The organism is Aquisalinus luteolus, from assembly GCF_009712425.2.
Classification (GTDB): Bacteria; Pseudomonadota; Alphaproteobacteria; order Caulobacterales; family Parvularculaceae; genus Aquisalinus; species Aquisalinus luteolus.
Genome location: NZ_VCJR02000002.1, coordinates 449,214 through 676,028, shown reverse-complemented (window position 1 = coordinate 676,028; position 226,815 = coordinate 449,214). Strand labels below are relative to the sequence as shown.

General features: G+C 61.0%; 228 protein-coding genes and 1 tRNA gene (1 of these 229 cut by a window edge). 98 read left to right on the top strand and 131 right to left on the bottom strand.

The features are described from left to right. Positions 1-138: 138 nt before the first annotated feature. The 3 genes from FF098_RS11800 to FF098_RS11790 form a co-directional block, all read right to left on the bottom strand. Positions 139-579 (bottom strand): DUF1810 domain-containing protein, encoded by a 441-nt coding sequence (locus FF098_RS11800; RefSeq protein WP_155140721.1) that lies wholly within the window; start codon positions 577-579, stop codon positions 139-141. Beyond that, a complete protein-coding gene (gene phbB, locus FF098_RS11795) occupies positions 579-1,304 on the bottom strand; it encodes an acetoacetyl-CoA reductase (RefSeq protein WP_155140719.1) in 726 nt (241 codons plus the stop codon). Before phbB ends, FF098_RS11800 begins: the two co-directional genes overlap by 1 nt. 93 nt (positions 1,305-1,397) lie before the next feature. Then, positions 1,398-2,573, bottom strand: coding sequence for an acetyl-CoA C-acetyltransferase (locus FF098_RS11790; RefSeq protein WP_155140717.1), 1,176 nt, complete (start codon positions 2,571-2,573; stop codon positions 1,398-1,400). Positions 2,574-2,835: 262 nt separating this feature from the next. Here FF098_RS11790 and phaR point away from each other — a divergent pair, with 262 nt between their 5' ends. Further along, entirely contained in the window at positions 2,836-3,471 is a 636-nt protein-coding gene (gene phaR, locus FF098_RS11785) for a polyhydroxyalkanoate synthesis repressor PhaR (RefSeq protein ID WP_155140715.1), read from the top strand. 15 nt (positions 3,472-3,486) lie between these two features. Here the strand turns inward: phaR and FF098_RS11780 are convergent, their stop codons facing one another. The 3 genes from FF098_RS11780 to FF098_RS11770 all read right to left on the bottom strand — a co-directional run bounded on the left by FF098_RS11780 (position 3,487) and on the right by FF098_RS11770 (position 6,665). After that, positions 3,487-5,202 (bottom strand): GGDEF domain-containing phosphodiesterase, encoded by a 1,716-nt coding sequence (locus FF098_RS11780; protein WP_155140713.1) that lies wholly within the window; start codon positions 5,200-5,202, stop codon positions 3,487-3,489. Positions 5,203-5,400: 198 nt separating this feature from the next. Beyond that, on the bottom strand, positions 5,401-5,808 hold the full coding sequence (locus tag FF098_RS11775) for a hypothetical protein (RefSeq protein WP_155140712.1): 408 nt from the start codon (positions 5,806-5,808) through the stop codon (positions 5,401-5,403). A 74-nt stretch (positions 5,809-5,882) separates the two neighbouring features. Further along, the gene (locus FF098_RS11770) at positions 5,883-6,665 is read right to left on the bottom strand and encodes a glycosyltransferase family 2 protein (RefSeq protein ID WP_155140710.1); all 783 of its coding nucleotides are present in this window, start codon (positions 6,663-6,665) and stop codon (positions 5,883-5,885) included. 210 nt (positions 6,666-6,875) lie between these two features. Between FF098_RS11770 and FF098_RS11765 the strand changes: the two genes are divergently transcribed. Together FF098_RS11765 and FF098_RS11760 are read left to right on the top strand one after the other, a co-directional pair. Beyond that, positions 6,876-8,576, top strand: a complete 1,701-nt coding sequence (locus FF098_RS11765) for an ArnT family glycosyltransferase (RefSeq protein WP_205967482.1) — start codon at positions 6,876-6,878, stop codon at positions 8,574-8,576. 7 nt (positions 8,577-8,583) lie between these two features. Next, positions 8,584-10,125 (top strand): ArnT family glycosyltransferase, encoded by a 1,542-nt coding sequence (locus FF098_RS11760; protein WP_155140706.1) that lies wholly within the window; start codon positions 8,584-8,586, stop codon positions 10,123-10,125. A gap of 34 nt (positions 10,126-10,159) precedes the next feature. On the opposite strand, the gene FF098_RS11755 is transcribed toward FF098_RS11760, so the two are convergent. From FF098_RS11755 to FF098_RS11740, 4 genes are all read right to left on the bottom strand, one after another. Continuing rightward, a complete protein-coding gene (locus FF098_RS11755; RefSeq protein ID WP_155140704.1) occupies positions 10,160-11,161 on the bottom strand; it encodes a glycosyltransferase family 2 protein in 1,002 nt (333 codons plus the stop codon). A 94-nt stretch (positions 11,162-11,255) separates the two neighbouring features. After that, on the bottom strand, positions 11,256-12,581 hold the full coding sequence (locus FF098_RS11750) for an O-antigen ligase family protein (protein ID WP_155140702.1): 1,326 nt from the start codon (positions 12,579-12,581) through the stop codon (positions 11,256-11,258). Between the two features lie 4 nt (positions 12,582-12,585). Next, positions 12,586-14,547 carry a threonine--tRNA ligase gene (thrS, locus tag FF098_RS11745; RefSeq protein ID WP_155140700.1) on the bottom strand — a complete coding sequence of 654 codons (1,962 nt, stop codon included), beginning with the start codon at positions 14,545-14,547 and terminating at the stop codon, positions 12,586-12,588. A gap of 107 nt (positions 14,548-14,654) precedes the next feature. After that, positions 14,655-15,479, bottom strand: a complete 825-nt coding sequence (locus FF098_RS11740; RefSeq protein ID WP_166426502.1) for a polysaccharide deacetylase family protein — start codon at positions 15,477-15,479, stop codon at positions 14,655-14,657. 171 nt (positions 15,480-15,650) lie between these two features. Between FF098_RS11740 and FF098_RS11735 the strand changes: the two genes are divergently transcribed. Then, on the top strand, positions 15,651-16,247 hold the full coding sequence (locus FF098_RS11735; RefSeq protein ID WP_155140696.1) for a hypothetical protein: 597 nt from the start codon (positions 15,651-15,653) through the stop codon (positions 16,245-16,247). A 4-nt stretch (positions 16,248-16,251) separates the two neighbouring features. Then, complete coding sequence (locus FF098_RS11730) at positions 16,252-17,010, top strand: TMEM175 family protein (RefSeq protein ID WP_166426501.1); 759 nt, start codon at positions 16,252-16,254, stop codon at positions 17,008-17,010. A gap of 26 nt (positions 17,011-17,036) precedes the next feature. On the opposite strand, the gene FF098_RS11725 is transcribed toward FF098_RS11730, so the two are convergent. Together FF098_RS11725 and yidD are read right to left on the bottom strand one after the other, a co-directional pair. After that, positions 17,037-17,864, bottom strand: a complete 828-nt coding sequence (locus tag FF098_RS11725; RefSeq protein WP_155140692.1) for a type III secretion system chaperone family protein — start codon at positions 17,862-17,864, stop codon at positions 17,037-17,039. A gap of 88 nt (positions 17,865-17,952) precedes the next feature. Next, entirely contained in the window at positions 17,953-18,330 is a 378-nt protein-coding gene (gene yidD, locus FF098_RS11720) for a membrane protein insertion efficiency factor YidD (RefSeq protein WP_155140690.1), read from the bottom strand. 93 nt (positions 18,331-18,423) lie between these two features. Between yidD and FF098_RS11715 the strand changes: the two genes are divergently transcribed. Beyond that, positions 18,424-19,092, top strand: coding sequence for an SEL1-like repeat protein (locus FF098_RS11715; protein ID WP_155140688.1), 669 nt, complete (start codon positions 18,424-18,426; stop codon positions 19,090-19,092). Position 19,093: 1 nt separating this feature from the next. Here FF098_RS11715 and FF098_RS11710 read toward each other — a convergent pair whose 3' ends face one another. The 3 genes from FF098_RS11710 to cysS form a co-directional block, all read right to left on the bottom strand. Further along, positions 19,094-19,531, bottom strand: coding sequence for an iron-sulfur cluster assembly scaffold protein (locus tag FF098_RS11710; RefSeq protein WP_155140686.1), 438 nt, complete (start codon positions 19,529-19,531; stop codon positions 19,094-19,096). A gap of 48 nt (positions 19,532-19,579) precedes the next feature. After that, the gene (locus FF098_RS11705) at positions 19,580-20,086 is read right to left on the bottom strand and encodes a DUF1993 domain-containing protein (RefSeq protein WP_155140685.1); all 507 of its coding nucleotides are present in this window, start codon (positions 20,084-20,086) and stop codon (positions 19,580-19,582) included. A gap of 366 nt (positions 20,087-20,452) precedes the next feature. Continuing rightward, entirely contained in the window at positions 20,453-21,889 is a 1,437-nt protein-coding gene (cysS, locus tag FF098_RS11700; protein WP_155140683.1) for a cysteine--tRNA ligase, read from the bottom strand. A 249-nt stretch (positions 21,890-22,138) separates the two neighbouring features. Between cysS and folE the strand changes: the two genes are divergently transcribed. After that, the gene (gene folE, locus FF098_RS11695; RefSeq protein WP_155140681.1) at positions 22,139-22,768 is read left to right on the top strand and encodes a GTP cyclohydrolase I FolE; all 630 of its coding nucleotides are present in this window, start codon (positions 22,139-22,141) and stop codon (positions 22,766-22,768) included. 17 nt (positions 22,769-22,785) lie between these two features. On the opposite strand, the gene FF098_RS11690 is transcribed toward folE, so the two are convergent. Next, on the bottom strand, positions 22,786-23,361 hold the full coding sequence (locus FF098_RS11690) for a hypothetical protein (protein WP_166426500.1): 576 nt from the start codon (positions 23,359-23,361) through the stop codon (positions 22,786-22,788). Between the two features lie 201 nt (positions 23,362-23,562). Here FF098_RS11690 and bla point away from each other — a divergent pair, with 201 nt between their 5' ends. The 3 genes from bla (at position 23,563) to FF098_RS11675 (ending at position 26,484) form a co-directional block, all read left to right on the top strand. Beyond that, a complete protein-coding gene (gene bla, locus FF098_RS11685) occupies positions 23,563-24,477 on the top strand; it encodes a class A beta-lactamase (RefSeq protein ID WP_166426499.1) in 915 nt (304 codons plus the stop codon). A gap of 226 nt (positions 24,478-24,703) precedes the next feature. Next, a complete protein-coding gene (gene hisI / locus FF098_RS11680; RefSeq protein ID WP_155140675.1) occupies positions 24,704-25,090 on the top strand; it encodes a phosphoribosyl-AMP cyclohydrolase in 387 nt (128 codons plus the stop codon). Between the two features lie 32 nt (positions 25,091-25,122). Further along, the gene (locus tag FF098_RS11675; RefSeq protein WP_155140673.1) at positions 25,123-26,484 is read left to right on the top strand and encodes an MATE family efflux transporter; all 1,362 of its coding nucleotides are present in this window, start codon (positions 25,123-25,125) and stop codon (positions 26,482-26,484) included. Here the strand turns inward: FF098_RS11675 and FF098_RS11670 are convergent. The 4 genes from FF098_RS11670 to FF098_RS11655 are packed head-to-tail and all read right to left on the bottom strand — an operon-like array spanning position 26,481 to position 28,699. Then, a complete protein-coding gene (locus FF098_RS11670) occupies positions 26,481-26,828 on the bottom strand; it encodes a hypothetical protein (RefSeq protein WP_155140671.1) in 348 nt (115 codons plus the stop codon). The two genes, FF098_RS11675 and FF098_RS11670, sit on opposite strands and share 4 nt — an antisense overlap. Positions 26,829-26,831: 3 nt before the next feature. After that, positions 26,832-27,884 (bottom strand): quinone-dependent dihydroorotate dehydrogenase, encoded by a 1,053-nt coding sequence (locus tag FF098_RS11665; protein WP_155140668.1) that lies wholly within the window; start codon positions 27,882-27,884, stop codon positions 26,832-26,834. Continuing rightward, the gene (locus FF098_RS11660) at positions 27,881-28,240 is read right to left on the bottom strand and encodes a DUF952 domain-containing protein (RefSeq protein ID WP_155140666.1); all 360 of its coding nucleotides are present in this window, start codon (positions 28,238-28,240) and stop codon (positions 27,881-27,883) included. Before FF098_RS11660 ends, FF098_RS11665 begins: the two co-directional genes overlap by 4 nt. 18 nt (positions 28,241-28,258) lie before the next feature. Further along, positions 28,259-28,699, bottom strand: coding sequence for a tellurite resistance TerB family protein (locus tag FF098_RS11655; RefSeq protein WP_155140664.1), 441 nt, complete (start codon positions 28,697-28,699; stop codon positions 28,259-28,261). A 173-nt stretch (positions 28,700-28,872) separates the two neighbouring features. Here FF098_RS11655 and FF098_RS11650 point away from each other — a divergent pair, with 173 nt between their 5' ends. Genes FF098_RS11650 through FF098_RS11630 form a run of 5 tightly spaced genes read left to right on the top strand, consistent with a single transcriptional unit; the run spans position 28,873 to position 33,743 of the window. Then, positions 28,873-30,450, top strand: a complete 1,578-nt coding sequence (locus FF098_RS11650; protein ID WP_155140662.1) for a lysine--tRNA ligase — start codon at positions 28,873-28,875, stop codon at positions 30,448-30,450. A 17-nt stretch (positions 30,451-30,467) separates the two neighbouring features. After that, positions 30,468-31,109 carry a histidine phosphatase family protein gene (locus FF098_RS11645; protein ID WP_155140661.1) on the top strand — a complete coding sequence of 214 codons (642 nt, stop codon included), beginning with the start codon at positions 30,468-30,470 and terminating at the stop codon, positions 31,107-31,109. Positions 31,110-31,163: 54 nt separating this feature from the next. Further along, positions 31,164-31,307 carry a hypothetical protein gene (locus tag FF098_RS11640; protein WP_155140659.1) on the top strand — a complete coding sequence of 48 codons (144 nt, stop codon included), beginning with the start codon at positions 31,164-31,166 and terminating at the stop codon, positions 31,305-31,307. 47 nt (positions 31,308-31,354) lie between these two features. Continuing rightward, on the top strand, positions 31,355-32,779 hold the full coding sequence (locus FF098_RS11635) for a mechanosensitive ion channel family protein (RefSeq protein ID WP_155140657.1): 1,425 nt from the start codon (positions 31,355-31,357) through the stop codon (positions 32,777-32,779). Between the two features lie 40 nt (positions 32,780-32,819). After that, positions 32,820-33,743: a DMT family transporter gene (locus FF098_RS11630; RefSeq protein ID WP_155140655.1), complete on the top strand. Its 924-nt coding sequence runs from the start codon at positions 32,820-32,822 to the stop codon at positions 33,741-33,743. A gap of 50 nt (positions 33,744-33,793) precedes the next feature. Here the strand turns inward: FF098_RS11630 and FF098_RS11625 are convergent, their stop codons facing one another. After that, the gene (locus FF098_RS11625; RefSeq protein ID WP_155140653.1) at positions 33,794-34,435 is read right to left on the bottom strand and encodes a peroxiredoxin; all 642 of its coding nucleotides are present in this window, start codon (positions 34,433-34,435) and stop codon (positions 33,794-33,796) included. A gap of 587 nt (positions 34,436-35,022) precedes the next feature. Here FF098_RS11625 and FF098_RS11620 point away from each other — a divergent pair. The 4 genes from FF098_RS11620 (at position 35,023) to FF098_RS11605 (ending at position 40,742) form a co-directional block, all read left to right on the top strand. Continuing rightward, complete coding sequence (locus FF098_RS11620) at positions 35,023-36,972, top strand: PrkA family serine protein kinase (protein WP_155140651.1); 1,950 nt, start codon at positions 35,023-35,025, stop codon at positions 36,970-36,972. 2 nt (positions 36,973-36,974) lie between these two features. Further along, positions 36,975-37,574 carry a DUF5076 domain-containing protein gene (locus FF098_RS11615; RefSeq protein WP_166426498.1) on the top strand — a complete coding sequence of 200 codons (600 nt, stop codon included), beginning with the start codon at positions 36,975-36,977 and terminating at the stop codon, positions 37,572-37,574. A gap of 14 nt (positions 37,575-37,588) precedes the next feature. Beyond that, positions 37,589-38,899 (top strand): YeaH/YhbH family protein, encoded by a 1,311-nt coding sequence (locus FF098_RS11610; RefSeq protein ID WP_155140647.1) that lies wholly within the window; start codon positions 37,589-37,591, stop codon positions 38,897-38,899. 343 nt (positions 38,900-39,242) lie between these two features. Beyond that, complete coding sequence (locus tag FF098_RS11605; protein WP_155140645.1) at positions 39,243-40,742, top strand: SpoVR family protein; 1,500 nt, start codon at positions 39,243-39,245, stop codon at positions 40,740-40,742. Between the two features lie 13 nt (positions 40,743-40,755). Here the strand turns inward: FF098_RS11605 and FF098_RS11600 are convergent, their stop codons facing one another. Beyond that, the gene (locus FF098_RS11600; protein ID WP_155140644.1) at positions 40,756-41,556 is read right to left on the bottom strand and encodes a polysaccharide lyase; all 801 of its coding nucleotides are present in this window, start codon (positions 41,554-41,556) and stop codon (positions 40,756-40,758) included. A gap of 85 nt (positions 41,557-41,641) precedes the next feature. Between FF098_RS11600 and FF098_RS11595 the strand changes: the two genes are divergently transcribed. Then, complete coding sequence (locus FF098_RS11595) at positions 41,642-42,163, top strand: hypothetical protein (protein WP_205967481.1); 522 nt, start codon at positions 41,642-41,644, stop codon at positions 42,161-42,163. A gap of 148 nt (positions 42,164-42,311) precedes the next feature. Here the strand turns inward: FF098_RS11595 and FF098_RS11590 are convergent. Then, a tRNA-Gly gene (locus FF098_RS11590) sits at positions 42,312-42,385 on the bottom strand. A gap of 149 nt (positions 42,386-42,534) precedes the next feature. On the opposite strand from FF098_RS11590, the gene FF098_RS11585 reads away from it, so the two are divergent. From FF098_RS11585 to FF098_RS11575, 3 genes are read left to right on the top strand one after another with little or no spacing between them, the layout of a single operon-like run. Next, positions 42,535-43,470 (top strand): radical SAM protein, encoded by a 936-nt coding sequence (locus FF098_RS11585; protein ID WP_155140641.1) that lies wholly within the window; start codon positions 42,535-42,537, stop codon positions 43,468-43,470. Between the two features lie 2 nt (positions 43,471-43,472). Further along, positions 43,473-44,147 carry a DUF938 domain-containing protein gene (locus FF098_RS11580; protein ID WP_155140638.1) on the top strand — a complete coding sequence of 225 codons (675 nt, stop codon included), beginning with the start codon at positions 43,473-43,475 and terminating at the stop codon, positions 44,145-44,147. A 57-nt stretch (positions 44,148-44,204) separates the two neighbouring features. Continuing rightward, complete coding sequence (locus tag FF098_RS11575; protein WP_155140636.1) at positions 44,205-44,654, top strand: DUF4174 domain-containing protein; 450 nt, start codon at positions 44,205-44,207, stop codon at positions 44,652-44,654. 202 nt (positions 44,655-44,856) lie between these two features. On the opposite strand, the gene infC is transcribed toward FF098_RS11575, so the two are convergent. The 3 genes from infC to FF098_RS11560 form a co-directional block, all read right to left on the bottom strand. Next, the gene (gene infC, locus FF098_RS11570; protein ID WP_155140634.1) at positions 44,857-45,381 is read right to left on the bottom strand and encodes a translation initiation factor IF-3; all 525 of its coding nucleotides are present in this window, start codon (positions 45,379-45,381) and stop codon (positions 44,857-44,859) included. A 216-nt stretch (positions 45,382-45,597) separates the two neighbouring features. Then, complete coding sequence (locus FF098_RS11565; RefSeq protein WP_155140632.1) at positions 45,598-46,617, bottom strand: glycosyltransferase family 9 protein; 1,020 nt, start codon at positions 46,615-46,617, stop codon at positions 45,598-45,600. Positions 46,618-46,638: 21 nt separating this feature from the next. Next, positions 46,639-47,838, bottom strand: coding sequence for a glycosyltransferase family 4 protein (locus FF098_RS11560; protein ID WP_205967480.1), 1,200 nt, complete (start codon positions 47,836-47,838; stop codon positions 46,639-46,641). A gap of 128 nt (positions 47,839-47,966) precedes the next feature. Here FF098_RS11560 and FF098_RS11555 point away from each other — a divergent pair, with 128 nt between their 5' ends. Then, a complete protein-coding gene (locus tag FF098_RS11555; RefSeq protein WP_155140631.1) occupies positions 47,967-48,710 on the top strand; it encodes an alpha/beta hydrolase in 744 nt (247 codons plus the stop codon). Here the strand turns inward: FF098_RS11555 and FF098_RS11550 are convergent, their stop codons facing one another. From FF098_RS11550 to FF098_RS11520, 7 genes are all read right to left on the bottom strand, one after another. Continuing rightward, complete coding sequence (locus tag FF098_RS11550; RefSeq protein WP_155140629.1) at positions 48,711-49,283, bottom strand: cytochrome b; 573 nt, start codon at positions 49,281-49,283, stop codon at positions 48,711-48,713. It lies immediately after the preceding gene. Between the two features lie 104 nt (positions 49,284-49,387). After that, complete coding sequence (locus FF098_RS11545) at positions 49,388-51,601, bottom strand: TonB-dependent receptor (RefSeq protein ID WP_155140627.1); 2,214 nt, start codon at positions 51,599-51,601, stop codon at positions 49,388-49,390. 136 nt (positions 51,602-51,737) lie between these two features. After that, complete coding sequence (locus FF098_RS11540) at positions 51,738-52,034, bottom strand: HPr family phosphocarrier protein (protein WP_155140625.1); 297 nt, start codon at positions 52,032-52,034, stop codon at positions 51,738-51,740. A 37-nt stretch (positions 52,035-52,071) separates the two neighbouring features. After that, entirely contained in the window at positions 52,072-52,488 is a 417-nt protein-coding gene (locus FF098_RS11535) for a PTS sugar transporter subunit IIA (RefSeq protein ID WP_155140623.1), read from the bottom strand. 34 nt (positions 52,489-52,522) lie between these two features. Beyond that, positions 52,523-53,041, bottom strand: coding sequence for an HPr kinase/phosphorylase (locus tag FF098_RS11530; protein ID WP_155140621.1), 519 nt, complete (start codon positions 53,039-53,041; stop codon positions 52,523-52,525). Next, positions 53,042-54,802 (bottom strand): sensor histidine kinase, encoded by a 1,761-nt coding sequence (locus tag FF098_RS11525; protein ID WP_155140619.1) that lies wholly within the window; start codon positions 54,800-54,802, stop codon positions 53,042-53,044. It abuts the gene before it with no gap. A gap of 54 nt (positions 54,803-54,856) precedes the next feature. Continuing rightward, positions 54,857-55,552 carry a response regulator transcription factor gene (locus FF098_RS11520; protein ID WP_155140618.1) on the bottom strand — a complete coding sequence of 232 codons (696 nt, stop codon included), beginning with the start codon at positions 55,550-55,552 and terminating at the stop codon, positions 54,857-54,859. A 228-nt stretch (positions 55,553-55,780) separates the two neighbouring features. Between FF098_RS11520 and FF098_RS11515 the strand changes: the two genes are divergently transcribed. After that, complete coding sequence (locus tag FF098_RS11515; protein WP_155140616.1) at positions 55,781-56,941, top strand: hypothetical protein; 1,161 nt, start codon at positions 55,781-55,783, stop codon at positions 56,939-56,941. A gap of 2 nt (positions 56,942-56,943) precedes the next feature. Here FF098_RS11515 and FF098_RS11510 read toward each other — a convergent pair whose 3' ends face one another. Further along, positions 56,944-58,599, bottom strand: a complete 1,656-nt coding sequence (locus FF098_RS11510; RefSeq protein WP_155140614.1) for an ATP-binding protein — start codon at positions 58,597-58,599, stop codon at positions 56,944-56,946. A gap of 137 nt (positions 58,600-58,736) precedes the next feature. Next, on the bottom strand, positions 58,737-59,201 hold the full coding sequence (locus FF098_RS11505; RefSeq protein WP_155140612.1) for a MarR family winged helix-turn-helix transcriptional regulator: 465 nt from the start codon (positions 59,199-59,201) through the stop codon (positions 58,737-58,739). A gap of 273 nt (positions 59,202-59,474) precedes the next feature. Here FF098_RS11505 and FF098_RS11500 point away from each other — a divergent pair, with 273 nt between their 5' ends. Then, on the top strand, positions 59,475-60,305 hold the full coding sequence (locus FF098_RS11500; RefSeq protein ID WP_155141371.1) for an alpha/beta fold hydrolase: 831 nt from the start codon (positions 59,475-59,477) through the stop codon (positions 60,303-60,305). Between the two features lie 62 nt (positions 60,306-60,367). Here FF098_RS11500 and FF098_RS11495 read toward each other — a convergent pair whose 3' ends face one another. The 3 genes from FF098_RS11495 to FF098_RS11485 are packed head-to-tail and all read right to left on the bottom strand — an operon-like array spanning position 60,368 to position 61,664. Beyond that, a complete protein-coding gene (locus FF098_RS11495; protein WP_155140610.1) occupies positions 60,368-60,682 on the bottom strand; it encodes a 4a-hydroxytetrahydrobiopterin dehydratase in 315 nt (104 codons plus the stop codon). Positions 60,683-60,710: 28 nt separating this feature from the next. Next, positions 60,711-60,941: a hypothetical protein gene (locus tag FF098_RS11490; protein WP_155140608.1), complete on the bottom strand. Its 231-nt coding sequence runs from the start codon at positions 60,939-60,941 to the stop codon at positions 60,711-60,713. Next, positions 60,942-61,664: an NAD-dependent deacylase gene (locus tag FF098_RS11485; protein WP_155140606.1), complete on the bottom strand. Its 723-nt coding sequence runs from the start codon at positions 61,662-61,664 to the stop codon at positions 60,942-60,944. Between the two features lie 54 nt (positions 61,665-61,718). Between FF098_RS11485 and FF098_RS11480 the strand changes: the two genes are divergently transcribed. The 4 genes from FF098_RS11480 (at position 61,719) to FF098_RS11465 (ending at position 65,781) form a co-directional block, all read left to right on the top strand. Further along, complete coding sequence (locus tag FF098_RS11480) at positions 61,719-62,183, top strand: low molecular weight protein-tyrosine-phosphatase (protein WP_155140604.1); 465 nt, start codon at positions 61,719-61,721, stop codon at positions 62,181-62,183. A gap of 28 nt (positions 62,184-62,211) precedes the next feature. Beyond that, positions 62,212-63,150: an SDR family oxidoreductase gene (locus FF098_RS11475; protein ID WP_155140602.1), complete on the top strand. Its 939-nt coding sequence runs from the start codon at positions 62,212-62,214 to the stop codon at positions 63,148-63,150. 125 nt (positions 63,151-63,275) lie between these two features. Next, on the top strand, positions 63,276-64,670 hold the full coding sequence (gene ahcY / locus FF098_RS11470; protein ID WP_155140600.1) for an adenosylhomocysteinase: 1,395 nt from the start codon (positions 63,276-63,278) through the stop codon (positions 64,668-64,670). 196 nt (positions 64,671-64,866) lie between these two features. Further along, positions 64,867-65,781, top strand: a complete 915-nt coding sequence (locus FF098_RS11465; protein WP_155140598.1) for a toll/interleukin-1 receptor domain-containing protein — start codon at positions 64,867-64,869, stop codon at positions 65,779-65,781. Between the two features lie 128 nt (positions 65,782-65,909). Here FF098_RS11465 and FF098_RS11460 read toward each other — a convergent pair whose 3' ends face one another. Next, on the bottom strand, positions 65,910-67,280 hold the full coding sequence (locus tag FF098_RS11460; protein ID WP_155140596.1) for a hypothetical protein: 1,371 nt from the start codon (positions 67,278-67,280) through the stop codon (positions 65,910-65,912). 1,133 nt (positions 67,281-68,413) lie between these two features. Between FF098_RS11460 and FF098_RS11455 the strand changes: the two genes are divergently transcribed. Together FF098_RS11455 and FF098_RS11450 are read left to right on the top strand one after the other, a co-directional pair. Next, entirely contained in the window at positions 68,414-69,157 is a 744-nt protein-coding gene (locus tag FF098_RS11455) for a tetratricopeptide repeat protein (protein ID WP_155140594.1), read from the top strand. A 69-nt stretch (positions 69,158-69,226) separates the two neighbouring features. Beyond that, the gene (locus FF098_RS11450) at positions 69,227-69,640 is read left to right on the top strand and encodes a methylglyoxal synthase (protein WP_155140593.1); all 414 of its coding nucleotides are present in this window, start codon (positions 69,227-69,229) and stop codon (positions 69,638-69,640) included. A 17-nt stretch (positions 69,641-69,657) separates the two neighbouring features. On the opposite strand, the gene FF098_RS11445 is transcribed toward FF098_RS11450, so the two are convergent. From FF098_RS11445 to FF098_RS11415, 7 genes are all read right to left on the bottom strand, one after another. Further along, positions 69,658-69,945 (bottom strand): hypothetical protein, encoded by a 288-nt coding sequence (locus FF098_RS11445; RefSeq protein WP_155140591.1) that lies wholly within the window; start codon positions 69,943-69,945, stop codon positions 69,658-69,660. Positions 69,946-69,980: 35 nt separating this feature from the next. Continuing rightward, a complete protein-coding gene (mmsB, locus tag FF098_RS11440; RefSeq protein ID WP_155140589.1) occupies positions 69,981-70,874 on the bottom strand; it encodes a 3-hydroxyisobutyrate dehydrogenase in 894 nt (297 codons plus the stop codon). Positions 70,875-70,925: 51 nt separating this feature from the next. Then, positions 70,926-71,606, bottom strand: coding sequence for an SDR family oxidoreductase (locus FF098_RS11435; RefSeq protein WP_155140587.1), 681 nt, complete (start codon positions 71,604-71,606; stop codon positions 70,926-70,928). A 62-nt stretch (positions 71,607-71,668) separates the two neighbouring features. After that, a complete protein-coding gene (locus FF098_RS11430; protein WP_155140585.1) occupies positions 71,669-72,988 on the bottom strand; it encodes a S41 family peptidase in 1,320 nt (439 codons plus the stop codon). A gap of 28 nt (positions 72,989-73,016) precedes the next feature. Next, positions 73,017-74,510 (bottom strand): CoA-acylating methylmalonate-semialdehyde dehydrogenase, encoded by a 1,494-nt coding sequence (locus FF098_RS11425; RefSeq protein WP_155140583.1) that lies wholly within the window; start codon positions 74,508-74,510, stop codon positions 73,017-73,019. A gap of 60 nt (positions 74,511-74,570) precedes the next feature. Next, positions 74,571-75,764, bottom strand: a complete 1,194-nt coding sequence (locus FF098_RS11420) for an acetyl-CoA C-acyltransferase (RefSeq protein ID WP_155140581.1) — start codon at positions 75,762-75,764, stop codon at positions 74,571-74,573. A gap of 11 nt (positions 75,765-75,775) precedes the next feature. Next, the gene (locus FF098_RS11415; protein ID WP_155140579.1) at positions 75,776-76,927 is read right to left on the bottom strand and encodes an isobutyryl-CoA dehydrogenase; all 1,152 of its coding nucleotides are present in this window, start codon (positions 76,925-76,927) and stop codon (positions 75,776-75,778) included. 274 nt (positions 76,928-77,201) lie between these two features. Here FF098_RS11415 and FF098_RS11410 point away from each other — a divergent pair, with 274 nt between their 5' ends. From FF098_RS11410 to lpdA, 5 genes are read left to right on the top strand one after another with little or no spacing between them, the layout of a single operon-like run. After that, positions 77,202-78,446, top strand: a complete 1,245-nt coding sequence (locus FF098_RS11410; protein ID WP_155140577.1) for a 3-methyl-2-oxobutanoate dehydrogenase (2-methylpropanoyl-transferring) subunit alpha — start codon at positions 77,202-77,204, stop codon at positions 78,444-78,446. 3 nt (positions 78,447-78,449) lie between these two features. Beyond that, a complete protein-coding gene (locus tag FF098_RS11405) occupies positions 78,450-79,487 on the top strand; it encodes an alpha-ketoacid dehydrogenase subunit beta (RefSeq protein WP_155140575.1) in 1,038 nt (345 codons plus the stop codon). Continuing rightward, positions 79,487-80,809, top strand: coding sequence for a dihydrolipoamide acetyltransferase family protein (locus FF098_RS11400; RefSeq protein ID WP_155140574.1), 1,323 nt, complete (start codon positions 79,487-79,489; stop codon positions 80,807-80,809). The genes FF098_RS11405 and FF098_RS11400 overlap by 1 nt, the downstream gene beginning before the upstream one ends. Positions 80,810-80,815: 6 nt before the next feature. Continuing rightward, a complete protein-coding gene (locus FF098_RS11395) occupies positions 80,816-81,103 on the top strand; it encodes a hypothetical protein (protein ID WP_155140572.1) in 288 nt (95 codons plus the stop codon). Beyond that, a complete protein-coding gene (gene lpdA, locus FF098_RS11390) occupies positions 81,100-82,491 on the top strand; it encodes a dihydrolipoyl dehydrogenase (protein ID WP_166426497.1) in 1,392 nt (463 codons plus the stop codon). Before FF098_RS11395 ends, lpdA begins: the two co-directional genes overlap by 4 nt. Before the next feature lie 142 nt (positions 82,492-82,633). On the opposite strand, the gene FF098_RS11385 is transcribed toward lpdA, so the two are convergent. Next, the gene (locus FF098_RS11385; RefSeq protein WP_155140570.1) at positions 82,634-83,254 is read right to left on the bottom strand and encodes a glutathione S-transferase family protein; all 621 of its coding nucleotides are present in this window, start codon (positions 83,252-83,254) and stop codon (positions 82,634-82,636) included. A 272-nt stretch (positions 83,255-83,526) separates the two neighbouring features. On the opposite strand from FF098_RS11385, the gene FF098_RS11380 reads away from it, so the two are divergent. The 4 genes from FF098_RS11380 (at position 83,527) to FF098_RS11365 (ending at position 88,805) form a co-directional block, all read left to right on the top strand. Then, positions 83,527-84,138: an energy transducer TonB gene (locus FF098_RS11380; RefSeq protein WP_155140568.1), complete on the top strand. Its 612-nt coding sequence runs from the start codon at positions 83,527-83,529 to the stop codon at positions 84,136-84,138. Between the two features lie 275 nt (positions 84,139-84,413). Next, the gene (locus FF098_RS11375; protein WP_166426496.1) at positions 84,414-87,089 is read left to right on the top strand and encodes a sensor histidine kinase; all 2,676 of its coding nucleotides are present in this window, start codon (positions 84,414-84,416) and stop codon (positions 87,087-87,089) included. Positions 87,090-87,159: 70 nt separating this feature from the next. Beyond that, complete coding sequence (locus tag FF098_RS11370) at positions 87,160-87,873, top strand: tetratricopeptide repeat protein (RefSeq protein WP_155140564.1); 714 nt, start codon at positions 87,160-87,162, stop codon at positions 87,871-87,873. A gap of 98 nt (positions 87,874-87,971) precedes the next feature. Further along, positions 87,972-88,805, top strand: a complete 834-nt coding sequence (locus FF098_RS11365; RefSeq protein ID WP_155140562.1) for a hypothetical protein — start codon at positions 87,972-87,974, stop codon at positions 88,803-88,805. Here the strand turns inward: FF098_RS11365 and FF098_RS11360 are convergent, their stop codons facing one another. From FF098_RS11360 to FF098_RS11325, 8 genes are all read right to left on the bottom strand, one after another. Next, positions 88,806-90,227, bottom strand: coding sequence for a Glu/Leu/Phe/Val family dehydrogenase (locus FF098_RS11360; RefSeq protein ID WP_155140560.1), 1,422 nt, complete (start codon positions 90,225-90,227; stop codon positions 88,806-88,808). It abuts the gene before it with no gap. 30 nt (positions 90,228-90,257) lie between these two features. Further along, positions 90,258-91,844: a bifunctional phosphoribosylaminoimidazolecarboxamide formyltransferase/IMP cyclohydrolase gene (gene purH, locus FF098_RS11355; RefSeq protein ID WP_155140558.1), complete on the bottom strand. Its 1,587-nt coding sequence runs from the start codon at positions 91,842-91,844 to the stop codon at positions 90,258-90,260. 91 nt (positions 91,845-91,935) lie between these two features. After that, entirely contained in the window at positions 91,936-93,162 is a 1,227-nt protein-coding gene (locus FF098_RS11350; protein ID WP_155140556.1) for a UDP-N-acetylglucosamine 4,6-dehydratase family protein, read from the bottom strand. Positions 93,163-93,283: 121 nt separating this feature from the next. Beyond that, positions 93,284-94,972 (bottom strand): heparinase II/III family protein, encoded by a 1,689-nt coding sequence (locus FF098_RS11345; RefSeq protein WP_155140554.1) that lies wholly within the window; start codon positions 94,970-94,972, stop codon positions 93,284-93,286. A gap of 9 nt (positions 94,973-94,981) precedes the next feature. After that, a complete protein-coding gene (gene rpe, locus FF098_RS11340) occupies positions 94,982-95,641 on the bottom strand; it encodes a ribulose-phosphate 3-epimerase (protein ID WP_155140552.1) in 660 nt (219 codons plus the stop codon). 330 nt (positions 95,642-95,971) lie between these two features. After that, positions 95,972-96,640, bottom strand: a complete 669-nt coding sequence (locus FF098_RS11335) for a hypothetical protein (protein ID WP_155140550.1) — start codon at positions 96,638-96,640, stop codon at positions 95,972-95,974. 95 nt (positions 96,641-96,735) lie between these two features. Next, on the bottom strand, positions 96,736-97,614 hold the full coding sequence (gene folD, locus FF098_RS11330; RefSeq protein ID WP_155140548.1) for a bifunctional methylenetetrahydrofolate dehydrogenase/methenyltetrahydrofolate cyclohydrolase FolD: 879 nt from the start codon (positions 97,612-97,614) through the stop codon (positions 96,736-96,738). A gap of 6 nt (positions 97,615-97,620) precedes the next feature. After that, positions 97,621-97,932 (bottom strand): DUF167 family protein, encoded by a 312-nt coding sequence (locus FF098_RS11325; protein ID WP_155140546.1) that lies wholly within the window; start codon positions 97,930-97,932, stop codon positions 97,621-97,623. Positions 97,933-97,973: 41 nt separating this feature from the next. On the opposite strand from FF098_RS11325, the gene FF098_RS11320 reads away from it, so the two are divergent. Continuing rightward, positions 97,974-98,753 carry a glycine-rich domain-containing protein gene (locus FF098_RS11320; RefSeq protein WP_155140544.1) on the top strand — a complete coding sequence of 260 codons (780 nt, stop codon included), beginning with the start codon at positions 97,974-97,976 and terminating at the stop codon, positions 98,751-98,753. Here FF098_RS11320 and FF098_RS11315 read toward each other — a convergent pair. The 6 genes from FF098_RS11315 to FF098_RS11290 all read right to left on the bottom strand — a co-directional run bounded on the left by FF098_RS11315 (position 98,750) and on the right by FF098_RS11290 (position 107,528). Beyond that, positions 98,750-99,058, bottom strand: a complete 309-nt coding sequence (locus tag FF098_RS11315) for a YggT family protein (RefSeq protein ID WP_166426495.1) — start codon at positions 99,056-99,058, stop codon at positions 98,750-98,752. The two genes, FF098_RS11320 and FF098_RS11315, sit on opposite strands and share 4 nt — an antisense overlap. 194 nt (positions 99,059-99,252) lie before the next feature. Continuing rightward, positions 99,253-101,847: a TonB-dependent receptor gene (locus FF098_RS11310; RefSeq protein ID WP_166426494.1), complete on the bottom strand. Its 2,595-nt coding sequence runs from the start codon at positions 101,845-101,847 to the stop codon at positions 99,253-99,255. 181 nt (positions 101,848-102,028) lie between these two features. Beyond that, on the bottom strand, positions 102,029-103,039 hold the full coding sequence (locus FF098_RS11305; protein WP_373291493.1) for a sterol desaturase family protein: 1,011 nt from the start codon (positions 103,037-103,039) through the stop codon (positions 102,029-102,031). An 11-nt stretch (positions 103,040-103,050) separates the two neighbouring features. Continuing rightward, the gene (locus tag FF098_RS11300; protein WP_155140538.1) at positions 103,051-103,479 is read right to left on the bottom strand and encodes a hypothetical protein; all 429 of its coding nucleotides are present in this window, start codon (positions 103,477-103,479) and stop codon (positions 103,051-103,053) included. Positions 103,480-103,539: 60 nt separating this feature from the next. Then, on the bottom strand, positions 103,540-105,675 hold the full coding sequence (gene mdoH / locus FF098_RS11295; RefSeq protein ID WP_155140536.1) for a glucans biosynthesis glucosyltransferase MdoH: 2,136 nt from the start codon (positions 105,673-105,675) through the stop codon (positions 103,540-103,542). Beyond that, entirely contained in the window at positions 105,675-107,528 is a 1,854-nt protein-coding gene (locus FF098_RS11290) for an OpgD/OpgG family glucan biosynthesis protein (protein ID WP_155140534.1), read from the bottom strand. Before FF098_RS11290 ends, mdoH begins: the two co-directional genes overlap by 1 nt. A gap of 338 nt (positions 107,529-107,866) precedes the next feature. Here FF098_RS11290 and FF098_RS11285 point away from each other — a divergent pair, with 338 nt between their 5' ends. Continuing rightward, the gene (locus FF098_RS11285) at positions 107,867-108,997 is read left to right on the top strand and encodes an alcohol dehydrogenase catalytic domain-containing protein (protein WP_155140532.1); all 1,131 of its coding nucleotides are present in this window, start codon (positions 107,867-107,869) and stop codon (positions 108,995-108,997) included. On the opposite strand, the gene FF098_RS11280 is transcribed toward FF098_RS11285, so the two are convergent. The 5 genes from FF098_RS11280 to FF098_RS11260 all read right to left on the bottom strand — a co-directional run bounded on the left by FF098_RS11280 (position 108,983) and on the right by FF098_RS11260 (position 116,178). Further along, entirely contained in the window at positions 108,983-110,353 is a 1,371-nt protein-coding gene (locus FF098_RS11280; RefSeq protein WP_155140530.1) for a GntT/GntP/DsdX family permease, read from the bottom strand. The two genes, FF098_RS11285 and FF098_RS11280, sit on opposite strands and share 15 nt — an antisense overlap. Further along, positions 110,353-111,501, bottom strand: coding sequence for an SMP-30/gluconolactonase/LRE family protein (locus tag FF098_RS11275; protein ID WP_155140528.1), 1,149 nt, complete (start codon positions 111,499-111,501; stop codon positions 110,353-110,355). The genes FF098_RS11280 and FF098_RS11275 overlap by 1 nt, the downstream gene beginning before the upstream one ends. 23 nt (positions 111,502-111,524) lie before the next feature. Next, positions 111,525-113,972 carry a beta-glucosidase BglX gene (gene bglX, locus FF098_RS11270; protein ID WP_155140526.1) on the bottom strand — a complete coding sequence of 816 codons (2,448 nt, stop codon included), beginning with the start codon at positions 113,970-113,972 and terminating at the stop codon, positions 111,525-111,527. A gap of 105 nt (positions 113,973-114,077) precedes the next feature. Continuing rightward, positions 114,078-115,229 (bottom strand): pyridoxal phosphate-dependent aminotransferase, encoded by a 1,152-nt coding sequence (locus FF098_RS11265; RefSeq protein WP_155140524.1) that lies wholly within the window; start codon positions 115,227-115,229, stop codon positions 114,078-114,080. A 4-nt stretch (positions 115,230-115,233) separates the two neighbouring features. After that, positions 115,234-116,178 (bottom strand): sulfite exporter TauE/SafE family protein, encoded by a 945-nt coding sequence (locus FF098_RS11260; RefSeq protein ID WP_373291486.1) that lies wholly within the window; start codon positions 116,176-116,178, stop codon positions 115,234-115,236. Between the two features lie 295 nt (positions 116,179-116,473). On the opposite strand from FF098_RS11260, the gene FF098_RS11255 reads away from it, so the two are divergent. Continuing rightward, a complete protein-coding gene (locus tag FF098_RS11255) occupies positions 116,474-117,355 on the top strand; it encodes a TolB-like translocation protein (protein WP_155140522.1) in 882 nt (293 codons plus the stop codon). 18 nt (positions 117,356-117,373) lie between these two features. On the opposite strand, the gene FF098_RS11250 is transcribed toward FF098_RS11255, so the two are convergent. Genes FF098_RS11250 through fliF form a run of 5 tightly spaced genes read right to left on the bottom strand, consistent with a single transcriptional unit; the run spans position 117,374 to position 121,801 of the window. Continuing rightward, positions 117,374-118,540 (bottom strand): FliG C-terminal domain-containing protein, encoded by a 1,167-nt coding sequence (locus FF098_RS11250; protein ID WP_155140521.1) that lies wholly within the window; start codon positions 118,538-118,540, stop codon positions 117,374-117,376. Then, positions 118,537-119,319 (bottom strand): flagellar type III secretion system pore protein FliP, encoded by a 783-nt coding sequence (fliP, locus tag FF098_RS11245; protein WP_229714578.1) that lies wholly within the window; start codon positions 119,317-119,319, stop codon positions 118,537-118,539. Before fliP ends, FF098_RS11250 begins: the two co-directional genes overlap by 4 nt. A 1-nt stretch (position 119,320) precedes the next feature. Then, on the bottom strand, positions 119,321-119,668 hold the full coding sequence (locus tag FF098_RS11240; RefSeq protein ID WP_155140519.1) for a FliM/FliN family flagellar motor switch protein: 348 nt from the start codon (positions 119,666-119,668) through the stop codon (positions 119,321-119,323). Between the two features lie 9 nt (positions 119,669-119,677). Next, the gene (locus tag FF098_RS11235) at positions 119,678-120,259 is read right to left on the bottom strand and encodes a FliH/SctL family protein (protein WP_155140517.1); all 582 of its coding nucleotides are present in this window, start codon (positions 120,257-120,259) and stop codon (positions 119,678-119,680) included. Next, entirely contained in the window at positions 120,260-121,801 is a 1,542-nt protein-coding gene (gene fliF, locus FF098_RS11230) for a flagellar basal-body MS-ring/collar protein FliF (RefSeq protein WP_155140515.1), read from the bottom strand. Between the two features lie 165 nt (positions 121,802-121,966). On the opposite strand from fliF, the gene FF098_RS11225 reads away from it, so the two are divergent. Genes FF098_RS11225 through FF098_RS11215 form a run of 3 tightly spaced genes read left to right on the top strand, consistent with a single transcriptional unit; the run spans position 121,967 to position 123,944 of the window. Next, positions 121,967-122,485, top strand: coding sequence for a flagellar basal body-associated FliL family protein (locus tag FF098_RS11225; protein WP_155140513.1), 519 nt, complete (start codon positions 121,967-121,969; stop codon positions 122,483-122,485). Positions 122,486-122,496: 11 nt separating this feature from the next. After that, positions 122,497-123,321, top strand: coding sequence for a hypothetical protein (locus FF098_RS11220; protein WP_155140511.1), 825 nt, complete (start codon positions 122,497-122,499; stop codon positions 123,319-123,321). Further along, positions 123,321-123,944, top strand: coding sequence for a MotE family protein (locus tag FF098_RS11215; RefSeq protein ID WP_155140509.1), 624 nt, complete (start codon positions 123,321-123,323; stop codon positions 123,942-123,944). Before FF098_RS11220 ends, FF098_RS11215 begins: the two co-directional genes overlap by 1 nt. Positions 123,945-123,952: 8 nt before the next feature. Here FF098_RS11215 and FF098_RS11210 read toward each other — a convergent pair whose 3' ends face one another. Then, a complete protein-coding gene (locus FF098_RS11210) occupies positions 123,953-124,447 on the bottom strand; it encodes a gluconokinase (protein ID WP_155140507.1) in 495 nt (164 codons plus the stop codon). A 72-nt stretch (positions 124,448-124,519) separates the two neighbouring features. Here FF098_RS11210 and FF098_RS11205 point away from each other — a divergent pair, with 72 nt between their 5' ends. The 6 genes from FF098_RS11205 (at position 124,520) to FF098_RS11180 (ending at position 129,489) form a co-directional block, all read left to right on the top strand. After that, the gene (locus tag FF098_RS11205; protein ID WP_155140505.1) at positions 124,520-124,993 is read left to right on the top strand and encodes a CC0125/CC1285 family lipoprotein; all 474 of its coding nucleotides are present in this window, start codon (positions 124,520-124,522) and stop codon (positions 124,991-124,993) included. Positions 124,994-125,144: 151 nt separating this feature from the next. Next, positions 125,145-126,536: a circularly permuted type 2 ATP-grasp protein gene (locus FF098_RS11200; RefSeq protein ID WP_155140503.1), complete on the top strand. Its 1,392-nt coding sequence runs from the start codon at positions 125,145-125,147 to the stop codon at positions 126,534-126,536. 2 nt (positions 126,537-126,538) lie between these two features. After that, on the top strand, positions 126,539-127,471 hold the full coding sequence (locus tag FF098_RS11195) for an alpha-E domain-containing protein (protein ID WP_205967477.1): 933 nt from the start codon (positions 126,539-126,541) through the stop codon (positions 127,469-127,471). A 14-nt stretch (positions 127,472-127,485) separates the two neighbouring features. Next, entirely contained in the window at positions 127,486-128,292 is an 807-nt protein-coding gene (locus FF098_RS11190) for a transglutaminase family protein (protein WP_155140501.1), read from the top strand. A gap of 89 nt (positions 128,293-128,381) precedes the next feature. After that, positions 128,382-129,122, top strand: coding sequence for a peptidase (locus FF098_RS11185; RefSeq protein ID WP_166426492.1), 741 nt, complete (start codon positions 128,382-128,384; stop codon positions 129,120-129,122). Between the two features lie 79 nt (positions 129,123-129,201). Further along, on the top strand, positions 129,202-129,489 hold the full coding sequence (locus FF098_RS11180; protein WP_155140499.1) for a hypothetical protein: 288 nt from the start codon (positions 129,202-129,204) through the stop codon (positions 129,487-129,489). Here FF098_RS11180 and FF098_RS11175 read toward each other — a convergent pair. Both FF098_RS11175 and FF098_RS11170 read right to left on the bottom strand, forming a co-directional pair. After that, positions 129,484-130,323 carry a hypothetical protein gene (locus FF098_RS11175; RefSeq protein WP_155140497.1) on the bottom strand — a complete coding sequence of 280 codons (840 nt, stop codon included), beginning with the start codon at positions 130,321-130,323 and terminating at the stop codon, positions 129,484-129,486. The genes FF098_RS11180 and FF098_RS11175 overlap by 6 nt on opposite strands. Before the next feature lie 141 nt (positions 130,324-130,464). Next, positions 130,465-132,972 carry a valine--tRNA ligase gene (locus FF098_RS11170; protein ID WP_155140495.1) on the bottom strand — a complete coding sequence of 836 codons (2,508 nt, stop codon included), beginning with the start codon at positions 132,970-132,972 and terminating at the stop codon, positions 130,465-130,467. 208 nt (positions 132,973-133,180) lie between these two features. Here FF098_RS11170 and FF098_RS11165 point away from each other — a divergent pair, with 208 nt between their 5' ends. The 3 genes from FF098_RS11165 to FF098_RS11155 all read left to right on the top strand — a co-directional run bounded on the left by FF098_RS11165 (position 133,181) and on the right by FF098_RS11155 (position 136,911). Further along, a complete protein-coding gene (locus FF098_RS11165; RefSeq protein WP_205967476.1) occupies positions 133,181-134,308 on the top strand; it encodes a Glu/Leu/Phe/Val family dehydrogenase in 1,128 nt (375 codons plus the stop codon). A 91-nt stretch (positions 134,309-134,399) separates the two neighbouring features. Beyond that, positions 134,400-135,158 carry a hypothetical protein gene (locus tag FF098_RS11160; protein ID WP_155140494.1) on the top strand — a complete coding sequence of 253 codons (759 nt, stop codon included), beginning with the start codon at positions 134,400-134,402 and terminating at the stop codon, positions 135,156-135,158. Between the two features lie 259 nt (positions 135,159-135,417). Continuing rightward, complete coding sequence (locus FF098_RS11155) at positions 135,418-136,911, top strand: SLC13 family permease (RefSeq protein ID WP_155140492.1); 1,494 nt, start codon at positions 135,418-135,420, stop codon at positions 136,909-136,911. On the opposite strand, the gene FF098_RS11150 is transcribed toward FF098_RS11155, so the two are convergent. From FF098_RS11150 to FF098_RS11115, 8 genes are all read right to left on the bottom strand, one after another. Next, positions 136,908-137,846 carry a 5-oxoprolinase subunit C family protein gene (locus tag FF098_RS11150; protein WP_155140490.1) on the bottom strand — a complete coding sequence of 313 codons (939 nt, stop codon included), beginning with the start codon at positions 137,844-137,846 and terminating at the stop codon, positions 136,908-136,910. The two genes, FF098_RS11155 and FF098_RS11150, sit on opposite strands and share 4 nt — an antisense overlap. After that, on the bottom strand, positions 137,846-138,535 hold the full coding sequence (gene pxpB / locus FF098_RS11145; RefSeq protein WP_166426491.1) for a 5-oxoprolinase subunit PxpB: 690 nt from the start codon (positions 138,533-138,535) through the stop codon (positions 137,846-137,848). Before pxpB ends, FF098_RS11150 begins: the two co-directional genes overlap by 1 nt. After that, a complete protein-coding gene (gene pxpA / locus FF098_RS11140) occupies positions 138,532-139,326 on the bottom strand; it encodes a 5-oxoprolinase subunit PxpA (RefSeq protein WP_155140486.1) in 795 nt (264 codons plus the stop codon). The genes pxpB and pxpA overlap by 4 nt, the downstream gene beginning before the upstream one ends. 1 nt (position 139,327) lies before the next feature. Continuing rightward, positions 139,328-140,581 (bottom strand): Nramp family divalent metal transporter, encoded by a 1,254-nt coding sequence (locus FF098_RS11135; RefSeq protein ID WP_155140484.1) that lies wholly within the window; start codon positions 140,579-140,581, stop codon positions 139,328-139,330. A gap of 2 nt (positions 140,582-140,583) precedes the next feature. Further along, positions 140,584-141,633: a DUF2891 domain-containing protein gene (locus FF098_RS11130; protein WP_373291492.1), complete on the bottom strand. Its 1,050-nt coding sequence runs from the start codon at positions 141,631-141,633 to the stop codon at positions 140,584-140,586. A 161-nt stretch (positions 141,634-141,794) separates the two neighbouring features. Continuing rightward, a complete protein-coding gene (gene egtD / locus FF098_RS11125; RefSeq protein ID WP_155140482.1) occupies positions 141,795-142,742 on the bottom strand; it encodes an L-histidine N(alpha)-methyltransferase in 948 nt (315 codons plus the stop codon). A gap of 23 nt (positions 142,743-142,765) precedes the next feature. Beyond that, positions 142,766-144,043: an ergothioneine biosynthesis protein EgtB gene (gene egtB / locus FF098_RS11120; protein ID WP_229714577.1), complete on the bottom strand. Its 1,278-nt coding sequence runs from the start codon at positions 144,041-144,043 to the stop codon at positions 142,766-142,768. 51 nt (positions 144,044-144,094) lie between these two features. Then, positions 144,095-145,093, bottom strand: coding sequence for a GDP-mannose 4,6-dehydratase (locus FF098_RS11115; protein ID WP_155140480.1), 999 nt, complete (start codon positions 145,091-145,093; stop codon positions 144,095-144,097). A 146-nt stretch (positions 145,094-145,239) separates the two neighbouring features. Between FF098_RS11115 and FF098_RS11110 the strand changes: the two genes are divergently transcribed. The 5 genes from FF098_RS11110 to FF098_RS11090 all read left to right on the top strand — a co-directional run bounded on the left by FF098_RS11110 (position 145,240) and on the right by FF098_RS11090 (position 149,827). Then, the gene (locus FF098_RS11110) at positions 145,240-145,839 is read left to right on the top strand and encodes a nicotinate-nucleotide adenylyltransferase (RefSeq protein WP_205967474.1); all 600 of its coding nucleotides are present in this window, start codon (positions 145,240-145,242) and stop codon (positions 145,837-145,839) included. 216 nt (positions 145,840-146,055) lie between these two features. Next, entirely contained in the window at positions 146,056-146,454 is a 399-nt protein-coding gene (rsfS, locus tag FF098_RS11105; RefSeq protein ID WP_155140477.1) for a ribosome silencing factor, read from the top strand. A gap of 31 nt (positions 146,455-146,485) precedes the next feature. After that, a complete protein-coding gene (gene rlmH, locus FF098_RS11100; RefSeq protein WP_155140475.1) occupies positions 146,486-146,980 on the top strand; it encodes a 23S rRNA (pseudouridine(1915)-N(3))-methyltransferase RlmH in 495 nt (164 codons plus the stop codon). A gap of 64 nt (positions 146,981-147,044) precedes the next feature. Then, on the top strand, positions 147,045-148,283 hold the full coding sequence (locus tag FF098_RS11095) for a murein hydrolase activator EnvC family protein (RefSeq protein ID WP_188544103.1): 1,239 nt from the start codon (positions 147,045-147,047) through the stop codon (positions 148,281-148,283). Positions 148,284-148,417: 134 nt separating this feature from the next. Beyond that, positions 148,418-149,827, top strand: coding sequence for a S41 family peptidase (locus FF098_RS11090; protein ID WP_155140471.1), 1,410 nt, complete (start codon positions 148,418-148,420; stop codon positions 149,825-149,827). Between the two features lie 72 nt (positions 149,828-149,899). Here FF098_RS11090 and FF098_RS11085 read toward each other — a convergent pair whose 3' ends face one another. Continuing rightward, on the bottom strand, positions 149,900-151,615 hold the full coding sequence (locus FF098_RS11085; protein ID WP_155140469.1) for an AMP-binding protein: 1,716 nt from the start codon (positions 151,613-151,615) through the stop codon (positions 149,900-149,902). 202 nt (positions 151,616-151,817) lie between these two features. Here FF098_RS11085 and FF098_RS11080 point away from each other — a divergent pair, with 202 nt between their 5' ends. Beyond that, a complete protein-coding gene (locus FF098_RS11080; protein ID WP_155140468.1) occupies positions 151,818-153,071 on the top strand; it encodes a divergent polysaccharide deacetylase family protein in 1,254 nt (417 codons plus the stop codon). 63 nt (positions 153,072-153,134) lie between these two features. Next, positions 153,135-153,659 carry an RNA pyrophosphohydrolase gene (locus tag FF098_RS11075; RefSeq protein ID WP_155140466.1) on the top strand — a complete coding sequence of 175 codons (525 nt, stop codon included), beginning with the start codon at positions 153,135-153,137 and terminating at the stop codon, positions 153,657-153,659. Between the two features lie 9 nt (positions 153,660-153,668). On the opposite strand, the gene FF098_RS11070 is transcribed toward FF098_RS11075, so the two are convergent. The 10 genes from FF098_RS11070 to FF098_RS11025 form a co-directional block, all read right to left on the bottom strand. Then, positions 153,669-154,196: a hypothetical protein gene (locus FF098_RS11070; protein WP_155140464.1), complete on the bottom strand. Its 528-nt coding sequence runs from the start codon at positions 154,194-154,196 to the stop codon at positions 153,669-153,671. Positions 154,197-154,240: 44 nt separating this feature from the next. Next, positions 154,241-154,639, bottom strand: coding sequence for a GFA family protein (locus FF098_RS11065; RefSeq protein WP_444541746.1), 399 nt, complete (start codon positions 154,637-154,639; stop codon positions 154,241-154,243). Positions 154,640-154,647: 8 nt separating this feature from the next. Then, a complete protein-coding gene (locus FF098_RS11060; protein ID WP_155140460.1) occupies positions 154,648-155,244 on the bottom strand; it encodes a hypothetical protein in 597 nt (198 codons plus the stop codon). A 92-nt stretch (positions 155,245-155,336) separates the two neighbouring features. Continuing rightward, positions 155,337-155,720 (bottom strand): F0F1 ATP synthase subunit epsilon, encoded by a 384-nt coding sequence (locus FF098_RS11055; protein WP_155140458.1) that lies wholly within the window; start codon positions 155,718-155,720, stop codon positions 155,337-155,339. Between the two features lie 5 nt (positions 155,721-155,725). Further along, positions 155,726-155,917 (bottom strand): glutathione S-transferase, encoded by a 192-nt coding sequence (locus tag FF098_RS11050; protein WP_155140456.1) that lies wholly within the window; start codon positions 155,915-155,917, stop codon positions 155,726-155,728. Between the two features lie 15 nt (positions 155,918-155,932). Beyond that, positions 155,933-157,369, bottom strand: coding sequence for a F0F1 ATP synthase subunit beta (gene atpD, locus FF098_RS11045; RefSeq protein ID WP_166426489.1), 1,437 nt, complete (start codon positions 157,367-157,369; stop codon positions 155,933-155,935). A gap of 112 nt (positions 157,370-157,481) precedes the next feature. After that, complete coding sequence (locus FF098_RS11040; protein WP_155140452.1) at positions 157,482-158,363, bottom strand: F0F1 ATP synthase subunit gamma; 882 nt, start codon at positions 158,361-158,363, stop codon at positions 157,482-157,484. 10 nt (positions 158,364-158,373) lie between these two features. After that, positions 158,374-159,906: a F0F1 ATP synthase subunit alpha gene (gene atpA / locus FF098_RS11035; protein ID WP_155140450.1), complete on the bottom strand. Its 1,533-nt coding sequence runs from the start codon at positions 159,904-159,906 to the stop codon at positions 158,374-158,376. Positions 159,907-159,912: 6 nt separating this feature from the next. Next, positions 159,913-160,467, bottom strand: a complete 555-nt coding sequence (locus tag FF098_RS11030; RefSeq protein ID WP_155140449.1) for a F0F1 ATP synthase subunit delta — start codon at positions 160,465-160,467, stop codon at positions 159,913-159,915. 290 nt (positions 160,468-160,757) lie between these two features. Then, positions 160,758-161,546, bottom strand: coding sequence for a class I SAM-dependent methyltransferase (locus FF098_RS11025; protein WP_155140447.1), 789 nt, complete (start codon positions 161,544-161,546; stop codon positions 160,758-160,760). A gap of 60 nt (positions 161,547-161,606) precedes the next feature. On the opposite strand from FF098_RS11025, the gene FF098_RS11020 reads away from it, so the two are divergent. The 4 genes from FF098_RS11020 to FF098_RS11005 all read left to right on the top strand — a co-directional run bounded on the left by FF098_RS11020 (position 161,607) and on the right by FF098_RS11005 (position 164,309). Continuing rightward, positions 161,607-161,957 carry a hypothetical protein gene (locus FF098_RS11020; protein ID WP_155140445.1) on the top strand — a complete coding sequence of 117 codons (351 nt, stop codon included), beginning with the start codon at positions 161,607-161,609 and terminating at the stop codon, positions 161,955-161,957. 12 nt (positions 161,958-161,969) lie between these two features. After that, a complete protein-coding gene (locus FF098_RS11015; protein ID WP_229714587.1) occupies positions 161,970-162,284 on the top strand; it encodes a LuxR C-terminal-related transcriptional regulator in 315 nt (104 codons plus the stop codon). 16 nt (positions 162,285-162,300) lie between these two features. Further along, positions 162,301-162,636: a DUF4199 domain-containing protein gene (locus tag FF098_RS11010; RefSeq protein WP_166426488.1), complete on the top strand. Its 336-nt coding sequence runs from the start codon at positions 162,301-162,303 to the stop codon at positions 162,634-162,636. Between the two features lie 926 nt (positions 162,637-163,562). Continuing rightward, entirely contained in the window at positions 163,563-164,309 is a 747-nt protein-coding gene (locus FF098_RS11005) for a phytanoyl-CoA dioxygenase family protein (protein WP_205967473.1), read from the top strand. 36 nt (positions 164,310-164,345) lie between these two features. Here the strand turns inward: FF098_RS11005 and FF098_RS11000 are convergent, their stop codons facing one another. From FF098_RS11000 to FF098_RS10985, 4 genes are read right to left on the bottom strand one after another with little or no spacing between them, the layout of a single operon-like run. After that, positions 164,346-165,299, bottom strand: coding sequence for an NAD-dependent epimerase/dehydratase family protein (locus FF098_RS11000; protein WP_155140440.1), 954 nt, complete (start codon positions 165,297-165,299; stop codon positions 164,346-164,348). A gap of 25 nt (positions 165,300-165,324) precedes the next feature. Continuing rightward, positions 165,325-166,173 (bottom strand): 2,3,4,5-tetrahydropyridine-2,6-dicarboxylate N-succinyltransferase, encoded by an 849-nt coding sequence (gene dapD, locus FF098_RS10995; protein ID WP_155140438.1) that lies wholly within the window; start codon positions 166,171-166,173, stop codon positions 165,325-165,327. 31 nt (positions 166,174-166,204) lie between these two features. Further along, positions 166,205-166,900: a pyrimidine 5'-nucleotidase gene (locus FF098_RS10990; protein WP_155140437.1), complete on the bottom strand. Its 696-nt coding sequence runs from the start codon at positions 166,898-166,900 to the stop codon at positions 166,205-166,207. Then, on the bottom strand, positions 166,901-167,956 hold the full coding sequence (locus FF098_RS10985; protein WP_166426487.1) for a DUF1036 domain-containing protein: 1,056 nt from the start codon (positions 167,954-167,956) through the stop codon (positions 166,901-166,903). Positions 167,957-168,180: 224 nt separating this feature from the next. Between FF098_RS10985 and FF098_RS10980 the strand changes: the two genes are divergently transcribed. The 8 genes from FF098_RS10980 (at position 168,181) to FF098_RS10945 (ending at position 175,047) form a co-directional block, all read left to right on the top strand. Beyond that, the gene (locus tag FF098_RS10980; protein WP_229714576.1) at positions 168,181-170,415 is read left to right on the top strand and encodes a primosomal protein N'; all 2,235 of its coding nucleotides are present in this window, start codon (positions 168,181-168,183) and stop codon (positions 170,413-170,415) included. Between the two features lie 108 nt (positions 170,416-170,523). Further along, the gene (locus FF098_RS10975; protein ID WP_155140432.1) at positions 170,524-170,694 is read left to right on the top strand and encodes a DUF1328 domain-containing protein; all 171 of its coding nucleotides are present in this window, start codon (positions 170,524-170,526) and stop codon (positions 170,692-170,694) included. 251 nt (positions 170,695-170,945) lie between these two features. Continuing rightward, entirely contained in the window at positions 170,946-171,704 is a 759-nt protein-coding gene (locus tag FF098_RS10970) for a class I SAM-dependent DNA methyltransferase (protein ID WP_155140430.1), read from the top strand. 119 nt (positions 171,705-171,823) lie between these two features. Next, a complete protein-coding gene (locus tag FF098_RS10965; RefSeq protein ID WP_155140428.1) occupies positions 171,824-171,988 on the top strand; it encodes a YqaE/Pmp3 family membrane protein in 165 nt (54 codons plus the stop codon). Further along, the gene (locus FF098_RS10960) at positions 171,981-172,376 is read left to right on the top strand and encodes a DUF4112 domain-containing protein (protein WP_155140426.1); all 396 of its coding nucleotides are present in this window, start codon (positions 171,981-171,983) and stop codon (positions 172,374-172,376) included. Before FF098_RS10965 ends, FF098_RS10960 begins: the two co-directional genes overlap by 8 nt. Before the next feature lie 99 nt (positions 172,377-172,475). After that, positions 172,476-173,669 carry a succinyl-diaminopimelate desuccinylase gene (gene dapE / locus FF098_RS10955; RefSeq protein ID WP_155140424.1) on the top strand — a complete coding sequence of 398 codons (1,194 nt, stop codon included), beginning with the start codon at positions 172,476-172,478 and terminating at the stop codon, positions 173,667-173,669. Further along, positions 173,666-174,325, top strand: a complete 660-nt coding sequence (locus FF098_RS10950; RefSeq protein ID WP_155140422.1) for a hypothetical protein — start codon at positions 173,666-173,668, stop codon at positions 174,323-174,325. Before dapE ends, FF098_RS10950 begins: the two co-directional genes overlap by 4 nt. A gap of 200 nt (positions 174,326-174,525) precedes the next feature. Next, the gene (locus FF098_RS10945) at positions 174,526-175,047 is read left to right on the top strand and encodes a hypothetical protein (RefSeq protein ID WP_155140420.1); all 522 of its coding nucleotides are present in this window, start codon (positions 174,526-174,528) and stop codon (positions 175,045-175,047) included. Between the two features lie 78 nt (positions 175,048-175,125). Here FF098_RS10945 and truA read toward each other — a convergent pair whose 3' ends face one another. The 3 genes from truA to def all read right to left on the bottom strand — a co-directional run bounded on the left by truA (position 175,126) and on the right by def (position 177,413). Next, positions 175,126-175,863, bottom strand: coding sequence for a tRNA pseudouridine(38-40) synthase TruA (truA, locus tag FF098_RS10940; protein ID WP_155140418.1), 738 nt, complete (start codon positions 175,861-175,863; stop codon positions 175,126-175,128). Positions 175,864-175,866: 3 nt separating this feature from the next. Beyond that, positions 175,867-176,814: a methionyl-tRNA formyltransferase gene (gene fmt, locus FF098_RS10935; protein ID WP_155140416.1), complete on the bottom strand. Its 948-nt coding sequence runs from the start codon at positions 176,812-176,814 to the stop codon at positions 175,867-175,869. 80 nt (positions 176,815-176,894) lie between these two features. After that, on the bottom strand, positions 176,895-177,413 hold the full coding sequence (gene def / locus FF098_RS10930) for a peptide deformylase (protein WP_155140415.1): 519 nt from the start codon (positions 177,411-177,413) through the stop codon (positions 176,895-176,897). A 182-nt stretch (positions 177,414-177,595) separates the two neighbouring features. Here def and rmuC point away from each other — a divergent pair, with 182 nt between their 5' ends. Beyond that, positions 177,596-179,821, top strand: coding sequence for a DNA recombination protein RmuC (rmuC, locus tag FF098_RS10925; protein ID WP_166426486.1), 2,226 nt, complete (start codon positions 177,596-177,598; stop codon positions 179,819-179,821). 43 nt (positions 179,822-179,864) lie between these two features. On the opposite strand, the gene FF098_RS10920 is transcribed toward rmuC, so the two are convergent. Both FF098_RS10920 and FF098_RS10915 read right to left on the bottom strand, forming a co-directional pair. After that, positions 179,865-181,337 carry a DNA recombination protein RmuC gene (locus FF098_RS10920; RefSeq protein ID WP_155140410.1) on the bottom strand — a complete coding sequence of 491 codons (1,473 nt, stop codon included), beginning with the start codon at positions 181,335-181,337 and terminating at the stop codon, positions 179,865-179,867. Positions 181,338-181,399: 62 nt separating this feature from the next. Next, on the bottom strand, positions 181,400-182,476 hold the full coding sequence (locus FF098_RS10915; protein WP_155140408.1) for a glycosyltransferase family 2 protein: 1,077 nt from the start codon (positions 182,474-182,476) through the stop codon (positions 181,400-181,402). An 89-nt stretch (positions 182,477-182,565) separates the two neighbouring features. Between FF098_RS10915 and FF098_RS10910 the strand changes: the two genes are divergently transcribed. Beyond that, positions 182,566-183,801, top strand: coding sequence for a glycosyltransferase family 87 protein (locus FF098_RS10910; RefSeq protein ID WP_155140406.1), 1,236 nt, complete (start codon positions 182,566-182,568; stop codon positions 183,799-183,801). Further along, positions 183,788-185,026 carry a glycosyltransferase family 87 protein gene (locus tag FF098_RS10905; RefSeq protein WP_155140404.1) on the top strand — a complete coding sequence of 413 codons (1,239 nt, stop codon included), beginning with the start codon at positions 183,788-183,790 and terminating at the stop codon, positions 185,024-185,026. Before FF098_RS10910 ends, FF098_RS10905 begins: the two co-directional genes overlap by 14 nt. Here FF098_RS10905 and FF098_RS10900 read toward each other — a convergent pair. The 4 genes from FF098_RS10900 to FF098_RS10885 form a co-directional block, all read right to left on the bottom strand. Then, a complete protein-coding gene (locus FF098_RS10900) occupies positions 184,986-186,044 on the bottom strand; it encodes an aromatic ring-hydroxylating oxygenase subunit alpha (protein WP_155140402.1) in 1,059 nt (352 codons plus the stop codon). The genes FF098_RS10905 and FF098_RS10900 overlap by 41 nt on opposite strands. Positions 186,045-186,051: 7 nt before the next feature. Continuing rightward, positions 186,052-186,537: a hypothetical protein gene (locus FF098_RS10895; protein WP_155140400.1), complete on the bottom strand. Its 486-nt coding sequence runs from the start codon at positions 186,535-186,537 to the stop codon at positions 186,052-186,054. Positions 186,538-186,540: 3 nt separating this feature from the next. Continuing rightward, entirely contained in the window at positions 186,541-188,346 is a 1,806-nt protein-coding gene (lepA, locus tag FF098_RS10890; protein ID WP_155140398.1) for a translation elongation factor 4, read from the bottom strand. Positions 188,347-188,427: 81 nt separating this feature from the next. Beyond that, positions 188,428-188,928 (bottom strand): hypothetical protein, encoded by a 501-nt coding sequence (locus tag FF098_RS10885; protein WP_155140396.1) that lies wholly within the window; start codon positions 188,926-188,928, stop codon positions 188,428-188,430. Positions 188,929-189,087: 159 nt separating this feature from the next. On the opposite strand from FF098_RS10885, the gene FF098_RS10880 reads away from it, so the two are divergent. Further along, the gene (locus tag FF098_RS10880; protein WP_155140394.1) at positions 189,088-189,690 is read left to right on the top strand and encodes a hypothetical protein; all 603 of its coding nucleotides are present in this window, start codon (positions 189,088-189,090) and stop codon (positions 189,688-189,690) included. Between the two features lie 66 nt (positions 189,691-189,756). On the opposite strand, the gene mscL is transcribed toward FF098_RS10880, so the two are convergent. The 3 genes from mscL to acnA form a co-directional block, all read right to left on the bottom strand. Continuing rightward, a complete protein-coding gene (mscL, locus tag FF098_RS10875) occupies positions 189,757-190,188 on the bottom strand; it encodes a large conductance mechanosensitive channel protein MscL (RefSeq protein WP_155140392.1) in 432 nt (143 codons plus the stop codon). Positions 190,189-190,309: 121 nt separating this feature from the next. Beyond that, positions 190,310-191,050: a DUF1223 domain-containing protein gene (locus FF098_RS10870; RefSeq protein WP_155140390.1), complete on the bottom strand. Its 741-nt coding sequence runs from the start codon at positions 191,048-191,050 to the stop codon at positions 190,310-190,312. 134 nt (positions 191,051-191,184) lie between these two features. Further along, positions 191,185-193,863 (bottom strand): aconitate hydratase AcnA, encoded by a 2,679-nt coding sequence (gene acnA, locus FF098_RS10865; protein WP_155140388.1) that lies wholly within the window; start codon positions 193,861-193,863, stop codon positions 191,185-191,187. 160 nt (positions 193,864-194,023) lie between these two features. On the opposite strand from acnA, the gene FF098_RS10860 reads away from it, so the two are divergent. Beyond that, on the top strand, positions 194,024-194,215 hold the full coding sequence (locus FF098_RS10860; RefSeq protein WP_155140386.1) for a ribbon-helix-helix domain-containing protein: 192 nt from the start codon (positions 194,024-194,026) through the stop codon (positions 194,213-194,215). Here FF098_RS10860 and FF098_RS10855 read toward each other — a convergent pair. The 11 genes from FF098_RS10855 to FF098_RS10805 all read right to left on the bottom strand — a co-directional run bounded on the left by FF098_RS10855 (position 194,212) and on the right by FF098_RS10805 (position 199,944). Continuing rightward, complete coding sequence (locus FF098_RS10855; protein WP_155140385.1) at positions 194,212-195,003, bottom strand: hypothetical protein; 792 nt, start codon at positions 195,001-195,003, stop codon at positions 194,212-194,214. The two genes, FF098_RS10860 and FF098_RS10855, sit on opposite strands and share 4 nt — an antisense overlap. A gap of 61 nt (positions 195,004-195,064) precedes the next feature. Continuing rightward, complete coding sequence (locus FF098_RS10850; protein ID WP_155140382.1) at positions 195,065-195,640, bottom strand: DUF2141 domain-containing protein; 576 nt, start codon at positions 195,638-195,640, stop codon at positions 195,065-195,067. Positions 195,641-195,673: 33 nt separating this feature from the next. Continuing rightward, positions 195,674-196,234, bottom strand: coding sequence for a DUF4287 domain-containing protein (locus tag FF098_RS10845; RefSeq protein WP_155140380.1), 561 nt, complete (start codon positions 196,232-196,234; stop codon positions 195,674-195,676). A gap of 6 nt (positions 196,235-196,240) precedes the next feature. Beyond that, a complete protein-coding gene (locus tag FF098_RS10840) occupies positions 196,241-196,801 on the bottom strand; it encodes an SRPBCC domain-containing protein (RefSeq protein ID WP_155140378.1) in 561 nt (186 codons plus the stop codon). After that, positions 196,798-197,148 (bottom strand): ArsR/SmtB family transcription factor, encoded by a 351-nt coding sequence (locus FF098_RS10835; RefSeq protein ID WP_155140376.1) that lies wholly within the window; start codon positions 197,146-197,148, stop codon positions 196,798-196,800. The genes FF098_RS10840 and FF098_RS10835 overlap by 4 nt, the downstream gene beginning before the upstream one ends. Before the next feature lie 94 nt (positions 197,149-197,242). After that, a complete protein-coding gene (locus tag FF098_RS10830; RefSeq protein WP_155140374.1) occupies positions 197,243-197,593 on the bottom strand; it encodes a DUF1428 domain-containing protein in 351 nt (116 codons plus the stop codon). A gap of 43 nt (positions 197,594-197,636) precedes the next feature. After that, positions 197,637-198,113 (bottom strand): VOC family protein, encoded by a 477-nt coding sequence (locus FF098_RS10825; RefSeq protein ID WP_155140372.1) that lies wholly within the window; start codon positions 198,111-198,113, stop codon positions 197,637-197,639. Between the two features lies 1 nt (position 198,114). Beyond that, positions 198,115-198,600, bottom strand: a complete 486-nt coding sequence (locus FF098_RS10820) for a VOC family protein (protein ID WP_155140370.1) — start codon at positions 198,598-198,600, stop codon at positions 198,115-198,117. Continuing rightward, a complete protein-coding gene (locus tag FF098_RS10815) occupies positions 198,597-198,815 on the bottom strand; it encodes a DUF4287 domain-containing protein (RefSeq protein WP_155140368.1) in 219 nt (72 codons plus the stop codon). Before FF098_RS10815 ends, FF098_RS10820 begins: the two co-directional genes overlap by 4 nt. 27 nt (positions 198,816-198,842) lie before the next feature. Further along, positions 198,843-199,301, bottom strand: a complete 459-nt coding sequence (locus FF098_RS10810) for an SRPBCC family protein (RefSeq protein WP_155140366.1) — start codon at positions 199,299-199,301, stop codon at positions 198,843-198,845. Further along, on the bottom strand, positions 199,291-199,944 hold the full coding sequence (locus tag FF098_RS10805) for a TetR/AcrR family transcriptional regulator (RefSeq protein WP_155140364.1): 654 nt from the start codon (positions 199,942-199,944) through the stop codon (positions 199,291-199,293). Before FF098_RS10805 ends, FF098_RS10810 begins: the two co-directional genes overlap by 11 nt. Before the next feature lie 116 nt (positions 199,945-200,060). On the opposite strand from FF098_RS10805, the gene FF098_RS17945 reads away from it, so the two are divergent. Next, positions 200,061-201,302 carry a TonB family protein gene (locus FF098_RS17945; RefSeq protein WP_155140362.1) on the top strand — a complete coding sequence of 414 codons (1,242 nt, stop codon included), beginning with the start codon at positions 200,061-200,063 and terminating at the stop codon, positions 201,300-201,302. A 13-nt stretch (positions 201,303-201,315) separates the two neighbouring features. Here the strand turns inward: FF098_RS17945 and FF098_RS10795 are convergent, their stop codons facing one another. Beyond that, complete coding sequence (locus tag FF098_RS10795) at positions 201,316-201,999, bottom strand: DUF2306 domain-containing protein (RefSeq protein WP_155140360.1); 684 nt, start codon at positions 201,997-201,999, stop codon at positions 201,316-201,318. Between the two features lie 53 nt (positions 202,000-202,052). On the opposite strand from FF098_RS10795, the gene FF098_RS10790 reads away from it, so the two are divergent. Next, positions 202,053-202,868 carry a LytTR family DNA-binding domain-containing protein gene (locus FF098_RS10790; protein WP_166426484.1) on the top strand — a complete coding sequence of 272 codons (816 nt, stop codon included), beginning with the start codon at positions 202,053-202,055 and terminating at the stop codon, positions 202,866-202,868. A gap of 92 nt (positions 202,869-202,960) precedes the next feature. Here FF098_RS10790 and FF098_RS10785 read toward each other — a convergent pair whose 3' ends face one another. The 4 genes from FF098_RS10785 to FF098_RS10770 form a co-directional block, all read right to left on the bottom strand. Further along, positions 202,961-204,619 (bottom strand): peptide ABC transporter substrate-binding protein, encoded by a 1,659-nt coding sequence (locus FF098_RS10785; RefSeq protein WP_155140355.1) that lies wholly within the window; start codon positions 204,617-204,619, stop codon positions 202,961-202,963. A gap of 116 nt (positions 204,620-204,735) precedes the next feature. Then, the gene (locus FF098_RS10780; RefSeq protein WP_155140353.1) at positions 204,736-205,122 is read right to left on the bottom strand and encodes a hypothetical protein; all 387 of its coding nucleotides are present in this window, start codon (positions 205,120-205,122) and stop codon (positions 204,736-204,738) included. Then, positions 205,119-205,436 carry an autorepressor SdpR family transcription factor gene (locus FF098_RS10775; RefSeq protein ID WP_155140351.1) on the bottom strand — a complete coding sequence of 106 codons (318 nt, stop codon included), beginning with the start codon at positions 205,434-205,436 and terminating at the stop codon, positions 205,119-205,121. The genes FF098_RS10780 and FF098_RS10775 overlap by 4 nt, the downstream gene beginning before the upstream one ends. 77 nt (positions 205,437-205,513) lie before the next feature. Further along, the gene (locus FF098_RS10770; RefSeq protein ID WP_155140349.1) at positions 205,514-206,917 is read right to left on the bottom strand and encodes a cytochrome P450; all 1,404 of its coding nucleotides are present in this window, start codon (positions 206,915-206,917) and stop codon (positions 205,514-205,516) included. Between the two features lie 141 nt (positions 206,918-207,058). Between FF098_RS10770 and FF098_RS10765 the strand changes: the two genes are divergently transcribed. Next, positions 207,059-207,658, top strand: a complete 600-nt coding sequence (locus tag FF098_RS10765) for a hypothetical protein (protein WP_155140347.1) — start codon at positions 207,059-207,061, stop codon at positions 207,656-207,658. Positions 207,659-207,930: 272 nt separating this feature from the next. Here FF098_RS10765 and FF098_RS10760 read toward each other — a convergent pair whose 3' ends face one another. Together FF098_RS10760 and oppB are read right to left on the bottom strand one after the other, a co-directional pair. Beyond that, positions 207,931-208,824, bottom strand: coding sequence for an ABC transporter permease (locus FF098_RS10760; protein WP_155141352.1), 894 nt, complete (start codon positions 208,822-208,824; stop codon positions 207,931-207,933). A gap of 38 nt (positions 208,825-208,862) precedes the next feature. Further along, positions 208,863-209,816, bottom strand: a complete 954-nt coding sequence (gene oppB, locus FF098_RS10755; RefSeq protein WP_155140345.1) for an oligopeptide ABC transporter permease OppB — start codon at positions 209,814-209,816, stop codon at positions 208,863-208,865. Positions 209,817-210,050: 234 nt separating this feature from the next. Here oppB and FF098_RS10750 point away from each other — a divergent pair, with 234 nt between their 5' ends. From FF098_RS10750 to FF098_RS10740, 3 genes are all read left to right on the top strand, one after another. Next, positions 210,051-210,917, top strand: a complete 867-nt coding sequence (locus tag FF098_RS10750; protein ID WP_155140343.1) for an alpha/beta fold hydrolase — start codon at positions 210,051-210,053, stop codon at positions 210,915-210,917. Positions 210,918-210,997: 80 nt separating this feature from the next. Beyond that, on the top strand, positions 210,998-212,416 hold the full coding sequence (locus FF098_RS10745) for a hypothetical protein (protein WP_155140341.1): 1,419 nt from the start codon (positions 210,998-211,000) through the stop codon (positions 212,414-212,416). Positions 212,417-212,487: 71 nt separating this feature from the next. Next, a complete protein-coding gene (locus tag FF098_RS10740) occupies positions 212,488-214,023 on the top strand; it encodes a tryptophan halogenase family protein (RefSeq protein WP_155140339.1) in 1,536 nt (511 codons plus the stop codon). 6 nt (positions 214,024-214,029) lie between these two features. On the opposite strand, the gene coaBC is transcribed toward FF098_RS10740, so the two are convergent. The 3 genes from coaBC to FF098_RS10725 are packed head-to-tail and all read right to left on the bottom strand — an operon-like array spanning position 214,030 to position 217,762. Further along, on the bottom strand, positions 214,030-215,235 hold the full coding sequence (coaBC, locus tag FF098_RS10735; protein ID WP_155140337.1) for a bifunctional phosphopantothenoylcysteine decarboxylase/phosphopantothenate--cysteine ligase CoaBC: 1,206 nt from the start codon (positions 215,233-215,235) through the stop codon (positions 214,030-214,032). Between the two features lie 15 nt (positions 215,236-215,250). After that, entirely contained in the window at positions 215,251-216,966 is a 1,716-nt protein-coding gene (ubiB, locus tag FF098_RS10730; protein WP_155140335.1) for a 2-polyprenylphenol 6-hydroxylase, read from the bottom strand. A 13-nt stretch (positions 216,967-216,979) separates the two neighbouring features. Next, positions 216,980-217,762 carry a class I SAM-dependent methyltransferase gene (locus FF098_RS10725; protein ID WP_155140333.1) on the bottom strand — a complete coding sequence of 261 codons (783 nt, stop codon included), beginning with the start codon at positions 217,760-217,762 and terminating at the stop codon, positions 216,980-216,982. Between the two features lie 197 nt (positions 217,763-217,959). On the opposite strand from FF098_RS10725, the gene FF098_RS10720 reads away from it, so the two are divergent. From FF098_RS10720 to FF098_RS10695, 6 genes are all read left to right on the top strand, one after another. Continuing rightward, positions 217,960-218,277, top strand: coding sequence for an integration host factor subunit beta (locus FF098_RS10720; protein ID WP_155140331.1), 318 nt, complete (start codon positions 217,960-217,962; stop codon positions 218,275-218,277). An 86-nt stretch (positions 218,278-218,363) separates the two neighbouring features. Continuing rightward, positions 218,364-218,759, top strand: a complete 396-nt coding sequence (locus tag FF098_RS10715) for a LapA family protein (protein ID WP_155140329.1) — start codon at positions 218,364-218,366, stop codon at positions 218,757-218,759. A gap of 11 nt (positions 218,760-218,770) precedes the next feature. After that, the gene (locus tag FF098_RS10710; protein ID WP_155140327.1) at positions 218,771-219,454 is read left to right on the top strand and encodes a phosphoribosylanthranilate isomerase; all 684 of its coding nucleotides are present in this window, start codon (positions 218,771-218,773) and stop codon (positions 219,452-219,454) included. A 95-nt stretch (positions 219,455-219,549) separates the two neighbouring features. Next, positions 219,550-220,812, top strand: a complete 1,263-nt coding sequence (gene trpB, locus FF098_RS10705) for a tryptophan synthase subunit beta (RefSeq protein ID WP_155140325.1) — start codon at positions 219,550-219,552, stop codon at positions 220,810-220,812. A gap of 80 nt (positions 220,813-220,892) precedes the next feature. Beyond that, on the top strand, positions 220,893-221,330 hold the full coding sequence (locus FF098_RS10700) for a BLUF domain-containing protein (protein WP_155140323.1): 438 nt from the start codon (positions 220,893-220,895) through the stop codon (positions 221,328-221,330). A gap of 129 nt (positions 221,331-221,459) precedes the next feature. Next, positions 221,460-221,768 carry a hypothetical protein gene (locus FF098_RS10695; protein WP_155140321.1) on the top strand — a complete coding sequence of 103 codons (309 nt, stop codon included), beginning with the start codon at positions 221,460-221,462 and terminating at the stop codon, positions 221,766-221,768. Positions 221,769-221,809: 41 nt separating this feature from the next. On the opposite strand, the gene FF098_RS10690 is transcribed toward FF098_RS10695, so the two are convergent. Then, the gene (locus FF098_RS10690) at positions 221,810-222,700 is read right to left on the bottom strand and encodes an MBL fold metallo-hydrolase (RefSeq protein WP_155140319.1); all 891 of its coding nucleotides are present in this window, start codon (positions 222,698-222,700) and stop codon (positions 221,810-221,812) included. A gap of 88 nt (positions 222,701-222,788) precedes the next feature. Between FF098_RS10690 and FF098_RS10685 the strand changes: the two genes are divergently transcribed. From FF098_RS10685 to FF098_RS10660, 6 genes are all read left to right on the top strand, one after another. Further along, the gene (locus FF098_RS10685; RefSeq protein ID WP_155140317.1) at positions 222,789-223,112 is read left to right on the top strand and encodes an ArsR/SmtB family transcription factor; all 324 of its coding nucleotides are present in this window, start codon (positions 222,789-222,791) and stop codon (positions 223,110-223,112) included. 21 nt (positions 223,113-223,133) lie between these two features. Further along, entirely contained in the window at positions 223,134-223,673 is a 540-nt protein-coding gene (locus FF098_RS10680; RefSeq protein ID WP_155140314.1) for a rhodanese family protein, read from the top strand. 33 nt (positions 223,674-223,706) lie between these two features. Beyond that, positions 223,707-224,492 carry a sulfite exporter TauE/SafE family protein gene (locus tag FF098_RS10675; RefSeq protein ID WP_155140312.1) on the top strand — a complete coding sequence of 262 codons (786 nt, stop codon included), beginning with the start codon at positions 223,707-223,709 and terminating at the stop codon, positions 224,490-224,492. 82 nt (positions 224,493-224,574) lie between these two features. Next, complete coding sequence (gene trpA / locus FF098_RS10670) at positions 224,575-225,408, top strand: tryptophan synthase subunit alpha (protein WP_155140310.1); 834 nt, start codon at positions 224,575-224,577, stop codon at positions 225,406-225,408. 28 nt (positions 225,409-225,436) lie between these two features. After that, complete coding sequence (accD, locus tag FF098_RS10665) at positions 225,437-226,438, top strand: acetyl-CoA carboxylase, carboxyltransferase subunit beta (protein ID WP_155140307.1); 1,002 nt, start codon at positions 225,437-225,439, stop codon at positions 226,436-226,438. Between the two features lie 26 nt (positions 226,439-226,464). Then, on the top strand, positions 226,465-226,815 hold the 5' portion of the coding sequence (locus FF098_RS10660) for a bifunctional folylpolyglutamate synthase/dihydrofolate synthase (protein ID WP_188544099.1). Its footprint extends 972 nt past the window's final position; the window shows 351 of its 1,323 coding nt (coding positions 1-351); its start codon is at positions 226,465-226,467; its stop codon lies off the right edge, out of view.

Genomic DNA, 226,815 nt, shown 5'->3' with positions numbered 1-226,815 from the left:
AAAGCCTGTAAGAAGGATAAAGCAAGCAAGGATGCAAGATCTGTAAGAGGTCATGGCAGGCAACTCTCGCGACGGCTATTCATTCTCACAGCCTAACCTGCTCGCCTTCCAAGTCCACAGCATGGATCAAGAGAAGGGTCAAAGCCTCTCCAGCGTATGGCCATCACGCTCGCCGTCGTAAAATTTCTCCAGCGCCTTGCTGAACAGAGGGCCGAACAGATCATTGCCTGTTGCAGCTTCGAACAGCGTCATGGAGGAACGAAATTTGAGATTGTCCGGATGACCGAATACGGCAGTCGCATCGCTACTATCTATCGCCAGGACTGCCTCTGTGCATTCGATCAGGCGTGGCCCCAGCACCGGATGATCCGCATAGGCCGCCGCCTCATCCTTGCCGCTGATCGAATAGTGAATGGCGGTCGGACTGTGCCCCAGCCCCTCGATCTGCGGAAAGATGAACCAGATCCAGTGGGTGCGCTTGCACCCGGCACGCAGTTCGTCGAGCGCCTTGTCATAAAAGCCTTTCTGGGCCTCGACAAAGCGCTCGAGATCGAATGGGTCAGTGGCCTCGCCAGCCATCAGGCCGCGATATACTGGCCGCCATTGATGGTCAGCACTGCGCCGGTCATGAAGCCAGCCTTGTCGTCTGCCAGATAGAGAACGGCATTGGCGATCTCTTCCGGCGTGCCGAGACGGCCGACCGGAATCTGGCCGACGATGGAATCGAGCACCTTCTCGTCCATGGCGGCGACCATGTCGGTACCGATATAGCCAGGCGCGATCGCGTTGACGGTGATGCCCTTGCGCGCCGTCTCATGCGCCAGCGCGCGGGTGAAGCCGATCAGGCCGGCCTTGGCGGCGGAATAGTTCGCCTGTCCGAACTGGCCCTTCTGGCCGTTGATCGAGGAGATGTTGATGATCCTACCATAGCCGCGCTCGCGCATGCCGTTGATCACGGGCCGGGTCATGTAGAAGGCACTGTCAAGATTGGTACTCATCACGGCGCGCCACTGCTCGGCGGTCATCTTGTGGAAGGCGCCATCGCGGGTGATGCCGGCATTGTTGACCAGCACATCGGTCGGGCCCTGGTCGGCCTCGATCTTCGCGATGCCTTCCTCGCAGGCGGCTGCGTCGCTGACATCCCATTTGTATACGCCGATGCCGGTCTCTTCCTTGAACTGGGCGGCGGCCTCGTCATTGCCGCCATAGGTAGCGGCGACATTGAAGCCCGCCTCTTTCAGGCCGATGGCAATGGCCTTGCCGATGCCGCGTGTGCCGCCGGTAACGATAGCTTGCTTGCTCATGGGGTTTCTCCCTTCCCTTATTGGCCGGGGTCTGGCGTACCACCCCGGCCTGTCTGATAAGTGCCTGTTGATAGGCGTCTTCTGAAGTCTGGTTTACGGGCGCTCGACGCACAGGGCGATGCCCATGCCGCCACCGATGCACAGCGTGGCGAGGCCTTTCTTCACGTCGCGGCGCTGCATCTCGTACAGCAGCGTCGTCAGGATACGGGCGCCGGACGCGCCGATCGGGTGACCGAGCGCGATCGCGCCGCCATTGACGTTGACTTTTTCAGGGTCCCAACCGAGTTCCTTGCCGACCGACAGCGCCTGCGCGGCGAAGGCCTCGTTCGCCTCGATCAGGTCGACATCGTCAAGCGACCAGCCGGCTTTCTCCAGCGCCTTGCGCGAGGCCGGGGCCGGGCCGATGCCCATGATCGACGGATCGACACCGCAGGTTGCCCAACCGGCAATGCGGGCAAGCGGGGTAATGCCGCGCTTCTCGGCCTCGGAGGCAGACATGACCACTGTCGCCGCCGCACCGTCATTGAGGCCGGAGGCGTTTGCTGCCGTGACAGAGCCTTCCTTGGTAAAGGCCGGGCGCAGGCCGGAAACGCCTTCGATGGTCGCGCCCTCGCGAATGAACTCGTCAGTGTCGAAAACGGTCTCGCCCTTGCGGTGCTTGATCGTCACCGGCACGATCTCGTCCTTGAACTTGCCGTCCTTGCGGGCGGCCTCTGCCTTGTTCTGGCTGGCGACAGCAAAGGCATCCTGCTCTTCGCGGCTGATCTGGTATTTCTCGGCGAGGTTCTCCGCCGTCTGGCCCATGTGGTAATTGTTGAACGCATCCCACAGCCCGTCGACGATCATCGTGTCGGTCATGGTGCCCGGCCCCATCTTGACACCGGAACGCATATAGACCGAGTGCGGCGACAGGGTCATGTTTTCCTGCCCGCCAGCAACGACGATATTGGCATCGCCATTGCGGATCGACTGGACCGCCAGCGCAACGGCGCGCAGGCCGGAGCCGCAGACCTGGTTGATCGTCATCGCCGGGGTCTCCTGCGGGATACCGGCATGGATCGATGCCTGCCGGGCCGGGTTCTGGCCAAGACCCGCGGTCAGCACATTGCCCATGATCACTTCGTTGACGTCATCGGCCTTGATCCCTGCACGTTCCAGCGCCCCGGTGATGACCGTGCGGCCCAGTTCAGGCGCAGAAACCGTGGAAAGCGAGCCTGAGAACGACCCGATGGCGGTGCGGGCGGCGGAAGCGATGACAACATCAGTCATGGAAATTCTCTCCGGGTTGGGGCGCAGAACCGTAGTGCCTGAGCCCTTGTGAGCATCTTTGTATTCGGGGCCATTCTTGGCCGATCAGACCGGCCTCTGGCAACATCTTTCGGCTGAATTTTCCAGCCTCATTACCCGCCATATGGGGCGAGGAGGGAATGAACCCAAGATTATTTGATTGACCTATGGCATGCTGCAATGCAGCGTACTATAGAAGAACAATGAGTCGCGATAGCGCGACGCAAAATCAGGGACTGCACGCATGACGAGCCAGGAAAAGAAACAGAAAGAGTCGAGCCAGGACGGGCCGGTCATCATCAAGAAATACGCCAACCGTCGGCTCTACAACACTGCGACCAGTTCCTATGTAACCCTCGATTACCTGTCCGGCATGGTCCGCGAAGGCGAGGAGTTCGTCGTTTATGACGCCAAGTCCGGCGACGACATCACCCGCTCGGTCCTGACCCAGATCATCTTCGAGGAAGAGAACAAGGGCCAGAACCTGCTGCCCATCTCCTTCCTGCGCCAGCTCATCGGCTATTATGGCGACTCGATGCAGTCCTTCGTGCCTTCTTACCTCGAAATGAGCATGGAAAGCTTCCAGAAGAACCAGGAAGCCATGCGCAAGTCGATGTCCGAGGCCTTTGGCGATTCGCCGGGCATGAAACTGTTCGAGGATGTGACCCGCCAGAACATGGCGATGTTCGAACGCGGCATGAAGATGTTCGGCATTGGTGGCTCAATGCCGACTTCCCCGTGGGGTCCGCCGGCAGATCGCGCCGCGGCTGCAACCGGCAGCACCGATGAAGTCGAAAAGGTAAAGGCCGAGGCGGACGCAGAAATTTCCGAACTCAAGCGCGAGCTGGCTGAGCTGAAAGAACAGCTGAAAAAAGACTGATTTCGCTCAAGCGGGTCAGGCGCTCAGTGTCTTGCCTGCCGCATCGCCATTGTCATCGGCATGCTCGCCATAGATGGCTGGCGGATAGCGGTCCGGCTTGCCGATGTAATATCCCTGCAGGTAATCGACCCCGAGCCCTTTCAGAAGCAGCGCGTCGGATTCATTGTCGACCCATTCAGCCACCGTCTTCATGCCGAAATTGCGGGCAAGATCCAGAAGCGTGCGTACGAACAGCTGGTTCTCCCGAGATGAGGACACACCGGTGATGAACGAGCCGTCGATCTTCAGCACGTCGATATCCAGCGCCTGAAGGTTGCGGAAGGAGGTATAACCGGCGCCGAAATCGTCGATGGCGAAGCGGCAGCCCAGTTCCTTGATCTCGGCGATGAACTCGACGGAAGCCTCCACGGCATCCATGACCTGTGTTTCGGTCAGTTCGATGGTCAGGCGGTCGGTCACTTCGCGATTGGCGCGCAGCTGGGCGAGATAGCCATCAGCCCAGACCGGATCCTTCACCGTCTCCCAGGAGATATTGACGTTCAGCTTGATGTCCGGTGCCTTGCGCAGGGCCTGCGTCGCAAGATCCAGCACGCGGCGGTCAAGCAGGTGGACGAGGCCGAGGCGTTCGGCGGCGGGAATGAACGCCGGTGCCGGCACTTCCTCGCCATCGGGATCTTCCATGCGGACCAGGCATTCGAACTTGCGGTGCGGGGCGCCCGGCTCGGAAATGATCGGCTGGTAGGCAAGATAGATGCGTCTGTCATTCAGCGCCGTCAGGATGACGTCCGACATTTCGGTATTGCGCTGGCGACGGGAGACGATGTCGGTGTTTTCCGAGAAGGAGCTCCAGCTCGACGGGCCGATCTGGCGCGCCTTGTCGAGGGCAGCTTCAGCCCGTGCCATCGCTGTCTCGGCAGTGGTCACATCACCTTCCAGCTCGGTCGCGCCGATACATACGGACACGGCAACGCCGCCGGAATTGGTCTCGACGACCTTTTCGCGGACGACATTCAGCAGGGCGTAACAGGTATTGCGGATGCCTTCGCGGCAGGTGCTGCGCAGGATGATGCCGAACTTGGTCCCCGCGACCCGGCCGATCGTATGCTGCGTGGCGAGCTTGGAGCGCAGGCGACGGGAAATCTCGACGATTACCTCGTCAGCGGCCTCGAAACCGAAATCGGAATTGATCCCGCCCAGCCGGTCGATGCCGACCAGCAGATAAGCTGAAACGCCGGTTGGCTGGCTACCCGCATCGATCTCGTCTTTCAGCATTTCACGAATGCGCGGGCGATTGAGCAGGCCGGTCTGTTCGTCATAGGCGGCGAGATAGGACAGTCGCGCCTCGCGGTTTTTCTGTTCGTCGATCGTCCGGACCATGCCGATCAGGCGCCAGTCCCCGGCGATCTTCATCCAGCTGCCACGCTCCTCGATCCAGCGCATCGGGTGACGGCCGGTGGAAACGCGATATTCGATCGTATAGCTGGTGCGGTTCTCGAACGCGTCCCGCAGGGCGTTTTCGCGGCTCATCACCTCTTCCGGCTGCAGGAAAGAAAGGAGCGACGGTGACGTGGAAATGGTCTCGGGCTTGTCGATACCAAGGATCGACATGGCCGATTTCACATCGGTCCAGTTGATCCGGCCCGAAGCGTGATCATACTCAAACAGGGCCTGTCCGGCTGCTTCCAGCGCAAACTTTACCTTGTCCGGTCCGGCTGGACGCTGTTTACCCATAAATCCCCGTCAGTCACTGACCGCAGACAACGCAACACACGAAGCGCTCCCAAGGAACGAGCGGTACTATTCAGGGACAGTTGTAGAAAATCTTCGTAAAGAAAGATTGAAGTCCTGTGCCAAATCGCAACTGCAGGCTGTTCATGCTAAAAACCGCGCCGGTGGCGCGGTTTTCTATGCTCAGCATAGGCAGGAACCTTAGCCGCCCAGACCACCGCTGACGCCAAAGTCGCGCCGTGCAGTGACCGTCGTGACGATGAAACCGGCCATGAAGTCGAGGAATGTCATCGCGAGGAAGATGAAGAACACCGAATTCCCGAAACCCGGAACAATGATGAATGCCAGCAGCGCAATGATGAACACCACAACCGACAGGGCGTGGTTGAGGATCGAATCCGACCCAGTCTTGGTCGAGCGCAGCAATTCTATGAACAACAGCCCCATGGAGATAATGATGAACCCGTCGCCAAAGCTGATTCGCCATACATCTCCGGACACCATGGGAATGGACATCAACTGGCTGGCTGTCCAGCTATCACCGACAAGAAAATGCAGGATTACGTAGACGACCAGGCTGATCGCCAGCAGTGGAAACATTGTGAACATGTCGGCTCCCCTCCTTTAAGGACCTGTTTACCACCATATAGCCCACACAAGCGGGCATAACTAGGGCAATGGAGTTACAGCTCGCTGATTTCGCCGGGTTTGCGCGACCGGGCGATCAGCCAGGTTACACCGATAAGGTCCCGAACGGCCACGGCGGCCCGCTGCAAATTTGTATATTTCGACTGGCCGGACATGCGCTCGCGCGCGCTGACGGGGGCAAATTCCACGATCAGCCCTTCGCGACGCACCAGCGCCGGCAAATAGCGGTGGACGTGGTCGAAATAAGGAAGCCGCAAAAACACGCCGCGATAGAAGACCTTCAACCCGCAGCCGGTATCGCTCGCCTCATCGTTCAGCAGTTTCTTTCGGATACCATTGGCAAGCCGTGAGGCGACTTTCTTGGCCTTGGTGTCCTTGCGGCCCTGACGCTCGCCCGCGACCATGGCGAGCAGTGCCGGGGCACCGTCACGCGTCAGCTTTTGATAGAGCGCCGGGATATCGGCCGGATTGTTCTGGCCGTCGCCATCCAGCGTCGCGATGACAGGCGCGCGTGCCGCGATAACGCCGGTGCGCACGCCGCGGCTCTGACCGGCATTGTTGTGGTGCTGGATGATGCGCAGTTCCGGATACTCTGTCTTCAGCGATTTCAAAACGTCCAGCGTACCGTCGCGGGAGGCATCGTTGACGATGACGATTTCGAAGGGCACCACGGCGCGCAGGGCCGTTGCCACTTCCCCGACCAGGGTCGCGGCATTGCCCTCCTCATTGAACATCGGGATGACGACGCTGAGCGCCGGGCCATCAGCTGGAACCGACTTGTCTACGGCATATAGCGGCGCCGGTACGGGATCAGTCATGATTACATGTCTCTTTTTTGGGACCTGTCCTTTGGTAACGGCAGTACCGCCGACAAGCCGCCGATAATTTCTGTCGTCTTTTCTGTGTCAGGCCGGACACATTGTCAAAGACAAGCATGCAGCGAGGCAATCTCATGAAGGCCATTGTCCTGACTTGGCCATTATTGGGGCCTATGGTCAGGGGGCATTTCGATGGGAACTAATCACACCATGACAAATATTCGCGGCGGGTCGGGATTGTTTGCCGGGAACACACCGCAGCCCCTCGCCCTGATTGTGCTGCTGTTCTGGGCCGCGCTGATCGTCCCCGCCGGGTCATTTTCCATTCCACCGCTCGACCGAGACGAATCCCGTTTCATGCAGGCAACTGTCCAGATGCTGGAGACCGGGGACTTCATCGCGATCCGTTTCCAGGAGGACGAGCGCAACAAGAAGCCGGCTGGCATCTACTGGCTACAGGCGGCGAGCGTCTCTGCTTTCAGTGACGCCGAGGCCCGCCAGCCATGGGCCTTCCGTATCCCGTCAATGCTGGCCGGGGTCCTGTCGATCCTGCTGCTCTGTGCATTGTTCAGCAGGCTGACCGGTCCCGCTCCCGCTTTCTGGGGTGCCGTCCTGCTCGCCGCGGCCCCGACCTTTGCCGGTGAAGCCACCATCGCCAAGACCGATGCCGCCCTGACCACCTGCGTGATCGCCGCTCAAGGATGCCTCGCCCTAATCTTCAGGCGCTATGTCGAACAGGAAGAAGTGGGCTGGCGTGTGCCGGTCTTCTTCTGGGTTGCCATCGGCGTCGGCATCCTGATCAAGGGGCCAATCGCACCAATGATCAGCTTCCTGACGATTGCCGCTCTCGGCCTTTGGCTGCTGGCAACCGGGCGCAATCCGTTTCGTTTCGGCCTGGCCCACCGCCCCTTTACCGGTCTTGGCATCCTCGCCCTGATCGTCGGGCCATGGGCAATCGCCATCGGCCTTGCGACCGAGGGACGCTTTTTCACCGAGGCGCTGGGCGACGATGCCTTCGGCAAGCTGAACGAAGTCCAGGAAAACCATGACGGCTCATTCCTCTATTACCTGAAGGCAGTGTGGATCTTCTTCTGGCCTGCCGCCCTGTTCATCCCGCTCGCTGTTTGGCATGCCATCCAGCGCTGGCGCGACCCGGCCGTCGCCTTCTGCCTCGCCTGGCTCGTGCCGTCCTGGATCCTGTTTGAAATCGCCTCGACAAAGCTGACCCATTACACCCTGCCGCTTTACCCGGCGCTCGCCGTTCTCATCGCGCTCTCGGTGCTTTCCTTGCGCGAGGTGATACCGGGGCCTGGCGAACGGATCATGCGCGGCATTGGCATTCTGACCTGCGCCGGTGCTTCCCTCGTTGTCGGCGCGGCCCTGGTCTGGCTCGTTATCTCCTTTGACGATCACGGGCTGACAGCATTCCACGTTGCGCTTCTTGGTGTCCTCGGCATCATCGCTATCACTGCGGGCGCGCTGATGAGCCTGCGTCGACCGGCGGCAGCCATGGCAGCGGCGAGCCTTGCCGGGGCCGTCCTTGCCTGGGGGCTGTTCGAAGGGATATTGCCGCGGCTCGAGGCCCTGCATCTGACACCCCGGGTCTCCCGGCTGCTCGACGACCTCGACCTTCACCCGCGGCTCGATGGCGCACCGCCGGTTGCGCTGTATGGCTATAACGAGCCCTCTCTGGTTTTCCTTCTGGGCACGGACACGATCCACGCAGAGGCCGAAGGCATGGCAGCATGGATCGCCGCCGCGCCAGGCCATGTCGCCATCGTTGACGAGGAAAACCAGGCCGCCTTCCTTGCCGCAACGCAACAAACCCGGCTATCAGTCCTCGCAACGCTTGACGGCTTCAACTATTCCAACAACAAAGCCTCGACCCTGACTGTCTATATCTCGGAATAAGCTGCCCATGATCGATCGTATCAGAGACCTCTGGCTGACCCGGCCCGCCATCTTCTTTGCCTGGCTGCTGGTCGCGGTGACGCTGATACGCATTGGTGGACTGGCGATCAGCAATCTCAATCTCGGCCCAGACGAAGCGCAATACTGGTGGTGGAGTCGCAATTTCGAGTTCGGCTATTTCTCCAAACCGCCTTTCATCGCCTGGATGATCGGCACGACCACGGCAATTTTCGGCAATGGCGAGATGGCTGTCCGCCTCTCGTCCCCTCTGGCCGGGGCGATAACAGGCTGGTTCGTTTTCCTGACCGCGCGACGCCTCTATGATGAACGCACGGCGCTGTGGGCAGGCGTTGTCTGGATATCCATCCCGATCCTTCATCTCGGCTCATCGATCATTTCCACCGATACGCCGCTGTTGATGTTCTGGTCGATCGGCCTGTTTGCTTTCGCCCGCCTGTCCGACACGAAAAGCCCTCTCGATGGCGCCCTGATGGGCGCTGCCATCGGTTTCGGCATGCTGTCGAAATACGCGATGATATATTTCCCACTCGGCCTTGCCATCGCCTTTGCCGTCTCACCCAGGGCACGCCAGGCACTGAAGCCGGTGCCTTTACTGATCGCAGCGGCGCTTGCAGTACTGATCTTCCTGCCGAATGTCCTGTGGAACGCCGCCAACGACTTCCAGACGCTGGAACATACACAGGCCAATGCGGGCTGGGGCGGCAACCTTTTCCACCCGGACGAACTGGCGGAATTCTTCTTCTCCCAGTTCTTCGTCGTCGGTCCGGTCCTGTTCGGCTTTCTCCTCTTCGGTCTTGCCACGCTGAAGCGTCGCTTGTCGGCGGAGCATCGCGGGGCGGACCTTATGCTGCTCGGTCTCGGCCTGCCGCCGCTGCTCATCATCATTTTCCAGGCGACGATTTCCGGCGCCAACGCCAATTGGGCCATGGCCGCCTATCCGGCCCTGATCATCCTCGTCACAGCCTGGATGATCAGGTCTGGACGGCGACGCCTGCTTATCGGCTCGACAGCCTTCAATGCCGGCATCGGCATCATTGCCCTGTTCTTCGTGGCCAATTTCGCCATCGTCGATGCGCTGGGCCTGTCCAACGCCATCAAGCGCGTGCGCGACTGGCCGGACCAGGTCGCGGAGATCGAAGCCTATGCGCAGGGCTATCCGGTCGTGGTCGTCGATGACCGCGAACTGATGGGGAATATTCTCTACTATATGCGCGACAGCGGTATCCCGGTGAAGTCACTGGATTACAACCGGCGTGTCGAGCACCACTATGAAGCCTTCGACAAGTACGACCCGTCGCAATATGAGCGCGCCTTGCTGGTCGCGAAATATCCGCAATATCTCTATAGCGTGGTCGAGCTGGACACGATCCTGGAGGTCGGGGAAGTAAGCCGGGACATGGGTGTGGAGTGCCCGCGCCGGTATTTCCTCTTTGAACTGAGGGATTACAATCCGGACAAGGGGCCAAGGGATGTCCCGCGTCCGCCTGAAGGACTATCACGCCAGATAGATGGTTGCCGCCCCTATTGAGGGCATGGCGGACAATTGTTCGAAAAAGAAAAAATCAGAAACGCGACCGGCTTCTGGCTGTTGCGTAACCGCGGCGGCTGGTATCCGGGCTGTTCAGCTTCAAACCGACGAGCGCCAGCATGCGCCTGGCGATGATCATCACTGTACGCATGGCAAAACCGATCCAGATCAGCGCACTGACGACATACAGGAACAGGGATGGATACGGATCTCGGAAATGGGTGAAGAAATAGCGCACCATGCTCTTGGCCTTGCGCAACTCAACCCTGATCCTGCTCTCCCGGCTTGAACTCTTGAAATGCAGGATATCGACCTTGGGCGTGAAATAGACGTCGCCGCCAGCCTTTTTCAGCCGCAGGCAGAAATCGACATCCTCGACATGCAGGAAGTAGTTCTCATCCATGCCGTCGATGGCAAACCAGGTCTCGCGCGCCATCAACATGCAGGCACCTGAAATCACCGGCACCTCTGTCATCTTACCGGGACAGGGTTCCTTGTGATAATTGAAGCGGCGGAAATACGGGTGACGCGGCGCAAAATTGTAGAGCTTTGTCATCTCCACGAATGCGCGCCATGGCGTCAGCGTGGAACGTCGGGAGCCTGCCTGCTCTGTGCCATCCGGATTGATCAGTTTCGCGCCGAGCATCCAGCGGCCCTTCAGGCGTGCTGCTTCGGCCAGCATGTCGCCGACAGCGTCATCCGGCAGGATCGCATCGGGATTGAGGATGAAGATATACTCACCGGTCGCCGTTGCAGCACCCTTGTTGCAGCCGGCAGCATAGCCGATATTGCCATGGCCCGAGATGATGATGAGTTTTTCACTGAAGTCAGCAAGTTCACGCAGGCGGTCCATCTCGTCGGCCCAGTTGCCATTGTCGACGACGATGACTTCCTTCACGTGCGGCTGGCGCAAGGCGGACATGACCGAGCGCATCAGCAGCGGGCCAGTCCAGAATGATACGATGATGACACTGACGGAGGCGTTTACCGAAGGCGTGGAGACGGCTTGCATGCCGTCATGCTCCAAATCACTCATTTTGGCGCCTTGCTCCACTCACTTCCCCCGAAGTTCTGACTCGATTGTAATATTGCGCCTTTTTGCACCGCAACACAAGAGGCCACAACCTTAATTATCGTGACATTTTCGTGGCATAGACCCTTTCGGCGGCGATCATGATGTACAGCGCGAACACTGGCGCGGCCAACCGCCATAATGTCCAAAGGCTGAGGTCAACAGCGCAAATGACATAGAAACCCGCCGCAAGAGCAAGGCACGCTGCTGCCACCGGTGGGCGTAACATCTCCAACCGTGTGAGCATGAACCGCACGACCAGCCAGATAATGCCGAGCACCATCAGGACGCCGACCAGACCGAACTCCAGCCATATCTGAACGAACAGATTGTGCGGGTGGGTCGGGAAAAGCGGGATCGGTCCGGGATAGCCCGGCAGCGAAACGGTGCGCCCCAAATCATTCAGGTACTGGCTGTAATTGACCCCGCCGCCAAACAGGAAGGCCAAGGGCCCTGAAAAGATATTGTCCATGGCGAACCGCCATATTGCCAGACGCTGCACCCAGGAGGTCGGGGCGCCGTCCATTGTTTCGATCACTTCAATCGAAGGCAGGAAAAGACCTGCGACTGGCGCGAGCAGGAAGGTCGCCGCCCACCCGCCTGCGGTCAGCCAGAGCGCCAGTTTCGGCCGGAACAGCGCCAGCGTTCCAGCGGCAATGATCGCGGCCAGCGCAATGAGATTGACCGTGACCCCGAACAACAGTGCCCCCGCCCCCAGACAGGCAACAGCGACAGCCGCTATCGCATAAAAGCCCGCTTTCGGCCTCGTGCCCGGCAAACCCTGAATACGCCATAACAACAGCAAAAGCGCTGGCAGCAGGCACAACCCGATGGTCGTGCCACGGGCAGAGGCGATGATGTCCTTCCCGTCGCGCCCCTCTGGCGGGATGATATCGCGGATCGCGCCGCCGGTAACAGCTTCAATCCCCAGACAGACGATCGCCAAAGCCCCGGCGCCGAGCAGGAAGCGGGCCAGCAGGCTCGCAATATGGGTCGGCAAGGCCTGCATCGTCCACAGGAATGCGCCAGACACCAGAAAGAACAACAGGATGCTGAGTGCCTTCTCTGCCTCATCCTTCAGCGGCGTCCAGGCGACCGATAGGAAGACATAAAGGCTGAACGCGATCAGCGCGGCGAGGATTGCCGAGCCCGTGCCGGGCTGCCATGAAGATTGCCTGAACAGCCGCCCTGCGGCAGGCCACAGCCCCGGCTGCACCAGCGTGCCGAACAGCACCATCAGCACCATCCCGCCGACAATATTGCGGTGGGACAGGATGATCAGCATGGGCAGGGCCATGATCCAGCAATTATGGACCGAGGCCGACCAGACGGTCCGCCAGCTCTCTATCTTTCCGTAAACGGATTGGGCTGGCCGGTCGCTCATCTGCTTACCGCTTCAGGTCCGGGGCCAGAGACTCTTTCTTCAACTCAGCCAGCGCCTCGTCGACACCCATCACGGAAGAATCCTTCGAGCCGAGACGGCGCAGGGACAGCTTGCGCTCTTCGGCCTCGCGCCCGCCGACGACGGCTATCAACGGCACCTTGGCATGGGAATGCTCGCGCACCTTGTAGTTGATCTTCTCGTTCCTCAGGTCGGTCTCGACGCGCATGCCGGCGGCGCGGAATTCGGCCGCTACCTTCTCGGCATAGTCATTGGCGTCGGTCGTAACCGTCGCGACGACCATCTGGGTCGGTGCCAGCCAAAGCGGCATCTTGCCGGCATATTGCTCGATCAGCAGGCCGATGAACCGCTCGAACGAGCCGAACACGGCCCGGTGCAGCATGACCGGGCGATGGCGGTTGCCATCCTCGCCGATATAGGCAGCATCGAGACGTTCCGGCAGCACGTAATCAAGCTGGAACGTGCCGCACTGCCATGTCCGGCCGATGGCATCGGTCAGGTGGAATTCCAGTTTCGGGCCATAGAACGCGCCCTCACCCGGCAGGATCTCATACTCCAGCCCGGACTGCTTGAACGCCTCTTCCAGCATCTGCTCGGCCCGGTCCCACGCCTCGTCGGACCCGGCGCGCACTTCCGGGCGCGTCGCGATCTTGTAGGTAATGTCGGTAAAGCCGACATCGCCATAGACGGTCGCGAACAAGTTCAGGAAGCGGATCGTCTCGTCGACAATCTGGTCCTCGCGGCAGAAGATATGCGCATCGTCCTGGGTGAACTGACGCACGCGCATCAGCCCGTGCAGCGCGCCATGGGGCTCGTTGCGGTGGCAGCAGCCGAACTCCGCCATGCGAATCGGCAGGTCGCGATAGGACTTGATGCCCTGCTTGAAGATCTGCACGTGCGCCGGGCAGTTCATCGGTTTCAGCGCCATCATGTCGGCCTTGCCGGACAGGAGCGGCGCATCATCCTCCGTATTCGGAACCTCGTCCGGCACGACGAACATGTTCTCGCGGAATTTCGCCCAGTGGCCGGATTGCTGCCAGAAAACCGAATCCAGCAATTGCGGCGTCTTGACCTCCTCATAGCCATCGGCATCGAGCTGGCGGCGGATATAGGCCTCAAGCTCGCGCCAGATGGTAAAGCCCTTGGCATGCCAGAAGACCGACCCCTGCGCTTCGGACTGCAAATGGAACAGGTCCATCTCGCGGCCGAGGCGGCGGTGGTCGCGCTTCTCGGCCTCTTCCAGCCGGGTCAGGTGCGCTTTCAGGTCCTTGTCGGACAGCCAGGCCGTGCCATAGATGCGCTGCAGCTGCTCGTTGCGATGATCACCGCGCCAGTAGGCACCGGCGAGCTTCATCAACTTGAACGACTTGCCGATATGCTTCGTGGACGGAAGATGCGGTCCGCGGCACAAATCGAACCAGTCGCCATGGTGATAGACCTTGATGTCCTCGCTGCCCGGCAGGTCGCGGATCAGTTCGGCCTTGTATTTTTCACCCATGGATTCGAATTTGGCGATGGCCTCGTCCCGGTCCCAGACTTCCTTTTTTGTCGGCAGGTCGGCATCGACCAGCTCGGCCATCTTCTTCTCGATCTTCTCGAAGTCTTCCGTGGAGAAAGGCTCCTTGCGGGCGAAGTCGTAATAGAACCCGTCCTCGATCACCGGGCCGATAGTGACCTGCGTGCCGGGGAACAGCTCCTGCACCGCCTGCGCCAGCAGGTGCGCGGCGTCATGGCGGACAAGGTCCAGCCCCTCGGCTGAATCGCGGGTGACGATCTCGACCTTGGCGTCCTTCTCGATCGAATCCCAGATGTCGCGCACCTCGCCATCGACCTTCATGGCGATCGCCTTCTTGGCCAGCGACTTGGAAATATCCTCGGCGATGCCCGTCCCGGTCACCGGCCCGTCATAGGGGCGGATGGAACCATCGGGCAGGGTAATCTGGGGCATCGTCTTATCTCTTGCAAAAAGGCTGAAACAGGAACGAATGACTTCGTACAGTCCTGCCAAAGAATCAAGTGCCTTGGGCAAGTTGGCGCGAACCGGGCCTATTCGCCCTATTCCGCCACTTCCTGTTCTCTCACATATTCCATGATCTCACGGAAGGTGGTCACCCAGACCTCGTCGCTATGCTCGGCGAGCCAGTCGAGCAGCTCGCCATGAGCCTCTGCGGTGACCGACAGGTGCTCGCCCTGAATATCGTGGAACAGGTACGTCCCAACCGTGCCATCCTCCAGGATACGCTCGGCATAGCCGATCAGCTGCTCGCCGGTCGGGTCGCCCTCGGCATAGGTGCCGATGAGATAGGGGTCCGGCAGACCGTTCTCAGTTGTCGGCGTCTCCTGCTGCACCGTGCGCGCGGCGATGGCGTAGGGCGCCAGCGCCTCGACGATACTCTCCCCGCCAGCGGTCGTGTCGCCGCAGGTATAGGCATATGTGCGCACGCTCTCGCCATCCATCGCCTCCAGAACGCGGTTGGTCAGGGCGAGTTCATCGACGAAGCGCCCGACCGTGTAGGTCGCGAGATCACGGTCTGCCATGACCCATTCGCGGTCCGGCCCGCCGACGCAGGGGTGGAACAGGGTGTGGTTGGCCAGCTCATGGCCGTCGCCTGCCAGTTCGCGCCACTCCTCCATCCGCCCGGTGAACGGATAGCTGCCGACGGTCACGAAAAACGTGCCCTTCAGGTCGCGGGCATCGAGCGCGGGCGCGGCGACATCGAGATGGGTGTCGAGCGCATCGTCATAGGTCAGCGCGATCGCTGCCTTCTTTCCATCCGGCCAGCTGATCTTGCCAGTCGCCTCGTCCTGCGCCTCGGAGCACCCGAGCGCCGTCATAGCCGTCAGCCCAAGGGCCGCACATATCGCAGTTACGTTTTTCATCCCGTTATCCTTCTTTTGCGCGACCATAAGAAATACCGGTGCGTTTGCCCAGCACCGTCTATACTGGCGACCAGCCTGCCATTCGTCTTGCCAGAGCGTCGGCTGGTCTGCTGCAGCCTTGCACCGGGCGCTTTTACGGCGAAGGCTGGTGGCGTGGAAAAGGAGGGAACGATGAAAAACATGATCACGGCGCTGGCCTCGGTCTCAATGGCCGTATCCGCATTGACAACAGCGGCTCTGGCCCAGGAACTGGCGCCTCCGGAGCCCCCGGCCTCTGCGCCAGAGAATCCAGCTCCTCCGCTGCCGCCCGCTTGCGAGGGAGCGCCCTATACCGATTTCGATTTCTGGCTCGGCGAATGGGATGTCTATGACGAGGCGGGCACCACGTTGCAGGGGCATAACTCGATCACCTCCGCCGAGGATGGCTGCCTGATCATCGAGCGCTGGAAAGGTGTCGGCGGCTCGACCGGGCAGTCTTATAATTTCTATGACCCAACAACCGAAGAATGGCGCCAGCTCTGGGTCGCCCGTGGCGCGGTGATCGATTACACCGGCGGGCTGAACGAGGCGGGGCAGATGGTGCTGGAAGGCACGATCGCCTATCGGACCAGTGGACTGGTCGCCGGTTTCCGCGGCACATGGACAGAACGCCCGGATGGTGCTGTCATCCAGTTCTTCGAGCAGGAGAACGGGGAGACAGGCGAATGGTCGGAATGGTTCACCGGGCTTTATATACCGTCAGGGACGACGCAGGTCCCTGCGGACTAACCTCATGATCCGCCAGGCCGTGACGGACGGCCTCGAAGCGCGAGAGATCGATCACGATCCGCATTTCCAGTGGCGCGGGCGCAATGTCACCCGCATCGAGAACCTGTCGGATATCGTCTTCGCCCTGGCGCTTGGCATGCTGGTGTCAGCCTCCTCGCCACCGATAGATTTCACCGATTTGAAGTTTCACCTTCTTGGTATCATCCCGGTCACGGCAGGTTTCGCGATCCTGCTTCTCGTCTGGAACATGCACTTTGTCTATTTCCGCCGTTACGGGCTGGGCGACCGCACGACGATCTTTCTCAATGCCATACTATTGTTGTTGATCCTGTTTATCGCCTATCCGCTGCGCTTCATCTTCGATGCACTGTTTTCCTATATCCTCATTGCTTTTGGGCATACTGCGCGGATCGAAGCGCTCGGTATTTTCGACACAATGATGGCCGGTGAGCTGATGCGCTATTACGCCATAGGCTATGCACTGATCTTCGCGGTCTATGCCTTGATGTACCGGCACGCATTAAAGCGGGCAGATGAAATCGGCTTGAGCACAAAGGAACGCATGCTGACCGCCCTGTCGGTGCAGGTGTTCATCATGCAGATCATCATTGCGAGCGCTGTCGCAATCTTGGCGGCGATGCCACCGCTCTGGGTCTGGGCGAGCTTTCTGTTCTTCTTTAACTGGCCTGCCGGCTATGGCCTACGCTGGCTCTATCATCGAAAGCTGAGAAAGCTTGAACAGGCTGAAGGCGCAACCGGCTGAATCGGCACGCGCCCTCTTGGCCCGGCTTAGTTGCCGGTCAGTGCCGACCAGTCATCGACCGGCAACTCATTTGCCATCTCGCCAAGCCCGGACAGTTCCAGCAACCGGCTCAGGTCAGCGGCGCCGGGCTCACGGCCTGCAAAATCAGCGACAGGATTGCCGAAATTGCCAATGCCCACCGTCCCGCCGGCCTGGGAAACGAGGCTGGCAAACTCCGGCAGGCGCGTCATCGCCGCAGACAGGGCAAGGCCGCTCGACAGGCTGGCCTCATTACGGCTGGAGGTTTCGTTCAGCAGGCGGTATATTTCATTGAGCGCCAGCAGGTAGAGCCGAAGATGCACTTCGACGCAGTCAATCGCGCAGCCGGGCGTTGCCGGCAGGCCGGCACGATAGACCATGTCGCCATTCTCGTCGGCGATCAGCTGCCCGAGCGGGAATTCCGGATTGAGCTGGTTGACGACCTGCGGTGTGGTCCGCAGCCCGCGCACCGTGGTCGGTGCCTTGTGGGCCTGAATCAGCAGTGTACAGCCTTGCTCGAAGCAGTCGGAAAAACCATAGGCGAGCGGAAGGCCATAGAGCGAGGCAACGATGACATAACCGTCGAGTTCCGGGATGGCCTCGTCCATGATGATCGGCAGCCCCGCGCCTTCCACGATAGCCCTTATCTCATCGGGTTTGAACAGGACCGGTTCATAGTAGAAAGTGCCGTCATCAGTACCCGGGGCAGCATCCGGCACTTCCACATCCGGCTGTGCGCCGAGGGAATTGGAAACCTGTGCACTTGCCCCTGACATGGCTCCGATGGGCGCCGCGACACAAATTGCTGCGGCAATGGCGGTGACAAATCTGATCATGAGAACCCCACTCAAACTACTGACCCCGGAGAGATCCCCCAATCGCTCCAGGAAAAAGCCTATCGGCAGGGATGACACACGGCAAGGTTTAATCGGGCTGGCCGCCCTGGCCGGACCCTGTCCCATCCGGTCGAGCGCCCCTCTCCCGCCATGCCCAGTCGCCATAGCGCCAAGGTGCCAGCGGATGGTCGCCCAGATGCCCTGGCACAGGGTCGAACCCGTGGGAACCGAACGGATGGCAGCGGGCAAGGCGCGACAGCGTCAGCCACGAGCCTCGCCAGGCGCCGTGGCGGCGATAGGCTTCGCAGGCATAGTGCGAACAGGTCGGCGCATGACGGCACTGCACGCCGATGACAGCAAAGAGAGGCGACAGCGTGACCTGATAAACCCTGAGCAGGCCGATCGCGACGCGCGAGACGATGCCCGGGCTTTCACGCTGAATTCTCGTATCAGGCTTGTCTGTCATAGAGTTAACGCCGTCTGTGCGACGGGACCTGTAGCCTTTTGCCGTTGAACCGTGCTGAATAGCACAAACGATAAACGGGAGCGATCATCCATCATGTCTCACATTGCCACCAGCCGTGCCGCCATCCTGTTGGCCCTCACCGGATTGACGATAACGGCCTGTGCCTCACCGGGAACCGCAGAGCGCCAGCGCCTTGCCTATGCCGACCGCGGCAACGCCGAGCGCCAGCTCAGCGGCAGGGTGATGGACAGCGAACAGGCCGCGCGGCTGATCGGTGCCGCCCGCAACCTTGCCGCCAATGAAGGCTGCGATGACGCGATCCCGGTCTATCGCGTGCTCGCCGCCTATGGCCGCAATTTCGAGATCGCGCAGTTCGAGCTGGGCCAGTGCCTGCTTGACGGATCGCCCTCGGCACTGGATCGCAGGGAAGCGATGGTCTGGTTCGAACGCGCCGCCATGGCCGGCCACCGCGAAGCGCAGAAGGAACTGGCAGAGATCGCCGTTACGGGTGGCGACTACGCCACAGCGCTGAGCTGGGCACTGGTCTTCAACGAACAGAACGACACGGCCATCGCGCCGATGCAGGATTTCTCGGCCCCGTTCATGGACCGCCTTCGTGAGGGGCTTGATGCGCAGGCAATTGCCGAGGCAGAGCGTTTCGCGCTCGATTACTCGCCGGACTATATGGCGTCTTTCCGCATGGGCAGGCCAGAGCCGCAGCGCGACGAGGCACCGGATGACGGGGTCGAGCGGATCAGGTGAGTCAGGCTTTGTCCGCGTCGATCTGGTCGAGGCAGTCGATGACGGCGTCGAACACCAGAAGCGTCGAGGCATGGCGCGCCGGATAATCGCGGATCGGCTCCAGCTTCGAAAGTTCGGCAAACCGCTCGCCCGTCGGCACCGGCCCCTCCTCCTTCAGCATGGCGACCATCTGGGCGTGGAGCGTACGCAGCTCATCGGGCGTAGACCCGATAATCGTTTTCGCCATCAGCGAAGATGACGCCTGCCCCAGCGCACAAGCCTTGGCCGAGACCGCAAAGTCGGAGACCACCCCATCGACCATTTTCAGGTCGACAGTGACCTCAGACCCGCAAACGCGCGAATATTTTCGCGCCGTCGCGTCCGGCTCGTCGAGGCGCCGCGCCTTGGGGATGGAGCCCGCCGCTTCCAGCAGGGCGTTTGAATAAATCTTCTCGATCATGGTCGGGATATAATCGGACAGGCCAGATGATGCCAGCCTTACCCATGACTACCCCTGCCCGAAATAGTCCGCCTTGCCCAGTTTCACGCCATTGGCGCGCAGGATCGAATAGCAGGTCGTCACGTGGAAATAGAAGTTCGGATGGACGAAGCCGAGCACGTATGCACGGCCCGGGAAGGTCATGTCGTTGCCGCCGATCTTCAGCGTGATGTCACGGTCTTCCGATCCCTTCATGTCATCCGGCTCGAACGTCGCCAGATAATCCAGCGTCTTCTGGATGCGGGCGAGAAGGTCGGGGAAGGTCGCCTCCACGTCCTGATAGGACGGCACGTCCCGCCCGGCGAGGCGTGAAGCGCAGCCCTTGGCCATGTCGGTGGCGATATAGACCTGGTTTTTCAGCGGCAGCATGTCCGGCGCGTGACGCGCCTCGATCAGCACGCTTTCCTCCAGCCCGCGCTCCTTCGCGCTTGCTTCGGCCTTCTTCAGCACATGCGACATGGCGGAGAGCATGGAAATGAACACCGGCACGGAAACTTCATACATGGAAACGGGCATTGGCAGTTTTCCTCATCATCGCGGGCTTGTCCCTGAGGGCGGGATATAGCCCAGACGCACGCGTATTGCCACAGGGCGCATTGAACGCCACAGTGTTCGACAGGCGAAACGAGGTGAGAGGCTGGGCCATGATACGGAAAAGCGATGACAAACCCAAAAGGAACCGGACGCTTATTTCCCTTCTTTGCGCCATCATGTCGTTGATGACCCTATCAATCCTGCTCTTGGCCGGAAACCTGGACAACGATCTTCGGTATCAGGCTTCAGCAGTCATAGCCTTGGCCTCGTTCGTGGTGCTGGCCGTAATTGTCTGGATCAATGTCAGATCGAAAAAGCCGGGCCCAAAATAGCCCCGAGCCCCAACCCTCATCCCCGACGCCAGGTCCCACCGGACGGGCCATCCTCGATGAGGATATTCTGCGCGGCGAGTTCGTCGCGGATCGCGTCGGCCCGGGCGAAGTCCTTGGCCTTGCGCGCCTCGGCCCGCTCGACAAGCAGGGCATCGATGGCGGTATCATCAAGCGCGCCCTCGCCTGCCGCCTTGCCCTTCAGCCATTCCGCCGGATCGACGTTAAAGAAACCCATCAATTTGCCTGAAGACAACAATGCAGCCCGCCATCCGCCTGCTTTGTGCAAGTCATTTTCATGCAGGGCCTTTACCAGGTTATCCCTGATGTAGTGCAGGGAAGAATAAGCCTTTGGTGTATTCAGGTCATCTTGTAGCGGCTTCAGAACCAGTTCCCTATCCTCAAGATCGCGCTCAAGATGAGCGGTATCATTCAGCACACGATAGAAGCGATCAAGCTGGCGCTTGGATCTTTCCAGTATCTTCTCCGTCCACACCAGCGGCTGGCGGTAGTGGGCCGACAGCAATGCCCAGCGGATCACCTCGCCATCCCATTCCTTCAACAGGTCATGGGGCAGCACGATATTGCCGAGCGACTTGGACATCTTGTCCTCGCCCATGTTGAGAAAGCCGTTATGCAGCCAGAATCTGGCGAGCGGCACATCGCCGTCGACAGGCCCCTTGTCGCCTGAGCAGCAGCTCTGGGCGATCTCGTTCTCATGGTGCGGGAAGCGCAGATCCTGCCCGCCGCCATGGATGTCGATTGTGTCCGTCTTGAACACATCACGGATCATGGCGGAGCATTCAAGATGCCAGCCGGGCCGGCCCTTGCCCTGCACGCCCCACGCTTCCGGCGCCGGCCAGCCGGGCTCGTTATCGGCGCTCGGCTTCCACAGCACGAAGTCGGCCGCATTGCGCTTGTAGGGGGCGACCTCTACCCGCGCCCCGGCGATGATCTCGTCGCGGTCGAGCTTCGATAATTTTCCGTAGGCGTCATAGCTGTCGACATCGAACAGCACATGCCCCTCGGCGGCATAGGCGTGGCCGCGCTCGATCAGCGTCGTGATCAGCCCCTGCATCGCCGCGATATGGGCGGTCGCCCGCGGCTCATGCGTCGGCGACAGGCAGCCCAGCCCCGCCATATCATCGCGATAGATATCGGCATAGCGCTGGGTGATGACGCCGATGGGCTCACCGCTCTCCTGATGGGCCTTGATGATCTTGTCATCGATATCGGTGAAGTTGCGGGCATAGGCGACATGGGTCTCCCCATAGACGGCGCGCAGCAGCCGGAACCACTGGTCGAACACCACCGCCGCGCGGGCATTGCCGATATGGGCATAGGAATAAACCGTCGGCCCGCACACATACATCGTCACCCGTTTCGGGTCAGCGGGCTGGAAGATTTCCTTCTTGCCGGTGAAAGTGTTGTGCAGCTTGATCGTCGGGGTCGTCATAAGAGATGGCTCTGTTTTCACAAATTCGGGAGAAATAGGCCTGAATCGGCCAAACTGTCGCGGGCTCAGCCCACGAACCTCAATGAAATCAGACAGTTACAACAGAGCTGCATGGCATCGTCCCTGTAATGACGCAGTCGTTAGTGGTTTTTTCCTAGTCTTCTCATTATGTTATGTCCAGCGGCTAAGGGCGGAAACAATCCCCACAGTTGCGAATGTGTAATCGCTCAACAACGATAGGACAGGCCCATGTCAGCCATTGCCTACGATACCATCACCCGTGCCTCCGATACCGGGGAGGAAAATGTCTCTTCCCGCCCGACCCGCGCCGAAGCCGAAGAGGCTGTGCGCACCCTCATCCGCTGGGCCGGGGACAACCCCGCCCGTGAAGGGCTTCTCGACACGCCAAAGCGCGTGACCAAAGCCTTTGAGGAATGGTTCGCCGGCTATGATGATGACCCGGAAGCGATCCTGGAGCGCACCTTCGAGGAAGTCGAAGGCTATGACGATATCGTGCTGATGAAGGACATTCGCCTGGAAAGCTATTGCGAGCACCACATGGCGCCGATCATCGGCAAGGCGCATATCGCCTACCTGCCGAACAACAAGGTCGTCGGCATTTCCAAGCTCGCCCGCCTCGTCGATGCCTATGCCAAGCGCCTGCAGATCCAGGAAAAGCTGACGGCGCAGATCGCCGACACGCTCAACACCGTGCTGGAACCGCTGGGCGTCGCCGTGATGATCGAGGCAGAGCACCAGTGCATGTCCACCCGCGGCGTGCACAAGCATGGCGTCGACACGATCACGACCCGGTTCACCGGCGCGTTCAGGGATGACCCGAAACTGGAAGAACGCTTCCTGCGGCTGGTCAAAGGCTAAAAAATTCTTCGGTTACTTCAGGCCGCAGCCTGCTCGGATTTTGAAAAGGCAGGCTGCTGGCTTTCGACTGCCACGGCCGTGACAGGCACGCCTGGTTTATCCTCGGACTTCTGATCAAGATGCCGGGCAAGAACAATCAGCACGAAGCCGATCACCAGCGTCTTGCCGTTCTCGGCAAAGGCATCGAGAAAAATCCGTGCTGCATAACCAAGGCCCGACTGGCCGGACGCCTGCAGCGCCTGCAGCGCCGGCAGGTGATAAGGAAGCTGGGTGACCGACTGCATCATGCCGACGCAGCCGCACAGGCATAGCGCAAGCCCGGCGATGAAAATAGAGCGCGTGGTCAGCCGGTCGGTCAGCCCCTTATTGCTGATCGCATAAAGCGCAATCATTGCCATACAGACGGTTACCAGCAACATCAGGTGGATAATGGTCGTCAGTACCCGGTCTGTCCACCAGCCGCTCTGGCCGTGAACGCCATAATGAGTTGGCGGGCTGAGCATCGACCCGATATTCAACAGCGAAAGGCCGAGGATGCTGAGGCCAACGAAGAAAGCGACCACGACGAGCGATTTGAGCAGGGTATCGGACATGGAAAGCGCCATCCTGTAAGCTGTAGCGGGCCCGACGAAGCAAACCGCGGCAACGGCCCGGCTTTTCGCCAGTTTGACTTAATTTATGCCGATAAGGTGAAGGAACGCTTACCCATCCTGCATAATGGCTGCGTTAGCCAAATTTGCCGGAAAGGCCGGTATCATGCCTCATTGCCGCCCCGACTCAGGGTTAATGGTGGGATGAGAGATACGAGGACGATCATGCAGACCAGATGGATATCGCGCCGTATGGCGCTGACCGGCCTTGGCGCCACCGCCCTGCTTACCGCCTGCGGACGCAGGGAGCAGCAAGGCCGGATTACCGAAGGGCTTCTTGATCTCAGCGAGCAGGAAGCCAGTCTCAACGGCGGCCATATCGGCGTCTTCGCCCGCGATATCGCCACTGGCAACAGCCTGATCCACCGCGCCGATGAGCGCTTTGCCATGTGCTCGACCTTCAAATGGGCGCTGGCGGCACAGGTGCTCGACGAGGTACAAAACGGCTCGATCACCCTTGATGACGAGATATCCTTCAGCGAAGAAACGCTGGTGCCCTGGTCGCCTGTCACCGGGCCGCTGGCGGCACAAGGTAGCGCATCGATCCGTACACTGTGCGAGGCGGCGGTAGCAGTCAGCGACAATACCGCCGCGAACCTGCTGCTGCGTCTGGTCGACGGGCCGCCGGGCTTTACAGAGCGTCTGCGCGGTTGGGGCGACGAGGTCACCCGCCTCGACCGCTGGGAAACGGAGCTGAACGAGAACGCCCCCGGCGATCCGCGCGACACGACAACGCCCCGCGCCATGGCAGGGCTGCTTGAGCGCGTCGCCGTCGGCGACATAATTGCGCCCGCCGCCAGCGCCACCCTGCGCGGGTGGATGGAAGCGACAAGCACCGGCACCAACCGCCTGCCCGCCGGCACGCCAGACAGCTGGACGCTGGGCCACAAGACCGGCACCAGCAATAATGGCGCTGTCAATGATGTCGGTTATTTCCTTCGCCCTGACGGCGCACCCATCGTCATCGCGGTCTATGTCAATGCGCCCGAGGCGGAGACGACGGCAGCGGAAGTTGTGATCGCAGAGGTCGCAGAGATGACGTCTGAGCTTTTGGGATAATTGTCCGAGTACGGTGCTCTATCTCTGTATCCCGATTATCTGAAAGGCCGGGATTTTGTCAGCCAAGTGCCTGCAAGGCATTTTATGCCTTACAGGACATGGCGGCCTATCGTTTTACAGGGAAGATTTAGTCAAGGACGGCCCTTCAGGGCCGCCGCCTCCGGCGGTAAATCCTTGACAAAATCTGCCCTGTGAAACACCCATCGGGCGTTAAAAGGAAATTCCTATGGCCGACACAAAATCCGACAGCATCGAAGAAACCAGCGCCTTCACGCCGCGCTTCAACGAGGCAGGGCTGATCCCCGCCATCGCGCAGGACGCGATGACCGGCGACATTCTGATGATGGCGTGGATGAACAGCGAGGCGATCGAGAAAACGCTTGAAACGCAAGAGGTCCATTACTGGTCCCGCTCCCGCGGCGAGCTGTGGCACAAGGGCGCGACGTCCGGCCATATCCAGACCCTTGTCTCCATGCATGTCGACTGCGACCAGGACGTGGTGCTGGTCAAGGTCACCCAGACCGGCGCCGCCTGCCACACCGGGCGCGACACCTGTTTCTATCGCAAGGTCACGAAAGATGATGACCGGCTTACCCTGAAACCCGGCCATTAGCATCCCGCCCGAACCCGTCTAGACAGGTCCCCATGCAACAGCCCGTCACCTATGGCCGCCTGCTGGCGCTGGCCTGGCCCGCCAGCGTCGCGGCGATGATCACGCCGCTGCTCGGCCTCGTCGACGCGACGGTGCTGGGCTATTCGGCGCGTCCGCTCGATGTCGGCGCGGTCGGGCTTGCCTCGGCAATCTTCTCCCTCGCCTACTGGACCTTCGGGTTCCTGCGCATGTCGACCTCCGGCCTGACAGCACAGGCGGTGGGCGAGCGCAACGAGCCGAAGGTGCGCCGCATCCTTGCGCAATCGGTCGGCCTCGGCGCGGTCATCGGTCTCCTGCTGGTCGTGCTGCAATATCCGTTCGGCGAGCTCGCCTTCTGGCTGATGACCCGCGGCGCGACGGTTGTGCCGGAAACGGTGGAGGCGGCCGAGACCTATTACGCCATCCGCATCTGGGGCGCGCCCGCCGCATTGATGACATACGGCCTGCTCGGCTGGCTGACGGCGCGCGGCCACACCGGCCTGATGATGGCTGTCTCTGTCGGGCTGACGCTGCTCAACACCGTGCTCGATATCTGGTTCGTCGTCGGCCTCGACCTCGGCGCGGCGGGCGTTGCCTATGGCACGCTGATCGCCGAGGTGACAGGCGCGGTGCTCGGCCTTGCCGCCGTCGCCTTGGTCCTGTCGAAGAATGACGGGCTGAAAGCCCACTGGCGCGAGATCGACTATCTTGCCCGCCGCTCGCTCAAAAGGCTGCTCGCCGTCAATCTCGACATCTTCATCCGCACGCTGATCCTTGTCGGCGCCATCGTCTGGTTCATCCAGCGCTCCGCCGTCTATGGCGACTATGTGCTGTCTGCCAACCAGATCCTGTTCCAGTTCTTTCTCGTCACCGGGCTGGTGCTCGACGGCGCAGCGATCGCGGCAGAGGCACTGGTCGGCCAGTCGCTGGGGGCCAAACGCCGCCGCACCCGCCATCACCGCTTCTACCAGACGATCCGCAAGAGCGCGGTCATCACCCTCGTCGTCGGCCTTGCCATGTGCGCGCTGTATCTCCTGTTCGGTACTACACTACTCGACATCGCCGCACCGGACCCGCAGATCAACGCGACGGCGCGCGACTATTTCGGCTGGATCATCATCTCGCCCATCGTGGTCGCGACCGCCTTCCAGCTAGACGGCTATTATATCGGCGCGACGCGCTCGAAGGCCCTGCGCAATTCCATGATCGTCTCCGGCATATTCTATGTCGCCGCCGTGCTGATCCTGACCCGCTATTTCGACAATCACGGCCTGTGGACGGCGTTCGGCGTCTTCCTCATCGCCCGCGCGGCAACGCTGGTCGCCCTGTGGGGCGGCTTTGCGAAGCTGATCGATGAGGGACAGGCGGAGGACTAGCTAACCCGTTCAAGGTCGATCAGGTCTATCACGTCGCAGTAAAAGAGAAGGCTGGCCTTGCCGTCAGCGCTGACCTGCCAGGTGACATCCCGCCAGCCGATGCTGCGAACATTTTCTATACTGAAATCATCGAGGATGACCGGCAATGCCTCAAGGCCCTCCGCCTTGAAGTCGCTGACGGTCCCGCATTCGAAACTCACATCGAAGACACCATCCCGCGCCGTCTTGCGCAGGGTTGCGGTCAGCCCGTTCTCTGGCGCACCGATTGTCAGCTTGCGTAACTCGACCGGCCCGGCAAGCTCGAGGCCGGGAATATCCTTCAGCGCCTCCTGCCCCCTGATCACGGCCTAAATCCCCTTGCCGACAGCATCCTCGACGGAGGTAAACCCGTCCGCCTGCAGATAATCGACAAGGCCGCGAAGGATCTGCGTCGGCAGGCCAGGCCCTTCATAGACCATGGCGGTATAGAGCTGCACCAGAGACGCGCCCGCAAGGATCTTGGCATAGGCATCCTTGGCCGACGATACGCCGCCGACACCGATCAGCGGCACAGCCCCGCCCAGCGCCACCGCGAAATCCTTCAGCACCGCCGTCGACAGCTCGAACAGCGGCTCGCCGGACAGACCGCCAGCCTCCTTGGCGAGGTCAGGATCGAGGCCATCCGGCCGTGTGATGGTCGTGTTGGAGACGATCAGCCCGTCAATACCGCTGGTCTTGGCCACTGCAGCGATATCCGCCTTGTCCTCGTCTGTCAGGTCCGGCGCGATCTTCAGGAACACGGGCAGCGTGCCGGTGCGCGCTGACAGCACCCGCGCGAGCAGGTCTTCCAGCGGCGCGCGGCCCTGTAGCGTGCGCAGGCCCGGCGTGTTGGGCGAGGAAATGTTGACCGTGGCAAAGTCCACATGCGGCTCCAGCGCCTGCAAGCCCGTGACGTAGTCCGCCGCCTTGTCTTCCGTCGTCTTGTTCGCCCCCAGATTGATCCCGACGATCCCGCCGCTGCGGTCGCGATCCTGCAGCCGCTGGGTAATCAGCGCCAGACCGTCATTGTTGAAACCATAGCGGTTGATGACAGCGTTCTGGTCCTTCAGGCGAAAGACGCGCGGGCGGTCATTGCCCGGCTGCGGCTTGGGCGTCACCGCGCCGACCTCGACAAACCCGAAGCCCAGCGCCAGCACCTCGTCCGCCACTTCGGCATTCTTGTCGAACCCGGCGGCAAGGCCGAGCGGATTGGGAAAGTTCAACCCCGCCACCCTGATCGCAAGCCGCTTGTCGGTGACCGGTTTGACCGCTGGCTGGAAGCCAGTCCTCAGGGCACGGATGGTCAGCCGGTGCGCCTGTTCCGGATCTATCGTGGTCAGCAGTTTCGCACCCGCCGTGGCGAGCGGCAGCGGCAGTTTCATAAAGACTCCATCCCGGTAACAGCGAAAGACCCACCCGGACGGCGATCCAGCCTCAGCAGCCGGTCAGCATGTTTCACCCGCAACTCATCGCCGTAGAAATGGGGAAAGTCCTGCCCGCGTTTCGGCGCCAGCTCCCATTTCAGGTCGGCCTCCAGCGCAGCCACCGCAAAGCCGAGGGCGAACAGCGTGTCCATACCATCGAAATGCAAATTTGCCGTCTCGATCAGCTGGTTCTCCGCCGACAGGTGGAAATAGCCATCGGCCTCGTCGATGGCACGGCGCGGCACACGCGCATCGGCCCGGGCCGCCGACCAGTCCTCCTCCGTCAGCAGGCGATAAATGATCGTCTGTTCCATATTAGTCAGTCGCCCGGATCAATCAAAGGCCGGTTCGACCGTCATATGGCGCGCGCGGGCGGCATGCTCGATTGCATTCGCGCCATCGTCGGAGACTTTCAGGGTCTGGCGGATCAGCTCCAGCACGCGGATCTCGGCAATGTCGAGATTCTCGTCGGCGGTGACGACATCGACGCAGGCGGCATAGGCGGTTTCGCCCAGATGCGGCGGCAGCGCGGCCTCCGCAGCAGACAACACCTTGTGAAGGCCGCCATCGGACGACATCAGCGTGCCGCATTCCTCCGACGTGCGGACCAGGTTGTCCTCGTCGGCATCAGAAAACAGCGGGAAGGAGCGCACGACACGGCCAATGGTGCGCAGCTCGCCTTCGGAAATGATCCCGTCGGAGGCGGAGGTCATCACCATCAGATAGATCACCGCTTCCTGCGGCGTGAGTTTGACGACGGCTTCTGCTGCCATGGCTTTGTTACTCCTGCTTGTTTGTGTGGCCGGAAGCTATGCGCCTTTACAGCGTATCGCAAGCCCGCCAGAACAGGCTTGAGCGGGCTTTATGCCTGCTTGACCTCAATTCATGCTAGACCTAGCTTCCCGGGCCTGCAATCAAGCCCTTTTTTAGAGAAACCAGACCAGAAATGACCGATTTTACCGCCGACGACCTGAACAACGCAAAAGCATGGCCCTTCCAGGAGGCAAAGGCCCTGGCCAAGCGCGTTGAGAACAAGCCGGCGGACGAACCCGTGATCTTCGAGACCGGCTATGGCCCGTCCGGCTTGCCGCATATCGGTACGTTCGGCGAGGTCGCCCGCACGACCATGGTGCGCAATGCGTTCGAGGCGCTGACAGGTCGCCCGACGCGGCTGATTTGCGTCTCCGACGACATGGACGGCATGCGCAAGCTGCCCCCGAACCTGCCCAACGCTGACAAGCTGGAAGAGTACCTTCAGCAGCCGCTGTCGCGCGTGCCCGACCCGTGGGGCACCCATGACAGCTATGCCGCCCATAACAATGCCAAGCTGTGCGGTTTCCTCGACCGGTTCGGTTTCGACTATGAATTCCTGTCGGCAACCGACGCCTATGTGTCCGGCAAATATGACGATGCCCTGATCCGCATGCTGGAAAAGTATGACGAGGTGATGGACATCATCCTGCCGACGATCGGCGAGGACCGGCGCAAGACCTATTCACCGATCCTGCCGATCTCGCCGAAGACCGGCCGCGTCCTTTACGTGCCGATGCTCGACCGCGACCCCGCGACCGGCTCCGTCGTCTATGAAGACGAAGACGGCACGCGCGTCGTCACCCGCGTCACCGGCGGCGCGGTAAAGCTGCAATGGAAGGCCGACTGGGCCGGGCGCTGGTATGCCCTCGGCGTGGATTACGAGATGGCGGGCGAGGACCTGACGGAATCGACCAGGCTGTCGAGCCGCATCGTCAAGGCGCTGGGCGGCACACCGCCCGCCGGCTTCAACTACCAGCTCTTCCTCGATGAGGAAGGCAAGAAGATCTCCAAGACCAAGGGCAACGGCCTGACGATCGAGGAATGGCTGACCTATGCCTCGCCGGAGAGTCTGTCGCTGTTCATGTTCAACGCGCCGAAAAAAGCCAAGAAGCTCTATTTCGACATCATCCCGAAAACGGCCGACGAATACTGGTCGTTCGTGGAGCGCTATCACGCGGCAGAGACGCAAGCCAAGAAGCTGGACAACCCGGCCTGGCACCTGCATGGCGGCAACCCGCCGACAGAGACGCCGCCGGTCTCCTTCTCGCTGCTGCTGAACATCGTCAACGCGTCGGGCACGTCCGATCCCGCCGTCCTGAAAGGCTTCGTGCAGAAATACCGCCCGAACGCCAGCGCCGCCGAAATGGCGGCGATGGAGCCGATGCTGACCTATGCGGTCAATTACTTCGAGGACTTCGTCAAACCGAAGAAGCAATACCGCGCGCCGGATAGCCGCGAGAAAGCCGCCATCGAGATGCTGATCGCGTCTCTTGAGCAGGCCGATCCGGGTGCGGAGGAAGATGTCTTCCAGACCCTCGTCTTTGATGCAGGCAAGGCACAGGAGTATGCGAATATCCGCGAGTGGTTTACCGGGCTTTACGAGGTTGCCTTCGGCCAGAAGGAAGGCCCGCGCATGGGTCCGTTCATCAAGATCTATGGCCCGAAGGAAACAGCGAAACTGCTGCAGGCGGCCCTCGACCGCGACGCTTAAGACTGGACTGAACCACCATGGCATTTCTGGAACAGGTCCGCCTGAGCCACCCTTTGTACTTTTTCCGGCATGGCCAGACAGACTGGAACGCGGAAAAGCGCTGCCAGGGCCTGACCGATATTCCCGTCAACGCAACGGGAGAGAATCAGGCGCGTGCCTATGGCCGTGTGCTGAAGGGTGTGCTCGGCCCGCATCTATTCAATCGCAAGCGGCTGGCTTTCACCTTCTATTCCAGCCCGTTGTCCCGCGCCTCGCGGACCATGGCGCTGATCTGTCACGAACTTGGCTGTGCCGATGTAAGCGTCGAAGTCGATGAGCGCCTGACCGAAATCGATCATGGCGCCTGGAATGGCTTCACCTATGACGAGATCAGGGAGAAATGGCCGGAGGACTATGCTTCGCTTCAAGCCGACAAATGGGCGACGCGACGGCCCGAGGGCGAGTCCTATGAAGACCGGGTCGAGCCGCTGACGCGATTCCTGAAGGAGCTGACTGGCCCCGCCATCGTCGTCGGCCATGGCGGCACGGGTCGCGTATTGCGGGCCATCATCGCCGGGCACCCGCCATCGCAGGTCGTGCACCTGCCGATGTCACAGGACCAGTTCTATGCCTTCGACAGCGGGGTGGAAACGATCCACCTCTGTCACGAAGAAGGCTAATTCGCCCCCTGCCCGGAACCACCACGGCAAAATTCTGTTGGCCCGGATATGCGTATGATCCTGCTACTGATGTATTTCGCCTGGATGGGCCTGATGGCTGTCGGCTATAGCGGCACCGCAGCCGAAGACGTCGATGGCGCCGAGGCCCTCGTCACAGCGAACGAGGACGGTTACGGCACCATAGCCACCCTGCGGTAAGCCCTTTCGCTGAGGGAACCCGCAAGCGTTTGAGCTGTTTTAAAGCCATGCGCCTGATATTCCTGTTCTTTTCCTGCCTATGGCTTACTCTGCTGCCTGCTGCTGCGCAGGAGGATGACCAGACCACGCCAACAGACACCGCTATTGCCACCGAAGGCGAGGGGCCAGCGGACAGCGAGATCGCAGATCGCATCGAAGGCATCTTCACCGAAATCCCTGCCCTCTCTGAAATTGACGTTGATGTCTCCGCCGGGGTCGTGACGCTCGCCGGTACCGTCCCTGATACCGACAGCCTCAATCAGGCCGAACAGATTGCCGCGCGGGTCAGCGGGGTTGTCACAGTGAACAGCGAACTTGAGCGCGACATCACCGTCGGCGGACGGCTCGACCCGGCAACGGAGAAACTGCGTGACGCCCTGATGGATGTCTACGCCATATTACCGCTACTTGGCGTCGCCCTCGTCGTCTTCCTCCTGTTCCTCATCGTCGGCTTGTTTCTCGCCCGTCAGGAAAGCCTGTGGCGGCGCCTTGCCCCCAATGCCTTCATTGCGGGCATGATCTCCGCCATCATCCGCATCGTCTTTGCGCTGATCGGTATCATCCTTGCCCTGACGATCCTCGACGCCGTCGCACTGCTCGGCGCGTTTCTGGGCGCTGCCGGTGTCATCGGCCTTGCCATTGGCTTCGCCGTGCGCGACACGATCGAGAATTTCATCGCCTCGATCATGCTGTCCCTGCGCCAGCCCTTCCGGCCCAACGACCTCGTCCAGATCGGCGACAGGCTCGGCCATGTGGTGCGCCTGACCTCCCGCGCAACGATCCTGATGACGCCAGACGGTAATCACCTGCGCATCCCCAATGCCGTCGTGTTCAAGGCGACGATAGAGAATTTCACCCGCAACCCGGAACGCCGGTTCGAATTCCAGCTCGGTATCGACGCAGAGGACGATCCGCAGGCCGCGCTGGAAACGGTCATGCCGTCGCTGAAGGCTCTGCCCTTCGTGCTCGCCGACCCGCCGCCCGCTGGATGGATCGACGCTGTCGGCGATTCCAACATCATTCTGACCCTGACGGGCTGGCTCGACCAGCGCGAGACGGATTACCACAAGGGCCGCAGCCAGGCGATCCGCATCGCCAAGGCGGTTCTGGAGACGAACGGCTTCACCCTGCCCGAGCCGATCTATCGCCTGCGCATCGACGGGCTGAAGGACGGCATCGCTCTGCCCGCCGGCACCGGCGCGTCGGTCAGCGAAGCAACGCCGGACACCCCGGCGCCGGGAACGCCAGTGAAGCGCATGCCTGTCAAATCCGTACCCGCCATGCCGGATGCGGAAGACACCGCCGTCGACCGCTCGCTGGAGGAGAAAGTCGAGGAAGACCGCGCCGAAGCGGGCAAGGACCTGCTCAGCGAAGACGCCCCGACAGAATTCGGCGACCGTGGAAATCAGGAAAAGGGAAAATCGGTGCGCTAGCGCAGGATGAACCACAAGACACCTTTCCTGTTCACCCATCATGGCTTCTCAGAAAAAGACCAACCCCCTCCTCTATCTGCAGTTGTTCGCAGGCATGGCACTGTTCGGCTCGGCGACGCCCCTGTCGAAGATTATCGGCGAAGGCTTTCCCGTCTTCACCGCTTCGCTGATGCGGATGCTGATCGCGGGCGCGGTGCTCGCGCCTTTTGTCACCGGGCGGCTGGGCGAGCTGAAAAAAGCGAGCGCCTCCGACTGGCGCTCCATCGCGGGCATCGCCCTGTTCGGGATGATCGGCTTCACCGCGACCATGCTGTTCGGCATGCGCATGGCCTCCGGCGTCGTCGGCTCGACAATCATGAGCATGTCGCCCGCCGTTACCGCCCTTGCCGCCTTCATCTTCCTGAAGGAAGGCTATAACAGCCGCAAGGGCGCTGCCCTCGGTCTTGCCGTCCTTGGTGCGGTGCTGATCAATGTGCTGTCTGGCGGCGGAGAGAACAACAGCGGTAATGCGATGATCTGGGGCTCGCTCCTCGTCTTCATCGCCGTCTGTCTGGAGGCCGCCTACACCCTGCTCGCCAAGACGGTATCGGACGCCTTGTCAGCGCTGACCATCACTTTCGCCGCGACGATCCTCGCCATCATCCCCTTCGCGATCCTGTCAGCCCTGTTCGATCCGTCCTTTTTCGACCTGTCCCAAGCGGACGCCCGCCACTGGTGGGCGGTCGCCTTCTGGGGCGCGATGACGGCGGGCCTCGCGCCGGTCCTGTGGTACACAGGCGTTCGCCAGGCACCGGGGTCGCTCGCCGCCGGGTTCATGGCGGTGATGCCGCTCTCGGCGCTCACCTTGTCTTACGTCTTGCTCAATGAAAGCTTCCGCTGGGCGCATCTCGTCGGCTTCGGCCTCGTCTTCATCGGCGTGCTCCTGATGATGCGCGAGCACATGAAGTCGATGTCAGACGAATAAAAAGGCCGGCCCTTTTGAAACCGGCCTTCAATTCAAATTGTCTTTTACTGTCAGTCTTTATTCGGTTGCGGTGTTACCCGCAGATACGGCTTGATTGCCGTGTACCCTTTCGGGAACAGGCGGTTGATCTCGGCCTCGTCCTTCAGCGACGGTACGATGATCACATCGTCACCATCCTTCCAGTTGACCGGCGTTGCCACCTTGTAGCCATCGGTCAGCTGCAGCGAGTCGATCGTGCGCAGGATTTCGCGGAAGTCGCGGCCCGTCGACGGCGGATAGGTCAGCGTCAGGCGCAGCTTCTTGTTCGGGTCGATGACATAGACGGAGCGCACGGTGATGTTCGCCGCCGCGTCCGGATGGATCATGCCATACAGCTCGGCAACCTTGTGGTCGCCATCGGCAAGGATCGGGTACCAGACCTTGCAGCTCTGCGTCTCTTCGATGTCGCCGACCCACTTCTTGTGATCCTCGACCGGGTCGACCGACAGGGCGATGACCTTCACATTGCGCTTGGCCCATTCGTCTTTAAGCTTGCTGACCTCGCCGAGCTCGGTCGTGCAGACCGGGGTGAAGTCTGCCGGGTGCGAGAACAGCACGCACCATGAATCACCGATCCAGTCGTGGAAGCGGATCGGGCCTTCGGTGGAGTCCTGGTTGAAATCGGGAACGGTCTGTCCGAGCAGCAATGTCATGGGTCATCTCCTCTTGTTATGATGGGACCTCACTAGCACTACAGATAGTCGGGTGCCAGCGACTCACAAGCACCGCCGGAAGACTTTTTTGCTGCATCGCACGCAAAAAAGTCAGCATGTCGAAAAAAGTGCCCGGCCAAAAAGCACAGTATTTTCATGCCGTTATACTATCACGCACAGAGAAGGTGACCCGGTGTGACGATTCTGCACTCGCAAAGGGCCTCAAATCGGGCATACTATATGCATAGATGGGCTGTGTACGGATTGCCGACAGCGCCGTCAGATTTCCGCCTGACGAAAGGATGTGCGAAGCGCGATAAACATGCTCGAAAATGAAATAATCTGCCACAGCATTTCATATGCGATTGTCATCGCCGCGCCACCAAAATTACCAATTGGGGCAGCCGCGAGGGACAGAGGCAGTCACGAGCATGACGCGCTCCACGGCGATCCGCTGAACACGGAAAAAATTCGCGAACACAAACCATCACTAACGGGTGAGGCGGCTGACCAAAGGTCATGCCGCCTTTTTAGTGCCTCTTTCCACCATCACGATTCAATTCTCAGGGCAGCGTAAAGGTGTAACCATGACTGACAGCGATCTCGATATCTTCGACCTCTATTCCTCCAGCTATGCGCGGACAAGGCAGGAGAGCATGTCGCTGCGGGATTATCTGCTGGCAGCGCGTGACGACAAGATGATGTATGCCGGCCCGGCAGAGCGCATGATCGCCGCCATCGGCGAGCCGGAATTCGTCGACACCTCGAAAGACCCGCGCCTGTCGCGGATATTCTTTAACCGGACGATCAAGCGCTACAAGGCGTTCGAGGGCTTTTACGGCATGGAGGATACGATCGAGCGGATCGTGTCCTATTTCCGCCACGCCGCTCAAGGGTTGGAAGAAAAGCGCCAGATCCTCTATCTCCTCGGCCCGGTCGGCGGCGGCAAGTCGTCCCTCGCCGAGCGCCTGAAGGACTTGATGGAGGAATACCCCATCTATGTGCTGAAGGCCGGCGAAGAGATTTCCCCCGTTTTCGAGAGCCCGCTCGGCATCTTCCAGTCCGACGACCTGAAAAACCTGCTGGAGGAAAAATACGGTATCGAGAAACGCCGCCTGCACGGGCTGATGAGCCCATGGGCGGTCAAGCGCCTCGATGAATTCGGCGGCGACATTTCCAAGTTCGAAGTCGTGCGCGTCTATCCGTCCAAGCTGCGCCAGATCGGCATCGCCAAGACCGAGCCGGGCGACGAGAACAACCAGGATATCTCTACGCTGGTCGGCAAGGTCGACATCCGCAAGCTGGAGCATTTCTCACAGGACGACACCGACGCCTATTCCTATTCCGGCGGGCTGTGCATGGCCAATCAGGGCCTTCTGGAATTCGTTGAGATGTTCAAGGCGCCGATCAAAGTGCTGCACCCGCTGCTGACTGCCACGCAGGAAGGCAATTATGTGGGTACGGAGAGCCTCGGCCCTATCCCGTTCCAGGGCACGATCCTCGCCCACTCCAACGAGAGCGAGTGGCAGGTCTTCCGCAACAACAAGAACAACGAGGCGTTCCTCGACCGCATCAGCGTGATCAAGGTGCCCTACTGCCTGCGCGTGACCGAAGAAGGCAAGATTTACGAGAAACTGCTCGCCCATTCGGAGCTGTCTGATGCGCCTTGCGCCCCGGAAACGCTGCCGATGCTCGCCCGCTTCTCGGTGCTCACGCGTCTGAAGGAGCACGAGAATTCCAACCGCGTCTCCAAGATGCGCGTCTATGATGGCGAGAAACTGAAGGACACAGACCCGAAGGCGAAATCCCATCAGGAATACCGCGATGCCGCCGGCGTCAATGAGGGCATGGACGGCATCTCGACCCGCTTCGCCTTCAAGGTCCTGTCGGAGACGTTCAACTTCGATACCGATGAGGTCTCCGCCGATCCGGTGCACATGATGTATGTTCTGGAAAACGCGATCAAGCGCGAGCAATTCCCCGACGAGACCGAGAAGCAATATCTCGACTTCATCAAGTCGGAGCTGTCGCCCCGCTATGCCGACTTCATCGGCAAGGAAATCCAGAAAGCCTATCTGGAAAGCTATGGCGAGTACGGACAGAACCTGTTCGACCGCTATATCGCCTATGCCGATGCGTGGATCGAGGACCAGGACTTCAAGGACCCGGACACTGGCCAGCTGCTCGACCGTGGCACGCTCGACCAGGAACTGTCCAAGATCGAGAAGCCTGCCGGCATCGCCAACCCGAAGGATTTCCGCAACGAGGTCGTGAAATTCGCCCTGCGGGCACGAGCCGCGAACGAGGGCAACAATCCGCGCTGGACGTCCTATGAGAAACTGCGCAACGTTATCGAACGGCGCATGTTCACGCAGGTCGAGGATCTTCTGCCGGTCATCTCCTTCGATTCCAAGAAAGATTCAGAAACCGAAAAGAAGCATCACGACTTCGTCGAGCGCATGACCGATCGAGGCTACACGCCGCGCCAGGTCCGCCGCCTCGTCGAATGGTACATGCGCGTCAACAAGGCGGGGTAGTCTTGACACAAACAGTCTCAAAATCCGTCGAAAAACGTATTCTGCCTCTGCCTGATGCCATTCCAAGCCCGGATGCGGGCCTGGAACTCGTCCGCATCTGGCGCAGCGAGACCGATCACTATGTCAGCCTTTTTATTGGCGATGACTGGACGCTTGAGAGATATGCCCCCTTCGTCATCGACAATGTCAGGCTCATCCTCGCCGCCACTGGGGCCGGTACGCTGAAGGATGTGATGACACAGGCTTTGGAGCATTGTGAGTCACTTGCCAATAATGATGGGCCGGCGGATCGTGGCCGCGGACAGGCCAGAGATAAGAACCCGGACTATCATGGCGATGTGCCACCACAGGTCATGCTCATCCCCTGCGCCGATCCGGCTGCCGACGATGCATACGAAATCCTGAGGGGCTGGGCCGATGGCGAGAGACTGCAGGTTTCCGTCAGGCATGATATGCTGCAAAAGCCTGAGGAGATTGCAGCCCTTCTCGCGCACATGATCCTGCATATCGGGCGCGGCGTAAGCAAAGTCTATCACGTGGATGCCTCGCAGAATTCGGCCAGGCTGATCGACCTGATCAAGAGGCACCTCGAAGACAGTTGAGAATTACCCCTGTTATGAACCAGTACCACTTCATCGACCGCCGCAAGAACCCGAAGGGCAAGTCGCTCGGCAACCGCCAGCGCTTTCTCAAGCGTGCCAAGGCGCAGATCAAGGAAGCGGTGAACAAGTCCCTGCGCGACCGCTCGGTCAAGGACTTGGACAGTTCAGGCAAGATTTCCATCGGGACCAGGTCCACCGCGGAACCGCGCCTGACCCATGACCAGGCCCGCGGCTCGCGCGGCCATGTCCATCCGGGCAACAAGGAATTCTCCGAGGGCGACCGCATCCGCAAGCCACAGGGCGGCCAGGGCGGTGGCGGCAAGGAGGCCTCTGATTCCGGCGATGGCGAGGACGATTTCTCCTTCACCCTCACCCGCGACGAATTCCTCGACATCTTCTTCGAGGACCTCGAATTGCCCAACCTCGTCAAGACCTCGCTGAAGGAGATCAAGAGCTACAAGATGAAGCGCGCGGGCGTGACCAATTCCGGTTCGCCGACGAACATGAACATCATCCGCACAATGAAGAACGCCCATGGCCGCCGCCTCGCGCTGAAGCGGCCCTCGACCGGCGTCATCAACGAGTTGAAGGAGCGACTCTTCGCGCTGGAGCGTATCGCGCAGCCCAGCGAAGAGCAAATTGCCGAGAAAAAGGCGATCATCGCCGAGCTGGAACAGCTGGAGGCGCGCCGCCGCTGGGCCCCCTATATCGACCCGCTGGATGTGCGCTTCAACGCGTTCGAGCCGACGCCGATCCAGACAACAGCCGCCGTCATGTTCTGCCTGATGGACGTCTCCGGCTCCATGGGTGAGCGCGAGAAGGACCTCGCCAAGCGCTTCTACATGCTGCTCTATCTCTTCCTGCAGCGGCGCTATGAAAAGGTCGAGGTCGTCTTCATCCGCCACACCCACCATGCCGAGGAAGTCGACGAGGAGACCTTCTTCTATTCCCGCCAGTCCGGCGGCACCATCGTCTCGACCGCGATCGAGGAGATGCAGCGCATCCAGAAGGAGCGCTATCCGACCGATGAATGGAACCTCTATGTCGCACAGGCCTCCGACGGCTACACGCAGTCGGGCGATGCCCGCCGCTGCGTGCAGATCCTGAACGAGGAACTGCTACCGATCCTTCAGTACTACGCCTATATCGAGATCCTCGACGAGCGCGAGATGGATGTCTTCTCCGACCCCGATGCAGGTGCTGAACTGTGGCGCGCCTATCGCTCGATCAGCGACAAACGCTTCGCCCAGACCCGCATCGCCAAGCCCTCCGACATCTTCCCGGTCTTCCGGGAGCTTTTCGGCAAAGACAGGGAGGCAGCGTGATCATTGAAGCACTGATAAGCTTCTTAGCATTCAAGGAACCCGTGCACCCGCCCACGGCGTGCTATGGGCAAGGCACCACGCCTATAACAAGATCAGCCTTGCCTGAAATATCACAGTCGCTTTCCCTCCGCTTAAAGAAAGATGATTGGGATTGTAATATCGTGGACAACCTCCCGGCGCAGTGCAGCAGACCACCGGAGACTTTGGTCATAAACGAGATCTGTGCAACATCCTCCAATTCGCTCTTCCTTTTGATAATGAGTTCCGAAACAGAAAGCACAGATGACCCGTACTATGGTGCTTGGAGGCGGTATTGGTTCAGCACTGACAGCGGAGATTTCAAATGAGCGCCACTGAAAAATTCTCCGCAGACACCCTCATCTTCCAGGATGCCGACTGGAATTTCGATCTTCTCAAGAAGGCCTATGACGCCTGCGAGGAGGTGGCGCTGAACGATCTCGGGCTCGATGTCTATCAGAACCAGATCGAGATCATCACGTCGGAACAGATGCTCGATGCATACTCGGCCCACGGCATGCCGCTGATGTATCGCCACTGGTCCTTCGGCAAGCATTTCGCCCGCGACCAGCAGATGTACCAGAAGGGCTATACCGGTCTTGCCTATGAGATCGTGATCAATTCCGATCCGTGCATCGCCTATCTGATGGAAGAGAACACGATGACCATGCAGACACTGGTCATCGCCCATGCCTGTTTCGGCCACAACCACTTCTTCAAGAATAATTACCTGTTTCGTCAGTGGACGGATGCCTCTTCCATCCTGACCTATCTCGACTTTGCCAAGAAATATATCGCCCGCTGCGAGGACGAATACGGCATTGACGAGGTCGAGGCGATCCTCGATGCCGCCCATTCGCTGATGGATCAGGGCGTGTTCCGTTACAACCGCCCGCCGAAGCTGTCGGAGTCCGAGCGTATCGAGAAGATCCGTGCCCGGGCCGAGCATGAGCGCGAGACCTTCAACGATCTCTGGCGCACCCTGCCGAGCACCCATGAGAGCGAGCACGAGGTCGAGGAACGCCAGCTGGAAGTGCGCAACATCAAGCTGCCGGAGGAGAACCTTCTCTACTTCATCGAGAAGGCCAGCCCGGTCCTGATGCCGTGGCAGCGCGAGCTGGTCCGTATCGTGAGGAATATCGGCCAGTATTTCTATCCGCAGAAACAGACCAAGGTGATGAACGAGGGCTGCGCCACCTTCTGTCACCACTACATCATGCACAAGCTGCATGAGCAGGGCAAAATCTCCGACGGCGCGCTCTTGGAGTTTCTCCACTCCCACTCCTCCGTCATCTTCCAGCCGGAATTCGACGACCGGCGCTATTCCGGCATCAACCCCTATGCCCTCGGCTTTGCCATGATGGAAGACATCAAGCGCATGTCGATTGCGCCCACGGAAGAAGACCGCGACTGGTTCCCCGACATCGCCGGCAAGGGTGACTGGCGCGCCGTGCTGAAAGACGCCTGGGCCAATTTCCGCGACGAGAGCTTCATCCAGCAATATCTCTCGCCCAACGTCATGCGCCAGTTCCACTTCTTCGCGCTGCAGGACAAGGCAACCAACAACCACTATCTCGTCGACGCGATCCATGACGAGCGCGGCTTCCGCCGCCTGCGCGAGCGCCTGTCGAAAATGTACGATCTCGGCGAGCACGACCCGAATATCCAGGTCATCGGCGCCGACCTCGACAGCGACCGCACCCTGCATCTGCAGCACACGGTCTATAATGGCCGCGTCCTGTCAAAGCAGTCGAAGGACCAGGTAATGGGCCACCTGACGAGGCTATGGGGCCACAAGGTCGAGCTGACAGACGTGGAGGCCTGAGGGCGAGGCCTGCTTACCCCGCCATGCCGGTGCACAGGCCTGGATGGACGGCAATATTGTCATAGTGCGCTGTGAGTGTGACATAGTTTCCCTGCCCATCCTTCGGTGCCCAGCTTGGGTCATTGCCCCCAAAGAAGGTCGAGAACAGAAGCTGTGAAATGTCCGTCTCCCGATTGAATTCCGTGCGATAGGTCAGGTTTTCCATCACATTCACGAGCTCGCCGTTCAGATAGACACGGCTTGAACCCGGTCTGCCATCCGGCGTGTTCAGAACGACATGCAGCGCAACCCTGTGCCATGCGCCCGGTGTAAATCTTGCCCTGCTCACCGCCCTGCCATCATCGCCAAATTCGCCAGACATGCCCTGATAATAAACGTAGTTGACCGGCGCGCCGCCTGTCCGCCACATGACCCGTGCTGACCAGCCATCCGGGCGTATCGGATCACCTCCCGTGACCGGGTCTGCCGGGCCGAGGCCATGCATCTTCCCGCCCCTGACGAACTGAAAATTCTCAGGCAGCCAGACATCGTATCGCAAGGTGAAGTCGGTGCCCGAAACGGGAAGGTCATGGCGCACGACGATCCGCTCGCTGCCTTCCTCGTTGCCGACATAGCGTGCAGCAATCACGGTGCCGCCATCGGGCGTCTGTTCCAGCGAAAGGTTGGGATGCCCGGCCAAAGCGCGCCTCAGCGGGGTGTCGTACTCCATGTCCTCCCACAATACCGGCATGGCGCAGCGTTGCATGTTGTCTGGTGGCGTCAGGACTGTCGCCTTGGTCATAAGCAAGGCAATCGCAGCTGGTTCAAACATCATCTACCTTTCGAAAGCTGTATCATCCGACCATAGGACATCACGGCCTGATGCGGAACAAAGCCGCGCCACATCGCGTTCGCCCGAAATGAAAAGTTTTATTCTTGTTCCCCTGATGACACTAGGCCTTGCCGTTTCGGCTTGCGGCGGAGACGACCGCGCGGACAATTCCGTCATGGCCGAAGAAGTCGAAACCAACGGGTATACTGAGTATGAAAACGAGAGATTCGATTTTCTGATCGGTTATCCCGCCAACCGCTTCACCCTGCGCGATGCGCCCCAGAACAATGACGGCCGTGTGCTGGACGGACCCAAGGGGTCGACCTTGCGCGTCTTCGGCACCAACAATGCCCTCGGCCTGACCTTTGACGAACAGATCGCCCGCGCCAGCGACAGCCTGTCGGAAATCCTGACCGAGGACCGCGGCGAGAACAGCTGGTATGTCGAAGCGCTGGACCATGAAGGCCAGTGGGTGTCGCTCAAGATCATTCATGCCGATCCGCAGCGCCTGGTCACGGCCCGCTTCACCGCCGATGATGAAGCAGATGAAGCCTTGCGCGAGACTGGCCGTATCGCCGTGCGGTCGCTTCAATTGCAGAATAATGCCTGAGACGCCTGGCCCCTGCCGGGGCATTCAATCCGCCTACGCCCGTGGGCTTCGGCGCGATCCAGCCTTCGGCGAATTATTCATAAATCAAGAATGAACGCCGGCCTGCCGAGCCGTAGCTGGATAAGGCGCAGCCTGAGAAAGCGAAGGCTGGAGCGGGTGACGGGAATCGAACCCGTAACTTAAGCTTGGGAAGCTCGCGTGATACCTTTTCACCACACCCGCCAAAAGCCGGCTGATACCGGGTCACCCTCTATAGCGGCCTGCCGGGGCGATGAAAAGGGGATTGTTGACCTCTCCCCCTGCTTTCACCATCGCGCGAGAGGTGCGCATTGCCCCTTGGCTTTGCGCCCGTGCGCTGTAAGTCTCTCCCGATGCCAGACGGACAAGTACACGAGAAATTTTCACACCCCGATATCACCGCCAAGGGCGAGACGCGGGCGAGCGTCGCCCTGCGCCAGTTGGAGACGCTGTGGCTGAACACCGGCACGCTGTGCAACATCGAATGCGCCAATTGCTACATCGAATCCTCGCCCGCCAATGACCGGCTGGTCTATCTGACGGCTGCCGAGTGCGAGCCTTTTCTTGATGAGGCCCTGACGATGGGCACGCGAGAGATCGGCATCACCGGGGGCGAGCCTTTCATGAACCCGGACATCATCCGCATCTGCGAGATGGCGCTGGAGCGGGGCTTCGACCTTCTGGTGCTGACCAACGCGATGAAACCGATGATGCGCCCGCGCGTGCAGGAAGGCCTGCTTGACCTGCACCGCCGCTTCGGCGGGCGCCTGACCCTGCGCATCTCCATTGATCATTACACGAAGGAATTCCACGAGGAAGAGCGAGGCCCCGGCACCTTCCAGCCGACGCTGGACGGGATGGCGTGGCTCGCCAGCCACGGTTTCAAACTCGCCGCGGCAGGCCGGACCATGTGGGGCGAGCCTGAGGCGGAAGAGCGAGAGGGCTATCGCGCCCTGTTCCAGCGCCTCGGTGTCGATATCGACGTGAACGACCCCGCACAGCTCGTCCTCTTCCCGGAAATGGACGATGGCGGCGACCCGCCTGAAATCACCACAGAATGCTGGGGCATATTGAACAAGAGCCCGGACAGCGTGATGTGTTCCTCCTCGCGCATGGTAGTCAAGCACAAGGGCGCAGCCCGTCCCAATGTGCAGGCCTGTACGTTGCTCGCCTATTCACCCGAGTTCAATCTGGGCGAGACGCTGGAAGAGGCTTCGCGTGCCGTGAAGCTCAACCACCGCCATTGCGCAACCTTCTGCGTTCTCGGCGGCGGCAGCTGTTCGGGATAAATATGGCGGATACGGATTACCAGAAAGACAAGGACGGGCGCGAGATCGCGCTGGAGGCGCGCGCCGCCGAGGAAGACCGGCTGTTCTCCCCCTCCGCCGCCCGTAATCGGGAAGCCATCCGCGAGGTCTTCCTGCAGCATATGCCGCCAGAAGGCCTGATCGTCGAGATCGGCTCCGGCACGGGCGAGCATGCCGTGGAAATACTGAAAGCCGCACCCGACCTGATCTGGCAGCCGAGCGACCCGGACGAGACGTCACGCCGCTCCGTCAATGGCTGGGCCCGACACGAGGCCCTTGCGAACCTGCGCCCAGCCCTGAACCTCGACGTCACGCAGGCCGGCTGGTGGCGAGAGATAGAGCGCCCAATTGCGGGTATCGTCTCGATCAACATGATTCACATCGCGCCGTTCGCGGCGGCGGAAGGGCTGATCGCCGGTGCGGGCGCGAAACTCGCTTCGGGCGATAAACTGTTCCTCTACGGACCGTTCAGACGCAATGGCCACACGGCGCCGTCCAACGAGGACTTCGACCAATCGCTGAAATCACGCCACCCGTCCTGGGGCGTGCGCGATCTCGACCTGGAGATCATCCCCCTCGCCGACCGGCACAATCTGTCGCTGGAGACGATGGTCGAGATGCCCGCCAATAATCTATCCGTCATGTTTACCCGGCGATAGGCGGCATGGCTTGCCGCCCTGTCGCGCAACCCTATCCTCTTCAAGAGGAGACCAGAGATGAACCGCTTCCTGAACCTCATCGCCGCGCTGGCTGTTAGCCTTTTACCTGCAGCCGCCGCAAAGGCCGACACGATGAAATCCCTCACAGAGTATCAATGGAGCCACCGCCCCGTCCTCGTCTTCGATGCGGCCGGCGGACACGAGCGCGTCGCGACAATGGACCCGGAGGGCGATGGTGGTGAACTGAAAGACCGCGACATCCTTCTCGTCTATGTCATCGGCAACACCGTCACCCTGTGGGACGGCAACAAGGGGGAACGCGTTACAGACACGGCGGATGAGCTGCGCGACCGCTTCGATCTGACCCCGCAGGACTTTGCGGTCATCCTCATCGGCAAGGATGGCGGCGAAAAGGGACGCTGGTCAGAGCCACCCAGTTGGGAAGAAGACATCTTCCCGCTGATCGACTCCATGCCCATGCGCCAGCGCGAGATGCAGGGCGACTGACCGCATCAGAAAGTCTGTATGTAGAAGTAGAGGATGGCTAACATCACAGATGCGAAGAAAAGCGACACCAGAACTTTCAACAGCGTTTTAGTCATAGTTTATCCTCCCCAAAGTTCTGCCCGATCAATATACCAACATAGTGGCAAAACAAAAAAGGCGGCCCCCTCGGACCGCCTTTTCAAATCTCGTAAATCGGCAGGGCCTAGCGCGGCGCCATGACCATCATCATCTGGCGGCCTTCCAGTTTCGGGTGCGCCTCTACCTTGGCGATCTGCTCGAAATCTTCCTGCACGCGTTTCAGCAATTCCATGCCGCGTTCCTGGTGGGCCATTTCGCGGCCGCGAAAGCGCAGCGTGACCTTGACCTTGTCGCCATCGTCGAAGAAGCGGCGCATGGCTTTCGCCTTGGTCTCGTAATCATGATCGTCGATATTCGGACGCATCTTGATTTCCTTGATCTCGACGATCTTCTGCTTCTTCTTGGCTTCAGCCTTCTTCTTCTGCTGCTGGTATTTGAACTTGCCGTAGTCGAGCAATTTGCAGACCGGCGGCTTCGCTGTCGGGGAGACCTCTACGAGGTCGAGACCGGCCGCGGCGGCCATATCCCTGGCCTCGTCGGTCGAAATGGGGCCGTGTTTCTCACCCTTGTCGTCAATGACGAGGACTTCGGGGACACGGATCTGTTCGTTGACGCGCGGCCCTTCCTGTTTCACGGGCTGTGCGTTCATTGGTCTGCGGGCGATAATGCTATCTCCTTCGGTTGCTGCGGCCAGATTGTTATCAATGCAGGTAACAAAGAAAATAAACGGTCGAAAGTTCCCGGATGGTAAACTTGCGATCGCTCATTTTCTGAATGAAACAGTATATAAGCCTGACGCGGGCGGCAATCAATCGCAAACAGCGTTGCTGCCAGTTGCGATCTGACAGAGCCGGTCCGGCCCAAATCAGGCAAATTGCGCCTCTTTCGGCGTATTCTGTCCGCGTGGCAGCAGGCCCATGGCGGTCAGCATCATCACGGCGCTGTCCGGCTCGATCTGCGGAACCTGTGTCCCCACCAGGTTGACGATCCGGTGGCCGTACAGAATATCCGCCTGCTGGTAATCCTCGCGCGAGACGAGCAGCACACCCGGACACCCGAGCGACAGGATCAGGTGCAGTTCCTCGGTCACGCCGGAAACGAAGAAAGCGGCATCCTTGGCCAGCGCGGCAAGCTGGGCCAGATCGGTCTTGTCTGTCAGGTCGACCAGCGCACGTGCACCGCCCTCAGGACCGATACGAACCATCAGCTGGCTGACTTCATTGCCGAAGGTCTTCATGTCCGCATTGCCGACCAGCACAGGGCTGATGCCCCGGCGCACCAGTTCGGAAGCAACCTCCGCATAATGTTCCGCCGGCCAGCGCTGTTCCGGATCGCGCGAGGGCAACAGCAGCGCATAGCGCCCGGTTATGCCGTACCATGACGGCTTCATGTTGGCGGCATCCTTGCGGCCTTTCAAAGCCCAGGAGAGGTCCGGCAGGCGCTGGGGCATGTCGATGCTGGCATCGGCGAGGATCGCGCGCATCTGTTCCGGCGCGAATGACGGCGCCAGCGACAGCCCGTCCCGACCTTGCTTGATCACCCGGCGCGGGCCGATCCATTGCGCACCACGCCAGCCGGTCAGCGCCCGGCGGATTTCCTGCGAGATCGGCGTGCCATCGAGATCGTAAATGCGCGAATAGCCCTGGCGTTTCAGCTGGGTCAGGAACGTCTTCTTGGCTTCCTTGTCCTTGAACTGGCCAACAGCAAGCACCCGGTCGAAATAGGGCGCGCCCTTGGCAAGGCGGCCGAACTCATGGGTCGTCAGCAAGTCGACCGGCTGGCCGGTATGGGCCGCGCGGATGGCGGAAAAGGCGGGCTCTGCCTCCACGAACTGGCTGAGCCCGGTGCCCTTCAGAATGAGAATGCGTGAATTCTTCGCCACCATCAAAACCCTTTGAAACCCAACCTAGCCGTCTTTTCCCGTTACATCCATACCGAGCGCCTTGCGGTAGACTTGCAAGGTACGTTCCGTCATGCGCGCGACAGAGAAATTTTCTGCCGCATTCCCCCGCGCCGCCGCGCCGATCACCTGCCGTTCCGGCCCGCTCAGCGCCGCAAAGGCCGCAATCCTTTCGGCGAGCGCCGCCACATCCCCCGGCGGATAGAGCCAGCCTGTCTGCCCGTCGACCACGGTCTCCATCGTCCCGCCATGGCCCGTGGCGATGACCGGGCGCGCCATCGCCTGCGCCTCTATCGCGACCCGGCCAAACGCTTCCGGCCTGCGTGAGGCGGAAATAACGATATCCGCCCAGCTCAGCGCCGCCGGCATGTCGTCGCAGTTCCCGGGCAGCAGGATATCCCCCTCTAGTCCAGCCGCGCCGATCGCCTGTTCCAGCGCCGCGCGATAGCCGGACCGGCCCTGGTCACTGCCCGCCAAAACTATCCGGAAATCGGTCTCTTGGCGAGTCTTCCGCAAGATTTGCGCCGCTTCGATCAGGTCCTGTTGCCCTTTCCACTCGGTCAGGCGCCCCGGCAGCAGTATTTTCAACTTCTTGCCGCCCTGCCACGCCTGCTCGATGGCCGCGACCCGATCGACGGTGACCCTGTCTGGCGAAAACCGCCGCAGATCGGCGCCCCGGTGGATCACGATGAGACGGGACGGGATGGCCAACGGTTTCGGGCTGTGCTCGGCCAGCACCGCCTGCGCGGTGTATTCGGAATTGGCGATGACATAATCGCCGCGCGCCATGATCGAATTATAGGCCCGCTTCAGACTGGACCTGGCGCGATAGATGCCGTGATAGGTGGTGATGAAGGGCACACCAGCCGCCCGCGCCGCGCCATGGGCGCTCCACGCCGGGGCACGGGAGCGGGCATGGACGAGATCGACCCCTTCCGCCCGGATCAGCTTTTCCAGCCGTACGCGATTCTGGTACAGGACCAGCGGGTTCTTGGACGCCGCAGGCATCTCGATATGGCGCGCACCGAGCCCTTCCACCTCGGCGACCAGCGGCCCGCCTTGAGAGACGACAATTGCCCTGCCGCCGGCGGCGATCACCGCCTCGGCAACTTCCAGCGTCGTGCGCTCCGCCCCGCCGGTTTCCAGCTCGGGAATGACCTGCAGGATCGTCCTGCCCTCCAGCCCGCTGTTCCTGTGCGTGCTCACGCGATCTCTCTCTTGATGCCACTCATGCCTCAGCCATAGGAAGCGGGCGGGAAAAACACAAGCGCGGCGATGGCACCGGCGATCCGCACGGGTTCCGGTATGCGGCCAATCTGCGTATCGTACCCCGCATGACTGACAGACCAACCTTCCTCAAGCGCGACGGCCAGCCCGATATCGCTTACCTGCAGCAGTCCGGCGAAGGGCCGGGCGTTCTCTGGCTCGGCGGCTATGCCAGCGATATGCGCGGCACCAAGGCAGCCTTTCTCGCCGACTGGGCCGCCCGGCACGCCCGCACCTACACCCGCTTCGACTATGCCGGCCATGGCGAGAGCGGCGGCGCGTTCGAGGAGGGCGGCATCGGCGACTGGGCGCGCGACGCCCTCGCCGTGCTGGATGAATTGACCGACGGCCCGCAAATCCTCGTCGGCTCGTCCATGGGCGCGTGGGTCGCCTGCCTGCTCGCCAAATGGCGGCCCGAAAGGATCGGCGCTATGCTGCTGATCGCCCCGGCGCCGGATTTCACCTCCGAGCTCATGTGGCCAAGCTGGGACGAGGTCACCCGCCAGACGGTGATGAGCGCAGGTCGCGTCGAAATCCCGTCCGCCTATGATGACAGCGTCATGGTCTATACCAGAAAGCTGATCGAGGATGGCGAGGCCAACCGCGTCCTGTCAGGGTCGCTCGACATCAATATACCCGTCCGAATCCTGCAGGGCATAGAGGACGAAACCGTGCCATGGCAACACGCCGTGCGCCTCGCCGAGCATATCGGTACGGACAATGTCATCCTCACCCTGATCAAGAAGGGCGACCATCGCCTGTCGACACCGGATGACCTCGAACTGCTCGCCGAAACGCTGGAAGCGTTCTGATCAGCCTTCCTTGCCACCGCGCCATTTCGGCAGGCCGGGTATCATCCGTGTCGCGACGATATCACGATCGATGAAGTGATGCTTCAGCGCGCCGGCGACATGCAAGGCGAGCAGGATATAGATCGCCTTGACGGATGTATGGTGCCAGTCGGCGAACATGCCGCCGAGCTCGCGCGATTCCCCGACCGGCAGGTTCGGTGCCGGAATGAACCCCCAGAGAGGCACTTCCGGCGCCCCGCGGAAGGACACCGCAAGCCAGCCGAGCAGCGGCACACCGATCATCACGACATAGAAGCCGTAATGCGTGATATGGGACAGCACCCTTTCCCAGCTCTTCATGCCCTCCGGCAGGGCGGGCCAGGGATGGGCGATGCGCCAGCCGAGACGGAACAGGCTGAGGAACAGCACCGTCAGCCCGATGGATTTGTGCCATTCCAGCCGCGCCAGCCCTTCACCGCGCGGCGCTTCCTCCAGCCAGCCGCCGACATAGACATTCGCAATCAGCAGAACGGCAATCGTCCAGTGCAGGATGATCGACACCACGGAATATCGGTCGTATTTTTCACGCGCCATGAATCCCTCCTCAGATCAGGCCCATACTGGTCCAACCCGGACAAAAGCGCAAAGCTTTGCGGCAGCGGGATCGGACCTCTGGCACGCCCCGGAACGTTCCATGATCAGAACTGGCGGCGCAGCTTGATCTCGAAAGTCCGGGCGATAGGGCTGCGCAGCTTCGGATCGAACCCGGGCGGCACGTCGCCATTTTCGTCGGTCACCTCGCCGCGCTCATCGAGAATATTGTTCGCTTCCAGCGTCAGTCGGGTCGACTTGAAGGTCTGCCCGAGTGGCTTTTCGAGGTTGATGTCCAGCCCGGCATTCATCGAGGTGAAGCTGGCATAGCGCAGGCCGTTGACTGCACCGCCTTGCGTGCTGTCGCGGCTGCTTTGCCAGTACAGGCCCATATTCCCTGCCAATGTTGAATTGGCCGCCCTCAGGTTGAACCCGGCACGATGTTCCGGGTCGGCCGAGCCGCCCTCGACCAGTACAGCCGGCAGGAAGGATTGCCCGTCATTCAGCTTCAACTCGTTGGTCATGGTCCAGGTATGATAGACGAACGCCCTGAGCAGCTTTCCGGACTCCGGCAGCGCATTCCAGTCTCCGCCGCCGCCACCACGACCGCCGCGTCCCCGCCCGCCCGGTCCTGCCTGCTCGTCCGCAATCACCTTCCGGATCATCGCGAATGTCTGCAGCGTATCCTTGCGCCCCTCGGCAATATTGACGGGCGAGCGATCGACGCTGATCAACTGGTTCATGTCATCGCGGAAAAACCGGTCGGGGAAGGCATCCTCCGTAAACGGACCGATCGGCAGCGTCTCCTGTACGAGATCCTTGCTGCGTTCGCTGTTATAGCGAAAGCGCGCAAAGAGCGAGCGGTCCTGTTTTGGCGTCAGGACAAGCTCGACTTCCATCGTGTCTTTCTTCTCCGGCAGCAGTCCCGGGTTGCCGCCATTGATGGTCGTCACCTGCACCGTCTCGCCGGTCGCATAATCATAGAAGCGCGAATTCGGTGACTCCCGCGTAGCATCGTCGAGCAGGTTGAAGTCCGGCGCGCTGTCCTCGCTGCCCGCCTTGATCGAGATGGAATACTTGTCCGACGGGCGCAGGCGCAGGGTCGCTTCCACACCGGAAGACCCGTCCGAATTGCTCTCCTGCGTTCCGAAGGCGCGCAGGTTCAGCCCGGAGCTGCCCCACGGCCCCCTGTCTTCGGACTGTTTTGTCAGCGGAATATAAAGCCCGGCATCGACGCCGGTCGTTTCGTTGGAAACCGAAAAACTGTCGCCGCTGCCGGAAGTGGAATCCGTCTCCCTGTTCTCGTAACGCACCTTGCCATTTGCACGCACCTGGCCTGCAGGGATGCGGAACACCGGCATCGCAACTTCCAGCGCGGAGGAAAAGGTCGTCGTCTCACGGTCATATTCCGCCTGCGGAAAGACACTGTCTTCTGTCACGCCGCTGTCTTGTGACCGGCTTATCTCGCTCTCGCCAGTCAGGCGGATCTCATTGAACTCGCGAACGACATTGACACCGGCGGACAAAGAGTTGCTGTCGGCATCGCGCACGATCGGCACGCCATCGCCAGTCTCCGGCACTGTCAGGCCCAGCCTATCGGTCGTCTCTTCCTGGCTGGCACGGACGAACCCGCTGACGGCATATTCCCCGACGAAATCGGATACGGCAACACCAAGCTCGTAACTCGTCGTTTCGGCCAGCGCCGAGCGAAAGGCGGCGTCATCGGCACAATCCGGGCTCGCATCGTCGCTGTCGCAGTCCAGCGACTCTGCCTCGGTAAAGCCGCTGCGGGCATTGACCTCGCCATCTATCAGGATGAGCCGGGAGCCGCGCGTGCGCGCATCGGAGAAATCGCCTTCGCCCTCTGTGTTCAGCCCGTTCGATGGCACCGTCACGCCGGCATTGACCGTCAGCGCGTGGTACTGGTCCTTCAGGATGATGTTGATGACCGTGGCATTGGCCGGATAGCCGAGCGGGCCGGCAGCCTCCGGCGGCAACACGTCGATCTTCTCGATTGCCTCGGCAGGAAACTTGTTGAAGACGCGCGGGTTCATGCCGGGCTTGCCGTTAACGAGCGTGATGCGCTCGCCCGTCGCATTGGCGAGCGACAAGGCCTCCTCGACGGCTTCTTCGACCGTATCGAAGGCAAACAGGTCAATCTCCTGCTGCCCCATGGATACGACAGCCTCGAAATCCTCGACCTTTGGCGCCGTGATGCGCTTGGCGGTGATGACGATCTGGTCGACCGGCTGGTCGTCTTCCTCGACCTGTACGTCTGACTGGGCGTACAGGACCGGCTGCGGCGGAAGGTCGATGAACATGTGTGTTACGCTACCCTTGAATATCCCGCGGCGACTTTGCGGGTAATTTCGGCTGGAGGAAACTTACGATGGGGTAAGCAAGCGTCGCTCGCTCCATCCTTTAACGGATGGCTGCGGATTTACCGTCGCGACAAAATCACTCGCCTTCGCCGAAGCGATCTTCGACCAGCTTGACCAGCGTATCGACAGCTTCCATCGCCTGCGGCCCGGTGGCGGTCAGTTCGATGACGGAATTCTCGCCCGCCCCCAGCGTCAGCAGCCCCATGATGGAGCAGGCCCCGACGGTAAACCCGTCCCGGATCACCCTGATATCGGCCTCGAACGATCCGGCGACGGCACAGAACTTGGCAGACGCACGCGCATGCAGGCCACGACGGTTGATGATGGTCACCTTCTGGCTCACCACGCCGTCGCTCTCTTGGGTATCACTCATCGAAACTCTTTCTGCCTCATGCTGAGGAGTATGTGCCTCAGGCACCGCCCTCGCCGGACAGCACCCATGAAGCGACGTTGATATATTTGCGGCCCGCATCATGGGCCGCCGCCACCGCCGTCTTCAGGTCGGTCTCCTTGCGATAGTTTTCCGGCGCCAGCTTGATCAGCATCGGCAGGTTGACCCCGGCGATCACCTCGGCATGGGCCTGTTCCATCACGGAGATAGCCAGGTTAGACGGCGTGCCGCCGAACATGTCGGTCAGGATGATGGTTCCCGTGTCGCCATCGACGCTTTGCGCGGCGGACAAAATATCCTCGCGCCGCTGCTCCATGTCATCATCGGCGCCGATGCAGACAGCCTTCATTTTCGGCTGAGGGCCGACGACATGCTCGACCGCCTTGAGGAATTCATCCGCGAGCTGTCCGTGTGTGACAACGACCAGTCCAATCATAAGCCTTGCGCCCCTTGAAGTTCAGCCTTGAAAATCAGTTCAGTGGCTTATCCTGCCGCCCCGCAGGCAAATGTCCAGCCACGATTGAGCGCACACCATAACGCAGTTTCGCCGGGGCAGACAATTGAAACGGGTCGATGGTCAGGACCGGCAGAGCATGGCCTCCAGCACCCGCCGGAGAAGCCGTCTCAGGGTCCGGCATCCGCCTGATATTACTGGATAATCTGACGATGGCCCGCAACCGTACCATGTCGCGGAACGGCACTGTCGCAATGCCGATGCCGCGGATCTCGATCTCGCCCTCAATGGTGCCGGGCGGACGGGCGATGATCCTGTCCCCTTCCACTGAAACTAGGGCGCTGTCATCGGCAACCAGCAGCGTGCGCTGCCACGGGCAGGCCTCGATCAGGCGCAGCACGAGATCGGACTTTCCGCTGCCGGACGCCCCTTCGATCATCACGCCGGCAAGTGGCCCGTCCTGGTCGATGGCCAGCGCCACGACGCTGGCGTGGTTGAGCGTGCCGCGGATCGGGGCTCTGTCGCCACTTCCCACCTACTGACTCCGTACCGGCAGCGTCACGGTAAAGATCGCGCCGCTGTCACCATCTGTCCGGTTCGTCGCCGCAATATGCCCGCCATGGGATTCGACGATCTGGCGGGAGATGGCGAGGCCGAGACCTGAATTATTGCCGAAGGCCGTCCCCTCCGGCCGCTTGGTATAGAAGCGCTTGAAGATATTCTCCAGGCTCTCCTCCGGGATGCCGGGGCCATCATCGCTGACGGTGATGACGACGCGATTGTCTCGCGCCTCGCCGTCCAGCCACCAGCGCACGCGCACCTCGCCTTCACTGGGCGAGAAGGAAATCGCATTGTCGATCAGGTTACGGAACACCTGCCCCAGTGCCGATGGCGAGCCCAGCAGGACACCATGCGCATCGACCTCAGGCCCGGCAAGGGAGACCGGCGCCCGTCCTTCCTTGTGGGTGGCGGTGTACATATCGACAATGTCCTTCAGCAGGTTGCCGATATCGACGACTTCCCGCGTCTCCCGTGCCAGTTCGGCGTCGAGGCGTGAAGCGTTGGAAATGTCCGTGATCAGACGGTCCATACGCTGCACGTCCTGCGTGATCACCTTCATCAGCTTGTCTTGCGACTCGGGCGTCTTGGCGATCTTCAGCGTTTCCACCGCAGAACGGATCGATGTGAGCGGGTTTTTCAGCTCGTGGCTGACATCGGCGGCGAAGCTCTCGATCGCCTCGATCCGGGCATAGATCGCATTGGTCATCGCCCTCAGAGAGGAAGACAGCTCGCCGATCTCGTCATGGCGGCTGGAGAAATCAGGCACGCGCACCCGGCCGGCAACGGCGATGCCTTCGCGCACCCGGTCAGCGGCAATCGCCAGCTGGCGGATCGGCTGGGCGATAGCTGCGGTCAGCAACAGTGAGGACAGGAACGCGGCGACCAGCGCATAGATGAAGAACGGCAGGATTGCGCCGCGCGCCTCGTCGACCAGGTCCTGGATGCCGCCAATCTCTGCGGTAACGACCCCATAGACCGCCTGCACCTTGCGGATCGGCACGGACACAGACGCGACCAGCTCGCCTTCCTCATTATAGCGAACGGAGGCAACGCCACGCTCGCCGGATGGCGCAGAGAGGAACGCCTCGTTCAATTCCTGTTGCAACGACCGCCGCGCCGCATCCTTCTCGAATTGCGAGGCCGGCCAGACCTCGACCAGCCAGTCCTGAAATCCGGTCCAGGCACTCATCAGGCTGAACTGCTCTTCCTGCTCGATGTCAGGCAGGGTCGAAATCTCGAATTCGTCCTTGCGCAGAACGACATCTTCCAGCAGCAGCTCGCGCGGATCGCCACCCATCAGCGCATCATAGTCGCGCGGTGCATTGAACACGCGCACACGACCCTCGAAACTGTCCCACACCCGCGAAAAGACGAGATTGACCGCATCCTCGCGCAACGCCACCGCACAGCCGGGTGTCAGGTTCGTCTGGGCGACGACGCTTTCATCGCAGGCGGTATCGTCGGCGGCGACCTGCGCCATGATATCGGCGATTACCTGTGCCTGCGCCCTCACGCCTTCCAGTTTTGCCGCGACGAGGCCATCGCGATATTGGGTCATACCGAGCGAGCCGAGCATCAGGATGATCAGACCGATCAGATTGGCGATGACGATGGTCAGGGTCAGGCGGGAAAAGGTCAGCCCGCCGGGCAGGCGATGACGGATCGCCGCCCCCGGCGATTTGCGCGGGGCGGACGGTTGCGTGGCGTCAGTCTCCTGTGCCGGGCGCCTCGCCATCAAGTGCCTTTCCGTGTGCGGATCGCCCGGCCCTCAACAGCCCGGGCGCATCCCTCAATTCTCTTTGTATTTGTAGCCGACACCATACAGCGTTTCGATCTGGTCGAACTCCTTGTCGACCACGCGGAATTTCTTGCGGATGCGCTTGATGTGGCTGTCGATCGTGCGATCATCGACATAGACCTGGTCGTCATAGGCCGCATCCATCAGCGCATCGCGGCTTTTGACGAAACCCGGGCGCTGGGCGAGCGATTGCAGGATCAGGAATTCCGTCACCGTCAGCGTCACATGCTCGCCCCGCCATTTGCAGGAATGGCGCAGCGGGTCGAGCGACAGGTCGCCGCGCTTGATCACCTGCTTGGCGTCTTCCTCGCTGACCGGTGTCGCCGTATCGGCGCGGCGCAGCACCGCCTTGACCCGCTCCAGCAAAAGGCGCTGGGAGAAAGGCTTCTTTACATAATCATCGGCGCCAAGCGTGAGGCCCAGCACCTCGTCGATCTCTTCATCCTTGGAGGTCAGGAAGATCAGCGGCAGGTCCGACGACTGGCGCAGGCGGCGCAGCAGCTCCATGCCGTCCATGCGCGGCATCTTGATGTCGGAAATGACGAGATCCGGCGCGCTCGCATTGATTGCCTCCAGCGCCTGGGCGCCATCCTCATAGGTCGCAACTGTATGGCCTTCTGATTCCAGCGCGATCGCCACGGAGGTCAGGATATTCTGGTCGTCGTCGACAAGCGTGATGCGTGCCATGGGCAAATCCCCTTTTATCTTGTTTTTCCCAATCTAGACGCAGTTGCAACATGCTGAAAAGGCCGCGTTTGGGCGCATATCGGGCCGGAATGAGGCATCTGGCGCCCCGCCGTCAAGCGCTACCGCCACCGCCCCCCTTGTTAGAGAAAACAAAAGGCGTATCTTTGAGGACAGAGGGCGATAACGGCCGGGGACGCAAGCGCCGCCCCGTCCGCACGGGAGACGGGCATGACCCAGACTGCATTTTCATGGCGGCCGATCGGCATCGTGCTTGCCATTCTCATCCTTCTCGTCGCAGGCACGGCAACGCTGAACGCCCAGATCGAGGCGAGCGCCGGCGATTCGCCGACCCTGTCGGGCGAGCTGACCGATATGGGCTTTGCCGCCGGCGGCGAAGTGACTGTCACAGCCTCCTCGCCGGATGACATCATCGCGGCAGGCGGCACGATCCGCTTCGAGGGAGCGAGCGCAGACCACATTGTCGCCGCGGGCGGGGACATTTCACTGAGCGATATCGATGCGTCCGACGTCATCCTGACCGGCGGCAATGTCGAGCTCGCCTCCGGCACAATCACCGACGATGTCATCGCGTTTGCCGGCAATATCCAGATCGACGAAGACATGACCATCGGCGGCTCTGCCATGCTGAATGGCGGCAATATCGAGATCGGCGCCCCCATCGGCGGGGAACTGCGCGCCTCTGGCGGCAACATCTCGCTCACCGCCAACGTCACCGGCGACGCCTATCTTACCGGCGGCACCGTGACTATCGGTGAAGGCGTCGTCATTAGCGGCGACCTGACCTGGGCGGCAGAAGAATTCATCCTGTCCCCCGGCGCCAGCGTCACGGGTGAGATCATCGAAGAAGAGCTGGAGAAGAAACCGTCCGCCTTCAGCCCCGAGGCAATCATCGCGGCCCTGTTTGGTGCGATCCTGTTCCTCGCCGGCCTCGGCCTGCTGATCCTGATCATCGCCGCGCTGTTCCCGGGCCTGATGACGCGCTCCAGCGCGATGATCGCCGAAAAGCCACTGACGAGCCTCGGTATCGGTGTGCTTGTCGTGGTTGTCATGCCGCTGATGGGCCTCGCCTTCATGATCAGCATTATCGGCATCTCGGCAGGCTTTGTCATGCTGGCGCTGATCTGTGCGCTCGTGCCCTTCGCCTATGCTGCCGTCCTCTATCATGCGGGCATGTGGCTGCGCGGCAGGCTCGGCAATGACGCCCAGCCCTATATCGTCAGCCGCATCGTGTGGACGGCGCTGGCCGGTATCATCCTGCTGGTGATCGGCATCATCCCGTTCCTTGGCATGCTGGTCTGGGTCGTCGCGCTCCTGTTCGGCATGGGCGCGGTCATCACCCGTGGCGGGGCTGCCCTTGCCGATGGCTAGGATCAGGCAGAGGCATTGAAAGAGGACGATCGGTCATCCGATTGATCGCCCTCACCACTTCCGTTATCCGAAGCCCAGCGCTCGATCATGCCGACGAGCAGGTCGCGCTGGATCGGCTTTGACAGGTAATCGCTCATCTGCGCCTCGGCACAGGTCTCCCGCGCCTTGTCGAGCACATGGGCCGTCAGGCAGATTACCGGGATCGGGTCCAACCCTTCGGCCATTTCGAACCCGCGAATGCGCCGCGTCGCCTCGACCCCGTCCATGACCGGCATGGAGATATCCATCAGGATCAGGTCCCACCCCTTCGGGTCCTGCTGATAGCGGTCAAGCGCCTCGCGGCCATTGCCGACGATATCCAGCTGGTATCTTTCCTTGTCCAGCATGTGCCGGACGACCAGCTGGTTGACCTCGTTGTCCTCGGCCATCATCACACGGCGCTTGCGCAGCGGTGACGAAGTCTCCGCTCCCCGATCGTCATCGTCGGCATCTTCGTCATCGGGGATCTGGGCCAGGTCCATCGGCAACCTGACGACAAAGGTCGAGCCCTGGCCTTCGACCGAGGTCACGCTCAGATCGCCGCCCATGCGCTGTACGAGGCGCCGCGTGATCGCCAACCCGAGGCCGGTGCCACCATAGGTTCTGGTCGTGGAATTGTCCGCCTGCTGAAATTCCTCGAAAATACGCTCGAGGTTTTCCGCACTGATGCCGATGCCGGTATCCTTCACCTCTATCACAAAAACGCTCTGGCCCGCCCGGTATTCCATCTTCACACCAACCTCGACTTCGCCGGTCTCGGTAAATTTCAGGGCATTGCCGACAAGGTTCAGCACGATCTGCCTCACCCGCCCGTCATCGCCGATCACATGGCGCGGCAGGGTGCGCGGATAGCGCATGACGAGACCCAGCGATTTCTCCCGTGCCCGTTCCGACATCAGGGTCAAAACCTGGTCGATGCAGTCGGCGAGATCGAAAGGCACGGATTCAAGGTCCAGCCGGTCAGCCTCGATCCGCGAGAAATCCAGGATATCGTTGATGATGGTCAGCAGCGCATTGCCGGATTTGCAGATCGTCTCGACGTAAAGCCGCTGGTCTTCATCGAGCTGCGTATCTCGCAACAGGTCCGCCATGCCCAGCACGCCATTCATGGGTGTACGGATTTCATGGCTCATCGTGGCCAGAAAGTCCGACTTGGCCCGGCTTGCCGCCTCTGCTTTGTCGAGGGCCTCGGCAAGATCGCATTCGCGCTTGCGCAGCTCGGTGATGTCGAAGCTGACCCCGACCCTGCGACCGTGCGAGAGCGGCCGGTGCACGACGGACATTTTCCGCCCGCCCGCGCCGGTCACTTCCGTGACCTTGTTGTTCTTCAGGCTGTCGACGACATAGGAAACCCGCGCCTCAAGTGCGTCGGCATCAGGCGCCGCACCGATATTCAGCGACTGTTCGCGCACGGCTTCAGGCCAGCTCTTGCCGCTTTCGAATGCCTCATAGAGATAGGGAAAGCACTGGCGGCTGTGCTGGTTACCATAAAGCAGGCTGTAGTCCTCGTCGAAGACGACGATACCGGCCTCGACCAGTTCCAGCGCCTCCAGCAACACGCCTGCACTAAGCGTGTTGTCCCGGACCTTGTTGGAAGACTTCTTCGGGGTCGCACTCATGAACCTGTCCCACAGTCACGCCTTCCCCCCACTACAAATAGAGCCAGAGAAATATTGAGAAACTGTTGAGATGGGCGGTCACGTTCGCGGACCGGTTGCACCGTTCCAGCCACAACCGAACAACAAACTCCAGATCTCTAGGAATCGTCGTCGGCTGAGTCGATCAGGCGATCGTGAAGCTTGGCGATACTGCGATTTAACTGCTGCAATTCGTCCATCGACATGCCGGAACGGCTTAGCAAATTGGCGCCGACGCAGCCAGCCACGTCCCGCAGCTCACGCCCCTTTTCAGTCAGGCTGATCAACACCTGGCGTTCGTCCTGCGGGTTGCGTACCCGGCGTAAATGGCCTGCCGTTTCGAGCCGCTTGAGTAGTGGCGTCAGTGTACTCGCCTCCAGTTCAAGTGTCCTGGCGAGGTCGCCCACGGTCCTGCCATCCCGCTCCCACAACAGGTTCATGACCAGATATTGCGGATAAGTGATCCCCATCTCGTCGAGTGACGCCTTGTGGATACGCTGTATCGCCAGGTTCGCCGAATAGATCGTCCGACAGATGTGATCCTTCAGCGGTGGCGGGGCGGATTTTGTCTTTGTTTTGGTCATGGCGAACGACCATAGCAGGGCCGAAGCCGCAAATCCATATCAAAATAATTTTTATCGCGATAACTTTTCTCTTGACGAGCCATCGCCGAGAGCGCATCTAATTAATTATCGCGATAATGATTATCGCAATATAATTAGGAGACTACCATGCTGACCAAATCCCTGATCCCGGCGATAGCCTTCGCCGCCCTCACTGCCGGCCACAGCCACGCGATGGCCGCCGTCGCCCCCTCAACCACGTCACCTGCAATTGAAACCCAAGGAGAAACCCAAATGTCTACGATCACCACCAGAGACGGTACACGCATCTTTTACAAGGACTGGGGTCCAAAGGATGCCCGCCCCATCGTCTTCCATCATGGCTGGCCGCTCAGCGCCGACGACTGGGACAACCAGATGCTGTTCTTCCACGCACAAGGCTATCGCGTCATCGCCTTCGACCGCCGCGGCCATGGGCGTTCCGACCAGACCGATACCGGCAATGACATGGACACCTATGCATCGGACACGGAAGATCTGGTTTCCGCCCTCGACCTGCATGATGCCATTCATATCGGCCATTCCACCGGTGGCGGCGTCGTGGCGCGCTATGTCGCCCGGGCCGAACCCGGCCGCGTGTCGAAAGCCGTGCTGATCGGCGCAGTAACGCCGATCATGATGCGTACCGAGAGCAATCCGAACGGCATCCCGCTGGAAGTCTTCGACGGCTTCCGCGCCGACCTGATCGAGAACCGGGCACAGTTCTTCCTCGATATAGCCTCAGGGCCGTTTTACGGCTTCAATCGTGGGGGCGCCGAGGTCAGCGAAGGGCTGATCCAGAACTGGTGGCGCCAGGGCATGGAGGGCGGTGCCAAGGCGCAGTATGACAGCATCGCTGCCTTCTCCGAAACAGATTTCACCGAAGACCTCAAGGCGATCAGCGTACCGGTCCTCGTGATGCATGGCGAGGACGACCAGCTCGTCCCGATCGATGAAACCGCCCGCAAGGCCGTCACCCTGCTGCAGGACGGCACGCTGCAGACCTATGAGGGATTGTCGCACGGGCTGTTCGCAACCCACCCTGCACTGATCAATGCCGACCTTCTCGCCTTCATCGAGAGCTAGTCTCGACCGGCACGGGTCGCCCGAACAGGCGGCCCGGGCTTCACGCCACACCCGGCAGCCGCCTATTCAGGTTTGAACAGGGCGGCTGCCTTTTCTATGAAGGCCGCGAGCGCCACGTCGCGTTCCGACAGGCCGCCATCCTCGCCCGCATCATGGGTCGACAGGGTAATCTCGACGGAGTTGTAGACGTTGAACCATTCGGGGTGGTGATCCATCTTGTCGGCCATCAGCGCCACCCGCGTCATGAAGCCAAAGGCCTCGTTGAAATCGGCGAACTTGAACGACTTCTTGACCGCGTCCCGGCCCTCGACCTGTGCCCATTGCGGAAACTCGTTGATGAACTCCGCCCGTTCCTTCTCGCTCAATTTCTCGACCATGGTTTCCTCCTAAAAATTCGTGCAATGACTAATCGTCATGAAAGACTTCGGCACCGAACACACCGATGATAGTTATCACTGCCAAAAACCCTATCAAGAGCGCCACATAAATTGGCCACTCAGCAACCAGTATCTCGCTTGCCATGGCGCCTATCAGCATAACCACCAGGAACACGGGAAACGCTATTGCTGCACGACGCGCCTTGGCACGATAGTCTTTCCAGACTGACGCTTCTTTCATATCATCGCGCAAGCCCATTCAGTCCTCCATCTCGGCGAGAATATTCTCGACCCATTCCGGCACGACCTCGCTCGCCTTGCCATAGCGCCGGTCGGTGAAAAGCCGCGCATTGTCGGATGGTTCCAGGTTCAGTTCCACGCAAGGGATATGGAGCGAGCGGGCCTCGGCGACCAGCCCGGCGGCGGGATAGACCGCGCCCGACGTGCCGATGGCAACAAACAGGTCCGCCTCGGCCAGCGCCATGGCGATCTCGTCGAGGTGATGCGGTACCTCCCCGAACCAGACGACATTGGGCCGCATGCCCTTGGCCGACCCGCATTCAGGGCACTGCGTCTCGAGTGACAGATCCTCCGTCCACGGCGCGACATGGCGGCAAAATTGACAGAGCACCTCGGCCAGCGCGCCATGCATGGCGAGGATGTTTTCCGACCCCGCCCGCCGGTGCAAATCATCGACATTCTGGCTGACCAGCGTCACCTTCCCGCCGCGGGCCGCCAGCTCCCGCTCCAGCCGCGCCAGCGCGTGGTGCGCGGCGTTCGGCTCCACGCCCTTCAGCCCGGCCCGGCGCATATTGTAGAAGCCATGCACTTTTTCCGGGTCACGGGAGAAAGCCTCCGGCGTCGCCACCTCCTCGATCGAATATTGCGCCCAGATACCGCCCGCATCGCGGAACGTCGCCACACCGCTATCGGCACTCACCCCGGCGCCTGTCAGGATCACGATATTTTTTGCACTCTGCATGGCGCCGTTGTAGCAGGGGTGGAGCAGCCCTCAAAGCATCAGGAAGGCCCGCCCATGAAACGCGTTCTGTTCGTCTGTCTCGGCAATATCTGCCGCTCGCCTGCGGCGGAGGGCGTGTTCCGCGCACTGGCCAAGGATGAAGACGTCGAGGTCTATATCGACAGTGCCGGCACTGGCGGCTGGCATGAGGGCCACAGCCCGGACCAGCGCATGATGGCCGCCGCGAAGCGCCGCGGCTACGACCTCTCGGCCCAGCGCGCGCGCAAGGTCGACCTCGCCGACTTCTACGAGTTCGACTACCTGATGGCGATGGACCTGTCGAACCACGCCAACCTGCTCTCCATGGCCCCGCCCAACCGCGACTGCGACATCCGCCTGTTTCTTGATTTCGGGACAGGTTCGGAACGCGAAGTGCCCGATCCGTATTATGGTGGCGATGACGGGTTCGAGCATGTGCTGGACCTGATCGAGGATGCCGCCCGCGGTTTCCTGGAGCATATCCGCAAGGACGACCAGTGAGTGTCTCAGTGAGTGTAGTACGGACAAAATGAGAAACGGCCATCTTCTCTGCCTCGGGCTCGGCTATTCCGCCGGTGCCGCCGCCCGCGAAATGCTGGAGCGCGGCTGGCATGTCTCCGGCACCACCCGCGATGCGAGCAAGGCGCGCGAGATCGACGAAACCGGCATCCGCGCCGTGCTCTGGGACGCGCCCAACCGCCTGCCCTCAGAGGCGCTCTCCCCCGCCGAGGGCCCGCCCGTCACCGACATTCTCGTCTCCGTCTCCCCGGGCGAGGCTGGCGACCCCGCCCTTGCCGGGCTGCAGGCGCTGACCGGCGCGAAACCCGCCGCCCTCTCCCATGTTCGCTCGATCCTCTATTGCTCCTCGACCGGCGTCTATGGCGACCATGAGGGCCGCTGGGTCAACGAGGAAAGCCCGGTCCTGCCTACCAGCCAGCGTGGCCGCCGCCGGCTGAAGGCCGAGCATGGCTGGGAGGATTTCGCCGCCGCCAATGGCTGCGCCGAGGTGAACCTGCGCCTTGCCGGCATATACGGCCCCGGCCGCAACGCCCTCGAGACCCTGAAGGCCCAGCACGACGGCACCGGCGACCCCAACGCCCTTGGCGGCCAGCGCATTTATAAAAAAGGCCAGGTCTTCTCGCGCATCCACCAGGCCGACATCGCCGGCATCATCGCCGCGCTGCTGACCTGCCCGGTGGAGAAATGGCCGGAGACCCATGCCCTCAACCTCGCCGACGACCTGCCCTCCCCGCCCCACGAGGTGATCGAATACGCCGCCTACCTGCTCGGGCTCGACCCGCCGCCGCTGATCGACCTCGACACCGCCCAGCTCTCGCCCATGGCCCGCAGCTTCTATGCCGAGAACAAGCGCGTCGCGAACACTTGCGTGAAGAAAACCCTCGACTACACCCTGCGCTATCCCAGCTATCGCGAGGGCCTCACCGCCATCCTGCGCGACCTGAAATAGCCGCTCACGCCCTCTCCACTGGCCGGACATAAAGAAATCTTTATATCGTCTTGGCGTAGCCGGGCCGCGCTGCTATACACGCGCCCAACAAACGGTTTTTGAGCAAACACCTGAAAGGGGCTCCCATGAGCGAAGACTACATCGTCAAGGACATCAACCTCGCCGAATACGGCAACAAGGAAATCCAGATCGCCGAGACCGAGATGCCGGGCCTGATGGCGACCCGCGAAGAATACGGCGCCAAGCAGCCGCTGAAAGGCGCGAAGATCGCCGGCTCCCTGCACATGACGATCCAGACCGCCGTCTTGATCCAGACGCTGGAAGCCCTCGGCGCGGAAGTGCGCTGGGTCTCCTGCAACATCTATTCGACCCAGGACCACGCCGCCGCCGCCGTCGCCGCCAACGGCACGCCGGTCTTCGCCAAGAAAGGCGAGACGCTGGCCGAATACTGGGACTATTGCGACAAGATCTGGGAATGGCCGGACGGCTCGCTCGCCAACATGATCCTCGACGATGGCGGCGATGCCACCATGCTCATCCTGCTGGGCTCCAAGGCAGAGGAAGACCCCTCCGTCCTCGACAAGCCGGGCAATGACGAGGAAAAAGAACTCTTCCGCGTCATCAAGGAACGCCTCGCCCGCGACCCGGGCTTCTATTCCCGCGTCAAGGCCAGCATCAAGGGCGTGACCGAGGAGACCACCACCGGCGTCCTGCGCCTTTACCAGCGCGAGAAACGCGGCGAGCTGCCCTTCCCGGCGATCAACGTGAACGATAGCGTCACCAAGTCGAAATTCGACAACAAATATGGCTGCCGCGAGAGCCTCGTCGACGGCATCCGCCGCGGCACGGACGTGATGATGGCCGGCAAGACCGCCCTCGTCGCCGGCTATGGCGATGTCGGCAAGGGCTCGGCTGAGTCCCTGCGCGGTGCAGGCGCCCGCGTCATGGTCACCGAGATCGACCCGATCTGCGCCCTGCAGGCCGCCATGGACGGGTTCGAGGTCGTGACCATGGATGACGGTGCGCCGCGGGCGGACATTGTCATCACCGCGACCGGCAACAAGGACGTGCTGACCGTCGATCACATGCGCTCGCTGAAGGACATGGCGATCGTCGGCAATATCGGCCACTTCGATAACGAGATCCAGGTCGACGGCCTGAAGAACTTCAAGTGGACCAATATCAAGGACCAGGTCGACATGATCGAGTTCCCTGACCAGAAACGCATGCTGCTGCTCAGCCAGGGCCGCCTGCTCAACCTCGGCAACGCCACCGGCCACCCCAGCTTCGTCATGTCGGCGAGCTTCACCAACCAGACGCTGGCCCAGATCGAGCTGTTCACCAAGGGCGACCAGTACGAGAACAAGGTCTATGTCCTGCCGAAGCACCTCGACGAAAAGGTCGCCAAGCTGCACCTCGACAAGATCGGCGCGAAACTGACCGAGCTGACCGACGAGCAGGCCGACTATATCGGCGTCGAGAAAAAAGGCCCGTACAAGAGCGACGCGTACCGGTACTAACCGCAGGGCGGGTGGAGCGAATGCGATACCCGCCACGCCGGCCCATAAACCAATACCGCGCTGGCGGGTATCGCCTGACGGCTCCACCCGCCCTACAATATCCCAAAAGCCCGGCGCCCCAAGCGCCGGGCTTTTTTCTTGCCTGAATTTCTTCCCGCCCACATAGTCGGTGCCATCAAAGAGGGGGTGGCAGGTCGTGTCTAATTCGGGGCAATATGTATTCGTCTCCTACTTCAGGGAAGACAAGGGCAAGGTTCGCAGTATCCTGAATCACCTGGAGGCCAATTCGATTCCTTACTGGGTCGACGAAAAGGGAATGGAAGGGGGCGAAGCCTGGGAAGCCAAGATCAGGCAGCGAATCTATGGCGCTTCAGCCTTCCTGTTGGTGCTCTCCAAGTCATACTACAAGCGCCCTAACTCCTATGTTCACAAGGAAATCGCCATAGCGAAGGAGAAGGCAGCCAGCCAGCATCCGAGTATTCGCTGGATTGTGCCTGCGCTCTTGGAAAAAATGCTGATCCCTGATCTCACTATCAGTGGTCAGCAAAAACTCTCGGATTTACATGTCATTACCAGCGGATGGTCCCGAGAGAAATTCCATACAGAAATATCAAACACCCTGAAGCAGATAATCGAAGACTCCAATGTAAACTCGGCCAAGATAACCGTCTACAATCACGACATCTCAAAGAACATCCATATTTTCAAGTCAAAAACCAAGACATACATGCCTTCGGGAAGGCTCGAGGATGAAAAACCGACTGGTTACCTGATCTTGATGAATGGCGGCGTGTGGGAAGATCTCTCCGAACAACACTTTACCTTCGGCGGGATTGAAGGTGCGGTAACAATCCCGATGCGCTCGCGCGTGCAGGCAAGTATACCGGCCGGAACTTTTCACTTATTTGTCGGGCGCGGCTTCTTCATTGGCGAGGACCCGGAAGGCCGTTTTACGTCAAGCGACGTCCTCGAAACGTCCGAGGGCGTAACCTTCACGGCCTCCGCTGGGGATCAAGTCAATTTTACTGTTGTAAAATCAAAGAAGTTTCTTGGCATTTTCAATGCGCCGGGGTGGAGTCCATATACACTCGCCAAGACAAGCTCGGACTGACCGCCTTGACGCCTCCCGTCGCAGGTCGGGTGGAGCGACGCGATACCCTCCACTCAGAGCCTTCCATCCCCACAAGCGGCGGGTGTCACCAACCGGGTCCACCCGCCCTACGGCGCAACGCTCTATTGCTACAAGTTGAGTTTGTACCTAATGAGATTAATGACTGGCTGTAAAAGTTTAATATATTCAATGATTCTTTTAATTGGGTCTTTAGTAAAACGAGCTTTCTCATCCGAAATCGCCCGCAACGCCTTATCTAGAAATGCATCCAAATCGTCACTATAAAGTTCAATTCCAATTCTGATGTTTATTCCCAAGTTGTTTATAAACGATTTTGATGCTGCCCAAATATTGTATTGAGTCCTAACTAAGTCTATTTTACTTTCATTACTTGCACCTTCACACGCCCCATCAATTAAATCAGCCTCGACACGTCTCAACTCCTCAGATTGAACGCGCCTAGCCAAATCAGAGTTATGAACTGAGTTTATTTTCGAGACTATTTCGGGAGAAACATTTACCCCCTCACCTCTGTACATATGCTGAATAGTCTTCTGGAATTCGTCAAATGCATCAGAAATTGACCATTGCAGCGCTCGAATTTCTTCTAGATCGGCTTTTAAAACATCATTCAAAGTATGAAATTCATCGGCATCAACACTCGCGCAAGCGTTTCTCAGCATAATATACGTGTGAACAGACCTAAAATTCGCAATGTCGTCACCCAATGCCTTCTGATAGCGATCAAACTTAGATACAGCGAAACGCGAAATATTAGATCCCCTCAAATCCTCACAAAACGATACGGTTAATTCTTTAAGAGAGGTAAAAAGCTGTGAAAGACCCTCACCAGCCACCTCCTCACGAGCAGCATCAGTTTTTATACGGATAAAACCTTGGCTATCGATTTCCGCCCTAATTGGAGCTGCAATCTGTTGTGGTGCACTAGGTCTCTCGATTAGGCTGTCGATGTAGTTGTTAATATTCGTGACACCTCCATCCCAGAAGTCATTATCCTCCAAGTGAAGCATTACTCTATCCAAATCTGGATGAACGTCCCTAACGTTTCCGTTTAGGCAGTTTCTGTACCACTCAAGCCATACATACCATTTTTCATCGAGTACATTTAATAAGTATGTCTCTACTTGCTCCCACCGGCCCTCAACCCACAATGGCATATTTTCCCGCCAAAGCTTTTGATCTAATAAAGCTGCCGGGTCCAAATTTTCATTTTGTACTGCTGCGATATCTTCTCTTATCAATTTCCAAGTATCAGTATCAAATCCAGCCCTATCACAATACCAGGCCACCTTTGCTGTAGAGGCCACCACATCGCTGATTCGCCCTCTAGAAGGGCCAATACTGAAACTCAAAGAATCAGTCGCCTTTGCCAAGGCGCGCGAGACATCGGTGGGAGATAAAAAATATACTGAGCCGTCTGCTTGCGCCCTTTCTTCCAAATTATCCAATCCAACTGCAGTCAACTCACGTGAGAGCATGGAGGCGATACGCCCTACCTCCCTTACAGTTTTTCTTACATCAGATCTTTTATAATTTATATTAGAGAATCCGCCTATTAAGTAAGACCTAGATATTGAATTCACTGTAAAAGCGCATCTAAATATTTAAAGAATATATTCTTTAAATTTGCCAGGCCTAGATAAGCAAAGCCTACTTAACAGAATTGGCAATGCACGCAAAACCATTCTATTGGCCAGAGCAACACTCAAGGCTTCAGACTTATCAGATAACCAGTCCTCTAGGTTTTCTGGTACATTTATATAAAAATTTTCACTCATATATGTTTATTACTTAGAGTAATTGATTCCTTTGAGGTGCATGATAAAGATTCTACAAAACATTGGTAGCTGTCTAATCGACCCACCTGCCCTACCAATACTTATCCCCACCGCCGCCATCGCGCCTATTCTCCCTTTATCCCGGGTAGGACCGGGTGAGGGGGTGCCGTCTGCCGTTCCTGCGGTGAGGCTGGTGTCCTATCAGGTTTCCGGCGGCGCTCGAGGGTGTGCGCAAGCTTCGCATCGTCCGCCGGAGCGGTGTTCCGTGGTTTAGCACCGCGGACGGGAGAGCTGGGTATCGGCCCCGCACCAGATCACCGCCGTGGAAGTGGGCTCTGCCCATACCACCAGATATGTTGAAGGGCACCGCCCCGCTTCCACGGGCCCCCTTTATCGCGTCGAAGCCCGAAGGGCGAAGACGGATCGCTTCAACGCCGCCGGGCCCTCGCCTGTGGCGCTTTCGGCGCATGCCCCCATCCCCGGCTTCGCCGGTACTTCCCCCGCAAGCGGGGGAAGAAAAAAGCGCTCCGGATTCCGTGCGATGCCATTCCTCCCCCGTCAAAACGGGGGAGGTGCCCCGAAGGGGCGGAGGGGGTGGAAAGAGAAAGTTGTCCGCCAATGCCTGTAAGGCAGACTCTGCCTTACAGGCTTGGTGAGCAATTGTTTTACCGGTCAGGATTTGTCAAGGACGCGCCAGAGGCGCGCCGCGAAGCGGGCTACGCTCCTTGACTAATCCTGATCCGGTGAAACACCCCCCGCGCCCCCTCTGTTCTCCACGGCAATCCTGTGCCAGACTGTGGAAAACAGAGGCCGGAAACAGAGGGAAGACTATCGTGACGTTCGGAAAATTCATCCTGTCAGCCGCTTTCGGCCTCGCCGCCCTGGCTTTTATGCCCGCCCACGCGATGCAGGACGAGGACGCGCCCGCTTCGGAGCCTCCCACCCAGGAAGAAGAAGACGTCATCACCATTTTCGGCGGCGGCCCGCGCGACGAGGCGATGGCCGCCTTCATGCGCGGCGATTACCCCACCGCGGAGCTGGAGTTCGGCAAGAATCTGCGCTGCGCCGAGCGGGTCGAGATGATGGAGGATTTCGCCTATGAATCCGCCCGCGGCAACCAGACCGCAGCCGATGCCGGGGCCGGCGGCTCTGCCCCTGCCGGCGGCGGCGACCTGACCGCCCAGTCGCGCCCCTCCGGCACCGATTACAACAGCGGCCAGCGCCCGGACGAGGAAGACATCGCCGCGCGCAGCTGCGACATGCCCGCCTACCAGATCTACATGATCGGCATGTCCCAGGTGAAGCAGGGCAAGAATGCCGAGGCGAAGGCGAATTTCTATCGCGTCATCGCCATGTCCAAGGACGAGCGCTTTTTCGATGCCCATTACCGCATCGGCCTGCTCGAACTGCTCGACGGCAATGTCGACAAGGCCGAGGAGCGCCTCGCCCATCTGAAGGTCCTGCAGGAGCGCTGCCAGCGCCGCGGCGAGCGCTGCGAATGGCGCGACGAGCTGGACGAGGCCGTCGCCTTCCTCGATGCCGCCGTCACCAATGCGAACGACCCGTCAGCGGGCTAGCCTGGCGCCCCTGATCTTGGCGAATAGTGCGCAACCGTGCTAGGCCGGTGGCCCTGAGGAGACTTGCCCATGCCCGCTGCCAAGAAGACGATCGCGCTCATCGCCCATGACAAGAAGAAGGCCGAGATGGTCACCTTCGCCAAGCGGCACGAGGGCGCCCTGTCTGCCTTCACCATCGTCGCGACCGGTACCACCGGCGGACTGCTGGCAGAGGCCTGCCCGGCGCTGACGATCAAGCCGGTCAAGTCCGGCCCCCTTGGTGGCGACCAGCAGATCGGCGCGATGATCGCCGAGGGCCGTGTGCAGACGATGATCTTCTTCATGGACCCGCTCTCGCCCATGCCCCACGATGTCGACGTAAAGGCGCTTACGCGGCTCGGCTCGGTCTATGACATCCCCATGGCGCTGAACAAGGCGACGGCGGAAGTGATCCTGAAAGCGATCACGGCAGAGGCTGCGGCGACTGAGAAAGCCGAAGCCTAATGTCAGTTATCAGCTGGCTAGTTTTCCGGTGTTGAGGATAAAAAATTACGCTCGGCGCGTCGCCAGATGCTATGGCTGAACCAAAGTCCCACCAACGGGAAAACCAGCATGGTTACGGCTAATCTGAAAAATAAATCAGGGAATGAAAACCCCTCGCTCATTGCTTGCCAAGCGCAGAGCAGAACCGTCGTAATGATTGCAGTAACCCATCCCCATGCAAGAGCCAGTAGGATCATGAAGCGTACTTTTCCAAGTTGGCGGGTCTTTTGCCAATCAATTGGATCGTCAGGATCAAACAAAGCCATTTTTGCCCCTCATGGTATCACACTAACCCATCTTCCTATTTCTGCAAATCGCCCCGGATCAGCTTCATGACGCCGGAAAAGTCGAGATCATCCGTCCCCGCCGCTTCCATCATCGTGTAAAGAGACTCTGACAGCGTGCCGAGCGGCGTGGCCGCCCTGACCTTCTCCGCCGCGTTATGGGCAAGGCGCAGGTCTTTCAGCATCATTGCGGCGGCAAAGCCCGGCTGGTAGTCGCGGTTTGATGGCGCCGCCGGCACCGGCCCGGGCGCCGGGCAATAGCTCGTCATCGACCAGCACTGGCCGGAGGCCTTGGAAGAGATGTCGAAAAAGGTCTGCGCGTCGAGGCCCAGCTTCTCGGCCAGGTTGAATGCCTCGCACGTGCCGATCATGGAGATCGCCAGCAGCATATTGTTGCAGATCTTCGCGGCCTGCCCGGCACCGACATCACCGGCGTGGAATATGTTCTTACCCATGGCATTTAGCACTTCCCGTGCCCGCTCGAAATCCTCCGTGGACCCGCCGACCATGAAGGTCAGCGTACCCGCTTCCGCCGCCGCCGTGCCGCCGGAGACCGGCGCATCGACGAAGGCAAAGCCCCGCGCCTTGGCCCCTTCGCCGACGGCAATCGCACTCTCGCCGTCGATGGTCGAGCAATCGATGAACAGCGTGCCTTCCCGGGCGCGCGTGGCAATGCCCGCCTCGCCGAGATAGACATCACGCACATGCTTGCCCGCGGGCAGCATGGAGACGACGGCATCGGCCTCTGCAGCTGCCCCGGCAAGGCCATCGGCGGCACGGCACCCGGCCTCGACAGCGCGCTTTACGGCAGCGTCCGACAAATCATGCGCCATTACGTCGTGACCGGCCTTGGCGAGGTTCGCCGCCATGCCGGAGCCCATATGGCCGAGGCCGATGAAGAGGATTTTCATGGTCGTCTCCCTACTGATTTATTCCCGCCTGTCCCGGCGGAGTTATGATTGTCACCATGGTATGGTCTTGCCGGCATAATCGAGAAACGGTGCCGTCTCCTGCGGCTCCAGCCCGTCGATCACCTTGCGAAGGCCGCTCACGCTTTCGGTCGTGTCGATCAGCCCGTTCGGTCCGCCCATATCGGTGCGCACCCAGCCCGGATGCAGCGTGCCGACGGCGATGCCCTTGGGCGCGCAGGCGGCAGCGACCATGTTCATCGCCATGTTCAGCCCGCATTTGGTCGAGCGATAGATGATGCGCCCCGAGGAAGAATCGCCGATCGACCCCATCTTGGACGTGATGGCGACGATCTTGCCTTTCGCTTTCTCGACCGCAGGCAGGAAAGCCTCAGCCGTGCGCAACGGGCCCATCGTATTGACACGGAAGGTTTCGTCCCACCCGTCAAAATCGAGGGAGCCGAATTCCTGCCCCTCACCCTTCGGCCCCATCACGCCGGCATTGGCGATCAGCAGGTCAACCGGGCCGGACACGGCGCCGGCAAAGGAGGAAAGGACGCTCTCGCTGGTGATATCCGCCTTGTACACAGTGACGTCGCCCTCGATGGCGTTCAGCTCATCGGCACTTTCCGGGTTGCGGCAACTGGCGTGGACGCTCCAGCCATCGGCGGCGAACTGGCGGGTAAACTCAAGGCCAATCCCGCGATTGGCACCGGTGATCACGACTGTCGGCATGTCAAATCTCCTTTATTGCTTACCCGCCATGTAGACCGTGCCGTCATCCTGTCTAGCGCCCCTCAGGGCATCAATGAAAGCGCCGCCTCGAGATATGGGTCCCGGCCCGCGATAAAGTCATCATAGGTGAACACCGGCCGGTAATCAGGTGCCAGACTGTCGACGGCAATCGGGTGGCGCTGGATAGAGCCATGGCAATCATCCTCCGGGCAGCCGGTCATGTAGTTATGCCGCTCGGTCGATATGCCAATATTAGCACCGGACTGGGGCAGGAAGATAACATCGCCTTCGGCCCAGAATTCCAGCGGGTCGCCGACCGGCGCACCGATGATCGTCACCCTGTCGCCGCCTGCCTGTTTCAGGTAACCGACACTGGAAATGCCCGCCGAAAAGGTCCGCGCGGAGGTGATCGCGAAGACATGCCCGCTCTCCCCGACGATCTCCGGGATCGCCTGCATCAGGTCGCGGGTCGTGTTCAGGTCTCCGCCGGTATTGAAGCGCTGGTCGAGAATCACATAGGCCGGGGCATCCTCCTGCAGCCGGGTGAGGGCGTCGGTCGCGGCTTGCCTCATATCCATCTGGCCGGAGAAATCTATATTGGCCCGGAACTGGATATAGACGGCATCACGCTCGGGCATCGGCACATAGCGCAGCAGCTCGTCAGGCTCTTGCAGGTAGAGCGGATCACCGTCGACCAGCCCTGCCTTATAGAAGGTGATAGCCCGTGCTTGTGGAATGATCTGCCAGATCCCGGCCAGTGGCGGCCAGGCATCGCTGTTTCCCACACGGACCGTTTCACCATTCAAAAGCGTCACGGAGATAGTGTCCGAACGCTCGGCGATCCCTGCTGCATTGAGAATGTCCGGGCTTTCAAGGAAAGCGTAGATATACTCATCCCGATGACCCTCAAGGCCGGGGTGGTAGGGCGCAAAGTGGTCGCGAAGTTCAGACAGGCCAAGGCCCTCAACGGCCGTGACACGCTGACCTGCTAACGCCTCATAGTCGCCCTGCCCGTCGGCGATGAACAGCCCGTCATCGGCAATCATGAACCGCACGGCAAGACGTGGGTAGCGAGACTGCCAATAGGTGTTGCGCAGCACGGTGTGGCCATTGTCGGCGACAGCCACGATCTCGGCGAGGGCAAGCACGAAGGCCGGTTCGCTCATGCCGTCAGCATTGGCTTCCAGCTCGGCCAGCAGCGCTTCGGCACGCGCCCGCTCCTCGGCTGAATAGCTGTTATCGACCTCGAAAAATTCCGTCCGGAACATGGCGAGGTCTTCCGACCAGTCCTGCGCCCATGCCGTTCCTGTTGAAATGGCCGTTCCGGCGAGGCCTGCAAAGGCCAGCACCAGAGCGAGCCCGCCCCTGAAGATGCGGATCATGTCTGTCTCCCGTGTTGCGCCCAACTACTTATTTCATAGTTGGTATCACGAATTCGGAGCCTTGCACATCCTCCGGCCAGCGCTGTGTGATGGTTTTTATCTTGGTCCAGAAGCGCACACCTTCCGGCCCGTGCTGGTTGGTGTCGCCGAAGCTCGACCGCTTCCAACCGCCGAAGGTGTGATAGGAGACCGGCACCGGGATCGGCACGTTGATACCGACCATGCCGACATTGACCTGCGCCGCGAACTCCCGCGCGGCGGCGCCATTGCGGGTGAAGATCGCCACGCCATTGCCATATTGGTGGTCGGAGGGCAGCTCGACCGCTTCCTCGAAATTCTGTGCCCGGACGACCTGCAGCACCGGGCCGAAAATCTCCTCCTCATAGGAGGACTGGCCGGGCTTTGCATGATCCAGCAGCGTGCCGCCCATGAAGAAGCCATTCTCATATCCCTGCAGCGTGAACTCGCGGCCATCGACGACCAGCTCCTGTCCTTCCTCGACGGCCTTGCCGATCCACTGGCGCACACGGTCGCGATGGGCGGCGGAGACGAGCGGACCGAGGTCCGAGCCTTCATCCGTGGATGGGCCGATCTTAAGGCTTTCCACGCGCGGCTTCAGCATGTCGATCAGGCGGTCGGCGGTCTCCTCGCCCACCGGCACGGCGACGGGCGTCGCCATGCAGCGCTCGCCGGCGGAGCCATAGGCCGAGCCGATCAGGTTGTTGACGACATTGTCCATGTCCGCATCGGGCAGGATGATCATGTGGTTCTTGGCACCGCCAAAGGCCTGTACGCGCTTGCCGTGGGCCGTGCCGCCGGCATAGATATATTGCGCGATGTCGGACGAACCGACGAAGCTGATGGCCTTGACGCGCGGGTCCTCGATCAGCGTATCGACGGATTCCTTGTCGCCATTGACGACGTTCAGTACACCCTCCGGTGCGCCCGCCTCCATCATCAGCTCGGCAAGGCGCAGGGGCACGGACGGGTCTTTCTCCGACGGCTTGTTGATAAAGGTGTTACCGCAGGCGATGGCGACACCGAACATCCACATCGGGATCATCGCCGGGAAGTTGAACGGCGTGATACCGGCAACGACACCCAGCGGCTGGCGCATGGAATAGACATCGATACCGGGGCCCGCCCCTTCCGTATACTCCCCTTTTTGCAAGTGAGGGATACCGCAGGCAAACTCGATCACCTCCAGCCCGCGCTGCACGTCGCCACGGGAATCCGGGATCGTCTTGCCATGCTCGGAGGAGAGCATCTTGGCGAGGTTTTCCATGTCCTTCTCGACCAGTTCCTTGAACTTGAACAGGACGCGGGCGCGGCGTTGCGGGTTGGTTGCGGCCCAGCCGGGAAACGCCTTCTGGGCAGACGCGATGGCATCCTCGACATCGGAACGGCTCGCCAGCACGGCCTGCGCCTGCGTCTCGCCGGTCGTCGGGTTAAACACATCGTGGCGGCGGTCGGATTTACCGTTCGTATGCTGTCCGTCGATGAAATGGCCTAGTGTTTTCATGGGTATTCCTCCGGAAATAAAAGGGCGGGCTCAACGGCCCGCCTCGTTATCGGTTATCATTCAGTCCATCAGCTCAAAGGCCATCGCCGTCGCCTCACCGCCGCCGATGCAAAGTGATGCGATGCCGCGGTTCATCCCGCGATGGCGCAGGGCGTTCAGCAGCGTCACGATGATGCGTGCGCCCGAAGCCCCGATCGGGTGGCCGAGGGCGCAGGCGCCGCCATTGACGTTGATCTTCTCGTGCGGGATCGACAGCTCCTCCATCGCCGCCATCGGCACGACGGCGAAGGCCTCGTTGACCTCGAACAGGTCGACATCGGATGTGTGCCAGCCGCAGTCGTCCATCAGGTCCTTCATCGCCTGCACCGGCGCGGTCGTGAACCAGCTCGGCTCGCGCGCATGGCTGCTCTGGCCGATCAGTTTGGCGACCGGCGTCAGGCCCCGCCGTTCCGCCTCCGACAGGCGCATCATGAGAAGCGCCGCCGCGCCATCGGAGATGGAGGAGGCGTTCGCCGCCGTCACAGTGCCGTCCTTCTTGAAGGCGGGGCGGAGCGACGGGATTTTTTCCGGCCTGGCCTTGGTCGGCTGCTCGTCCTGACTGACCGTGTAGTTGCCGTTGCGGGTCTCGACCGTCACCGGCAATATCTCGTCCGTAAACTGACCGCTCTCATGGGCGGTCCGGGCGCGGGTCAGGCTCTCGATCGCATATTCGTCCTGCATTTCGCGGGAGAAATCGTATTTCTCGGCGCATTTCTCGGCAAAATTGCCCATCAGCCCGCCCTCGTAGGCATCTTCCAGCCCGTCGAGGAACATGTGGTCCTTTGCCTCCGCATGGCCGAGACGCGCACCGGAGCGCATCTTCGGCAACAGGTAGGGTGCATTGGTCATGCTCTCCATACCGCCAGCTACACCAACCGTCGCGGTGCCAGCCAGCAGCGCCTCTGCCAGCATCATCGCCGTCTTCATACCGGAGCCGCACATCTTGTTGACCGTTGTACACGGAACGGATACCGGCAGCCCGGCCTTGATCGCGGCCTGGCGCGCCGGGGCCTGACCCTGACCGGCCGGCAGGACGCAGCCCATCAGCACCTCGTTGACCTCGGCTTCCTTGACGCCTGCCTTCTTCATCACATCATGGATGACCTTTGCGCCAAGATCGGACGCTGTCAGGTCGGCGAACTCGCCCTGGAAACCGCCGATCGCCGTGCGCGACATGGAGGCAATGACAATGGGATCGTCTGTATGAATTTTCATCGGAGGTCTCCTTAACCGGCCTGATAGGATTGCAGCATATGGCGGGCAACAATCAGCCGCATGATTTCGTTCGCGCCTTCGAGTATCTGGTGCACACGCACATCGCGCAGCATCCGCTCCAGCGGATAATCGGCGAGATAGCCATAGCCGCCATGCATTTGCAGCGCATTGTTGACCACCTCGAACCCCGTATCGGTAACGAAGCGCTTGGCCATGGCACAGAGCGACGAGGCATCAGGCGTTTTCTCGTCCAGCGACCACGCGGCCCGGTAAAGCAGCGAGCGGGCCGCTTCCAGTTCGGTCTTCATGTCGGCGAGCGTAAATTGCAGCGCCTGATTGGCCGACAGCGGCTTGCCGAAGGCGGTGCGTTCGCTGGTGTATTCGAGCGCCGCAGCAAGGGCGGCATTGGCCGTACCGAGCGAACAGGCGGCGATATTCAGCCGCCCGCCATCGAGGCCCGCCATGGCGAATTTGAAGCCCTCGCCTTCCGCACCGATCAGGTTTTCAGCCGGGACGCGGCAATCCTCGAACGTCACCACCGCCGTCGGCTGTGAATTCCAGCCCATCTTGCGCTCATTGGCGCCGAAGGAAATGCCGGGCGTGTCTTTCTCGACGAGGATCGCGGATATGCCTTTCGGGCCGTCATCGCCCGTCCGTACCATGACGAGATAGAGGTCGGAGACGCCGGCACCGGAAATGAACGCCTTGGAGCCGTTCAGTATATACTCATCGCCATCCTTCACCGCCTTTGTGCGCAGGGCGGCGGCATCGGAGCCGGAGCCCGGCTCGGTCAGGCAATAAGAGGCGAGCATCTCCATCGACGTCAGCTTGGGGCAATATTTCTGGCGCAGGTCGTCGCCCGCAAAGCGGTCGATCATCCAGGAGACCATATTGTGGATGGAGATATAGGCGGCGGTAGACGTGCACCCGGCGGACAGCTCCTCGAAGATCATCACCGCATCCAGCCGCGACAGGCCGGAGCCGCCGACATCCTCGCCAGTATAGATCCCGGCAAGGCCCAGCTCTGCCGCCTGCTTGATGACATCGACAGGGAAGTGCTTCTCCCTGTCCCATTCTGCGGCATGGGGAGCCAGCTCCTCGCGGGAGAACCGCCCGGCCATATCTTTTATCGCTTCCTGTTCTTCCGAGAGCGCGAAGTCCATCTGGTTTCCAGTCCCTTTTGGCTTGCGATTAAGGTAGGTCGGGGCCTGCGCCCTTGCCACCTGCCTCACCGCTTATAAGTCTTATGGCACAGAGGAGAAGACCTGCGCACAAGCTGAGTCAAGGCTTGCAAACAGGATAAGACCTTCCTCCAAAAACGCAGGCTCGATTGGAATAAGTGGCGAAAATGCATACGTTTTTTGCTGTTCTGGTCGGCTGACCTCTGTGCGATTTTCGGGCATGGTGCCCTCAAAAATAAAGACTGAGCGGAGAACTATGACCAGGGAAGAAAACGATTACGCACCGTTGAAGCTGCATGTGCCCGAACCGCCGGTACGGCCGGGCGATACGCCGACTTTCGACAAATTCGAAGTGCCCGAAGCAGGCAGCGTGCGCAAGCCGCCGATCGACACCGATTTCGACGATATCCGCGATCTCGGCTTCGACATTATCCGTGTACTGGACGATGAAGGCAAGGCCGTCGGCCCGTGGGCGGAGGACATTTCCGACGAACAGCTGCAGGCCGGCCTGAGGGCCATGATGCGCACCCGCGCCTTTGACGAGCGCATGCTGAAGGCCCAGCGTCAGGGCAAGACGAGCTTTTACATCCAGTGCACCGGCGAGGAAGCCATCGCCACCGGCCACCAGCTGGCGCTGCGCCAGGGCGACATGAATTTCCCGACCTATCGCCAGCAGGGCCTGCTCCTCGCACAGGACATGGATCTCGGCCGGATGATGAACCAGATTTATTCCAACGAGAAGGACGAGCTGCGCGGCCGCCAGCTGCCGGTTCTCTATTCCTTCAAGGAAGAGGGCTTCTTCACCATCTCCGGCAACCTCTCGACGCAGTATATTCAGGCCGTCGGCTGGGCCATGGCCTCGGCGATCAAGGGCGACACCAAGGTCGCCTCAGCGTGGATCGGCGATGGCGCGACGGCCGAGGGCGACTTCCACACCGCGCTTGTCTTTGCTTCCGTCTACAAGCCGCCGGTCATTCTCAACGTCGTCGATAACCAGTGGGCGATTTCCTCCTTCCACGGCATTGCCGGGGCGGAAAGCTCCACCTTCGCCGAACGCGCCCATGGCTATGGCCTGCCAAGCTTGCGCGTTGACGGGAATGACTGGGTCGCCGTCTATGCTGCCTCACGCTGGGCCATCGAACGCGCCCGCCGCGGCCACGGCCCGACCATGATCGAATGGGTCACCTATCGCGCCGGCGCGCACTCGACCTCCGACGATCCGTCGAAATACCGCCCCAAGACAGAGCATGAAGCCTGGCCGCTGGGCGATCCGATCAAGCGCATGAAGCAGCACCTCATCGCGAGGGGCCTGTGGTCGGAAGAGCGCCATACCCAGGCAGAGGCTCAGTATGCCGACGAAATGCGCGAGGCCGCCATCGAAGCGGAAAGCAACGGCACGCTGCATGACGGCCCGGGGCCGAGCGCCGCTGAAATGTTCGAGCAGGTCTACAAGGACGTGCCGCCGCACCTGCGCCGCCAGCGCCAGAAGATGGGAATATAGGCCATGTTCGACGATAAACCTGAAACCACCAGAATGAACATGATCCAGGCCATCCGCGATGCGCAGGATGTGATGCTGGGCAAGGACGAGAACGTTGTCGTCTTCGGTGAGGATGTCGGCTATTTCGGCGGCGTCTTCCGCTGCACCGAAGGCCTGCAGGCAAAATACGGCAAGCAGCGCGTGTTCGATGCGCCGATTTCCGAAAGCGGCATTGTCGGTGCCGCCATCGGCATGGGCGCCTATGGCCTGCGTCCCTGCGTCGAGGTGCAGTTCGCCGACTATGTCTTTCCGGCCTATGACCAGATCAGCCAGGAAGCCGCGCGCCTGCGCTATCGCTCCAACGGCCAGTTCACGGCACCCTTGGTGATCCGTATGCCGACGGGTGGCGGTATCTTCGGCGGCCAGACCCACTCGCAAAGCCCGGAGACCCTGTTCACCCATGTCTCCGGCCTGAAGACTGTGATCCCGTCAAACCCCTATGATGCCAAGGGGATGCTGATCGCCTCGATCGAGGATGATGACCCGGTCATCTTCCTCGAGCCGAAGCGGCTTTATAACGGTCCGTTCGACGGCCATCACGACAAGCCTGTCGTGCCGTGGTCGAAGCACCCGAAAGGCGAAGTACCGACCGGTCATTACACGGTGCCGCTCGGCAAGGCAGACATTGTCCGCGAGGGCAAGGACGTGACGATCCTTGCCTATGGCACCATGGTGTTCGTCGCAGAAACGGCTGCGAACGAGACCGGAATCGATGCGGAGATCATCGACCTGCGCTCGCTCTTGCCGCTCGACATCGAGACCATCGTTGAATCGGTGAAGAAGACCGGCCGCTGCGTCATCGTGCATGAGGCGACGATCACTTCCGGCTTCGGCGGCGAGTTGTCCGCACTGGTGCAGGAGGAATGCTTCTATCACCTCGAAGCACCCATTGAGCGCGTTGCCGGGTGGGACACCCCCTACCCCCACGCCCAGGAGTGGCACTACTTCCCCGGGCCCGCCCGTGTCGGCGAAGCCCTGAAATCAGTGATGGAGGCCGTATAATGGGCGTACACGTCATAAAACTTCCCGATGTGGGCGAAGGCGTGGCCGAGGCCGAATTCGTCGAGCTGCATGTCAAGAATGGCGACGAGGTCCAGGCCGACCAGACGCTGGCCGATGTCATGACCGACAAGGCGACGGTGGAAATTCCGTCTCCGGTCGCCGGCAAGGTGATCTGGATCGGGCCGGGTATCGGCGAGACCATCGCCGTCGGTACGGAAATTTTCAAGCTGGAAGTCGCTGGCGCCGGTAACTCCAAAGAGCCGGTCGAGGCGCAAGCTGAACCGCAGCAAAAAGAAGAGCCGAAAGCCGCAAAAACGCAGAAGGCTCCAGAGCCCAAGGAAGAAAAGCCGGCACCGGCCCCTGCAAAACCTGCCCCTGCTCCTGCGAACAACGGTTCTTCTGTCAATGCCCAGCGCCCCAATGGCGCGGTGCGCAAGCCGAACGAGAAGCCGCTGGCCTCCCCTGCCGTGCGCAAGTCCGCGCAGGACCAGGGCATCGATCTGCGCTTCGTCCACGGCTCCGGTCCGGCAGGCCGTATCACCCATGACGACCTCGAAGCCTATGCCGCCGGCAATGCCCCGGGGATCGAAGCCCGCTCCAGCGGCTATCAGCCGAATACGAGCGTCGAGGAGATCAAGGTCATCGGCTTGCGCCGCAAGATCGCGCAGAAGATGCAGGACGCCAAGCGCCGCATTCCGCATGCGTCCTATGTCGACGAGATCGATGTGACCGCACTGGAAGAGCTGCGCCAGCACATGAACGCGGCCCGCAAGGAAGGCCAGCCGAAACTGACCCTGCTACCTTTCCTGATGCGTGCCGTCGTCATGTCTGTTCGCGACTTCCCGCAGGTCAATGCCCGCTATGATGATGAGAACGATATCGTCCAGCGCTATGGCGCTGCCCATATCGGCATCGCGACGCAGACCGATACCGGGCTGATCGTGCCGGTCGTGCGCCATGCGGAGGCAAACGATCTCTGGACCAATGCGGGTGAGATCAAACGCCTCTCAGACGCCGCCCGCGACGGCACGGCCAAGCGGGAGGAGCTTTCCGGCTCCACCATCACCATTACATCCCTCGGCGCCATTGGCGGCATCGCCTCGACCCCGGTCATCAACGCGCCGGAAGTCGCGATCATCGGCGTGAACAAGATAGTCACCCGGCCGATGTATAATGACGAAGGCCAAGTCGTGCCGCGCAAGCTGATGAACCTGTCATCATCCTTCGACCACCGCGTCGTCGATGGCTGGGACATGGCGCAGTTCATCCAGACGATCAAAGCCTATCTGGAATTCCCGGCGACCATGTTCATGGAAAACTGAACGGAGATGGCCGAGGAAGAACACCCATGTCCTGTTTGCGGTTTCCCTCTGTACGAACCTGTGACAGAAAACGGGCTTAGTACATTTGTTCTCTGCAGCTGCTGCATGACACAGTTCGGGCATGATGAACTGGGAAGTTCACCGGAGGCGCTCAGGCAGAAATGGATTGAAGAGGGCATGCCCTGGCGGGGTGTAGAAGAGCACAAACCTGATGATTGGTCTGCCGCCCGGCAACTTGTAAGACTTGAAGAAGAAAGACCCAAAAAGTCAGAACTTCATGGAGAAGATCAGTGAACGAACTTGAATGCAAAGTCCTCGTGCTCGGCGGCGGTCCGGGTGGATATGTCGCCGGCATCCGCGCCGGGCAGCTGGGCCTCGACACCATCCTCGTCGAAGGCGGCAAGCTGGGTGGCTGCTGCCTCAATGTCGGCTGCATCCCGTCGAAAGCCTTCATCCACACCGCCAATGAATATGACCTGATCAAGCGCTACTCTGAAGGCTCGGAAACGGGCATTTCCACCGCGCCGACGACCATCGCCCTGCCAAAGACCGTGGCATGGAAAGACGACATCGTCTCGCGCCTCAATACCGGCGTTGCCGGCCTGTTGAAGAAAGCCAAGGTCCGCATTGTAGAGGGCTGGGGCGAGATGCGCGACGGCAAGACCTGCGTCGTGAAAACCGCCGATGGCGAGACCCGCATCAAGGCGGAGCATGTGATCCTCGCGACCGGCTCGACGTCCGTCGAACTTCCCGCCCTCCCGTTTGGCGACAAGGTTATCTCTTCCACCGAGATGCTGTCCCTGACGGAAGTGCCGAAGAAACTCGCCGTTGTCGGCGGCGGCTATATCGGGCTGGAACTCGGCATCGCCTTCCGCAAGCTCGGCTCTGACGTGACCGTGGTCGAGGCAACCAACGGCATCCTGCCGCTTTATGACCGTGAGCTGACGAAACCAGTGAAAGACCGGATGGACAATCTCAAGATCCGTGTGATGCTCGAAACCTTCGCCAAGGGCCTCGATGACAAGGGCAATCTGCGCGTCGAGACCCTGTCGGGCGAGGCATCCAGCATCGAGGCGGACAAGATCCTCGTCACCGTCGGTCGCAAGCCGCGCACCGATGGCTGGGGCCTCGACAATATGGACCTCGCCATGGATGGCAGGTTCATCAGGATCGACCAGCGCTGCCACACCTCCATGCGCAATGTCTGGGCGATCGGCGACGTGACCGGAGAGCCGATGCTGGCCCACCGCGCCATGGCGCAGGGCGAGATGGTCGCCGAGATCATCGCCGGCGAGGCCCGGACATGGGACAAGGTCTGCATCCCCGCCGTCTGCTTTACCGACCCGGAAGTCGTCAGTGCCGGGATGAGCGAGGCCGAGGCGAAGGCCTCGGGCTTCGAGGTCATCACCGCGCAATTCCCCTACAAGGCCAATGGCCGCGCCATGACGATGGAAGACGAAAGCGGCTTTGTGCGCATCATCGCCCGCAAGGACAATCACCTTGTGCTCGGCATCCAGGCTGTCGGCGGCGAGGTGTCGGAATTGTCCGCGCAATTCGCGCTGGCGCTGGAAATGGGCGCGCGGCTGGAAGATATCGGCGGCACGATCCACGCCCACCCGACCAAGTCGGAAGCGGTTCAGGAAGCGGCGCTGAAGGCGCTGGGCCACGCGCTGCATATCTAGGGCCCTCACCCAAAATCTGTTGCACAGATTTTGACCTCTCCCAGAGGGAGAGGTTGGGCCATGCCTCATCCGTTTGCGCCACACCTCTCCCTCGGGAGAGGTCGAAATTCCGCTAACGGAATTTCGGGTGAGGGGAATTGGCTTACCCAGCCTGTGCGGCGACCAGCGCGTTATCCATTTCTGTCGCACGGCGATAGGCATCGCGGTCGGTCACCCGCTGTGCATAGGCGATGAATTCCTGCTTCTTCTCCAGCGTACCGAACTGGATGCCCCAGTTGACCTGCGCGCCGACATAGATATCCGCTGCGGTAAAGTCCGGACCCGCCACATAGCCATCACCCGAGACGGCCTTTGCGAGCGTGTCCTGCGTCAGCGCGAAACTGCCATAGCCAAGCGTGCCCTGCTTTTGCGGGTCATCGACGGCAAAGCCCATCGCATTGTTGGTCACTGCCTGTTCCACCGGCCCGGCGGCAAAGAACAGCCAGCGGTAATAGGCCCCGCGCTTGTCGACCGGCGGAGCCAGCCCGGCATCGGGGAAGGCATCGGCGAGATAGGCGCATATCGCGGCGCATTCGGTCACGACCTGGTCACCATGGACGATCGCCGGCACCTTGCCCATCGGGTTGACCTTCAGATACTCGCCCTTCATGTCAGGGCCATATTGAATGACTTTTTCAGTATACTGTGCACCGACCTCTTCCAGCATCCAGCGGGCAATGCGCCCCCGCGACATCGGGTTGGTGTAAAGGGTAATCTCGCTCATCACTCTCTCCTGTCAGATATTGCGCCCGGTTTTCGCGCAGACCATAGCCAGCCCCGCCCACGCTGCCTACGCTGAATTTTCCAACTATTTTAAATAAATCCGGGTGCGGCGCACAATAATTACCCGCTGGTAATATCCCCTGTTTGAGCTATACTCAAACTTACAGGACGCGGCCAGCACTCGACCCCGCGTTGCGTTTGACATGCTGACCGCCTTCCGGCTGACCCGCGCCCCGGACCGTGCCCGGCTCGCGCCCATGAAGGAGGATACGCATGTCACATACAATGAACGCCCCCCGTGGAAACAATCTGCGCCTGACGCTCGGCCTGCCCATCGCCGCTGTCATCACCGCCGGGCTGTTCCTCGTCATGGGCGGCCTGATCAAGAGCGATGACATCATTATCGGCGAGCCAGCCGCGACGCCGACATTCACTATCCTGAGGGAAACGCCACCGCCCGTAGAGCCGGTCGAACCTGTCGAAAAGACGATCAAGGAAACACCACCGCCACCGCCAGACATGACGTGGAAACGCGAAAACACCGGCGGACCGATCGTTGACGCCAACCCGCCAACAAGAACCACAACCACTGTCGCACCGGTCACAACTGGCAACTTCAACGTCAACGCAGCCGTGCTGCAGACGCAACCGATCTATCCGCCGCGCTGCTCATCGCGCGGGGCGGAAGGCTCGGTCACGGTCGCTTTCGATGTGCTTGCCAATGGCGGCGTCACCAATGCCCGCATTGTCAGTTCGTCGGACAGCTGCTTCGACCGGTCAGCGCTAGAGGCGATCCGGCAGTGGAAATACATGCCGGCCAGCGGCCAGAGCGGCATCATCCAGCGCGGTGTCCAGAAAACGTTCGTCTTCCAGCTCCAGGGGTGAGAAGAGAGAGCCCGCGCCTCGCGGAACGGTCGGGAGAGAACCGTTCGGCGAGGCGCATTCATTCTTGACGCTTCGCCCTGGATCTCCCCAACGCGGCATCTGCCAATGTCGAAAAACAACCCTGCACAAGAACCGAAAATTACTTTGCCGATTCGGCGAAGCAGTCTTCTATGGGTTTAGAAAAAATTAACCATTTGTTGACGATTGCCTCGTCGACTCGCGGGTGTATGAAGCGCAAACCACAAATACCGAGCCTTGTCAGGCGCTTGCCAGCCATGGCAACCGGCATTGCCGCCGGGGCTTTCGCCCTCGCAATGCCCTTTGGCGCGTCTGCGGGCACGGTTATGCAGGACGGCAATACAGCCGCCGGTGCGATCGGCGCTGCCATCGACCCGACCTGGCTGACCATGGGCGGCGCGGTGTTGCTGGCGCTCGGCGCTGTTACCTATGCGCTGATCGTTTCGCGCGCCTCCAACAACCAGACGCTGACATGGTCGCGCAAGCTGGCCTCCATGGAAGCGAGCCTTGAGAAGTCAGAATCCATCCTTGCCGCCCATCCCGGCCTCGTCCTCGTCTGGAATGACAGCTATGACGATATCGGTTCCGGCTGGGGTAATCCGCGCGTGCTCGGCGGCCCGGCGGCGCTCGCCTCTCTGCTGACCTTCGCCGACGACAAGGCCGACAATTTCCTCAATCCGGCCAACGCCATCCTCAACGCGCTCGGCGAGTTGCCGCTGGATGAGGATGTCTCGCCGGAAGATGTCTCAAAGCTGCGAGAAAAGGTTCAGGAGCTGCGCCAGCATGGCGTAGCCTTCTCCGGCTCCATCGTCACCGATGAGGGCCGCTCGATCGAGGTCGATGGCCGTGTCGCCGGTGACCAGGTCACCCTGTGGCTGACCGACCCCGCCGTGCGTCTTGCCGAGGATGGCGGGGTGATGGGCAAGGCCCGCGACCGCGCCGCCGACCTGCATGGTGCCCTCAACCATCTCGACCGGATGCCGATGGCCGCCTGGCGCCGCGGGCCGGACATGCGCCTTGAATGGGTCAACGCCGCCTATGTGGAGATGGTCGAGGCCATCAACATGGAAGAGGTAATCGAGAGCCAGATCGAGATCGACCCGGCCTTTCGCAAGCTTGCCGCCCGCGCGGGCGAGGAATTCAAACGCTCCGGACGCCGCATCGTCGACGATTTCGTGCCGGTGAACATCAAGGGCGTGCGCCGCGTGCTGCGCATTGTCGAACAGCCTATGCATGCCGCCGGTGGCGCGGCCCAGTGCGGCATCGCCATCGATGTGACGAAACTCGAAAAGGCCCAGCAGGACCTGAAACGGCACCAGTCGGCGCACCGCAAGACGCTCGACCAGATGCCGTCCGCCGTTGCGGTTTTCTCCGCGACCCAGCAGCTCGACTATTACAACCAGGCTTTCCTCGACATGTGGAAGCTGGACGATGCCGAGCTGCGTACGCGCCCCAGCCATGGCGAGATTCTCGACAAGCTGCACCACACGGGGCGCCTGCCCGCCCACGGCAATTACGGCGAATGGAAGCGCGAGCAATTGGCTCTGTATACGGAAAGCGGCCTCGACGAGCGCTCCATCGACGGCATGGCGCCGGACGAGCTGTGGAACATGCCCAACGGCAACACCACCCGCGTCGTGCGCCAGCGCCACCCGCTCGGCGGCGTCGTCGTGATCTTCGAAGACATCACAGAGAAGCTGAAACTGGAGACCCAGTACAACACCCAGATCTCGGTCCAGCGCGCGACACTGAACAATCTCGCCGAAGGCGTTGCCGTGTTCGCCGCCGATGGGCATCTGCGCCTTTACAATTCGTCCTTCCAGCAGATGTGGAAGCTCGATGCCCGCATGCTCGGCGACCTGCCGGACTTCTCCAGCCTGACGAAGCAGTTCGACCGCCTTGCCGACGGCTCCGGCGATATCTGGAAACAGCTGAAGATGCGCGTCACCTCCTTCGCGCCGGAAGACCGCACGCCCCTCGACAATGTCGAGATGTCACTGAAAGACGGGCGCACGGTGTCGCTGACCACCGCCCCGCTGCCCGATGGCGCGACGCTCGTTACTTTCCTCGATGTCACGGACAGCCGCGAGCGCGAGAAGGAACTGCAGGAGCGCAATGAGTGGCTGGAGACGGCGGACCGGATCAAGACCAAGTTCGTCAACCACATCTCCTACAACCTGCGCAATCCGCTCAATACGATCATCGGCTTCTCCGAGATGCTGGAGACGGAGATGTTCGGTACGCTGAACGAACGTCAGAAGGAATATGCAGCCAACATCCTGTCGGCATCGAACCACCTGCTCGACCTGATCAACGACATCATCGACCTTGCCGCCATCGACGCCGGCAAGCTCGACCTCGAGATCAAGGAAATGGATGTCGCCGCGACGCTCAAGAACGCCGCAACCTATGCTGCGCTAAAGGCCGAAGACAGCCAGGTCAAGCTGAAGCTCGATATCTCGGAGGATGTCGGCACGATCATGGCCGACGAGAAACGCGTCAAGCAGGTCCTGTTCAACTTGCTCGCCAACGCCTTCACCTTCACAGAGGAAGGCGGCCGCGTACAGCTCGGCGCCGACCGCGATGGCAATACGGTGCGCATCTGGGTGCGCGATACCGGCCGCGGCGTTTCCGCAGACGATCAGGCCAAGGCGTTCAACCGGTTCGAGAGCCGTGGCCCAGGCGCCGGCGCCGGTCTCGGCCTGTCACTGGTCAAGAGCTTCATCGAACTGCATGGCGGCTGGGTGCGCCTGTCCTCCCGCCAGGGCAAGGGCACGCTCATTACCTGCCACCTGCCTGCCAGTGGACCCGATATCTCCTCCGGCGACGCCGATGACGACAGCGAGCCGCTGGTCTTCACGCCGGGCAAGGCCAGGCGCGTCGGCGCTGGCAGCAGCGAGCAGACCACGAGCAAAAGCGCTGCGTCCGGCTAGTCATCCCGCCAGCACCACATAACCGCAATTTAAGCTCCCCAGCCGCTCGTCAGCCTGTATAAAGGCGGGCATGAGTTTATTAATCCTCGCCATAGCGGCCCTGTCGGGTCCAGCGGTCGCCCAGCCAGAAATGGCCTCAACCACAAATACCTACGATGAAGCTATCGACGTGCGCGACAGCTTCGCCGGCGAGGTTGATCCGCGTTATGGCGATTGCGTTGCCGCTCTCGACACCGACCCTGAGGCGGGCCGCGCCGCTGCACTGCGCTGGGTGACCGATGGCGGCGGGCCGCCGGCGATCCACTGCGCTGCCCTAGCCGACCTTGCCATGGACCTGCCCCGCGTTGGCGCCCGCAGGCTCTATGCGCTTGCAGAAGACCTGCGTGAAGAAGATCCCGGCATGGCCGCCCGCCTTTACGCCCAGTCGGCGCAGGCCTGGCTTGCCGGTGATGAGCCGGAAAACGCGCTGATCCCGCTGGAAAAGGCCTATGGCCTCGCACCGCGCTCGCCCGAACTGCACCTGATGGCAGCCCCCGTCTATGCCGGAGCCCAGCGCTGGGGCCAGACCAAGCGCGTGCTCGACCTGCTGGAATCGGAGAACCGCCTCAACGCCAATGGCTACACCCTGCGCGCCAAGGCAAAGCAGATGCTTGCCGACTATGAAGGTGCCGCAGCCGATATCCGCACCGCCTTGCGTCAGGAGCCGGACAATATCGACGCGCTGATCATCCGCGGCGAGCTGATCCAGGCAGGCTACAGGATCGATCCCTGGGGTGAAAACTAGGCGAGCGACAAGCCGCCGACACCGCCCCTACTGGACGAAAGCGCCGAACAGGGCAAATCTTGGCATATCAGTTGTGTTTACAAGGTCCGGGGGACCAGATGGCCGTCAGTGATCAGGCAGAAGCGGACTATCTGTCCGACAGCGTATCCGTATCGGAGAAAGCCGATGCGCCGAAGCTGTCCGGCTCCCGCATGGCCGTCATCGCCCTGACAGACCGCCTCGCCCGCCGGGCCATGCCCGGCCTCGTTCTTGTCTTTGCCGGCGCGATTTGCCTCAGTCTCTATCATATCATCAGTGCACCTTCCGCCGGGGCGGTCATCCGTACGCTGTTGTGGCTGGGGATGTCACTCTCGTCTGTCTGGATTGTCGCACGCCGCCTGCGCCGCTATCGCATGGGCGGGCTAATCGCATCGCGGCCGCTGACCTGGCGCGCCGGGCATAGTGCGGGGCTCGGCGTCATCTCCACGGCGCTTGGCTGCGGTGCCCTGATGCTGACATCAGGCCTGGCACCGATGCCTGCGGCAGTTACCGTCCTGATCCTGACAATTCTGTTGCTGTCACTGGCACTCGGCAATATCGCCCACGCCCGTGCCGCGCTTGCCGCAGCGCTGCCAGGACTTGCCCTGGCGGGCTTTGCCGGCACACAGGTCGATACAGGCCCCATGACACCGGCAGGAATTATGCTGCTGATCGCTGCGGGACTGAGCATGCTGACTGCAGTCTGGGGCATTGTCCGCAACCGGCGTCTGGTCGCAATCGCTCTCGACCAGCATCCCCGCCACGAGATCATGGCGATTTCGGCGCGCCGCAAGAAGACGACCAGCGCCTATAACCCGTTCAAGATGAAACCATCCCGCCCGGCCACTGCCGCCGCGAAGTCGTCGGTGACCTCGCGGCCCTATGGCAGGGTCAAGCTCTACACACCCAAATAATTACAGACCGAGGGAGCTGTAGCTTGCCGCGATCGAGTTGATCGAGACGTAATAGGCGGCGGTGCGCATATCGGTGATCGCGGCGTGGCTCTCCCATACTTCGCGAATGCTCTCATAGGCACCGCGCATCGTGTCGTCTAGACCGGAGCGTACGAGATCCAGCTCCGACGCGCCCTGTATGAACTGCGCCTTGAACGCATCCGAAAACGTCGTACCCGTCTGTTTTTCAAGTTCGGCAACCAACAGGTTTGCCTTCGCCTCTTCCTGGCGGCGCTGCATGCGCCCGAAGCGGATGTGCGACAGGTTCTTGACCCACTCGAAATAGGACACGGTCACGCCGCCTGCGTTGGCGTAGAGATCAGGAATGATGATCGTGCCGTTGCGGCGCAGGATCGCGTCAGCGCCAGCCGTCACAGGGCCGTTTGCGGCTTCGATGATCAGCTTGGCTTTGACATTCGCCGCATTGCCGGAATGGATCGAGCCTTCGATCGCCGCCGGGATCATGATATCGCATTCATGCTCCAGCAGCTTCATGCCGTCGGCGATATACTCCGCCCCCGGAAAACCTTTCACACCGCCGGTGGAAGTAATGTGTTCCTTGAGCGTCGTGATGTTCAGGCCATTGGGATCGAACACTGCGCCATCCCGCTCGATCACGGCGATCACCTTGGCGCCATCATCTTCGGACACGAACTTGGCAGCGTGATAACCGACATTGCCGAGCCCCTGGACAATGACGGTCTTGCCGTCGAGATCACCGGTCATGCCTGCTTTCTTGGCATCCTCCGGATAACGGAAGAAACACCGCAGCGCGTATTGCACGCCGCGGCCCGTCGCCTCCACACGGCCTGCAATGCCGCCCTTGTTCAGCGGCTTGCCGGTAACGCAGGCGAACGAGTCGATCTCGGTCGAATGGAGGCGCTTGTATTCATCCGCCATCCACGCCATTTCGCGCTCGCCCGTGCCCATGTCGGGTGCGGGCACGTTTTGGGACGGAGAGATCAGGTCGCGTTTGGAAAGCTCATAGGTGAAGCGGCGGGTGATCCGCTCCAGCTCATGGGGCTCCCAGTCGGCCGGGTTGATGCACAGCCCACCTTTGGAGCCGCCGAAGGGCGCTTCTACGAGGGCGCATTTATAGGTCATCAGCGCGGCCAGCGCCTCGACCTCGTCCTGGTTGACCGACAGGGCATAGCGGATACCGCCCTTGACCGGTTCCAGATGTTCGGAATGCACCGCGCGATAGCCGACGAATGTGTGGATCTCGCCGCGCAGGCGCACACCGAAGCGCACCGTATACGTCGAATTACAGACGCGGATCTTTTCTTTCAGGCCAGGGGAAATATCCAGATGAGCGGCGGCCCGCTCGAACATCATGTCGACACTTTCGCGGAAAGTCGTTTCGCGTCCGGTCTTGTTGGTCATTCTGGATAGGCTCCCTGTTTGTTATGGTTATCAGTGGCGGAAGTGGCGCATGCCGGTGAAGACCATGGCAAGGCCTGCATCATCGGCAGCGGAGATGACATCCTTGTCCTTGATCGAACCGCCCGGCTGGATGACCGCCGTCGCGCCAGCTTCCGCAGCGGCGAGCAGACCGTCCGGGAACGGAAAGAAGGCATCCGATGCCACGACGGAGCCGACGGCAAGCGGCTTGTCGGCGCCGCAGGCTTCAGCGGCATCCTGCGACTTGCGCGCGGCGATGCGGCTGGAATCGAGCCGGCTCATCTGCCCGGCGCCGATACCGACGGTCGCGCCGTCCTTGGCATAAACGATGGCATTCGACTTCACATGCTTGGCAACACGGAAGGCGAACAAAAGGTCCGCCAGTTCCTGTTCGTTCGGCTGGCGTTTTGTCACGATCTCCAGATCATCCGCCGCAATGCGCCCGGCATCGCGGGACTGGCGCAGCAGGCCCCCGGCAATGGTCTTTAGCATCTCGCCGCCACGGCCCGCATCGGCGAGGCCTTCGGTCAGCAGCAGGCGCAGGTTTTTCTTGGCCGCGAAGATTTTCATCGCGGCCTCGTCAGCGCCCGGCGCGATGACGACTTCGGTGAATATCTTCGTGATTTCTATCGCGGCTTCCTCCGTCAGCGGACGGTTCAGCGCAACAATGCCGCCAAAAGCGGAAACCGGATCGCAGCGCAGAGCCAGGCGATAGGCGTCCTCGATAGAAGCCCCCGTCGCAACACCGCACGGATTGGCGTGCTTGATGATCGCTACTGCGGGCTCGCCACCATCGAATTCGGAAACGAGTTCAAAGGCCGCATCGGTATCGTTGATATTGTTGTACGACAGCTCCTTGCCCTGCACCTGCCGCGCGGTCGACACGCCCTCAACCGTTTCACTGGCGACATAAAAAGCTGCCTGCTGGTGTGGGTTCTCGCCATAGCGCAGCGACTGGCGCAGCGTGCCGGAGACCGTCACCCGGCGCGGCGTCTCGTCACCGATCGCTTTCGCAAACCAGGTCGAGATCGCCGCGTCATAGGCGGCGGTGCGGGCATAGGCGTTGGCCGCGAGCTTCTTCTTCAGCTCAAGCGACAGCCCGCCATGCTGGTCCAGCTCGGCGAGGACAGCGGCATAATCCTCCGTATCGGTCACGACGCCGACATGGGCATGGTTCTTGGCCGCCGCGCGGATCATCGCAGGACCGCCAATGTCGATATTCTCGATGCAGGTGTCGTAGTCGGCACCGGCAGCGACAGTCTTCTCGAACGGATAGAGATTGACGACGAGGAGGTCGATGGCGGCGATGCCGTGCTCTTCCATGGAGGCGACGTGATCGTCCTTGTCGCGGAGGGCCAGCAGCCCGCCATGGACACCGGGGTGCAGCGTTTTTACCCGGCCATCCATCATTTCCGGGAAACCGGTCAGGTCGGAGACGTCCTTGACGTCCAGCCCCTCGTCGCGCAGCAGCTTGGCGGTGCCACCGGTGGAGACAAGCTCAACGCCCAGCCCGGCAAGGGCTTTCGCGAAGTCGGCAATGCCGTCCTTGTCTGAAACGGAAAGAAGGGCGCGTTTTACGGGGGTCGTCGCAGTCTGCATGAAATCGGCTTTCCTTTTGCTCACCAATATAAGTGGGTCAAAGCCGGTTCAAGCGTGAGTCCTGCTCAAGGCCAAGAAAACAGTGCGGTGCTCAGGTTTTCGCCGATTTTGGCATAAATTGCCGCTGGGGTGCCGTGTGAGGGCGGAATTCTGGCACAAGATGGCTCACTGCCTCACCCAGCGCCTCCTCATCACAGCTCTGGGCGTGCCGGATCACGTCAGCAACCCGCGGATTGAGCAGCGGCAGATCGATCATGGTCGGGGAGGCAAGCAGCACGCCATCGGCGCCGGTCTTGACCAGTCTTTCCGTATCCAGAAAAATTTCCTCGAACAGCTTCTCGCCAGACCTGAGCCCGGTGAACTCTATCTTGATATCGACATCCGGCTTCAGGCCATGGGATTCGATCATCCGGCGTGCCAGCTCCACGATCTTGATCGGTTCACCCATGTCGAGCACGAAGATGCGCCCGTCATGGGTGACGACCCCGCGTTGGCCATGGTCGAGCCCGGCCGCCTGCAGCACCAATTGCACGGCTTCGCGCGTCGTCATGAAATAACGGGAGATATCGGGATGGGTGACGGTGATCGGCCCGCCCTTGGCGATCTGGCGCTCGAACAGCGGCGCGACGGAGCCGGTGGAGCCGAGAACGTTGCCGAAGCGCACGGTCACGAAGCGCGTATCGGTCTGCGCCACGTCGAGGGCCTGGGTATAAAGCTCGGCAATCCTCTTGGTCGCGCCCATGAAGCTGGTCGGGTTGACCGCCTTGTCGGTAGAAATGAAGACGACAGCCTCGGTCTTGGCCTCCACCGCCGCATCGAACACATTCTTCGCTCCCATCACATTGGTCAGGGCAGCGGGGCAGCGATTTTCCTCCACGATCGGCACATGCTTGAACGCAGCGGCATGCAGCACGATATCCGGGCGGATCTGCTCGAAAATCCGGTTCAGGTGGTCGCGGCGGCAGACATCGACGAGTTGCGAGAAAATCGGCACCGATGTGCCCAGTTCGCGCATCTCCATGTCGATCTGATAGAGATTGAACTCCGAATTATCGACGAGGATCATCTGCTCGGGATGGAATTCATTGACCTGGCGCACCAGTTCCGACCCGATCGTGCCACCTGCACCGGTGATCAGCACGCGTTTTCCTGCGATCAGGCGCGTGGCCGCACGCAAATCGATGGAACGGGGCGCTCTTTGCAGGAGCTTGGCACTGTCCAGGGTGGATAGCCCGGTGAAATCGCTGGGGGCACGTCGCGTCTTGACGACCTCGGTCGGCAGTGAACGCTGCAACTTGTCTTTAAACCATGAGAACATTCGTTATTGCTTCCCCGCAAAACTCAACTAAGTGATTATCCCCTCACAACCACAGATAGCGCTCATAAGCGTCATCTTACAGTAACGCAATCTTGGCACAACAGGTTTCAGGGAAAACTGATTAAATTGACGCTTTGCGGAAGGCCCATTTAATCTGTGTCGCATTGTCACCACCGGCACGGGGCCTCACAACCAGCTGGCTTGTCGCCTGTTTGCGCCCGCCGGCGCCGCAGTAAAGGCTCTTCTCGATTGAGATATCCGCCTTGCCGGCAAGGAAGGTCCAGCCTTCGTTACGCGGCGTTACGAGTATGACCGAGCGCCCGTCCCGCGACAGGGAAGCCTTGATACCGGGGTGCAGGTGAAAGCGGATGACGAAGGGTGGCACACGGTGCCCGCCTGCCGCGATCAGCACATCCTCGCCGCGCAGGTCGTCGCCATCGACACTCAGATACAGCCGCCGCCGGTGGGTTGCGCCGGGTGCGCCAGCGACCTGCTGGCGCTCAAGCTCCAGGAGCTGGCCATGGCGGTCTTCTTCGAGGTGATGATAAAGCGGGCGGCCCTGGGTCTGGTTTGCAGCCCCGCCGATGCGATGGGCGGTCTGCACGCACAGGGTCGAGTGCGCATCGGCGCCGCTTACAGCCCCGTGCCACGCCTTCAGCTTGTCGGGCGTCATGCGCGGCTCGTTGGCAGCAAAGGTCTCGATTGACCCGCAATTGACGATGATCCGCTCGCGACCATCTGACAGCTGGATGGAAAAGGCGCTGTCATAGGGCGTCACAGGGTCGCCCGCGATCAGCGGCCGGGTCTGGATCTGGCGCCCGCGCGATCCGGTATCGACGAACAGATAGGTCCGTGCCCCGGACAGGCGCTGGTAACCGGACTGGGAAGCAAAATCGATACGGCTGCGATTGCTGGCATCATGGGCAAGGCACGCAGCCAGCGCCCTTGCATCGTCTTCATAAGAGCCGTTGAACACGGCAAGACGGCCATCGCCGCATCGGAAGAATTCGACCATGTCGGTCGTGCGCCCGACCGCGTGATAAAGAAAATTCGGCGGAGCAAGGTCCTTCTGCTCATAGGCTGCAATAATGATCTGCAGGCGGAGCGCCAGCATCAGCTGGAAGGACGGATTGCGGCTGATATGCCCGCCATCGGCGCGCAGCTGCAGGCGCAGCTCCCGGCGCAACAGTTCAGCGCCCTGCTGTTCGCAGGGCCGGTGATAGGGCAGGATCAACCCTGCGGCGATCAGGCTCATCGCTGCGACGAGGCGACTGCCCGGATGATCGATGCGAGAAACGGATTTGGACAGGTGCCGCGCCTGGCGCGCCATGGAGGTAAGGAACTTGCCACGCCACACTGCGTCCGCCCCTTCCATCAACCAGCCGCCATGGGAGCACATCGCCCACAGCCGTTCGGCGACCAGATCGGGTGCCCACACCTCCGGCTCATAAATGCCGTGTTGCGTCAGCCAGCCAAGCGCCAGCGCCCGGGCCGGTTCGCGGGCATCGTCGCCCGCACCGCGCAGCTCTCGCAGCCACGAAAATTCCTGTAGCCGCCGCGCCCAGACGGTGTCTTCCTCTGCGGCGAGCCATGGCGCCACGAAGCCCTCGGCCTCCATCGATCCATCATCATCGGCAGACAACGCTTCGAGATATTGCGCGATCAGTTCCTCGCCGCGTTCAGGATCGGCCTTGTACGGATCGTCGAGCGAGAATGCCATGCGGTCCGGTGCAGGGCCGTTCAACTGCATCTCGTAGAACATGCCGTCGCGGAAGATTTTTTTCTGTTTACGGTTATCGCCTGCTGCCATGACCGGGCGTCAGCCTCCCCGCCGTAACATGTCGATATTGGCAGCATAGTCCGCCGCATCGCCGGTGAAGACGGCGCTGCCGGCCACCAAGGACGTTGCGCCTGCCTCAACGACAGACTTGACGGTCTCGGCATTCACGCCGCCATCGACCTCCAGAACGATATCGCGGCCGGATGCCTTGATCATGCTGGCGACCCCGGCAATCCGGTCGAGCTGGGACGGAATGAATTTCTGCCCGCCAAAGCCGGGATTGACGCTCATGATCAGTACAAGGTCGATATCCCCCATCACCGGTTCGAGGAGGGAGAGAGGCGTTGCCGGGTTAAGCGCGACACCGCATTTCTTGCCCAGCGACTTGATCAGCTGCAACGAGCGGTGCAGGTGCGGGCCGGCTTCCGGATGGATGGTGATGATATCGGCACCTGCCTCCGCAAAGAGCGGGATGAACAAATCCACCGGCTCGATCATCAGGTGCACATCGAACGGCTTGGCCGAGACCTTGCGGATCGATTTCACCACCAGCGGACCGATGGTCATGTTCGGCACGAAATGCCCGTCCATGACATCGACATGGATCATGTCGGCGCCAGCCTCGTCGATCGCCCTGACCTCGTCACCGAGGCGCGAAAAATCAGCGGAAAGAATGGATGGGGCGATCATGACAGGCATGGGGTTCACCATAAGCTGCGCCGCGTGGCCGGAGCAATGGGATGTAGGCCGTGTGGCCGCCCCATTACCAATAAAAAATGCCTCCGCAGGAAAACGGAGGCATTTTTTATAGTCTGTGCAAGTCAGTTCAGGGTCGTCATTGGCCTTGGGCCAAACTTGGCGGTATTTGCCAAACTAGAGATCTGTATCAAGGGATCAGCAGGACACAAATCTGAAAACTTCGTTGACAATTTATATCGCCTTCAACTGAGGCGGAATTAGGGCAAGAGCCGGTCTTTTTTGCCCTAATTCATTGTTTCTAAAGGGATTTGTCCCAATCTGGCACAGAAATCAGACGGCAGCCGAATAATCCACTGGCTCATCGTGCTTTCGAGATTGTCTGCCACGCAGGGGCGCCAGCACCTTGCCGACGGCATCGCCTGACTTGTTCCAGCCCCACATGGCAGCAGCACTAAGGCCCGCGCCTGCGAGCATCCCTGCTTCCCACTGCACATCGAGGAAAGCGACACCGGTCAGGGCAAAAACCGCAAGACTGACCACGGTGATCAGCCAGCGGCCAGGCTTTTTCAGCACTTTCGAGGTCACCTTCGCAGCGGCCTTGGCAGCCTTGACCGGCGCTTTCGCAGCGGCAGCACCAGCCTTGCCAAGTGCAGTCCCCGCACCGGCCAGCCAGTTCAGCAGGCGGTTAGCACCGATCAGCGCGACGGCAGACGAAATCAGTCCTGCCAGCGCAGCCCAGGCGGCATAACGCTGGGCATCGGGCCCCAGGAGATGTGGGTCGGCCTCTGCGGCAGGCATGGTCCAGGCAAGGCTTGCCTCGTCGTTCATGGAGATATTGGCGGAATCCGGCGTCTCGATAGGATCGGTCTGGGCTGCCCTGGCAGCACTGCTCAAGACGCCGAATACTGCGGCGGCGATCACGAAACCGGCGGCGCCAGCCGCGGTCGTGGCTTTCAGACCGGCCTTTTTGCCGGAGGATTTGCGGGAATGTGTCGCCATGCAAGCGCCCCTCTGTCGAAGCTAAACCAGCTCTACAGGTGGGGATGGTTAAACAAGTGTTCAAGTCCGCGTGAGGTTTGGGGCTTACAGGCCTCCTACAGTCCCCGGCGTCTTTTGGCTGCCGTCAGCGTGTTTTTCAGAAGGCACGCAATGGTCATCGGGCCGACACCGCCGGGCACCGGGGTGATCGCCCCCGCAACCGCACTTGCCGCGTCATAGTCGACATCACCGACAAGGCGGCTCTTGCCCTCACCTTTCTCTGGCGCATCGACGCGGTTGATGCCGACATCGATCACCACCGCCCCCGGTTTGATCCAGTCGCCCTTGACCATTTCCGGCCGGCCGACCGCCGCGCAGAGAATATCTGCCCCACGGCAGACCTCTTCGAGATCCTTGGTGCGCGAATGAGCCGTCGTCACCGTGCAATTCTCCGCCAGCAACAGGCTCGCTAGCGGCTTGCCGACCAGGATCGAGCGCCCCAGCACCACGGCATTGGCGCCGGACATGTCCTCCATCACTGTCTTGATCAGCAGGATAGAGCCTTGCGGCGTACACGGAACGAGCGCGTCCTTGCCCAGCACCAGCCGCCCGGCATTGACCTCGGTCAGACCGTCGACATCCTTGTCCGGGTCGATTTCATTGATCACCACATTGGCATCGATATGGCCGGGCAACGGCAGCTGCACGAGGATGCCGTCAACCTCGTCATCGCCATTTAGACGCCGCACCAGCGCGATAACCTCGTCCTGGCTGGTGTCCGCCGGCAGCTTGTGCTCGATAGAGCGCATGCCCGCCTCGCGCGTTGCGATGCCCTTGTTGCGGACATAGACCTGGCTTGCCGGATCCTCGCCGACCAACACCACGGCGAGGCCGGGTGTGAAGCCATGATCCTTTTCCAGTGCGGCAACCCCCGCGGCGACATCCTCGCGGACGGATTTTGCGACGGCCTTGCCATCAATGATCCTGGCGCTCATGAGCCTTTATCCCTTGCTTGTCCCTTTATTGGGGCTGGCGGTTTCGAGTGCTGTCCGCACCATTTCGGCCGACGCCTCGAAGCGGACTGTCTTTGATCGTGACTTGCCGCCCGCGATAATCGAAATGGCCGATTTCGGCAAGCCCGTGGCCGCCGCCAGCAGCTTGATCACTGCCTTGTTCGCCTTGCCCTTGTCCGGCACGGCGCTGACCCTGACCTTCAGCACTATCGCCCCGTCTGCATCGGTCGCAAACCCCTCCACCGCATCGCGGGAGGCATTGGGCTGGACGCGGACGGCGATGATCGTTTCAATAGTCATCAGGCTGGCCTTATAGCGGTGAATATAAAGAGGGGAGTAGCATGAAAACAGATCCGGATCTCTGGCAACGGCTGGAACACATGACCTTTGACGAGGCTGGTGCTCCCTTGAGCGCAGCGCGGCGGCTGGCGCGGGAAAATGGCTGGTCGCCGGCCTTTGCCGAAAAGGTAATCGATGAATATCGTCGGTTTGCCTATCTCGCTGTCGTCGCCGGTCATGAGGTCACCCCATCCGACGAGGTCGACCAGGCCTGGCACCTGCACCTGACCTATACCCGGCATTATTGGGGCGACTTTGCGCAGATGCTCGGCACTCCGCTGCATCACGGGCCGACGCGCGGTACCGGCAGCGACAAGGTCCGCTATGAAGACAATTACGCCGCGACACTGGCGAGCTATGAGCGGGAATTCGGCGAGACGCCGCCCGCCGACATCTGGCCGGCTGCCAGTATCCGCTTCGGCGAGGCCCCCTTTTACCAGCGGGTCAATACACGCACCCATCTGGTCATCCCGATGCCGCGCGCGCTGTCGCGACTTGCCGGCAGCTGGCTAGGAAGGCTCGGGCTGGCGCTTGCCAGCCTGATGGCCGCAACCGGGTTATCGGTGGTCACCGCTCACGCAGCACTAAAAGAGATGAAAGGTGAACTGGGTCCGGTGATCTCCCTGCTCATCATTCTCGGCTTTTCCGGCATCATCATAGCGGCGCTGATCCACATCTTCCGCGATGGTGGCGGCAAGGGCGGCGGCAGCGGTTGTGCGGTGCAGCCGGTGGAGACAGCGGCTGCGGTTCAGGGTGCGGCGGATGCGGAGGCTAGGGCTTAGAAGCCGCTGTTGGAATAGGCCATCGGGATGAACACCTGGTTCTTCAGCACCTGAATGCCGATCAGCAGGAAAATCGGCGTGATGTCGATCCCGCCGATCGGCGGAATGAACCGGCGGATGGGGTTCAGGAGCGGGCCGACCAGCGCCTCGCAAAACCCCATGACATTCGACACCAGCGGCGTGCGCCACGAAACTACACCGAAGGCGAGCAGCCAGCCAAGGATGATCCAGACCAGCATGATCAGCAGGAAAAGATCCGACACGCGCCAGAGAATCTCGCCGATGATCGCCATCATGGTGTTCATTTGATAAATCCTTCCCTGCCATATGCGGAAACCCATACTTAGGCAGCGTTGCCATGGCTCGCAAGCGACCACGGAGCTGTAAATGAAGAACGGCGCGCCCCTGTGCAGAGCGCGCCGTCCATTCCCCTCTGCCGGAGCATTGGCTACCTTACCGGCGGCCTGCTCCCTGTCAGAGTTCTCTGGTTGTAGAGGTCCTAGTTCTTCAGGCGGACCGTGATGCCATAGGTGCGCGGATCGCCCGGATAGGCATTGAGGCTGCCCGGCGCACCAACCGAGGTGAAGACACCCTGGTTGTAGTATTCGTCCGTCAGGTTGCGGCCCCACAGCATGACCTCGACGCGCTCATCCGGCGTGGAGAAGCCGATCGAGCCGTTGAACAGGGTCACGGCATCCTCGATCTTGCGCGGATCCTGGTCGGTGCCGAGCTGGACCTCGCCGGAGTGATAGGCACCACCGCGGATGAACCACGGATAGTTGGCCACTTCCCCTTCATAGGTCGCGAACAGCGAGGCGACATCCTCGCGGGCGCCGGACAGCGGCAGACCCGAGGAGTCCTGGAAACCGTTGACGATGCAGTTGTCGAGAGCCGACAGGCCGGTCTCGGAATTGTCCGGACGGCCCTGGAGGAAATCGACGACCTCAGGCGCGGCGACAGCCGGGCACGAGCCGCGCAGATATTCCTCGTATTCAGCCTTGAACAGGTGCGTCCAGCCGGCATTGATGGTCAGGTTCGGGGTCGGTGCGATGACCGATTCCAGTTCCAGGCCCTGGATGCCAACCTCACCGGCGTTCTGCAGGACGAAGGCGCGACCGTTGAAGGTGTTGTCCTGATAATCCTCGACCTTCTGGTCGAACAGGGCAGCGTTCAGCGTCATCCTGTTGTCAAACAGGCGGGATTTCACACCCAGCTCGTAGCTGGTGGTGATCTCCGGATCGAAGGTCGGCGACGACGTGGCATTGTCCGCATAGGCGACGAAGGACACGTTGATACCGCCAGCCTTGAAGCCGCGGGCATAGCTGCCATAGACGTTCAGATTGTCGGTCAGCGCATAATCGGCAATCAGAGTGCCGGAGACGAAGTCATCGGAGACTTCCTGAGGCGTGGCCGTGCCCGGCGTGTTGAACTGCAGCGCCGTCAGGCCAAGCAGCGGGTTGACCGACGGATCGGAGTCGTTGGCATCGGCGAAAGCCTGTGCCCCGGCCTGGATCGCGGCGAAAGCCGGCGCGTTGTTGGTGGCAACGAACTGGATGTTTTGCGGGGTCGGCTGCAGGCCGGTATTGTTGAAGAACGCCGTTGCGAAAGCCTGCTGGTAGATCAGCGGGTTACCGGCAGCGGCAAAATCGTCGACGGTCAGGGCCGAGAACGGGTCATTGACGTTGATGTTGCCGGTCGAGCTTTTCTCTTCGGAACCAACACGCAGACCACCGGTCAGTGTCAGGCGGTCGGTCACGTCGTACTCGATCTGGCCGAACAGCGAATAGCTGTCTGTCTCGACATCGTAGTTTTCCAGGATCAGGCCATCATCGGCAGCGAGATACGTACCCGGCGCCTGCATGTTGAACAGCTCGACATAGCTGATCGCGCTGCCACCCGGCAGCTGTGCGTTGGCGGTGATTAGGTCAGCGAACGGACGCAGGTCTTCGCCATAGGTCTGGGATTGCGAGGTAGAGAGGTCCTGCGTGTAGTAATAGAAACCGGCCAGCCAGCGGGCGCGGTCGAACTCGCCATCGAAACGGATCTCCTGCGAGAAGACATCATACTCGTTGATGTTCTGGCGCGGACGGGAGGTGCGCAGATTGGTGAAGTCCGGGTCGATGCGGCGGTCTTCTTCCAGCGAGTCCCAGGCCGTGATCGAGGTCAGCGTAATGCCGTTGTCGAACTGGTATTCGGCCGTACCGGACAGGGCGCTTGTTTCCAGCGTCGTGTTCACGTCACCGTCGAACGCCACTTCGCGCTCTTCCTCGTCATCGAGGACGGTGCCGCCGAGGAAAGCGACAGCGGCGGCGTTGGCCGGCAGGTTGTAGGAGAACGGTGCTGCGCAGCAATCCTCGTCGATCTGGCCGTGCTCGCCGATCAGGCGGAAGGAGAACTTGTCAGTCGGCTCGAAATAGAGCTGGCCGCGCAGGTTGAAGCGGTCACGGTTGTTGACGTCCTCGCCCTTCTCGATGTTGTCAATATAGCCGTCGCGCTTGTTGACCACACCGGAAACGCGGAACCCGACCGTGTCGGAGATCGGGCCGGAAACAGTACCTTTCAGGATGCGGCTGTTGTAATTGCCGATGGTCGCTTCACCGATCGCCTCTAACTCGTTGGTCGGCAGGCGGGTGGTATAGCTGATGACACCGGCCGGTGTGTTGCGGCCATACAGGGTCGATTGCGGGCCGCGGATGACCTCGACACGCTCAAGCGAGATGAAGTCGTTGATCGACGCAGACTGGCGAGACTTGTAGACGCCATCGACGAAGACGCCGACGGACGGCTCGAGGCCGATATTGTCGGAGGAGGTACCGATACCGCGGATCGCGTAACCGACAACGCCGGCACCCGATTGCTGGTAGACGGACAGCGACGGGGTCAGCGTCTGCAGGTCCTGGATGTTGGTGATCTGCGCCTTCTCCATCTGCTCCGCGCTGACCGCAGTGACGGCAACCGGCGTATCGAGCAGGGTCGATTCCTTTTTCTGGGTGGTGATGACGATTTCATCGACCTGGGCGAAGGCCGGTGCAGCGGCCATGGCAGTAGCGACGAGAATGCTGGAGCCCATCAGCAGGGCGTTGCGGTTTTTCATATGTTTCCTCCGGGGTACGTTAATCGCACCGTAAAATTTCTGCCAAAATGCCATAAAAGCAGGATGTTACAAAGTACCCTGCACAGCTGCAGGCCGCTTTCCGCCTAGATGGCCCGGCAGGTGTGACTGAAAAGGCTCACACATAACTGAGCCCAGAATGCCGAATTATGGTTAATGAACTCTAACGTGCTGCAGGCTCTGAGGGCAGGTCCGTGAGGTCAGACATGGGCGCGGGTTTGACCGATATCGTGCCGGGCAGGCCGGGTTTTCCCGCCTCGTCCGGATGACGGCTTATGAAATCGAGCTTGATATCGGCAGAGCTTTTCCGGCTGCCATCATGGCTCCAGCCGGGCGGGGCGAAAACATAGGCCAGGCGCTGTTTCACGCTGAGGCCCGGCAAGGTCGCATCGCGCCACATGCCGACATATTCATGGGTGGCGACCCTGAGAGGATTATAGGTGCCGATATTCTTCACGAGGCCATAACGCACCGGATGGCTGTCATCTTCTTCGACGAACGTGCCGAACAGCCGATCCCAGACGATGAAGACACCGGCATAGTTAGAATCGAGATAGCGGGCATTGCGGCCGTGATGGACCCGGTGATGGGACGGTGTATTCATCACCGCTTCGACCCATTTCGGCATCTTGCCGACCGCTTCGGTGTGGATGAAGAACTGGTAGAACAGGTTGATCGACCCGGCGAAGGCGATCATCGCCGGATGGAAACCCAGCAGCACCAGCGGAATGACCGAGACGAAATAGCCCTTGGCGAAGGAAAACCAGGGCTGGCGCAGGGCCGTCGACAGGTTGAAGTGCTGGGATGAGTGGTGGATCACATGGTCGGCCCAGCCCCAGCGGATCGTATGGCTGAACCGGTGCACCCAGTAATATCTGAGGTCATCCAGCACGAAGCAGGCCAGCAGGGACAAGATGCCGAATTCCCATTTCACCGGGGCGAAACGATAGATCCACAGGAAAAAGGCGAAGATGCCGGCATAGACCGTCGTCGCGAAGATGATGCCGGAGGTGACATTGCCGAGCCCCATGGCGATGGAGGTCGAGGCATCCCGCGTCTCATAGCTGCCCTTTGCCCGACTGAAATGCACGAACAGGATTTCCGCAACGATGAGGCCGACATAGATCGGCGCAGCATAGCTTGCGATGTCCGGCAGCTCAGGCATGTCCGTCAGGTCGTTCATCTCTACCTGGTCGTTTCCCGTGTCGTTCCATTGGCGCTTCCCAGCAGCTCTTCCCACCGGGTCGCTGTATCTTCTTTCCCGAAGTCTATCACAAAGACAGGGTCGGCATAATCCGTCAGCCGCAGCCGCAGCGTCGCAGCCTCGCGCGACAGCCGGTGAATGTCGCCACTCGTAAATTGACGGGCCAGTGAATAGCGCCCCATGGCGCGGATGAGGCCATATCCCTCATTCAGCACGATCAGGGCCGCACGGCCGTTCGCGGCGAGATCCACACGCGCAATGGCGGCATCGGGAAACTCTTCCACAAAGGCCTGGCGCACGGCGGCTTCGTCGGCGAACTCATGTTCCGCCGAATGGCCGAGCCGGTGGATCAACAGGGCGATCAGGCCGATGGCAATCGCCGATCCTGCGAGATAAAGGACAAGCATCATGGGTCAGGCAGGATAGGCTGTCCGCCGCCGCCGTCTACCGGTAATGCCAGTTGTGCGAAATCAGGTGCCGGTCGCCGGGATCTTGCGCGCAGTGGCCCGCTTTTCGGCCAGAATTTGCAGGCTGCCGTGATCGTTCAGCAGCGCCATGCGCTCTGACTGGCTGAGGTACCCGATAGCCTTGCCGGTATCCGCGATAAAGTCGAGCCGCGCCCGGGCCATGGCGAGCGCCTCATGCACCTGCCCCTCGGCCAGATGCCAGTGCCGGTCGACCAGCGGCTGGCGCCGTGTCAGGGCGGACGGGTTGTCGATGATCTCATCGAAGCGCAGGGCCGCCAGGTCGGCATAGGCCGCCCTCACCTCCAGCGCGGCGGCATAGGCGGGAGGCAGTGATTTTTCCTCCGGGATCGACAACAGGCCGATCTTGCGGAACAACCGTCCGGGCCCGGCGGCACCAGTCCACAGCGAGATCGGACCGGCGAAAATCATGCCGATGGCGGCAGGCGCAAGCCACGCCGCAAAGACCGGCGAAATGATGAAGGCCGAAACGATCAGCACCGTCCCGAATGCCATGGTCAGGCCGTGGCGGCGCATCACATCGCCGAAGGAGAAATCATCGCCTTCCCGGCGCTGCGGTGCCCAGCCGGTGTCGCGCCCTGACAGGATAGAGAACACGGCGGAAGTCTGCGCCGCCATCAGGATCGGGGCGACGAGCACCGAGACGACCATTTCCGTCAGCACCCCGAAGACTATCTTCGCCGGTCCGATGGAGCGACGCCAGACAGGGTTTATGAGACCGAGGATCATGCCATAGATTTTCGGCGCGAACAGGATGCCCATGGTCGCCACGAACAGCGTCAACGCGCGGACATAGTCGATCACCGGCCAGTTCGGGAACAGGGTCAGCTGGCCACCGAAATATTCAGGCTGCAGGAACTTGCCCTGCAGCGACAGCGCCATACCGACCATGATCAGCAGCAGCCACATCGGCGATGCAAGATAGGACATGACGCCGATCATCAGGTGCAGGCGGTTGGTCCATGAAATATCACGCCCGCGCAGCAGGACCGCCGCATGCTGAAGATTGCCCTGGCACCAGCGCCGGTCGCGGATCGTCAGGTCGATGATCGTCGGCGGGCATTCCTCGTATGAGCCTTTCAGGTCGGCGGCGATCTTCACCGTCCACCCGGCCTTGCGCAGCAGTGCAGCCTCTACAAAGTCGTGGCTGAGGATATTGCCGCCAAAGGGCGCCTTGCCCGGCAATGCCGGAAGGCCGGCGGCGGACGCAAAGGCCTTCAGCCTGATGATCGCGTTGTGGCCCCAGAAATTGCCCTCGTTCTGTGCCCACCAGGCGACGCCGGTACCCAGAAGCGGGCCGTACAGATTGGCGGCGAATTGCTGCGCCCGGCCGAACACGGTGGTCGCGCCGATCAGCTTCGGCACGGTCTGGATCAGGCCTGCGCCCGGGTCAGCTTCCATGCGCCGGACCAGCTCGATCAGCGTATCGACCTCCATGTAGCTGTCGGCGTCATAGACGATCATGTGATCGTACCGTCCGCCCCAGCGGGAGATGAAATCCTCAACATTGCCGGACTTGCGTGCCCTGTTGATCGTGCGCCGGCGGTAATAGACCTTCACGCCTTCCGGCATTCGCTGGCGCAGCCGCAGGAAGGCCTCTTCCTCCAGCAGCGCAATGTCCGGGTTCGTCGTATCGGACAGGATGAAGCAGTCGAAATGGCCGGGGGCCTTTTCATGCAGCGCAGCCGCCGTCGTCTCGATCGTCGCAGCAATGCGGCGGATATCTTCGTTATAGATGGGAAAGGCGATCACGTTGCGGCTTCCAAGCTGCGCGTCGCCGCGCCAGTCACGCTCGGTCAGGATATGGATCAGACGGGTTACAAAGCCGATCGTGCCGCTGACAAAGGCAAAACAGATCCAGACGATGTTCATGGTAAAGACGATCAGCAACGCCCATTCCAGCGCCGTCATGCCGCCGACATTCAGGACGCGGTACATGTCCATCGCACCCCAGCCGGTCAGGCCGGCAGCGGCAGCACCGACGAAAGCCTTGCGCCAGATGCCAGAACCTTTCGTTCCCGGGGCAGCATAGCCGCGTGCACCCGGCGCGCCGAAATCCTGCGCCGGCATGGCAAGGGGTGCCTCTGGCGGACGTGGCGGGTCAAACGGCGCCGCCGACATCAGCGTCTCCACCGATAGAGCCAGGTTTCACTGACAGGGCTGCCGCCGCGCATGAGCAGTGCCCGCAATTCGGCGACGTTAGCGCCCTCCGGGCTCAACTCGAATGTCAGGCGGCGACCGCCGGTGACCGGATTTTCCTGCAAGGTCACGCCCTGCACCGTACCGGCAGAGGAAGAGACGTGAATCTGCGCGCCATCCAGCAGGGCGTTATTGCCGGATACGAAATCGATCACGAAAAGACGGTTTGCGGAATTATTGATCGGCACACCGACGCGTGTGGCCTCGACCTGCGCAAAGGACGGCTTGATCGGCGCATTGTCGCCCCAGTACATGGTATAGCTATATTCATACTCGCCACCGCCTTTCAGCGCGGCGTCCGGGCGCCAGTAGGAAACGATATTGTCGTTGAATTCATTCGCGCTCGGAATCTCGACCAGCGCGAGATGACCCGGACCCCAGTCGCTGCGCGGTTCTATCCACAGGCTGGGGCGCTGGTCGTAACGCGCTTCCAGGTCCTGATAATTGTCGAAATCGCGGTTGCGCTGCATCAGGCCAAAACCATAAGGCATTTCACTGGTGAAGCTGGATATCTCCAGCTGGCTCGGATTGACCAGCGGGCGCCAGACCCATTCGCCATTCCGCAGGCGGATCATCAGGCCTTCCGAGTCATGCACACGAGGGCGGAAATCCTCTCTGCCCTTCAGCGGGTCCTGCGGCCCGAACTCATACATCGACGTCAGCGGCGCAATACCGATATGCGTCAGGTCGCGGCGTGGATAGAGAACGGCATCGACCTGGATTTCCGTCGTTGCACCGGGCCGCGCACGGAACCGATAGGCGCCGGTAATGCTCTCGCTGTCGAGCAGGGCATATACCGTCACTTCCTGGGTGCCCGCTGCCGGGCGCACCAGCCAGAACTCCTTGAAAATCGGGAACTCCTCCCCGGTCGGCGATGCCGTGGAAAGGGCAAGCCCACGGGCGGAGATGCCGTAATGGTTTTCTGCGCCCAGCGCCCTGAAATAGCTGGCCCCCTGGAAGGACAGGAACTCGTCGAACTTGCCGGCGCTGTTCAGCGGCGTCGTCAGGCGCATGCCGGCAAAACCCATCGAAGCCTTGTCTTCGTCTGAGAGCGGCAGGTCGTAGAAATTGAATTTCGACGGATCGAAGCGTTTTTCAGCCGCAATGTCGTTTTCGACCATGTTGATCCGCACACGGTCCTTGAACAGGAAGCCTTGTGGCGAATACTGGACCTGGAAACTGCTGCCGCTATCGATCCAGTCGGCAGTGCGCGGACGCGGACGGATGCGGCGATAATCGTCATAACCCAGATTGGCGACGGCGGATGGCAGGCGCTGCGACGGCTTTTCGTAAGCTGTTGCGGCAAGGGCGCGCGCCTTGTTTTTAACGGTATCGAAGCCGAATTTCTGCCCGGCTTGGTCAGAAACAGGCTGGCTGGTTGCGCCCTGCGCATCAGCGACGGACCCATTTGCCATGTCATCGCCAGCCTGCAACGACGCCTCGACAGGCTGAGGCGACGCCGTGCCAGTCGTGTCGCTTACCACAGCAGGCACGGCACCGGAAGCACCGCCCGTCGCAGAGGCGAGCACGAAGAGATCATGATCGTCCAGTGCAACGGTCTGGTCTGCGTCAGGAGTTTCACCCTCAGGCACCCGGCGGATCGTGTCAGGAAGGGTATCGACAGCCCGCAGATCCTCGATCAGTTCTGCCGCCCTGTCCGCTCCACCCCCCTGCCGCACACCGGGAAACCCAGCGGGATTGGCGATGGCAAAGCCCGCCCCCAGGACACACAGGCCTGCGATGCTTGCAACAGCGATATCATGACGAAAGACCATCGGCAGAACAGTTCTCCAGACCGTTGTCAGAACCACCAGGTGATTCCTTTGTTCCAATAATAATGAATTTTTTGCGGTGCAGCAATTTATAGATTGATGATCTTTTGAATGCGCACATCTTGGGCGATCCTGCGAATATCGATCACCTGCGGTTACTTACTACTATCTGGAAAACGCTATAGGCCGCAATTACGACAATTTTGTGTGTGGCGAAAGAGACCGAATTTCAAGGGGTTGGCCGCGCAGACGGACAACTGCATCCCGGCGTTGATCGCGCCTTGCCCCCTCTTCTAGGCTGCCCGAACCCAACATATCGGCACAGCAAGAAGAGACGCCCCATGAAAATCACTGCCGCCCTTCTTTCAGCGATGGAAGCCCCGCAGCCCTATGGCGAAACAAAACCCCTCGCCGTGACGGAGCTGGAGCTGGACCCGCCGGGGCCTGGCGAATTGCTGATCCGCATCGATGCGGCTGGCCTGTGCCATTCGGATCTCTCCGTCATCAATGGCGACCGGCCCCGCCCCCTGCCGATGGCGCTGGGGCATGAGGCAACGGGCATCGTCGAGGCGCTTGGCAGCGAGGAGCCCGGCTTTGCCGTCGGCGACCGGGTCGTACTCTCCTTCCTGCCGCAGTGCGGCGGCTGTACCAATTGCCTGTCGGGCGAGGCTTATCTCTGCGCCAATGGCGCGGCGAGCAATGGCGCTGGTCGCATGCTGTCCGGCGGGTGCCGCCTGCATCATGGCGCGAGCGACGTGCATCACCATCTCGGCGTCTCGGCCTTTGCCACCCATGCGGTCGTCGACCGTCGATCCGCCGTCAAGGTGCCTGCCGACATGCCGCCGGAAATCGCCGCCCTGTTCGGCTGCGCCGTGCTGACCGGCGTCGGGGCGCTGCTCAATACCGGCAATCTGCGCTGCGGGGAGAGCGTCGTGATCGTGGGGCTTGGCGGTGTCGGCCTGTCCGCCGTGCTCGGCGCTGTCGCGGCGGGCGCCAACCCGGTGATCGCCATCGATCCGGTGGCAGAAAAACGCGCCCTCGCCCTAGACATGGGCGCGACCCATGCGGTCGCGCCGGAGGAAGCCGCCGATTGCGTTGCGGCCAACACAAGCGGCGGTGCGGATATCGTTCTGGAGACCGTCGGCAAGGCGAAAGTGCTGGAAGCCGCCTATGCCCTCGGCCGGCGCGGCAGCCGCATCGTCACGGTCGGTCTTCCGCACCCGGACGACAAGATGGCGCTGGCGCCGGTCTCCCTCGTCGGCGAAGGCAAATCGCTGATCGGCAGCTATATGGGGTCCGCCGTGCCGATGCGCGACATTCCCCGCTATATCGCCCTGTGGAAGGCGGGCCGCCTGCCGGTGGAAAAGCTGCTGACCGGCACCGGGCCGCTGTCTCAGATCAACGAGATGATGGACGAGCTTGCCTCGGGCCGTGCCGTGCGCCAGGTCGTGCTGCCATCAGAAAAAGACTGACAGCAGCAGGACGGTACCGAAACCGACAAGACCGATCAGCGTGGTCGAGACCGTCCACGTCTTCAGCGTTTGCCCTTCACTGAGGCCGAGATAGCGGCTGACCAGCCAGAAACCGGAATCGTTCACATGGGAAGCCATGGTCGCGCCAGAGGCGATGGCGATGACCAGCAGGCCCAGCTGCGCGCCCTGCAGCCCGGCGAGTTCCGCGACAGGCGCGACGAGACCCGCCGCCGTGATCATCGCGACCGTTGCCGAGCCTTGTGCCACGCGCACGATGGTCGCGACGAGGAATGCAAAGACGATAGGCGGCATCGCCCCGGCGCTCAGCACCTCCGCCAATTGCCGCCCGCCGCCTGAATCGACAAGGATCTGCTTGAACACACCGCCCGCGCCGGTGACGAGCACGACGATGCCCGCCGGCTCCAGCGCTTTAAGCATCGCGTCATGCAGGTATTCCGACTTGAAGCCCTTGCGGATACCGAACAGATACCACGCATACAGAACGGTGATAAGCAGGGCGACGAACGGGTGGCCGACGAACCCGACGAGGCCGATGGCTTGCGCGGGCAAACGCCCCTCGCCAACCACGCCTGTCAGCGTCCCGGCAAGGATCAGCACCAGCGGCAGCATGATGACGCTCAGCGCCGCACCGAATCCGATGGGCTGGATCGCCGGCGCATCAGGGTCACCCGGCTCTTCCAGATCAGCCTGACCGCCCTGGAACTTCGAGCGCATGCCCTCGCGATCGAGCTTGATCAGGAATTTCGCCAGCAGCGGCCCGGCAATGATCATGGCAGGCAGGCCGGCCAGCGCGCCGAACAGGATCACCCAGCCCAGATCTGCGGACAGGATTTCAGCGACAGCAATCGGCCCTGGCGTCGGCGGGATGAAGGAGTGGGTGATCGCGAGGCCTGCCAGCAGCGGCAGGGCAAACCAGATCAACGGTTTTGCCGTACGCTCGCGCAGGCCGAACAGGATCGGGATCATGATGATCAGGGCGACATCGAAAAAGACCGGGATCGCGACGAGAAAGCCGATGAGACCCAACGCCCATTGCGCCCGGCTCTCGCCGAAGCGCTTGAGGATCCCGGTCGAGATTGCCTGAACGCCGCCGGAGACCTCCAGCAAAGCGCCCATCATCGCGCCGAGGCCGACGACGATGGCAACGAAACCGAGCGTGCCGCCCATGCCGTTGCGCACCGACGCGATGATGTCGCCCGGTGCCATGCCCGTGGACAGCCCGAACAGCAGGCTGACCAGCAACAGCGCGACAAAGGCCGGCATACGAACCTTCAGCACCAGGAACAACAGGGCCGCGATGGACACGACCGTCATGATCAGCGGCAGGGAAGCCATCAGAAACCGACGCCGATCGAGAGCAGGTCCACCCGCGCAAGGAAAGAAGCCGACGTGATATAGAGCGTCGAGCCGTCACCGCCGAAAGTCACATTTGCTGCCGCAGTGCCGGTGGAGATCAGGGCAAGCCGCGTTCCGTCCGGGGCGAAGACATGCACGCCGCCGGGACCTGTCGAGTAGAGATTGCCTTCACTGTCCATCGCCATGCCATCGGGCAGGCCGGGCAGGCCCTGTTCGACAAGGCCGGTCATGTCATGGAAGACCGAGCGCCCTGTCGGCAGGCCGTCCTCGCCCAGCGCATAGCTGAAGATCGTTGCCGCTTCCGGATCGGACTGGGCAACATAGAGCGTCTGCTCGTCCGGAGAGAGGATGACGCCGTTCGGGCGGCTCAGCGTGCCATCGACGAGGGCAACATATTCATCGCCGGTTTCAGGCGCTGACGCGAACATGTAGACGCCGTTTATTTCCTGTTCCTTGGCGGGCGAGTCATCACCACCCTGCAGGCCATAGGGCGGATCGGTGAAATAGAGCGCGCCGGAAGTGGCGAGAACGAGATCATTCGGGCTGCTGAAGCGCTTGTCATCATAATAGGCGACGACGGACTGCTTTTCCTTCGTCTCCAGATCGAGACGCGTGATCGCCCGGTTGCCGTGATCGCCCATCAGGATGTGGCCCGGCTCATCGTCAAGGATGAGACCGTTCGTACCGGATTCGCGGAAAATATCCGTTTCAGGACCATCATAGCCTGACGGCTGAAGGAAGGTTTCCAGCCCGCCTTCCTCGCTCCATTTATAGATGACGTTTTCCGGCACATCGGAGAAGAGCAGGTAGTCGCCCTCGCCGATCCAGACCGGCCCCTCGGACCAGGAGAATTCGTTGCCGGTCAGTTTCTCGATCTCGGCGTTTTCCGGAATGAGGGCCGTGGCGCGATCGTCATAGATCTCGATCGAGCCGATCATCTCATACGGGCTGCCTGTTTCCTCGGCTTCGGTATCATCGACACCAGTATCATCGATACCAGTGTCATCGGCCGTTTCTTTCATGGCGGAGGACACATCCTCTGCCATGTCGCGCATGTCAGCCTCACAGGCACCGAGGACAAAGCTCAGTGCTCCACTCATTACACTGGCCAAAAGCAGTTTCTTCATTACGCGTGCCTCCCCGGCCACTCTTACTGTTGTTGATAGTCTACCGTACTTGCCGTCTCGATGGCAGCAGCAGGCCTCGTAGTGCTGTAGCTGCCTGAAATCTCGAACGATCCGGCTGCGCGGATATCGTCCGATGCCGACCCGATCATGTAGTCGATCCTGCCTGCCTCAACGCCCCATTTGCCATCAAGCCCGACATAGGCGAGCTGGTCCGGCGACAGGGTGAAGGTGACGGTCGCCGTCTCGCCCGGCTCCAGCGTAATCCGCTCGAACCCGCGCAGCTCCTGCACGGGCCGGGCGACCAGCGCCAACGGATCGCGGACATAAAGCTGCACGACCTCGTCGGCGGTCATGTCCCCGTCATTGGTGACATCGACGCTGAGGGCGACAGTGCCGCCCTGCGCGACGGTCTCGGCGCTTTGCACCAGTTCGGCATAGGAGAACTCCGTATAGGACAGGCCATGACCGAAGGCATAGAGCGGCGTGATCGGAAGGTCCATGTAGCGGGCCGTGTCCTTGGACAGGTCGGGGTCCGCCGGACGGCCGGTATTGTTGTGCGCCATGTAATATGGCGCCTGACCCGTCGCGCGTGGGAAGGAAACGGGCAGCTTGCCGCCGGGCGAGACCTCGCCAAACAGCACATCCGCCACCGCCGGGCCCGTCTCGATACCCAGCATCCATGTTTCCAGGATCGCGTTTGCCCGCTCGCTGATCGGCGTCAGGTTCAGCGCACGACCATTCATCAGCACAATGACAACCGGCTTGCCGGTATCGAGGATCGCGTCGGCCAGCGCCAGCTGCGGCGCCGGGATGTCGATGGATGAGCGCGAGCGCGCCTCGCCGGACAGGTCATAATCCTCGCCCAGCACGAGGATGACGGAGTCGGCTTTTTTCGCAGCCTGCACGGCCTTTCTGATTTCCTTCTCGTCAGCGGCTTCCTGTGTGCCTGCACCGGCGACATAGGTCACCTTTGCGTCGGGCAGGAAATCGCGGATGCCGTCGAGAACCGTCTTCACATCTTCCGGCTTGCCCTGCGCCCGCCACGAGCCGAGCGGAGACCAGTCATCGTCGGCCAGCGCCCCGATGACGGCGACATTGTCCGTGTCCGGCGACAGCGGCAGCGTCCCGTCATTGGTCAGCAGCACCATCGCCTTGTGCGCCGCCTCACGGGCGATCTCGCGGTGGGCGTCGGACAGGATCACCGCCTCTTCCCGCGCGCCGTCATGATAGGCCATCGGGTCGTCGAACAGGCCGAGCCTGTCCTTCGCCATCATCACGCGCCGGGCGGAATCGTTCAGCGCCGCCATCAGCGCCGGGTCACCCTCGACCCGCTCCAGCATGTCATTGACATAGATGCCGCTGGTCATCTCCATGTCGACCCCGGCGGTCAGCGCCAGTGCGCCGGCATCGGCGCGGGTCTCGGCGACACCGTGATTGATCAGCTCCAGGACGGAATTCCAGTCGCTCAGCAATACGCCGTCATAGCCCCACTCGCCGCGCAGCAGATCCTGCAGCAGGGCAGAATTGGCGGTCGTCGGCACCCCGGCGATGTCGTTGAAGGCGACCATCATGCTGCCGGAACCGGCCTCGGCGGCAGCATGGAATGGCGGCAGGTAGACTTCCTTCAGCGTACGTTCGGAAATATCGGCGCTGTTATAGTCGCGCCCGCCGATCCCAGCGCCATAGGCACCGAAATGCTTGGCTGTCGCGAGGATCGTATCGCCATCGGCAAGCTCGTCGCCCTGAAAGCCGCGCACCTGCGCTGCCGACATGACGGCGCCCAGATAGGGCTCCTCCCCTGCGCCTTCGACCATGCGGCCCCAGCGCGGATCGCGGGCGATGTCGACCATCGGCGCGAAGGTCCAGTGCAGGCCTGCGGCGGAGGCTTCCTCCCCGGCGACGCGGGCGGATTCCTGCACGATCTCGTCATCGAAGGTCGCGCCCATGGCAAGCGGCACCGGAAAGATGGTGCGATACCCATGGACCACGTCCATGGCGAAGAGCAGCGGCACACCGTGGCGGCTCTGTTCGATGGCGACCTGCTGCAGCTCACCCAGGAATTCCGCGCCCGCGACATGGAGGTAAGACCCGACAAGGCCGTTGCGGATGCGCTCATACTCGCCGTCATCGATGCGGGAATTGAGGTTCTTTGAGCGCCCGCCGGCCATCTGGTGCAGCTGGCCAAGCTTTTCAGCCGTGGTCATGCGTTCGAGAATGAAGTCGACGCGCTCGGCTCCACTCAGTCCCTGTTCGGTCGCCTGGGCGGCGAGGGTCGGTTCCGTGCGTTCGGGCTGGATTTCGGCAATCGGGGCCGGCTGGTCGGACAGGACATCCGCGCGATCGCTGATATCCTCCTGATTGGCCCGAACCGGCAGGCCCTGCGCCTCCGCAGCCCATCCTGCTGTCAGCGCAAATCCAGTGGCAAGCGCCGTAGCGGCCCCGGCCAATAGACACCGGTGTCTAAATTCCATGCTTATTTCCCATCCCTGTAACATTTTATGTTTCTTGTTACCGGGGAGAGTAGTCGCAAATTGCGCGAAACGTCAAACCGCTTCGCGCAACCGATCGAATGTGCGTCAGGCCCCGATCACTTCCGGCAGCGCCTTGCAGAAGCGGGTGACGTCTTCCAGCTTGCCCATGGAGACGCGGGTCCAGTCGGCATAGTCCATATATTGCCCGCGCACCGAGATTTTCTTCTCGTTCATCGCTCCACGCACCTCGTTGGCCGGTCTGCCCGACTTGAAGTAGACGAAATTGGTCTGAGACGGCAGCGCGGTCAGGCCGAGCGCAGCGACAGTCTCCTGCACCATCTGGCGGCCCTCGACGACCTTGCCCTTGGACATGGTCAGGAACGCCTCGTCATTATAGCAGCCGATCGCAGCGGCAATGCCGGTGCCCGCGATCCACGACATCGCCGTGGAGCGGATTTTCTGCGCCGTCTCCGCCGAGGAGATCGTGTAGCCGACGCGTATGCCCGCCATGCCGTAAATCTTGGAGAAGGTCCGTGCAATGATCACGTCATGGCCTTCGCGCACGAGATCGACGCAGGACGTCCCCTCGGGATCGTCAGCCAGTTCGATATAGGCCTCGTCGACCAGCACCGTCGTCTTGGCTGCCATGCGCTTGACCGCCGGCTTGATCGTGTCGGGTCCTGAGACGAGCCCTGTCGGGTTGTTCGGGTTGCACAGCTGGACGAGGCCGGTCGCCTCGCTGACCTTCGCCTCGATGGCTGGCAGGTCGACCTCCATGCCGTCGGTCAGCGGCACGCGCTCGATCGTCGCCATGCCGAGATTGGCCGCATAAAGAGCAGTCGTGTCCCAGAACAGGCGAGGTGCCACGATAGGCCCGTTCTGGCCATAGATCAGCGCGATGGCGCACAGCGCCTCGCCGGAACCGGTGGTAAGCACGACCTGGTCCGCATCGACACCGTTTTTCTCGGCGATCATGCCCGTGAGCGTCGTATAGGCCTCGTCACCGGCATAATAGGCGCCTTTTCTGCCCGCATACTCGATCATCTTCAGTGCCGATGGCGCGGGGCCATAGGGGTTCTCATTGCGCGAGAGCAGCGCGACGCCCGGGCCGGGCCCGAGAAGGTGACTTTCCTCGACGCTCATGCCCGGCGGCGGGAAGGCCGCCTCTATTGCACCGGCCTTGCCGATGCCAGCCGCCAGCGCGCCCGAGCCGATTGCGCCCTTCAGGAATAAGCGCCGTGAATTGACCTGTGACATGATCCTACCTCTCCGTTTTTCGTTCCATGGTATCGCTTGCCGTGACCAGCGTTGCTGGCTTGCCCGCCTGCAAGGGTTCATCGCCTGAAACCGCCGGCACCAGTTTCGGCATGGCGAAATACAGCATCACTGTCGAGGTCAGCACCAGGTAAATGCCGAAGACGCGCTTCAACCGGGCCGCGTCGAGATTATGGGCAAGTGCCACACCGATGGGCGCGGTGATCACGCTCATCGTGGTGATCGCGACAAGGCCGATCAGGTTGACATAACCGAGGGAAAATGGCGGCAGCCCCTCCTCGCCCCAGCCGACGAGGATCGCGCCGATGGCGCCGGGAATGGCGATCAGCGTGCCAAAGCCTGCTGCCGTCGCCACGGCCCGGTGAATGGGTATGCCGGACAGGGTCATCAGTAGAACGGCTGGCGTGCCGCCGCCAATGCCCAGCAGCGCGCAGAACCCGCCAATGAAACTGCCGAGGCCCGTGCGCAAGGGGCCTGTCGGCATGGAGTCTGCCAGTGCCCCGCGCCGGGCAAGAAACGGAAAGATGAAATGCAGACCCATCAGCAGTACGCCAAAGCCGAAGATCAGTTTCAGCGTGCGCCCGTCCATGAACTTGGCGAGCAATATGCCTATGACGACCCCGCCGATGATATAGGGTGCCCAGGTCTTCAGGATGTCGAAATCGACAGCCCCCCGCCTTGCATGGGCGTGTACGGATCGAATAGATGTCACGATGATCGTGGCGAGCGACGTGCCGATCGCCACATGCATGATGCGGTCGTCCGCACCGGTGCCTGCGGTGAAGATGGACAGGACGGCGGCGAGCGCGGGTACGACTACGAACCCGCCGCCAATCCCGAACATCCCCGCCACAAGCCCGGCCAGAAGACCGGACAAAAGCATGGCGAGGATCAGCCCGCTATAGGGTAAGAGGTCAGTCACGCCAGACACCCGATGGATGCCTGCCGATCAGTCGAACTGCTACCCCGCAAAGCCCTCTGCTCATGGGAGTGATGCTCAATCGAATGCCGGGATTGCGCAAGCGTTATTTTGCAGCGCAACAAAGATTGAATGATTTATCTAATTATAGTTCATGAAATGGATTCTTTTGCCTATTTCACGTTCCTGCCTTTCACCACACCAGCAATCAGGCGCACCCTTGAACATGCAAAGGTAACCGCTGGACGTAATCGTGTTGCCGCAAGACCTGGCACCCTTAGCTTCGGCAAAAACGTGAGGGAACATCATGACCAGAGCAATCTCGAGCCTTTTCGCGACAAGCCTGCTCGCCGCCTGCAGTCAGAATATTGCCTCAGGACCTGCAACACCGGCCGAGCCGGAGGTCGTCGGGCACGGCACGATCTCGACAGAGGCACCGGAATTCGCCTTCTCCCTCAGTCCCGATGGCCGGACCGCCTATTTCAACCGCATTGGCGAGGGCGGGGAAATCTTTATCCAGGTCAGCCGGAAGGACGGCGACGCATGGGGGCCTTCTTCGCCGATCCATTTTTCCGATTCCCGCTATCCTGACGTCGACCCGTTCGTCAGCCGCGACGGGACACGGCTCTATTTCTCCTCGACACGGCCCCGCCCCGGAAGCGCGACGGACGCGGCTGAAGCCGACATGGATACATGGTATGCGGAATGGACGGGCGATGGCTGGTCGGTGCCGGCCCACGCTGGCGACCTCATCAACTCTCCCCGTGACGAGGTCTTCGTCAGCGAGGCCGAGAACGGCACGCTCGCCTTTGCCCGTTTCGGCGAGGGCGAGGGCCGCGACCGGCCGACACAGATCATGCTGGCGGCACGCGACGGGAACGGCTTTGCAGAACCCCAAGCCATCGCCACCCTGCCTGCGGACTTGCGCCTGTCCAACCCGGCGATCGCCCCGAACGGCAATCTTATGGTTGTGTCTGCCTCGACGGGTCCTGAGCCTGACCTCTATGTCAGCAGGCGGAATATCGATGACAGCTGGACGGAATTTACCGCCCTGCCCGAGCCGATCAACAGCCCTGACAGCGCCGAGTTTGCCCCTTACATCGGCAATGAAGGCAAGACACTCTATTTCACCTCGGAACGCGGAGGCCAGGCAGGGCGCGCAATCTATCGCGCCGAACTGCCAGGCTGATACCCGGTGGAGCGGGGCCTAGATCCGCTCTTCCTCGTCGCCTTCTTCTTCCGTTTCCTGACGGATCAGCTCTATTTCGCCTTCTTTCTCGAGGCGGGCAATCAGGCTCATCATCGCGGCTTGGGCGGACTCCGCGTCCTTTTTCTTGACCGGACCGAGTTCCTCTATCTGTTCCTTGTACTGCTCGACCATGCGCTTTGAGACGTTGGCGTAGAAAAACTCCAGCGTGTCCGGCGCGTTGGTCGCGGCAAGCTTCAGCGCCATCAAGAGCTGGTCCGGCTCCATCTGACGGAAGATGGTCGGCACGGATGTGCGGCTGATGCGGGTTGCGAGCCCCTCGAAGGTCAGCATGGTCTGGCGGATGCGCTCTGCCTCCTGCGGTTCCTTGTCGGCGAGGAATTTCAGGATGGTGTCGCGCTTGTTGCCGGGCAGGACAGACAGGATGGACGAGACCGTCGCCAGCGGATTGTCGGTCGTGGTGTCGCCGCCACTGGTGTCGTCGACGAAATACTCCGCTTCCATCACATCGCCGAGGGCTGCCAGCGTTGCCTCGTCGACCTTGACCGGTTTGGACAGGCGACGCACGACATCCGAGGTCAGCTCTTCCGGCAGCTCGGCCAGCACTTCGCCGGCGAGCGCATTGGGCATCTGGCCCAGTACGATGGCGATGATCTGGGCACGTTTCTTTTGCAGATAGACGGCAAGGTCGACCGCCTTTTCACGGGCAAGGCGCAGCCAGATATCGGCTTTCGGCTTGGCATTGATATCGCCGCCGAAGATCCGGGCCGAGCGGGCGGAGTCGAACAGCTGTGCTGTCAGCTCGCGCGCCTCCTCCTTGCCGCCCTTCAGCGTACCACTGAGGTTCTTCAGCTCTGCGACGAAATCGGCGACAGTCGCCAGCAACACCTCGCGTGGAATGCGCGACAGCCCCTCATAGGACTGGTAGAACGCCTTTAAATGCCGGTCCTCGATCTTTTCCACGACCGGCCCTGCATTCTCCGGCCCCAGCAAGGCGATAACGATTGCCGCGCGCTGTTGCGGCGTCAGCGCCCGTGCACCGGCCTGCGCGCGGGCAAGCCGCCCTTCCGGGTCATCTGCCTTGGCTGCAGGGTTGCGGTTGCTGGCCCGCACCGCCGGTGTGCGGGTGCCCTGAGCAATCGGTTTGCCGACAGGGTTCTGGCTCATCCCATATACCCCCTCAACAAGGCCTCGGTGATCTTCACCCAGCCATCGGCCATGACGAAGAAGGCGAGCTTGAACGGCAGGGAGACGATCGCCGGCGGCACCATCATCATGCCCATCGCCATCAGGATCGACGCGACGATAAGGTCGATGATCAGGAAGGGCAGGAAGATGACGAAGCCGATCTGGAAGGCGTGCTTGATCTCCGACAGCATGAAGGAGGTGACGAGCAGCGACATGGGCGGCTCTTCGAGATTGTCGAACTGGCGGTCAGGCAGTGCCCCGGCGATGCGGCTGATGGTTTCCGGATCGACGCGGGTCTGCATGAAGGTGCGGAACGGGTCGAGCGTGTTCTCGATCGCGCGCTGCTCCTCCATGTCGCCATTCATGTATGGCTCAAGCCCCGTGTCCCAGGCCTGGCGGAAAGTCGGTTCCATCACGAAGAAGGTCAGGAACATGGCGAGCGCCATGATCATCATGTTGGGCGGTGCCGCCTGCAGGCCCAGCGCCTGACGCAGGAAGGAGAACACGATCACCATGAACGGCAGGCAGGTGATCATCATCGCGAGGCCAGGGGCCAGCGACAGGACGGTAACAAGCAGGAACAGCTGGACGACACGGGCGGACAGGCGGCCCTCGCCACCTTCCCCGTCTTCCGGCATCAGGTCGGAGACACCGGGCAGGTCCGGCATGGCGTCCTGCGCCAGCGCGCCCTGCATCATCGCGAAAGCGATCAGCACCCCGATCATGGTGATGCCTATGGTGCCCCAGCGCAGCGTCATCCTACTTCAACTTGTCTTCGGAAATATCCACGATCTCCGTCAGCCGGACCCCGAGCTGCCCGTCAGAGCCTTCGATTTCCGTCAGCTCGCCACGGGCGATCACGCGGTCGTCAACATAGAGCTCGACCGGGTCGTCAATCTTGGCGTTCAGCTGGATCAGGGAATCGCGGCGCATCTTCAACAACTCTGCTATTGTCGGCCGGGCCGTCCCGATGGTGACGTGAACGTCCACCGGGATCGAATAGATCGACCTCTTGTAGCTATTCTCGGCCGATTCCTCGCGCCGTTCCACGAAGGGCGCGTCGTCATCGCTTCCCTGGCCTGCGCCCGGTTGAACCGGATTTGCCATACCTTCTCCTTACCGCTCCGGCGTACCCGGATCGACAAGGGCGCGGTCGATGAGACCGAGGCATTTGTCGATCATGCCGGAGATATCCATTTCCCCGCCGCCGCCGTTCCATGACAGGCGGATCGCATAGCCATTGAGGCCACTGTCGGGAACGAGGCGGATATTCGTTTGTGAAGTGATTTGCGCCAGAATGGGAGCCAGTTCCTGCGAGAACGGAATGGAGGCGCGCACCTCGACCGTGCCATTGCCGTCGCCGCGGGCCGTTTCCATGATCACTGCCAGCACTTCGTAGGCGGCGGCCTTGTCGGCAAGGCGCGGCAACGCCGCTTTCAGGGCGGCGGTGACGGCGCGAGCGTGGCTCGCCTCGATATCGGCAGCCAGCTGCTCGACCATGCCCGGCAAGGTCCGCATGATCGCTTCTATCTCGGTCGTCTTGTCAGCGGCGGTTTTCTGCGCTTCTTCGATGCCGGCCTTGTAGCCATCCTGATAGGCGGCAGAGCGGGTCTTTTCGTTGCGGCGCACTTCTTCCGGGCGCGGCGCTTCTGCGTTGTGTGAAAAGATGGCGAGCTTGTCGCGCAGGGCCTGTTCCATCTACACAGCCTCCCGCCGTTCTTCTTCCTGCTCCAGCCAGGCGGTCAGGAGGACAGCGGCATCTTCCGGTTTCTGCGCCGTGATCGCCTTCAAGAGGTCGACCGGGTTCTCCGGTTCCTTTTCGACTTCTTCCGTGACAGCCGTCAGCATCGGTGCCTGGCCGGCGCCGGCCAGTTGCAGCGCGCCTTCCTCGCCGGCGCGCTGTGTCAGCAGCGGGCGCACGACGAACAGGCCGAGGATCAGCACCACAACGGCGAGGATAGCCGCCTGGATACCGCTCCACAGATAGCGATCGAGGAATTCTTCCATTGGGCTTGCCGGTACCGGCTGGTCGATTTCCGGCACGAGAGTGAACGGCATGCTCTTGACGGTCAGCACGTCGCCGCGGGTCTCGTTGATACCCGCAGCCGCAGCGACCAGCTCGCGCAGATTGTTCAGCTCGGCTTCGGTGCGTGGCTCGTTGACGACATTACCGTCGCCATCCGGCACGGCGCGCTCGTTCAGCAGTACCGCGACGGTCATCTTGGTGATCCCGCCAGGCAGTTTCTGCGTCTCGCGCTGAAGAACCGACATGTCGTATTCGGCGGTTTCCGTCACTTCGTTGCGGGTCGTCGAGGTCGTCGATTCGCTCGTATCTTCCTCGTTGATATTGTTGCCGACGGACACATAAGGATCGGACCCGGCAGAGTTCTGGCTGATCTCCGTCGCATTGCGGTTCCTGATGACCCGGCTGTCGGGATCGATCACGCGCTCCGACGTTGCCTCCTGCTGGCGGTCCAGCTCCATCGCCACACTGACGCGGGCATTGCCGACACCGACATAGGCTTCCAGCAGCGAGACCAGTGTCTGCTCGACCTTGTCAGCGCGCGATTTTTCATCGGACAGGGCACCGCCCTCCTCCATGCCGCCCGGCCCGGCGACGACGCCATACTGGGTGTCGATGACAGCGACATCGTTCGGCGACAGTCCGGCAACGGCGAGCGCGGTCAGATACTGGATCGCCTTGGCTTCCTTGGCCTCGATCCCGCTCGTCGTCGTCACGGTGACGGAGGCAGAAGAAGCCGTCTGCGCCCGGGAAAACGAAGACTGCTTGGACGCGCCGATATGCACCCGTGCCGCGCGCACGCCCGGCATCGCCGACAGGGTGCGGGCCAGTTCACCCTCCTTGGCACGCCAGTAAGCGGTGTTGAACATTTCCGACGTCATCGCGAAGGAATTGAGATTATCCAGCAACTCGTAACCCGCCGTGCCCTGACGCGGCAGGCCTTCCCGGGCGAGCTGCAGGCGCAACTGGTCGCGCTTGCCGGCATCGGTATAGATCGTCTCGCCACGCACCTCATAGGCAACGCCGAGATTGTCCAGCTCCATCACCACTTCGCCGGCTGCCGCCGGGTCCAGCCCGGAATAAAGCAGCGCCATTTCAGGCTTTGATGCCTGCTGCGCAAAGAAGCCCAGCAAGAGAACCGTCACCGCGACCGAGGCCACGGAGATGATTTTCTTGGTCAGCGGTAGCGACTGCCAGGCGGCGAAAAGACCCTTCATGCCCTAATCACTTTCACGATTTGCGCGAAAGCTCCCAACAAAAATTTGCACTTTGTTAAGATTTACGAAGAAAGCGTTAACAGATGGTTTACCAATCGGTGCGACACAGCACATAGATTAACAAAGTATTACGCTTGGGGCGGAGCCTTGCCTGCTTCGTGATGTATGGCTGAGACGGACACCGATAAAAACGACAAGCCGGAAGAACCGGGCAAGAAGAAGGGCGGCGGGCTGATGACACAGCTCGTGCTGGCCGTCGTGCTTGGCTGTACGGCGTTCGGCACGGTCTGGTTCATGCCAGCGCGATCCAGCGGCACGGCAGAGTGCCCGGCAGCGGACGCAGCAGGCACGAAGGTGACGATGCTGCCCGAGCTGCCATTGTCAGAGCTGACCTTCATCGAAATGGAGCCGATGATCATTACCCTCGGCGAGGATGCATCGTCGAGAAACCTGCGAATCGGCATTACGCTGGAAACGGCGAAAGCCGATCAGGAGAGCATCCTGTTCGCCCAGCCCAAGCTGCGCGATGCCTTCACCGGCTATCTGCGCGCGCTGGAAGTAGCGGACATCGAAGACCCGAATTCGATCATCCGCCTGCGCGCCCAGCTACAGCGCCGGGCGGAAGTGATCCTCGGCAACCAGAGTGTGCGTGGTGTGCTCATCACGGACTTCGTCATCAGATAGGGAGGCGTTGCATGCTTGATACAATACTCGACATCGTGCTGCTGCTCGTCTCCGGCTCTGCGTGCCTGTATTGCTGGCTGCTGTCCAAACGGCTGAAGGCGCTGCAGGACCTCAAGAAAGGCCTCGGTGCATCGATCGTCTCACTGTCCGAGGCGATCTCGAAAACCTCCATCGCCGCGCAGGAGGCAAAACTGTCTGCCTCCCAGTCTGCCGACAAGCTGTCGCGCCTGCTCAGCGATATCGACAAGTCGGTGCCGCTGGTCGATGACCTGATCGAGTCCGTACACCGCTCCACCCGGCGCGCCGCCAACGAGACGACGCGCATGCAGGACGATGCCGTTGCCGCGATCAAGCCGCTTCTGGAAGAGGCAAAGAAGACAGCGAGCGACCTTGCCGGTGTCATCGAGCTGATCAACCAGCGCACGGCCCGGCTGCACGCCGACACGCTGGCGCTGGACGAGAAAGCCGAAACCATCGCCCGCGACACGCGCGAGCGCCAGGCCCTCGTCTCGGAGATCGCCTCGCTCAAGATGCGCTACAGCATCGATGAAGATGCGAGCGACAAGACACTTGCACAGACGCCGGCAGCAAAGGGCGAGACCATTGCAGAGATCGACGCGACTACGCTCGAGCCCCTGGCACCAGAATCCGAAGAAGAGATCGAAGACGCAGGACCGACCAATCCGTTCACGGCGCATATCAGCCGTCTGCAAGCCCTCGCGGCCGCCCGGCGCGAACACGAGGCCGAAACGAAATCGAAACGCAGTTCTGACAAGGATGACAGCGACGACGAAGATGACACCCCTGCCAAGGGGCCGATTGAGAGGAGTGCGTGATGCGTAACAATGTCCTGCTCGTTCTCGCCAGCCTGTTCGCCCTGTCCATGATCGGGCGATCCTTTGCCATGAGCATGTCGAACACCGGCACGGCCGTGATGACCCTTGCCCAGGACCTGGTTGCCCGGCCACCGGAGTCCGCGCCCGAGAGCCGTTCTCTGCTGGAAGAAATCGAGACGCCCACGGAATTCTTCAACGAGGAAGTCTGCGCCACCGGCGAGATGCTCGCCGCCATCAAGCAGCGCGAGACAGAGCTGCTGGAGCGCGAGGACGCCTATGCCGAACGCATGAAGAGCCTCGAAGCTGTCGAGACCCGGGTCGAGGAGCGCATGGCCATGCTCGACCAGATGAACGACAAGCTTTCCACCGCCATGGCTGCGATCGAGGCAGAGTCCGACCAGGACATCACCCATCTCGCTGCCATGTACGAAAACATGAAACCGGCCGAGGCGAGCAAGATCTTCAACCAGATGGACCCATCCTTCGCCGCCGGCTTCCTGCGCATCATGAACTCAACCAATGCCGGGATGATCATGGCCGGGATGGAACCCGAGAAGGCCTATTCCATCTCCGTCGTCCTCGCCAACCGCAATGCCGGCTACCGCGAAGCCCTGAGCAATTAGCGCTGCAACTAGCCGATCCGCCTGACGATTTCGGCAACGAGGTCGTCCACCGGCTGGCTTGAATCGACGACAATCACATTGCCGCCTGCCTCCGGCTCTTCCAGCGCGGCGAGCTGGCTGTCGAGCATTGAGCCCTTGAAGAAATGCCCGGGCCGTGTCTCCAGCCGGTGGCGCAGGTCTTCCCTGCCGGTCTTCAGATAAATGAAAGTCACCTCACCGTCGAAACCATCCTCCAGCCAGATGCGCACGGCGTCTGACAGGGCCGAGCAGGCCAGGATGTGACAGGGCTCACCCGCCTCGTTCATCGCCCCGGTGATGATCGAAATCCAGGGCTTGCGGTCATCATTGGTCAGCGGCGTACCAGCGGTCATCTTTTCGATATTGGCCTTCGGGTGATAGTCATCGCCTTCATGGAACGGCCAGCCCAGCCGCGCGGCCAGCGCCGCACCGATCGTACTCTTGCCGCTGCCTGAAACGCCCATCACGGTATACAGCTTCTTCATGCACCCTCTGCTTGTGGTCCGAACCCTTTGGCGTCCAATATGTTAGATAGAGAACACTGGAGGAAGGGCCTTATGAAATATCTGATCCTTTTTGCCGCGACGGCCCTGCTGTCCGCTTGTGCGACAAGCGTACCGGTCTACCAGCCGGCGCAGACGGAAAACGCGCTTGGCTATCGCGATTTCGCCATCGAGTCGAACCGCTATCGCGTCAGTTATCGCTCCTCCTCGCAGGAAGCGGCAGACCGCTTTGCCCTGCGTCGTGCGGCGCAGCTGACGGCCAATAATGGCTATGACTGGTTCGAAGTGGTCAACCGCAGCGCCGACATGAACACCAATGCCAATTCCGGTTCCCGCGTCAGCATTGGTGGCGGCACCGGCTCCTATGGCAGCGGCGTATCGCTTGGCGGCGGCATTGGCTTCGGCCTGGGTTCGGCCTCCAGCGGCAATACGCTGGTCCGTCTGGAAATCGTCATGGGCAATGGCCCGCGGCCTGAGCGCCCCAACACCTATGACGCGAATGCCGTGCTCGCAAACATCTCGGGCTGATATCCAGTAGCCCGATCTTTTGGAAGTCATTGATTTGGCAATAATTTAATGCTGTAGTGCAACAAGATTTGGCACAATCTGCCATATCATTTCAGGGCAGTGCAGAAGCGTAAAAACAGGGGAATAGGCCATTACGGCATTTTTTGATGAAATGGGTGATCCGGCGGGGCCAAGACGGCCCTATCGCAATGTCGCGCGCTGGATCGAGAAAACCGGCATCGACCTTCTCAACATGCGCCGGGAAGAGGCAGAAGCCATTTTCCGCCGGATCGGCATCACCTTCGCCGTCTATGGCGAGGGCGGCGATCCGGAACGGCTGATCCCGTTCGACATGATCCCCCGCATCTTCTCGGCCGCCGAATGGCGCCGCGTTTCCGCCGGGGTCAAGCAGCGCGCCCGCGCCCTCAACGCCTTCCTCTACGACATCTATCACCGCGGCGAGATCATGCGTGCCGGGATCATCCCGGAGCATCTTGTATATCGTAATGAGGCCTTCCTGCCGGAAATGATCGGCGTGGAACCACCGGGCCGGGTCTACAGCCATATTGTCGGCGTCGACATCGTGCGCACGGACGCGGAAGATTTCCTGGTTCTGGAAGACAATTGCCGCACCCCTTCCGGTGTCTCCTACATGCTGGAGAACCGGGAAATCATGATGCGCATGTTCCCGGACCTGTTCTCCCGCGCCAAGGTCGAACCGGTCGACACCTATCCCGACGAGTTGAAGAAAAGCCTGGCCGAGGTCGCGCCGCCCGCGTGCAAGGGTGACCCCTGTATCGCGCTCCTGACGCCCGGGCCGTTCAACAGCGCCTATTACGAACATTCCTATCTTGCCGACCTGATGGGCATCGAGCTGGTCGAACCCGGCGATCTCTTCGTCGACGAGGGGAAAGTCTGGATGCGGACGACCCGCGGCCCGCAACAGGTCGACGTGATCTATCGCCGTATCGACGATGATTATATCGACCCGCTCGCCTTCCGGCCTGATTCCATGCTCGGCGTGCAAGGGCTTTTCAATGCCTATCGTGCCGGAAATGTCACGCTGTGCTCCGCACCCGGCGCCGGCATCGCCGATGACAAGGCGATCTATATCTTCGTGCCCGACATGGTGCGCTTCTATCTGGGCGAGGAACCGATCCTGAAAAACGTCCAGACATGGCGCTGCGCCTTACAGGACGATTGCGCCCATGTACTCGACAATCTGAAAGACCTCGTCGTGAAGGAAGTCCACGGCTCCGGCGGCTATGGCATGCTGGTCGGCCCGAAAGCCACGAAAGAAGAGCGCAAGGCGTATGCCGAGCGTATCAAGGCGGACCCGGACAATTTCATCGCCCAGCCGACGCTTAACCTGTCGACCTCCCCGACCATGGGGGATGAAGGCTTGAGCGGCCGCCATGTCGACTTCCGCCCCTATTGCCTCGTCGGCGCGGAAACGCGCCTTGTGCCCGGCGGGCTGACCCGGGTGGCGCTGAAGAAGGGCTCGCTCGTCGTCAACTCCTCCCAGGGCGGTGGGGTCAAAGACACCTGGGTATTGTCGGAATAACAATGATGCTGAGCCGTACCGCAAATAATCTTTTCTGGCTTGCCCGCTACATGGAACGGGCCGAAGCGACCGCACGCCTGATCGAGATGGGCCAGCGCATGGCGCTGTTGCCCGGACCGAAGGAATCCAACGAATGGCGGTCGGTCATGATGGCCGCCGGCGCTGTCGATGCCGTCGATGGCGACAAGACCGTCAGCGAGGCACGCGTCGTCAAGACCCTTCTTCTGTCTGCGGACAATCCGACCTCCGTGCGCTATTGCCTTGAACGCGCCCGCGCCAATGCACGGGCCGTGCGTACCTCGCTGACCCAGCAGCAATGGGAGACCCTGAACGATGGCTGGCGCCGGTTCGAGAAAATGACCACCAGCGAGGCGCGCAAGAATCTTGGTGACCATCTTGATTGGGTGAAGACCCGCGCTGCGACATTCCGCGGGGCGACGGAAGGCTTCATGCTGCGCAATGACCGCTACGACTTCCTGCATCTGGGCGCCTATATCGAACGGGCCAACATGACCCTGCGCCTGCTCGACGTGAAGTATTACGTGCTGCTGCCTGAAACAGAGGTCGTCGGCGGCGGACGCGACCATTACCAGTGGCGCTCCATCCTGCTCGCCCTGTCCGGCCACCGTGCCTATCACCATAATTACGACGGCGATTACAGCCCGTGGAAGATCACCGACTTCCTCGTCCTGTCGTCCCGGTTCCCGCGCTCGCTGAAGTTCTGCTATGGCGGTATCCGCCTGCATCTTGATCGGCTTGCGGAACATTATGGTGAAAGCCACCAGTGCAGCGAGACGGCAAACGCGATGCTGGAAAAGCTGAGCACCAAGGATCTCGGCGAGATCTTCCAGTCCGGCCTGCACGAATTCATCATGGGCGCCATTGGCACCACCTACCGGCTGTCGGACGAGATTTCCGACGCCTATCATTTCTGACAGAGGAGACAGCGATGGAACACCGCATCCGGCATCTTTCCACCTACTCCTATGATCCCGCCGCCCTGCGCGTCGCACTGCGGCTGAAGCTTTTTCCGGTCGATCATGAAGGCCAGCAGGTCGAAAGCTGGAAAGTTACGGTCAATGACGAGGAAGTCTCGCCCTTGGTCTTTTCCGACCTTGGCGACCGCGAGGCGCTGTGGAGCTCAGAAGACGCACTCGACCAGCTTACCATCACGGCAGAGGGCATCGTCTCCACACGGGAGACTAATGGCATCGTGCGCGGCATGCCGGGCTTTGCCCCGCCGGGCATCTATATCCGCGAAACCGAGCTGACCGAACCGGATGAAGCGATCCGTGCGCTGATGGGCGAGGCGACCGGTGACGACACGCTGTCCCGCCTGCATGCGCTGATGGGCCTGATCCATGAGCGGGTGAAGTATCTCACCGGTTCTACCAGCGCCCGCACGACCGCTGCCGATGCGCTGAAAGACGGCAAGGGCGTCTGCCAGGATCATGCCCAGCTGTTCATCGCCGCTGCCCGCACCGCAGAGGTGCCGGCCCGCTATGTCACCGGCTATCTCCAGATGGAGGAAGAGACCGAGGAGCTTCTGGAAACCCACGCCTGGGCCGAGGCCCATGTCGACGGCATTGGCTGGGTCGGCTTCGATCCGTCCCACAATCTCTGCCCGACCGAGCGTTATGTACGACTATGTTCGGGCCTCGACGCCTTTGGCGCCTCGCCCATTCGCGGAAATGTGCTCGGGGAAACGAAGGAATCGCTCGAAGTTTCCGTAGCGATTGGCCAGTCACAGCAGTAATATACTGCACTGCAGCGGCGATTCGCCGTTTGCCTGAGAAGGTCGAGTAGGCGCAGCCGGGCAGGCTGCAGCGAAAAGGAACAGGGCCAGTGACTTATTGTGTTGCGTTGAGGCTGAACGAGGGCCTCGTCATGCTGTCCGACACCCGCACCAATGCCGGGGTCGACAATATCTCCCGTTACCGGAAAATGTTCAGCTGGGAGGCACCGGGCGAGCGCGTCATCTGCCTGATGTGCTCCGGCAATCTGTCGATCACCCAGGGGGTGATCACCCGCATTGACCGCGACCTGAACAAGGCCGCCAAGGGCGAGAGCGTCGAGACGATCCTCAACGTCGATTCCATGTTCCGCGTCGCCCAGCTAGTCGGCGACTATATGCGCGACATGCAGGACCGCCACCGTGAGACGCTCCAGGCCCAGGGCGAGGCAGCCGATGCCTCGATCATCCTGACCGGCCAGCGAGCCGGCGGCATGCAGCGCCTGTTCCTGATCTACTCTGCGGGCAATTTCATCGAGGCGACGGAAGACACGCCGTACTTCCAGATCGGCGAACACAAATACGGCAAGCCGATCCTTGACCGCGTAATCACACCGGCAACGCCGATGAGCGAGGCACTGAACGCCGTTCTCGTGTCGATGGATTCAACCATCCGCTCAAACCTGTCGGTCGGCATGCCGCTGGACCTGTCGATCATCCGTACGGACACATATCGCTTCGCCGTCAATCGCCGTATCGAGACCGATGATGAGACTTACGCAGAACTCAGCCAGCAATGGTCCGAAGCCGTGCGCAACGCCTTCCATACCCTGCCCCCTGCGCCATACCTCTAGAGGGTTGCTGCTGAACTGGCAGTCCGATTTTGCCAATCACCGGAAATGATGTAGCCTTTCGCCAACCGGGAGGGACATTATGAAAATCGGGGGATTTTTACTGATCTTGATTGGCATCCTGATCGCCGCGGCGCCGCTGGCCTCGGCGATGATCGCAGGGTCGATTGCAGAAGCAAATGGATGCCAGTTGAACGAGGGCGGCGTCAATCCGTGCATCATTGACGGGCAGGATCGCGGGCCCTTGCTGAGCGCGATGTTCCTTGCCGGCTGGTACATGATCTACACGATCCCGCTCGGCGCACCGATCATTCTGGTCGGCTTGATCCTGTTCGTGGTTGGTTTGTTCAGGAAGAAGAAGACTTCATAGCACCCGGCGCCAAACGCGGTTACAGTCCCCCGACTGATAGACCGGTTCTGCTGCAGTGATCGGCCCGAGAGACAGATAGCCATCGAATGCGCCGATGTCGTTAGAAAGTGACAGATAGGGATAAGTCTCGGGCACACTGTCGGGAAAGATCGATGAGCCAGCAAAATCTTGCGACCCGCACCGCCCATTCGAGCAGTTCCAGGCCCGTCCTGCCTCATAGATTTCGCGAACGGCCACGGCAGAGCCAGAAGTAAGGCCGTTCAGGCCGATCAGCCGACTGCGAAGAACAATGGGATGAGCATTGCCGACATTGACGATAACCAGATCATAGCTACCCGCATACTGAGCAATATTATTGGCCATCACCCAGTGCCGAGCAACCAATGGCCCCATATCCTCCGGATGTGACGCATAGGCACTCATATCGAAACCGGCGACAGCAAGCTGAGCCGCATCCCTCTTGCGTTCCAGCAGATCTGCCAGCAAAGCTAGAACTGCTTCGCTGCCGCGCCCGTCCCGGCTGTTGAAGAAATAGGGCTGCATCTGCGCACAGATGGTATCGACAACCTTCTCTCGTGACGCGTCGGGACTGGCGGATGCGAGACTGTAGCTATCAGGAAATTCAAAAAGGGCAGCGACCGTCTTGCCTTCTTCAAGCGCATGACAGACAAGCTGCCCGACAGCCTCAGGCCCTTCTCGCGTACCGTGCAGTTCCCCGACTATGATGACATTGCTGTCGAAGACAGCGTTTGCAGAGTCATCGATAAAAAGATCACCGCAAGCGCTTTCATCCACATCCCTAACCGGCATGGCGGCAGCTGTGGATGGTGTCACATTGCCACTCGCGGCACAGCCGGCAACAAGCAAACCGAACAAGGCGAAAAGACTGACTATCCTGACAGGCACGCAGCCCCCCGACTGCAACTTTATCCCCTGCCACTCAAGACCGGTGCCCAGACAAAGTCAACTGCCGGTTTAGTCACTCTCTATCACACTATAGCTCAGCGTCAGGCCGTCACGGTTCGTCTCCGTGCCGGCGCCGCCATCGACCCTGATCGTCCGGGCACGGAGGGCTGATTTCAGCGTGTCGGCATTGGCCTTGATCGCGTCTTTCATGTGCGCGACATCGCCCTGCAGATGCACGGTCAGCACGTCGATCTCGGTCGAGAACGGGATCTTGTCGCGGGTGCGCATGAAGCGCCATGCCTCGATCACGGCAAGGAGCGACTTCATCGTCTCGCCCGCAACCGCATCCTCGCGATCCTGCTTCTCCGGCCACGCCGACTTGTGCAGCGACGCACCCCCTTCATCCGCGGCATAGAATTTCTGATAAAGCTCCTCGGTGATGAACGGCACATAGGGCGCGAACAGGGCGAGGACCGTGCGCAGCACCTCGACCAGCGTGTCCTGCGCCGCCTTCTGGCTCGTCTCGCCGAACACTTCCGGCTTCCTCAGGCGTTCCTTGACGATCTCAAGATAGTTGTCACACAGAGTGTTCCAGAAATACTTGTCCAGCGCCTCACGGCCGATGGCGTAGTCATAGCCCTCGAACCCGCGGGTCACATCGCCGATCAGCCTGTCGAGGCCGGACAGTACCCAGCGATCTTCGACGGCGCGGTCGGCCAGCGGCACTTTGGCCGTATCCTTGTCATATCCTTCCAGATACATCTCGATCAGGCGGGCGACGTTCCACATCTTGATGACCAGCTTGCGGCCGACCTTTACGTCCTTTTCATGGTAACGCAGATCAGACCCGAGCCGCGCGCCAGCCGCCCAGTAACGCAGCGCATCGGCGCCATATTCGCGAATGACCGAATGCGGATCGTAGCGGTTATAGCCGTTCTCGTCTGTGAATTTCTCCAGGTCCCGCTTGGAGATTTTCTTGCCCTGCTCGTTCAGGCCCCAGCCGGAAATCATCGCCTGTTTCCATGGCAGCGAATCCGCATGCAGGTCCGATTTGACGACCGAGTAAAACAGCCATGTACGGATGATCTCGAACGCCTGCACGCGCAGCGACAGCGGGAAGTCGCAGCCCATGCGGCCTTCGGTCCCCGCCCAGTTGGAATTGACCTGCGCACTGACCGAGGACGTCATCCACGTGTCCATCACGTCCGGCTCGCCGACAATGGTCATGCCGGCATATTTCTCCTGCGCCCATTTCGGCGGCGCGTCCTCGGTCGGGTCGACCGGCAGGTCCGCCTCATCGGCGAGAATGACGTCGCCTGTCTCCTGCACATACCAGACCGGAAAGGGCACGCCATAGAAGCGCTGGCGCGAAATGTTCCAGTCATATTTCAGCCCCTCGATCCATTGGTCGAGGCGGATTTTCATGTGCTCGGGGAACCAGTTCAACTCGGCGGACCGCTTCAGGAACTGTTCCTTCTTGTCCAGCACCTTGATGAACCATTGCGGCACCATGGCGAACTCGACCGGCTGGCCGGAGCGCTCGCCCACACTCACCGCCTGGTCGACTTTCTTCTGCCCCCTGACGAAACCGGCCTCGTCGAGGTCCTGCACGATGTTCTTGCGCGCACCGCCAATATCCATGCCTTCATACTTGCCGGCCAGCGCCGTCATCTTGCCGTCGCGGCCAATAACAAGGCGCGTATCCAGCTTGTCGATGCGCCATTTCTTCACGTCCTCGCCGTCACCGAAGGTACAGCACATCATCAGGCCGGTACCGAATTCCGGGTCGACATCCTCGGACGTCTTCAGCGGCACTTCGTAATCGAACATCGGCACGGTCGCGGTCTTGCCCGCCAGCGCTTTATACCGCTCATCGTCCGGGTGATGATAAAGCGCGACGCAGCCAGGGATCAGCTCGGGCCTTGTCGTGGAGATGACCATGTCGTTCCCGTCCGGGTCCTTGAACGCGATATCGAACAGCTGGCCCTTGCGGTCCATTACTTCCAAGTCTGCCTGCGCCAGCGCGGTGTCGTAGACCGTGTCCCACAGCACCGGATCGTCGGAGCGCACGACCTCGCCCTTCTTGTACAGGTCGATGAAGCTCAGCTGCGACGTGCGGCGGCAATGCTCGTCAATTGTCGAATAGCGCAGGCGCCAGTCGATGGACAGGCCGAGATCGCGCCACATCTCCTCATAGGCGACGGCGCCCTTGGCCGTCTCTTCCATGCACAGGGCGCGGAAATCGGCGCGGGAAATCGTCTTCTTGTTGACCTTGTGGGTCTGCTCGACAAAACGCTCGGTCGGCAGGCCGTTATCGTCGAAGCCCATCGGATAGAAAATCTCATGGCCCGTCATGCGCTTGTAGCGGACGAGGAACTCGGCCTGTGAATAGCTCATCGCGTGGCCGACATGCAGATGCGCGGCGGAGACGTAGGGCGGCGGCGTGTCGACGGAGAATTGCGGCTTGCCAGAGTCCGGGTCGTACTTATAGACGCCCTCCGCTTCCCAGAAATCGCGGATGCGCCGCTCCATCTCTGCATGGTCCAGGGTGTCGGGTTTCTTCTTCGTCTCGCTCATCGTATCGCCTATCTGCGCCGGGCCGGTGGTCAATTCTGCTGGAAAGCCAAGCCTATACCGGCATTATCGGGCCCTCTCAAGGGTTATAAGGCGCTGATCGGGCCCCGCGCCGCGCAAGGATCGAACAATCAGCCATGGCGCGGTGACACAAACGCGCTAATTGCGCCTCGCGCTCCCGCCCCCATTCACCCCGGCGGCCAAACCGCCTATGACCGATAGCATGATGACCGTTCCCGAGGATAATCGCGCCATGGTTTCCAACCACCTGTTCGACAGTAATTCATTCGATGCCCATGAGCGCGTAATCAGCGTGTTCGACGAGAAATCGGGCCTGAAAGCCATCATCGCGCTGCACTCCACGAGGCTCGGCCCCGCCGCCGGCGGCACGCGCATGTATCCTTACGCCACGGCGGAAGACGCCTTTCGCGACGTGCTGCGCCTGTCGCGCGGGATGAGCTACAAGAACGCCATGGCCGGCCTGCCGCTGGGCGGCGGCAAGGCGGTGATTATCGGCGACCCGAAGACCGACAAGAGCGAGGCAGCCCTGAGGGCCTTCGGCCGCGCGGTGAACGAGCTCGCCGGGCGCTATTACACGGCGGAGGACATGAACATCTCCGTCCATGATATCGAGACGATCGCGCAGGAGACGGCTTACGTCGCAGGCCGGGAAAACTCCCCCGCCCCGTCGGGTGACCCCTCGCCCGTCACGGCGCGCGGCATCTATCTCGGCATCAAGACTTGCCTGCAACAGAAATTCGGGTCCGACGATCTGGCGGGCCGGAAGATCGCCGTGCTCGGCATCGGCAAGGTCGGCGGCGCGCTCGCCCGGCACCTCGCCGCAGAGGGCGCGGAGCTGATCATCGCCGACACGAACCTCGACGTGCTCGCGCAGATGAAGCACGAGACCGGCGCCCGCGTCTCCACCATTGGCGGCATTTTCGACGAGGAGTGCGACGTGTTCTCGCCCAACGCGGTCGGCGGCATTCTCGACGACATGACCGTGGAGCGTATAAAGGCGCCGATCATCGCGGGCGGCGCGAACAACCAGCTCTCCGTCACCGCCATCGGTCAGCGCATCCACGACCGCGGCATCCTCTATGCACCGGACTACGTCATCAATGGCGGCGGCATCATCAATGTCTATGCGGAAATCCGTGTGCTGCAGGGTAAGGCCGAGTCTTACGACAAGGACTGGGTCGAAAAGAAGCTGCAGAAGATGAACGCCAACCTCGCCCACGTCCTCGCCCGCGCCGAGGACGAAGGCCGCCCGACCCATGACGTCGCCGACGAGGAAGCCCGGGCGATTATTGCTGGCACGAGTGCGTTGGTGGTTTAGGGCTGAAAGCCTGAGGCGTTTAGTCTTCTCTCAATATTTTGGGTTTCGCTCTGACTTTTCCTGCGTCATTATCGGTGGCAAAGGGTTTACCATGCCAAAAGCGACAATATCTCTATGCATCCTTGCAGGCTTGATCCTGGCAGCCTGCGCTACGCCAGAGCAGGCTGAACAGCCTGTTACGAAGCAATCTGGGACCTACCAAAGCGAAACCAGAAGCTATGCCCCTGTCAGGCTAACTAGCTATAACCCACTGATCCGTACAGATACAAATGTCTGCTTTGATTTGCGACTCTTGCCGAAAAGCTGGTTCGTCACAAAGACGGTACTGGCAACACCGCAATCCAACTTTTTTTATGATAGTGTGAGTCTTGCTGCTTCATATAGTGATCTCGGAATGCCTATCGAAAGCGTATCGGCGAATCCGATTGTGGCGAAATACCAGAACTATCTTTTTGTTGATTTACACTGGAACTTTGACGCCGTTGACAGGACTCCGGGATATCTGCTCCCCAGGTTTCTTGATTCTCCGGGAGCCTTTATCGCGTATGCCGAAAAAAAGGGTTTGCAGGCTGAATTGATAGATGGCAACACCAAATCAGTAGTAATCAAGAAGTATATGGACGGAAATTTCGCTTTATACGGTGGCACTGATCCTGACACCTTCTGCACAAGAGAAATAGGTACCGATTCACCCGCAGACGCTTCTGCACTTGGGCAATGTTATCTGCTCGATGGCCAGCAGCGCTTCTGGGCTGATTTTCCCTTCCCCGCTGCTGCTGAGCCTGAATTGGATATCATCGTGGAGCAGGTACAAGCGGTTCTCGAAACCATCGAGACCCCTTGCGAGTAGCAATCCATCTCTAGCGTCCGGTTTTTGTCGATACATCGCTAGATTTCACGCTCGCCAAGTGCCTGTAAGGCAGAATCTGCCTTACAGGCATGGCTGCCCATTGTCTTACCGGTTTTCGCTGTCAAGGCGGCACCCGCTTCGCGGCGCGGCGAAGCCGCGGCCTTGACAGCGAAACGCCGGTAAGGCACCCGACGCCGCCCCACCTTGACTAACCCGCCACACCCACGGAACATTCTTCCCAAAAAGGGGAAACGCCGCCATGGACACCGACCGTACCATCGGCAATGAGACCGGCTCGTCGGCCATCAGGCCTGCCCAGCGCATCGGCCTGATCGCGGGCGCGGTGCTGTTCGTTTCCATGCTGATCATCGGCACACCGGACGGGCTGTCGCGCGATGCATGGGTCGTTGCCTCCCTCACCGTACTGATGGCGACATGGTGGGTGACCGAGGCGATCCCGATCCCGGCGACCGCGCTGCTACCTCTCGTCATCCTGCCGCTCTCCGGTGTCATGCCGATCGAAACGGCAGCCATCCCCTATGCCCATCGTGTCGTCCTGCTGCTGATGGGCGGGTTCATCATCGCCAAGTCGGTAGAGCGCTGGAACCTGCATTCGCGCATCGCGCTGAACATCGTCCTGCGCGCCGGCAACAGCCGGGCCGGGCTGATTGCCGGGTTCATGGCGGCCTCTGCGCTGTTGTCGATGTGGATATCCAACACGGCCACGACGATCATGCTCGCGCCGATCGCCCTGTCGGTCTCCAATTCACTGGGTGCGGAGGATGAAGACACGACGCCCTTCGCCATCGCGATCCTGCTGGCGGTTGCCTGGTCCGCCTCCATCGGCGGGCTCGGCACGCCCATCGGCACGCCGACAAACCTGATCGTGATGAGCTATCTGGAACAGGAATTCGGACTCGTCATCACTTTCGACCGCTGGATGATGATCGGCCTGCCGGTCGTCGCGTTGTTGCTGCCCGCCTGCTGGTTCGTGCTGACGCGCTGGGGAGTGAAACTGCCGCGCGGCACGGGCAAGGCCGGGCAGGCGATCATCCGGCAAAAGCTCGATGCCCTCGGTCCGATCACCACACCTGAAGTGCGTGTGCTGATCACCTTCGGTTGCATCGCCAGCCTGTGGATGTTCGGGCGACCGCTGTCGGCGCTGGACATTGGCGGCTTCACGCCCTTTGCCGGGCTGAACGACTACGTCACTGCCATTCTCGGCGCCGTCGTCCTGTTCCTCATCCCGTCCGGCAGTCGGGAGCAGAAAGGCGCGCGCCTGCTCGACTGGGAAACGGCGGTGCAGATACCGTGGGGCGTCGTCCTGTTGTTCGGCGGCGGGCTGGCGCTGGCCGCGGCGATTTCCGCCACCGGCCTTGCCGACTGGCTGGGCGGGCAGATGAGCGGCGTCACCGCCCTGCCGCTGGTCCTCGTTATGCTGGCCATGGTCGTATTTGTCATCTTCGCGACCGAGCTGACATCCAATGTCGCGACCGCCTCGGCGCTGTTGCCTGTGATCGGGGCGATTGCGGCTGGCGGCGACATGAACCCGTTGTTGCTGGCTGCGCCGGTCGGCATGGCGGCGAGCTGCGCCTTCATGCTGCCGATCGCGACCGGGCCGAACGCCATCGTCTTCGCCTCCGGCAAGATCCCCATCGCCCGCATGGCGATGATCGGCTTCAAGCTGAACGTGCTTGCGATTCTCATCATCACGCTGGTCGTCTGGCTCGTCGCACCGCTGATATTTGGTTAGAAGATATCCTGGCCGAACAGCTCCGCGTAGAGAACGTTCTTTTCGCGCAATATTTGTGCGGCCTCATCCGGCTCTATGGCCATGAACCGCACAGTGTCGCCAGGCTTGATCTGGCCCATCAGGTGACGGTCGGCGCGGATGACCTGGGCAATGCGCGGATAGCCGCCGGTGGTCTGGGCATCAGCCATCAGCAGGTATGGCTTGCCGGAGGGCGGGCATTGCACCGTACCCGGAAAGACCGGACCGGACTGCATCCGCGCCGCTTCGCGAAGAGAGAGAACGGGCTTGTCAAGTTCGGCGCCCTGACGGCTCGCCCGCTGGCTGGCGCGGAAAGCCTCGGTGAACAGCGCTTCGCGGGAGGCATCATCCAGCAGGTCTGCCTCGGGCCCCGACACGGCACGCAGTACCCAGCCCTTGTTGAGAAAGGGATGAAATTTTACCGGCGCTGTGCGCCTGTCCGGCTCTTCCCGGCCGACCGTGGCGATGATATCGCCATCGGCCAGCATCCGGCCCTGATGACCGCCGAAACCGCCCGGCGCATAGGTCGACGCCGAGCCGAAAACCTCGTCCGCGTGAAGATCGTCTGACGTGGCGAGATAGATGCGGCAGCCGGCCTGCATCGCGCCGATCTCCAGAACGTCCCCCGGATTGGCAATGTGTTGCTCCTGCATGGCGACCGGCTGGTCATTGAGGGTGATATCGGCCCTGCCCCCGACCAGCGCGAACGCCATGCGCGCCTCGAAGCTGATCGTCGCGCCGGTCAGGGTAATTTCCATCGCGGTCGCACCGGGCGCCTTCCCGACCAGCCAGTTGGCGAGCGCCAGGGACAGGCAATCCATCGCCCCGCCCGGCGGCACGCCGAGATGGGCAACGCCGCTGCGGCCGACATCCTGCAGGCTCGTCGCCAGACCGGCTTTTTCAATACGCAATGCCATCAGCCACCCTCCGCCAGCCGGGTGAACTCGGCTTCGTCAATGGCGCGGAAACGGACCTGTTGACCGGCCTGCAAAAGGAACGGCTCGCCTCGACCTGCATCGAACAGTTTCAGCGGCGTGCGGCCGATCAGCGGCCAGCCGCCCGGCCCGGAAAGCGAATAGAGACAGGTCTGCCGCCCGGCAATGCCGATGGAGCCTGCCTCGACCTGACGGCGCGGTTCCGACAGGCGGTCTATCGCCAGCGCCTCCGGCGTCTGCCCGCAATAGGCAAAGCCCGGCGCGAATCCCATCATCTGCACAAGGAAGGGTTCACCGCCATGCAGCGCAATCAAATCATCCGGCGACAGTCCCAGCTTCTCTGCGCTGGCCTCAAGGTCCGGCCCGTATTCCCCGCCATAACAGACCGGAATGTCCATGATGGTACCCTCGCCTGCCGCTGCCGAGGATATCTTTTCCGCTGCTGCCGTGAAGCGGGCGAGCGCGTCAGCGGGTTTTTCCTTCATCAGATCAAAGCGAACGCAAAGCTCGGCAAGCCCCGGCACGATGTCGAGCCAGCCACCCTGATCGCGCAGGCCTGAAGCAGCTGTCTGCAATGCCGCGCTGAGCGTGGTCGGGTCAGACGCATCATAGCGGGCGATGAGCCAGTCATCGCCGCCATGGCGGATCGTTCGTGCCGTGAAATCCGTCAATGCCGCGTCCCGTCTGCATCCGCATGAGGCGGGCATATGGCAAAGCCCTGCTCGCTCAGTGCCTGGCGGACCGCCCGCGCCGTTTCCAGTGCGCCGGGGCTGTCGCCATGCAGGCACAGCGTCTGCGCGGTCAGCGTGATCCTGTTGCCGTGACACGTCGTCACCGGCTTGCCCGATGCGATCGCGAGGGCCTGTTGGAGACGGTCTTCATCGTCCTTGATCACCGCGCCAGACTCATCGCGCGGCTGCAGCCGGCCATCGGAAGTATAGCGCCGGTCGACGAAGGCTTCGCCGACGAAGGCAAGACCTGCCTCCTCCGCCGCCTGCTTCACCGCGCTGTCGGACAGGCCGACCAGCGCCAGCGTGCGGCCATTGGCCGACGCCGTATCCTTCACCACCCCGGCGACGAGCCGGGCCAGCGAGATGTCGCTGGCAATGTGATTGTAAAGTGCCCCGTGTGGTTTCACATGGGCGATGGTGACATCGAGGTCGCGGGCGATTGTGAGAAGGTCGCGCACCTGCTGGATCAGCGAGGCATGCAGCGCGTCCGGTTCGATGCCCAGTGACCGGCGACCAAAGCCGTCCCGGTCAGGATAGGAGGGATGCGCCCCGGCGCTGACGCCTGCTTCCTTTGCGGCTTTCAGCGTTTCGCGCATGGTCAGCTCATCGCCCGTATGCCCGCCGCAGGCGATGTTGCAGCTGCTGACATAGCTGAGGATTTCGCGCTCCATCTGCTGCTGTGCGCCATCCTGATATTCGCCGAGATCGGCGTTCAGGTCGATTACTCTCATATCATCCCATCAGTACTCTGAGGATAAGTCTCAAGCCCAGTCCTACCGAGACAAGAACAACGAGACCGCCCAGAAGGTTCGTGACAAGGCCATTTGCGTGCTCGCCGAGCAGCTGTTTCCGGTTCATCGCCATCAGCAGGAAGATGGCAATGATCGGCAGCAACAGGCCATTGGCGAGCTGGGCAAAGACAATGACATTGACCGGCTTGATGCCGAAAAAGCCGACGACGGCGCCGATGACAATGACGCTCAGGGCCACGAGCCGGAAACCGGTACCGGAAACGCCGCCCTTCCAGCCGAAGATTTCAGAGACGGCATAGCCCGTCGCCATGGGCGCTGTGATCGCCGATGTCAGCCCCGCTGCGAACAGGCCGGCGGCCATGAACACCTGCGCGAACGGGCCGAAGGCAGGCTCAAGCTGCTGGGCCATGTCGCCGGCGGTTTCCACCTCAAGCCCCGTCGCGAACAGGCCGGAAGCCGCGGTCGAGACGATGAGGATCGAGATCATCCCGCCAAAACCGATCGAGATACCGACATCGGCGCGCGCTGCGCCGAGGCCTGACGGGTCGGCCCAGCGCTCGCGCGAGGCGGCGGCATGGAGGAACAGGTTATAGGGCACAATGGTCGTGCCGATCAGGGCGACTGCCGTCAGCAGGCTGCCATCGGGCACTGACGGTTTCATCCCGTCGAGGATCGCGCCCACATCAGGCCGCACGATCGCTGCGGTCGCGATGAAACAGATCGCCATGAGCAGGACAAGGGCGATCAGCACACGCTCTATCCGCTTGTACTGGCCGCTGACAAGCAACACTGCGGCGACAAGGGCAATAGCCACGATGGTAATCTGGAACGGGATCTGCTTTTCATCGAGCGCCGCCTGCACCCCCAGCGCCGCGCCGGAGAGATTGCCTGCCTCATAGGCGGCATTGCCGACGAAGAGAGCAGACAGCACCAGCCCGGCCATGAGCCAGCGCAAGAAGACGTTGTCGGTCATCGACATCAGCGCCGTGCCGAGACCCTGGCGCGAAACGACGCCAAGGCGGGCGGCCATTTCCTGCAGGATGATTGTAGCGAAGGTCGCAAACACCAGCGCCCAGATCAGGGCATAACCGAAATTGGCGCCGGCCAGAGTGCAGGCCGTGACCGTGCCAGGCCCGATAAAGGCGGCAGCGACCAGCGCCCCCGGCCCGACCGGGGTGCGGCTCTTCCTGGCCGGTTGCTCCGCAGGCGGTGTTTCATCGATGATTTCGCTCATTCTCAGTCCCCCTTGATACCCCGTCTCGTCACCAGATAGGTGGCAAAGCTGGCGAGCCAGTGGCTGCCTTCATAGTGTTCTGCGCTGACGGACGCGATGCCTGCCTCGCGGTGAATCTCAGCCGCCGCGAGCAGCGCCGGAATGCGTACATCGCCCTCAGGCAGCGATGAAGCGATCCCCTCCAGCGCCCAGGCGCGGGACAGGTTCACGCCATCGAGATGGACCAGCTTGCCATCCGCCGGGTCGAGCACGATGCCGGGCGCCAGCCAGTCGCCCGACCCGTCGATGGGGATCTGCGGCAGGAAGGTACCGAGCCATCTTGCATAGGCCTCGCCCTCGATCACCCGGCGCATCAAATCGGCCTCCATCAGGCAGGGCGAGAGGAAATCCTCCCCCGACGGCTCAAAGGCGAGCGGGCAGTTCACATCCTTTTCGTGGAATTCCATCGCCTTACGGCGAACGAGCGAAGCGACATCGTCATTACCCGTCGCATCGGCCCAGTCGAGGTAAAGGCCAAAGGCGAAAGCTGACTGGTTGTGCGTGCCGAGCCGGATCGGATAGGCGAGCTTGGGCAGCCAGTCGGTAATGCGCGTAACCACCGCCTCTTCCAGCGGGGCAAGGGTTCCCGCCCATTCCTGCGCCTGCGGGTCATCCCATTCACGCAGTTCGGTCATCAACTGCAGGAACCAGGCAAGGCCATAGGGCCGCTCGAAACTGGCGCGGCCCTCGCCGGCAAAATAGGCAACTTCTCCGGCGATGTTCTCCGTCGTGAAGCTCTCGTCAAGGGCGGCGATGATCTCGTCGCGCAACTCTGTCTCTGGATAGGTGCGCAGAACACGCGTCAGCAGCCAGTGGCCGTGCACGGAAGAATGCCAGTCGAAGCAGCCGTAGAAAACCGGGTAAAGCTCGCGCGGCGTCTTCGCGTCCTCATCGGACTGGAAGACATGGGCGATCTTGTTGGGATATTCGCGATGCACGCAATCCAGCGCCAGCCGGGCAAAGCGTTCAGCCAATGGCTGGGAGAGCGGCTGATCGAGGGGTTGCCCGGGCATATCCTCAGCCATGACGGGTCCGGCCAGGGAAAGCCAGGCGGCAAACCCGCTTGCCAGAAGTGTTCTCAGCACGTCTCATCCCTCCATCTCCTGCCCGCAATCTATAAAGAGGGTAGGTATTTTCAGGCGCGAAGGCAATCGCCCCGGCGGAGAGGGGCCGGTCAGGCTTTCAACAGGAAGACACCGAACCAGTCGCGCTCGTCGGTCCAGACCTTCTCGACGGTCCAGCCCGCGCCCTCGGCCATGTCGCGCATCGTGTCAGGCGTATATTTGTGAGAGTTCTCGGTGTGGATGTGCTCGCCCTCGGCAAAGTCGATGTCCTGCCCGGCGACATGCACTGTCTGATCCTTGTCGGAAACCAGATGCATCTCGATGCGCGAGCGGTCCTCGTTCCAGACGGCTTCATGATGGAAGGCGGTCTCGTCGAAATCGGCACCCAGTTCGCGGTTGAAGCGGGTCAGCAGGTTCAGGTTGAACGCAGCCGTCACGCCGTCGCTGTCGTCATAAGCTCGGCGCAGGACGTCGCGGTCCTTCACGAGATCGGCGCAAACAAGAAAATACGCGCCGTCACCCAGCGTCGTGTGTACGCGGGTCAGAAACTCACCCGCTTTACCCGCCTCGAAATTGCCGATGGTCGAGCCGGGGAAGAAGCCGAGCCGCCGTTCCAGCCTGTTGAAGGCGTCGGGCAGGGTGACCGGCTGGGTGAAATCGGCGACGACCGGCGCGATGGCGAGGTCAGGATAGGCATCGCTGAGCTCGGCAACCGCCTCCTCCATGAACTCGCCGGCGATATCAAGTGGCACATAGAGCTGCGGCTTGACTGCATCGAGCAGGAGCCGTGTTTTCACACTGGCACCGGAGCCATATTCGGCGACACCGCCACCGATGCCGGTGATCTCTGCCAGCTCACCCATCATGGTGCGGAAGATCGCCGCCTCGGTACGGGTCGGATAATAATCCTCCGTCTGCGTGATATCCTCGAACAGCTGGGAGCCGGCCTGGTCGTACAGCCATTTGCTGGATATCCATTTGTGTTTCGCTGTCAGCCCGGCGAGCACATCCTGCGCGAAGGGGTCATCCGGCATGTCTTTCTTGCAAGCAGCCTGCATGGGAAGCGTCTTTCGTTTACTGATTAAAGATCGCGGGCGAGGCGCAGGCCGGAGAATTGCCAGCGCTTGTCCGGATGGAAGAAATTGCGATAGCTGCGGCGCACATGATCCTCGGAGGTCACGCAGGAGCCGCCGCGCAGCACCATCTGCCCGCTCATGAACTTGCCATTATATTCGCCGACCGCGCCGCCTGCAGGCTTGAACCCCGGATAGGGCGTGAACGGGCTGGCCGTCCATTCCCACACATCGCCATAAAGGCCGATCAGCCCCCCACCAGTCTGGGGCTTCGGGCGCAATCGTCCGGACCCGGCAAAATTACCCTCGACGGGCGCATCGGCGGCGGCCACTTCCCATTCCTGTTCGCTCGGCAGGCGCGCACCATCCCACTGGGCGGCGGCCCAGCTGGCAAAGGCGTCGGCTTCATAGAAACTGATCTGGCTGACCGGCGCATCCGGATCCACCGGCTGGAAACCGCGCAGGGTCATGGACGACCAGCCATCATCGGCTTCTTCCCAGTAAAGCGGCGCTGTCCAGCCGCGCTCGTTTACGATGGACCAGCCATCGGACAGCCACAGCATCGGATCGCAATAGCCGCCATCCTCGATAAAGGCGATCCATTCACCATTGGTGACCGCGCGCCCGGCGATCTGAAACGGGCGCACCAGCGCATCGTGCTGCGGCCCCTCGCTGTCGAAGGCAAAGCCGTCGCCATCATGACCAACCTTCACAATACCGCCTTCATAGGCATGCCAGGTCAGTTCCGGGTCACGCGGCTTGCCCACTTCCAGCGGCTGCGGATTGCGATATGCCGGGTGGATCGGGTTCTGGGCGAAAAGGTGCAGGATGTCGGTCAGGAACAGTTCCTGGTGCTGCTCCTCGTGGTTCAGGCCGAGATAATAGAGGTCGGCATAGTCGGCGGGATCGGCCCGGTCGATCAACTGCTCCATGGCATCGTCGACATGGCCGCGATAGGCCAGTACCTGGTCCAGCGTCGGGCGCGTGATCATCCCCCGGCGCGGACGGGCATGGCGCTTGCCGACTGCCTCGTAATAGGAATTGAACAGGAAATTGTAGCGCTCGTCGAAGACTTCGTAGCCTGGCAGCATGGGTTTCAGCAGGAATGTCTCGAAAAACCAGCTTGTATGGGCGAGGTGCCACTTGGCCGGGCTCGCATCCTCCATCGACTGCACCGTCGCATCCGCATCGGAGAGCGGATCGGCATAGGACCGGGTTACGGCCCTGACGGACAGGTAATTTTCCTTGAAACAGGACGTTTTCGGCGCTGTCAGGTAGTCAGCCACAATATCTCCCTGAAGGGAGCTATGACAAATCTATCCCCTCGATACAACCATCTATTGTGAAACAGTTTTGCGACCAGCCCGTTCCCAGGTGCCGACATACCAGTCGATGAATTGTGACAGGCCCTGCTCGAGGGTAACCTTTGGATCGTAGCCGAGCTCTTTCCGTGCACGGCTGATATCGGCCCAGGTGCGCTGCACGTCGCCCTTCTGCATTTCCTCGAAGACCTTCACCGCGGACGTACCGAGTTTTTCCTCGATCAGGGAGACCATGGTCATCAGCTCTTCCGGGCTGTCATTGCCGAGATTGTAGACCCGGTGCGGCAGGCCGTCTGTCGTCATGACCGGCGAGTTGTCGAGTGCCTTGATCACCCCGTCGACAATGTCATCGACATAGGTAAAGTCCCGGCCCATGTCGCCCTTGTTGAAGATGCGCAGTGGCTGGCCTGAAGTGATCTTTTCGGTGAATATCCAGTAGGCCATGTCCGGCCGGCCCCAGGGCCCGTAGACAGTGAAGAAGCGCAGGCCCGTCAGCGGCACGCGATAAAGATGGGCGTAGGAGTTGGAAAGCAGCTCGTTGGACTTTTTCGTCGCGCCATAGAATGACACCGGGTCGTCGGTCAGGTCATCCTCGCTGAACGGCGTCTTGGTGTTCCCGCCATAAACGGATGAAGACGACGCATAAACCATGTGGCGGATGTTGTTGCGGCGGGCCAGCTCCAGCATGTTGGCATGGCCCTGCAGGTTGGAGGACACATATACGTCCGGGTTCTCGATCGAATAGCGCACCCCGGCCTGGGCAGCGAGATGGACAATCCGGTCGATATGGGTCTTGGCGAACAGTGTCTTCAGCGCCTGACGGTCGGCGATATCGATCTTGTGGAAGGTGAATCCGTCCTGCCCCATCAACTGGGTCAGGCGTGCCTGCTTGAGCGAGACATCGTAATAGCCATTGAGATTGTCGATCCCGATGACCGCTTCACCACGCGCCAGCAATGCCTGCGCCACATGAGACCCGATGAAGCCCGCAGCGCCACTCAACAGAATTGCCATGCCCGTATCAGCCCTATTCTTTTCAATTCATGTATCCTAACCATGGCACACGATCAGGAACAAACATTTAACGACGCTCTCCCCGCCCCGCCAGCTCCCTGACACAGTCTTAAACTATTTCAACTATGCAAAAATCGCACACCTTGTTGAATAATCTACGTATTGGCGTGCTCGGCGGATCCTTCAACCCGCCTCATGCGGGGCACCGCCAGATATCCCTGCAGGGCATGCGGCTGATGCGGCTGGACTTCGTCATCTGGCTGGTCACCCCCGGCAATCCCCAGAAAAATTCACGGGATTATGCGGATTTGACGACCCGGATGGCAGCCGCGCAGGCCTGCGCCGCCCATCCGCGCATCCTGATCAGCGATTTCGAGAGCCGGAACGGGCTGACCTACACCGCCGAAACGCTGGATATGCTGACGAGCAAATACGCCTCGACCCGGTTCGTCTGGATGATGGGCGCCGACAATCTCAATTCCTTCCACACCTGGCGTGACTGGCAGCGGATCGCCGCGACCATGCCGATTGCCGTGTTCAATCGACCCGGCAACAGGATAGCACCGCTGACTTCGCCTGCCGGTCATGCGCTGGCGCGTTTCCGCGTGCCGGTAGCACGAGCAGCAACCCTGCCCGACTGCGAAGCCCCCGCCTGGACCTATTTTCCCGGCACGCTGAACCGGGAAAGCTCTACCCGCCTGCGCCAGACGCAGCCAGACTGGGCCCAAACCGCTGAAAAGGCTTGATTTTTCACCTGCCAATGATTGCCGTGACATTCAGGTTACAAATCACATTGTTGGCTACTGACGGGTTTTTATAAAGCCCGACTGGTGTTATATCGTTGGGGCGGACAAAATTTGCGTCCGCGTTTCAAATGGAGGATTGCGCTGATTTCTCAGTCCAGTCAGGCGGCCCGCCCAGCGGCTCCCGCCTCGCATAACCCGGATGCTGCCGATGCAGCGATGGATGCAAACGCCGGTGTAACCGGCAAGGCTCTTGTGGACCTGATCCTGTCCCAGCTTGAGGACGACAAGGCCGAAGACATCACCACGATCGAGCTTACAGGAAAATCCGACGTTGCCGATGCGATGATCATCGCGTCAGGCCGCTCGCAGCGCCATGTCGGCGCCCTCGCGGACCATATCGCCCGCGAGCTGAAGGATGCCGGCAAGGGCATGCCGTCGATCGAAGGCCTGCCGGCCTGTGACTGGGTCCTGATCGATGCGGGCGATGTGATCGTGCATCTGTTCCGTCCGGAAGTGCGTGCCTTTTACAATCTGGAGCGCATCTGGTCGCCGGAAGCCCATGCTGACGCCGGCGCCGCACGCCCCGTATCGGGCACTGTATCGGGCGCCCACTAAGGCGACCTGACGCCACAGGGAAGAGACCGGGATGCGGATTGCCATCGGGGCCATCGGCCAGTTGAAGCGCGGCCCCGAAGCCGACCTCATCTCGGATTATCTGACCCGCGCCAGCGGCCTTGGCCGCTCCTTTGGCCTCAAGGGGCCTGATATCCACGAACATGAAGCTGCCAAAGGCCTCGACGGCGCCCGCCGCATGGACGCCGAGGCCGAATTGTTGACCCGCAACATCGCACCCGGCGACCGGATCTTCGTGCTCGACGAGCGCGGCAAGGCACTGACCAGCCGCGAGATGGCGGGCGAGGTAGAACGAAATCTCAATGACGGTGCCCCGGCGATGTGGTGCCTGATCGGCGGGGCCGACGGCCATGGCGCGGCGGTGAAGCAGCTGGTCAGCGAGGGCAAGGCGAAACGCCTCTCCTTCGGTCCGGCGACCTGGCCGCACATGCTGGTCCGCGTGATGCTGGCCGAGCAGCTCTATCGCGCCGTGACGATCCTCGCCGGGCATCCCTATCACCGTGATTAAGAACCATTGACGATTTGCCATCATCGAGCGCTGGAGTGGCCACCAGAATCCGGTAATGAGTAATATGATGAAACCGCGTCTCCTCCTGTCATTGCTGGCAACCGCCGCCCTCGCCGCCCCCGTGGCGAGCCCGCTTGGCGCGCAGCAGGATGAGGACGAGCAGCAGCGCCGCCTCAATGAAATCGAAGAGCAGCTGCAATCGAACGAGCGCAATGCCGCAGAGATCCGCGAGCTGACACCGGCAAAGCGCGAAGAGCTGGAAGCTCTGCGCACCCGCCTGATCGAGACCGCTGACAGCCTGCAGAAAGCCGAAACCCGCACCACCGCCATCGAACAGCGGCTGGAAGAGCTGGAGACGGAAGAAAAACAGGTCGGTGAGGAGCTGGAGGAACAACAGCGCGCAACCAGCGAAATCCTCGCTGCGCTGCAATCCTTCGAGCTTGCCAAGCCACCCGCCCTTGCCGTTTCGCCGCAGGATGCGTCACAGGCAGCCCGCGCCGCCATGGCCCTGTCTGGCATCGTGCCAGACCTGCAGAGCAAGGTGGAAGACCTGCGCGCCAACATGGAGCTGATCCTGTCGCTGCAGCAGGAAATGGCGGCAGAAAAGGAAGCGCTGGAAGAATCCGAAGTCCAGCTCACCTCCCGCCGCAATGCGCTGGAAGACCTGCTCGACCGCAAGACGGCTGAATTCCGTGACGTCACCGACCGCATCACCGAGCTGGAGCGCGAAAACGACCGCCTCGCCCGGGAGGCAACCTCGATCCGCAATCTGCTCGACGATCTTGCCGAGGCAGCCCGCCGGCGCGAGGAGGAAGCGGCATTGGCCAATTTGCCGGAACCGGAAGTGCCGGACACCTCCACCTTTGCCAGCGTGCCGGGCCTCGATATCTATAACGACCTGCCAGCCGTCTTTGCCGATGCGCGCGGCAAACTGCCCTATCCGGTCTCCGGCCGGGTCGTCGCGCCTTATGCCTCCGAAATGCCCAATGGCGGTCGGCTGGAGGGCCTGCGGCTGGAAACCCGCGCTGGGGCTGTCGTGACCGCTCCCTTCAACGGGTCGGTCGTCTTTGCACAGGAAACATACGAGCTGGTCGGCAATGTCTTCATTCTGGATGTCGGCGGCGGCTACAAGATCGTGCTTGTGGGCATGGAGCGGTTCGAGGCCGGGGTCGGCCAGTTCGTGCGTGCCGGCGAGCCGCTGGGCTACATGCCTGCCGATGGCAACCGCGCTGTCCTGTACATGGAAATCCGCCGGAATGCCGAGCCGCAGAACCCGACGGCCTGGCTTCTCGATCGTGGTTAACCCTTAATTTAACGGAAATTTTAGCCTCTGGGACGGACAGTTGATCGATATGGCTCTTTGCAACACGCTGTCGCCGTGTAAAAGTCATGATCCCGAGGCAGGGTACAGGGCATCAAGCAGCCAACAGGATGACAATGAAAGCTACTGACAGAAGAACCCGCAGGAACAATGATCAGCGCGAGCAGAAAAAGGGCACCTCCCTTTCCGCACTCGCCGCAGCCGCCCTTGCCGGCAGCGCGATTACCACGGTGCTTCTGACGTCCGGTTTTGCCCGCTCGACGATTTCGCCTGACACCTTCCGCCAGCTCGACCTCTTCGGTGAGGTCTTTGAGCAGGTACACGGCAATTACGTGTCCGAGCCGGACAACAAGATCATGATCGAGGGTGCCATTGACGGCATGCTGCAGAACCTCGATCCGCATTCCAGCTATCTGTCGGCGGATGATTACGAGACGATGCAGGAACAGACCCGCGGGTCGTTCGCCGGTCTCGGCATCCAGGTGACCATGGACAATGATGGCCGCGGCAAGGGCCTTGTGCGCGTCGTCTCCCCGATCGATGACACCCCCGCTGCCCGCGCCGGTATCCAGACCAACGACCTGATCTACGAGATCGACGGCGAGGCCGTGTTCGGCATGACCCTGAACGAGGCGATCGACCTGATGAAGGGTCCGCGCGGCACCCCGGTCGACCTGAAGCTCCTGCGTGAAGAGGCTGACGAGCCGGTCGAAGTAACTATCGTGCGCGATATCGTCGAGGTCAGCCCCGTCTCCCACCGCATCGAGCGCGAGCAGTTCGGCTATCTGCGCCTGTCGAGCTTCACCGCCAAGACCGAAGAGAAGATGCTCGAAGCCATTGCCGAGATGGAAAAGGAAATCCCGGGCGGCATGAAGGGCCTGATCATCGATGTCCGCTCCAATCCGGGCGGGCTGCTCGACCAGGCCGTTGCCGTCTCCGATGCCTTCCTTGAGGGCGGCGAGATCGTCTCCACCCGCGGCCGCCGCGCGAAAGACACGATGCGCGAGCTGGGCACGCCAGGCGATGTGCTCGCCGGTCGCCCGATCATCGTCCTGATCAACAACGGCTCGGCCTCGGCCTCGGAAATCGTCGCTGGCGCCCTGCAGGATCGCAATCGCGCGCTTGTGCTCGGCACCAAGAGCTTCGGCAAGGGCTCTGTCCAGACGCTGCTGCCGCTGCAGAACGGCATGAACGGCGCCCTGCGTCTGACCACGGCGCGCTATTACACGCCGGCCGGCCGATCGATCCAGGCGCTCGGCATCGTGCCGGATATCGCCATGCCGATTACCCGTCCGGACCAGGAAGACTCCCCGCAGCGCCGTTTCGAGAGCGATCTCGATGGCGCGCTGGAAGCTGAAATCCGCGCCGGCCACGAAGACGATACGGACGAGGAGTTGTCCGTGCTCGTCGAGCCGATCGAATGCCCGGAAGGCGAGGACTGCCAGCTCAACAAGGCGCTGGACCTGCTCGACAACAATTCCCGCTTCTCCGAACTTCTGGCCGATGCCAGCCAGATCGACCGCTAGAAGCAATAATATTTCTCAAAAGAAAAGGCTCCCGGACCGGGAGCCTTTTTTGTTGTCGGGTTTCACTGGCGATCAGGCCTGTTCGTCAGCCGGGGCCATTTTCTTGCGGGCGATCTCTTCCAGCTTCACGTAATCGACCTTGCCGGTGCCAAGTACGGGGATGTCGTCGACCGGGATGATCTTTTTCGGCACCGCCAGTTCCGGCACGCCGTGGGACTGGGCCCATGACAGGAGCCGCGAACGGTCCGGGTCCTGACATTCCGTCAGCAGGATGATCTGTTCGCCCTTCTTGTCGTCAGGCAGCGCCACGGCGGCGTGGAGGAAATCCGGCCAGACGACGGAAGCGCAATTCTCGACAACGGCGAGCGACACCATCTCCCCGCCAAGCTTGGCAAAGCGCTTCACCCGGCCGCGGATCGACATGTAGCCACCGCCATCGATATGAACGATATCGCCGGTGTCGTGCCAGCCTTCGGCCAGAGTCTCGATCTCGCCCGGCTTGTCGTGCTTCAGGTAACCGAGCATGACGTTGGGCCCACGCACCAGGAGGCGGCCGCCCTCGCTCAAGCCCTCGACAGGTTCCAGCTTCGTCTCGATACCGGGCAGCAGCTTTCCGACCGTACCCGGACGGATATCGCCCGGCTGGTTGGCAGCGACGACGGGTGCCGCCTCGGTCATGCCATAGCCTTCGATGACGTTGAAGCCGAAGCGCGAGCGGGCAAGCGTGCGCGTCTCGTCGCGCACATGCTCAGCGCCACAAACGGCATAGCGCACGGTCGACAGTGCATCCTCCCGTGCAGAACGCAGGTAACGATGCAGGAAGGTGTCGGTCGCGAACACGATCGTCGACTTCGTCTTGCGGATCACCTCGGGTACCAGCTTCACATGCAGCGGCGATGGATAGGGAACGAGCTTCTTGCCATCCAATAGCGGAAACAGCGAGCCCGCCGTCAGCCCATAGCAATGGAAGATCGGCAGCGGGTTGAAGATGATGTCCCACTCCTCCAGCGAGACATGCTCCTTGATCTGCTCGACATTGGCGACAAGGTTCTGGTGGGACAGGACGACGCCCTTGGGGTTCCCCTCCGTACCCGATGTAAACAGGATGACGCCCGGCGCATCGGGGCTGTTCGGACGGCGCATGATGCCGGGAAAACGCGGACCGAGCACGGCCTGTGCCTTGTCCATCGGCGACAGCTGTTCGCGCATGTCTTCCAGGTACCAGATTGCAGCCCTGGTTTTCAGCTCATCGATCAGGCCGTGCAGCTCGGCGACCTCGATGAATTTGTGTGCGGTGATGACCTTGGATATCTCGCCGGTGCGCAGGGCGGAAAAGAGGTTGCGCGTGCCGGAGGTGAAATTCAGCATTGCCGGGACGCGGCCATGGACCTGCACGGCGAGGAAAGCGATGATGCCACCGGCGCTGGTCGGCATCATGACCCCGACAGTTTCGCCGCGCTTGGTGTTACGCCTGATCCAGCTGCCGAGCGCAAAGACACCGCGCAGGACATCATCATAGGTCAGTTCGCGGCCTTCCGGCTCGACGATGGCGACATGCTTGCCGCCATAGCGGGCCCTGGTGCGCAGCAGCTTGGCGATGACCGTTGCCCGCGATTGTGCGCGAATGCGGCGCTGGCTTTTCTGGGCCTCTGCGTGACGCCTTGTTTCAGCCGCTTCGAGTTCCTGTTTCTCGGCATCGAGTGCCGCGCCGGGCTTGACCGGTGCCGTGACATCCCCTGCAGGGGTGGTCTGGGCCTTCTTCGCTGGGAGTTGCGTATCCTGTGCCATGATCTGCTTTTCCGTTTTTTTGCCCGTTCACTGCCATTACCCCTTCGATGTAGTCATGCGGGAGGCCGCTGGCAAAACTTTGTAAACAGGTGGACACTAGGGTCCTGTATGCGGTTCACATGGCTTGTTATACGCCGCGAAACAGCCGAATGCACGCGGTAAACGCGCTTAAGTACTTGATTGGCAAGGCCGGTTTGACGAGATGAGTTATTCGGGAAGGCAGAAATCCACTGGTCTGAAATCGGGCGGTTTTGGCACGCTGACGCTGGCCTGGACAGGGCTGGCGCTGTTCCTCGTGGCCGGTGCCGCCGTGATCCAGTTCGCCGACTGGTCCGGCAAGGATGACGCCGTTATTATCGACCTCAGCGGCGAGCCGGAAAGCTTTGCCCGGCCGACCGGCGATGGGCCGGTTACACGGGCCAATGACGAAATGCGCCCCGCTATCACGGCCAACCTGGCCGATGACGAGGCGCAGAGCATGCCGACCGTGCGTGCAGCGCGACCGGGTGAATTCGCTGGCGCGCAGACCGCCGATGCGCCGACCGAAACACCGGCAAGTGAGCCGCAGACCGAAGACGAGGCCCTTGCCGGAAACAGCAATGCCTCCGTGATCCGGGTCGAGGACCTGCCCCGCGCAGGCGAAGCGCCGCGGGAGCCAGCGGCAAAGCCACTGCGTGTTGCCGGCACACCGCCGCCCGCCGCCGATGCCGCGCTCTATCGCCAGACCGGCAACGGCCCGATGCCGCAGATCGCGTCCGATGGCCGCCGCCCGGCGCGCTATTACACCCGCACTTTCGCGGCGACCGAAGGCGCGCCGCGGATCGGCCTGATCGTCTCCGGCCTCGGCCTGTCGCGACAGCTGACCGACCGGGCGATCGCGACACTGCCCGCAGAAGCGACGCTGGCCTTCGCCCCTTATGCCCGCAATCTCGACGCCATCAGCCGGACCGCCAATGAGGACGGGCACGAGCTGATGATCGAACTGCCCATGGAAGCATCCGGCATTTCCGCCGACCAGCTCGGCCCGGCGGGCCTGATGACGAATTACGAGACCGATGACAATCTGCGCCGGCTCGACTGGATGCTGACGCGCTTTACCGGCTATTTCGGCGTGACCAACTATCTCGGCACGGCGTTCTCCACTGATGTTTCCGCCATGAGCCCGGTTATCGACCAGCTGCGCGGCGCGGGGCTTGCCTATATCAGCGATACGCGGCTTGCGGATAATATTTCCCTGTCCGGCATACCCAATGCGCAGGCTGGGTTCGTTATTTCCGGCAGCGGCGAGACGCTGACGGCGGAGCTGACCCGGCTGGAGAACACCGCCCGCGACAATGGCCGGATGCTGGCAAAGATCTATGTGACCGAAGACAATCTCGACACGGTCGCGGCATGGGCCAGCGGCCTGAAGGACAAGGGCATCGCGCTCGCCCCCGCCTCGGCAATGCTGGACTGAGTTGCTGGACCTGCTCGACTGGGCCTGGTGGACTGGGCCTGCCCCTGAAGGAAGGGTATACGGATGATCGAACCGGACTATCTCGACGACTATCGCCCCAATGTCGGCGTCTGCCTGTTCAACAAATCCGGCGAGGTGTGGATCGGCGAGCGGTCCGGGTTTCCCGACAACATGAAGGGACAGGACTATCACCCGTGGCAGATGCCCCAGGGCGGTGTCGATGAGGGTGAGGCGATCATTCCCGCCGCCATGCGCGAGTTGAAGGAAGAGACGGGCGTGGAGACCGTGCGCCTGCTGGCGCTGACGCCCGGCTGGCTCGTTTATGACTTTCCGCAAGGCTACAAGACCCGCAAGGGGCGCAGCTGGCGGGGCCAGAAACAGAAATGGGTCGCCATGCTGTTCGAGGGCGAGGATGACGAGATCGATCTCTATGCAGACGACCATGCCGAGTTCCAGGACTGGCGATGGGTCGAGCTGGAAGAGGTGCCGGGGCTGATCGTGCCGTTCAAGCGCGGCGTCTATGAAGAGCTGGCCGAGGCGTTCACGCCCCTGCGCGATTTCCTGCGCGACATGTCAGACCGGCTTTAAGGGCCTGCCCTAAAGACACAGATCCCGGCGAATGCCCGCCCGGGCCGTGACGGAAATGACCGAACTGTCCGGATCGGACTCCGCCGTGCGCAGGATGACCGTCAGGCCCGACGGAAACGGCGCGCAGAAAGTGTCGGTCACGTCCCTGCCACCTTGCACCGAATCGACCAGCCGGAAATCGGGCTTGGACGTCTCGACCTCGCGGATGAGGGCAGCACGGATTTCTGTCGCGACACCGCGTGTCACCGACACCTCGCAGGTGTCGGGCGCAAGCTGGGTGACACGCACCGCCCCGGCAGGACCGGCGCGCCATGAATTGGACGCGCCCTCGACCGGATAGACTCCGGGCACATCGGCCCGCGTGGAAAGCGGTACGCCCTCGACCACGGAAGGCAGGCAGATATCGCCGAGCATGAACCGCGCCGTATCGCTGTAGGAATAAAGGCTCGTCACCGGCGCGGCGCCATTCGGGAGCGCGGAAGCGCAGGCAGAAAGCCCGGACACGAGCAGTAATAGAGAGATCAAACGCAACGCCATGGGCCTTCCCCTTTTTTGGTTTGTATCGACAGCCTAGCGCGAAATCAGCCGCGATGGAAATTATGCCTGCCGAAGCCATCATCCATATAGCCGCTCCAGTCAGCTCCTCCATAATGGCGGATCGGAATCGCAGCGATCAGCGCCGGTTCAATCATCGTCATGTTGACCGACAAACGTCCATACTCCTCCGGCTCATGATGCTCCCAATGGGTGCAGCACCCGCAGGTGCGGCAGAGGACAAAATCCATGATCCTGTCTCCGCGCTGATAGCGGAACACTTGAGCCTCGTCATAATTCACTTCGATGTTTTCGATCAGGTCGTTCGCCCATAGCGCCTGAATGCGCCCACAGTAAGAGCAGTTGCAATCGACCAGCCATTTCGGGGTCTTGTGCAGGATGAAAGTAACGGCACCGCAATCGCATTTTCCTGTCAGTGCCATCATCACCCTGCCTATTCGGTAATTGCGAAGGGGTCGTCGCCCCCCTCCGCGGAGTCGTATGATACCGGGCCTTCCACATAGGGCGTGTCCGGATCATCTACGAGATTGCCCGAGCGCAGGGTGAACTTCACGGCATAGGCCGGCGAATGATCGATGGCCGCGAGATAATCGGCGAGGCCTTCCCGCTCCAGCGGATCATAGACGTCAATGACACTCTCAGCCGCCTTGCGAAGGGCGGGCCGGTCGCCCCGCAGCGCGATGACGTCGCAACGCGCAATGCCCGATGCGATGGACACCAGCACCGGCGATGAGACGTTGCGGGCGCGATAGAGCCGGTCGTCAGGCGTGGAGCGATAGCGTTCGGCAACATCCGTCAGCTCCTCGTAATCGACATAGGCGAGCCGTTCACTGGGCAGCTGCCCGCGGGCGAGCGCCTCGAAGCATACCTCCTCGATGGCGGTCGCGAACATCTGCTCCGCCGCGATGACGTCCGGCGCCGGTTCATCGGCGGCGCGATAGCGCGGGGTGGAGGACGGCGTGGCGCAGGCAGCAACCACGGCAAGGACGGAAAAACCGCAAACGATCCGGCTGGTGATGGGCAAGCGCAAGTCTGTCTCCTCTGGATTGATTGCCAGCCTAGACGAAAAAACCCCGCGAAGAAATCTCCGCGGGGCTTTTGAATTCGGATTGGCTGAAGCTGTTAGTGCGCAGCAAGCGTGTCGACGGCGCGGCGTGCCGCGAGGGATGCTTCCGGCGTATCGGCCTTTTGCAGCTGGTCGTTGGCAGCGGCTTTCTGGGCGGAGAGCACCTCGCCCTTCAGTTCTTCGGCGGGGATTGCCAGCTCGGCCAGTACGGTCAGGCCGGCGGGCGTGACATCGGCAAAACCGCCCTGCACGAAGATACGCCGTTCCTCGCCACCATTCTTGATCACCAGCATGCCGGGCAGCAGCGTGGACATGAATGGCGCGTGGTTCGGCAGCACGCCGAACTCGCCTTCCGTGCCCGGAACGATGACCTGGTCGACTTCACCGGAATAGACTTCCTTCTCCGGCGAGACGAGGTTGAATGTCAGTTTATCGGCCATAGCCTTCAAGCCTTTTGCTTCTCAAGACCGTCTTCGAACATCCCGACGGCCTTCTCGAACTTGTCCCGGCAGCCCGGGTTACAGAAACCGACAACCTGCCCCTTGTAGAGCGTCAGCGCATCGGCGCTGACCGGCTTGCCGGACCACGGACAGACTTCATTCACGCAATCATTGAGGCGAAGTCTGTCCGCTGACATTTTGTAGGCAGCCCCTTATGCAGCAGCTGCGGCCATTTTCTGGGCCTTCTGCTTGGCTTCCTCGATCGTGCCGACCATGTAGAAGGCACCTTCCGGCAGGTGGTCGTATTCGCCGGCGACGAGGCCCTTGAAGCCCTTGATCGTCTCTTCCAGCGGCACCTGCACGCCCGGCGAGCCGGTGAAGACCTCGGCAACGTCGAAGGGCTGCGACAGGAAGCGCTCGACCTTCCGTGCACGGGCAACGGTGAGTTTGTCTTCTTCCGACAGCTCGTCCATGCCGAGGATGGCGATGATGTCCTGCAGCGCCTTGTAACGTTGCAGGATGCCCTGAACGTCACGGGCGACCTGATAGTGCTCTTCACCGATGATGCGCGGATCGAGGATACGCGAGGTGGAGTCGAGCGGGTCGACAGCCGGGTAGATACCCTTTTCGGCGATCGAGCGGTTCAGCGTCGTCGTCGCGTCGAGGTGGGCAAACGAGGTTGCCGGCGCCGGGTCGGTCAGGTCGTCGGCAGGCACGTAAACGGCCTGAACGGACGTGATCGAGCCCTTGGTTGTCGTCGTGATCCGCTCCTGCATCGCACCCATGTCGGTGGCAAGCGTCGGCTGGTAGCCAACGGCGGACGGGATACGGCCAAGCAGAGCGGAGATTTCCGAACCGGCCTGGGTAAAGCGGAAGATGTTGTCGACGAAGAACAGAACGTCCTGGCCCTGGTCACGGAAGTTTTCGGCAACCGTCAGACCGGTCAGGGCGATACGGGCACGCGCACCGGGAGGCTCGTTCATCTGGCCGTAAACGAGTGCGGCCTTGGAGCCCTCGGCGGAACCGTCATGTTCCTGCGGGTCGACGTTAACCTTGGATTCGATCATCTCCCAGTACAGGTCGTTGCCTTCGCGGGTGCGCTCGCCAACACCGGCGAACACGGAGTAACCACCGTGGGTTTTGGCGATGTTGTTGATCAGCTCCATGATCAGAACGGTCTTGCCGACGCCGGCGCCGCCGAACAGGCCGATCTTGCCGCCCTTAGCGTATGGGCAGAGCAGGTCGACAACCTTGATGCCGGTGACGAGCACTTCGGACTCGGTCGACTGTTCGACGAATTCCGGTGCCTGGGCGTGAATCGGGCGACGCGTGTCGGACTTGATCGGGCCGGCATTGTCGACCGGCTCGCCGATGACGTTCATGATACGGCCGAGCGTGCCTTCGCCGACCGGCACGGTGATCGCCTCGCCGGTGTCGGTGACGGGCTGACCGCGAACCAGACCTTCGGTGGAGTCCATGGCGATCGTGCGAACGGTGTTCTCACCCAGGTGCTGGGCGACTTCGAGAACCAGGCGGTTGCCGTTATTGTCGGTCTCGAGGGCGTTCAGGATCGCCGGCAGTTGGCCGTCGAACTCGACGTCGACAACAGCGCCGATAACCTGGCTGACGCGACCTTTTGTTCCAGTCATTGGTTTATCCTCTGTCTTACTCTTGTTGAAGGCAGGCAATGCGGCCCGCCTCTGTTCAAACTCGTTTTCCATCGCAACGCTCTCCCTCGCCGGTCAGAATTTCCTTATAAACCTACAGAGCCTCGGCACCGGAAATGATCTCGATCAGTTCCTTGGTGATCTGCGCTTGGCGGGCGCGGTTATATTGCAGGTTCAACTTGTCGATCATCTCGCCGGCATTGCGCGTGGCGTTGTCCATGGCGCTCATGCGCGCGCCCTGCTCGGAGGCGGCGTTTTCCAGCATGGCACGGAAGATCTGCACACCGACATAACGCGGCAGCAGGACTTTCAGGATCTCTTCCTCGTCCGGCTCGTATTCATACATCGCGCCTTTGAGGTCAGGCGTCTGCGTTGCTTCCGGTGCCTCGGCAGGGATGATCTGCTGGGCCGTCGGCACTTGGCTGATCACCGACTTGTAACGGCCATAGAAAAGATGGGCGACATCGAATTCACCGGCGTCGAACATCTCCAGCACTGTGTCGGCGATGCCCTTGGCATCGGCATAGGCGACGCGCTTGATATCCATCGTGTCGATATGCCTGACCAGCAGCCCGCCATACAGACGCTTGAGCTGGTCGCGGCCCTTCTTGCCGACAGTGACGATCTTGACCGTCTTGCCCTCGCCCTGCAGGCGGACGATCGCCTCGCGGGCCAGGCGCACGATGGACGAGTTGAAGCCGCCGCACAGGCCCTTGTCGGACGTTGCGACGATCAGCAGGTGGGTATCGTCAGAACCGGTACCGGCAAGCAGTTTCGGCGCACCCGGATTACCCGCAACGGAAGCGGACAGGTTGGCAACGACGCCTTCCATGCGCTCCGCATACGGACGGGCGGCGACGGCAGCCTCCTCGGCGCGACGCAGCTTCGCCGCGGCGACCATCTGCATCGCCTTGGTGATCTTCTGGGTCGATCTGACCGATCCGATCCGGTTTTTAAGGTCCTTCAGAGAGGGCATGCTCTAGTCCTTACGCGAAGTTCTTCGCGAATGTGTCGAGGATGTCGGTCAGTTTCTTTTCGTTCTCGTCCGACAGTTTCTTCTGGTCGCGGATGTCCGACAGCAGCGATGCATGATCGCCGTGGACGTGGCGCAGCAGCTCTTCCTCGAAGGCACCGACCTTGGCGACCGGGATCTTGTCGAGATAGCCGCGCGTACCGGCGAAAATGACGACGACCTGCTCTTCCATCAGCAGCGGCGAATATTGCGGCTGTTTCAGGAGTTCGGTCAGGCGGGCACCGCGGTTCAGCGTGGCCTGCGTTGCCGCATCGAGATCGGAACCGAACTGGGCGAAGGCCGCCAGTTCGCGGTACTGGGCGAGCTCGCCTTTGATTTTACCGGCAACCTGCTTCATCGCCTTCGTCTGCGCGGCGGAGCCAACCCGCGACACCGACAGGCCGACGTTCACGGCCGGGCGGATGCCCTGGAAGAACAGGTCGGTCTCGAGGAAGATCTGGCCGTCGGTGATCGAGATCACGTTGGTCGGGATATAGGCCGACACATCGTTGGCCTGGGTCTCGATGATCGGCAGTGCGGTCAGCGAGCCGGACCCGTGATTGTCGTTCAGCTTGGCGGCGCGCTCCAGCAGGCGGGAGTGCAGGTAGAAGACATCGCCCGGATAGGCTTCGCGGCCCGGCGGACGGCGCAGCAGCAGGGACATCTGGCGATAGGCAACGGCCTGCTTGGACAGGTCATCGTAAACGATCAGCGAGTGCATGCCGTTGTCGCGGAAGAACTCACCCATGGCGCAACCGGCGAACGGCGCGAGGAACTGCAGCGGGGCCGGTTCGGATGCGGTCGCGGCGACGACGATGGAATATTCCATGGCGCCGTTTTCTTCCAGCGTCTTGACGATCTGCGCGACGGTCGAGCGCTTCTGGCCGATGGCGACATAGATACAGAACAGCTTGCCGGAATCGTCGGCAGCGGCGGCGTTGGTGTCTTTCTGGTTCAGGATGGCGTCGATGCAGATCGCGGTCTTGCCGGTCTGGCGGTCGCCAATGACCAGCTCGCGCTGGCCGCGGCCGATCGGGATCATGGCGTCGATAGCCTTGATGCCGGTCTGGACCGGTTCGTGCACGGATTTACGCGGCAGGATGCCCGGCGCCTTGACGTCGACGAGGCGGCGTTCGGTTGCCTCGATCGGGCCCTTGCCGTCGATCGGGTTGCCGAGCGGGTCGACGACGCGGCCGAGAAGACCCTTGCCGACTGGCACGTCCACAATGGCTTTCGTGCGCTTGACGGTGTCGCCTTCCTTGATAGTGCGGTCGTCGCCGAAAATAACGACACCGACATTGTCGGCCTCGAGGTTCAGCGCCATGCCCTTGATGCCGCCATCGAATTCGACCATCTCGCCGGCTTGGACATTGTCGAGGCCGTAAACGCGGGCAATACCGTCACCGACGGACAGGACCTGGCCGATCTCGGACACTTCGGCTTCCTTGCCGAAATCCTTGATCTGCTGCTTCAGGATGTTTGAAATTTCTGATGCCTGGAGTTCCATTGCTTCTTATGCCTCTTTCATGGCCATTTTCAGACGGGTAAGTTTCGTGCGCAGGGAGCTGTCGACCATCTTGGAGCCGACCTTGACGATCAGGCCGCCGAGAAGTGTCTCATCCACGCGGGTTTGAAGGTTGACGGCCTTGCCGATGGAGGCCTCGATTTCAGCGCGAAGGCGCTTCTGCTGGTCATCGCTCAGCTTCACGGCGGAGACGGCCTCTGCCGAAACCTCGCCACGCGCTTCAGCAGCCAGCTGGCGGAAGGCGACGATGACGCCCGGCAGCGCGAACAGGCGGCCATTGCCAGCCATCAGTGCGGCAAGATTGCGGGTCAGCGGGTCGGCATTGGCCAGGATCGCGGTGATCGCGCTCTCTTTTTCGGCGCGCGAATAGACCGGAGACGCGATCAGGGATTTCAGCTCGTCGCTTTCCTCGATCGCCTTGCCGATCGCGGTCAGGTCGGATTCGAGCGCGTCCAGCTTTCCCTCTTCCTGTGCGAGGTCGAAGAAAGCGGACGCATAGCGTTGTGCGACTTCAGAACCTGCCATCGTCATTTTGCCAGCCATAAGCCTCAGTTATCTCTTTTCGTGGAGGGCCATGGGACCATCCGGGCAGGACCGCGAGAATGCGGGAACCTTGGGGTTTACTGACATTCCCGGCAGCGGCAAGCCAGCAACCGGGAACAAATTCACGCCCTGTTAGCGGAACATGCGCGCAAGGGCAACGGTGAATTACCGCTGTCGGGAGAACTCAGTGCCGCATATTTCGCCGGGAGCGGTCGCGACCTAGCACGGGGCTTGCTGCAGCGCAACATGTACGTCTTGCCGTACGCACCGGGATACCGCACATCCCGACCCTAGACAGCAATCCCGAGCATGGCGAAACACACCGGCATATGGGCGCCAACGGGTACTTTTTCCGCGTCCCAGAAATCCTCGAAGAACCCGGCAATGGCAAAGCCCGCGGCGATCTGCCCGCCGATCTGGTCATCGAGGGAGTGGCTGAATTCCAGCGCCTGCTTTTCGTCGATGACTTTACGCAGCCTTTCCGGCGACAGGCTGGTCGGCGCGGCATAGGGCAGCGAATAGGTGATGACCTGCGGTGCGCCCGCCTCGATCGCCTCGTGATCGAACAGGAAGAAGTCGGGATTCATGATCCCTGACAGAAGCCGCCCGCTGGGGACGAGCACGCGGCGGCATTCGCGCCAGACCGGCAGCACGTCCGGCACGAACACATTCGAGACCGGGTGGAAGATGAGATCGAAACTGCCGTCAGCAAAGCGTGACAGGTCGGCCATGTCGCCCTGCTCCAGCCGGATCGACAGGCCCTCGCGATCTGCGACATGTTTATCGAGTGCCAGCTGTTCCTCCGACTGGTCGAAGCTGGTGACCTCCGCCCCCGCCGCGGCGAGCACCGGTGCCTGCTGGCCACCGCCGGAGGCAAGGCAGAGCACGCGCTTGCCCGTAACGGCGCCTTCTCCGTACCACGCTTCAGGCACCGGCCAGGTCGGGGTGAGAATCAACGACCAGTCTCCGTCCCGCGCCCTGGCGATCGTTTCGGCATCGACCGGCTGGCTCCATTCGTTCTGGCCACCTGCGGCTTCACGGTCCCAGGCCGCGCGGTTATGGGCTTCGATGTCCATCATTTTCTCCTGTTCGCCGGGTCCTATCGCAGATAAACTGACCCGAAAACAAGGTGGAATGAGATGCTGCAAGACGGATGGACCAAGGCCGAGGCCGAAGCGATCCTCGCCGGTGACAACAGGACGGCGATGGTGCGAACCCTCATCGCCATCGCCATGGACCCGCCCGACCTCGACTGGGCGCAGGAGATCTGCATCCGCTTTGCCCGGCATGAAGACGATTATCTGCGCGGCAATGCCATTCTCGGTTTCGGCCATATCGCCAGGGTGTTGCGCGCACTCGACCGCAAGCGGGTCAGCCCGATCGTCCTCGCCGCCCTGTCCGACCCCTCGCCCTTCGTGCGTGGCCATGCGGAATCGGCCTGCGACGACCTCGCCCACTTCCTCGGCTGGCCCGCCCGCCAGGCGTCCTAGTTTGTGGGTGGCATGATCCGGACGGTCATCCTCTCCGCCCTCGGCCTGTCCGCCGCCGCGCTGGCGCTGGAGTGGCTGGAATACCAGTATGTGATCCGGACGCTGTCGACGGAATTCTACATCGTCATCCTGTGCATCGCGTTCACCGCGCTCGGCCTGTGGGCCGGGCACCGGTTGACGGCAAGGCGTCAGCCCGCCGGGTTCGAACTGAACGAGGCGGCGATGGCGAGCCTGTCGATCACCGGCAAGGAACATGAGGTGTTGCAGCATCTCGCCGCCGGACAGAGCAACAAGGAAATCGCGCGGACGATGGGCGTCTCCCCGTGACAGGGAGCGCGGCGGGGTGATCAGGTTCCTGCCGGCCTTCGGGCTCGGCCTCGCCATCGCGTTCGTTGCCAGCGTCATCTACATCATCGGCTGGGAGGCCTATCTGGCCGCGACCGGCAACGAGTTCATCGACAATTACATCGCCGCCAATATCGAGGCCAAGCGCGAGGCAGGCCTGTCGGGCGCGGAGATGGACGCCTTCATGGCCGAGATGGACAAGATGCGCATCGCCTATGGCAATCCGGTGTTCCGCGTGCCGATCACCTTCACCGAGATATTCCCCGTCGGCTTCCTGATCGCGCTGATATCCGCCGCGATCCTTCGCAACCCGAAGGTCCTGCCAGCGCGATAGGCTGGCACCGGACAAGTCAGTGCGGGGGTCAACTCCGCCCTCGCCCCGCACCGGCTGCGGTCTCTCCGAACGGAGGGGCCGCGCTGGTGGTTGTGGCTTCGGAATCGTGTGGGATGAGTGTTTCACAGCCGCGAGTTAGTCAAGGCCGCGCCTGAAGGCGCGCCGCGAAGCGGTTACAGCCTTGACGAACTCACGGCTGTAAAACGATTGGCAGCCATGCCTTTTAAGGCAAGGAGTGCCTTAAAAGGCCTTGGCGAGACGTTACTATTTGCCCCCATCCCCTGCTTCGCAGGTACTTCCCCCGCAAGCGGGGGAAGAATGGCGAGCCGTCCGAAGTCGGTGCAATGTTTTCCTCCCCCGTTTACGGGGGAGGTGCCCCGGAGGGGCGGAGGGGGTAGCACTGAGAGCACCGCCAGCTATCGCTGCGGTGTTGGCGATGAAAAAAAGAAGGCCCGTGGAGAGTATTATCCAGAGCGTATGTAGCTTTGAGAGCTTGTAGCTTCGGAAAAGCTTTTCACTCTCCACGGCGGCATTCCGGTGCGCGGCCCTGAGGGAGCTCTCGCGTTCACTCGTCTGAGTGAAATGCCGATCCCTGCCACGAACGCCGACGCGCGCCCGCTCCTCGCCCCGAGGGGATAACAGGGATGCCTGCTGGAGGGCGCCGCCCGCAGGTAAGAGCGACAACCTCCCTGTTTCCGGTCCTCACCGGCAACGAGAGAAGAATAAGCGCATACAGACGGGCGGGGATAAGTTGTGCGGCAAGCCAAGTGCTTGCTTTCACCAGGCGACGATCACATAGTGTCGTCATGATCTTTATGTCTTCCTTCTTCCCCCAGGCCTGAGCGAAACAGGCGCCACCCCGCGCGTCTCACCCCATGGCATGACCGGCGCCTTTGCTTGAGCGCCGAAAGAAGGACACTCATCTGATGAAAAATACCGATATTGACCTGAGCGAAGAGCAGGTCGCCAGTTTCAGTGCTGACGGATTTATCCGGCTGGAAGAAGCATTTTCAGAGAACCTGGCTGCCCGATGCCGGGACCACCTGTGGCAGGCGCTGAACCGGATGGCAGGCATATCGCCTGATGAACCGCACAGCTGGCAGGAACCCGTCATCCGCATACCACTCATGACCTTGCCCGCTTTTGCAGAGGCAGCCAATACGCCAAAGCTCACGGGTGCCTATGATGCGCTGACCGGCAAGGGCCAATGGCAAAAGCTGATGGGGCTTGGGTCGTTTCCTGTGCGCTTTCCATCTTCCAGACCGCCAGCCGATACTGGCTGGCACGTGGATATGAGTTTCGGAACCGACCATCCGGACTTCATGGAATGGCGCATCAATTCGGCAAGCCGGGGCCGGTTGCTGCTGATGCTCTTTCTGTTCTCTAACGTCGGTTCAGACGATGCACCGACGCGCATTCGCAAAGGATCGCACAGGACGATTGCCAGAGAGCTTCTGCCTCATGGGAGTGAAGGGTTGACCCTGCGAGAATTGGCGGCCGACGGTTTTGCCTCAACGGCCGGCTGTGAGGAAATGCTGGCAACAGGACCGGCGGGCACAGTCTATCTGTGCCACCCCTTTATCGTTCATTCGTCTCAAGGGCATCGCGGCACGGCCCCGCGCTTCATGGCCCAGCCGCCGCTCTTGCCCAAGGATGGTTTCGATAGCCCCTGAAGGTTCACCGGTGCAGGTGAGTAACCAAAGGCTTTCTCAGCCTGCTGCCTGCGGATTGATATAGCCGGGGTCATGCGCAAATGGCAGGTCCGCGCCTCTGCGCAACGCATCGAGCACTGCCGCGAAATCCGTCCGGCAACGGAACCCCATCTGGCGTTCCGCGCGGCTGGCATCGTAGACCCGGCCGATGCTGTCAGGCAGAACCCACCCCTTGGCAGCGAACAGGGCCGGTGCATCCGGAATGTATTCCGTGATAACAGCGGCAGCATCCGTCTTCAAACGGGAGGCATCCTGCCGCCGGAAAGGCGTTGGGGAAGATATAATGTATACTTCATGCCTAATTTCGGGTGCCTTTTCCAGCGCCGCAACATGAGCTTCGGCCATGTCCTCAACAGTCCCGCGGCGATAGAGCAATTCCAGCGCCTTCAGGTTCTCACCCGAAGGATGTTTCAGGGTGTCGTCCTCTTCCGGGAAGAACCGGGACGTGCGCAGGACAACCGTATTGAGCCCGTGATCGATGAAGAACTGGCGGCACAACCCCTCGGCGGCCAGTTTGGTAACGCCATAGATATTGCGCGGGGCCAGGGGCCCGGTATTTTCATCAATCCAGACGGCATGGTCCGCCATCTCGTTGCGGATTTCCTGCGAAATCATCAGCGAAGTGGTGGACGTGAAGACGAAGCGGTCATGGCCCGCATCGCGTGCCGCCGTCAGCAGATTGAGCGTACCGGTGATATTCACATCAATGAAGGCCTGCGCCGGAAAGCGGGCAATATCCGGCTTGTGCAGGCCACCGGCATGAATGACCGCTTCTATGCCCTGTTCGGCGAAGACACGCTCGACACAGGTCTTGTCGGCAACGGAACCGATATGAGTGGTATGCTCACCCGGGGCGATATCCAGACCGGTGACAACATGGCCGTCTTGCTTGAGGCGCGGCGCAAGAAATCGCCCGAGCCATCCGGAAGAGCCTGTCAGAAGTATCCGCATGACATGCCCCTCCCGATGTGTCGGATCAGTCCCGTAGCAGCTCGTTGACTGAGGTCTTGGAGCGGGTCTGTTCGTCGACCTGCTTGACGATGACCGCGCAGTAAAGGCCCGGGCCGCCGTCTTTTCCTGGCAAAGTGCCAGGCACGACGACGGAATATGGCGGGACCTCGCCGCGATGGATCTCGCCGGTCGCGCGGTTCACGATCTTGGTCGACGCGCCGAGATAGACGCCCATGGACAGGACCGAGCCCTCGCGCACGATGACGCCTTCGGCGACTTCCGAGCGGGCACCGATGAAGCAATTATCCTCGATGATGACCGGGCTTGCCTGCAGCGGCTCCAGCACGCCGCCAATGCCGGCACCGCCGGAGATGTGGCAGTTCTTGCCGATCTGGGCGCAGGAGCCGACGGTCGCCCAGGTGTCGACCATGGTGCCCTCGTCCACATAGGCGCCGATATTGACATAGGACGGCATCAGCACGACGCCGGGAGCGATATAGGACCCGCGGCGCACGGTTGCCGGCGGCACGGCGCGGAAGCCCGCCGCCTTGAACTGCGCCTCGCCCCAATTGTGGAATTTGTTCGGAACTTTGTCCCACCACGGGCCGGGCTGGGTGTCGGTGGCATTATGGTCGGACGCGCCCATCAGCACGTTTTCGTTCAGGCGGAAGGACAGGAGAACCGCCTTCTTGACCCATTGATGGACTTTCCAGTTGCCATCCTCCTGCGGGGTGCACACGCGCACCTCGCCCGCATCGAGCGCGGACAGGGCGGAATTGACAGCGCTGCGGATATCGCCGCCGGTCTCCGTCGTGATCTTGCTGCGCTCTTCCCATGCGGGGTCAATGATTGCTTGCGCCTTTTTCAGGTCCATCGTCTGTCGTCCTCTTGTCTCGTATCAAATCTCAGGCGGCGGTTTTGAGGCCGGTGAGGAAAGAGGTCAAGTCGGCAGTGACGTGATGGACGTGATCATAGGTCTCGCCGGGGCGGGAGGGGCGCTTGTCCTCCGGCTCATCTTCCATCCAGTCGGCGTCGGACTGGACGAGAACCGTGGTCTTGCCCAGAGCATGGGCGGCGACGAGGTTCTGGGGCAGGTCCTCGAACATCGCCGCGCGGGACGGGGTGATGCCGAAGCGCCGGTTGAAGGCGTGATAGGTGTCTTCATGGGGCTTTGGCAGGTAATCCGCCGCCTCGATGTCGAAAATGTCGTGGAAGAGATCGAGAATGCCGATCTTGCCGGCGACATTCTCCGCATGGCGGACGGAGCCATTGGTGAAGATATAGCGCTTGCCCGGCAGGGCCGCTATGGCGGCGCGAAGGCCCTCATCCTGCGGCACGACGCTGACATCGATATCGTGGACATAGTCGAGGAAATCGCGCGGTTGCACGCCATGCTCCTTCATCAGGCCGGACAGGGTCGTGCCGTAGGCGGAGTAATAGTGCTTCTGGATCTTCCGCGCGCTCGTCTCGTCCAGCGACAGGCGGGCCTGGATGAATTCCGACATGCGCCGGTCGATCTGGCCGAACAGATGGCAGTGGGCCGGATAGAGCGTGTTGTCGAGGTCAAAGACGTATGTGTCGATATGGGTGAAGTCAGTCATTCAGCGGCCGCCGGCATTGCCGGATGTGGTGGCGAGTTCCTTGTTGAACTGCTCAGGCGCGAAGCGGAAGGTGGCGGATTTCTCCGAGCCGATGGAGACCTTGCGGAAAGAGGCTTCGACGAAGCCATTGTCCTCGCAGTCGATGCCGTCCTCTGCCTCGAACTGGACATCGGAGATACAGAACGGCTTCTCGCCGGCGATCATCGGCACATCCTCGTCGCCGATATCCATCATGCCATAGACATAATAATGGTCGGAGGTGAGATCGCCGCGAATGACCTTGGCGCATTCGGACCCTTCCAGACGCCACCAGCCGGAGGAATTGTAATTGCCCTCGCCCGCCGGCCTGGCGATGGCCGCCCAGACAGGCAGCTGTGTGGAATTGCAGAAGAAGAAGCCGACCTTGGCATCGCGCTCGTTCGCTTCCGCGATCAGCTGGTCGATCAGTGCGTCGTCATAGACGCCGGAATCGCCCATGCCCCGGTCCTGGCGGTATTCGCGCAGCACTTCCTGGGTGGTACGGCCTAGCGCCCCGTCGATATTCCTGATGCCATAGCCGACATCCTGCAGCAGGCGCTGCACGCCAGCGACCTCGGCCTTGTAGACGTTGTAGTTCGTCTCCTCGACAAACTCCGTGCGGTAGGAGCCGTCATTATCGGCCGGCACGTCAACGGCGAAGAAATCGCGCTGGCGGCGTGGATCGCCGGCACAGACGTCCTGGTCGCGCAGGGTGAAGAGGCTTTCATTCTCCACACACAGGGCCGTGTCGCCGGACCATGTACGCAGCGGACCGCGATGGCCGGGGATCGCCTCGCCATAGACAAAGTAACGACCCGGGCGGATTGCTTCCGTCATCACCACCTTGCACTGGCCGGCGCGCAGCCTCCACCAGCCGCGGGTGAACATGCGGCCTTCATCGACATAGCCGATCGCCGCCGACAGGGCATAGGAGGTCTTGTTGCAGAAGGAATATTCGGCGCGAGCGCTGGAGGACAGGCCGAACCCGGCAAGGGTGCAGACCATGATCGCTGATACGATGGCGATGTGCTTGATCATCTTGTACTTTTCGCTACGCCTGCCGCGGTAACTGACTGAGAATACTAAATCACACAGATCAGCCCTGCGAGGCAAGAAATTATGTGATCCTGTGGCAGTCGGCCCTGTTTCCTGCCGTTCCAGAATGCGCCAATGGCTCGCACCGGACAAGTTACAGAAGATCAAGACAGGCCGAAGCGCCATGTTGCCAAAGGAAGCCCGCGCCCTGTATCTCTCATCGCCTGATGAGTGCAGAACCAGCCGCCCTTCCCGGAATGGAACAACCCGCCCCGCGCCTCGTGCGCGTGCTGGTGCCACTGCCCCTTGCCGGGCCCTATACCTATGCCGAGCCCGATGATCTCGAGCTTGCACCCGGCGACTATGTCACCGTGCCGCTGGGGCCGCGCCATGTGCGCGGCGTGGTCTGGCCCGATGCAGCAGGGGGCACGGCGGATGCCGAGATCGACCTGAAGAAGGTCAAGCCGGTGCTGGAACGCCTCGACGCGCCGCGCCTGTCTGTCGAGGTGATGAATTTCGTCGACTGGGTCTCCGCCTATACGCTGTTCCCGCAGGGCGCTGTGCTGCGCATGGTGATGCGCTCGGGCTCCCAACTCGACCCGCCGCGCCCGCAGACAGGCTATCTCGCCGCGCCGCGCGTGCCGGAGGGGGTGAAGATGACGCCGCAGCGCGAGAAAGTTCTGGCGACGGTCCGTGGGCTGAATTTTCCTGAAACGCCGGCAGAGATTGCCCGGCGGGCCGGGGTCTCAGACGGCGTCGTGCGGGCCCTTGCCGATGCAGGTGCGCTTGAGAAAATCGAGACCGACCCGGACGCACCATTCGAGGCGCCCAATCTTGGCCGCCGGGGCAAGACCCTGTCGCCCGAACAGGCGGATGCCGCCGACAAGATTCGCCGCCATATCGAGGCCCGCGAATATGCATGTACGCTGATCGATGGAGTCACAGGTTCCGGCAAGACCGAGGTGTATCTTGAGGCCGCCGCCGCGGCGCTGAAGCAGGACCCGGGCGCGCAGGTGCTGGTCATGCTGCCCGAGATCGCGCTGACCCTGCCCTTCCTTAAACGTCTCGAAGAGCGCTTCGGCGCGGCGCCCGCGCCCTGGCATTCGGACCTGGGACAGGCCGGCAGGCGGCGGACATGGCGGCGGGTGGCCGACGGCTCCGCCCGCCTGGTGGTCGGCGCGCGCTCCGCCCTGTTCCTGCCGTTCAGGAACCTGAAACTGATCATCGTCGATGAGGAGCACGACCCCGCCTACAAGCAGCAGGACGGGGTTTTGTATCAGGCGCGCGACATGGCGATATTGCGCGCCGCCCACGGAGGATTTCCGATAGTGCTGGCCTCGGCGACGCCGTCGCTGGAGACGGCGGTGAACGCGCAGGGCGGGCGATACGAGACGGTACAGCTGCCGTCCCGCTTCGGTGGCGCGAGCATGCCCGATATCGGCCTGATCGACATGCGCGAGAACCCGCCGGAAAAGCAGGAATGGCTGTCGTCTGTGCTGATCCGCGCTGTGAACGACACGCTGGCGCGCGGCGAACAGGCGATGCTGTTCCTGAACCGGCGCGGCTATGCCCCCCTGACGATCTGCCGCAAATGCGGGGAGCGGATGACGGCGCCGGACAGTGACACATGGCTGGTCGAGCATCGGTTTTCCAACCGGCTCGTCTGCCACCACACCGGCTATTCGATCCCACGGCCCGATACCTGCCCCCATTGCGGGGCGCATGATTCCCTGGCCGCCTGCGGGCCGGGCGTGGAGCGCATCGCCGAGGAGGCGGCGCGGCTGTGGCCGGAGAAACAGATCGCGATCTTCTCCTCCGACACGGTGATGAACCCGGCGGCGGGACAGGAACTCCTTGCCCGGATGAAAGACGGCGGGATCGATATTCTCGTAGCGACGCAGGTCGCCGCCAAGGGGCACCATTTCCCGAACCTGACGCTGGTCGGCGTCGTCGATGCCGATCTTGGCCTCGTCGGCGGCGATTTGCGGGCCGGTGAGCGGACATGGCAATTGCTGTCGCAGGTGATCGGGCGGGCGGGCCGCGAGGAAAAACCGGGCCGGGCCCTGTTGCAGAGCTACCAGCCGGAGCATCCGGTGATCGCGGGGTTGGCCTCCGGCGATCGCGATGCCTTCATGGAGGCAGAACGCGACGGTCGAGAAATGCTCGGCTTCCCGCCTTTCGGCCGCCTTGCCGCTCTGGTCCTGTCCGGCGAAAACGAGCAACACGTCAACAGTGCCGCCCGCATGCTGGCCGCGCAAGTGCCCCATGGGCAGGGCATCGAGGTGTGGGGTCCTGCGCCAGCGCCTCTCTATCGCCTGCGCGGATCGTACCGTGTACGGTTCCTGATCAAGGCAGCCCGGGATGTGTCGATCCAGAATTTCCTGAGGGCATGGTTAACGGATGTGAAAATCCATTCCTCCGTCCGGAGAACCGTGGACATTGACCCCTATTCATTCATGTGACCTTCCCCGCCCCAAAACAGGGAAATTCGAATCATGACGGAACGATGTGTCTTTTCAGTGCATTAGACAGGCATTGATACGCTTGAACAGCTTTAAAAGGAGGCTTCCATGCTGAGATGGGCCATTATCTTTTTTGTCATTGCACTGATCGCTGCCGTGTTCGGTTTTGGTGGTATTGCCGGTGCCGCATCCGGGATTGCGCAAATCCTGTTCTTCGTCTTCATCGTCCTGCTGCTGGTCTCTGTGGTCATGCACCTGATACGGGGACGCGGCGTATAGAGCGCCAATAATACTCTGATATTATTTTTTCAACGCCATGGAACCTTTTTCCATGGCGTTGTATTTATTGCATTATAAAGAAGTTTTACACTGGAATGCGGCTTTCTCCCGTCGGCATTCATTCACAAAATGTGACAAGCCCTCTCCTTTGGTCTATACCCCACCCATGCGAAAATTTGAGTGCATGATCCAACTGATCATGGCTTGCAACGTCGATACGGATAAACTGTCCGTATCGGGAGAGGACCGATATGTTGAAGCGTCACCGCATCCAGTTTCCCCCTGAAAACAGTACGAGACTCGCCCAGAGTGAGGTTATTTTTCACCTAGTTGAAAACGACAAGCGCCACCAGCTGCGTTTCCATGACTATGACGAGTTATACAAGCGGCCCGGCCTGTATGAGCAGGTTTTCTACGAACGCCTGCAGTGCAACTCGCCAGTCAAGGTCGCGGAGATCCTTGAAGAGACCCTCAACGCCAATGGCGAACAGATGTTCGGCCTGCGCGTACTCGACCTCGGTGCCGGTAACGGCATCATGGGGGAGGAGCTGAAAAAACACGGCGTCTCCCGCCTTGTCGGGGCAGATATCATTCCCGAGGCGTGCGACGCCGCCTGGCGCGACCGGCCTGCGGTCTATGACGATTACGTCGTCGCCGACTTTTCCGATCTCACTGGCGCGCAGCAAGAAGAGCTGGAGAGCTGGCGGTTCAACGCGCTGACCGTGGTTGCCGCCCTCGGCTTTGCAGATATTCCGGTAGAGGCGTTCGTGCCTGCCATGAACCTCGTCGAGGACAATGGCTGGGTCGCCTTCAACATCAAGGAAACCTTCCTGCAGGAAAGCGACAATTCTGGCTTTTCGGCCTTTATCCGCAAGCTGATCTTTTCCGAATACCTCGAAGTTCACCACCTGGAGCGCTATCGCCACCGCCTGTCGATGGAAGGCGAGCCACTTTATTATTACGCCATGGTTGCCCGCAAGATGAAGGATGTCCCTGCGGAGCTGGACTAGGAGGGCTGGATTGATCAGGCCGGCATGATGGCGGGCGACCCACGGAACTTGCGGGCGTCGCAACCGTTTCCCATATCAGTTCTGCCCGTTCGCCGGGCGCAATACGAGAAGGGAATTTCATGGGCGACGTCCTGCGCATCATCCTCGCCATCCTCTTGCCGCCACTTGGCGTGTTCTTTCAGGTCGGTTTCGGCCTGCAGTTCTGGATCAACATCCTGCTGACCCTGCTTGGTTATATTCCGGGCATCGTCCACGCCATCTGGATCATCGCGCGCAATGATTGACCTGTCCGGCACACCCGAAACCGGGACCCTCGATCGCGATATCTATCGCGATGAAGACCGCAAACGCCGGCTGGAGCGGCTCGAGAAGCTGGCCAACCTGCTCGATGCGCGGTTCGTGCTGCCGGGCACGGGCATCCGCTTCGGCCTCGATTCCCTGATCGGCCTGATCCCGGGCATCGGCGATACGGCAACAGGTTTCCTGTCCCTCTGGATCGTCTGGCAGGGTATCCGGCTGGGCGTCGGCCCCGGCACCGTCATCCACATGCTGTTCAACGTGCTGATCGATACCGCAATCGGCAGTATCCCGCTGCTGGGCGATATCTTCGACGTCGCATTCAAGGCGAACCTTGCCAATATCCGCCTGATCCAGCGCCACGCCGAAGTGTGATCACTTACAGGGTATGATCACTAGCAGAGTGCAATCACCTGACGGGTGTGATCGCCTGAACAGTTGCTTAAGGGCTCGCCGCATATCATAAGCGGTATCATGAGTTCTGAACCTGTATCCCCCCTGTCGAAACAATCGGACCCGGTGGCGCTTGCCGCCGAGTTGATCCGCTGCCCGTCGGTGACCCCGGTCGAGGGCGGCGCCCTCGACCTTATCCAGCGCTGGCTGGAGCCGCTGGGCTTTGCCTGCGAACGGCTGATCTTTGCCGATGAAGGCCTGCCGCCGGTCGATAATCTCTATGCCCGCCTCGGCGCCGGCGCGCCGCATTTCTGCTTTGCCGGCCATACGGATGTCGTGCCTGCGGGATCGGAAGAAGCCTGGTCAGTCCCGCCATTCCAGCCCGCCGTCGTCGATGGCATGCTGACAGGGCGCGGCGCGGCGGACATGAAGGGCGCGATAGCCGCCTTCCTCGCCGCCATGGCCCGATACGTCGATGACGCGAAATTCAAGGGATCGATCAGCCTGCTGATCACGGGTGACGAAGAAGGCATGGCGATTAACGGCACGCGCAAGCTGGTCACATGGCTGCAGGAAAAGGGAGAGACGATCGACCACTGCATCGTCGGCGAGCCGTCCAACCCGGATACGATGGGCGACATGATCAAGGTCGGGCGCCGCGGCAGCTTCAACGCGCAACTGACCGTGCATGGCATTCAGGGCCATGTCGCCTATCCCCACCGTGCCGATAACCCGGTGCCGAAGCTCAACGCACTTCTGGCCGCCCTGACAGGCGAGCCGCTGGACGATGGCTATGAACGCTTCCAGCCATCGAACCTGGAAGTGACCGCCCTGTCGACACCGCCACTGGCTGAGAACGTCATCCCCGGCGAGGCAGGCGCACGCTTCAATGTGCGTTTCAACCCCAACTGGACAGGGGCGAGCCTGGAAGCGCATTTGCGTGAGCGGCTGGAGAAAGCGGCAGCCAATTATGATGGCGGGATCGAGTGGGAACTGTCCGCCCGCACCTCCGGCGAGGCTTTCCTGACCACCGATACAGCCTATACGGACCTTCTGGCTGACTGTGTCGAACAGCACACGGGCCGCAGGCCGGAGCTGTCAACCAGCGGCGGCACATCCGATGCGCGCTTCATCAAGGATATCGCGCCGGTCGCCGAGTTCGGCCTCGTCGGCGCGACCATGCACAAGGTCAACGAGCAGGTCGCCACCGGTGACATCCACCTGCTGACAGCGATCTATCACACCATCCTGACCCGGTATTTCGACGCTTCATGATTACGCCTGCCTATATCGGTTCCCAGTTCCGCGCCGTCCTGTCGATGGCGCAGGACAACCCGCTGTGGCGCGAGCGCATCGATGGCGGGGCGGACGGATTCTACCGCTCGTTCTGGTCGATCCTGCTGGGCATGCCCTTCGCGGCGCTGAACCTCTGGCTGTCACTCCAGCTCTTTCTCAGGATACCGGACCTGGCTGCCGACATGACCATCGCGCTGCCACTGCCGTTCTTGATGATCGTCCAGATACTGACGGTAACGGCAGTCCGGCTTGCGGTAATCGGGATGCTTTTGGTGCTGGCGCGGTCCCTGAACAGGGAGCGCGGTGTCAGCCCGCTGGTCGTTGGCTATAACTGGGCCGAGCTGATTATCCAGATGCTGCTTTCAATCACCTTTCTGGTCATCCTTGTGTCACCCGCGCCAGCCATTTTTTCCGGGCTTTTGCTGGGGGTGACCATCTTCATGTTCCATCTGCGCTGGGGTGTCCTGCGACGAACACTGGAGACCAATATCGTCCAGACGGTCTCCATCCTCGTCATGCTGTCTCTGGTCGGGCTTCTCGTCAGCATTGTCGTTACCGGCATGCTGCGCGGCATCATCGGCGTCTTCATTCCCTTGGAAATGGTGACGGTGGATGTCTATTTCGCCCGGGATTGAGCCTGGAACCCCGTCAAGGAAAGCAAGATTTAGTTTTTGTAATCCGCCAAAAACTTCCTTTGCATGCCTCAGTCCGGGACAGTATGATCTCGGCGAATTGATTGAGAGTCCCACAAAGAGGGCTGTTTGCTCCGACTTTGAACACAAACCCGCCTTTTTGATGTGGGATCAGGGACACCAGATAACCGGAAGGAATTTCCATGAAGAAGTCAGTCTTCGGCGCAGCGTTTGCTGCAGGGGCCTCGCTCGTGCTCGCCGGCAATGCCAGCGCACAGAACGACCAGACGCCGCCGCCCGCCAAATTCACCGCCCAGGAAGCCGCAGGGTGTGCCGCGACATTCGACTGGATGCTGGAATTCGTCGACCTCGACCAGTCCACCGGCATGACCGAGCAGGATATCCAGCGTTTCTACATGGAGACAGATCTTGCCGCTGCCATGTGGACCTATGAACTTTATGCGGCCATGGATGGCAAGACCGACGAAGAGCTTAAGAACGCCTATATCGCCGGCGCGGAAGCCCTGATGAACAGCTTTCCGCAGGAAGAAAGCGAAGAAGCGAACCAGGCGGTCGTTAACATCGTGATGGCGAAGGCAGAGACCTGTGGCACGACGATCGCCAATGCCTATCCTGATGGCAACCACCCGGTCATCCAGCAGATGATGGCGCAAGCTGCCGCTGCGAGACAGCAACAGCAGCAACAGGCTCCCGCTGCGGAATAAGCCGAGACCGAACGCACAATCGGAATTCAGAAAACCCGGGTCTCACGATCCGGGTTTTTTGTGGTTGCCAGTAATGCGTCAGTAATCGGCCCCGACAAAATAAAGCCCGCAGGCCGGTGCGACCGGGCCACAGGCTGTCCTGTCTGCTGCTGCGAGCGCCTTGCCGACATCATTGACCGACCATTTACCGGCGCCGACCCGCTCCAGCGTGCCCGCAAAGGAGCGGACCTGATTATGCAGGAAGGATCGGGCATGACAGGTCAGGTGGACCTCTCCCCCAACCCGGGCGACGGCGATATCTTCCAGCGTCTTGACTGGGCTGTCTGCCTGGCAATGGGCGGACCGGAAGGTCGTGAAATCATGCCTGCCCTTGAGCAGCTGTGCCGCCGCGTTCATCGCTTCGACATCGAGGGTGAAAGGCCGCCGCCAGACCCGGCCTCGGTCGAGCGACAGGGGCGCCCGGCGCTCAACGAAACGGTAGCGATAGTAACGTCTGATGCAGGAAAAGCGGGCGTGGAAGCCGTCTTCGGCGCGCGCTGCCTCCAGCACCGAGACAGGATGCGGGCGCAGGTGAAAGTTGAGCGCATCGCGCACGCTGTCATCGGGCATGTCGCGATCGAGATCGATATGGGCTGCCATGGCGAGGGCATGAACGCCTGAATCCGTTCGCCCCGCCGCAACGACAGGCGATGGCTGGCCGGACAGGGTCTCCCCTGCCGCCTCCAATACGCCTTGTACGGATAAACCGTTGTCCTGACGCTGCCAGCCGACGAAAGGCGTCCCGTCATACTCAATCGTCAGGCGATAGCGCGGCATGGATCAGGCGAGCCTCATGCCGGGCTTGAGCGGGAAGCCCCGCAGGAACTCCTCCGCCGCCTGAACGCCCTTGCCAGCCCGTTGCAGGCTGGAAAAGGCAATCGCCCCGTCGCCGCAGGCAACGACCAGCCGGTCGCCCGTTAGAAGGATTTCACCCGGCGCGCCTGCGCCCTCGGAAACAGCGCTCATCAGCGCCTTGCAGCGGACCGTCTGTGTACTGCCGGGTTTGTTGACATCAGCGACCTCGAACCATGCACCGGGCACTGGCGAGAGGCCACGCACATGCCAGTCGATTTCGCGTGCAGGCCGGGCCCAGTCGATCCGCGCCTCGTCCGCCGTGATTTTCTCCGCATAGGTCACACCCTCATCTGACTGCGGCGTCGCCCCGAGGCTGCCGCGATCGAGCGCGGCAAGCGCGCGCGGCAGCATGTCCGCCCCGATCTGGGACAGCCGATCATGCAGAGAGCCTGCCGTGTCATCCGCGCCGATCTGAACCGTTTCCGACAACAGCACCGGCCCGGTATCGAGGCCCGCCTCCATCTGCATCACCTGGACGCCGGTGACGGCATCACCCGCCATAATCGCCCGCTGGATCGGCGCGGCCCCGCGCCAGCGCGGCAACAGCGAGGCGTGCAAATTGATGCAGCCGAGCCGGGGCGCGGCAAGGATCGCCTTTGGCAGGATCAATCCATAGGCGACAACAACGGCAAGATCGGCCTCGAGATCGGCAAAGGCATGTTTTTCCTCGTCGCTTTTAAGGCTTTCGGGGTGGCGCACGGCCAGGCCATGGCTCTCGGCAAATTCCTGCACCGGCGATGGACGCAGATGCTGGCCACGACCGGCACGGCGTGGCGGCTGGCAATAGACGGCGGCAATATCGTGCCCGGCGGCGATCAGCTCGCCCAGCGCCGGCACCGAATAGGCCGGGGTTCCCATGAAAATGAGCCGCATGATCCGAGTTCCCCTCCGCCATGGGCGGATTTTCAAAGAGATTAAAAAAAATTAACCAGTGTAGCTGAAAAGCCTCAGCGTCATCCCGCCGCAGCGAGTTTCTGCTCTTTCTTGAGCTTCTTGAGAATCCGTTCCCGCTTAAGGCGAGACAGATGATCGATAAAAAGCACACCTTCCAGGTGATCCATCTCATGCTGGATGCAGACCGCGAGCAGGCCTTCCGCCTCCAGAACCTGTTCGTTCCCGTCATAATCCAGATACTTCACGGTGCATTGAGCCGGGCGTTCGACTTCGTCATAGAACTCCGGAACGGACAGGCAGCCCTCTTCGTAAGGCTTTGTATCATCTGACGGATTCAGGATTTCCGGGTTGACGAAATAGCGCGGCTCAGGCTCCTCGCCCTCACCGGCGAGATCCATGACGATCACGCGCTTTGGCACACCGACCTGGATCGCGGCAAGGCCGATGCCCGGTGCATCATACATCGTCTCCAGCATGTCATCCATCAACGCGCGCAGATCATCGTCTACACGTTCCACGGGTTTGGACACCTCACGCAGGCGCGGGTCCGGCACGGTCAGAATGGGTCTTATTGTCATGACTTTCACCTAAGCGCTGGCTTGATCTTCGTCAATAAGGCGTGAATCCTGCATTGCCTTTTGGGTTCACAGGGTCGAGACCTCGCCAAGACGGGTCGTTTGTTCTATGGATATCAAGCATATAGGCGATGGGCCATATAGGCGATTGGCCCTTTAGCGATGGGCAAGGGATGAGCTACGGGATGTTTTTCACACAGGGCCTGAAGCTGGCAGAGACGTCTGGCAGTTTTCTTGCAGGTGTTGTCCTGTTTTTGGAAAACGAGGTCGACGAGCTGAAGGCTGCGGCTGAAGCGGCGGCGCAAGCCATTCAGCCGGTTGATGCTGTCGCCTCGGGGGAAAGCGGAATGACGACTTGGGTAATTATTGGCGTCGTGGTGCTGGCTGCTGTCATGCTGGCGGCGGTCTACATCATGGGCAGGCGCAACCGAGCCCGGCTGGCAGAAGAAGAGGCCGCCGACAATCCGCTGTTCGAGGACCAGTATGCTGTCTCCGACGATGACATCGTCATCGAGACCCAGTCCAGCACTGCAGGGGCCGATGGCGGCTTTGAGGAAGTGAAGGACGAAGACGAAGAACACCACGCGCAGCCCGTTCTGGAGGAAATCCAGGAAGAAGAGGCGGAACCGGAAATCGAGGAGCCCGTTCTTCAAGAGATTACAGACAAGCCTGAGCCACAAGAACCCGCCCCTGCTGCGGATAATGAAAATGTCATCCCGCTCATGAAAAAATCAGAACAAGCCCCGGCGGACGCTGTGGGCAAACAGGCAGAGCCCGATTACGACGCCGGCGAGGAAGCCGTGCGCTATGCCTTTGCCGCCCGCCAGAAAGGGCCGATGAGCTTCTCCAAGCCCAAGGCAGACAAAAGCCGCCCTGACAATGTGCGCAAGGAACCGCCGCTTGAAGCGTCTAAAACGCAAGCCGCTCCGGTAATGGCCGCCGCCGGTGACACCGAGCAGCCGCCTGACGAGCTTGCGCAGGAGCAGCACGCCGCCATGGAACCGCCCAGAGAAGACTTACGCGAAGAGACGCGCGAACAGCAGAGCGGCGAGATGCGCTTCATGTCTGCGAGCGAAAGCCGCGCCCATCGCGACGATGATGGCCGTGATGCCCATGACAGCGACTATCGCCCGCGCTCCTATATCGCGCCGACGGTTCTGCGCGAGGATTTCAACCGGCTGGAGCGGCTTCAGGCAGAGCGCCTCGACATCCTGCGTGACGAGATCAGCCGCCAGATTTCCTCGATGAAAGCGGACCAGAACAACCGCTTCGACATCGTCGTCGATGCGCTGGACCGCAAGCTGACGAAACTGACCGAAGTGCGTTTCGAGGCACCGGTCGATGGCGACAACAGTGTCGCGCCGATGCTGAACGAGTTCACCCGCCAGGTGAACATGCTGCAGTCGACGCTGGAAAACCAGGGTCAGCGCATCCGCGCGATCACCCAGATCCTCGATGATCGTCTCGGCACCGTCTCCCATGTCTATGGCGAGGTGCGCAATATCGGCGACCGGATCGACCAGTTCACCGCCCGCCTCGGCGAGATGGAAAAGTCGATCTCCGAAAACACCCGCCTCGACATGATGTCGGATGTTCAGTTGTCTGACGTTGTGCGTTCGTCGCTGCCGCCTGACAGCTACGAGTTCAAGCCGCTTCTGTCGAACAATCACCGCGCCGACTGCATCATCCGCCTGCCGCATCCGCCGGGCACGATCGTCGTCGATACGAAATTCCCGCTCGATGCCTATAATGCCCTGCCCTCCCGCGACGAGGTCCAGCGCGACATGCACCAGGCCCGCGGGGCGGAGGATTCCTTCCGCCGCGCCGTGCTGCGCCACATCATCGATGTCGCAGAGCGCTTCATCATCCCTGGCGAGACGGCGGATTCCGCGCTGATGTTCGTGCCGACGGAGTCGATCTACACGACGCTGCATGCCCGCTTCCCCGACCTGATCCGCGATTCCTTCCGTGCCCGCGTCTGGATCGTGTCGCCGTCGACGCTGATGGGCACGCTGCAGACGCTGAAGGGCGTGCTGCGCGACACCCGCGCCGGCGAGGATGCCAGCCGCAAGGCCCGCGAGGAGGAAAGCCTGCGCGAGGAAATGGAAGAGCTGCGCACCCGCGCCTCGACACTCGCCCGCAATTTCGAGACGACCCAGTCCGAACTGCGCGCCATCCTGGAAGCGACGGACAAGGTCTTCTCGCGCCAGCCTAAAAAGGCCGGCAATGGTAACGGAAACGGCAATGGTAACGGCTCCGGCACCAATGGGGGCCACCGCCGGGACTATCTCGTCAACGAGCTGTATGATCGCAAATCCGAATGGCCGGGCCGCGAAAAGCCGCGCGAGGAAGAAAAGCGCTCATCGTCCCTATACGAAGAGTTTTCCCGCCGTCCTGATCCGCTGAGATAGGCCGGCTGAGGCAAGTCAGACTGTTTCCTGCTGAAACAGGCAGCTAGCCGGTCTTGCGGTCGCCATCATCACGCTCACCATCAGGCGCATCGAGGAACAGGTCTCGCCCGGCGCTGATCTCGCGCACATCGGCCTCGACCGGCTCGATCTCCGGCACGTCCTTTTCCGTACCCGGCATTTCGAACTCGGCAAAGCGCCGTGCCTTGGGCATGACCCGGCCCTCGATATTGCCGATCGTGTCGTTATAGCGCTTGACCGATGTTTCCAGTGACTTGCCAAGCGCCTGCAGGTTAGAGCCCATCTTGCACATGGCGGCATAGAGGTCCTTCGCCATGTCCGCGACCTTGTGGGCATTCTCCGCCGCCTTTTCCTGGCGCCAGCCATAGGCGATGGATTTCAGGATCGCGATCAGCGAGGTCGGCGTCGCGATCAATATGCCGCGGTCAAATGCCTCCTGGAACAGGGTCGGGCGATGCTCCATTGCGGCGGCGTAGAAATTCTCACCGGGGATGAACATGACGACAAAGTCCAGCGAGCCCTGCTTTTTCAGCGCCTCGGCGTAATTCTTTGACGCCAGCCCTTTCACATGGGTCCAGATTTCCTCGGCATGTTTGGCGAGGTATACCGTGCGCTGAGCATCGTCCGTCTGCTCGGCGGCTTCAAGATAGGCATTAAGAGAGACCTTGGAGTCAACCGCGATGACCCGCTCGCCCGGCAGGGAGACGACCATGTCCGGCTGTTTTGCGCGCCCCTCCTCGCTCAGCGACAGCTGCTCGGTGAAATCGACATAGGACGACAGCCCGGTCATTTCCACGACATTGCGCAACTGCTCCTCGCCCCAGCGGCCACGGGTGCGCGAGCCGGAGCGCAGTGCGGTGGCGAGCTTGGAAGCCTCGCCCTTGATGCTTTCGGCGGACCGGGCCAGCACTTCGATCTGGCTGGTCAGCGCGCCTTGCGCCTTCTTGTTGTGGTCGCGCAGCTCGCGCAGGCCTTCCTCATAGCGCACAAGGCTGTCCTTCATGGGACGGACCATTTCGTCGATCGACTGGCGGCGCTTCTCGGCATCAGCCTTGGTCGCTTCCTGATGGCGCTCGAAGGTCTCGTTCGCCCGCTTCAGGAAGGTCTCATGGGTCTGGTTCAACATGGCAGAGGCCATGGCGGAGAAGTCGTTCTCCATCCGTGTGCGCAACTCGGCCAGCGCCCGCTCGCGTTCCTGCAGGCGTGCTTCGATCACGGCGTGGTCTGTGCGCAGCTTTTCAGAGGCGGTGCGCTCATGCTCCAGCGCGTCCTTCAGCCCGTCATACTCTTCAAGCCGGGAGGCGGAGCGGACCAGCTCACGCTCGATCTCGTTTGCTCGCGCCGACGCCTTGCTGCCACGAAGCCATGCGACGATGGCCACAATGAGGAACAGGATCGCGACGGCCCAGCCGGCGAGGCTCACAGCGTCAAAGCCGGAGGCAGCGCCCGCAGGCATGAAAAGGACTGATAGAGACAGGAAAGCGGCATGATGGTTCATGCCTTGTTCTCTAGACCGATTCGGGTTTTTGGCCCTCTTGCAAGCGACCGTATGGCGCGGGCCTAGCCCGCCATGCGCTCGCCATCGTCGGGGTCGTGATAGGTGGTCGTGGTGCGCACAGGCTTTTCAGCGGGCGCGGTACCCGCGGCGACCATTTCGGACGGTAGCACGGCATTGGCAAAGTAAAGCGGCCGCGCCTTGGTCTCGTTGAAGATGCGCCCGACATATTCGCCGAGAATGCCCAGAAAGGCGAGCTGCACGCCGCCGAGAAACAGCATGACGGTGATCAGCGTCGGGAAGCCCGCGACCGGATCGCCATACAGGATCGCCTTGCCCATATAGAAGATGCCAGCGACGATCGCGCCGAAGGCGATGGTGAAGCCGAGATAGGACGAGATTTTCAGGGGCGCCGTGGTGAAGGAGGTGATCCCCTCCAGCGACAAATTCCACAGCTTCCAGTAATTCCACTTGGTCGCGCCCGCCGCGCGCGGATCGCGGTCATACATCACCGCCTTGGCCGGGAAACCGACCCAGGCGAAGACGCCCTTCATGAAGCGGTGTCGTTCACGCAGCTGGCAGACGGCATCGACGGCCTTGCGGCTCATCAGGCGAAAATCGCCGGTGTTTTCCGGCAGGCGCACCGCGCCGAGGCGGCTCATCAGCTTGTAGAAGGCACCGGCAGTTGCTTTCTTCACCAGCCCCTCGCCATGGCGCACGCGGCGCTTGGCATAAACGACATCATAGCCCTCGCGCCAGCCAGCGATCAGCTCGCCGATCAGCTCCGGCGGGTCCTGCAAATCGGCATCGATGACGACGACGGCATCGCCCCCCGCGGCATCGAGACCGGCGGTCAGCGCGATCTCCTTGCCGAAATTGCGCGACAGGTCGACGATCGTCGTGTTCGCGTGGCGCTCGCGGATCTTGTGCATCAGGTCGAGCGTGCTATCGCTGGAGCCGTCATTGACCAGCACCACCTCGAATGCCTGGCCCAGCTCGTTCATCGCCTTGCGCACACGCCGGTGAAAGGCGGCAAGCACCTCGGCCTCGTTATAGGCCGGGCAGACGATGGACAACAGCGCCGGGCGATCGCTGTCACGCGGGACGGGGACGGGTTGGTTCGACATCTTACGTTCAGACATGGTTAATCACTCTTAAGCATTTCCTGACGCACCCGGATGATTGACCCGGATAAGCCTTTGTTCATCATGTTCCGATAAAAACCCTAAGGATGTATTCACGGATCAAGAATATCCCCGCCCCCGAGGGCACGCTGGTTGCAACGCCGCAGCGTGTCTTTCTTGTCAGCCTTGTCATGCTGGCGGTGTCTTACGCCGTTTATGCGCAGGCGATCTTCGCCTCTGACCAGCTGAACCTGCCGCAGGGCCCGCCCGTGGGCGGCGATTTCGTTGCCTTCTGGGGCTCGGCCCGCGCAGTACTGGACGGGCTGGCGGCGGATATCTATCAGCCTGCGGCCTATGAAGCCTATCTGATGGAAAACGCCATGCCGCGCGAGCGCTTCGGCCTGACATGGCAATATCCGCCTACATATTATTTCTTCATCCTGCCGCTGGCGCTGCTGCCTTTCATGCCCGGCTATTTGCTGTGGACCGGCGGGACGTTCGCCATGTTCCTCGCAACGATGCGCGGCAGCCTGAAACTGCCCTGGACCGGTGTGTTGCTCATCGCCGCCATACCGGTATGCTTCAACGCCGTCATCACCGGGCAGAACGGGTTTCTCACAGCCACACTGCTGGTGGTTGCGGCGGCCATGCCGGACAAGCGGCCTATCCTTGCCGGCATCTGTGCGGGCCTGCTGACGTTCAAGCCTCAGCTGGGCGTGCTGTTGCCTTTTGCTTATCTGGCCGGCGGATGCTGGCGCGCTTTCTTCACGGCGGGCGTGACGGCTGTGCTGCTGTTTGCGGCCTCTGTCGGTGCCTTCGGCTGGGAAACCTGGGAAGCGTTCTTGCACGGCATTGCCGGGGTCGGCGACGGCGTTTCGCGCTCCATCTATCCGCTGCAGAAAATGCCGACCGTCTTTGCCGCGCTCGCCAAATCCGGCGTGCCGCGCGAAGCCGCGATGGCGCTGCAGCTTGTATCGCTGATCGCTGCTATCGGCCTCGTGTCGTGGACATGGCGGCGGATCAGGGATACGGAGATGCGCGCCGCGATACTGTGCGCCTGCGTCTTTCTGTGTACACCCTATGCCTATTATTACGAGATGACGATCCTCGTTTTCCCCGCAGTCGTGCTGGTTCGCCGCGCGATGCAGTCGGGCCTGATGAAGCTGGAGGAAGCCGGGCTGATCGCCCTGTGGGCCCTGCCGATCTTCCTGCCCGGCCTGTCGAAATATGCCGGCGCCCAGCTGTGGCTGGCGACAGTCCTGATCCTGCTGGCGCTGCTGATCCGCCGCGCCCTGCCAGAGCTGATGCCGGAAGCGCGGCAGGCCGGCAATGTCACAGCCTGAGGCCTCTCTCACGGACCGCCTGTGGGCACTGACCAGCGATCCGGTGCGGCTGCGCCGTGTGTCGATTGTCCTCGCCCTCCTCTTCGCTGCTATTCTTGCCGCAGACACGATCCTCGCCGAGGGCCGGGTCAATATGCGCGGCGAACATCTGGGCGGTGATTTCCTCGCTTTCCATACGGCAGGGGAGATGGTGCTGGAGGGGAGCGCCCTCGATGCATGGGACGCAACCAGTTTCGAAACAGCGCTACAAATACGCGAACCTGCCATCGAATGGTACGGCCTGACCTGGCAATATCCGCCTGCGGCCTATTTCCTCGTCACGCCTTTCGCGCTCCTGCCCTACAAGCTTTCCTACTGGCTCTGGATGCTGGCGGGGCTGGTCGTATTCTGGTGCTGCTTCAGGGTGTCGTTTGAGGGGAACTTGCCAGGCAAGACCGCGCCGCTGCTGATCCTTGCCTCGCCCATCATTCTCGTCACGCTGGTGCAGGGGCAGAACACGCTGTTTTTCGGCGGCTTACTGATGATCGCCGCGGCCCTGCCCGACCGGCGCCCGCTGCTGGCGGGCCTTGCCGCTGCAGCGTTGACGATAAAGCCACAGCTGGGCCTGCTCATCCCCGTCGCCTATCTGTTCGGCGGGCACTGGAAGGCGTTTGGCTATGCCGCCACCTTCTCATTGGTGTTGTCAGGCATCGCAACACTGGCCTTTGGACTGGAAAGCTGGAGCGCCTTCTTCGATGCGATCACGCGCGTCGAGAATGACATGGCGGGTGGCGGCGCTCTTTATCCCTTCAACCGCATCATCAGTCTCTATGGCGCGTTGGGAGCGCTGGGCGTGCCTCATGCCATTGCCCTGTCCATTCATCTGCTGACAGTGCTGGGCCTTGCCGCCCTTGTCGCTCTGGTCTGGCGCAGCGACCTACCGCTGCAGGCGAAAGCAGCGCTGCTGATCCCGGCGACCCTGCTGTGTTCGCCCTATGCCTATTATTACGAGATGGTGCCGATGCTTTTCTCCGTCGCCGTCATGATCTCCATGATCGGCACACGGAACCTGAACGCTGCAGAGCGCTGGTGGCTGATGCTGAGCTGGCCGCTCGTGCTCTACCTGCCAATGATACAGGGCGCGGTGCCGGTACAGTTCGGCTTTGTCATCACGGCGAGCCTCGTGGCGCTGGTCGCGCGTAGCGTCATGTCCGCCAGCGCAGCTGCGTCGGCTCCAGCGTATTGACGAAGTCGCGGCCCTGCTCGCGCGATTCCGTCCATTCCCGCTTCAGCTTGAGGTACCATTTGGCGAGCATGTCCGGATCGTCGACATACATCATCGCCGGTCTCTCGCGCTCTATGTTCTCCGCCTGCTGAGAGAGGATGTGCCCGTCCTGACTGAGGAAGGTGCGCGCCAGCGGCATGAAGAACGGCTTGGCGATGGAGAGCAGGGCCATGTCCCACCAGGCAAGATGGTTGATCACGCTCTCGCCGTCCTTCGTCGGCGTGATCGCGGTGAAGGACAGGATCGTGTGTTTCTCGTTGCGGATCGTCTCATAGCGCAGACCGGGCAGCGCGAACTCGATCTCCGTCGTCGGGTTGCCGCCGACGATGCGATAGGCGCGGCCATTCTTTGATGGCGGGTGCGCCTTCATCCGGAAGCCGCGTTCCGTTGGCTCGTAATCCTTGACCTTCTCGCTCGCCTCGGCCGGGTTGCGCCAGAACCATTGCTGGTGGACGAAGGGCGTATGCGCCGGATCGACAAGGCCGATCACTGCTTCATCGTAAGGCCCCTTTGCGGGCACACTGACGATCATCTTCGGGGCATCGCCGACGGCCGTGTCCAGTTGCGGCGGCGCGATCACCGGCGTGCCGCCAAACCGTTTCCAGTCGGCGGGCATGTAGATCCAGACCGTGCCCTTTTCCTCATGCAGGGGAAAGCGTGCCGTCTTCATGTTGGCGACGGGGAAGGTGCTCGTCTCCGACAGAGCCGGGATTTTTGCGCAGACGCCGTCGGACGTCTTCATCCGCCAGCCATGATAAGGGCACTCCAGCGTGGTCTCTCCGCCCTCCTCCACCTGCCGCCCGGCGGACAACGGCGCGGCCCGGTGCGGGCAGACATCGCGCAGGGCAAAGACGGCCCCCTTCGCGTCGCGTCCGATGACGACCGGCACGCCGCAATAAAAGCGCCGCTCCATCTTGCCGGGCTTCAGCTCTGACGACAGGCACGCGAAGTACCAGATATCTTTCAGCAAATCTGACATGGGAGCGTTATAGATCAGTTTCGTGGCTGGCAACAGGGCGCGTTGGCGCCGCAGGCCGCCCGGCGAGAAGCCAGTAGATCAGGCCACTTAGAGTACCGGTGACGGTGTATATCGCGACAATCAGGACCGCACCAATAGCCATGTCCTGCAAGGCGGATTTCATGAAAAGTATGCTCAGCATCAGGCCAATCACGCCCCCGGCTATCGAATCTGACACCCCGCGCAACCAGCGGAAATGTCGCGCGAGGGAAACAAACACAGCGACAGGAATAAACGTCAGCACCACGACAACACCGAAGACAGGAAGTGAGAAGATGAACGAGCCGCCCACTTTCGAAATGAAGGTTTCCTGACCGTCCCTGCTCCACCCCAAGACAAACTGCAGGGAAAGGCAGAAAGCCGTGAAATAGCAAGCAACCAGATAAGCGAATGCGGCTCTCAGGCCTGGCCCATACTCACCTTTCGGCTCTGTTTTGTGCCACGGCCTGGCCATCCATTACTCGTCCATCTTGAGCGCCTTGATGAAGGCTTCCTGCGGGATTTCCACGCGGCCGAACTGGCGCATCTTCTTCTTGCCCGCCTTCTGCTTTTCCAGAAGCTTGCGCTTGCGGGTGATGTCGCCGCCATAGCATTTCGCGGTCACGTCCTTGCGCATCGCGGCGATGGTCTCCCGCGCGATGACGCGTCCGCCGATGGCGGCCTGAACCGGGATCTTGAACAGGTGCCGCGGGATCAGCTCTTTCAGCTTCTCGCACATGACGCGGCCACGCGCCTCCGCCTTGTCGCGGTGCACGATGATCGACAGAGCATCGACAGGCTCCTCGTTGACGAGGATCTGCATCTTGACGAGATTGTCCGTACGGTAACCGATGATCTGATAGTCGAAGCTGGCATAGCCCTTGGTGATCGACTTCAGCCGGTCATAGAAATCGAACACGACCTCGTTCAGCGGCAGTTCGTAGACGACCATGGCGCGCGAGCCGGCATAGGTCAGATCCTGCTGGATGCCGCGCCGGTCCTCGCACAGTTTCAGGACGCCGCCGAGAAACTCGTCCGGCACCAGGATCGTCGCCTTGATCCACGGCTCTTCGAGGTGGTCGATCTTGACCGGGTCCGGCATGTCGGCGGGGTTGTGCAGTTCCTTCATCGTACCGTCGGTCAGGTGCATGTGATAGACCACCGATGGCGCCGTGGTGATGAGGTCGATATTGAATTCGCGTTCGATCCGCTCCCGGATGATCTCGAGGTGCAACAGGCCGAGGAAGCCGCAGCGGAAACCGAAGCCGAGCGCGGCGGAGGTTTCCATCTCGTATTCGAAGCTGGCATCGTTGAGGCGCAGCTTGCCGATGGCATCGCGCAGGTCTTCGAATTCCGATGAATCGACCGGAAACAGGCCGCAGAAGACGACCGGCTGGGCCGGCCGGAAGCCGGGTAGCGGTTCGTCCGCCGGGCGGCGCTCCTCGGTGATCGTGTCACCGACGCGGGTGTCGGCGACTTCCTTGATCGAGGCAGTGAGGAAGCCGATCTCGCCCGGGCCCAGCACCTCTGCATTGGTGCGCTTGGGGTTGAACGTGCCGATCTGGTCGACCGTATAGGCGACACCGGCGCGCATCATGCGGATCTTCATGCCCTTCTTCAGCTGGCCATCGATGATCCGCACCAGGACGACAACGCCAAGATAGGAGTCATACCATGAATCGACCAGCATCGCCTTGAGCGGCGCCTTCAGCTCGCCCTCGGGTGCCGGCAGGCGGGTGACGATGGCTTCGAGCACCTTGTCGATGCCGATGCCGGTCTTGGCGGAAATTTCCACAGCATCCGACGCGTCGAGCCCGATCACGTCCTCGATCTGCTCTTTCACGCGCTCGACATCGGCGGCCGGCAGGTCGATCTTGTTGAGGACCGGCACGATCTCGTGGTCGACCTCGATCGCCTGATAGACGTTCGCCAGCGTCTGCGCCTCGACCCCTTGCGAGGCATCGACGACCAGAAGAGAACCCTCGCAGGCGGCGAGCGAGCGGTTGACCTCATAGGCGAAGTCGACGTGTCCCGGTGTGTCGATCAGGTTCAGCGTATACTCGATGCCGTCCTGCGCCTTATATTTCAGCCGCACGGTCTGGGCCTTGATGGTGATGCCGCGCTCGCGCTCCAGCTCCATATTGTCGAGCACCTGTTCCTGCATCTCACGGTCGGTCAGGCCGCCGGTGACCTGTATCAGCCGGTCGGCCAGCGTCGACTTGCCGTGGTCGATATGGGCCACGATGGAGAAATTGCGGATGCGGGATGGGTCGATAATGCTCATAGACGCATGCGTATAGACGGCCTGAGACCATACCACAATCGCCATTATTGCCGCGTTTCACAAAGGATGCAGGGGCGTGACCTAGTCGCAATAACCCGCGACAATATTGGCTTTCTTGCGGATTTGCCCGACGAGGTCTTCGATGACTTTCTGCGCGTCTTCTTCGGCGAACTTCATAGCCTCCAGCCCATCGGCATAGGACAGGGCCTTCTCGGCATGCTCGCACATGGCAGGTTCGGCAACGACCGTCCCCGTGGTGCCCATCTGCCTTGCGCCCATCAGGAAGCCAAGCTGGCGGTGTGTATCGCCTGCCCAGTAACGCGAATAGGCCAGCAGCGCGGGTGTCAGGTCTGGCCTGGCAAGCGTCTCCTCCATGAAAGCCAGGGTCTTTTCACAGACGGCAATCGCGGCGTCAGCCTCTGCCTTTGTCGGCCACTCACCTTCTGCGGGATAGGCGTCATGGGTCACCTGAGCGCATTCCTGATAGGATGCCAGCTGCTCGTCATAGGCCTGCTGGGCGTGTCCGGAGACGGGCACCATCAGCGCTCCTGCGACCATAGCTATTGCAATTGCTCTCTTCATGCTCATCCTCCCTTTGCTGGCAAAGCCTTGCTGACCGGTACCCCGCCCGTCAACCACCCGAACAGGGTAGATTGCGGCAAGGCGCTGGTATTGCTAACATTCAGGGTGTGGGACACAAGAAACGACAAAAGTCCCCGGGAAACGACAAGGAGGGACACTATGCGTTTTTTCCAGAACCTAACCGTATTGATTGCCGCGGGCACGATGGCTCTTGCCGGGGCGCTTACCGGCATGTCCGCCTCGGCCCAAGTCGAGGGCGAGGACGAATCCTCGGTCAACGAGGCCTTTGCCGCGATCATGGCATCCATGCCGCGCGATGGCGACCTGATCATGGTGCCATGGGCAAGCTCGCTGGGCACGAATGGCGTTGAGTCAGCGGACCTCATCGACGACGCCGATGTACCTGGGGGCAAGGCCCTGCGCGTGACGGCCACGAAGAAACCGAACAACTGGGATGCCAATGTCATCTCCCCAATCGGCCCGGCGGTCGAAGAGGGCGACCTGCTGGTCGTCGTCTATTACGCCAAGGTGGTCGATGGCGATCCGCAGCTGCCCTATAATGTCATCCAGATGAACGATGCACCGTACACATCCCTGATCCAGTCGAGCGACAGGCTTTCAGAGGAATGGGATGTCTATATCATCCAGGGAAAGGCGGCGAAGGCTTATGGCCAGAACAAGCTGAACCTGCAATTCCACCTGGGCAATGCCGCGCACACGATCGATTTCGGCCCCGTCTTCCTGCTGAATCTCGGCAAGTAAGGCCACTCAAGCTGATAAAAAAGCCCGGCACGATGGCCGGGCTTTTTTCGTTCAGCGGGCTGATAATCAGCCGTTCTGTTTTTTCAACAGGTCGCGGATCTCTTCCAGCAGGACCTGTTCTTTCGGCGGCTCTACAGCGGCAGGTGCCACTTCCTCTTCCTTCTCGACAGCATCTTTCAGCTTGTTCACGGCTTTGACCAGGATGAACACCGCAAATGCCACGATCAGGAAGGCAATGACGTTATTGATGAACAGGCCATAGTTCAGCGTCGGGGCGCCGGCTTCCTGTGCCTCGATCAGTGACGCATAGTCACCTCCGGCGAGCGGGATGAACAGGTCGGTAAAATCGACACCGCCCAGCAACATGCCGATCGGCGGCATGATGATGTCGTCGACCAGCGACTTGACGACTGTGCCGAAGGCTGCACCGATGATGATACCGACGGCCATGTCGATCATGTTGCCCTTTACGGCAAACTTCTGAAATTCCTTGAGCATAGTCTTTCCCTTCTTCGACCGGCACCTTGTCTGCCGGTAAACTGCACGGACCACCCTCTGCGTCCGTTTGAGGGAAATTATGGCTGTTTCAGTAAAAGTTAAAGCGTTTTAACCGCTTAGATCAGGATGTAATGCCCGGCCCACATCGCGCGGCGGCAGCCATTTCACCTGTCTCGGCATCCTGCAGGAACACAGCGCACGGCTTGCCGCGGGCCGCTTCCGGCAGGGTATAGCCGATCGTCCCCGTCTCGCCGGGGAGGACCTCATCGATCTTTACCAACGTATGGACGACGTTGGTGTAGGAGAGATTCTTGCCGGAATTCTTGCCACCCTTCACATCGACGGTGACAGGCTTTTCATGCCAGCTGACGAAAACAAGGGCAGCTTCGTGGTCCGGCCCATTGCGCGGCAGGGTGATGTTCAGCGTATCGCGGCCTGACGGCTGAACGCCGAGCAGCGGCAGGGCTTTCGTCTCATCCAGCGTTGAGGAGAGCGTTGAAAGCTTCTCCCCGTCCAATGCCTCGATACCGTTGACGATGATCTGGGGCGTATAAAGCCACTGGCCTTCCAGCGTCTCGACATAGCCTTCCTGGCGTTCATCGAATGACTTGTGGGCCAAGGTGTCGCGCCAGCCGAAATAGTCCCAATAGGTCACCGGCAGGGTCAGCGCCAGCACATCCGGGCGACCTGCAATGATGCGCAGATTCTCGTCTGCCTGCGGAGAGTTGGGACAGGCCTGGCTGGTATATAGCTCCACGACCTTCAGCCCGCCCGAAGATTGGGCAAGCGCGGCCGGGCCCGCCACGACGACGATGGCGGCGGCGAGAAAACCTGAAAGACGGGACGCAAGAGCCTGTAACATGATCTCTATGTGCCACGACACGGTACGGATTTCATCTCAAACTGCCGTGAGCGAACAGCCCTTTTTGCGCCGCAATCGAAAAAGGCCGCCCCGAAACGGGACGGCCTTTAATCTGTTTGAAGAGGGTCGCTTGCTTACGCGGCCAGCTTGCGGATGACGTAGTGCAGGATGCCGCCATGGCGGAAATAATCGAGCTCATCCGCCGTATCGATGCGGGCGAGAAGCTCGACGGATTTCTCCGTGCCGTCTTCCATTGTGATCTTCGCGGTCAGCGTCTGTTGCGGCTCCAGCGTGTCGATGCCGTCGATGGAGACCTTCTCCTTGCCCGTCAGGCCGAGGGATTTCCAGCTATCGCCTTCCTTGAACTGCAGCGGCAGGACGCCCATGCCAACCAGATTCGAACGGTGAATACGCTCGAACGACTGGGCGATGACGGCCTTCACGCCGAGCAGGATAGTGCCTTTCGCAGCCCAGTCGCGGGACGAGCCTGTGCCATATTGCTCGCCGGCAAAGACGACCAGCGGCGTGCCGTCGGCCTTGTACTTCATCGCGGCGTCATAGATCGGCATTTCCTCGCCGGTCGGGGCATAGATCGTCACGCCGCCTTCGGTACCCGGGACCATCTGGTTCTTGATGCGGATATTGGCGAAGGTGCCGCGCATCATGACCTCGTGGTTGCCGCGGCGCGAGCCATAGGAGTTGAACTCCCGGATCGGCACCTGGTGCTCCTGCAGGTAGAGACCTGCCGGGCTGTCGGCCTTGATCGCGCCGGCTGGCGAGATGTGGTCGGTGGTGATGGATTCGCCGAACAGGGCGAGAATGCCGGCGCCGGCAATATTGTCGACGGGCTTGGGTTCTGCATCCATGCCTTCGAAGTAAGGCGGGTTGGCGACATAGGTCGATTCCGGCCACGAATAGGTTTCCGAACCGCCAGCGGGAATTTCCGCCCAGCGCTCGTCGCCCTTGAACACGTCACCATAGCGCGACGCGAACATCTCCGGCGTCACCGCGCCGCGAACGACTTCGGCGATTTCCTGGTTCGATGGCCACAGGTCCTTCATGTAGACGTCATTGCCGTCCTTGTCCTTGCCGAGCGGGTCGGTGGTCAGGTTGACATTCATCGAGCCTGCCAGCGCATAGGCTACGACCAGCGGTGGCGAAGCGAGGAAGTTGGCGCGGACATCCTGAGAAATCCGGCCCTCGAAGTTGCGGTTGCCCGACAGGACGGAGGCAACGGCGAGGTCGTTCTCGTTGATCGCGTTGGAGATAGGCTCCGGCAGCGGGCCGGTGTTGCCGATACAGGTCGTGCAGCCATAGCCGACGAGATCGAAGCCGAGGGCGTCGAGATCGTCCTGCAGGCCGGCACGCTCCAGATAGTCGGTGACGACCTGAGAGCCCGGTGCGAGAGAGGTCTTCACCCACGGCTTGACCTTCATGCCGAGCTCATTCGCCTTGCGGGCCAGAAGACCGGCGGCGATAAGGACGGACGGGTTCGATGTGTTCGTGCACGACGTAATGGCGGCAACAACGACATCGCCGTGACCGAGGTCGAAGTCCTCGCCCTTGACCTCGACGCGTTTGCTGGCCTCATCAGCCTTGCCATATTCCTTGTCCAGAGCTTTCGCAAAGCCTTTCGGGCCGTCCTCCAGCAGCAGGCGGTCCTGCGGGCGTTTCGGGCCGGCGATGGACGGGCGCACATCGTCGAGGTTCAGCTCCAGCGTGTCGGTGAAGACCGGGTCCGGAGTGTCGGTCGTGCGGAACATGCCCTGTTCCTTGGCATAGGCTTCGACGAGGGCGATGCGGTCAGCATCGCGGCCGGTGGCCTTGAGATATTTCAGCGTCTCGGAATCGACCGGGAAGAAGCCGCAGGTCGCGCCATATTCTGGCGCCATGTTGGAGATGGTCGCCTGATCTTCGAGCGTCAGATTGTCGAGGCCGGGCCCGTAGAATTCGACGAACTTGCCGACAACGCTCTTTTCACGGAGCATCTGGGTGACGGTGAGGACGAGGTCGGTCGCCGTCGCGCCTTCTGGCAGCTTGCCGGTCATCTTGAAGCCGATGACTTCCGGGATCAGCATGGAGACCGGCTGGCCGAGCATGGCGGCCTCTGCCTCGATACCACCGACGCCCCAGCCAAGGACTGACAGGCCGTTGACCATGGTCGTGTGCGAGTCCGTGCCGACCAGCGTGTCCGGATAGGCGTAGGTCTCGCCGTCCTTGTCAGCGGTCCAGACGGTCTGGGCGAGATATTCGAGGTTGACCTGGTGGCAGATGCCGGTGCCTGGCGGGACGACGCGGAAATTGTCGAACGCGCCCTGGCCCCATTTCAGGAAGGTATAGCGCTCCCTGTTCCGCTCATACTCGACCTCGACGTTCTTGGCGAAGGATTGCGGCGTGCCGAAATAATCGACCATGACCGAGTGGTCGATGACGAGATCGACCGGGGCAAGCGGGTTGATCTTCTCAGCATCATTGCCGAGGTTTTTCATCGCGTCGCGCATGGCGGCGAGGTCAACGACGGCGGGAACGCCGGTGAAGTCCTGCATCAGCACGCGGGCCGGGCGATAGGCGATCTCGACCTTGTTGTCGCCATCGTTTTTCAGCCAGTCGCCGAACGCGTCGATATCGCCGGTGCGGACCGTGCGGCCATCTTCAAAGCGCAGCAGGTTTTCGAGCAGTACCTTCAGCGAGAAGGGCAGGCGCGAGACGTCGCCGATCTTCTCGGACACGGCCTTGAGCGAATAATAGCTGTATTTCTTGCCATTGACGTCGAGCGTCTTCTTGGCGCCGTATGTGTCCTGACCTGGCGTCATCTAGGGCTCCTTTTCTCTCGTGGGAGCCGGGGCCGTGCGGCGGCCTTCCGGCTTGTCTGTCTGAATAATATGGCGTGGTGATAGCTCAGGCCCAGCCGGGATTCAATGCGATGAAACAGGAATTTGCACCGATAAGAGTGATGAGCTAGCAGATGATGCCATGACAGAGCATGACAAGCCCCCCAAACCGGGCAAATCCCGCAGGAAAGTCCAACTGATGATGGACGATGCCGAGATCGAGGCGATCGATGCGTGGCAATTCGCCAATCGCGTGCCGACACGTGCCAAGGCGATCCGGGAGTTGATCAGGAAGGCGCTGGAAGAGGACAACTCCGGAACCGACGCGAACTAACTTTCTATTTGCGCCTCGATCAGCCGCTTTTCGCGCTCAAGCCGCAGTTTTTCGTCGCTGAAATTCTGGGCGATGAATTCCATCACCGAAACGTCTTCACCGAGCAGGTCGATGACGATGTCCTGCATCTGCCACTGGCTGCGCGGCGGATAGCGCGTGTCGGTCGTCTCCAGTGCTTCCGGGCGGAACGGCAGGTGGCCGGTATGGCTGTTATAGGCATGGGCTTTCATGCCCGCCGCCCATGGCGCGGTATCCGCCTTTGGCAGCGAAACCTCCGCAAGCTGATAATAGGTGCCGATGCTTTCCGTGCCGTGCATGCCCTCCATAGCCTCCTCATCGAGGAAGTTGACGAATAGCTGCGTCGTCTCGCCCGGTGCCTGCTCCAGCGATGCCGGGATCGAGCCATAGGGCGCGATGTGGCGCGCATAGGTGACCGACCAGTCCCGCACCGGCATTTTCAGAACCGGCACGATGATATCCTTGCGCTGCTGGAACTTGCGCAACAGCTGCATGGGCGAGGCGTTGGACCCGGCGGCCACCACAGGCGTCAGCCGGTCCAGCGCCATGTCGGCATGGGCAGTCTGGTGGACGACATCGCCGAGCGTGCGGCGCTCTCCCCGGTGAGATACAATCCAAGCCATCATGTCAGCGGACGTCGTATCGGTCAGCGCCATGGCGTGTCCGTCGACATAGACGTAAGAGTCGACAGGCACCGCAAAAGGATAGGACAGGGCGAAATTGATGTCGCGCGGATCGACGCGCCGGAAATCGTCAGTGGTATAAGCCATGACCCCAATCTAGCCGGGCTGGCTGCAGCTTCAAGCCACGCCGGCAAGAGTGTCGAAGGCCTCACTTCATGCTGATTTCCTGTGATCCCTCGCCTTCCAGTTCGAAGGATGCCGCCTGAAAGGATGGCGGGCCGAAACGCCCGGCCTGGCCATTGGAGAAGCCATAGGGCTCGGTCGGGATGCCGACGAGATTGGTGTCCAGCTCGCCATTGCCATTGACGTCGTGAAAGGCCTTGATGGCATAGGTGCCGGGCGGCAGGTCCTCGATTGAAATGTCGATGCGGGCGCTGTCGGCAGCGCGGGTAATTCCGCGCAGGGCATCATTCGCTTCCCAGCTTTCCTGATCGGCGAACAGGCTGACCAGCACATCGCCGCCCGTCTCGCCCAGCATGAAAGAAACGGACAGGGTCGATGAACCGTCCTGTCCGGCCTCTTGCGGCGCAGACGTTTCAGCCTGTTCCGAGGGCAGCGCCTCGGCACTATCGCCAGTCGTGTCAGCAATCGTTTTGTCGCGCCCCACGCTTTCGCAGCCCGCAATGAGGCCGACAGCGGCAAGGCACAGCATTATATTCGTTGCGGGCACTTTCTTCATGACAGGCTCCATCTCCGGCTTCGACAATATGGAGCCTAACAGCATCTGGCGGGAATTACTCCCTGCGCAGACATCGCGTCATGCATCCTTGTAGGCCTGCTTCAGCCATTTGGTGACATCCTTGTCGACCTCGGCAGGCGAGGACAGGCGGATACGGTGCGTGACCATGCTGTTGAAACTGCCTGATGCTTCAAGCTTTCCTTCCGGCTCAACCCCATTCAGGTTTAGGCCGAGATCGACACGCGTTTTCGTCGAGGGCTGGATGAGAGCGAACTGTTTCGAGCGGCGCAGGCTGACATAGGTCTTTTTCGGCGCGATCTCGACATCCTTGCCGAGACTTTCGACGATACCGATGAGCTTCTCATAGATCGGCTTCAGTCCGGCTTTTGCCCCGGCATATTGCCCTGCCACCGGATCATTCGCTGCCTGCGATGTGTCAGGCTGGCGCGCATAATGGGCGACGAGGTTGGCAAAGCCGTGGGTCATGCCATGCTCGCCTTTCAACAGCTTGATGATCTCGCCATGCTTTTCCAGCCCGCTGGTCGCGACAATGGCAAGCCATTCATCCAGCGACTTGCCGGTCTTTTCCGGCAGGTTGGCGATCATCGCGTCACGCATTTCTTCCGGTGAACTTGCCATATCCTGTTACTCCCCTTTTCCGGTTGAGCGCAGCGGCCAGTTTTCCGCCTTGCAGACCTTCGGTGTGAACAGGCCCATGACCGGGCCCAACATCGTTACCATCCGACCACTGAAGGCCGGCTTGCCGGTTTCGGCCAGCGCCTTGAGGTTCTGACCAATGAAGGCCGCGCCCTGCTGCATGGATTTTTCCGTCCTGGAGCCTGCCGGCATGTTCTCCATGACGAGGGAAAACTCGACTCCATCCTCGACTTCTTTCAGCTCATAGGTGACGATGCATTCCGGCTCGTCGACATTGGTGAATTTGAACGTGTGCGAATATTTGTGCGGCGGCAGGAATTCCAGCACCTCGCCCACCACACTGACAAAGCGCCTGTCCGGTGTGATCATCCGCATGGGCACACCCTTGCGCAGGCCGTCCTGTGTGTCACACACCGCCCCGAAGAAAAACGGCAGCGCCTCGTCCGTCTTGACGAGGATTGCCCAGACCGTCTCGATCGGCGCATCGATGGTAATCTTGTAGACCGACGACACGGTCGTCCCCTCGCCTTTCGTGGCTTCTTTCGTCATGTCCCCTTCTCCTTCTTTCGCGCCGCCGCTTCGGCCGCATATTTGATGGACGTCATGCGCCCTGCCCAATAGCCGCTATATTCGTCCGACCACCGATCGTGTATCATCTGGATCGGCGCCAGATTCATGTAGAGCCGACGTGTGCGCCCCTCACGCATACTCGTCACCAGCCCCGCCCCTTCAAGCACGGCGAGATGGTTCATCACCGCGATACGGCTGACGTCGAAGTGATGGGCCAGCTCGCCCACTTTCAGCCCCGGATGATGTTTCAGGCAATCGAGGATCGTCCGGCGCGTTTCATGCGCCAGGGCCGAGAAGACCTGATCCATCTCATTATTAGTAACCATGTAATTACATGATTACATAAATTGTCATCCGTCAAGCACGAAAAAAAGCCCCGGGCAATGCCGGGGCTTAATTTCAGGGCATAACCATGGTCGATCAGGCGTCGACGAGAACCTCGAAGCCACCGAATATCATGCGCTTGCCATCGAACGGCATTTCGCCGAAGGCTTCCATGCGCGGATCTTCCATGACCTTTTTCATGCCGGCGTCCCGCACGTCTTTCGAGGGCCAGGTGATCCAGGAAAAGACGACCGTTTCGCCCTCTTCCAGTTTCACCGCCATCGGGAAAGATGTCACCTTGCCCTCGGGCACATCGTCGCCCCAGGTCTCGACCACCGTCAGGGCGCCAAACTCCTTGAAAATCGGCGCGGCTTCACTCGCAATTTTCCGGTAGGCTTCCTTTTTATCATTAGGCACGGGGATCAAAAATCCATCGACATAGGTCATCGTCTCTCTCCTTGTTATATGATCAGTTTACTGCGTTGTTGTCTCAGGCAAAAGCAGCTTCGAGCGCCGCAATGTCTATCTTCTTCATCGTCATCATCGCTTCCATGGCGCGCCTGGCCTTGCCCTTGTCCGGATGCGTCGTCAGCTCCATCAACCGGCGCGGCGTGATTTGCCATGAAAAGCCCCAGCGGTCCTTGCACCAGCCGCACTGGCTTTCCATACCCCCGTTACCGATGATGGCATTCCAGTATCGGTCCGTCTCTTCCTGATCGTCGGTGAAGACCATGAAGCTGACGGCTTCGTTGGGTTTGAACATCGGCCCGCCATTCAGGCCAAGGAATGACTGTCCGAGGACGGTAAACTCGACCGTCAGCTCACTGCCTTCCTTGCCGCTTGGCGTGTCGGCGGCAGCAGCGTTGGCCGGACCGACATGGCTGTCAGGGAAGGTGGCGGCATAGAACTCAGCGGCCTTTCGTGCTTCACCGTGATCGAACCACAGGCATGTTGCAAATTTGGACATGTCAGCACTCTACCCCTGACGACATCGCCTTTTCCATATTGGCCATGATCTCTTCCTGGGAGAGCTGCTTTTCGCCCGGCGTTGCCAGAGACCAGCGATGACCGAACGGGTCTTCGACCATGCCGTAGCGGTCGCCCCAGAACTGTTCGGCAACGGGCATCACCTCCGTTGCGCCAGCATCGATGGCTCGGCTCGCCCAGGCATCGGCATCCCCCACGGTCAGGTGGATCGTGACCGGCGTGCCGCCCATCTTCTTCGGCCCGACGGCACCCATGTCGCAGAACTCGTCGTTGAGGTAGACGGACGATCCGTTAATGGAGACGGCGGCGTGCATCACCTTGCCGTCCGGGCCTTCCACAAAGCTCAACCTCCTGGCGCCGAATGCCTTTTCATAAAAGGCAACGGCATCTTTTGCGCCATCACAGACCAGGTGCGGCGTGACGGGCCCCATGCCCTCGGGCAGGTCGATTTTCTTTTCCAGTGTCATTTTCGTTTCCCCTTGAAATAAGCGACGATCGCCATGGCATGGCCATGCCCCAATCCGTAGTCTGATTTCAGCCAGTCAACGATTTCCCCGACCTTTATGGCGGGATTGATCTTGCCATCGACGACGAACCCCTTTTCCTCACCAAGAGACAGGAACTGCTCCGGTGAGAAACCGGTCTTCTCTTCAATATTGTCCATATATGCCTGAAACGACATATTATTCTCCGTGTAAGAATTTATCGATCATAGTGATTTGGCGACTTCTTCCATCTGGTCGGCCGCCATACCCCACCCTTCATGGAAGCCCATATTCTCATGGTTTTTCTTGTCCTCCGCCGTCCAGTGCAGCGCACGCCAGTCATAGAGAGTCTTGCTGTCCTGCTCCTCAAAGGTAGTGATCATGGTGATGAACGGTTTTCTTGATGGCACCCAAGCGCTGACAAAGGCGTCTGTTGCAACGATCTTCCTTTGTGGAATTACCTCCAGGTAAACCCCATGGTTCGGCATCTCCTCACCATCAGGGCCGCGCATCAGGATGAAGCTCTCACCGCCGGTTCGCAGGTCTTCTTCAATGATTGGCGTCGTCCACGGGCGCGGACAGAACCACTTCTTTTTCAGCTCAGCCTCCGCCCAGCAGCGCCATACAGCGCTGACCGGTGCATCTATCGTTCGCCTAAGGACCAGCTCATGTTCAGGCTGCATGGGATAATTTCTCCGTTGTAAACAGCATTTCGATATAGCGTCTGAGATGGTCGACCGATTGCGCGGCAAGGTTCGCACCGCCGTCTGCGGTACCCTCGGCCTTTGCAAGGATGAACGCACCCTGCAGCACGGCCTGTGTGTGCAGGGCGAGGCTACGCGCCGTCCAGCCAGCATTATTGATGCCGCGCTCAGCCATCGCCTCGGCGATATCACGCTCGATATTGGCGGCGTGATCGAAAATAGAGGCGCGGCAGGCATCGCGAATATCGGGGCTCGATCCGTATGCTTCCTGTACCATGGTGCCGACGAGGCAGGTGAATTCCGGGACATCGCCCTGCAGGATCGCACGGCGGAAATCGACATAGCCAAGCACGCGATCCAGCGGATCTTTCGGGTCGTGATAGGGCGCAGCAGCGAAGAAAGCACCCGTCGCCTCGCTCCAGTGATTTGCGGCGGCGACAGCGAGTGCCTCTTTCGATGGAAAATGATGAAAGAAAGCGCCCTTGGTAACACCGGCAGTTCGGCACAGGTCATCGACGCTGGTCGCCGAATAGCCCTGCTCCCGGATCACCGAAAAGGCGGCATCGAGCAGTTTTTCGCGTGCAGTAGGCCTGGCGGCTGGTTTCGTAGTCTTCTGGTTCATACCCGGATATACCAACCAGTTGGTATGCTGTCTAGTCCTTTCTTCTGCTTGTCTAATAATTTGATCGGTTGCACACTTCCGTCATTACGAGGGGAACGGGAAAAAGGGCAAACAAAGTGCGTAAATTTCTTCTGGCGGCAACCGCCGTAATCGGGCTTGGCGGCGCCATGGCCGTAATGCCTGGCAATGCAGCATGGGCACAGTCCTACAGCAGTTATGGACAGGCTTATAAGGCGTTCAATGAATCCCTTGGCGAAGGCGACAGGGAAGGCGCAATCTCTGCCGGCAAGCAGGCCTGGCAGATGGCCGAAGCGGCCCATTCTGACGACCCGGCCAGCGTCAACAAGGAGACGCTCGCCGTTCTTGCACAAAACTATGCTTTCGTTGCGCTGTGGGACAAACCCCGCGACGCGATCAACCCTGCAGAGCGCGCACTGGCGCTGGGCCGGGAAGGATATGGCCTCGCCAGCTTCTCCCTTGAGGAACTGGAAATCATGGTTGCCACAGCCAAGGTCCTGGACGATCCCGATGGACCTGACCGGCGCGCCTTTATCGATGCCATGAATGCGTGGTGGGCATCGGGCGGCGAAGCGACCAGCCTCGTTGCGTCCGCCGGCATGAAGGCCGCCGGGATCATCCTGGAACGCGGGGCCTATGGCGATGTCCTGCAGATTACCAAGCCACTGGGCGAAGCCCTGAGCCGACTGCCGAATCCACCGGCGCAGGATATCGCGAACACAAATATCATCCGTGTTGCCGCCATGATGACCAATTCGGAAATCTTTCGCCCGACGATGCAGCGTTCCGCCCGCGGACAATCTCTCGAGGGCGCGACGGAGCCTAACAAGCTGCGCCGCCGCCGCACCCTTGCCGAGGCGACACAGCTGCTGGCAATCACCCGATCGTTCTTCGATACGCAGGAAAGCATCGATGATTTCGACCCGACCCTCGCGCAGGTTATGGCGTGGCAACAACTGGTCAGGGCCTATGCCAATACCAATACCGTAACCGATATCGATGATTACGAGTTCGAATGGAACGGAACGCGCAGGACAGTAAAGCCTGCGCTGACCAAGACCTGCTTCGCGCCAGAACCAAGATATACGAAGCGACCATCCCCGGACTATCCGATCAGTGCCGCCTATAACGAAAGGGGCGGTTCCATCATTGTCGGGTATCATCTGGATGAGAATGGCAAGGTCTATGGTGCCAAGGTTCTGGCCGGGGTTCCAGAAGAGCGCTTCGGGCGCAACACGCTGCGCGCGGTCGAGAAGTGGGAGGCCGATGTCGAGGGATTGTCGGAAGCCTGCCGGATGAACAACATCACCCAGTTCACATTCTCTATTAGCATGTTCTGATAGCGTTCGGGCCTCATGCCGGCAGCTGGCTGGATGCCTTTGGCCCAGCATTCAGCAGCAGCCAGAAAATCGGGATCAGGATTGTTGCCAGACTGCTCGGCGCAAGCTGAGCCACTGTGCCATATTGCGGGAAGAGATTGCCCATGGCGGCGCTGGTCAGCCCGCCCCATGAAAAGATCATCTTCATCAGGTGGTCATGCACCCAGATGCGTTGCAGCCAGCCGCGCGGCAGGATCAGCCTTGTCAGGTCCCATGCACCGAGCCAGAGGAGCGAGATGACCATGGAATAGATGACCGGCCGCCCCCAGGTAATCACGAACTGGCTCTCCACCGCCATGTAGCTGACGCTGACTGCAATCGCGATGACAGCCAGCGCGATGTCGAAGGCCCTTGGGCGTGACCCGCGCAGCGCCACCGCCCGGTTGCCGGTGACGAGGGTGTAGAATGTCAGCACGGTGACCGCGGCCAGATGCAGGCGGAATTCGAACACGGTAAAGCCGATGAAGGCGGTGCACAGGACGACGGTGAAGCAGGCATTGAAGGCCCGACCGATCCAGCGATGAAGCCTCGTGCCCTTCGGCAGCACCATCTGGATTACCCCGAACAGGATGGCGAAGCTGCCGAAAAAGACATGGAAGAAGATATTCAGATTGTGCGCGAGGCTGTCATAATTGAACAGAAGGTCGAGATTGATCATGCTGGCACTCCATTGGAAGGGTTGCGATGCAGATCAGATGAGGGTGGATGCGCATGGATGAAAAGAGGCCCGGGAGCCCCGAAACCCCACTGTTTCGCGCGCGGCAGGCGGAAACCGCCGGCGCTTCGCGAACGGCAAAACTCCAGAAACGCATCCTCGCCCTGCAGGCCGGCTTCATGGCACTTCTCGGCATCGCCTTCGGGATGATCGGCCCGTATGAGACCGGTACGGTGCTGGGACCGCTGGCGCGGTTCGCCTATTGGGTCGGTATTCTCGTCGGGGCGTGGGCGCTGTGGGAGGTGCTTTTCATGGTTGCGCGACGGCTGACTGCCGGCGCTGTCGGGACCATCGCACTGACCGCGCTGCTAATGGCCCCGTTTGCGATCATCGGCTCGGCGCTGGCGACGCTGGTCAACATGGCGGCGGGGATGATCCCGGGCAACTTCGTGGCGATCTGGCCCATCGCGCTACTGACCTGGCTTGTCTTTTCCTTCGCCATCATCCTGCCGCTGATCGTCATCGGTCGAAGCCTTGCCATGGCCTACTACGGACGGGGCAGCGGCGATGCCATAGACCTGTTGATGATCCGCCTGCCGGTCGAGCTGAGGGGGGCGAGGATCGAAGCGCTGCAGGCGGAGGACCATTATGTGCGCATCCATACCTCGCGCGGCGACCACCTGACGCATATGCGGCTGGAGGATGCCATCGCCGCCCTGTCCGGTGTCGACGGGGTGCAGACTCATCGGTCATGGTGGGCGGCCTGCGATGGCGTGACATTGAACACGGACGGTACGCTCGCAACGGCGTCAGGTCTCGCCATACCCGTCAGCCGCCGCCGCAAAAAAGTAGTGATGCAGGCGCTCGGCTAAAGACACCTCCAGCCAAAGAAAAACCCCGGCGCTGTGGCCGGGGTTTTCCGTTGCGATGCGGCTTGCGCCACCTGAACGAAGCGTTTGCGCAATCAGTAGGTCTTACGCTTGGCTTCGTTGATCTCCAGCCAGCGGGTGCGCTGGATGCCGATGACATTATCGTTCCAGTTCTCGATGTGAAGCCCGACAAGGTTGCGGTTGACCGAGAAATAGATCGGCGCGATCGGCATGTCCGGCAGCATCAGGGCTTCCGCCTCGGCCAGGATATCGGCGCGGGCGTCGAGGTCCATGGTCAGGGCGGCCTCGTTCATCAGCGCGTCGAAATCCGGGTTCGAATAATCGGCATAGTTGATGGGGCCGGTATCACCCTGCACGAGGAACAGGAAGTTCTGCGGGTCGTTGTAATCAGCAACCCAGCCTGCATCAGCGACCTCGAAATTGCGGGCACGATAGTCAGCATACGCCACCTTCGGCTCCGCCCCTTCCAGCTGTGCCTCGACACCGATCTGGCGCCACATGTCCTGCATGGCAACCATGATCTGCTTGCGGTCACCGGCAAGGCGATATTTGACGGCAAAGGTCAGCGGATTGTTCTCGTCGAACCCGGCCTCTGCCAGCAGGCGGCGGGCTTCCGCGTTGCGGCGCTGCTGGGTCCAGCCGGCCTCGGCCATTTGCGGTGCGTTGTCGACATAGTTGTCGATGCCCGGCGGCACGATGTTATAGGCCGGCACCTCGCCCGCCCGGGTGACCTGCCTGGTCAACACGTCGCGGTCGATGGCAAGGCCGAGGGCGCGGCGCACGCGCGCGTCGTCGAACGGTTCGACATTGGTGTTGAAGGTCACATAGGTGAAGGAGAGGATGATCTCGTTATGCTTCACGCCCGGCATGTTCTGGTCGATCCACGACACCTGCTGGATCGGATAGCATTGCGAGCAGGCGTTGATGTCCAGCTCACCGGCGCGGAAGCGGCGGAAGGCAGACGAGACGTCATCGGTCGGATAATAGAAGACCGTGTCGATCTGGACGTTGTCGGCATCGTAGAAATTCTCGTTCTTGACCAGCTTGACGAAGCTGTTCGGGCGCCACGTATCGACCACATAGGCACCGTTTGTGACCATCGTGCCCGGCTTGATCCAGTCATCACCGGCCTCTTCCAGGACATGCTTCGGCACGGGGAAGGTCGTGTAGTGGGTCATCAGCGTGGCGAGGAAAGGTGTCGGCGTTTCGAGGTCCAGTTCCAGGGTCTTGTCGTCGATGGCGCGGGCACCAAGCTCTGACGGCGGCATTTCGCCGGCGTTGACCGCGGCGGCGTTCTTGAACGGATAGATCAGCGACGCATAGGGAGCGGCCGTTGCCGGATCGAGGATACGCTGCCAGGCGAAGACGAAGTCAGCAGCCGTCACGGGCGTGCCGTCGGACCAGGTCATGTCCTCGCGGATCTGGAAGGTATGGGTCAGGCCGTCTTCGGATATCTGGTGGCCGACAGCAGAGCCGAAAACCGGCTTGCCATTGGCATCTTCCGTATAGAGACCGATCAGCATGTCGCCGATGATATTGTTTTCCCACGTGCCGTTTGCCTGATGCGGGTCGAGGGTATTCGGCTCTGTGCCATTGCCCCGGTGCAGGACGACGCCATCGGCTTCGCTGGCGGCGCTGGGGCCGGAATCAGAACCGCCACCGCAGGCGGCAAGGGCGGCAAGCAACAGCCCGGCAAGGGCCGCGCGTAGCATGGTCGAATATCGGTTGATCATGCGGGATTGTCTCCATCGGCAACTGTTAAAGAACGCATAGTAACGTACTCTCGCGCCGCGCCAAGCCCGATTTGGCAGTGCAGCGTAGCGCGATGTGTCACGCTACGCCGGTATTTTTAGACGATCGTGCGAAGCATGAGGCATCTGGCGATCACAATACCGATGGCCACCACACCGCAGGCAACAGCGGCATAGGCCGCATAGTCGATCGGTACCACTAGCCAGGCGAGCGCATAGCCGATGCCGCCAAGCACGAAAGTCCAGCCGGCGAAGCGCTGTAGCGCCTGTTTTCGGCCCGCATCGCAAAGGCCCGCGAGTGGTGTGATAAGCTTCGGAATGATATTGCCGTAGAGGATTAACACCACACCGAGGACCGCTCCCATCGCCCTTTCCGCCACGGCACCACCGACGATCCCCAAGGCCTCCAACCCGGCAAGCCCGGCGGAAATCCCGATGATCAGACCACCCATGACCAGCGCGCCTTTCACTCCCATGATATTCATATCTCACTCTCCTTTGTCTGTGTTACGGACTGGATCGTCTCCTGCGCCCCCTTGCCCTGAATGCCGAACGCCCCGGCAAAGCCGAGCAGCGCGTCCTCCAGCACCGACAGTTTCAGCCGGTAGATAACGGACTTGCCGTCCTTTTCCGCCGCGACCAGATCAGCCTCCTTCAGCACCGCGAAATGCGCCGACATGGTCGGCTTTGACACGGCGAAATGCGCGGCGAGATCGCCGGCACTCATCGGTCCCTTGCGAAGCAGTTCCAGCACCTTTCGACGGGTCGGGTCGGACAGAGCCTTGAATACGCTATTCATGAATTGATAATTAGCTAATCATCGAATTGATGTCAAGAACAATTCGACATTTCTCTAAATGTTTTCGGGATGAGAATTCAGCGCGGCTCGATGCGCATCGGCACCGGCGTCGACGGCTGAAGCGTTATGCGCATGATCGGCATCGGTGCGGGGCCGACACTTGACAGAGTAAATCGCTGAAGGAGACGCGCCATGACGACGAGAATCTCCTGCATGGCAAAACTCGCCCCGATGCAGACGCGTGGACCGAGCCCGAAAGGCAGCCAGGCGTGGCGGGGGATTGTCTCGCCCCGCGCGCCCATGAAGCGCTCCGGCTCGAACGCATCCGGATTGTCCCACAGGCTTTCATGGCGATGCAGCACCCAGGTAGAGGTGACAATCTCCGTACCCGGCGCAATCTGTCGCCCACCGACCTCGTCGGCGTCTACCGCCTGACGGCTGAGCTGGGCGGCGGCAGGATAGAGGCGCATCACTTCCTTCACCACCGCATTGGTGTAGGGCATGTGATCGGCCAGCGCAGACGCATTAGCATCATCCGGCACGCCGTCAACCTCGCCCAGCACGCGGGCCAGCGCATCCGGTGTTTGCGACAGGACATAGAAGGTCCATGTCAGCGTCCGGGCCGTCGTCTCGTGGCCTGCCGCCATGAAGGTCAGGAGGTTGTCGATGATCTCGTCATCGCTGAGTGGTGCGTCTTCCTTCTGGCCTGCCTGCAATAGCAGCGTCAGGAAATCCTCAGGCACCGTCTCGCCCGTCGCGATGCGCTTGCGACGGGCGGCAGCAAGCGCGCCGACCTGCGCCCGCATCTCATTGATAAGCCGCGTCGCTTCGGTACGCCCGACACGCGGCACCCAGCCCGGCGCCTGCACCAGGTCGAACGGGTGCGGCATGCCGGAGACATCCATCAACCGGTTGATCCGGCGCGAGAAGAGCGCGGCATCGAAATCCGCATCATGGGAGAATAGACAGGCGAGCAGGATGTCGAGGGTCAGGGCCAGCATCTCTTCGGTCATGCTGACCGTCTGCCCGGCCTTCGCAGCCAGCTCATCGGCACGCTCACGCGCGACCTGGTCCATCACACCGCCAAAACCCTTTACATGGCGCGGGGTGAAGACCGGCGTCAGCGCTTTCCTCGCCCGCTTCCACGTCTCGCCTTCGGCCACGACCAGCCCGTCGCGCAGGAACGGCACCAGCACGGCCTGCCTGACATAGCTGAAACGGTAGTTTTCCTGGTTGGTGACGAATACGTGCCGGATCATCGCCGGATCATGGGTGACGAGATAATCACGGCCCAGAAAGCGCAGATTGGCCACGGGCTCGCGATAGAAAACGTCCGACCACACTTCAAGCGGGTTGCGGGCCATGACCTTGAAATACCGCACCGTGCCGAGAAACTGGGTCACCGGCGTTGGTTTGCGCGCCTTTATGCGGGGCGGCATTGGCGGGATATAATGCCGCTCGGCAGCATCACTGGTGGTCATGGCTCGTCTCTCCTGCAGCTGCGCCCCTGTGAGAGGATGTAAGCAGGCAGGATATCATTACCAATGGCAGATTGACGCAAAAGGCTTGTGCGGCCTACTCTGCGGCGACCACACAGGGCAAAGACAATTTCAGAGGTTTCCATGTCCCCAGTTCAGCGTCTTCTTTCCGCCGCCGGCATCAGCGCCGCCAGTGTCATCGCTTTCGCCCTGCCGGGGATCACCGCCAGCGCACAGGAAGCCAACTCCTTCACCGAATGCCGCGAGATTGCAGACGTCGAAGCGCGCCTTGCCTGCTATGACGGCCTTGCCGATGCGATCCGCGAGATCCCGGAAAAGGAGCGCGAGGAGAAGCTCGACCAGCAGCCGACCGTCGTCCAGAAGAAACCGACACAGGAAGAACTCGACCGCCTGTCGCAGGAGGACAACCTCGCCCGCCAGATGGAAGAGGACGAGCGCTGGTTCGGCCTTGAGAACATCTTCCGCCGCGAACAGAAGAAAAAGGAAGTGATCGAGGAGCTGGTCCAGCCGATCCTCGCCTATCGCGTCCTGCCGCTCGGCAATGTCCGCGTCGTACTGGAAAACGGCCAGGTCTGGGAACAGCTGGAAAGCGACGACCGCCGCCTGCAGCGTATCGACGACCAGTTCGTGCAGGAAGCCAATATCCGCCGCGGCGCCATGGGCAGCTACTTCATGAAGGTGGAACCGCTGGGCGACAATATCCGCGTGAAGCGGGTCCAGTAAGTCGCACCCTCCTCCCGGGAATGCACGTTGACAGATGCCGTGACGACAGTCAGCATAGTCGATGTGTTCAACGAATCGAAAGGAGGTGGTCCAGTGTCTAGAGTGATATTGGAAGGTGAGGTCAAGACAGCGGTGAGGGTAGGCGCCTGAAGGCAGTCCTCCGGGTGAAAGCCCAGCCGTTGGCGAGGTCCTAACTGACCCGCCTCCGTAGACTCGAAAGGCCGCGCTGATAGCGCGGCCTTTTTCGTTGGTCCGTTATTGCTTTGGAGAGTCTACCGGTCTTTCGGATCGAGCGCGTCGCGCAGGCCGTCGCCGATGAAGTTGAAACAGAACAGGGTCAACGCCATCATGCCCGCCGGGAAAAGCAGCGCCCATGGGGCGGTCTGCATGCCGTTGGCCCCTTCCGAGATCAGCACGCCCCACGAAGTCAGCGGCTCCTGCACACCCAGCCCGAGGAAGGACAGGAAGCTTTCGGCAAGGATCGCATAGGGGATCGTCAGCGTGACGTAGATGATGACCGGGCCGATCAGGTTCGGCACGATGTGACGTGCGACGATGGTCAGCGGCTTCACGCCGATGGCGCGGGCAGCCTCGACGAATTCCTTCTCCTTCAGCGACAGCGTCTGGCCGCGCACGATCCGCGCCATGGTCAGCCATTCGATCGCGCCGATGGCAACGAACATGATCCACAGGGACGTGCCGAAGACGACCATCAGGATGATGACGAAGAAGACGAAGGGCAGCGAATAGAGAACGTCGACGATGCGCATCATGACGTTGTCGACCGTGCCGCCGAAAAAGCCTGCGGTCGCGCCCCAGATGACGCCGATGACCAGCGAGACGAAGGTCGCGATCAGCCCGACGGCGAGCGACACCCGCGCGCCGATCAGCGTGCGCGCCAGCACGTCGCGGCCAATGCTGTCGGTGCCCATCCAGTGGCTCCAGCTCGGCGGCAGGTCGTTATTGCCATAAGCGATGGCGCGAAAATCATGCGGGGTGATCTCCGGCCCGATCACGGCGGCAAGCACCAGCACGGCGAGGATGATCATCGAGGCGACGGCGGCCTTGTTGGAGAACAGGCGGCGGCGCGCATCTTCCCACAGGGAACGGCCCTTCACCGCTGCGGAAGCTTCCATCGCCTCGGCATTCGGGTGCTGATGCGGCATGCCTGGTTCGGCGCCGGGGGGTGGCGGTGTCTCGGACATCAGGACAGTTTCACTTTCGGATCGAGAGAGGCGATGATCAAATCGGCGATCAGGTTCAGGATCACGATCAGCGTGGCGTAGAGAATGACGACGCCCATGACGAGCGTGTAGTCGCGGTTAAGCGCGCCGGTGACGAAGTATTGCCCGATCCCCGGCAGCGCGAAGATGCGCTCGATCACGAGGGAGCCGGACAGGAGCGCAGCAGTCGCCGGGCCCAGATAGGATACCAGCGGCAGGATCGCGGCGCGCAGCGCGTGGCGGCGCACGATGGTGCCGGCGGAAAGTCCCTTCGCCTTGGCCGTGCGGATGAAGTTGGAGCGCATCACCTCGATCATCGAGCCGCGCATGAGCCGCGAGATGATCGCGATCTGCGGCAGCGCCAGGGTGATCACCGGCAGGATGAGCGACTTGATGAAGGCATCCCCGCCCATCGTGTCGATCCGGTCCCAGCCAACCCAGCCCGCCGTCGGCAGCCAGTCATTCCAGACCGCGAAGATCAGCACCATCACCGGCGCAGTGACGAAGTTCGGGATGGTGATGCCCGCCATCGCCACGGTCATGACGCCGTAATCGGTCGGCTTGTTCTGGCGCAGCGCCGCCATCACCCCGAGGAACGACCCGACCAGCATGGCCAGCGCCAGCGACGACAGGCCCAGCGTCGCCGAGACCGGCAGCCCGTCCAGCACCAGCTCGGTCACCGTGAAGTCCTGATACTTGAAGCTAGGCCCGAAATCGCCCTGCAGCACGTTCCCCATATATTTGAAGAACTGGATGATCAGCGGGTCGTCGAGATTGTACTTGGCGTTGAGGTTTGCCTCGATCGCCGGGGTGACGTTGCGATCGCTGGTGAACGGGCCGCCCGGCGCGATGCGCATCATGAAGAACGACACGGCAATGACGACGAGGATCGTCGGGATCGCCGAAAGGAGCCGTTTCAGGGTGTAAACCAGCATGTGCCCTTTTCCGCGCCTTACGGCCGCTCCTGGTTGATGACGCCACTACAATACAGGAATGCCGTGCCCGTAGCTATGATGGGCGCGGCATCGCGAAGCGCTCACTTAACAGAATCTTTCAAAGCCGCGCAAGAGTGTATGTTACTTTCTAACTCGCCTCATTATCGGTCAAGCCGGCCACGGTGTTCAAAAGGAAGAACTGGCGGTAGCGAACGAGCGTGCTAGATAGGCTGGATGACCGGGGAAAATTACACGTTCGAGACGCCTGACGGCCTCACCCTGCATGCGACCGTACGCCGCCACCCGGCGGCGGGCGTCAATGCGCCATCGATCATCTGCCTGCCGGGGCTGACCCGCAATGAGCGCGATTTCGAGGGGCTGGCCGGATGGCTCACCTCCCGCGCCTTCACCGGACCGGCCTGCGAGGTGATCGCCGTTTCCCTGCGCGGGCGCGGCGCGTCGGACCGCGATGCGGAATACAGCCATTATCATCCCAACATCTATGCAGCCGACGTGAAGGCGATGATGGAGGCGCGCGGCCTGACCGACGCGCTGTTCATCGGCACATCGCTGGGCGGCATCGTGACCATGCTGATCGCCGCCGACAACCCGGATGCCGTCTCCGGCGCGGTACTGAACGATATAGGCCCGCAACTGGCACCCGAAGGCCTCGCCCGCATCGCCGGCTATGTCGGCGGATCAGGCCCGTGGGAGAGCTGGGCCGAGGCAGGCGAAGGCGTCAAGGCGATCAACGAGGTCGCCTTTCCGAGGCGCCATGACAGTTTCTGGCAGGTCTTCGCCCGCCGCGTCTGCACGGTGACGGACAAGGGCATCGAGCTGGACTACGACACCGGCATCGCGAAGGCGCTGGCCGAGGCCGGCCCCGCCCCGGCGCTGGAGCCTGGCTTCGCCGCCCTCTCCGGCCCGCTGCTATGCGTACGCGGGGCGCTGTCCGACCTGCTGACACCGGAAATCGTCAGCACCATGAAGGACGTCCAGCCACAGATGGATGTGTGCGAGGTCGCCATTACCGGCCACGCCCCTACGCTGGAAGAACCGGCCGCAAGGAAGGCGATCCAGAAATGGCTGGAGCGGGTTTGAGGATGCTCACCGTCTGATGCTTGCCTCCGGCCAGCTGCACCGATAACGTCCTCATCGGCTTGGTAAAATGTGAGGGGCATGTGACGAAAATACAGGTTTTTCTGACGGCGATATTCTTGTGCCTGTTGCCACCCTCCATGCTTTTCGCCCAAGATACAGGCCTTGTCGATGGCACGGGGGTGACCGCACATATCGTGCATGAACAGGGCACATGGACCGTCACCTATCACTTTGACAGGCCTCAAAAGGCCATGTTCTTCAATCGTTATACGGGAGGCTACAGGGAACGGTTTTGGACGTCCCTCTCCTCCGGTGTTGAAATCCGAAATATTGGCGGGTTCGACACGATCCTTCTTGATACCCCATCGACGACTGCAAGTTTCGATATCACGGCCTATACGACCATAAACATTCCCGATGCCAACCCGTTTATTCCGTTCACTGATGGTGGACTCACGCTCTTTACCGGTCAGTTTGACCTGCTACCAGCGTTAGACGCCGCAGACGTCGCTGATCTGCAAGGCGATCTTTTCCGTTGGCAGGGAAAGCAGCCGACCCTAGGCGTAACATTCACATCCGATGAACCGGTCATCATGGAAGGCGCGCTGATCGACGGAACTGCCGTTCATGTCACCTTCGGCGGCGGCACCCATATCTATACTGGCCTAGGGCGCATTGAGGAAGGAAACAGCTTTGTCGGTGTGATCGATAGTGCCCTGCCGGAGTGGCTTCGCGAAAACCTTGATGAAGAAGTCACCGCCATCTTCGCCGAGCACGAGAAACGCTGGGGATTTGAACTTGAGCAACGGGCAACCCTGCTGATCGCCTTCGACGGATATGGCGCATCAGGATACAGAAATTCGGGCAGCGCCTTTGGCAACACCTTGATGTTACAGATTGCAGGCGATGCCTTGCGCAACGAAGATGCCGACATAATGGACAGCATGCGGTGGTTCTTTGCCCATGAGGCAGCCCATCTCTACCAGCTTACGGCCGGGCTTGAGATATTGAGTGGTGACAGCACTTGGATGATGGAGGGGTCCGCCAACGCCATGGCGAACCAGATTGTCGCCTCGCTAGATGGCAATGCAGTCAACCTCGCGGAAACCTACGATCGCGCCTTGACCGAGTGCGACGCATATCTGCAGGACGGGCCGCTGGAGGGCGCCGGCAAAAGAGACGCCGAACTGGCTTATTATGAATGCGGTGACCTTGTCGCTATCATCACGGCGAGCCTGCTGCCCGATCATAACCTGCATGGCTTTCTGAAGGAGCTTGCGCTCGACCGGCGCGAGGGCAGTACAGGCAGCTGGCAGTATTTCTCGACCATGCACCGGCTTGGCGCAGACCCTGACGCGATCATCAGCTTGGCAGATATTGTTTACAAGAAGCTCTCTGATCCAAGGCAGGCCTATATCGACGCCTTGAATGAAGCGCGTCTTTATCCTCTTGTGTCCGGTGATGGGCGTATTGTCTCGATAAATATTCCGCTGGAATGATACCCAGCTAATGTGCATACGGATATTGCCTACGATCTGAACCCGTCATAATCTGATCCCAAGGGCACATCATGAGGGAACACAGGGCAATCAAGACGGGGGCAATCAGTCAGATCGTCATCGCCGGCGGTGGCACCGCCGGGTGGATGGCTGCGGCCTTCCTTGCCCGGATGTTCGAGCACAAGCGCATATCAATCCGCCTGGTCGAGTCCGAGGAGATCGGCACGGTCGGTGTCGGCGAGGCGACCATTCCGCCCCTGCGCAATTTCAACGCCCTGCTGGGCATCAGCGAGCAGGAATTCGTCAGGCACACACAGGGCACGTTCAAGCTGGGCATCGAGTTCCGCGACTGGACCCGGCTCGGCCATTCCTACATCCACCCGTTCGGCACGTTCGGCGTGGAGCATAACGGCATTCCGTTTCACCAGCTATGGATGAAGGCGCAGGGCATCGGCCATGACGCGCCGCTGACCGATTTCAACCTGTCAGCCGTCGCCGCAGAAATGGGCCGGTTCCAGCCGATACAGCAGGACCCGCGCGCGCCTTACGCGAACCTGCATTATGCCTTTCATCTCGATGCCGGGCTTTATGCCAGATACCTGCGCGCCTATGCAGAGGCGCGGGGTGTTCAGCGCACGGAAGGCAAGATCGTCGATGTGTCCTTGCGCGGCGAGGACGGCTTTATCGAGAGCCTGAGGCTGGAAAGCGGCGAGACGGTTTCAGGTGAATTGTTCCTCGACTGCACCGGCTTTCGCGGGCTGCTGATCGGCAAGGCACTGGAGACACCGTTCGAGGACTGGTCGGGCTGGCTGCCTTGCGACAGGGCCGTCGCCGTGGGGTGCGAGACGGCGGGCCCGCCACCGCCCTTTACGCTCGCCCATGCCCGCAAGGCAGGCTGGCAATGGCGCATCCCGCTGCAGCACCGGCTCGGCAATGGCCATGTCTATTGTTCCGGATATGTCAGCGATGACGAGGCGACCGCGACGTTGATGGACTCGCTTGCCGGGGCACCGCTGGGCGAGCCGCGCCTGTTGCGGTTCACGACCGGACGGCGGGAAAAGTTCTGGAACAGGAACTGCATCGCCCTCGGGCTTTCAGGCGGGTTCCTCGAGCCGCTGGAATCGACCTCCATCCACCTGATCCAGGAGGGGCTTGCCAAGCTGCAGGCACTGTTCCCGGACACCGCCTGCGACCCTGCGCTGGTCGATGAATACAACACGCTGGTCGGGCACGAGTACCAGTATATCCGTGACTTCCTGTTCCTGCATTATCACGCGACCGAGCGCGACGACACGCCATTCTGGAACGAGATGCGCACCATGGCGCCGCCACCGCGACTCGCCCACCGCATGGCGATATTCCGGACCTCCGGCCATATCCTCAGCGACGAGAACCACTCGATCTTCAAGGACCCGAGCTGGCTTGCTGTGCTGATGGGCCAGAATGTCTGCCCACAGAGCGTCAATGCCGCCGCAGCAGCCCTGCCGGATGATTTTGTCATCAATGCACTGGACAGGATGCGCGACGAGATCCGGCGTGTCGCAGGCGCCCTGCCCGCCCATGGAGAGTTTGTCGCGCGGCATTGCAAGGCAGAAATTGTGCGCTAGGGGAACCTAACCCTTCAACAGCGTATCGGCGATCTTGTCAGCGAGGCGGCCGGCGACGGCGGCCTTGGGCATGTTGTCCCATTCTTCCTCGCCATCCTCCGACAGGATGGTGACGGTGTTGTTGTCCCCGCCCATCGTGCCGGTGCCGGGGGAGACATCATTGGCGACGATCCAGTCGCAACCCTTGCGCTTGCGCTTGGCATCGGCATGACCGATGACATCGTCCGTCTCCGCCGCAAAGCCGATGACGAGGCGCGGGCGGGCGGTATCGTGGTTCGACAGGGTGCGGAGGATATCCGGGTTTTCCGACAGCGGAATGGCGGAGAGGCCCCCGCGCTCCTTCTTGATCTTGTGCTCGGTCTCGATCTGCGGGCGATAGTCGGCGACGGCAGCACAGCACACGGCGCAGTCGGCGGGCAGAGCGGCCTCGCAGGCGGCGAGCATCTGGCGGGCCGTCTCGACCTTCACCGTTTCGACACCGGCAGGCGGGGCCAGACCGGTCGGGCCGGTGACGAGGGTGACTTTCGCGCCCATCTTGGCGAGCGCGCGGGCAATGGCATAGCCCTGCTTGCCGGAGGAGCGGTTGGCGATATAGCGCACTGGGTCTAGCGGCTCGTGCGTCGGCCCGGCGGTGACGAGGACATGCTGGCCCTTCAGGCGACCATCGGCATGGGCATCGAACCAGGCCTCGACGGCATCGGCGATTTCCTTCGGCTCGGCAAGGCGACCGGGGCCGAACTCGCCGCAGGCCATCTCGCCCTCGCCCGGACCGACGAATGTGCCGCCATCATCCTTCAGCGTGCGGACATTGCGTTTCGTCGCCGGGTGTTCCCACATGCGGACGTTCATGGCGGGCGCCCAGATGACCGGTTTGTCGGTGGCAAGCAGCGCGGTCGAGGCGAGGTCATTGGCAAGGCCGTTCGCCGTCTTCGCCATCAGATCGGCAGTCGCGGGAGTGACGAGGACCAAATCGGCAGAGCGGGACAGCTCGATATGACCCATCTCCGCTTCGTCGGTCAGGTCGAACAGGTCGGTATAGCATTTGTCCCCGGTCAGGCTGGCGACGGAGAGCGGCGTGATGAACTCTGCGCCCGCCTTCGTCAGAATCGCGCGGGACCTGATGCCCCGGCGCGACAGTTCGCGGATGACTTCCAGCGACTTGTACGCCGCGATGCCGCCGCCGATGATGATGAGGACCGAGTTCTGGGTCATGACTTTTTTGCCGCCTTAAAAGACACCTCTGAAAATCGCGCCGCCGGTGAACAGGGCCACCGAGGCGATGGTCAGGTACTTATAGACATCGCCGCCGGTCATTTCATAGGCAAAGTAGGATGAAAAGCCCGCGATCACCGACAGGATCAGAATGAAGAGGGAGAATTTGCTGCCGAGGCCGCCACCGCCGGTGACCCCGCCATCGATCCAGCCATCCTCGTGGTGAACACTGGTCTTGAATTTCTGCGGATTACGCAGCGCATAGGCCAGTTCCCACACGGTCTCGTTGGAGAGCTTGACCCCGTCATCGCCGACGAACTCAACTGCCCGCTCGGCTGCGGCGGCAAAGGCCGGGAAATTCTCGGCAAGGCGCAAGGCGGCGCGGGCCGAGGCACGGCCCTTTTTCAGCAGCGCCTGCGGGCCGACGCGCCCGGCGATGTAGCCGCGCACGACCGGGTCTGCCGCCGCCCACATGTCGATTGCCGGATCGAGCGCGCGGGCAACGCCCTCGACCACGACCATGGTCCGCTGCAGGAGGACGAGTTCGGGGCGCAGCTGCATCTCGAAAATCTCGGTCACGTCGAACAGCTGCTGCAGCACGCGGGACATGTCGACCTTGTCCGAGGTCTGGCCGAAGATCGGTTCGCCCACCGCCCGCAAAGCCGTCGCGAAGGCCTCGACAGAATAATGCGACGGTACATAGCCGGCATCGAAATGGGCTTGCGCGGCGAGGTGGTAGTCGCGCTGGATGAAGCCGTAAATGATCTCTGCGAAAACCCGGCGTGCTTCCTCGTCAAGGCGACCCATGATGCCGAAATCGATCAGTACGAGGCGGTTGTCGCGGTCGACGAACATGTTACCCTGGTGCATGTCGGCATGGAAGAAGCCGTGATGCAGCGCCTGTGTCAGGAAGGTCTGAATGACGCTGACGGCGAGCGCCCTCTTGTCGACGCCTTGGCGATCCAGTGCGGCGGTGTCGGAAACGGCAACGCCATTGACCCATTCGGTGGTCATCACCCGGCGGGAGGAATATTCCCAGCGGATCGCTGGCACGCGGATCATGTCATCGTCGGAGAGGTTTTCAGCAAGCTCGGACGCCGCACCGGCCTCCATACGCAGGTCCAGTTCGATCTCGGCGGCAGCAGCGAGCGTCTCAATAAACTTGACCGGGCGCATGCGCCGGGCCGGTTTGACCAGCCGCTCGATGATGCGCGCGCCGAGATGGAAAGCCTGGAAATCGCGCCGGGCATTCTGTTCGATCCGGGGGCGGAGCACCTTGACCGCGACGGTCATGCCATCATGGGTGAGGGCCTTGTGTACCTGAGCAATGGATGCCGCGGCGACAGGCTCGGAAAAACTGGCAAACAGCTCCTCCACCGGTTTGCCGAGGGAGTGGGCGATTTCGCGCTTGGCTTTTTCCTGGCCGAAGGGCGGCATGCGGTCCTGCAACTCGCCAAGATCACCGGCCATTTCAAAACCGATGATATCAGGGCGCGTCGCCAGCAGCTGGCCGAACTTCACATAGGCCGGCCCCTGCCCGCCAAGCGCCCTTGCGAGCCGCTGGCCGGGACGCAAATCCTTGCCCTTTGCCCCTATGCGCGTGATCGTGCCGACGATACGCAATGGCCATGGCAGCAGATGCGCATATTCGCGCGGCAACAACGCATCGTAACGCGCCAGCACGAAACCGGCACGGACAAGGCGTCCAAGATTGGCAAGGGTACTGAACATCTCTTGCGCTGCCCTAGACCCCGGTCTTCCAACCGGTGTGGAGGGCGGCGATACCACCGCTCAGATTTTCATAAGAAACACGGGAGAAACCGGCATCCTCGATGCGCATCTTGAACGCGCCCTGAGGCGGGAAGCGGCGAATGCTTTCGACAAGATATTGATAGCTGTCGCGGTCCTTCGCGATCATTTCGCCAAGCCACGGAATGACGTTGAAGGAATAGGCATCATAGACCTGCGAGAACCCTTCCGTGATCGGACGGGAAAACTCCAGACATGTGAAGCGCCCGCCGGGCTTCAGCACCCGCCAGGCTTCCTTCAGCGCCGCATCCATGTCGGTGACGTTCCGGATGCCGAAGCCGATCGTGTAGACATCGAAGCTGCAATCCGGAAAAGGCAGGTTCTGGGCATCGCCACAGGTGCGGGTCAGCACACTGGCGAAGGGTTTTGCGTCATCGCGCGACTTGCCCGCCTTCATCATCGCGTGGTTGATGTCGCAGACAACCGCGCTTGCCTCGGCGCGCCCGCGCAGGGGCCGGGCGGCCGCACGCTTCAGGAAGCCGATGGCGATATCGCCCGTGCCGCCCGCGACATCGATCAGGCGCTGGCCGGGCTGCGGGTTCAGCCGGTCTAGCAGGACAGACTTCCAGACCCGGTGAATGCCGGCGGACATGGCATCGTTCATCACGTCGTAATTGTCGGCGACGGAATCGAAGACGGCGCGCACCATGCCTGCCTTCTCGCCAGCAGGCACATCCTGAAACCCGAAAGAGGCCTTCTGCGTATCTGTATTCGTCATCGAAATTCCTCGCCGGTTGGAGCTTTTCGCCATCTACCTGAAACTTATCATCAATTGCAGCATTTCCTATTGACTGCGACAATCCGTTTTGGCAGGGTCACAATGCCTAAAACATGAAATAAATCAAGGCGTTGCGCCTTGACTACTATATATTGTTGCTTAACGGGCCGTTATCCCTCAGCCGCCGTGGACACCTTATGATCAAATCAGAACTGGTCCAGAAACTGGCCGAAGACAATCCCCATCTTTTCACGCGTGACATAGAGCGCATCGTCGCGACCGTGTTCGACGAGATCTCAACTGCCCTTGCCAATGGCGATCGGGTCGAGCTGCGCGGCTTCGGTGCCTTCTCGGTGAAACATCGCGAAGCCCGGATCGGGCGCAATCCGCGCACCGGCGAAGCTGTCGCCATCGAGGAGAAGTGGACGCCCTTCTTCAAGGCGGGCAAGGAAATGCGTGAGCGCCTCAACAAGCCGCAGAACGAGAATGTCATCTCTATCAAGTCACAGGGCTGATTCACGGGCGCAGCCCTTCGCCTTCTCCCACAAAAGCGTGGCGATTGACGCTGGCACAGCGCTGCGGTGTATCCTAGATTGATACCATGAGAAAATTTCTGCTGACAGCCTTTCTGGGTGTGACCGGCCTGATCATCCTGTTGTTCCTGCTGGCAAACAGGATGCCTGTCTATATCAGCCTCGACCCCATCAATATCGTCAATCCGGCTTTTGCCGTCGGACCGATGCCGCTATGGGCGGCACTGATCGCAATGATGTTTCTCGGCTACGTCCTTGGCGGGCTTGGCATGTGGTTGTCGGGCAAGGGCCTGCGCAAGAAGGCATCGGAGCGCAAGCACCGCATCAAAGAGCTGGAGCATGCGCTGGAGCTGGCCAATGCGCCGCGCCCGAAGAAAACCGACGACCTGCCGGTAATCCAGCGCCACGACACTTCCCGGGATACTTCCCCTGACACCTCCCAGAAAAAGATAGCGAGCCGGTGAGACGGACCTGAATGAGCCAGCTAGTCAAGATCTGTGGCCTGACCTCCGCCGACATGGCGCGGCAGGCCGTTGATGCCGGGGCCGACATGATCGGTCTTGTGTTCTTCGAGAAAAGCCCGCGCTGTGTCGAGCTGGCGCAAGCGGCAGAGATCGCCGATGCAGTACGCGGCGATGTCTCCATTGTCGGGCTTTTCGTCAATCCGGACATGACGCGGCTGGCAGATGCCATCGCCGAGGTACCGCTGACCCATATCCAGCTGCATGGCACGGAAAAGCCTGAACGCGTTGAATTGATCGGGCAGAGTTTCGGCCTGCCGGTGATCAAAGCCATCGGTGTCGCATCCCGGGAAGATGTCACCGCGGCTGAAGATGCCTATGGCGCCTATGCCGACATGCTGTTGTTCGACGCCAAGCCGCCGCCCTATGCCTCCCGGCCCGGCGGCAATGGCGTACGCTTCGATGTCGATATCCTGTCCGAGATAAAGGGCGAGACGCCTTGGCTGCTGTCCGGCGGGCTGACACCGGACAATGTCTATGACGCGATCGATGCGGTGCAGGCGCTGGCCGGATTCGAGGGGGTCGATGTTTCCTCCGGCGTTGAAAGTGCACCGGGCGTAAAGGACGCGAAGATGGTCAGCGATTTCATCGGTGCCGTGCGCGCGGCTGCGTCGGACTATATGGACAAGGATGCCTGAGCCCCAATGGGCTGCGACGGCACTTCAACGACAAAGCCATTGATTTTATGCGGCACTAGCTGTTGAAAGAGGGGCTGTACAGAAAGGCCCGACCCATGTCCTCTACCCCTGCCGATACTCCTTCCGGCGAGATCCTGAATTCCTATCGCACAGGCCCCGACGCGCAGGGGCGCTTTGGCAAGTTCGGCGGGCGCTTCGTCGCCGAGACGCTGATGCCGTTGATCCTGGAGCTGGAAAAGGAATATGAGGCGGCCAAGGCCGACCCGGCCTTCCGCGAGGAGCTGGATTATTACCTCGAGCATTATGTCGGCCGCCCGTCACCGCTCTACTTCGCCGAGCGGCTGACGGAGATGGTTCGCGCCGATGCACCCAAGGGCAAGGGCGCGAAGATCTATTTCAAGCGCGACGAGCTGAACCATACCGGCGCGCACAAGATCAACAATTGCATCGGCCAGATCCTTCTGGCGCGCCGCATGGGCAAGAAGCGGATCATCGCCGAGACCGGCGCCGGCCAGCATGGCGTTGCGACTGCCACCGTCTGTGCCCGCTTCGGCCTGCCCTGCGTCGTCTATATGGGCGCGACCGACGTTGAGCGGCAGAAGCCGAACGTGTTCCGCATGAAATTGCTGGGCGCAGAGGTCAAACCCGTTACCTCCGGCGCGGCGACGCTGAAGGATGCGATGAACGACGCCCTGCGTGACTGGGTCACCAATGTCGAGGACACGTTCTACATCATCGGCACGGCGGCCGGCCCGCACCCCTATCCGGCGCTGGTGCGGGACTTCCAGTCCGTTATCGGTATCGAGGCGAAGGCCCAGATGAAGGCCGCTGAAGGTCGCCTGCCCGACGTGATCATGGCCTGCATCGGCGGTGGCTCGAATGCAATCGGCCTGTTCCACCCGTTCCTAGATGACCGGGACGTCGAGATCATCGGCGTGGAAGCGGCAGGCCACGGCATCGACACTGACAAGCACGCCGCCTCCCTGACCGGCGGGCGCGCTGGTGTCCTGCACGGCAACCGTACCTACCTGCTACAGTCTGAAGACGGCCAGATTCTCGATGCCCACTCGATCTCTGCCGGGCTAGACTATCCCGGGATCGGGCCTGAGCATTCCTGGCTGCACGAGACGGGCCGGGTAAAATATGTCTCCGCCACCGATGACGAGGCGCTGGAAGCCTTCCAGACCTGCTGCGCGCAGGAAGGCATCATCCCTGCACTGGAGCCGTCCCACGCCCTTGCCCGCGCTATTGAGAAAGCCGGCCAGATGGATAAGGACCAGATCCTGCTGTTGAACATGTGCGGACGGGGCGACAAGGACATTTTCACGGTCGCCGATGCGCTGGGCCGCGATATCTAGAACGAAGACATCAGATTTTACAGCCGATTGAAGACGGCGTATCCTGACCGCAAGAACACCCGGGAACGAAAAGTACTATAATGCTCTATCACCTCGCCTACTTAAGTTCGGCAACGCATCTGATGTCGGAAAAAGAACTGAAAGACATCCTCGAAAAGTCGCGCAGCAATAACAAGATAGACAATATCACCGGCCTTCTTCTGTATAATGACGGCAGCTTCTTCCAGGTACTGGAAGGCGAGAAGGCCACGGTCGAGGCCTGCTACAAGCGCATCCAAAAAGACCGCCGCCACGACAATTGCATCACGCTGCTCGATGGCGATCTCGACAACAGGACATTCATGTCGTGGGACATGGCCTTCATTCCCTTCGGTGAACTGACCGAAGCCCAGCAAAGTCATTTCATCAGCCTCGGAAAGCTGCGCAAGTCCGGCAAGATGCTGGAAATGGAATCAAACAAGGATCTGCGCATCCTCGCCCAGTCCTTCCTCGCGAGCTTTGGTACCCAGTTCCAGTAGTTCTCAGCACCCGGATCATGCTCCTGTAACCCGGCACTCGAAAAAAACGCCGGGAACCATGGGCCTTTAACGCTGTTGCCAGTGCATAGAACCCTGCAATGGCCACGAAAAAGGCCGATGGAGACCGATATGATCCGTCTTTTTATCTTTATGGTGATCGCGACATTTGCTGCCGGCCACGCAAAGGCTGCCGACAATGCTCAGGAAAATGCGCCGCAGGAAGAACGCTACGCTGCGGCTGACATCAATATCGAGGCACCCCAGGCGATTTCACAAACGACAACCGGTGCCGACACAAATGACGGCGTAGCCCGGTATCAGACACCATCCAGCATGCGCTATGAAATCAGCGGTCGTGACATCGATTATTCCAGCGATGCCCCCGTCAGTGCCGATGGCGAACCGACAAATCTGCGCCCCGCCAGCTGGAGTGAATAAGTCAGCTGGAGTGAGCATGCTGGATACTACCGACTTTCGGTTCAGTTTGCTTCTTTAAGTCGTACGGGAACCTTGAGATAGGTAATACCATTTTCATCCGCCGCCGGAAGAATACCGGCGCGGATGTTGACTTGTATGGATGGCAGCAACAGCGTCGGCGCACGCAGGCCCGCATCGCGCTTTTCGCGCATCGCAACAAACTCATCTTCGCTGACACCATCATGAATGTGGATGTTTCTTGCTTTTTGTTCGGCGACGGTCGTTTCCCATTGATGTGTCTTGCGGCCATCCGTCAGATAGTCATGGCACATGAACAGGCGCGTTTCCGGCGGCAGCGACAGTATTTTCTGCACGGAACGATAAAGCGTGCGTGCATCCCCACCCGGAAAATCCGCCCGGGCCGTACCATAATCGGGCATGAACATCGTATCGCCGACAAAGACGGCATCGCCGATATGATAGGCAATACAGGCCGGGGTATGACCCGGCGTTTCGAGCACCGATATTTCCAGCTCACCCAGCGCGAGCGTGTCACCCTCCTTCATCAGGATATCGAATTCCGCGCCGCTGCCTGACACGTCTGGCATGTCGAAAACGGGCCGGAAGATCTTCTGCACCTCGCCGATATGGGCCCCGATGACGACCTTCGCGCCGGTTTTCGCCTTGAGATACGGTGCCGATGACAGGTGATCCGCATGAGCGTGTGTCTCGAGAATATAGACGATCTTCAGGCCACGCTCCTGCACTGCCGCCAGCACCGCATCGGATGATCGCGTCGAGTAGTCTCCGGACGCATGGTCGTAATCGAGCACGGGATCGATGATCGCCGCCTCACGAGTCTCAGGGTCGGACACCAGATAGGTGACCGTATTGGTCGGCTCATCGAAAAAAGCCTGAATATCCGGCGCGCCGCCTTGTTCTTTGCTGGTCATGAGAACCTCCAGAAAATTTCTCTGGCTCTAATATATTAGCATTGACTAATTTAGCAAGTGCTAATATATAACTCTCATGACAAATGCCATGACCCTTCCTGACGCGCAGAACCTGCCTGATTTGTCCGAGATGTCGGACAAGGCCGGGCAGGCCGCTCGCCACCTGAAACTGCTGGCCAATGAGAAAAGGCTGATGATCCTGTGCACGCTGATCGCGGCAGGGGACATGTCGGTCGGCGCCCTGGCAGAGCGTGTCGGCCTGTCGCAATCGGCGCTGTCGCAACATCTGTCGCGCCTGCGCGAGGATGGCCTGCTCGCCACCAGCCGCAAGGGCCAGACCATTCATTACCGCATAGACGATCCGGGCACGGCGGAAATCATCGCCGTTCTGTACCGGCTCTATTGTGCCTGAAAATCAAGAGAGGACATTCCCATGACACTGAAAACCGTCACCGTAGAACAGGCCAGGAAGATGATTGCCGGCGGCGCAAAGCTGATCGATATCCGCGAAGCGGACGAACATGCCCGTGAAAATATTCCGGGGGCGGATCACCACGCCCTTTCATCCTTTCCCGCATCGGTCGATGCGCAAGGCGCACCGGCGCTGATCTTCCACTGCAAGGCTGGCAGCCGCACGGCCGCCAATGCCGGCATGCTATCCATGGCGAGCCCTTGCGAGGCCTATATCCTCGAAGGTGGTATCGATGCGTGGAAGGCGGCGGGGGAGCAAATCTCCAGGGACGCTTCCCAGCCGATCGAGATCATGCGTCAGGTGCAGATCGTCGCCGGGTCGCTGACGCTCATCGGCGTCCTGCTCGGCTGGCTGGTCCATCCCGGTTTCTATGCCCTCTCCGGGTTCATCGGTGCCGGACTGACGTTCTCCGGCATCTCCGGCACCTGCATGATGGCAAACGGCCTGCGCCTGATGCCGTGGAACCGCAACGCCCCTGCCGCCGCGCCGCGCACGGCCTGACAGAACTCCTAAACGGGCTAAGGTAATAAACCGATGGGCGAACTTCATTTCATCCTGACAGCGCTTGCCTCCGGCGTTCTCGTCGGGGCGAGCCTCGCCCTGATTGGCGGCGGCGGATCGATCCTTGCCGTGCCGCTCCTGCTATATTTCGTTGGCGTTGACGCCCCCCATATCGCTATCGGCACGGCGGCTTTTGCAGTCGCCATCAACGCAATGGCTGGCCTCGCCACCCATATGAGGGCCGGAACGGTGAAATGGCCCTGCGCCACCGCTTTCACGATAGCCGGGTTCATCGGCGCGCTGGCGGGCTCGACCCTCGGCAAGCTGATCGATGGCGGCGTATTGATCGGCTGGTTCGGCGGCCTGATGGTGGTCGTCGGCGTCCTGATGCTGCGCGGGGCAGACCAGCCGGGCGACCCGTCAGTCCATCTCGACCGGGGCAGCGCGCGCAAATTGCTGCCACGGCTGATCCCCATGGGCCTCGGCGCCGGCGGCGCAGCAGGGTTTTTCGGGATTGGCGGCGGGTTCCTGATTGCCCCCGGCCTGATGGCGGCAACTGCCATGCCGATCCGCTATGCCATCGGCACCTCCCTCGTCGCTGTCACTGCATTCGGCCTGACCACGGCGGGCAATTACGCCCTGTCCGGCTATGTCAGCTGGCCAGCAGCCCTGTGGCTGATCCTGGGCGGTGCTTTAGGGGTCTTTGCCGGTCAGGCGCTGAACGCCCGTCTTGCCGCCCACGGCGCAGCCCTGCGTATCGTCTTTGCCGCCGCAGTGATCATTATAGGCCTGTGGATCGCCGGATCGGCGCTCTTTTAGGGCTTTTTGCTTGCAAAACCGGGCAGTGCCTCGCTATTGGGATGGTCCGCTGACCGCCGAATAAAGGGAACACACCCGGTTCATGTCCTCATCCGTCTCCCGCATCACCGCCAGATTCGAAAAGCTGAAAGAGGCGAACCGCGCCGCTTTCATCCCGTTCATCATGGCCGGGGACCCGGATTACGACACCTCGCTTGCCCTCATGAAGCAATTGCCGGCGGCAGGCGCTGACCTGATCGAGCTTGGCATCTGCTTCACCGACCCGATGGCCGACGGCCCGGCAATCCAGGCCGCCGGCCTGCGCGCGCTGGAGGCTGGCCAGACCCTGAAAAAAACGCTGCAGATGGTGCGCGAGTTCAGGAAAGACGACAACGAGACCCCGATCATCCTGATGGGCTATTACAACCCGGTCTATTCCATGGGCGTCGATACCTTCCTCGCCGAAGCGAAAGAGGCCGGTGTCGACGGGTTGATCGTCGTCGACCTGCCGCCGGAGGAAGACGAGGAGCTGTGCATACCTGCGGGCAAGGCCGGCATGGATTTCATCCGCCTCGCCACGCCGACGACCGACGATGAAAGATTACCGAGCGTCGTTAAGAACACCTCAGGCTTTGTCTATTATGTTTCCGTTGCCGGGATCACCGGCGGCGCGACCGGCGCGAACAAAGCCGTGTCCAGCGCTGTTAGCCGCTTGAAGGCTGCCTCCGGCCTGCCTGTCGCGGTTGGTTTCGGGGTCAAAACGCCCGAACGGGCGGCTGAAATCGCCAGAACGGCGGATGCCGTCGTTGTCGGTTCGGCATTGATCGAGGCGCTTGCAGGCGCCCTGGAAAAAGACCAGAATAGCCGCGATAATGTAACATCCGCGGTAACGTCGCTGGCGAAAAGCCTTGCTGACGCGGCGCACAGCGCCAGATAGAGTACTTGAAAGGTTACAGGAGACCCGAATGAACTGGCTTTCCGATATCACCCCGCCGGGGATCAAGAAAATCTTCCGCAACCAGTCCGACAGCGGCGATACCCTGTGGACCAAGTGCCCGGCATGCAGCGAGATGATCTTCAACCGGGACCTTGAGGCGAACCTGCATGTCTGCCCGTCCTGCGACCACCACATGAAGATCGATGTGACTGAGCGCCTGAACGCCCTGTTCGATGACGGCAAGTGGAAGAAGATCAAGCTGCCGGAAGTCGCGGTCGACCCGCTGAAATTCCGCGACGAAAAGAAATACACCGACCGCCTGCGCGAATACCGCAAGAAAACCGGTGAAGAAGACGCAATCGTTATCGGCGTCGGCAAGGTTGACGGCGTGACCACCGTTGTCGCCGTGCAGAATTTCGCCTTCATGGGCGGGTCCATGGGCATGGGTCTCGGCGAAGGGATTATCCGCGCGGCCGAGGAAGCCGTCTCCAGGAAAGCGCCATTCGTGATGTTCACCGCCTCCGGCGGTGCGCGCATGCAGGAAGGCATCCTGTCGCTGATGCAAATGCCGCGCACCACCATTGCCGTGCAGATGGTCAAGGAAGCGGGCCTTCCTTATGTGGTCGTGCTGACCAATCCAACGACAGGTGGCGTGACCGCCTCCTACGCCATGCTGGGTGATGTGCATCTGGCCGAACCCGGTGCCCTGATCGGCTTTGCCGGCCCGCGCGTCATCGAGCAGACCATCCGCGAGAAACTGCCGGAAGGCTTTCAGCGAGCGGAATATTTGCACGACAAGGGCATGGTCGACATGGTCGTGCCGCGCAAGGAACTGCGCGAAACGCTGGGCGGCCTGTTGCGCGTCTTCACCCGCCATGGCGTCAAGGCCAAGCCGGCCGCCAAGCCGGAAAAGAAGGCTGACAACGAGACCAGCAATGTGACGAGCCTGCCCGCACCGACGGCAAAAGCCAACGACACGGTCAGCAAGTCAGGCCAGGATACTGACGGTCTCGACAAGGCCGCTGAATAAATCACAGAACAGAAAAACCGCCACCCGTGCAACGAAACTCAGCCGATGTAAACGCCCTGCTGGCACGCCTGGCCGAGCGTCGCCCGCGCATTATCGACCTGTCGCTCGACCGTGTGCTGAAGGGGTTGGAGCGGCTCGGCTCTCCGCATCGTAAGCTTCCACCGGTAATCCATGCTGCCGGGACCAATGGCAAGGGGTCGGTGATCGCCTATATGCGCGCGATCCTGACGTCCGCCGGGCACCGGGTGCATGTCTACACCTCCCCTCACCTCGTGCGCTTCAACGAGCGCATCGTGCTGGCGGGCGGGCAGATCGAGGACAAGGAACTGCTCCGGGTACTGGGCAAATGCGAGGCGGCTGCAGGCGATGTCGAACTG

Coding starts and splice junctions, on each gene's coding strand:
- FF098_RS10790 (WP_166426484.1), top strand. CDS start 202,053: ATGGATGAAAAGAGGCCCGGGAGCCCCGAAACCCCACTGTTTCGCGCG.
- acnA (WP_155140388.1), bottom strand. CDS start 193,863: ATGACGCCAGGTCAGGACACATACGGCGCCAAGAAGACGCTCGACGTC.
- FF098_RS10870 (WP_155140390.1), bottom strand. CDS start 191,050: ATGTTACAGGCTCTTGCGTCCCGTCTTTCAGGTTTTCTCGCCGCCGCC.
- FF098_RS11255 (WP_155140522.1), top strand. CDS start 116,474: ATGACCAGAGCAATCTCGAGCCTTTTCGCGACAAGCCTGCTCGCCGCC.
- FF098_RS11225 (WP_155140513.1), top strand. CDS start 121,967: ATGGCTGAGACGGACACCGATAAAAACGACAAGCCGGAAGAACCGGGC.
- ahcY (WP_155140600.1), top strand. CDS start 63,276: ATGAGCGAAGACTACATCGTCAAGGACATCAACCTCGCCGAATACGGC.
- FF098_RS11550 (WP_155140629.1), bottom strand. CDS start 49,283: ATGGCGCGTGAAAAATACGACCGATATTCCGTGGTGTCGATCATCCTG.
- FF098_RS11345 (WP_155140554.1), bottom strand. CDS start 94,972: ATGGCAGCAGGCGATAACCGTAAACAGAAAAAAATCTTCCGCGACGGC.
- FF098_RS11505 (WP_155140612.1), bottom strand. CDS start 59,201: ATGACCAAAACAAAGACAAAATCCGCCCCGCCACCGCTGAAGGATCAC.
- FF098_RS11335 (WP_155140550.1), bottom strand. CDS start 96,640: ATGGCGACACATTCCCGCAAATCCTCCGGCAAAAAGGCCGGTCTGAAA.
- FF098_RS11445 (WP_155140591.1), bottom strand. CDS start 69,945: ATGGCTTTGTTTGATCCTGACGATCCAATTGATTGGCAAAAGACCCGC.
- FF098_RS11220 (WP_155140511.1), top strand. CDS start 122,497: ATGCTTGATACAATACTCGACATCGTGCTGCTGCTCGTCTCCGGCTCT.
- FF098_RS11760 (WP_155140706.1), top strand. CDS start 8,584: ATGATCGATCGTATCAGAGACCTCTGGCTGACCCGGCCCGCCATCTTC.
- FF098_RS11650 (WP_155140662.1), top strand. CDS start 28,873: ATGACCGATTTTACCGCCGACGACCTGAACAACGCAAAAGCATGGCCC.
- FF098_RS11460 (WP_155140596.1), bottom strand. CDS start 67,280: ATGCTCTCACGTGAGTTGACTGCAGTTGGATTGGATAATTTGGAAGAA.
- FF098_RS11555 (WP_155140631.1), top strand. CDS start 47,967: ATGACTGACAGACCAACCTTCCTCAAGCGCGACGGCCAGCCCGATATC.
- FF098_RS10815 (WP_155140368.1), bottom strand. CDS start 198,815: ATGTCGTTTCAGGCATATATGGACAATATTGAAGAGAAGACCGGTTTC.
- FF098_RS11755 (WP_155140704.1), bottom strand. CDS start 11,161: ATGAGTGATTTGGAGCATGACGGCATGCAAGCCGTCTCCACGCCTTCG.
- FF098_RS11575 (WP_155140636.1), top strand. CDS start 44,205: ATGAACCGCTTCCTGAACCTCATCGCCGCGCTGGCTGTTAGCCTTTTA.
- dapE (WP_155140424.1), top strand. CDS start 172,476: ATGAGTTCTGAACCTGTATCCCCCCTGTCGAAACAATCGGACCCGGTG.
- fmt (WP_155140416.1), bottom strand. CDS start 176,814: ATGCGGCTCATTTTCATGGGAACCCCGGCCTATTCGGTGCCGGCGCTG.
- FF098_RS11205 (WP_155140505.1), top strand. CDS start 124,520: ATGAAATATCTGATCCTTTTTGCCGCGACGGCCCTGCTGTCCGCTTGT.
- FF098_RS11275 (WP_155140528.1), bottom strand. CDS start 111,501: ATGAAGAAACTGCTTTTGGCCAGTGTAATGAGTGGAGCACTGAGCTTT.
- FF098_RS11635 (WP_155140657.1), top strand. CDS start 31,355: ATGCGCCTGATATTCCTGTTCTTTTCCTGCCTATGGCTTACTCTGCTG.
- FF098_RS10895 (WP_155140400.1), bottom strand. CDS start 186,537: ATGGCCAGGCCGTGGCACAAAACAGAGCCGAAAGGTGAGTATGGGCCA.
- FF098_RS10675 (WP_155140312.1), top strand. CDS start 223,707: ATGGGCGAACTTCATTTCATCCTGACAGCGCTTGCCTCCGGCGTTCTC.
- FF098_RS11710 (WP_155140686.1), bottom strand. CDS start 19,531: ATGATCGAGAAGATTTATTCAAACGCCCTGCTGGAAGCGGCGGGCTCC.
- FF098_RS10835 (WP_155140376.1), bottom strand. CDS start 197,148: ATGGTTACTAATAATGAGATGGATCAGGTCTTCTCGGCCCTGGCGCAT.
- purH (WP_155140558.1), bottom strand. CDS start 91,844: ATGCAGACTGCGACGACCCCCGTAAAACGCGCCCTTCTTTCCGTTTCA.
- FF098_RS11385 (WP_155140570.1), bottom strand. CDS start 83,254: ATGAGCGAGATTACCCTTTACACCAACCCGATGTCGCGGGGGCGCATT.
- FF098_RS11310 (WP_166426494.1), bottom strand. CDS start 101,847: ATGAAAAACCGCAACGCCCTGCTGATGGGCTCCAGCATTCTCGTCGCT.
- FF098_RS11155 (WP_155140492.1), top strand. CDS start 135,418: ATGGACACCGACCGTACCATCGGCAATGAGACCGGCTCGTCGGCCATC.
- rpe (WP_155140552.1), bottom strand. CDS start 95,641: ATGCCTGTCATGATCGCCCCATCCATTCTTTCCGCTGATTTTTCGCGC.
- FF098_RS11620 (WP_155140651.1), top strand. CDS start 35,023: ATGACTGACAGCGATCTCGATATCTTCGACCTCTATTCCTCCAGCTAT.
- FF098_RS10975 (WP_155140432.1), top strand. CDS start 170,524: ATGCTGAGATGGGCCATTATCTTTTTTGTCATTGCACTGATCGCTGCC.
- FF098_RS11775 (WP_155140712.1), bottom strand. CDS start 5,808: ATGTTCACAATGTTTCCACTGCTGGCGATCAGCCTGGTCGTCTACGTA.
- FF098_RS11420 (WP_155140581.1), bottom strand. CDS start 75,764: ATGAAAATTCATACAGACGATCCCATTGTCATTGCCTCCATGTCGCGC.
- FF098_RS11055 (WP_155140458.1), bottom strand. CDS start 155,720: ATGGCCGATAAACTGACATTCAACCTCGTCTCGCCGGAGAAGGAAGTC.
- FF098_RS10905 (WP_155140404.1), top strand. CDS start 183,788: ATGTCACAGCCTGAGGCCTCTCTCACGGACCGCCTGTGGGCACTGACC.
- FF098_RS11500 (WP_155141371.1), top strand. CDS start 59,475: ATGTCTACGATCACCACCAGAGACGGTACACGCATCTTTTACAAGGAC.
- FF098_RS10845 (WP_155140380.1), bottom strand. CDS start 196,234: ATGGCAAGTTCACCGGAAGAAATGCGTGACGCGATGATCGCCAACCTG.
- FF098_RS11265 (WP_155140524.1), bottom strand. CDS start 115,229: ATGTCACAGGTCAATTCACGGCGCTTATTCCTGAAGGGCGCAATCGGC.
- FF098_RS10810 (WP_155140366.1), bottom strand. CDS start 199,301: ATGCAGCCTGAACATGAGCTGGTCCTTAGGCGAACGATAGATGCACCG.
- atpD (WP_166426489.1), bottom strand. CDS start 157,369: ATGACTGGAACAAAAGGTCGCGTCAGCCAGGTTATCGGCGCTGTTGTC.
- FF098_RS11300 (WP_155140538.1), bottom strand. CDS start 103,479: ATGATGCTTGTCCTTTATCTCGCAGGATCGGCGATTGCCATCGGCCTG.
- folE (WP_155140681.1), top strand. CDS start 22,139: ATGTCAGCCATTGCCTACGATACCATCACCCGTGCCTCCGATACCGGG.
- FF098_RS11065 (WP_444541746.1), bottom strand. CDS start 154,639: ATGATGGCACTGACAGGAAAATGCGATTGCGGTGCCGTTACTTTCATC.
- FF098_RS11375 (WP_166426496.1), top strand. CDS start 84,414: ATGGCAACCGGCATTGCCGCCGGGGCTTTCGCCCTCGCAATGCCCTTT.
- fliF (WP_155140515.1), bottom strand. CDS start 121,801: ATGAAGGGTCTTTTCGCCGCCTGGCAGTCGCTACCGCTGACCAAGAAA.
- ubiB (WP_155140335.1), bottom strand. CDS start 216,966: ATGTTCAGTACCCTTGCCAATCTTGGACGCCTTGTCCGTGCCGGTTTC.
- accD (WP_155140307.1), top strand. CDS start 225,437: ATGAACTGGCTTTCCGATATCACCCCGCCGGGGATCAAGAAAATCTTC.
- FF098_RS11000 (WP_155140440.1), bottom strand. CDS start 165,299: ATGCGGATACTTCTGACAGGCTCTTCCGGATGGCTCGGGCGATTTCTT.
- FF098_RS10945 (WP_155140420.1), top strand. CDS start 174,526: ATGAAGAAGTCAGTCTTCGGCGCAGCGTTTGCTGCAGGGGCCTCGCTC.
- FF098_RS10715 (WP_155140329.1), top strand. CDS start 218,364: ATGAGAAAATTTCTGCTGACAGCCTTTCTGGGTGTGACCGGCCTGATC.
- FF098_RS10720 (WP_155140331.1), top strand. CDS start 217,960: ATGATCAAATCAGAACTGGTCCAGAAACTGGCCGAAGACAATCCCCAT.
- FF098_RS10825 (WP_155140372.1), bottom strand. CDS start 198,113: ATGTCCAAATTTGCAACATGCCTGTGGTTCGATCACGGTGAAGCACGA.
- FF098_RS11730 (WP_166426501.1), top strand. CDS start 16,252: ATGATCCGCCAGGCCGTGACGGACGGCCTCGAAGCGCGAGAGATCGAT.
- FF098_RS11475 (WP_155140602.1), top strand. CDS start 62,212: ATGAGAAACGGCCATCTTCTCTGCCTCGGGCTCGGCTATTCCGCCGGT.
- phbB (WP_155140719.1), bottom strand. CDS start 1,304: ATGAGCAAGCAAGCTATCGTTACCGGCGGCACACGCGGCATCGGCAAG.
- FF098_RS11395 (WP_155140572.1), top strand. CDS start 80,816: ATGGCCGAGGAAGAACACCCATGTCCTGTTTGCGGTTTCCCTCTGTAC.
- FF098_RS10820 (WP_155140370.1), bottom strand. CDS start 198,600: ATGACACTGGAAAAGAAAATCGACCTGCCCGAGGGCATGGGGCCCGTC.
- FF098_RS11005 (WP_205967473.1), top strand. CDS start 163,563: ATGAAAAATACCGATATTGACCTGAGCGAAGAGCAGGTCGCCAGTTTC.
- FF098_RS10950 (WP_155140422.1), top strand. CDS start 173,666: ATGATTACGCCTGCCTATATCGGTTCCCAGTTCCGCGCCGTCCTGTCG.
- FF098_RS10860 (WP_155140386.1), top strand. CDS start 194,024: ATGACAGAGCATGACAAGCCCCCCAAACCGGGCAAATCCCGCAGGAAA.
- FF098_RS11030 (WP_155140449.1), bottom strand. CDS start 160,467: ATGGCTGGCAAAATGACGATGGCAGGTTCTGAAGTCGCACAACGCTAT.
- FF098_RS11735 (WP_155140696.1), top strand. CDS start 15,651: ATGAAAAACATGATCACGGCGCTGGCCTCGGTCTCAATGGCCGTATCC.
- FF098_RS11070 (WP_155140464.1), bottom strand. CDS start 154,196: ATGGCGTTGCGTTTGATCTCTCTATTACTGCTCGTGTCCGGGCTTTCT.
- FF098_RS11415 (WP_155140579.1), bottom strand. CDS start 76,927: ATGGACTTCGCGCTCTCGGAAGAACAGGAAGCGATAAAAGATATGGCC.
- FF098_RS11240 (WP_155140519.1), bottom strand. CDS start 119,668: ATGGCAAATCCGGTTCAACCGGGCGCAGGCCAGGGAAGCGATGACGAC.
- FF098_RS11540 (WP_155140625.1), bottom strand. CDS start 52,034: ATGAGTGATACCCAAGAGAGCGACGGCGTGGTGAGCCAGAAGGTGACC.
- coaBC (WP_155140337.1), bottom strand. CDS start 215,235: ATGACCCAGAACTCGGTCCTCATCATCATCGGCGGCGGCATCGCGGCG.
- FF098_RS11510 (WP_155140614.1), bottom strand. CDS start 58,599: ATGAGTGCGACCCCGAAGAAGTCTTCCAACAAGGTCCGGGACAACACG.
- FF098_RS11015 (WP_229714587.1), top strand. CDS start 161,970: ATGATCCGGACGGTCATCCTCTCCGCCCTCGGCCTGTCCGCCGCCGCG.
- FF098_RS11645 (WP_155140661.1), top strand. CDS start 30,468: ATGGCATTTCTGGAACAGGTCCGCCTGAGCCACCCTTTGTACTTTTTC.
- FF098_RS11280 (WP_155140530.1), bottom strand. CDS start 110,353: ATGGCTTCCCTGCCGCTGATCATGACGGTCGTGTCCATCGCGGCCCTG.
- FF098_RS11610 (WP_155140647.1), top strand. CDS start 37,589: ATGAACCAGTACCACTTCATCGACCGCCGCAAGAACCCGAAGGGCAAG.
- FF098_RS10780 (WP_155140353.1), bottom strand. CDS start 205,122: ATGAATATCATGGGAGTGAAAGGCGCGCTGGTCATGGGTGGTCTGATC.
- FF098_RS11200 (WP_155140503.1), top strand. CDS start 125,145: ATGGGTGATCCGGCGGGGCCAAGACGGCCCTATCGCAATGTCGCGCGC.
- FF098_RS11405 (WP_155140575.1), top strand. CDS start 78,450: ATGTTCGACGATAAACCTGAAACCACCAGAATGAACATGATCCAGGCC.
- FF098_RS11025 (WP_155140447.1), bottom strand. CDS start 161,546: ATGATGGACATCGAAGCCCATAACCGCGCGGCCTGGGACCGTGAAGCC.
- truA (WP_155140418.1), bottom strand. CDS start 175,863: ATGCCGCGCTATCGCCTGACGATTGAGTATGACGGGACGCCTTTCGTC.
- FF098_RS10960 (WP_155140426.1), top strand. CDS start 171,981: ATGATTGACCTGTCCGGCACACCCGAAACCGGGACCCTCGATCGCGAT.
- FF098_RS11290 (WP_155140534.1), bottom strand. CDS start 107,528: ATGGTCTTTCGTCATGATATCGCTGTTGCAAGCATCGCAGGCCTGTGT.
- FF098_RS11750 (WP_155140702.1), bottom strand. CDS start 12,581: ATGAGCGACCGGCCAGCCCAATCCGTTTACGGAAAGATAGAGAGCTGG.
- oppB (WP_155140345.1), bottom strand. CDS start 209,816: ATGCTGGTTTACACCCTGAAACGGCTCCTTTCGGCGATCCCGACGATC.
- FF098_RS11515 (WP_155140616.1), top strand. CDS start 55,781: ATGACCCAGACTGCATTTTCATGGCGGCCGATCGGCATCGTGCTTGCC.
- FF098_RS11690 (WP_166426500.1), bottom strand. CDS start 23,361: ATGTCCGATACCCTGCTCAAATCGCTCGTCGTGGTCGCTTTCTTCGTT.
- FF098_RS10965 (WP_155140428.1), top strand. CDS start 171,824: ATGGGCGACGTCCTGCGCATCATCCTCGCCATCCTCTTGCCGCCACTT.
- FF098_RS11080 (WP_155140468.1), top strand. CDS start 151,818: ATGAGTTATTCGGGAAGGCAGAAATCCACTGGTCTGAAATCGGGCGGT.
- yidD (WP_155140690.1), bottom strand. CDS start 18,330: ATGACAGACAAGCCTGATACGAGAATTCAGCGTGAAAGCCCGGGCATC.
- FF098_RS11250 (WP_155140521.1), bottom strand. CDS start 118,540: ATGAGCCAGAACCCTGTCGGCAAACCGATTGCTCAGGGCACCCGCACA.
- FF098_RS11495 (WP_155140610.1), bottom strand. CDS start 60,682: ATGGTCGAGAAATTGAGCGAGAAGGAACGGGCGGAGTTCATCAACGAG.
- FF098_RS10900 (WP_155140402.1), bottom strand. CDS start 186,044: ATGTCAGATTTGCTGAAAGATATCTGGTACTTCGCGTGCCTGTCGTCA.
- FF098_RS11600 (WP_155140644.1), bottom strand. CDS start 41,556: ATGATGTTTGAACCAGCTGCGATTGCCTTGCTTATGACCAAGGCGACA.
- FF098_RS11430 (WP_155140585.1), bottom strand. CDS start 72,988: ATGATCCGCATCTTCAGGGGCGGGCTCGCTCTGGTGCTGGCCTTTGCA.
- FF098_RS11490 (WP_155140608.1), bottom strand. CDS start 60,941: ATGGGCTTGCGCGATGATATGAAAGAAGCGTCAGTCTGGAAAGACTAT.
- FF098_RS10910 (WP_155140406.1), top strand. CDS start 182,566: ATGTATTCACGGATCAAGAATATCCCCGCCCCCGAGGGCACGCTGGTT.
- FF098_RS11350 (WP_155140556.1), bottom strand. CDS start 93,162: ATGTTCTCATGGTTTAAAGACAAGTTGCAGCGTTCACTGCCGACCGAG.
- FF098_RS10770 (WP_155140349.1), bottom strand. CDS start 206,917: ATGACCACCAGTGATGCTGCCGAGCGGCATTATATCCCGCCAATGCCG.
- dapD (WP_155140438.1), bottom strand. CDS start 166,173: ATGGACCTGAAAAAGGCGCAAGCAATCATTGACCCCGCATGGGAAGAG.
- FF098_RS11435 (WP_155140587.1), bottom strand. CDS start 71,606: ATGCCGACAGTCGTGATCACCGGTGCCAATCGCGGGATTGGCCTTGAG.
- FF098_RS11480 (WP_155140604.1), top strand. CDS start 61,719: ATGAAACGCGTTCTGTTCGTCTGTCTCGGCAATATCTGCCGCTCGCCT.
- FF098_RS11190 (WP_155140501.1), top strand. CDS start 127,486: ATGGAACACCGCATCCGGCATCTTTCCACCTACTCCTATGATCCCGCC.
- FF098_RS11160 (WP_155140494.1), top strand. CDS start 134,400: ATGCCAAAAGCGACAATATCTCTATGCATCCTTGCAGGCTTGATCCTG.
- FF098_RS10700 (WP_155140323.1), top strand. CDS start 220,893: ATGCTCTATCACCTCGCCTACTTAAGTTCGGCAACGCATCTGATGTCG.
- FF098_RS11790 (WP_155140717.1), bottom strand. CDS start 2,573: ATGACTGATGTTGTCATCGCTTCCGCCGCCCGCACCGCCATCGGGTCG.
- FF098_RS10710 (WP_155140327.1), top strand. CDS start 218,771: ATGAGCCAGCTAGTCAAGATCTGTGGCCTGACCTCCGCCGACATGGCG.
- FF098_RS11180 (WP_155140499.1), top strand. CDS start 129,202: ATGAAAATCGGGGGATTTTTACTGATCTTGATTGGCATCCTGATCGCC.
- FF098_RS10795 (WP_155140360.1), bottom strand. CDS start 201,999: ATGATCAATCTCGACCTTCTGTTCAATTATGACAGCCTCGCGCACAAT.
- FF098_RS10690 (WP_155140319.1), bottom strand. CDS start 222,700: ATGACCAGCAAAGAACAAGGCGGCGCGCCGGATATTCAGGCTTTTTTC.
- rlmH (WP_155140475.1), top strand. CDS start 146,486: ATGCGGATTGCCATCGGGGCCATCGGCCAGTTGAAGCGCGGCCCCGAA.
- trpA (WP_155140310.1), top strand. CDS start 224,575: ATGTCCTCATCCGTCTCCCGCATCACCGCCAGATTCGAAAAGCTGAAA.
- FF098_RS11780 (WP_155140713.1), bottom strand. CDS start 5,202: ATGGGTAAACAGCGTCCAGCCGGACCGGACAAGGTAAAGTTTGCGCTG.
- FF098_RS11425 (WP_155140583.1), bottom strand. CDS start 74,510: ATGAAAACACTAGGCCATTTCATCGACGGACAGCATACGAACGGTAAA.
- FF098_RS11150 (WP_155140490.1), bottom strand. CDS start 137,846: ATGGCATTGCGTATTGAAAAAGCCGGTCTGGCGACGAGCCTGCAGGAT.
- FF098_RS10685 (WP_155140317.1), top strand. CDS start 222,789: ATGACCCTTCCTGACGCGCAGAACCTGCCTGATTTGTCCGAGATGTCG.
- def (WP_155140415.1), bottom strand. CDS start 177,413: ATGACAATAAGACCCATTCTGACCGTGCCGGACCCGCGCCTGCGTGAG.
- FF098_RS11400 (WP_155140574.1), top strand. CDS start 79,487: ATGGGCGTACACGTCATAAAACTTCCCGATGTGGGCGAAGGCGTGGCC.
- FF098_RS11410 (WP_155140577.1), top strand. CDS start 77,202: ATGACCAGGGAAGAAAACGATTACGCACCGTTGAAGCTGCATGTGCCC.
- FF098_RS11715 (WP_155140688.1), top strand. CDS start 18,424: ATGTCTCACATTGCCACCAGCCGTGCCGCCATCCTGTTGGCCCTCACC.
- FF098_RS10680 (WP_155140314.1), top strand. CDS start 223,134: ATGACACTGAAAACCGTCACCGTAGAACAGGCCAGGAAGATGATTGCC.
- FF098_RS10750 (WP_155140343.1), top strand. CDS start 210,051: ATGACCGGGGAAAATTACACGTTCGAGACGCCTGACGGCCTCACCCTG.
- FF098_RS11095 (WP_188544103.1), top strand. CDS start 147,045: ATGATGAAACCGCGTCTCCTCCTGTCATTGCTGGCAACCGCCGCCCTC.
- FF098_RS11130 (WP_373291492.1), bottom strand. CDS start 141,633: ATGCCCGGGCAACCCCTCGATCAGCCGCTCTCCCAGCCATTGGCTGAA.
- FF098_RS11660 (WP_155140666.1), bottom strand. CDS start 28,240: ATGGAACAGACGATCATTTATCGCCTGCTGACGGAGGAGGACTGGTCG.
- FF098_RS10990 (WP_155140437.1), bottom strand. CDS start 166,900: ATGACTGACTTCACCCATATCGACACATACGTCTTTGACCTCGACAAC.
- FF098_RS10970 (WP_155140430.1), top strand. CDS start 170,946: ATGTTGAAGCGTCACCGCATCCAGTTTCCCCCTGAAAACAGTACGAGA.
- FF098_RS10880 (WP_155140394.1), top strand. CDS start 189,088: ATGCGTTTTTTCCAGAACCTAACCGTATTGATTGCCGCGGGCACGATG.
- rmuC (WP_166426486.1), top strand. CDS start 177,596: ATGTTTTTCACACAGGGCCTGAAGCTGGCAGAGACGTCTGGCAGTTTT.
- FF098_RS11585 (WP_155140641.1), top strand. CDS start 42,535: ATGCCAGACGGACAAGTACACGAGAAATTTTCACACCCCGATATCACC.
- FF098_RS11285 (WP_155140532.1), top strand. CDS start 107,867: ATGAAAATCACTGCCGCCCTTCTTTCAGCGATGGAAGCCCCGCAGCCC.
- FF098_RS11210 (WP_155140507.1), bottom strand. CDS start 124,447: ATGAAGAAGCTGTATACCGTGATGGGCGTTTCAGGCAGCGGCAAGAGT.
- FF098_RS11595 (WP_205967481.1), top strand. CDS start 41,642: ATGAAAAGTTTTATTCTTGTTCCCCTGATGACACTAGGCCTTGCCGTT.
- FF098_RS11050 (WP_155140456.1), bottom strand. CDS start 155,917: ATGTCAGCGGACAGACTTCGCCTCAATGATTGCGTGAATGAAGTCTGT.
- fliP (WP_229714578.1), bottom strand. CDS start 119,319: ATGACGCTGCGCTGGGGCACCATAGGCATCACCATGATCGGGGTGCTG.
- FF098_RS11325 (WP_155140546.1), bottom strand. CDS start 97,932: ATGACTATTGAAACGATCATCGCCGTCCGCGTCCAGCCCAATGCCTCC.
- mmsB (WP_155140589.1), bottom strand. CDS start 70,874: ATGAAAATCCTCTTCATCGGCCTCGGCCATATGGGCTCCGGCATGGCG.
- FF098_RS10830 (WP_155140374.1), bottom strand. CDS start 197,593: ATGACCTATGTCGATGGATTTTTGATCCCCGTGCCTAATGATAAAAAG.
- FF098_RS11605 (WP_155140645.1), top strand. CDS start 39,243: ATGAGCGCCACTGAAAAATTCTCCGCAGACACCCTCATCTTCCAGGAT.
- FF098_RS11630 (WP_155140655.1), top strand. CDS start 32,820: ATGGCTTCTCAGAAAAAGACCAACCCCCTCCTCTATCTGCAGTTGTTC.
- FF098_RS11665 (WP_155140668.1), bottom strand. CDS start 27,884: ATGAAACTGCCGCTGCCGCTCGCCACGGCGGGTGCGAAACTGCTGACC.
- FF098_RS11085 (WP_155140469.1), bottom strand. CDS start 151,615: ATGGCACAGGATACGCAACTCCCAGCGAAGAAGGCCCAGACCACCCCT.
- thrS (WP_155140700.1), bottom strand. CDS start 14,547: ATGCCCCAGATTACCCTGCCCGATGGTTCCATCCGCCCCTATGACGGG.
- FF098_RS11090 (WP_155140471.1), top strand. CDS start 148,418: ATGAAAGCTACTGACAGAAGAACCCGCAGGAACAATGATCAGCGCGAG.
- phaR (WP_155140715.1), top strand. CDS start 2,836: ATGACGAGCCAGGAAAAGAAACAGAAAGAGTCGAGCCAGGACGGGCCG.
- FF098_RS11450 (WP_155140593.1), top strand. CDS start 69,227: ATGCCCGCTGCCAAGAAGACGATCGCGCTCATCGCCCATGACAAGAAG.
- FF098_RS10840 (WP_155140378.1), bottom strand. CDS start 196,801: ATGACGAAAGAAGCCACGAAAGGCGAGGGGACGACCGTGTCGTCGGTC.
- FF098_RS11320 (WP_155140544.1), top strand. CDS start 97,974: ATGAAAACAGATCCGGATCTCTGGCAACGGCTGGAACACATGACCTTT.
- cysS (WP_155140683.1), bottom strand. CDS start 21,889: ATGACGACCCCGACGATCAAGCTGCACAACACTTTCACCGGCAAGAAG.
- FF098_RS11170 (WP_155140495.1), bottom strand. CDS start 132,972: ATGAGCGAGACGAAGAAGAAACCCGACACCCTGGACCATGCAGAGATG.
- FF098_RS11655 (WP_155140664.1), bottom strand. CDS start 28,699: ATGGCAGCAGAAGCCGTCGTCAAACTCACGCCGCAGGAAGCGGTGATC.
- FF098_RS11235 (WP_155140517.1), bottom strand. CDS start 120,259: ATGGAACAGGCCCTGCGCGACAAGCTCGCCATCTTTTCACACAACGCA.
- rsfS (WP_155140477.1), top strand. CDS start 146,056: ATGGATGCAAACGCCGGTGTAACCGGCAAGGCTCTTGTGGACCTGATC.
- FF098_RS11040 (WP_155140452.1), bottom strand. CDS start 158,363: ATGCCCTCTCTGAAGGACCTTAAAAACCGGATCGGATCGGTCAGATCG.
- FF098_RS10785 (WP_155140355.1), bottom strand. CDS start 204,619: ATGATCAACCGATATTCGACCATGCTACGCGCGGCCCTTGCCGGGCTG.
- atpA (WP_155140450.1), bottom strand. CDS start 159,906: ATGGAACTCCAGGCATCAGAAATTTCAAACATCCTGAAGCAGCAGATC.
- FF098_RS11195 (WP_205967477.1), top strand. CDS start 126,539: ATGATGCTGAGCCGTACCGCAAATAATCTTTTCTGGCTTGCCCGCTAC.
- FF098_RS11165 (WP_205967476.1), top strand. CDS start 133,181: ATGACCGATAGCATGATGACCGTTCCCGAGGATAATCGCGCCATGGTT.
- FF098_RS11020 (WP_155140445.1), top strand. CDS start 161,607: ATGCTGCAAGACGGATGGACCAAGGCCGAGGCCGAAGCGATCCTCGCC.
- bglX (WP_155140526.1), bottom strand. CDS start 113,972: ATGGAATTTAGACACCGGTGTCTATTGGCCGGGGCCGCTACGGCGCTT.
- FF098_RS11135 (WP_155140484.1), bottom strand. CDS start 140,581: ATGAGCGAAATCATCGATGAAACACCGCCTGCGGAGCAACCGGCCAGG.
- trpB (WP_155140325.1), top strand. CDS start 219,550: ATGTCCTCTACCCCTGCCGATACTCCTTCCGGCGAGATCCTGAATTCC.
- FF098_RS10920 (WP_155140410.1), bottom strand. CDS start 181,337: ATGAACCATCATGCCGCTTTCCTGTCTCTATCAGTCCTTTTCATGCCT.
- FF098_RS11535 (WP_155140623.1), bottom strand. CDS start 52,488: ATGATTGGACTGGTCGTTGTCACACACGGACAGCTCGCGGATGAATTC.
- FF098_RS11115 (WP_155140480.1), bottom strand. CDS start 145,093: ATGGCAATTCTGTTGAGTGGCGCTGCGGGCTTCATCGGGTCTCATGTG.
- infC (WP_155140634.1), bottom strand. CDS start 45,381: ATGAACGCACAGCCCGTGAAACAGGAAGGGCCGCGCGTCAACGAACAG.
- FF098_RS11545 (WP_155140627.1), bottom strand. CDS start 51,601: ATGTTCATCGACCTTCCGCCGCAGCCGGTCCTGTACGCCCAGTCAGAC.
- FF098_RS11315 (WP_166426495.1), bottom strand. CDS start 99,058: ATGAACACCATGATGGCGATCATCGGCGAGATTCTCTGGCGCGTGTCG.
- FF098_RS10740 (WP_155140339.1), top strand. CDS start 212,488: ATGAGGGAACACAGGGCAATCAAGACGGGGGCAATCAGTCAGATCGTC.
- hisI (WP_155140675.1), top strand. CDS start 24,704: ATGGCCGACACAAAATCCGACAGCATCGAAGAAACCAGCGCCTTCACG.
- FF098_RS11525 (WP_155140619.1), bottom strand. CDS start 54,802: ATGGCGAGGCGCCCGGCACAGGAGACTGACGCCACGCAACCGTCCGCC.
- FF098_RS10855 (WP_155140385.1), bottom strand. CDS start 195,003: ATGGCTTATACCACTGACGATTTCCGGCGCGTCGATCCGCGCGACATC.
- FF098_RS11370 (WP_155140564.1), top strand. CDS start 87,160: ATGAGTTTATTAATCCTCGCCATAGCGGCCCTGTCGGGTCCAGCGGTC.
- FF098_RS11075 (WP_155140466.1), top strand. CDS start 153,135: ATGATCGAACCGGACTATCTCGACGACTATCGCCCCAATGTCGGCGTC.
- egtD (WP_155140482.1), bottom strand. CDS start 142,742: ATGCAGGCTGCTTGCAAGAAAGACATGCCGGATGACCCCTTCGCGCAG.
- FF098_RS11625 (WP_155140653.1), bottom strand. CDS start 34,435: ATGACATTGCTGCTCGGACAGACCGTTCCCGATTTCAACCAGGACTCC.
- FF098_RS11800 (WP_155140721.1), bottom strand. CDS start 579: ATGGCTGGCGAGGCCACTGACCCATTCGATCTCGAGCGCTTTGTCGAG.
- FF098_RS10775 (WP_155140351.1), bottom strand. CDS start 205,436: ATGAATAGCGTATTCAAGGCTCTGTCCGACCCGACCCGTCGAAAGGTG.
- FF098_RS11485 (WP_155140606.1), bottom strand. CDS start 61,664: ATGCAGAGTGCAAAAAATATCGTGATCCTGACAGGCGCCGGGGTGAGT.
- FF098_RS10980 (WP_229714576.1), top strand. CDS start 168,181: ATGAGTGCAGAACCAGCCGCCCTTCCCGGAATGGAACAACCCGCCCCG.
- FF098_RS10760 (WP_155141352.1), bottom strand. CDS start 208,824: ATGCCGCATCAGCACCCGAATGCCGAGGCGATGGAAGCTTCCGCAGCG.
- bla (WP_166426499.1), top strand. CDS start 23,563: ATGAGAGATACGAGGACGATCATGCAGACCAGATGGATATCGCGCCGT.
- mdoH (WP_155140536.1), bottom strand. CDS start 105,675: ATGTCGGCGGCGCCGTTTGACCCGCCACGTCCGCCAGAGGCACCCCTT.
- FF098_RS10725 (WP_155140333.1), bottom strand. CDS start 217,762: ATGACGAATACAGATACGCAGAAGGCCTCTTTCGGGTTTCAGGATGTG.
- FF098_RS11565 (WP_155140632.1), bottom strand. CDS start 46,617: ATGGTGGCGAAGAATTCACGCATTCTCATTCTGAAGGGCACCGGGCTC.
- FF098_RS11580 (WP_155140638.1), top strand. CDS start 43,473: ATGGCGGATACGGATTACCAGAAAGACAAGGACGGGCGCGAGATCGCG.
- FF098_RS11740 (WP_166426502.1), bottom strand. CDS start 15,479: ATGAAAAACGTAACTGCGATATGTGCGGCCCTTGGGCTGACGGCTATG.
- mscL (WP_155140392.1), bottom strand. CDS start 190,188: ATGCTCAAGGAATTTCAGAAGTTTGCCGTAAAGGGCAACATGATCGAC.
- lepA (WP_155140398.1), bottom strand. CDS start 188,346: ATGAGCATTATCGACCCATCCCGCATCCGCAATTTCTCCATCGTGGCC.
- FF098_RS11725 (WP_155140692.1), bottom strand. CDS start 17,864: ATGATCAGATTTGTCACCGCCATTGCCGCAGCAATTTGTGTCGCGGCG.
- FF098_RS10695 (WP_155140321.1), top strand. CDS start 221,460: ATGATCCGTCTTTTTATCTTTATGGTGATCGCGACATTTGCTGCCGGC.
- FF098_RS11365 (WP_155140562.1), top strand. CDS start 87,972: ATGGCCGTCAGTGATCAGGCAGAAGCGGACTATCTGTCCGACAGCGTA.
- FF098_RS11770 (WP_155140710.1), bottom strand. CDS start 6,665: ATGACTGATCCCGTACCGGCGCCGCTATATGCCGTAGACAAGTCGGTT.
- FF098_RS11360 (WP_155140560.1), bottom strand. CDS start 90,227: ATGACCAACAAGACCGGACGCGAAACGACTTTCCGCGAAAGTGTCGAC.
- FF098_RS11215 (WP_155140509.1), top strand. CDS start 123,321: ATGCGTAACAATGTCCTGCTCGTTCTCGCCAGCCTGTTCGCCCTGTCC.
- FF098_RS11380 (WP_155140568.1), top strand. CDS start 83,527: ATGTCACATACAATGAACGCCCCCCGTGGAAACAATCTGCGCCTGACG.
- FF098_RS11765 (WP_205967482.1), top strand. CDS start 6,876: ATGACAAATATTCGCGGCGGGTCGGGATTGTTTGCCGGGAACACACCG.
- FF098_RS11675 (WP_155140673.1), top strand. CDS start 25,123: ATGCAACAGCCCGTCACCTATGGCCGCCTGCTGGCGCTGGCCTGGCCC.
- FF098_RS11705 (WP_155140685.1), bottom strand. CDS start 20,086: ATGCCCGTTTCCATGTATGAAGTTTCCGTGCCGGTGTTCATTTCCATG.
- FF098_RS10850 (WP_155140382.1), bottom strand. CDS start 195,640: ATGCTGTTAGGCTCCATATTGTCGAAGCCGGAGATGGAGCCTGTCATG.
- FF098_RS11640 (WP_155140659.1), top strand. CDS start 31,164: ATGATCCTGCTACTGATGTATTTCGCCTGGATGGGCCTGATGGCTGTC.
- FF098_RS10765 (WP_155140347.1), top strand. CDS start 207,059: ATGTCCCCAGTTCAGCGTCTTCTTTCCGCCGCCGGCATCAGCGCCGCC.
- FF098_RS10805 (WP_155140364.1), bottom strand. CDS start 199,944: ATGAACCAGAAGACTACGAAACCAGCCGCCAGGCCTACTGCACGCGAA.
- FF098_RS10985 (WP_166426487.1), bottom strand. CDS start 167,956: ATGATCAAGCACATCGCCATCGTATCAGCGATCATGGTCTGCACCCTT.
- FF098_RS11520 (WP_155140618.1), bottom strand. CDS start 55,552: ATGGCACGCATCACGCTTGTCGACGACGACCAGAATATCCTGACCTCC.
- FF098_RS10885 (WP_155140396.1), bottom strand. CDS start 188,928: ATGAAGAGAGCAATTGCAATAGCTATGGTCGCAGGAGCGCTGATGGTG.
- pxpA (WP_155140486.1), bottom strand. CDS start 139,326: ATGAGAGTAATCGACCTGAACGCCGATCTCGGCGAATATCAGGATGGC.
- folD (WP_155140548.1), bottom strand. CDS start 97,614: ATGAGCGCCAGGATCATTGATGGCAAGGCCGTCGCAAAATCCGTCCGC.
- FF098_RS10915 (WP_155140408.1), bottom strand. CDS start 182,476: ATGTCTGAACGTAAGATGTCGAACCAACCCGTCCCCGTCCCGCGTGAC.